The following is a 222395-nucleotide window of genomic DNA, read 5'->3' as shown; positions in this document are numbered from 1 at the left end:
ATTGGTGATCCTTCAACTCGCCCCACGAGGCGGACTTGCTATAAACCGGTGGACTCACTCAACCCTGACACGTAGGGGAAGCTGATGAGCAGCGCGCGGTTGCGGATCAGGTTATGGCGCGCGACAGGGCTGGAGCGGTTGGGACGGATGCCGCAATGGAGGCGGCGGTACAGATCGAGATGCACAGTCTGGAAGTGCGCGCCGAAGCCGAACGTCGGATCATGGCGAACGTGTTTCCCGGGTCCGAAGAACTTTCTTGGGATGACCTCTCTGATGCTCAGAAGGAATTCATCATCCCGGGGCTGCTTACGGCTGGCGGTGTGTGCGTCATCTGTGCGCGGTCCAATCTCGGTAAGACATTCACGTACATCAGTATGGTCTGTTCCATGGCGACCGGACTCCCGTGGCTCGGAAAGCCGACGCGACAGGCGAAGACACTCGTTGTTATCGGTGAAGGTAAGGCCGGATTCATGGGGCGTCTTCGAGGCTGGATGACTGCAAACGGCAAGACGGAGCAAGACCTTCGCCCGTGGCTCTTCTTTGTCGACCGCGCCAATTTGAACAACGATGAGAGTCTTCGCCGCATCCGGGAGATCGTAGAGCGCGAGACCATTGAGGTCGTCGTATACGACACATGGGCGGCGACCTCGGGCATCGTTCGCGAGGATGATGCGGCGCTGACCGGGCAGACGATTAGCCGCGTCAAGGATGCGATGCCGGATCAGACGCATCTCTTTATTCATCACCCTCGCAAAGCTGAGCAAGATACCGATGCGCCGGTTATGCGCGGATCGGGTGCCTTCGAAGCGGCGGCAGACATTGTCATGATGATGTATCGGGATCGGAAGTTCATCCCGGCGACCGGTGAGCAGCGGGACTTTATTGCGCTCTCTACAGAGCAGGATCACAACGGTAAGGCGCGTGAGGCTCAGACCGAGACGATCCGCGGCCTGTATCTCGCTGAGGTCGAGCTTCCCAATGGCGAGGTCTCGCGTGTCCTTCGACTCCTGGAATCTGAAACGATCTCAAAAGAGTCGCGTGAGGTTCGCAAATTCCTGACCCGGGATATGTCTGCGGCTGAGTTCTGCGGGGTTTATCCGAAGTCCCGCGCAACTGCGTACCGGCACCTAAACCGGGCGGTTGAGGAGGGCGTTGCGGAGCGGAGGTCGGGGCCTCTCGGGATCGAGTTGTTTCACCCGTCGCAACTCTGGTCAACACTCCTAGAGGTCGCATCGTGAACGCCGAACTCTGTGCTCTCCTCACAAGCAAAGAAACCGCCGGGTTTCTCCGCGTATCCGAGGCAACACTGAGCCGTTGGCGAACCGCTCGCGAGGGACCTGCCTGGGTTAATACGCAAGGCATTCCGCGATACCGTGCGGACGACCTCGAAGGTTGGATCAGTGGCAATCTCGAAAACGCCTAGCGGACGTTGGCGGGTGCGGGTCAAGTCCGGACGCGCGAAAGTTGCGGACCGTACCTTTGACCTGAAGCGTGATGCGGAGGCGTGGGAAGCCGCCCAGAAGCGCGCGCTGGACCTGGGGGAGTACGTGGACCCCCGCGCCGGGAAGGAGCTGCTGGGAACGGCTCTGGACCGGTGGCATGAGGGACGGGAAGGGGCTATCGCCTCCAGCACTTTCACCAACGAGGGCTACGCCCTGAAGCACGCTCAGCCCCTCCGTAACCGCCCCTTGAGCGCCGTGACCACCAACGACCTCAACGTGCTATATGCGACGATGCTGCGGACGCTGGGACGGGACACGGTAGTGCGCTTCCGGCAGACGCTCTCCGCATTCTTCGCCTGGGCGGTGGAGCACAAGTTGATTGCCAAGAATCCGGTGACCGCCTCGAAGGTACCCACCGGGACGGCTCAGCGTGAGCGGCGTGAAATCTTCCCCTTCACATTGGAAGAGCTGCGCGCGGTCCACTCCCACCTCCTCACCGCCACCACGAAGGCGAACGCGGATATTGCGTTGGTGCTCGGCCTTACGGGCTTGCGATGGGGTGAGCTGGTGTCTCTCCGGGTGCGGGACGTTCAGCAGCTCCCGTATCCGGCGCTGCGTGTCTCGCGGTCCAAGCCTGACGGTGAGCCAGTGCGCAGCATCACGAAGGGCGGGAAGTCGCGTACGGTGCCGCTCACGGACAATGCCGCCGCGATCATCCTTCCACTGCTGACGGCTCGGAAGCCGGATGAGCTTGTGTTTCCCTCGGCTACCGGCTCGTTCCGCTCGGGGAACAACTGGAAGCGGGACGTCCGCTGGAGCGCTCACAGCATGGGGCGGCGCGTTCAGGACCTCCGGCACACGGCGGCAACCCTCTGGCTCCAGAGCGGCGTGGACCTCAAGACCGTTCAGGCCTGGCTTGGACACAGCACGGCGAAGCTGACCGCTGACACGTATTCGCACTACATGGGAAGTGACGCCGATACAGCGGCAATCGCACGCATGAATGCGGTCCTCAGCGCGGCCCCCCGGCGGCCCCCCAGGATGACAAAGGGGCAATTTCAGTAGGTCTGTGCAACGTATGTAACGCGTGAAATCAAGGCTCCCCGGCGTTCGGTCACTTTTACACCGTGGATGTCATCGGTTCGATCCCGGTAGGGCCCACTCCACGCATCATTCCTGCTCATGTTCACCCCGTCGGACACAATGTGAGGCACCCATGACACACGAGCAGAACGATCCGCTCCCCGCCAGCATCGCCAGAAGCGCACTGATCGCCGGCTTCGTGAGCGTGATTCTCCTCGCCCTCTACCTGTTCACACCGTGGGGTCCAGCGATCCTGTTCGGCGGCATGCTGGTCGGACTCGCCGGAATCGTCCTCGGCGCTGTCGCGTTGAAGCGTGGCCAGCCCCGTGGCGCCGCGACCGTCGGTGTCATCCTGGGTGCGGCCGGGCTCATCGTCGGAGCCGCGATCCTGCTCTTCGCGCTTATGTTCGTCGGCGCACTGGGCTGACCGAGGGTTCGTTCCACTTGCTCCACAGCAGCCAGAGCGGGTGGCTTGCGCCAGGTCAGTTGTCGGCCGCGACCCGGATGAGCACCTTCCCGATCGCGCCCCGCTGAACAGCGTCGTGAGCGGCCGCCGTGTCTTCTAGCGGAAACCAGGTGATCGGGAGACCTGCTGCTTCCCCGGCCGGAAGCGCATCGTCTTTCAGGGCAGCCGTGATGTCTTCGACTGCTGCGGCGAGTGCCTCTTCGCCGACGGTGTAGAGAAGCAATCCCTGCCAGCGCGTGTTCTTGGCGAAGCTGGCGACGATGGGGACCGAGATCGTGTCGCCCTTGTCGTTCGCGTAGAACGCGATCGAGCCGTGATTGGCGATCACGGCGACATCGAGCGCCGCGTTCATCGCGGGGGAGACCTCGACGATGTGGTCGACGCCGGACGGGGCTACTTCGAGGATGCGTTCGGCTAGCCGGCCATCGGGATACCGGAACACGTGGTGCGCGCCGGCGGCGCGGGCGAGGTTCTCCTTCTCTTCACCACTCACGGTCGTGAGAACTCTTGCTCCGGCCCACACGGCGAGCTGGATCGCCGCATGGCCCACGGCTCCCGCTCCGCCCTGCACGAGCACCGTCCGGCCGGAGAGCGCCCCGGGTGAGAGGCGCGACGGCCCGAATTCGTGCACGGTCAGCGCGCGATGGGCGGTCATCGCCGGTACGCCGAGACTCGCGGCGACGTCGAAGCCGATCCCATCCGGCAGAGGTACAGCGCGGACAGCGGGGACGATCGTGGCATCCTGCGCGGTCCCTGTGGGACGCTCGTGCGCTGCGAGGTAGACCCACACCCGATCGCCGACCTGCAGATTCGTGACGCCGTCGCCCACGGCATCCACCACACCGGCCCCGTCCTGATTCGGCACGATCTGATCGAACGGCATCGGCGTTCCCGACGCGGCACGAGCCTTCCAGTCCGTGGGATTCACTCCCGAGGCGTGGATGCGCACGCGCACCTCACCACGGCCAGGCTGTCCTGTTTCACGCTCGATCAACGTGAGCGTCTCGGAGCCGCCCTTGCCCGTGTACACGATTGCTCTCATATCGGGTGCAAGTCGGATGGACGCGCGGGTATTCCGTGGACGCGCCAACTGTCGGAGCCGGGTCAGGACTCCTCGTGGGTCCTGGGATCGGCGTCGAAGAGGCGACCGTCGGGACGCCCCAACGCCGTGATCGCGGCGACCTCGGCGTCATCGAGGACGACCGATGCGGCGGCCAGGTTCGCACGCTGGTGCTCCGCAGACGACGCCTTCGGGATTGCGACGCTCTGCCGCGCGACATGCCAGGCGAGCACGGCTTGTACGGGCGTGATGCCGTGAGCAGTGGCGATCTCTGTGACCACCGGCTCCTGCACCACGTCCTTCGCCCGCCCGATCGGGCTCCATGCCTCGGTGATGATCCCGTGCTCCCGGTGGTAGGCGAGCTGCTCGGTCTGCGGGAGGTACGGGTGCACCTCGATCTGGTTCACGACGGGCCGCACCCCCGTCTCGCGCTCCAGTCGTTCGAGGTGCTCGGGAAGGAAGTTCGATACGCCGATCTGGCGGACAGTGCCGCGCTCTTGCGCGTCGATGAGCGCGCTCCAGGCCTGGACATACTCGTCCTGGATCGGGTTGGGCCAGTGGATGAGGTGCAGATCGGTGGCATCCAGCCCGAGACGATCGCGGCTTTCCTCGATGCTCCAGCGCGCCTTCTCCGACGGATGGTGCCGTCCGGGAAGTTTCGTCGTCACGATCACTTCGGAGCGTGCTGTCGCGGCATCGGCAATGCCTCGTCCGACAGCGCCTTCGTTCTCGTAGTTGAACGCAGAGTCCACGAGTCGGTAACCGGCATCGATTGCGCTTGCGACGGCAGCGGCACCCGCGGTGCCGTTGAGGCGATAGGTGCCGAAGCCGAGAGCAGGGAGCGTGAAGCCGTTGTGGGCCGTGCGGACGGGTAGTGCAGTCATCAAGGTCTCCTTCGACAGTCGTGCCCCAGCGTACGCGGCATGATGGAGGGATGCGCTGCCCCTGCACTTCCGGAGACACATATGACGCGTGCTGTCGTCCGATCCTCTCCGGAATGATCGCCGCACCAACTGCTGAGCGGCTGATGCGATCTCGATTCACCGCGTTCGCCGGGGGAGACGCGCCTTATCTCCTGCGCTCGTGGCATCCATCCACGCGTCCTGCAGAACTCGAGCTCGACGACGACACGGCATGGACTCGCCTCGACATTCTCGACACCGCCGCGGGTGGCCCGTTCGATGCCGAGGGCGTCGTTGCCTTCGAGGCGCACTTCCGCGGTGCAGACGGTGTGCGTGATTCCATGCGGGAGCGCAGCCGCTTCCGCCGTGAGGATCGCGTGTGGACGTATCTCGACGGGACGGCGTACTGACGCATCGGATGTCGGCTGCCCCAGGTAGATTGGATACGTGAACGCCAGTCCTGAGCAGCAGCGAGTCCTTCTCGACATCGCAGACCTTGACCGCCGCCTCCAGCAGGCCGAACGTCAGCGCACGACGCCGGCCGAGGGACCGCGTATCAACGAGCTCGCGAAAGAGCGCCAGGAACAGCTGCGCGAGCTCACCAGGCTGACCGGCATTCGTGACGATGTCCGCACCGAGCTCGCCCGCGTGGAATCCGACGTGAAGGTCACCGAGCAGCGCCGCACGCGAGACAGTGACAGGCTCGCAGCATCCACGAACTCGAAGGACGCACAGGCGCTCGAGCACGAGCTCGTCAGCCTTGCACTGCGCATCAGTGCTCTCGAGGACCAGCAGCTCGAGGTGATGGATCGCGCTGAGCAGGCGGAGTCCGATCTGGCCACGCAGCAGGCGCTCATCGACGAGACCACGGCTGAGGGCAGCGAGCTCACCGCCCGCGCCAAAGCCGCCATCGCGGCCGCTGCGACCGAGATCGAGCACCTCACTCGGGATCGTGAGGAGATCAGCGCCGATGTGCCGCCCGCGCTTCTTGACGAGTACACGCGCAGGGCGTCCCGGGGCATCGGCGTCGGACTGCTTCGCCGAGGCACGTGCGAAGGGTGCCGCATGATGCTCTCCGGCACGCACCTCAACGAGGTTCGCCACGCTGCGCCAGATGCAGTGATTTCGTGCCCCGAGTGCGGTGCGATCCTGGTGCGTACCGGCGAATCAGGACTGTGAGTCGTCGGGCGGCAGGCGATTCCCGAATCCTGCTGGCCCTCACCGACTCGGAGGGTGCTGTCGCGACCCGCGTAGACCTCGAAGGTTCCGAGATCGAGCGCTTTGAGCTCACCTCACGAGAACTCATCGACTGGATCCGTGCTGTCGAAGAAGCAGAGCAACCACGCTGGGTGATCCGTAGCGCGAGGGATGTCTACCCACGATTTCTCGCTGCCGGTGTTCAGCTGACCCGCGCGCATGATCTGATGCTCTGTCATGCGATCCTCCGCGATACTGATGTCGTTGCCAGACCGCTCGCACCCTCTGCCGACTGGATTCCGGGCGAACCAGAAGTGGGCGAACCCGCGCTCTTCGACACCGACGAGCGTGGTGGCGCTGCCTCTGTGACAGAGCTCCAGGCGCAGCTTCAGGAGCAGTTGCGCGTGATCGCTTCAGATCGCACCGGCAGACTCGCCCTGCTGTGCGCGGCTGAATCCGGCGGAGGATTGATCGCAGAAGAGATGCGTGCGGCCGGACTCCCGTGGGATGCCGCCGAGCACGACCGCATCCTCACCGAGACGCTCGGCGCGCGCACCGCGGGCGGTGTGCCGTCGCGTATGGCGGAACTCGCCAGCACTGTTCGCTTTCACCTGGGCGATGATCAGCTGCACCTCGACAGCCATGTGAAGCTGCTGCGCGCACTGCACCGCGTCGGCGTGAATGTCGAGTCGACGAGCCAGTGGGAGCTGAGCGAGATCGCGCACCCCGTGATCGCTCCGCTTCTCGCCTACAAGAAGCTCTCCAGACTGATGAGCGCCAATGGATGGGCATGGCTGGCGGAGTGGGTGCGCGACGGGCGCTTTCGCCCGGTGTACATTCCCGGCGGCGTTGTCACCGGGCGCTGGGCGTCGGCGGGCGGAGGAGCACTGCAACTGCCGCGGATGCTTCGCCCGGCCGTGCGTGCGGACCCCGGGTGGACGCTGGTCGTCGCCGACGTCGCGCAGCTGGAGCCCCGGATGCTCGCCGCGATGTCGCAGGACCTCGCCATGGCTGAAGCCGCACGCGGCCAGGATCTGTACGCCGGCGTGGTGGCATCGGGAGCCGTCGCCACCCGTGAAGAGGCGAAGTACGCCGTGCTCGGCGCGATGTACGGCGCCACCACCGGCGATAGCGGACGACTCGTCCCGCGCCTGCGCAAGGTCTACCCCCGCGCGATGCATCGTGTGGATGATGCAGCCAAGACGGGGGAGAGCGGTGGCGTGGTCTCAACGAGCCTCGGTCGCTCTTCGCCTCGCCCTGATGCCGCATGGCAGAGCCAGCAATCCGACGCGCGAGAGTCCGGCGCCGACGCTGCGGCAGCGAAGATCGCCAGGCAGCGGGCCAGAGAGCGCGGGCGCTTCACCCGCAACTTCATCGTGCAGGGCACTGCCGCGGAATGGGCGCTGATCTGGCTGGCCGAAATACGGCATCGTTTGAGGCAGCTTCCCGACGCGGCAACCGAGGCCCCGGCATCCGGCCTCTTCGCCCGCAGGGCGCATCTGGCGTTCTTCTTGCATGACGAGGTGATCCTGCACGTCCCGCAGGAGCAGGCGGATGCCGCGGCCGGCGCTGTCCGTGAGGCCGCAGCAGTTGCGACGCGACGTCTGTTCGGGGCATTCCCCATCGATGTCCCGCTCGACCTGCAGATCGTGCAGACGGCGGAGAAGTAGACTGGGCACGCGAATGGGTCGGCCAGACGGTCGCGTTGCGGGGGACCGCACCGAGGAACGTCCGGGCTCCACAGGGCAGGACGGTGGGTAACACCCACCCGGAGCAATCCGCGAGACAGTGCCACAGAGAGCAGACCGCCGCGATCGCCGCTTGTCGGTGAACGCGGTAAGGGTGAAAGGGTGGTGTAAGAGACCACCGGGGTCATGGTGACATGATCTGCCAGGTAAACCTCGTCCGGAGCAAGGTCAGACAGAGGATGTTGACGCGGCTCGCTGAGTCCTCGGGTAGACCGCTGGAGCGGCGCGGCAACGCGTCGCGTAGATAGATGACCGTCGAAGGGAGCCCCGAGAGGGGCCCTGGAACAGAACCCGGCGTATCGGCTGGCCCATTCGCCCCACGCGTGCCCCAAACCTGCAAAACCACGCCGAGACAGCGTTTTATCGCTGCTGTCTCGGCGTGGTTTTGCAGGTTAGAGGGGGAGGGAAGCGGCTCAGTCCGCGGCGAGCGAGGCCGCGCCGATGATGCCGGAGTTGTTGCGGTGGATCGCCGGAATGATCGGCGTGTTCAGCTCGAGCAGCGGAAGGAAGTCGTCGGCGTTCTTCGATACGCCGCCGCCCACGACGAACAGGTCGGGGCTGAAGAGGAACTCAACGTGCGTGTAGAACGCCTGCAGTCGCTCTGCCCACTCGGCCCAGGTCAGATTCTCGCGCTCTCGGGCCGAGGTGGCGGCCCACTTCTCGACCGAGTCGAACTCACGGAAGTTCAGGTGACCGAGTTCGGAGTTCGGCACCAGAACGCCGTTGTAGAGGAACGCGGAGCCGATACCGGTACCGAGAGTGGTCAGGATGGTCAGCCCCTGCACATCGCGGGCGGCGCCGTGGCGTGCTTCTGCGACACCCGCCGCATCCGCGTCGTTGACGAAGACGATGTTGCGGTTCAGGCCATCACGGAAGAAGCGCTCGGCGTCGAAGTCGAGCCATTCCTTCGAGACGTTCGCCGCGGACATCGTCTTGCCGCGCTTGACGATCGCCGGAAACGCGACGCCGAGGGGGAGTGAGGAGTCCTCGATGTCCAGCGTCTTCAGCACGCTCTGCACTGCTTTGAGCACGTCCTGCGGGGATGCGCCCTCGGGGGTGGGGACGCGAACCCGGTCTGACGCCATCGTGCCGTGAGAGAGGTCGACGAGTCCTGCTTTGATGCCTGTGCCGCCGATGTCGACGCCGATCGCTTTTGCCATGAGCAATAGCCTAGCGAGAGTGCGCGGCGCCACTAGGATCGTGACAAAGCCTTACGAAGGGATGGGCCATGTCTCGCGGAGAAGATTCGTACATGTCCAGTGGTGAGCGAAAGTACTGGTACAACACCACAACGGGTGAGGTCGAGTACGGCTATGTCTCGCCCGCTGTCGACCGGGTGGGCCCCTTCGATACGGCTGAGGCCGCGTCGCACGCGGTGCAGACTCTGCGTGAGCGGTCCGAAGCCTGGGCCGTCGAAGAGGCGATCGATGAGGACTGGCGCAAAGTGACCGACACGGACGGGAAGTAATTCACCGTATGAGCATGGACAAGCAGCGCGATTTCGTGTTGCGCACCATCGAAGAACGAGGCGTGAAGTTCGTGCGCCTGTGGTTCACTGACGTCATCGGCACGCTCAAGTCTGTGGCGATCGCACCGGCCGAGGTCGAGGGCGCTTTCGCTGAGGGCATCGGCTTCGACGGATCGGCGATCGAAGGCCTCACGCGCACTCACGAGTCCGATCTGCTCGCGCAGCCCGACCCGACGACGTTCCAGATCCTGCCCTGGCGCGGAGAGATCGACCCCACCGCGCGGATGTTCTGCGACCTCACCATGCCTGACGGTGAACCCGCGGTCGCAGATCCTCGCAACGTGCTCAAGCGCACCCTCGCACGGGCGGCGGATGCCGGCTTCACCTTCTACACGCACCCTGAGATCGAGTTCTACCTGCTCAAGTCTTCGGTGATCGGACCAGAAGGTCCCGTCCCGGTCGACTCCGCGGGGTACTTCGACAACGTCCCCGGCGGCACGGCGCACGACTTCCGTCGTCGTTCGGTGCGGATGCTGGAAGACCTGGGCATCTCGGTCGAGTACAGCCACCACGAGGGCGGCCCCGGCCAGAACGAGATCGACCTCCGCTATGCGGATGCCCTCGCGACCGCCGACAACATCATGACCTTCCGCACGGTGGTGAAGGAGGTCGCGATCGAGCAGGGCGTCTACGCAACGTTCATGCCCAAGCCGATGAGCGATCAGCCAGGCAGCGGCATGCACACGCACATGTCGCTGTTCGAAGGAGATCAGAACGCGTTCTGGGAAGAGGGCGCGAAATATCAGCTCTCGAAGACCGGCCGTCACTTCATCGCCGGTCTCCTCAAGCACGCCAATGAGATCGCTGCGGTCACGAACCAGTTCGTGAACTCGTACAAGCGTCTCTGGGGCGGCGACGAAGCACCGAGCTTCGTGACGTGGGGCCACGCCAACCGCTCGGCGCTCGTACGCGTGCCGATGTACAAGCCGAACAAGAGCCAGTCCTCGCGCGTCGAGTACCGCGGCCTCGATTCGGCTGCGAACCCATACCTCGCCTATGCGTTGCTGCTCGCTGCTGGGCTGAAGGGCATCGAGGAGGAGTATGAGCTGCCGGCAGAGGCGGAGAACAATGTCTGGTCGCTGAGCGATGCGGAACGTCGCGCGCTCGGCTACTCGTCCTTGCCGGCGAGCCTCGACCACGCACTCGAGCTGATGCAGGACTCGGAGCTCGTCGCCGAGACGCTCGGCGAGCAGGTATTCAACTACGTGCTGCTCAACAAGCGCAAGGAGTGGGAGGCCTACCGCGGCCAGGTCACGCCGTTCGAGCTGAAGAGCAACCTCGAACTGCTCTGATCGATGGTCCGGTCAGAATCCGCGCTATCGCGCTCGGCGCTGGCACGACTCGGCTTCACTGATCTGACCTCGAGCGCGGCAGCGGTGGAAGAGCTGTCCGAGCTGGTCGGAATCGACGGTGCACTGCTCCTGACTGGAGCGGTGGCCGCCGACCCGGATTCGGCGGCGGAGGGGATGCTGCGGGTTGCGCGTCGCGATCCAGAGGTCCTGCAGACGCTTCTGGACGATCCAGAGACACGCATCATCGCATGGCGGGTGTTCGGCGCATCCACTGGGCTCGCCGACTTCTTCCTGCGGCATCCGGAGCAGTTATCAATACTGACCGATACTGGCCCGCTCGTGCCCAGCTCGGCGACGCTGCGCGAGCGGCTGCTCGACGCCGTCGGCGCGATCGACGGCGTCGCGGCCCACAGCGATGAGACGGCCTGGGTCACGTTGCGGATCGCGTACCGCCGATCCCTTGCGGAGATCGCCGCAATCGACCTGGCGACTCCCGAACCCGCAACCCGAATCGCGGCGATCTCCGCTGCCCTCGCTGATGCGGCTGCAGCGGCGCTCGAGGCCTCACTCGCTGTGGCCAGAGCGAAGGTCGCAGAGACGGTGCCGGCCGACCAGGTGGCTCTCACCCAGCTTGCGATCATCGGCATGGGCAAGGCGGGGGCCAGAGAACTCAATTACGTCAGCGATGTCGATGTGATCTTCGTCGGTGGGTCGCTGGATGAGGACGTTCTCGAAGAGGGACGCGGAATCGACATCGCGACCCGCCTGGCCAGGGAGACTATCCAGGGCATCTCCGGCATCGAGGTAGAGCCGCCGCTGTGGGAGGTCGATGCGAACCTCCGCCCCGAGGGCAAGCAGGGTGCGCTCGTTCGCTCTCTCGCCTCGCATCTCGCGTACTACGATCGCTGGGCGCAGAGCTGGGAATTCCAAGCGCTCCTGAAAGCACGGCCGATCGCCGGCGATGAGGAACTGGGCGAAGCATACCTGGAGGCCGTGCAGCCGAAGATCTGGTCCAGCGCCGCACGGGAGAACTTCGTCGACAGCGTGCAGCGGATGCGGGAACGCGTCACAGAGCACGTCGATCCGGAGGATGCTCCCTACCAGCTGAAGCTCGGCGTCGGCGGGCTTCGCGACATCGAATTCACCGTGCAGCTGCTTCAGCTCGTGCACGGCCTCACAGATCCAGACATCCGCACGCGCGGCACGCTGGAGAGCCTTGACGCTCTGGTGGCCGGCGGATACATCGGACGAGCGGATGCGGCGATCTTCGCCGCCGACTACCGGACGCTCCGATTGCTCGAGCACCGGCTGCAGCTCAAAGACCTGACTCGCACCCACCTCATGCCGCGCACGAATGAGGAGCTGCGCGTCCTCGCGCGTGCGACGGGCCTCGCAGACAGTGCCACAGGGGTGTGGCAGCTCTGGGAGCGCGTGCGTCGTGAAGTGCGCGACATCCACACCCGACTCTTCTACCGCCCGCTTCTGAGCGCCGTTGCGGGCCTCCCCGAAGAGGAGCGCACACTCTCCACGGAGCAGGCGAGGGATCGCCTGGCTGCGATCGGCTTCCGGGACCCTGCCGGCGCGCTGCGTCACATCGGCGCGCTGACCTCCGGCATCAGCCGCAAGGCGACGATCCAGCGTCATCTGATGCCGATCATGGTGAGCTGGTTCGGCGACGGCAGCGACCCGGACTACGGTCTTCTCTCGTTCCGCCGCATCAGCGAGCGCCTCGGAGACACCTCCTGGTTCTTGCGGATGCTGCGTGATTCTGCCGGAGCGGCCGAGCACCTGACCACTCTGCTGTCTTCGTCGCGGTATGTCGGCGAACTGCTCGAGTGGATCCCTGAGTCGGTGGCATGGCTGGATGAGATGTCGCGGCTGCGTCCCCGCGGAGCAGACAAGCTCGACGAAGAGGCCAGGGCGATCCAGACCCGCCATGGGTCGGTGACCTCCGCACTGAAGGCCGTGCGGGCGCTGCGGCGCCGCGAGCTGCTGCGCACGGCGATGGGCGCTGTGCTCGATGTTCTGAGTATCGAGGAACTCGCGACGGCGCTGACGACCATCACGGACGTCACGATCCAGGCCGCTCTGCGCGCCGTGCGCCGCGAAGTCGTTCCGGCCGACGAGGACGGCTTCGAGTTCGCCATCATCGGCATGGGAAGGTTCGGTGGGGCAGAGCTCGGTTTCGGCTCTGACGCCGACATCCTCTACGTCTACGATGCGAACGGCGTCGACCCTGAGCGTGCCCAGACTCTTGCAAAGCAGCTCGTCGCCGGTCTGCGTGAGCACCTGACCGATAACAAGGTTCCGCTCGACCTCGATGCCGATCTCCGCCCGGAGGGCCGCAACGGGCCGCTCGTGCGCTCTCTCGCCGCGTACACCGAGTACTACCGCCGTTGGTCGGTGTCGTGGGAGGCGCAGGCGCTGCTGCGCGCCAGGGGCGTGGCCGGCACCCCCGGCTTGATCGCACGCTTCATGACTCTTGCGGACAGCATCCGCTACCCCGTCGACGTCGAAGAGCAGGGCCTGCGCGAGATCAAGAGGATTAAGGCGCGTATCGAGGGTGAGCGCCTACCGCGGGGCGCAGACCCGCACCGGCACCTGAAGCTCGGTCCCGGCGGGCTCAGTGATGTCGAATGGCTCGTGCAGCTGATTCAGCTGCAGCACGCACATGCGGTGCCAGGGCTGCGCACGACCTCGACGCTCGACGCGCTGCACGCTGCGTCTGATGCAGAGCTTCTCACCGAAGAAGATGCGGAGCTGCTGCGCGAGGCTTGGCTGCTGGCCAGCAGACTGCGGTCCGCGATCACGCTGCGCACCGGACAGACCACCGATGTGCTGCCGTGGGAGCGCCATGAGCTCGACGCCATCGGACGGCTGCTGGGCTATCCCGATCGCTCGGCGAACGACGTCGAAGAGGACTACCTCGGCACGACCCGGCGTGCGCGCCGCGTGTTCGAGAATCTCTTCTACGGCTGAGGCAGCCGTGTTCAGTTGCGCAATCGCGGTCTCTGGCCCAGGCTGAGCACATGACAGGCACGTTCGGCATCATTTGGAATCCTTCGAAGATCGACGAGGACACGCTGCGCAGCGCGGTTGCAGCGGGCATCGGCGACGACGTGCGCTGGTGGGAGACCAGCGAGGAGGACCCTGGCCGTGGGATGTCGCAGGAGGCTGTGGATGCCGGCTGCAGCACGGTCATCGCGGTCGGCGGCGACGGCACCGTACGAGCGGTCGCCGAGGCCCTTGCGGGCACGGATGTCGCTTTGGGCATCGTTCCGCAGGGCACCGGCAATCTGCTCGCACGCAACCTCGAAGTGCCGCTGGACGACATTCCGGCGGCTTTGGAGCGGATTCGCGCTGGTGCAGACCGGCGCATCGATCTTGGCTGGGTGCGCTTCAACGATGAAGACGAGCGCGCTTTCGCGGTCATGGTGGGTTTCGGGGTGGACGCGCAGATGCTCGTCGAGACCGATGACGACCTCAAAGATCGCGCAGGCTGGCTCGCCTACGTCGAGGCGATGGGCCGCGCGATGGCAGGAACCGAGATGACCGATGTGACGCTCACGATCGATGATGGCGAGCCGCAGGAGGTGCGCGGCCATACCCTTCTGATCGGCAACTGCGGCATGGTGCAGGGCGGTGTGCGTCTGCTTCCGGATGCGGTTCTCGACGATGGGCGTCTGGATCTGCTGCTGGTGAGCTCAGAAGGCGCACTGCAGTGGCTCGATACCGTGCGCTCTGTGGTCTGGGACAACGGCATCCGGCGTCTGCTCACGCGCGGCGAAGAGGCCATCAGCACCGATTCGACCGATCACCTGAGCGCGGAGCGCGTCCGTGTGGGATTGAGTTCGCCCCTCGCGTTCGAGGTGGACGGCGAAGAGGTCGGCGAGGTCTCATCGTTTGACGTACGAGTGCAGGCCGGTGCGCTCCGGGTGCTCTGAGTGTGGTGAGAACAGAAGTGCCGGACCTCGCTGTGGGCGAGATCCGGCACTTTCGTCTCTGGTGCGAGTGGACGGTCAGACGCCGTAGTAGAGCTCGAACTCGAATGGGTGCGGTCGCTGCGCGATCGGCAGGATCTCGTTCTCCATCTTGTACGAGATCCAGGTCTCGATGAGCTCTTCGCTGAACACGCCACCCTCGAGGAGGAACTGGTGGTCTGCGCGGAGTGCCTCGAGCGAGTCGAGCAGCGAGTTGGGGACCTGCGGGATGTTCTTCGCTTCCTCGGGGGGAAGCTCATACAGGTCCTTGTCGATCGGCGCGAGCGGCTCGATGCGGTTCTTGATGCCGTCGAGTCCTGCCATCAGCTGAGCGGCGAAGGCGAGGTACGGGTTGCTCGAAGCATCCGGGACGCGGAACTCGATGCGCTTGGCCTTCGGGTTCGATCCCGTCAGCGGGATGCGGATCGCCGCTGAACGGTTGCCGGCGGAGTACGCGAGGTTGACCGGTGCCTCGAAGCCCTTCACCAGGCGGTGGTAGCTGTTCAGTGAAGGGTTCGTGAACGCGAGGACAGCGTTTGCGTGCTTGAGCAGACCACCGATGTACCAGCGTGCGACGTCGCTGAGCTGACCGTAGCCGGCCTCGTCATAGAACAGCGGCTTGCCTTCGCTCCACAGAGACTGGTGCGTGTGCATACCGGAACCGTTGTCGCCGTACAGCGGCTTGGGCATGAACGTGACCGTCTTGCCCCACTGCTCGGCCGTGTTCTTGATGATGTACTTGAACTTCAGGATGTCGTCCGCCGCGTGAACCATCGTGTCGAAGCGGTAGTTGATCTCCTGCTGACCGCCGGTGCCGACCTCGTGGTGCGAGCGCTCGAGAGCGAAACCCGCCTCGATGAGGTTGAGAGTCATCTCATCGCGCAGGTCTGCCGTCTTGTCGACAGGGGCGACGGGGAAGTAGCCACCCTTGTACGGCGTCTTGTTGCCGAGGTTTCCGCCCTCTTCTTCGCGAGCGCTGTTCCACGCGCCCTCTTCGGAGTCGACGCTGTAGGAGCTACTGTTCGAGGTCACGGAGTAGCGGACGTCGTCGAAGATGTAGAACTCCGCCTCAGGGGCGAAGAATGCGGTGTCGGCGATGCCGGTCGATGCGAGGTACTTCTCGGCCTTCTTGGCCACCTGACGCGGGTCCTTCGAGTAGATCTCGCCGGTGCGCGGGTTGTAGATGTCGAACAGCATCACGAGCGTCTTGGCCTCGCGGAACTGGTCGAGGTAGGCCGTGGTGACATCCGGAATGAGCTGCATGTCGGACTCGTGGATGCTGGCGAACCCGCGGATGGACGACCCGTCGAAGAGCTGTCCATCGGTGAAGAACGCCTCGTCGACGGTCGATGCCGGGATGTTGAAGTGCTGCTGCACACCGGGCAGGTCGGTGAAGCGGATGTCAAGGAACTTGACATCGTTCTCCTTGATGTAGCTCAGTACTTCGGACGAATCGGTGAACATGTATCACTCCTGGATGATTCGGGTTGTTGGTCTTGAGACCTTCACGAAGACTATGGGCGAGGCATTACTCCGCCGTGTCCTCTTTGTTTCAGCCATGTTACAGACCCTCGGTAGACTGACTCGGTGACCGAAGACCGCAATTCATACCCGGGTGAGCGCCTCGGCCTCCCCGAAACCGGCCACGGCAGCATCGGCAGAGCCGGTCGACGCATCGGCGCACTCGCCATCGATTACATTGCGGCGACACTGATCGCCACGGGGTTCTTCGGCTACGACCAGTTCGCCTTGCCCGACGAGGCGGGGCTCACTCTGTTCGCTCCGATGATGGTCTTCGCAGCCCTTCAGATCATCTTCATCCCGACTCTGGGCGGAAGCCCTGGACACCGCATTCTGGGGATGCGCGTGGTGCGCATGGGCGGCGGATGGGCAGGACTCTGGCGCCCCATCGTACGGACGCTCCTGCTGGTGATCGTCGTTCCTGCGGTGATCTGGGACGCCGACCAGCGCGGCCTTCATGACAAGGCTGCGGGAACGCTCCTGATCCGCGGTTAGGTGCGGCCGCGATTGCGTCTTCGTGCTGCCTTGGGCGCACGAACGCCGAGGAAGGAACGGGCCGGGTCGACGATGAATCCTCGTCGGAGGGCCTCCCGGCCGATCAGCATCCGAAAACCCATCTCGTCTCTGTTGCTGAGAGTGACTTCCGCGATGATGGCGTGATCGACGAGGCGGATGGCCAGCAGCACCACCAGTCGCTGTTGCGCATGTCCTGAAGAACTGCGCACTTCACGGCGATCGTGGATCGGGCATTCCACGATCGTGGCATCCGCATCGGTGTCCTGCCAGGGATTCACGCGGAATCGCACCCAGTCCTCACCCTCGCGATCGAACTCTACGATGTCGAACGCATGCAGCGAGGAAGTCCGCGCACCGGTGTCGATCTTGGCCTTGATCCAGTCGATACCGGCATCGGGCAGGCTCACCCATTCACGCCACCCGATAAGAGTGTTTGAATGGGATGTCATAACCACGCGATACATCTTGGCAGGAAATCTACGTGAAGATCGCCGTTCTCTCCCGAGCGCCACAGGCTTACTCCACCCAGCGTCTGCGCGCGGCTGCGCAACAGCGCGGCCACGACGTCAAAGTGCTCAATACCCTGAAGTTCGCCATCGACCTCACCGGTGATGAACCCGACCTGCACTTCCGCGGAAAGCAGCTGAGTGATTACGACGCGATTCTTCCGAGGATCGGCAGTTCGATCACGTATTTCGGCACCGCTGTGGTGCGCCAGTTCGAGCAGATGGACGTCTATACGCCCAATACGGCCAACGGCATCTCCAGCGCGCGCGACAAGCTGCGCGCGAGCCAGATCCTCTCGAGGCACGGCATCGCGATGCCGGCGACGGCTTTCGTGCGCAATCGCGCTGATGTGCGTCCGGCGATCGAGCGCGTCGGCGGCGCCCCTGTGGTCATCAAGCTGCTCGAGGGCACCCAGGGGATCGGCGTCATCCTCGCACCTCAGGTGAAGGTCGCCGAGGCGATCATCGAGACGCTGCATTCCACGCGGCAGAACGTGCTGATCCAGAAGTTCATCGCCGAGAGCCGCGGTCGTGATATCCGTGCGCTCGTCGTGGGGGATCGTGTCGTTGCGGCGATGCGTCGAGTCGCCGCCGGTGACGAGTTCCGATCGAACGTGCACCGCGGCGGCAGCGTCGAGGCCGTGCAGCTCGACCCCGCGTACGAGGCCGTTGCCGTGCGATCGGCGCAGATCATGGGACTGCGGGTCGCGGGTGTCGACATGCTCGAGGGCGACGATGGGCCGCTGGTGATGGAAGTGAACTCCTCACCGGGTCTGCAGGGAATCGAGCAGGCGACGAAGCTCGACGTCGCGGGCGCGATCATCGACTACATCGCAGCCCAGGTCGCGTTCCCTGAGATCGACGTACGGCAGCGCCTGACGGTGTCCACCGGCTACGGGGTGGCGGAGCTGAGCGTGCACAACGCCGCAGAGCTCGTCGGCAAGACGCTGGGGGAGTCGGGACTGTGGGAGCGCGATATCACCGTGCTGACGCTGCACCGCGGCGTGAGCGTGATCCCCAACCCCCGGAAGAACTTCGTGCTCGAGGCCGATGACAGGCTGCTCTGCTTCGGAAAGCTCGACGAGATGCGATCGATGATCCCCGAACGTCGCCGACGCCGTGCGAAGGTGCGCAAGCTCCCGAAGGCGCCGCTGACCTGACGATGCCGCGCAGCGCTCCCGGAAGCCTCAGGCTCAGCGCGGGCGCTGTGCCCGCATCTTCGTCGGGTCGATCCCCTTCGGGATCGGCAACGACGCGACAGACTGCGAGACCGAGTCGATCCGGCGGATCACCGCAGCGAGCGTGGTCTTGTCGATCGCGTTGGGGAGCTTCTTGATGGTCTTGGAGAGATCGGAGATCGCGACGTCGTCATCGCCGTGGCCGACGTAGAAGACGTTGACCGGCACGCCGTGCGCGACGCGCTGCGCTTTCGTGCGCTCTTCGTTGATCAGGCGCGTGAGTCGTCCTCGTGAGCCCTCGCCGACGATCACGATGCCGCCGCGGCCGATCGCACGGTAGACGGCTTCCTGCGTCTTCGGGTTGATGCCGACGGGCGTGTCAGACGCCTGCCACTTGCGGCCGAGGCTGCTGCTGAGGATGTGACCGGTCGCACCGGGCATCCCATCGATCTTCTGGTACATCGCCGTCGTCGACAGACGCGTCATCAGGAACAGCGCCCCCAACACACCCAGCATGAGGCCGGTGACGCCCCAGAGCACGAGCGACCAGACCTGGAAAGGCGGGATGAGGAAACCGATGACGAGACCGATCAGAACACCCGCAACGAGGATTGCGACCTGTGCCCACGGCAACCACCCGTAGACCTCACGTGTGAACCGGAAGAGGGACTTGATCTGGGAGATGAACCCCGGACGCTTTTCGGGTTCAGGAGCACGCTTAGCCATACCCACCAGAATACCGATTCAACACGGTGCTGAAGTTCGCGTTCGCGAGGGGCGCACTCATCATGCACATTGTCGTGATTCACGGATCTCTCCACAATTACGTCGCTGCCCGCGCGCAGCGGTGATCGGATGCGATGTGATGAGGCGATGACCGAGATCGCAGCACCCTCTGATTCCTCCGCTCTGGTGCCCGGGGTCCATCGTCTGGTCCGCACAGTGTTTGCAGGCGAAGGGCCGTTCTCCGGCGCGCTGGTGGCGTACGAAGACAGCGTTGCCGTCTGCATCGATGCGCAGGAGCTTTCAGAATGGGGCGGATGGGCGTACTCCGACACTGAGCATGTGTGCGGCATCCTCGATGTTCGTCGCCGAAAAGAGGGACACGACGCGCTCCTGCCGTGGTGCACGCAGCGCGTGGAGACCTTCCTGGGACGCAGGCGCGCTGCGAATGCGATGCTCGCACCGGGAGAGCTTGCAACGCTCGCTGCCAGCTTTCTCCGCGGTCTGCGCGAACTCGGTGATGCCGCATCGGATGGGATCGGCGACTGGTGGCTGACAGGCGATGGGCGCCCGCTTTTCGTCCACGGCGACGGGGGTGCCGCTCGTTCGCGCACCGCGGGCCTCATCGAGCGGCTCACCGCACACACGAGTGACCGCGCCAGCCTGCGACTGCTGGACGAGATGCAGAGTGCCCTCCGTGAGCGTCGACACCATCTCGACGATGACGTGCGCTGGGAGGAGGAGCTGTTCGCGATTGCTGCACCGCGCGCGCTGCGGACGGAGGTCTTCGCCCCGGAGAAGGCCGCAGATGCGCAATCAGGGCGGTCTCTGCGCCCCGCAGCCGAGATGCGAGGGCCGCTGCGTCGGTCGCTCCGCGAATCACGCACATCACAGCGCGCACGGCGAGAGCTGTTCACCACCCTGCGTGGGTTCGCCGGCTCATTGCGCGACGGCGCTGTGGTGCTCGTGCATCGACGCGCTGAACGGAAACCGCGCGACACGGCTGCGACACCCCGCACGGAGGTCGCGCCCACGCGCAAGCGTGCGTTGATCGTCGCGGGGGCGCTGGCGGGTCTCGTCCTCGTCGTCGGCCTGATGTGGCCCGAGGGGCAGCATCCCGAGGCAGCGCAGGCAGCGCAGGCAGCGCGGTCGTCGCCGAAGAATGCACCGGATGCTGAGACCCCAGCTCCGGCAGCAGAGAAGCAGGTCGGCACCGAGACGGAAGCCCCGCAGGAAGAGCCCTCACCGGCAGCGGAGGAGCAGGCACTCGACGCAGTGCCAGCGCTGCTCCACAGCATCGCTGCGTGCGCCGAAGAGAGCCTCGAGTCCTGTCCGGACGCGCTATCGGCTGGTGTCGCTGTGCCTGGCACCGGCGCCGTATCTCAAGGCCCCGATGGCAGCACGGCTGAGCTCGTCGATGACTACGGTGACGTCGCTGTCGTCAGACTCACACCGATCGACGCGACCGCGGAGTCCTCTGGACAGATTCTCGTGCTTGAGCGCGACACACAGAAATGGCTGGTGCGCGACATCTACGACGTCGCGCACCAGCCAGATTAGTTCGAGCCGTTATCAGGCCCCGAGGTCGGGTGCGAAGTTCGCTGCCTCAAGACGAGCCTTGACCGCTCCGAGGAAGCGGGCCGCGTCGGCACCATCCACGATGCGGTGGTCGTACGAGATCGCGAGGTATGCGTACGAACGCACAGCGATCGCGTCGACGCCGTCGACGGTCACGACGCCCGGGCGCTTGAAGACCGTACCGGTGCCGAGGATCGCTGACTGCGGCAAGAACACGAGCGGGGTGTCGAACAGCGCGCCACGCGAACCGGTGTTGGTGATGGTGAAGGTGCCACCGGCCAGCTCGTCGGGCTTCAGCTTGTTGTCACGAGTGCGCGCCGCGAGGTCTGCGATGTCGTGAGCGAGCTGAGCGAGGTTCTTCGTCGCCGCGTCACGAACGACCGGCGTGAGAAGACCGCGCTCGGTGTCGACCGCGATCGAGATGTTCTCCGTCGCCGGGTAGACGATGCTCTCGCCGTCAACCGTTGCGTTGATGATCGGGAACGTCTGCAGAGCCTCAGCCGCCGCGAGCGTGAAGAACGGAAGGAAGGAGAGCTTGTCGCCCGTCTTCTTCAGGAACTCGTCCTTGACGCTGTTTCGGTAGTTGGCGAGGGCCGTCACGTCGACCTCGACGAAGGTCGTCAGCTGAGCGGTCTGCTGCAGGGATGCGACGGCGCGCTCGGCGACGACCTTGCGCAGACGCGACATCTTCTGCGTCGTTCCGCGCAGCGGCGAGACCTCGACAGGCGCAGCGGCAGGGGCCGCAGCTGCGGCAGGAGCTGCGCTCTTGGACTCTGCGGCCTTGAGAACATCTTCCTTGCGGATGCGTCCTCCGACACCGGAACCGGTGACGGTTGCCAGGTCGACGCCCTGCTGCGAAGCCAGGCGGCGCACGAGCGGGGTCACGTAGAGCGAGTCCTTAGCGCTGTCAGCAGGCGCCGGTGCCGCGGCAGGAGCCGGAGCTGCCGGTGCTGCAGCAGGTGCGGGTGCAGCCGGAGCTGCCTCGGGAGCCGGAGCTGCCGCAGGCGCGGGTGCTTCCGCAGGAGCTTGCTCTGCAGGCGCAGGTGTTTCTGCGGGAGCTGGCTCTGCAGGCGCGGGTTCCTCTGCAGGCGCGGATGCTTCTGCGGGAGCAGCAGGAGCGGCAGCAGGAGCACCAGAGCCGACACGGGCAAGAACGCCGCCGACCTCGACGGTCTCGTCTTCTGCAGCGACGATCTCCTGCAGAACACCAGCCACGGGCGAGGGGATCTCGGTGTCGACCTTGTCGGTGGAGATCTCGAGCAGAGGCTCATCGACGGCGACCTCGTCACCGATCTGCTTCAACCAGCGCGTGACCGTGCCCTCGGTGACGCTCTCACCGAGCTCAGGGAGGCGGATGTCGGTCGCGTCTGCAGATGCCGCGGGCGCAGCCTCGGCTGCCGGTGCGGCCTCAGCTGCGGGAGCCGGCTCAGCTGCGGGAGCCGGCTCAGCTGCCGGTGCAGCCTCAGCAGCAGGTGCCGCTTCAGCAGGGGCCTCTGCCGCGGCAGCACTGCTGCCATCGCCGATGCGGGCGAGCAGGGCGCCGACCTCTACGGTCTCGTCCTCGGCTACGAGGATTTCCTCGATGACGCCACTGACCGGCGAGGGAATCTCGGTGTCGACCTTGTCGGTCGAGATCTCGAGCAGGCCTTCGTCCGCCTGAACGGTGTCTCCCACCTGCTTCAGCCAGCGGGTGACCGTACCCTCTGTGACGCTCTCTCCGAGAGCGGGGAGGACCACGGATGTGCTCATGACGGAGTCTCCTTCAAGAATGTTTATGACGTGTTCAGCTTAGTGACCCTGACACCGGTTGGTGTTCAGAGAGCGTGCAATGGTTTTCCGGCGAGTGCGAGGAATGCCTCGCCGAGGGCCTCGCTCTGCGTCGGATGCGCGTGGATAAGGGGGGCAATATCTTCGGGATGGGCTTCCCATGCGACGGCGAGCTGACCTTCCGTGATGAGCTCTCCCACACGGTCGCCGAGCAGGTGGACACCCACCACAGGACCATCCTTGAGACGGACGACCTTCACGAGACCGCTCGTGCCGATGATCTCGCTCTTGCCGTTGCCGGCGAGGTTGTACTCGTAGGAGACGACGCTGGCGGCGCCGTGCGCGGCGATAGCGGCCTCTTCGGTGATTCCGACAGACGCGACTTCCGGATTGCAGTACGTGATCTTCGGAATCTGCGACTCGGGAATCGGAGCAGGCGAGAGCCCCGCGATCCGCTCGGCCACAGCGATGCCCTGCAGGAATCCGCGGTGAGCGAGCTGGAGGCCCGGCACGATGTCGCCGACAGCCCAGACATGAGGCGCCGAAGTGCGCAGCTCCTCATCTGCGGTGACGAAACCGCGGTCGAGGGTGACTCCGGCCTCTTCGAAACCGAGATCGGAAGTGACCGGCCCTCGCCCGACCGCGACCAGCAGATAGTCGCCGCTGAAGGACGTGCCGTCCTCGAGAGTGACAGTGACGCTCGTGTCATCCTGCTCGGCCTTCTGGAAGCGGGTGCCCAGCGAATACTTGATGCCGCGGCGGCGGAAAGCACGCTCGAGTCCCTTGCTCAGGGCGATGTCCTCGTTGGGTACGAGGTGGGGCAGTGCCTCGATGATCGTCACCTCGGCGCCGAAGGAGCGCCAGACGCTCGCGAACTCGACTCCGATGACCCCGCCGCCGAGCACGAGCACACGCTCGGGAACGACGTCCAGTGCGAGGGCCTGCTCGCTGGTCAGAATGCGCCCGCCGATGTCGAGCCCTGGCAGGGACCGGCTGTACGAACCGGTTGCGAGAATCACATCGGTGCCCGCGTACACGTCATCGCCCACCGAGACCGTGCGGTCAGGATTCAACCGACCAGTGCCGCCCACGGTCGTGATGCCACGCGCTTTGATCAGGCCCTCCAGGCCCTTGTACTTCTTGGCGACGATGTTCTCGCGGTAGGTGCGGACGCCGACAGCATCCACGCCACCGAAAGTCGCGCTCACACCGACGGATGCCGCATCGCGGACGTGGTCTGCGACCTCAGCGGCATGCAGCAGTGCCTTGGTCGGGATGCAGCCGCGGTGCAGGCAGGTGCCACCGACTTTGTCCTTCTCGATCAGCGCGACGCTCTTGCCCAGCTCGGCGGCCCGGAGTGCTGCGGCGTAGCCGCCGCTTCCACCGCCGAGGATGACGATGTCGAAGGTGTGCGCGGTCATCGGCCCTCCGTGGCTCGTGCTTCGGCGTAGGCGACGAGCGAGCGCACAGTTGCGCCGGTCGCGCCCTTATCGGTGAATCCATACGGTGCACTGCCGTTCTCCGAGGAGCCCGCGATGTCAAGGTGCACCCACGGAATGCGCTCAGCGTCCGGCTCATCGGAGACCCGGCCGACGAAGCGCTGCAGGAAGAGTCCAGCGAACATGGAACCACCGGCGCGGTCGCCCATGTTGGCGTTGATCATGTCGGCGATGGGGGAGTCGAGCGAATCCTCCATGTAGCTCGGCAGCGGAAGCGCCCAGGCGAGCTCGTCGGCGGTCTCGGTGGCCGCAAGATATTCCCTGACAGCGTCATCATCACCCATCACCCCGGTGTGCCGGTGACCGAGTGCTACGAGGATCGCGCCGGTGAGAGTTGCCACATCGAAGATGACATCCGGGTTCTCACGACTTGCTGACACGAGGCCGTCCGCGAGGACCAGCCGTCCCTCGGCATCCGTGTTGAGCACCTCGACGGTCTGTCCATCGCGCATCCGGAGGACGTCGCCCGGGCGTGTTGCGCTGCCTGAGGGCATGTTGTCGGTGATGCACATCCACGCGGTGACGCGGACGGGCAGCTTGAGCTCGGCGATCGCGCGCAGCGTGGCGAGCACGGTGGCTGAGCCCGCCATGTCGAACTTCATGCCGACCATGGAGGCCGCAGGCTTCAGCGAGAGGCCACCGGTGTCGAAGGTGATGCCCTTGCCCACCAGAGCGATGTGGCTCGTGGCGCCCTCGGGCGAGTAATCCAGGTGCACCACGCGGGGCGGGCGGTCCGAGCCCTGTGCCACGCCGAGAACGCCGCCGAAACCCTGTTCGGCGAGCGCCTGCTCGTCGAGGACCTCGACGGAGACGTCCAGGTCGGCGACAGCATCCACTGCGCTCTGCGCAAGATCTGCCGGACTCTGCCACTCGGCGGGAACCGAGACGAGGTCCTTAACCAGTGCGAGGGCGTCGCCCAGCACACGGGCGCGGGTGGCTTCTTCATCAGTGATGGTCGAGCTGTGCACGCTGACAGCATCCGCTCGGCTCTTGCCCGCCTTGGCACGGTACCCCTCGAAGCGATACCCGCCGTAGACGGCGCCTTCTGCGGCGGCCGCGGCGAACTCGTCGAGCGGGCCTGCGAGAGCAAGTGCGACGCTGTCAAAGCCGGTGAGGGTGCGGAGCGCGGTGCCGGCCGCGTCGCGGACGGTGGCTGCGCTCACCACTTTGCCGGCGCCGACCACCGCGAAGGGAAGTTCGGTGAACGAAGGCAGATGAACCCGTGCGAATGCAGAGGCAGAGCCGGTGAAGCCGATGGCCACCAGCACGTCCTTCAATCCTGGATAGGCATCCAGGGCATCAGGGTACGCCTCGAGTTCAGGAACGAGGAGCACTGCGGCGTCTGCAGCGCTTCCGGGAAACGGATCAGTTGTGTGCGAGAGCGCAGGAAGCGTCATGCCTCCATCCTAGGCACCGGATGCCGCGAGCACTCCAGGCATGTTCGCTGTGAGCGAGACCACTGCGCCCCTCCCGGCGGCGACGACTCGTAGCATGGAAGCATGCCCGTCCCCGGAGAGCTGTACGAACGCGTCTCGAACGCACCCGCCGTCCCGCAGGGACTCCCGCTGGTCATTCTGATCACCGGCTTCACAGACGCGGGCAATGCGGTGTCCGGATTGATCGAGCATCTGCGCGATGTCACGGACCCGCAGCCGATCGCGATCTACGACAACGATGTTCTGCTTGACTATCGGGCACGTCGCCCTGTCTTCGTGTTCGAGCAGGATCACTTGACCGAGTACCGTCCTGCGCGACTGGAGCTGTCGATCGCGCATGACACACTCGGTCAGCAGTTCCTGCTGCTCTCCGGCTATGAGCCCGACTTCGCCTGGAATGCGTTCACGCAGTCGGTGATGGACTTCGTGGACGAGTTCGCGGTCTCGGGCATCACATGGGTGCATTCAATCGCCATGCCGGTTCCGCATACGAGGCCCATCAGCACCACGGTGAGCGGCAACCGCAAGGAGATCACCGCGAGTCTCTCGGTATGGCGTCCACGCACCCAGGTTCCTGGCACCGCGGGGCATCTGCTTGAGTACCGCTTCGCTGAGCGGGGAGATCGGGTCGTCGGCTTCGTCCTCCTCGTGCCGCACTACCTGGCAGAGACCGAGTATCCCGAGGCCGTCATCGCGGCAGCAGACCGGGTGATGGGCTCGACGGGAATCGTGCTGGCGCTCGACGATCTGCGCGAGAGTCGCGAGGAGTATCTCGTCAAGGTCAACGATCAGGTGGCCAACAATGACGAGCTCCGGCAGATGATCCACACACTCGAGAACCGTTACGACTCCTACATGGCGGGACGAGACCCTGAAGACGGTGACCGCTTCGATGACGGCGGGTTCGACGAGCGCGATCTGCCGAGCGCCGATGAGCTGGCCGCTGAGCTCGAGCGCTACCTCGCCACACGGCCGCCCGGCGATGACGACAAGCGTTCGCGGTCCTGACCGTCTGCATTACACGTTGCATCCGGCACGCAATTCATGTGAGATACTGGTAATCCGACCCGTTGTCAATCATCCGCGCTCGCGTGGAAGACTTGACAAGGGTCTTACTAGTGTCCGAAATGTCCCGGGGCGGGCGCGCCGCTCCGTGAAAGGCGAAACGTGACTCCTGCCGCGACCAAGAACTCCCGGACGACCAAAACGAAGACCACCGCTGAAGCCGACGCTGTCGAGACGGATGAGACCGTGACCTCGACGACGGCGAAGAAGACTGCAGCCGCTAAGAAGCCTGCGGCGAAGAAGCCCGCGGCCGCTAAGCCGGCTGCGAAGAAGGCTCCTGCTGCCGCTAAGCCGGCTGCGAAGAAGGCTCCCGCGAAGCGCAAGAAGGCCGACGACCCCGTCGCCGAAGCGCAGGCTTCCGAAGACATCGTCGAAGAGCCTGAAGAAGAAGAGAACAAGAAACCGGCTTTCACCGAGCCGCTGCCGACCGGCGCCATCGTCCTCACGTCGAAGGACGAAGACGACGTTCCGGTGTACTCGACGCAGATCACCGGTGCGACCGCTGACCCTGTCAAGGACTACCTGAAGCAGATCGGCAAGGTCGCCCTGCTGAACGCGGCCGAAGAGGTCGAGCTCGCTATGCGCATCGAGGCCGGGCTCTTCGCCGAAGAGAAGCTGTCGGCCATGTCCGCGGTTGAGAAGACCAGCCAGCTGGGCCTCGACCTGCAGTGGGTAGCTCGTGACGGCCAGCGCGCGAAGAGCCACCTGCTCGGCGCGAACCTTCGCCTCGTCGTCTCTCTCGCCAAGCGCTACACGGGCCGCGGAATGCAGTTCCTGGACCTGATCCAGGAGGGCAACCTCGGTCTCATCCGCGCCGTCGAGAAGTTCGACTACACCAAGGGCTTCAAGTTCTCGACCTACGCCACGTGGTGGATTCGCCAGGCGATCACGCGCGCAATGGCTGACCAGGCCCGCACCATCCGCATCCCGGTGCACATGGTCGAGGTCATCAACAAGCTCGCGCGTGTTCAGCGGCAGATGCTGCAGGACCTGGGCCGTGAGCCCACTCCTGAAGAGCTCAGCCGTGAGCTCGACATGACGCCTGAGAAGGTCGTCGAGGTGCAGAAGTACGGCCGCGAGCCCATCTCGCTGCACACTCCTCTCGGTGAGGACGGCGACAGCGAGTTCGGTGACCTCATTGAGGACACCGAGGCGGTCGTGCCAGCGGATGCCGTCGGTTTCACGATGCTGCAGCGTCAGCTCGAGCAGCTGCTCGACTCGCTCTCCGAGCGTGAGGCAGGCGTGATCCGCATGCGCTTCGGCCTCGGCGATGGCCAGCCCAAGACTCTCGACCAGATCGGCGACACCTTCGGCGTCACGCGTGAGCGCATCCGCCAGATTGAGTCGAAGACCATGGCGAAGCTGCGCCACCCGAGCCGTTCGCAGTCGCTGCGGGACTATCTCGAATGAGCCAGGAGAACGCCGGCACCGCGAACGAGGGCAAGGCGCTCGAAACAACGATCGAAGGCACGACCTACGCGCGCATCCCGTTGCGGACGCGCGTGGTCATGCCTGAGGACGATCTGGATGCGGTGATCACTGAGTACGCGGCATCCGCTGTGCTGCCCGGTGATCTGCTCTTCGTGACCGAGAAGATCGTGGCGATCACGCAGGGCCGGTCTTATCGTCTCGATGAGATCGAGCCTCGCAAGCTCGCTCTCTTCCTGTCGAAGTACGTTACCCGTACGCCGTATGGGATCGGTCTCGGCATGCCCGAGACCATGGAGATGGCGCTCCGGGAGTGCGGTACGCCGCGGATTCTTTTCGCGGCGGCTGTCGCAGCGGTGACCAAGGCATTCGGCCGCAAGGGCGACTTCTACCGGATCGCCGGCGACAAGGCGCGCGCCATCGACGGCCCGACCAAGCACACGATCCCTCCGTACAACGAGGCAGTCGTGCTGGGCCCGAAAAACCCGCGCCAGGTCTCAGCTCACCTGAAGACCCTCATCGGCGGCAAGGCCGATGTGGCTGTCGTCGACATCAACGATCTTGGTGGCAACATCCTGGGATCAACGCTTGATCATGCCGGTGAACAGCGCCTGCTGCGCATCCTGAAGGACAACCCTCTCGGGCAGGGACGCGAGTCCACCCCACTGGGCATCATCCGGACGGTCTGAGACGCACCTATGGGACTGGGCCGCGCCAGTGCGATGATCGCCGCCGGGACGCTGACTTCGCGCCTCACGGGTCTCTTACGCACCGTCGTCCTCGTCATAGCGATCAATTCGTTCGGCAAGGTGCCGGATGCCTTCGCGGTCGCCAACCAGCTGCCCAGCAGCATCTACATGGTGATATCCGCGGGTGTGCTGACCGGGGTGATCGTGCCACAGGTGGTGCGCGTCAGCGCCCAGCGTGACGGAGGACACGACTTCCTCGCGAAGCTGCTCACTCTCGGACTGCTGATCATGGGCGTCGTGACGGTGATCGCGACACTCTGCGCGCCGCTGCTGATCGATCTCTACTCGAACTTCAAGTCGCCTGAGCAGTTCGCTCTCGCGTCCCAGTTCGCCTACTGGTGCATTCCCCAGCTGTTCTTCTACGGCATGTTCGCACTGCTCGGCGAGATCCTGAACGCGCGCAAGATATTCGCCCCCTACGCGTGGGCACCGATCGTCAACAACGTCGTTTCCATCGCGGGGTTCGTTCTGTTCATCGTGCTCTTCGGACAGGATCGAAGTACCCTCGACGGCTGGGACTCGTCGATGGTGCTCACGCTGGCCGGCACCGCAACCTTCGGCGTCATCGCCCAGCTGATCGTGTTGATGTTCTTCTGGCGCAAGGCGGGCATTCCGCTCAAGCTCGACTTCCGCTGGCGAGGCATGGGCCTCAGCCGCATGGGCAAGCTCGCGACCTGGACGTTCCTCACGACCCTCATCGGTCAGGGGGTCGGCATCGTGCAGTCGCTCACGGTGACTACCGCATCGGGGGAGCACGCGTCTGCCGCAGCCTCGCAGTACGCCTGGCTGGTCTACATGCTGCCGTACTCGATGATCATCCTCGCGATCGGGACGCCCTACTTCACGCGTATCAGCGAGCACTCCGCAGCCGAGCGTCATGAAGAGCTGCGCGCCGACGTGGGGCAGTCGATCCGCGTCCTCGGCGTCTTCACCGTGATCGCCGTCGCTGCCGTCTCTGCCGCGGCGATTCCGGCTTCCCGCGTTTTCAGCAATACGCCTTCTGACGCGAGCGCGATGGCCCCTGTGCTCATCGCTTATCTGGTCAGCCTCATCCCGATGGGCGTGCTTTTCATCGTGCAGCGAACGTTCTACGCTTACGGCGATGCCCGGACGCCCTTCATCTTCACAGTCATTCAAGGAGCACTTGTTCTGGCAGGAACCCTCGTGGTGGCCGCGACCGTCTCGGTGGCGTACCTCGCCGCCGCGGTTGCACTCGTGCAGTCAGTCGTCGGGATCGTGCAGACGATTATCGCGACCTCCTTGCTGCGTCGGAAGATCGGTCCACTCGGTCTCGGCCCGACCTGGTGGGCGATGGCGCGTTTCATCCTCGCCGCGATTCCCGCAGGCGCTGCCGGCTGGGGAGTCTTCGTGCTCGCCGGTGGTGTCGACGGCTGGATGCTTCAGGGCATGCTTCAGGGTGCACTGGGGGCAGCGCTCATCGGCAGCGTGAGCGTGCTGGTGTACGTTGCGCTGCTGGCGCTCTTGCGGGCTCCGGAGCTCGCTGTTGCGGTCAGTGCAGTTCGCCGTCGACGCGGCTGACGCTCAGCGCCGGCTGTCGACGATCTCGGCGCCGATCGCGTCACGATAGCGGTAGAGCAGCCCCGTACGGATGCCGGACACTGAAGGCTTCACCTGGAACACGCTCGAGTTGTGGTTGGCTTCGATGAGCGCGGGGCCCTCGGGGGTGATGGCGATGTCCCATCCGACGTACGGCACCGATGGCAGGCGCTTGGACGCTTCGGCGATCATTGTGACGACCTCGGCGTAGAACGGAACTTTCGTGCCCTTGATCGTCGTCCCCGTGACCGGGTGCTCAGCGAAGATATTCGATTGCTTGTCGACGCCCGGATAGAGGGCCACGCCGTCATCGTCGAGCATGGTGAACATGCCGCCGGAGGCGAAGTTGTCGATGACCGCACCGTTGCCGATGCGCAGAACAGAAGCGATGACGTGCAGTTGGTCCGCAGGATCGCGGTAAGTGATCATCCGAACGGTGTTGACGCTGTCGGGATAGATCGCATTCAGATCGTCATGCTGGCTGAGCACCTGCTCGAGCAGCGTCTGGTCTGCGGCGATGCGTTCGGTCTGCCACGCCGCGACATCAGAGATGTCGGCGGTGTCGAAGATCGCGATCCCTGCGCCGCCTTCTCCGGCCGCCGGCTTGGCGATGATGCGAGGGTGACGGGCGAGGAATGCCCGCAGCTCGGATGCGGTCGCCGTCGCTGCGTCGATCCACTCACGGCCGACCATGTCTGCGAAGTCGGTGAGGAACCGGACCTTGTCGCCGAGAATCACTCGGGAGTCGGGGCCGTTGAGCGTCTTGTTGAGTCGAAACGCCTTGGGATGTGTCATCCACGTGGCGCGTTCGCGCGCGTTGAGCATGCGGATGTCCCACACGGCGTAGTCGCGGAAGCCCATCTCATAGCGCACCGAGCACCACAGCATGTCGCCGATGATGACGGGGAGGGGAGCTCTCGAGACTCGTTTGGACTGCCGGGCGAGTTCGATCAGCTGCGTCGGATTCAGTCGCCGCGCCCGGTCGATGAGATACCGAACGCGCAAAAGCTTCTGATCCACCCGCCCAGCTTAACATGGAGGCTCCCATCGACCGTGCGGGTCAGCCGACTACGATGGGAGACTGATCGTCCATCTCGGAAGGGTTGTTTTGTCTCGAGACGTCGCGCTCACTGCGCGCCTGAAATACATGCTCAGACGACTGAAGTCGTTCGATGTCCGCCGAGTGTGGACATTCGCTTCCCAGATCGGGGAGGAGCAGGGAAAATGGACCCCCCGCATCTTCGTCGACATGCTCGTGTGGGCTGCTTTTCACGACACCGCATACATCGACTATTACGAAGCGGACTTCGCGCTTCTGACAAAAGCTGAGCGCAAGACGTTCATGACGTCGCTGATCCAGCATCACCTCGCACAGGCGGTGAATGACCCCGTCGACGTGCTCCAGTTCGAGAACAAGCTGACCTTCAACAAGCGTTTCGCCGAGTACGTGGGGCGCGAATGGCTTGACCTCGATGAGACGGATGCTGCAGGCTTCCGCGCTTTCGCCGAGAAGAACCCGGTGTTCATTGCCAAGACCCCCGTTGGCCGTGAGGGCAAGGGCGTCTTCCGCTACGAAGCGGCAGATGTCACGGATTGGGATGCGTTCCGTCAAGAGCTCCTCGACAAGGGGCAGCGACTGATCGAACAGCGTGTCGTGCAGCATCCGTATCTTTCCGAATACTGCGAGGGCACCGTGAACACGACCCGAGTGGCGACCTTCTTCGACGGCGAGAAGGTTCATGTGCTGATGGCGGCGCAGAAGTTCGGACGAGGTGCGGTGAGCGATCAGTTCACGTGGGGTGGTTTCTTCACGATGATCGATGAGAACGGCAGATCCTTCGGGCCCGGCCATACTGGCAAACACAAGTCGCGCTACGAGACCCACCCCGACTCCGGCAAGTCGATCGTCGACTTCGAGGTGCCCATGTGGGATCAGGTCGTAGATCTCGTCACGCGCGCAGCCAAAGAAGTTCCCACCGTGCCGTATCTCGGGTGGGACGTCGCTGTCACACCAGTTGGACCACTCCTCATCGAGGGCAACTGGACGCCGGGGCTCTACGAGACGCGCGTCAGTGCCACCGGCATCCGCACCGGCAGCCGTGCGCGGCATCGTTCTGTGATCGAGGCCAGCAGGAAGTGACGGCATCCGGCAGCCTTCCGCGCGCGGTCATCTCCCGAGTCGCGCTCCGTGCGAACGCGCGGGCAGCGGTCGGCGCCGGGGGAGCGGTCGCCGATCTGCGCGGAGATGCGTTCGGACACGGCGTGCTGCACAGTGCGCGGATCGTGCATGATGCGGGCGTCGAGCGGATCCTCGTCGATGACTCGTCGATCGCCGCCACGCTGGTGGCCGAGGGAATCGATGCGGTGCTCAGCGCACAGGCAGACATCAGCGCCGAGGCGCTCTACGGGCTGCCCGGTGCCGGAATGGTCCCGGTGATGTCGCTCACCGGGCGGGTTCTCTCGCTGAAACCGCTGCGCGCCGGCGAGGCCGTCTCCTACGGCTATACGCACAGAGCTGAGAGCGACACGACGATCGCGCTCGTCACCGGTGGTTACGCGCAAGGGATCGTGCGGGCTCTCGGCAATCACGCGGCGGTCGGCGTGGGGACGAAGCTGCGGCCGATCGTCGGCCGAGTCGCCATGGATGTCTGCGTTGTCGATCTGCAGGCCAGCGACGCCGCTGAGGATCTGGGGACGGAGATCGTCTACTTCGGTGCGGGGGCGGCAGTGGCTGAACTCGCGACCTGGACACGTGTAACCGGGATGCGTGCGACCGAGCTCGTCGCCGCAGCGGGTGCCAAGGCGGTGCGCGAATGGGCGGACTGATAACGCCGGTGCTCGAGCTCTCTGCCTCGCAGCTCGCACAGAACGTCGCTGCGGTGCGCGCCCATATCGCTCCGGCAAAACTGATGTTCGCGATGAAAGACGACGCGTACGGGCACGGCATCGAGTGGACGCTGGACGCACTCGCCGACGACACGGTGCTCGACAGCTTCGGCAGCTTCGACGTGCAGACGGGGCTGCGCATCCGATCCCGCCGCCCGCAGGCCCGCGTTTTCGCCTGGACGATCTCCGATGACGAAGAGATTGCTGCAGCGCTGGATGCTGCTCTCGAGCTCGGCATCGGCAGCGTCGAGTATCTCGAGCGGGTGGTGCGGATGGCACGAGCCAGCGGGAACTCCGCTGTCGTGCATCTGAAGATCGACACCGGGCTGCATCGCAACGGCATCCGGCCGGAGGACTGGCCTGCCTTCGTATCCACGGCAGCGGACGCGCAGCGGGCAGGCCACCTGGATATCGCGGGCATCTGGAGTCACCTGGCCGAAGCGAGCGACCGCGAGGATGATGACGCCGCAGCCCAATTCAGAGTCGCGCTGGACGAACTTCACCGCCAGGGCATCGAGCCCGTGGACACGCATCTGACCGCGTCTGCTGCATCATGGTGGCGACCGGAGCTTCGCGGCACCGTGTGTCGGATCGGTGCGTTCTGCTACGGCATCCGTTCTGCTGACGGTCCGCAGATTCCCGGCATCCACCCGGTTGCGACCCTGCGTGCGCGCGTTCTCGACGTGCGCGACGGCGGTGTCGACGTCGGGATCGGCGCGCTGCACGGACTGCCCTCGACGTTGCGCGGCGCGACAATCGGCACTCCCGCAGGGCCGCGTGCGATCACAGAGATCAGTGACGACCGCTCGACTGTGATGGGGTGGGCAGGCGCAGCCGCCGGTGATGTCGTGAACATCTTCGGGCCGGGCGCTCAGGGTGAGGGAGATGCGACTGCTCTTGCCGAGCACATCGATACGGTCGGCGAGGAGATCCTCACCCGGCTCACCCCGGCAGTGAGAAGAGTCGCGACCCGCTGATGAAGCTGCGGGTCACGACTCTGAGACAGTGCGTGGTCTGAGAACGGTCAGACTGCGTCGACGAGGCGCGCGGTCTCGTCGTGCCACGACGTGGCAATGGTGCGCAGCTTCTCTTCGTACTTGCGTCCGTGGTGTGCGCAGAACAACAGCTCGGAGCCGTTGACCTCAGCGGCGACATAGGCCTGCGCTCCGCAGGAGTCGCAACGGTCCGCAGCCGTCAGACGGTACTCGACAGTGGAGGTATCACGTTCGGTCGTAGCGTTCATCTCGGTGCCTCCTCGGGTATCGGCGTCGCTTCTTCGAATGTCCTCAATACAACCACGCTCTGCTGTACGTCATGCCCGGAAGGCGGCGTGTTTCGCTCACCGCGTACGCAACGCTGCAGGTACGCGGTGTCTGGGGAGTGTCTGAGCCCGGCCGAGCCGCGTGAGGAATAGAATCGACCCTTGTGACCAGCGAGTATTCTGCCCATCATCTTCAGGTGCTTGAAGGGCTCGAAGCGGTCCGCAAACGCCCCGGAATGTACATCGGGTCAAACGGCTCACCCGGTCTCATGCACTGCCTCTGGGAGATCATCGACAACGCAGTCGATGAGGCTGTCGATGGCAACGGCACCAAGATCGATACGATCCTGCACCCGGACGGCAGCGTCGAGGTCCACGACCGCGGGCGCGGCATTCCGGTGGACATCGAGCCGCGCACGGGGCTGACGGGTGTCGAGGTCGTGTACACGAAGCTCCACGCCGGTGGAAAATTCGGTGGCGGCTCGTACGCGGCATCCGGTGGTCTGCACGGTGTCGGCGCGTCCGTCGTCAACGCACTCTCCGAACGTCTCGATGTCGAAGTCGACCGTGGCGGTAAGACGTACGCGATGTCGTTCCGACGCGGAGAGCCCGGGCTTTTCGCAGACACGGGCGAGAAGCGGCCGGATGCGCCGTTCACGCCGTTCGAGAAGAGCAGTGAACTGCGCGTGATCGGCAAGACCAAGCGCGGCGTCACCGGGACCCGCGTCCGCTACTGGGCGGACCGTCAGATCTTCACGAAGGACGCGGCATTCCAGCTCGGTGAGCTCGAGAATCGCGCACGGCAGACAGCGTTCCTCGTTCCCGGCCTCGAACTGGTCGTTCGGGACGAGCGCGGCGAAGAGTCCAAGGAGACCTCTTACCTCTACCAGGGCGGCATCTCGGAGTTCGTCGAATATCTCGCAATGGATGCTCCGATCACCGACACCTGGCGCATTCAGGGCTCCGGCACATTCAAGGAGACCGTGCCGGTGCTGCAGTCGGACGGCCACATGGCATCGACCGAGGTCGAACGCGAATGTCGCGTTGACATCGCGATGCGATGGGGGACCGGCTACGACACGGTGACCCGCTCGTTCGTCAACATCATCGCCACACCCAAGGGCGGAACGCACCAGCAGGGCTTCGAGCAGGAGCTGCTCAAGGTCCTGCGTGCGCAGGTCGAGCAGAACTCACGCCGATTGAAAGTCGGCAACGACAAGGTCGAGAAGGACGATGTGCTGGCGGGCCTGACCGCGGTGCTCACCGTCGAGGTCCCAGAACCGCAGTTCGAAGGCCAGACCAAAGAGGTCCTCGGCACCCCGGCGGTCCGCCAGATCGTCTCCCAGGTGCTGCGCCAGGAGCTCGGCGCTCGGTTCTCCTCCACCAAGCGCGATGACAAGAGCGAGACGAGTCAGCTGCTCGACAAGGTCGTCTCTGAGATGAAGGCGCGCGTCTCCGCGCGCGCACACAAAGAGACCCAGCGACGCAAGAACGCGCTGGAGTCCTCGTCGCTTCCGGTGAAGCTCGTGGACTGCCGTTCGCACGATGTCGCGCGCAGCGAGCTGTTCATCGTCGAGGGCGATTCTGCGCTCGGCACGGCCCGACGAGCTCGCGACAGCGAGGTGCAGGCGCTCCTGCCGATCCGAGGCAAGATCCTCAACGTCCAGCGCGCTTCTGTCGGCGACATGCTCTCCAATGCCGAATGCGCAGCGATCATCCAGACGATCGGTGCGGGTTCTGGTCGCACCTTCGACATCTCACAGGCGCGCTACGGCAAGGTCATCCTGATGAGCGATGCGGACGTGGACGGTGCGCATATTCGCACCCTCCTGCTCACGCTCTTCTTCCGTTACATGCGTCCGCTGATCGATGAGGGGCGCGTCTTCGCAGCGGTGCCTCCGCTGCACCGTGTCATCGTCATGAATCCGGGCTCGAAGCCGAACGAGACGCTCTACACGTATTCAGAGCAGGAACTGCACACGCTGCTGGCGAAGCTGCGCAAGCAGAACAAGCGTTGGCATGAGCCGATTCAGCGGTACAAGGGCCTCGGCGAGATGGATGCCGACCAGCTCGCGAACACGACCATGGACAAATCCGGTCGTCTGCTGCGACGCGTGCGCATGGAAGATGCTGAGGAAGCTGGTCGGGTCTTCGAACTGCTGATGGGCAACGAGGTCGCGCCGCGGCGCGAGTTCATCGTCGAGTCTTCGGATCAGCTCTCGCGCGAGGCCATCGACGCCTGAGGTCTCGCTGAGCCCTGAACCCTGATCCCTGAACCCTCCGAAGGCCTAGGAGCCGAGGTGCGTTCCCACTGACCCGATGACGGCGTCGAGGGGCTGTCCCGATCCGTCACGCTTCGCACCGGCTTCCGGAAGAGTCCTGGCAGCACCATCTGTTCCGACGGCAAGTGCCTCCTGCGGACCGACCCACGCCAGGCGCAGCCGGTCTTCGCCCTTCAGGAACGAGTGTGCGCGAACACCACCGGTCGCGCGCCCCTTCGGAGGGAACTCTGAGAACAGCGACGTCTTCGCGCGTCCGGCATCCGTCCCGATGATCGTGCCGTCGGCACCTGAGATCGTCACGACGATCGCTGACTCCGGAGCAGAGACGACGGTGAATGAGATGACCTCCGCGCCGGCTCCGACCTTCACGCCCGCCATGCCGCCGGCACCGCCACCCTGCGGACGCACGTTGGATGCCGCGTAGTGCAGCAGCTGCGCATCAGAGGTGACGAACACGAGTTCTGCGTCGTCCGGCGCAGAGGCGCCCCCGACGACGACGTCGCGGGGTTTGAGTCCGATGACCTCGGCTTCGGGGCGCACAGGAAGGGCCGAGGGGATGATGCGCTTGACGACGCCAGAGCGGGTGCCCAGAGCGTATGGCGTGTCGTCGTCGAAGCGCAGCATCCCGATGATGCGCTCGCTCTTGTCCAGGAGGCCGACGTAGTCGCGCAGCGCGACTCCGGCCGACAGGTGCACGGCTGACGACGGCGCCGACGGCAGGTCGACGGGCGAGAAGCGCAGCACTCGTCCTGCACTGGTCACCGCGCCGATCTCGCTCCTGGTCGTCGTCGTGAGCGACGTGAGCACCGCATCGTGCTTGCTCCGGCGCGCAGCAGGCTGCAGCAGCTGACCGTCTTCCAGGTCGACCCGCACAGCCTTGCCGGTCGTGGAGAGCACGACGACGGTGGGCATGTCGGCGATTTGAAGATCGACAGGACCCTTGGTGCTGCGCGGCTTCGGAGGAGCGGCGTTGAGCAGCATCGTGCGGCGAGGGGTGCCATGCGCTTCGGCCGCGGCATCCAGCTCGCGTGCGACCTGCGCGCGCAGAAGCGCCTCGCTGCCGAGCAGTTCGCGCAGCTCAGCGATCTCGGCCAGCAGCTTGTCGCGCTCTGCCTCGAGCTCGATGCGCGAGAACTTTGTGAGGCGACGAAGACGCAGTTCGAGGATGTATTCGGCCTGCAGCTCCGAGAGGTCGAACACCTGACGCAGGCGATTGCGCGCCTCTTCTGAATCTTCCGATGAGCGGATGACCTGGATGACCTCGTCGATGTCGAGGATCGCGACGAGTAGCCCCTCGACGAGGTGCAGGCGCTCTTCGCGACGCGCGAGGCGGTAGCGGCTTCGCCTGGTGATGACCTCGAGACGGTGGCCGACATACACACTGAGCATCTCTTTCAGGCCCAGCGTGCGCGGCTGGCCCTGGACGAGAGCGACATTGTTGATGCTGAACGAGTCTTCCAGCGGCGTCAGACGGTACAGCTGCTCGAGCACAGCGTTCGGGTCGAATCCGGTCTTGATGCCGATCGCCACACGCAGCCCGTGCTGCCGGTCGGTGAGGTCGTTGACGTCGCTGATGCCCTGCAGCTTCTTCGCCTGCACGGCATCCCGGATCTTCTCGATCAGGCGCTCAGGGCCGATCATGTAGGGCAGCTCAGTGACGATGATCCCCGTGCGCCGGGGCCCGAGCGGCTCCACCGAGACCTTGCCGCGCACGCGCAGCGCACCGCGGCCATTGGCATACGCGTCTTTGACTCCGTCGAGACCCATCAGGATGCCGCCGGAGGGGAAGTCCGGGCCCGGCACGTACTCCATCAGATCCTCGGTCGTGGCGTCCGGGTTGTCGAGCAGGTGGATGGCGGCAGCGACGACCTCGATGAGATTGTGGGGCGCCATATTGGTCGCCATGCCCACCGCGATGCCGCTCGCGCCGTTGACGAGCAGGTTGGGGAATGCCGCAGGCAGCACGGAAGGCTGCTGGAACTGGCCGTCGTAGTTCGGCACGAAGTCGACGACGTCTTCGTCAAGGCTCTCGGTGAGCGAGAGCGCTGAGGCCGCCAGTCGCGCCTCGGTGTAGCGGGATGCGGCGGGACCGTCATCGAGAGAGCCGAAGTTTCCGTGCCCGTCGACGAGCGGCACCCGCAGTGCGAAGTCCTGGGAGAGACGCACGAGGGCATCGTAGATCGCGGAATCACCGTGCGGGTGGAGCTTTCCCATCACCTCGCCGACGACGCGCGCGCTTTTGACGTGACCGCGTTCTGGCCGCAGCCCCATCTCGGCCATCTGGTAGAGGATGCGGCGCTGGACGGGCTTGAGTCCGTCACGAGCATCCGGAAGCGCACGCGAGTAGATCACCGAGTAGGCGTATTCGAGGAACGAACCTCGCATCTCGCTGGACAGTTCGATGTCCTGGATGCGCTCCTCGGCGGGCTCGGCTGATTCAGTGCGGGGCATGTGCTTCCTGGGGCGTCGTCGGGCGCTGTGAAAGACTGGCCCGGATGTCTCTGATTCTACCGACCGTGCCGACGTCTGCGCGGATGCTCGACGGGGTGGCGGGCGACCTGATCGCTGTGCTGGAACAGGTACCGGGTGCTCTCGCGCCTGCCCGATCGGTGGTGCTCGTCGTCGTCGACGGCCTCGGTGCGATCCAGTTGCGTGCTCATGCCGGTCACGCCAGGCATCTTGTGGCGGGGGTAGGGAAGAAGGATGTCGCGTACTCGGTGTTCCCGACGACGACAGCGGCCGCGCTCACCTCGCTCGTGACCGGTGTGGCCCCCGGCATGCACGGGCTCGTCGGCTATCGCGTGCTCGACTCTTCGAGAGATCGGTTGGTGAACGTCCTCTCCGGCTGGGAGACCGACGGCATCGACCCGTTGATCTGGCAGCCTCAGCCGACGATCTTCGAACAGGTGACGGCGCGGGGTCACCGTGCATTCGCCGTGGGGATGCAGGAGTACGCCCGCAGCGGTTTCACCCGCGCGACTCTGCGCGGAGCAGAATTCTTCGGAGCGCAATCGGCAGAGGACCGCGTCAGGCTCGCATATCAACTCGCCACCGACAACCCGGGGTCGCTGACGTACTGCTATCTGCCCGAAGTCGATAAGGCAGGTCACAGACACGGCGTGGACTCGGGTGAGTGGATCGCTGCGCTCGAAGAAGTCGATCATGCACTTGCCGTGACGCCGCCGAAGCACGTCGGGGTGCTCATCACGGCGGATCACGGGATGGTCGATGTGCCGGCTCACCGACACATCGTGCTGGACCACGGTGATGCACGGTTGGATGGTGTCCGCCACATCGGTGGCGAACCGCGCATGCTTCACGTGTATCTCGAACCGGATACCGCGGTGGATGTCGTAAGCCGGAACTGGCGCACCGAGAGCGACGGGGATGCTGATGTGCTCACCCGTGCGGAAGCGATCTCATCCGGAGTGTACGGATCGGTCGTCACCGCGGATGCCGCGGCGCGTATCGGCGACCTGGTGGTCATCTCACGCGGCAACAAGGCCTTCTACGACGGCACTGCGAAGGATCAGCGCTCGCGGGGAATGATCGGCCAACACGGAGCACTCACCCCCGAAGAACGTCAAGTGCCGTACATTCGCCGCGGCGCGTTCAGCACCACCGCTCTCTGAGCCCGGCGAGAACTCAGTCGTCGGTGCGGGCGCCGAAGACGATCTCGTCCCACGACGGCATCGCATTGCGTCGGCGTCGGCGTCCGCTGCTGTCCTGCGTGACATCCTGCGGCGATTGTGCAGGCGCCGGTGCGGGAGACGGCTCCGGCTCAGGCTCTTCATCCAGAGGCTCGTCGAGGGAATCGAACAGTGCGATCGGGCTGGGGCTGGAATCGAAGTCGTCTTCGTCGTGTTCGCTGGACGATGGGGCGCTCTCGCGCTGTCCTCGTCGTCGACGAAGCGCCTCGAGGAGATCGGCGGTCTCAGCGCTCGTGGTCGACTGGTCGGGCGCGCGGTTCATCGCCGCTGCCTGTGCAGCCGGGCCGGAGCGCTCGGGGCCGCGGGGCTCATCGAGGTCTGCTTCGGGAGCCGGGAGCTTGCGAGGGCCGAAAGCTCCTGAGTCGAAACGGCTGTCGTCCTTGTACGGCGACTCGGTCCGGTCCCCTTCTACCGCCCGCAGACGGGGGATCAGTCCTTCGGGGAGCGAACCCTGGCGAGAGAGCTGGGTGGCGTCGGCGTTCAATGGAGCCAGCGAGCTGCGACGTGGGTCGAAGCTCCACCGCGCATCGTGGGAGACCTCAGCCGCGGTGAACTCGAGCTTCACGATCCAGCCCGACTCGTCCTTCCAGCTGGCCCAGCGCTCAGCGCTCGCGCCGAGATCGGCCAGCTTCGCCCTGATGGCGGCACCGAACGTGGGCTGCGCGTCCGGCTCGACGTCGCTGCCGATGAGAACGGGAACCGCTAGTGCCTGGCCGACGACATGCTCACGCTCGGCGAGCACCGGACCCTCGAACTTCGCAACGTCTTCGACGCTGACTCCGAGCAGTTCGGCGGTCTCAGCGGCAGACATTCCGGCGCGGATGTGTGCCTGGACTTCGCGCGGACTGACAGTGACTCGGGGAGCGCCGTCGTCGTTGCGGCGGCGCGCGCGACGAATCTCGCGTTGGAGCACATCGTCGATGGGGAGAGCGAATCTCGCGCCGGAACCGGTGGCGAGGATCAGCAGGTCGTCTTCGGTGCCGACGATCGTGACGTTTTCCATGCGAATGCCCCTCTGATGGCTGTTCGAACATGGTGTCACGGAGCACGCCGACGAGACGGGAATACCCTGGGCGCGCCGTGAGTTTGGTCTTGAATGCGCGAGGTCATTTGCTAAATGCCTTCGCGTCGTGCAAACTATGCCCGCCGCGTACCCGACGGCGAACCGCCCACTAGCACCATGAACGTGGAGATCTACCGCATGGCAACCGACTACGACGCCCCCCGAAAGAGCGAAGACGACTCCGAGTCGATCGAAGCCTTGAAGGAGCGTGTGCCGGACAAGCTGTCCGGCACTACCGGAGACGAAGACTCGGACAACCCCTCGAGTTTCGACCTCCCAGGAGCCGACCTTTCTGACCTCGAGCTCGACGTCGTCGTGCTGCCAGCGCAGCAGGACGAGTTCACGTGCATGAGCTGCTTCCTCGTGAAGCACCGCTCGCAGCTCGACCACGAAGGCGCAGATGGACTCATCTGCAAGGAGTGCGCTGCCTGATCGCAGACGCACTCACGTTCGTGCGCCCCGGCCTTTTGGTCAGGGGCGCATCGTCGTCTCAGGCCGGGAGCTGCGCGGCTCGGGCAGCGTCTGCTTCGGCCGCGCGGATCGCGGCGGCAAGACGATCGGGCGTGCGGGTGGAGATCGTCCAACTGGGGATCGGGTCGCCCGGGTCGATGTTCTGCACCACCACGATGCCGTCGATTCCGCCGCGAAGCAGATGCCAGCCGCGAGCGGCCAGCTTCGGTCCGCGTGCCGCGCGTGCCTCTTCGCCGGTGTATTCGACCACGTCGCCGAGCCAGCGGGCATCGATCTGAGCGCGGCCCGCACGGAGCGTGGTGCCTTCGATTCGGATGCGAGGCGATCCGAAGATCATCGCGAGAATGACTGCGAGCGCGACCGCTGCACCGATCAGCAGTCCAGGGAGCGCACCGATCGGCGTGAACACGAGCATCGCCATCGGTGCGACGACCGCGGCGGCCACCAGCATCCACAGGCTCGGCGAAAGACGCTCGCGGTAGCGAACGCGGGTGTCTGCGTCGTGGTTCTGCATTAGCCTCGTGGGGTGAGTGATTCCGTTGATCTTCCCATTATCGCGTCTGTCACCCCGCACTACGCCCACCCCGGCGATGCAGGTGCGGATCTCGTCGCAGCCGAGGCCGTGCGGCTCGGACCAGGGGAGCGCGCTCTGGTCGCGACCGGCGTGCGCATCGCGCTGCCGGAGGGGTACGCCGCGTTCGTCGTCCCGCGCAGTGGCTTGGCTGCCAAACATGGCATCACGATCGTGAACTCTCCTGGCACCGTCGATGCCGGCTATCGCGGAGAGATCAAAGTGAGTCTGCTCAACACCGATAGCTCCAGCGCGTACGATGTGGCGGTCGGGGACCGGATCGCGCAGCTGATCATCATGCCGGTGACGCGAGCGAACTTCATCCCGGTCGATGAGCTCCCCGACAGTGCGCGCGGAGCAGATGGTTTCGGGTCCACGGGATATCAGGCGGCGAAGACCGCCGATCAGGCAGGAAAGACGAAATGACTGAAGAAATCACACAGCCCACATCGAAGTCGGCGCCCGCGAACCGTGCGACGGACGGGCCGTTCGATGAGTCAGAGGCGAACCCCGTTCGCCCGTACATCGACCTGGGCGGGATCAAGATCCTCCCGCGTGAGGGACTGAATCTGCGCCTCGAGGTGGAGGAGCAGTCCAAGCGCATCGTTGCCGTCGGCCTCGACTATGCGGATTCCTCGCTCCAGGTGCAGCCGTTCGCTGCTCCGCGGACGCTGGGACTCTGGCACGAGACGCGCATGCAGCTGGTCGACCAGGTCCGCCAGCAGGGCGGGCGCGTCGAAGAGCGCGAAGGGCCGCTCGGCAAGGAGTTGCTGGCCGAGGTTCCCGCGCCCGCCTCCGAGGGGTCTGGTCTCAACCTCGCACGCTTTATCGGCGTGGATGGCCCTCGGTGGTTCCTGCGCGGCGTGATCGGTGGCGCTGCGGCATCCGACCCTGAAGCCGCAGCGAAGGTCGAAGACCTCTTCCGCTCGATCGTCGTGGTGCGCGGGGGATCCCCGATGCCGCCGCGGGATCTCATCCCGCTGAAGATGCCGGCAACGCCCGGGTCGGCGTGAGCGCGTCGGACCCACAGGGCCCGGATGCTCATCCCGAGGTGGCCTCCACCGAGACCGGTTCTGCTTCTGACCTGATCGGCGCAGCACTCGGTGGTGCGGCTCGCAGGGCGGGCCTCGATCCTGCCGAGGATTCCCGCACGCACAAGGTCGTCTGGTCGGCGATCGGCGGGTGGCGCGGCATCCTCGAATCGGTGCTGCCGAGCCTCGCTTTCGTGATCCTGTTCACGATCAAGCCAGAACCGCTCATTCTTTCGCTCGGTGTTTCTGTCGGACTTGCGGCCGTCTTCACGATCGTGAGGCTGGTGCAGAAGTCGCCGCCCTCGGCGGCGCTCGGGGGTCTCGTCGCTGCAGGCGCGGCGGCCGCCCTGGCGCTGTGGACGGGCCGAGGAGCAGACAACTTCGTGCCCGGTCTCATCACGAACGCCGTCTACGGCACGGTCTTGCTCGTCTCAGCCCTCATCGGTTGGTCCCTGATCGGAATCGCCGCAGGTTTCCTGATGGGTGACGCCATGGGATGGCGTGCTGACAAGCGCAAGCGTCGCGCGTTCCTGTGGCTCGGCGTCGCGTGGGCGGGATTGTTCTTCGCCCGTCTGGCCGTGCAGCTGCCGCTGTATCTCACCGATCAGGTGACGGCGCTCGGCACGCTGAAGCTGATCATGGGTCTTCCGCTGTTCGCCCCGATGATCGCTGTCTCCTGGCTCGTCGTGCGCGCCGTGTATCCGCGCGAGTCGCAGGAATCCACTTCCGACGCATGATAGATTTATCTTGACATCAAGATAAATCTCGACCTTTCGCCGAGAGCAGGACAGGCGCACACTGTTAGGTGCACCTTGCTGGCAGCCAACGGCGGAGGCGAGCAAGATGGAAGCGCCTGTCGCTCCCCTCAGACTAGAAGGAGACGGATTCGTGTCCACGGTGAACAGCTTCGGTGCCAAGAGCACCCTGACAGTCGGCAGTACCGACTATGAGATCTTCCGGATTGACACGGTTCCAGGCTTCGCAAAGCTGCCGTTCAGCCTGAAGGTGCTCCTTGAGAACCTGCTTCGCACTGAAGACGGTGCGAATGTGACGAAGGCGCAGATCGAGGCGCTCGGAGCGTGGGATGCTGCGGCAGAGCCCAACACCGAGATCCAGTTCTCGCCTGCGCGCGTCGTGATGCAGGACTTCACCGGCGTGCCCTGCATCGTCGACCTCGCCACGATGCGCGAGGCGGTCACCGCTCTCGGCGGCGACCCGAACAAGATCAACCCGCTCTCGCCCGCTGAGATGGTCATCGACCACTCCGTGATCGCCGACCTGTTCGGTTCCGAGAACGCTCTCGAGCGCAACGTCGAGATCGAGTACGAGCGCAACGGTGAGCGCTACCAGTTCTTGCGCTGGGGCCAGACCGCGTTCAACGACTTCAAGGTTGTTCCCCCTGGCACCGGCATCGTCCACCAGGTGAACATCGAGCACCTCGCGAAGGTCATCTACGACCGCACTAACGGCGGCGTTCTGCAGGCCTACCCCGACACCTGTGTCGGAACCGACTCGCACACCACCATGGTCAACGGTCTCGGCGTGCTCGGCTGGGGCGTCGGCGGTATTGAGGCAGAGGCTGCCATGCTCGGCCAGCCCGTCTCGATGCTGATCCCGCGCGTGGTCGGTTTCAAGCTGACCGGTGAGATCCCCGCCGGTGTGACCGCGACCGACGTCGTGCTCACGATCACCGACATGCTGCGCAAGCACGGCGTCGTCGGAAAGTTCGTCGAGTTCTACGGTGCCGGTGTGGCATCCGTGCCGCTCGCCAACCGCGCAACCATCGGAAACATGTCGCCGGAGTTCGGTTCGACCGCCGCGATGTTCCCGATCGATGAGGTCACCACCGACTACCTGCGCCTGACCGGCCGCGACGAGCAGGCCATCGCCCTCGTCGAGGCGTACGCGAAGCTGCAGGGCCTGTGGCACGACGCGGACACGGAGCCGGTCTTCAGCGAGTACATGGAGCTCGACCTCAGCACCGTCGTGCCGTCGATCGCCGGTCCGAAGCGCCCGCAGGACCGCATCCTCCTGTCCGAGGCGAAGTCGCAGTTCGAGCAGGACATCCTCAGCTACGCCGATCCGAGCACCACCGACGACATCGTCGATCTCGAGTCGAAGCACTCCTTCCCGGCATCCGACCCCGGTGCAGTCCCCGGCGAAGAGGACCACGACACGCGTCCCGTGCACATCTCCAGCGGGGTCAACGGTTCGTCCAAGCCTGTTCCGGTGACCACACCCGACGGCGAGAGCTACATTCTCGACCACGGTGCGGTGACGCTGGCCGCGATCACGTCGTGCACCAACACGTCGAACCCGTCGGTCATGATGGCCGCAGGTCTCCTCGCCCGCAAGGCGCGGGAGAAAGGCCTCAAGCAGAAGCCTTGGGTCAAGACGACGCTCGGGCCCGGTTCCAAGGTCGTCACCGACTACTACGAGAAGTCGGGTCTCGACAAGGACCTCGAGGGTCTCGGCTTCTACACCGTCGGCTACGGCTGCACGATCTGTATCGGAAACTCCGGTCCACTGATCGAGGAAGTATCCGCTGCGGTCAACGACCACGACCTCGCGGTCACGGCCGTTCTCTCGGGTAACCGCAACTTCGAAGGCCGCATCAGCCCCGATGTGAAGATGAACTACCTCGCATCGCCTCCGCTCGTGGTCGCGTACGCACTGGCCGGTTCCATGCACTTCGACTTCGAGACCGATGCACTCGGCAAGGACAGCGACGGCAACGATGTCTTCTTGAAGGACATCTGGCCCACGCCCGCCGAGATCCAGGAAGTCATCGACTCGTCGATCTCGCGCGAGCAGTTCATCAAGCAGTACGCCACGGTCTTCGACGGTGACGAGCGCTGGACGAGCCTGCCGACTCCGACCGGACCGATCTTCGAGTGGGATGACAAGTCGACGTATGTGCGCCGTCCTCCGTACTTCGAGGGCATGACGATGGATCTGACCCCGGTGTCGGACATCACCGGTGCGCGCGTCATGGCGACCCTGGGCGACTCGGTCACCACTGACCACATCAGCCCGGCAGGAAACATCAAGATCGGCACGCCAGCGGCGAAGTACCTCGAGGAGCACGGAGTCCGTCAGAAGGACTTCAACTCCTTCGGCTCGCGCCGTGGCAACCACGAGGTGATGATCCGCGGAACCTTCGCGAACATCCGTCTGAGGAACCAGCTGGTTCGTGCAGTCAACGACGGCGCTGAGGTCGAGGGCGGCTTCACTCGTGACTTCACGAAGGCGGATGCTCCGCAGTCGTACATCTTCGACGCATGCCAGAACTACGAGGCGGCGGGTACTCCGCTGGTCGTGTTCGGTGGCAAGGAGTACGGTTCGGGATCCTCTCGTGACTGGGCTGCCAAGGGCACGAGCCTGCTGGGTGTCAAGGCTGTCATCACCGAGAGCTTCGAGCGCATCCACCGCTCGAACCTGATCGGCATGGGCGTCGTCCCGCTGCAGTTCCCCGCTGGCGAGAGCTGGGAGTCGCTGGGCCTCGATGGCACTGAAATCGTCTCGATCACGGGCCTGGAAGAGCTCAACAACGGCACCACGCCCAAGACGGTGCGCGTCACGGCTGCGCCGAGCGAGCACTCGCCTGAGGGCAAGCAGACGGTCGAGTTCGACGCAGTGGTTCGCATCGACACCCCCGGTGAGGCCGACTACTACCGCAACGGCGGCATCCTGCAGTACGTGCTTCGTCAGCTCGTATAACTGCTTACGCAGTAAAGCGCCCGCTCCGATCGAATCGGGGCGGGCGCTTCGCGTTCACTCCGCGTCTGCTCGGGCGATTCCCTGGCCCCGGCAGTAGTATCGAAAGGGTCGTCCTCCTCACTTACGAGGGCGAGTGACGAACACGTTCAGGAGGTGCTGATGCCCATTCTTCCCGGCATCACCGGACCGCGGGATCTCGACAACCTCAGCACATCTCAGCTGACCCGACTCGCCGACGAGGTCCGAACGTTCCTCGTTGAGAATGTGTCGCGCACCGGCGGGCACCTCGGTCCCAATCTGGGAGTCGTCGAGCTGACGATCGCTCTGCACCGCGTGTTCGAATCTCCTGAAGACCCGATCATCTTCGACACCGGCCACCAGTCGTATGTGCACAAGCTGCTCACCGGACGCCAGGACTTCTCTGAACTGCGGGTACGCGGAGGGCTAGCCGGCTACCCGCAGCGCAGCGAGAGCGCCCATGACGTCGTCGAGTCGTCCCACGCCTCGAGTTCACTGAGCTGGGCCGATGGCATCTCGCGCGCCTTTGCGGCAACAGGAAGAGACGACCGCCACGTGATTGCGGTGGTCGGTGACGGTGCTCTCACGGGAGGGATGACTTGGGAAGCGCTCAACAACATCTCCGATGACAATGATCGCAACCTCGTGATCGTCGTGAACGATAACGGCCGCTCCTACGCTCCGACGATCGGTGGAATGTCGCGCTATCTGAACCGTGTTCGCACGGCAGGTGCCTATCGAGACTTGCACCACCGCTCCGATCGGTTCTTCCGCGCCTTCGGACCCGTTGGCCGAGCAGTGTTCCGGGGCGTCCGCGGCGGTACGCACGGATTCCTCTCTCGCTTCACGAATAACGTCGCGCTGTATTCCAATCTCGACATCAAGTACCTGGGGCCGGTCGACGGTCACGACATCACAGCTCTGATGGAGACGCTCGAGCTCGCGAAGTCCTACGGGGCACCGGTGATCGTGCATGCGATCACCGAGAAGGGGCGTGGTTACCAGCCTGCGCGTGATGACGAGGCGGATCAGTTCCACGCCGTTAATCGCATCGATCCGGCGACCGGTGAGCCGCTGGGCTCGACGAAGACCGGCTGGACCGATGTCTTCTCCGACGCCATTGTGCGCGTCGGAGAGCGCGATCCGCGTGTTATCGCCATGACCGCTGCCATGCTGCGTCCCACCGGTCTTGCACCCTTCGCTGAGCGCTTCCCGGAGCGCGTCTATGACGTCGGTATCGCCGAGCAGCATGCGGTGACGGCGGCTGCCGGCCTTGCATATGGCGGGCTTCACCCCGTCGTCGCCCTGTACGCGACATTCATGGGCCGTGCATTCGACCAGGTCCTCATGGATGTCGCGCTGCATAAGGCCGGCGTGACCTTCGTGCTCGATCGGGCAGGCGTGACAGGTCCAGACGGTGCGAGCCATCACGGGATGTGGGATCTGGCCATGCTCCAGATCGTGCCGCACATCCGCATCTCAGCACCCCGTGACGGTGCGCGGCTTGCCGAGGCCCTGGATGAAGCGGTGGCAGTCGATGACGCACCGACCGTGATCCGGTATCCGAAGGGTGCGGTCGCCGAAGACATCGAGGCGATCGAGCGGCTTGCCGACGGCGTCGATGTTCTCGCACGCGATGAGAGCGAAGACGTCCTCATCGTGGGTATCGGGCCCTTCGCATCTCTCGCAATGGATGTCTCTGCGCGCCTGCGCGCCCAGGGAATCGGTGCGACGGTCGTCGACCCGCGTTGGGCCATTCCGGTGCAGCCATCCATCATCGAGCTCGCAGGGCGTCATCGCCTGGTGATCACTCTTGAGGACGGCATCCGGGTCGGCGGTATCGGAACGCGTGTGCGGCAGGTTCTGCGTGAGGCGGGAGTCGATACCGCAGTCGACGAGCTCGGTCTTCCGGATGAGTTCATCGATCACGCTTCGCGTGATGAGATTCTGGCGGATGCCGGCCTCACAGCGTCCAAGATCGCGCAGGACGTCGTCGCCCAGGTTCTCGGGACCCGGATCCCGGTTGCGCGGAACGCGGGGGAGACCGGTGCGATCGATCTGCCGCTGCACGAGCGCCGCTGAGTAACACGAAAGAAGGAGGGGCCGCATCCGAAGATGCGCCCCCTCTTTCTGCTGCCGTGTACTAGCTCAGCTGCCGATCCCGCGTACCGGTGGAGTGTGGAACGTCGAGCCGAAGACGCGCTCGGATGCTCCCTCGCGGTCGAGATACGGCGACGCGCCACCATCGATGAATGGCCAACCGGCGCCGAGGATCAGGCAGAGGTCGATGTCCTCGACCTCAGGCACCACGCCCTCGTCGAGCATGAGCTTGAGCTCCTGGGCGAGACCATCCTGCACGCGCTGCAGGATGGTGGCAGCAGACGCCGGCTCGGTGCCGATGTGGCCCTTGAGAGCCTTCTCCGCAGCCTTGGTCCAGCCGACGACACGGCCGCCCTTGTCTTTCTCTACGACCTTGTCGAGCTCAGCGAGAGCGTGGAAGTTCTCGTTCGCGTAGAACCTGTCGGGGAAGTGCCCCACCATCGTGTCCTGCACGTGAGCGGCGACCTTCCAGCCGACCAGGTCGATCAGCTGGAACGGGCCCATCGGAAGACCGAGCGGGCCGAACGCCTTCTCGACGTCTGCGATCGGCGTGCCTTCATAGACCGCACGTGCTGCCTCACCCATGACCTTGGCGAGCAGACGGTTGACGACGAAGCCAGGCGCATCAGCGGTGAGCACCGCGTTCTTGCCCAGACCCTTGGCGACAACGAATGCCGTCGACAGGCTCTGCTCGTTCGTCGCAGGCGTCTTGACGATCTCGATGAGCGGCATGACGGCGACCGGGTTGAAGAAGTGGAAGCCGACCAGTCGCTCGGGGTGAGCGAGTTTCGAACCGATCTCCTCCACCGACAGCGAGGAGGTGTTCGTCGCGAGGATGGCATCCTCGGCGATGATCTTCTCGATGTCGCCGAAGACTTGCTGCTTGACGCCGACCTCTTCGAAGACAGCCTCGATCACGAAGTCGCAGTCCGCGTATTCGCTCTTGTCGACTGTGCCGTGCAGGAGTGCGCGCAGCTTGTTCGCTCCGTCGGAGTCGAGCCGGCCCTTCGTCTCGAGCTTGCTGATCTCGTCGTTGATGTACGCCAGGCCCTTGTCAACGCGCGCCTGATCGATGTCGGTGATGAGCACCGGCACCTGCAGACGGCGCAGGAACAGTAGCGCGAACTGGCTGGCCATAAGACCTGCACCGATGATGCCGACCTTGGTGACCTTCTTCGCCAGAGCCTTGTCGGGTGCGCCGACAGGGCGCTTGGCACGCTTCTGCACCAGATCGAACGCGTACATGGATGCCGCGAATTGATCGCCGACGACGAGGTCGGAGAGAGCCTCGTCTTCACGGGCGAAGCCCTCGGCCTTCGTGCCGCTCTTGGCCTTCTCGAGCAGGTCGAGGGCGACGTACGGCGACTTCGGGACGGTACCGATCTTCGACTCGAGCATTCCGCGAGCCATCTTGATCGCGATCGGCCACTTGGTGAGACGCTCGATCTTGCCGGGCTCGTTCTTGCGCTCGACCTTCTTGCCGCCGAGAACCGCATCCGCCCAGGCGAGGGAGTTCTCGAGATAGTTCGCGGCCGGGAAGATCGCGTCCATGATGCCGAGGTCGAACGCCTGCTGCGGCTTCAGCATGCGGTTCTGCTTGAGCGGGTTCGAGATCACCACCTCGAGGGCGTTCTCGATGCCGATGAGGTTCGGCAGCAGGTACGCGCCGCCCCAGCCGGGGATCAGCCCGAGGAAGACCTCAGGCAGTGCAACTGCGGCCGCTGAAGCATCCACCGTGCGATAGGTCGAGTTCAGGGCGATCTCGAGCCCGCCGCCGAGCGCAAGGCCGTTGACGAAGGCGAACGAAGGCACGCCGAGATCACCGATCGACCCGAACACCTTGTGTCCGAGCTGAGCGATCATGCGCGCGTCATCCTTGGAGGTGACCTTCGAGATGTCCGAGAGGTCAGCGCCCGCTGCGAGAATGTACTGCTTTCCGGTGATTCCGACGGCCTGGATCTCGCCAGCCGTCGCACGAGCCTTGAGCGTGGCAAGAGTCTCACCGAGTTCAGCGAGCGTCTTCGGTCCCAGGGTGTTCGGGCGCGTGTGATCGCGGCCGTTGTCGAGGGTGATGAGCGCGAGCACCTTGCCCGAGGGCAGGCGCACGTCGCGTGCGACGGAATGCGTCACAACCTCGTCGTCACCGGCGAGGTTGATGATGGGGGAGAAGTCGATCTTTTCGTAGTCAGTCATCTCTGCATCCCTCACTTGCGCTTCTTGCCGTCGTAGAACGGGTTCTCCCAGATGACGCTTCCGCCCTGGCCGAGACCCACGCACATGGCCGTCAGGCCGTAGCGGACGTCGGGACGCTCGGCGAACTGTGCCGCCAGCTGGATCATCAGACGTACACCGGATGCTGCCAGCGGGTGACCGACGGCAATTGCTCCGCCCCACTGGTTGACGCGCGGGTCGTCATCAGCGATGCCGAAGTGGTCGAGCAGAGAGATCACCTGGATGGCGAACGCCTCGTTCAACTCGAACAGCCCGATGTCGGAGATCGTGAGTCCGGCCTTCTTGAGCGCCTTCTCGGTCGACGGGATCGGTCCGATGCCCATGATCTCGGGCTGCACGCCCGCGAAGGCGAACGAGACCATCTTCATCTTCGGCTGCAGGCCGAATTCCTTGACAGCGCCACCGCCGGCGAGCAGCGACATCGTCGCGCCATCGGTCAGCGGAGAAGAGGTGCCTGCCGTGACGCGCCCGTGCGGGCGGAACGGCGTCTTGAGGGCGGCGAGGTCTTCCATCGTCGTCTGCGGACGGCGACCTTCGTCTTCTGCCGCGAGACCCCAGGAGCCTGCGGCATCCTTCACGGCGACCGGAACGAGATCGGGCTGGATCTTGCCTGCGTCGTATGCGGCCTGCACCTTGTGCTGGCTGAGCATGCCGAAACGGTCGGAGCGCTCCTTGGTGAGGTGCGGGAACCGATCGAAGATGCGCTCGGCTGTGACACCCATGTTGAGGGCGCCGGGGTCGACCATCTTCTCAGCGACGAAGCGGGGGTTCGGGTCGGCATTGGCGCCGATCGGGTGGTGGCCCATGTGCTCGACGCCGCCCGCGAGCGCGAAGTCGTACATGCCGATACCGATCGACGCAGCCATCGTGGTGACGCTGGTCATCGCGCCGGCGCACATGCGCTCGACAGCGAGGCCCGGCACCGTGTTGGGAAGACCTGCCAGGATCGCAACGGATCGACCGAGGGTCAGACCCTGGTCGCCGGTCTGCGACGTCGCGGCAATCGCGACATCATCGATGCGGTCCGCAGGCACGGCGGAGTTCCGCTCCATCAAACCGATCGTCGCCTTCACAGCGAGGTCGTCTGCGCGGGTGTTCCAGTACATGCCTTTTTCGCCGGCGCGTCCAAACGGGGTACGCATGCCATCGACGAAGTAGACGTCCGAGATCTCGGCCACTCTGCCTCCAAAGTTAGGGATGGCTTCAGCCTAGGAGTCGCGACGAGGGCGCGGGGAATCGGTTGGATTGAACCTACGACTCGGAGGCGAGACCCGGATCGGGGGTTTGCCCGGCTTCTACAAAGGCATCCACGATCTTCTGTGTAGTCTGCTCAATCTGCCAGGGGCGCGCACCCAGGGCCGTCAGCGCTGTGGCCACGGCATCGGTGGTCAACTCCGGCGGCGTCCACGCGACGCGTCGCAGCATCTCTGGCTTGAGAAGGTTCTCGGTCGGCATATGCAGCTCTTCAGCGACGGCTTCGACCGCGGGGCGAGCAAGCTTCAGCCGAGCATCCGCTTCGGGGTTCCGCTCTGCCCAGGCACGGGCCGGGGGAAGGGCATCGCTGCTGACCCGCGCACGAGGGAGGTCGTCCGACTCACGGCCGCGCACGATCGCGTCCCACCAGCGATCGAGTTCTGAGCGGCTTGCGCGGCCGTTGAATGCCTGAACGCCGGCAAGCGCATGCTTCGATTGCGGATTGGCGAGCACCGCAGCGACGAGGGACCGATCCGGCACGAGCCGGCCAGGTGAGGTGTCCTGCTGCTGGGCGTACTGTTCTCTGGCTTCCCAGAGAGCGCGTGCGACGGCGAGGTTGCGGGCACCCTTGACCTGGTGAAGCCCGCTGAGGCGACGCCACGGGTCATCGCGCGGAGGGCGCGGTGGCTGAGCGAGAGTTGCGGCGAACTCCTGAGCGGCGAACTCCGTCTTGCCGGATTCTTCGAGTTCTTCGGCGAGCCGATCGCGGACATCGACGAGATAGAGCACGTCAAGTGCCGCATAGTCGAGCCAGGAGTCAGGGAGCGGTCGTGTCGACCAGTCCGCAGCGGAATGTTCCTTCTTCAGGGTGATTCCGAGCACCTCTTCCACGACTGCAGCGAGCCCGACGCGATCGTGCCCGAGCAATCGTGACGCGAGTTCGGTGTCGAACAGCGTACGGGGCTCGAGGTCGAGTTCTCTCAGGGAAGGCAGGTCCTGGCTTGCGGCGTGGAAGACCCATTCGACATCACCGATCGCTGTCTGCAGCGGTGCGAAATCACCGAGTGCGGGCGGATCGAAGAGGAAGACGCCCGCGTCGCGACGGAACACCTGCACCAGATATGCGCGCTGCGAATAGCGGAATCCGGATGCTCGCTCTACGTCGACAGCGACAGGCCCCGTGCCGGCGGCAAGAGCCTCACATGCAGCGTGGAATACATTGGGATCGTCGATGACGGGGTATTCAGTCACGACCTGCCTTTCGCGCGCCGAACACGGCGATGTTCTCTGAACCGGGCGGGAGACCGGCGAGCATGCCGACCAGTTCGGCCCATGCTTCCACGTGCGGCCGGAATGGCTCTTCCGGCGTCCAAGACGAGCGTAGTTCGATCTGTGCTCCATCGCCTTCTGCAGCCAATGCCCCGAAGCCCTTGGAGATGGTCTTCGTCGAGGTGCCAGAGGCCGAGTGATAGCCCGCACTGCGCGAATCGAGCGCATCGACGAGCCACGACCATGTGACATCTGCCAGCAGTGGGTCCGTGCCGATCTCGGGCTCCAAGGGCGCCTGCGCAAAGGCGACGATTCGCCAGGGTCCACCCCATGCAGAAGGCTCGTCCGGATCGTAGAGCAGAACGAAACGACCGGTACCGTAGATCGACTCTCCGCGGTCGTCGGGGCGGACGTCGGCTGCCAGTGCGATGGAGAAGGGCGCGAGTCCCTGTGGCGAAGCGATCTCGCGCACCACCATGTCATCGCGGAACGCTGTTTCTCGCAGTTCGGCGCACACGCGCGCGAACTCAGTTCCGGCGTCGGGGTGTGCGCTCACGGTGACAGGCTAGAGTCAGGAAGCGATGAAGAGTCTCAGGCACGCCGTTGCGCTGCTGGTACCCGCCCTATTCGCGCTGTGCGCCGGGGTTGCCTTTTTGGTGTTCTCGATCGGTCGGCGCGTCGTGACGCCTCGTGCGAGGGCCGCGGACACCGAGATCCTCGCGGTGGACACGGGCGCGCAGACGATCGAACTCACCCGCACGCCCGACACGGAGCTGCCCGGCCGCTATGGCCTGTTCACGACGGGTACCTACGGCTACGTCAAACTCGGTGCGATTCTGAGCTCTGACGCGAAGCACGTGCGTCGCAAGCTCCTCACCCAGGTCGATCCGGGTGCGCGGATCGACCGCCCTGCGGGCTTCAGTGGCTGGTACTACTCGTCGCCGACAGAACTGCATCTGCCGTGGGAGCCGGTGCTGATCGGCTCCCCAGCGGGTCCGTGCCCTGCGTGGTTGTTCCCCGCAGAGTCGTCGACCTGGGTGATCCAGATCCATGGCAGAGGCGCCACGCGGGCAGAGTGCCTCCGGGCCGTTCCCATCCTGCATTCGATGGGTCTGCCGAATCTTGTCGTCTCGTACCGCAACGACGGCGAGGCGCCGCGCAGCAGGGGCGGATCGTATGCGCTCGGTGCGACTGAGTGGCACGACGTCGACGCCGCGATCTCGTACGCGCTGCGCCACGGCGCTGAGCGAGTGGTGCTGATGGGGTGGTCGATGGGGGGAGCGATCGCGCTGCAAGCCGCGGTGTCATCAGCGAACCGTCAGGCGATCGCGGGCCTGGTGCTGGACTCTCCGGTCGTGGACTGGCGAACAGTGCTCCGCTTCCAGGCTCACGAAACCGGCATCATCGATCCGCTGCCGATGCTCGCGATGAACGCGCTGTCCTCACCCCTGACCGCGCGGATCAGTGGCGCAGAAGAAGCGATACCTTTCGACCGTCTCGACATGGTGGCGCGAGCCGAGGAGCTCGCGGTGCCGATCCTCATCCTGCACAGCGACGACGACGGTTTCGTGCCGGTCGACGCCTCGCGCGCTCTCGCAGAGGCGCGCCCAGACATCGTGACGATGCCGCACTTCACCGTGGCGCGGCACACCAAGATCTGGAATTACGATCAGACCGACTGGAATGCTGCGATCACGGCCTGGGTGCGCGAGAACCGCTTCGGTGCTTCAGAGTGATCAGCGCTTCAGAGTGATCACCGCTTCAGAGTGACCTGGCGCTTCACTCGCATCAGCATCCCGGTCATCCCGCCGATTCGCAGCGGCGACACGGCACGCGTGAGACCGATCGACTGCGGATAGTCATCCGGGATAGCGAGCACCTCGTCGGCCGAGAGGCCGGTGATGCCCTGCACGAGGATGCTGGCGAAACCGCGCGTCGTCGGTGCCTCTGGCGGCGCTGTGGCGTGCATCGTGACGACACCGTCTGCGACCTCGACGTAGATGTACACCGGGGACTGACATTCGGCGACGCGCTCGTACATCTCGGGGTGACCCGCGACTTCTTCGGACACCGCCGGCAGCTCCTGGGAGAACTCCAGCAGAAGCTGCAGACGCTCGCCCTCGGGGAGCTCGAGGAAGTCGTCGCGGATCTCCGCGAGCGTGTCGGGAACGTGCGTAGTGCTCATTCGAGCAATTCTCACATGCTCAGAGCGAGCCCGGCTCAGAGCCCGTGACGATCGGCACGCGCACCGCGCTGCCCCACTCGGTCCAGGAACCGTCGTAGTTGCGCACGTTGTCGAAGCCGAGCAGGTGCTTCAGAACGAACCACGTGTGGCTCGAGCGCTCTCCGATGCGACAGTACGCCACGATGTCGTCACCATCGGTGATGCCGACACCGTCACGGTAGATGGCCTCGAGCTCGGCGCGAGGGCGGAAGCCGCCGTCTTCAGCGACAGCCTTGCCCCACGGCACGCTCTGCGCAGTCGGGATGTGTCCGGCCCGCAGGGTGCCTTCTTCGGGGTACGCCGGCGCGGTCGTGCGCTCACCGTTGTACTCCTCGGGGGAGCGGACATCGATCAGCGGGCCCTTGCCGATGAAGGAGACGACGTCGTCTTTGTATGCACGCAGAACCGAATCATCCCGCTCGATCACCGGGTAGCTCGTTGGCGTGGGCTTGCTGGTCTCGGTGCTGATCTCTCGTCCTTCGGAGATCCAGCGATCACGGCCGCCGTCGAGCAGGCGCACGTCTTCGTGGCCGAACAGCGAGAACACCCAGAGCGCGTAAGCCGCCCACCAGTTGTTCTTGTCGCCGTAGATGACGACAGTGTCGTCGCGCGAGATGCCCTTGCGGCTGAGGAGCTCAGCAAAGCCCTCACCATCGATGTAATCACGCACGACCGGGTCGTTGAGTTCGGTGTGCCAGTCCACCTTCACCGCTCCTGGAATGTGGCCGGTTTCGTAGAGCAGTACGTCTTCATCCGACTCGACCACCACAAGCCCAGGTTCTCCGAGGCGCGCGGCGAGCCACTCGGTGCTGACCAGGCGTCCAGGCTCGGAATACTCGGCGAACTTCGCGACGGTGGTGTCGAACTCGATGGTCATCTGGCGCTCCTGGGTTACTGGGCTCTCGGGTTGACGGCGTAATGTTGAGCCGCCCCCTTCGACCATAGAGCCGTTCGGCGCGCTTCGTCCCCGATCCGTAAGACTTCGACATAGGAAACGCATGACCGACACAGACAGTGCGACCATCGCGCACCTCACCGCGCGCGAGCCTGTCGTGACCGGGGCAGAGATGCTGGCGAGCCTCGTGCCGCCGCCGCAGTTCTCGACCGCGAGCTTCGACAGCTACCGCTCTGACGATGCATATCCTTCTCAGGCTGAGTCCAAGGAGATGCTCGAGCGCTTCGCCGGTCGCGGCCCCGCTCCGAAGAAGTCCGGATTCTTCGGGCGCAGCAAGAAGAAAGAAGTCGATCTCAAGCCCGGCGTCTACCTTGATGGCGGCTTCGGCGTGGGCAAGACGCACCTGCTCGCATCCATCTATCACGCGATGCCCGCTCGCCGGAAGTACTTCGGCTCGTTCATCGAGTACACCGCTCTCGTCGGTGCGCTGGGGTACAAGAACACAGTCGACCTGCTGCGCGGGGCGGATCTGCTCTGCATCGACGAGTTCGAGCTCGATGACCCGGGCGACACCATGGTGATGACTCGTCTGCTCGGCGAGCTCGTGGCTTCGGGTACGAAGCTCGCCGCCACCTCGAACACTCCGCCGAACGCACTGGGCGAGGGGCGTTTCGCCGCACAGGACTTCCTGCGCGAGATCCACGCCATGTCCGACAGCTTCGAAACGATCCGGATCGACGGCGTTGACTTCCGCCAGCGCGCACTCGACGGCAAGGCCGTCGCTGTATCGGATGCTGAATACGCGGCGTACCTCGCCGCGGCAGTGGGCACGGCATCCGATGATCTGTTCATCGACGTCGTCCGTCACCTGGCCAAGGTGCACCCCTCTCGTTACATCCGGTTGATCGACGGCATCTCGCTCGTCGGACTTCGGGATGTCGAGGTGCTCACCGACCAGTCAGAGGCGCTGCGCTTCGTTGCATTCGTCGACCGGGTGTACGACGCCCAGGTGCCGATCATTGCGACCGGCGTGAGCCTTGACCAGGTGTTCGCAGAAGAAATGCTGGGCGGTGGGTACCGCAAGAAATACTTGCGCGCCATCTCTCGGCTGAACGCCCTCACGCATTCTGCGCAGCTGCAGAGCGCGCCGTAACACGATGTTCACACCCCGAACCCGGGTGTAACGCCGCCGAAACAGACCACGCGCATCCCGGAAATCGGGCCTCGCCACACTGAAGCTCTCAATTACTTCGGATGTGAGGTTTTCCTATGGATGCTCCCGGCAACATCTCGTGGGGTATTACCGCCACGGCGCTCGTGCTGCTCATGACGCCCGGCGTCGCGTTCTTCTACGGCGGTCTGGTCAAGGCCAAGAGCGTCGTGAGCATGATGATGATGAGCTTCGGCTCTATCGGACTGGTCGCGGTGCTGTGGATCCTATTCGGCTTCTCGATGAGTGCCGTCGACAGCCCGACGGCCTTTGCGGGCAACCCGTTCGCGGACTTCGGACTCTCCAGCCTCGCGGCCGGCGAAGGATCGAACGTCGCGCTTCTCGGCGTCGCATACGGTGCCACCTTCGCGATCATCACCATCGCACTGATCTCGGGTGCGATCGCCGATCGCGCGAAGTTCGGCAGCTGGTTGATCTTCGCCGGAGTCTTCGCCACCGTCGGTTACTTCCCGATCGCTGCCTGGGTCTGGGGTGGCGGTTGGATCATGAACCTCGGCACGACGTTGTTTGGAGAGGACAGCGGCATCGCCGTGATCGACTACGCCGGTGGAACGGCCGTGCACATCAACGCTGGCGCCGCGGCGCTCGCTCTCGCGCTCGTCCTCGGCAAGCGCATCGGGTTCCAGAAGGGCATCCTCAAGCCGCACAATGTGCCGCTGACGCTGTTGGGTGCTGCCCTCCTGTGGTTCGGCTGGTTCGGATTCAACGCGGGTGCGGAATGGCTCTCCGAAGACATGGGCGGCGTCGGTCTGATCGGGCTGAACACGCTCGGTGCGACCGCCGCGGCGATCCTCGGCTGGATCCTCATCGAGCGCATCAAAGACGGCAAAGCCACATCGGTGGGCGCAGCCTCTGGTGCTGTCGCAGGTCTCGTCGCCATCACCCCCGCCTGTGCGAACCTCACCCCTGGGTGGTCGCTGCTGCTTGGCGCACTCGCCGGCGTGCTGTGCGCACTCGCTGTCGAGCTGAAGTTCCGCCTGGGCTTCGATGATTCGCTCGACGTCGTCGGCATCCACCTCGTCGGTGGCCTGTTCGGCACGCTGTATCTCGGACTCTTCGCAACCGAGACCGGCCTCTTCGTCGGTGGCGACTTCCGACAGCTCGTCGTGCAGGTCATCGCTGCGGTCGGTGTGCTGGTCTACGCCTTCGTCGTCGCTTACGTCATCGGTTTTGTGATCCAGAAGACGATCGGGTTCCGCATCACCAACGAGGACGAGATCGCCGGTGTCGACTCAGTGGTCCACGGTGAGGAGGGCTACGCACTCATCGACGCGTGAGTGCGGCGCACGACGGCGTGGGTAATGTGGCGGGGTGAGTTCTTCCCGAAGCATCCTCCGCCAGCTCGCCGACATCGTCATCAGGGCGCTATCGGATGGAACGTCCCGGACTTCTGCCAAGAAGCCGGGACGTTCTGGTGTGTCCGCACCGACTGCGCGCTTGCGCGACCCCGAGGAGGCGATCGAACCGGGGCGGGCGCAGGGGAGCGAGACCGTCCGGATCGATCCGGACCGCATCCAGGACCTCAAGGTCGACTACTCGCCGTCGAAAGACGGTGCTCCGGATTCCGGCGAGGTGATCTGGACGTGGGTGCCGTACGAGGAGAATGACGGACGAGGCAAGGACCGCCCTGTCCTCGTGATCGGCCGCCATTCCGCTGCTCGCGTGTACGCGGTGCGGATGACGAGCAAGGCTCACGACCGCGATCGCGACTACCTGTCGATCGGCAGCGGCGGCTGGGACTCGCAGGGACGCGAGTCCTGGGTCGACATCGAGCAGCTGTACAGCGTGCACGAGAAGGGGATGCGTCGCGAGGCCGCCATCCTCGATCGAAAGCGCTATGACCGGGTGGCGGTGGCGCTCGTCGAGCGATACGGGTGGGCGCGGCGCTGACTCGCTAGCAACACTGTGCTCTGGCAGCAATCCCCTCGACCGGTGCCAGGCCGTCGCGTAGCGTCACCGATGTCGCGACACGTCGTTGTCCGGTCATGTTGAAGGGAGACGCGATGTCCGGTGAAGAGATGACGCCAGAAGAGAAGCGCCACGATCAGCTCACGACCGCTCCCGATGCAACCGAGGCCGATGCCTCGCCGCGCATCGAGGTCACCGAGCACGATGGCGTGACACGAGTCGAGGTCGCGGAGGACGCCGAGGTCCGCCCAGGTCCAGGACCGGGGATGCCTCAAGCCAGTCGGGAAGAGCCAATCGGCTGAGCACGCCTGCGCCCGGAAGCTGCCGCCGCTTGAAGCAAGGGGAAAGCCGTCAGCACCATATCGGCCAACTCGCTCAGCGGGCGGGTGAGCGGATCTGTCGCAGGTACGCCGATCTCGAGTTCGATCGCGTCGATCGCGTCCCCGATCTGCGTGGTGGAAAGATGCTCGTGGTTGACGGTCACACCGATCACACGCGTTTCTGCGAACGCCTCGATGAGTGCCACCTCGCTCGCAACAGTGGGCATCGGCATCATGGGGAAGTCGCCGAGCACCTGTCGGCCCGGAGCATGCTGCACGATGACTCCGGCGGGTCTGCTGCCTCGGAGGATATGCGCGGAGGTGAGGTACGCGGGGTGGCTCAGCGCCCCCTGACCCTCCACGATGATGATGTCGGGGTCCTCTGCGTCAAAGGCTGCGACAACCTGGTTCTCGACCTCGCCCGAGCAGAACTGGGGGACGAGCGCATCCAGGGCCACACCGTAACGACCGCCCTGGATGATCGTCGTCTGCCCTGTGCCGACCATGACAGCGTGGATGCCGCGGTCGTTCAGCGCCTGGACGAGGAGCGTCGCGGTCGTCCGCTTGCCGATCGCGCCGTCCGTGCCGAGCACGGCGATGCGCGGGCAGGTCACATCGAAGATGCGACCGGAGAACAGGTGAAGATCCTTCTTGTCCTTCGGACGACGCACATCGGTGATGGTGACACCAGCGAGAAGGGCGGCAGCGGCGAACTCCGCATCGTCATTCAAGAACTCATGCAGGCCGTTGATGATGTGCATGCCCTGGGCGATGCCATCGAGCAGCACGATGCGCTGCAGATCCGAGAGGAGTCCGTCGGCAGGAGCGACGCCGCAGATCAGATAGTCCGGAGTGTGTCCGGCATGTCCGACGGCCTCTGCGAGGTCCGAGACGACCGGGATACCATTGGCGGTGCCGTCCAGGAACGAGCCGGTGTCTTCGCCGGAATGTCGGCTGTCGATCACGCTGAGTATCCGGTACTTCTCAGAGTGCCGGACAAGACCGTTCGCAGTTTTGCCGTCCTGCTCGCCGAATTGGCCTTCGCAGAACACGATGGCGGTCGAACCGATAGGGAGCACCGGTAGTGCGGCTGAACTTGCGGGTGCGGAATGGGAATGCACGGAAATCAGGTCTCCTCTTGATCACCCAGAGGAGGCGACGGAGAACGAAATGGCTGCAATGGCCCGTTGGTCGACAAGAAGTCTTCCCTGAAGCCGACGATGTGTCGACTTCGTCAACGTATCAGCGTCGGCTGTGAGAGGGCAGGGCAGCCGTGCTCCACAGTGCCCAGACGATCAGAACGGGCTGGAGGAACAGGCGGATGAGCCGCTTCGCGTCGGTGTCGAGACCCGGCGCGGAACGGTGAGTACGCCATTGCTCGATGTTTCCGGGAAAAACGGCGACGAAGAATGCGGCAGCAGCCCAGCCGATTCGCCGACGCTCGTTCGGCAGGGCGATGAGTCCGGCACCGAGTGCGAGCTCTGCGACCCCAGAGGCGATGACGATTCCGTCTTTGTCGAGGCCAGTGGCCTTCGTCGCCCACTCGGGGATCAGCCCTCGGAATCCTCTGGTCTGCACGAAATGCAGGATTCCCATGAAGATCAGTCCGACTGCCAGTGCCCAGCGTGCGATGTCTCGGATCATTCGTTCACGCTACCGCCCGTTTGGAGCGCTTCGCTCAACCAGCGCGCATAGAGGTTCCACGGTGCACCGACTTTCCGGAGCCCGCTGACGTGCTCTTCGAGTTCGGTGGTGAACGTGAACCATTCGCCGCCCTCGCGGATGGCCGCGAATTCGCCGTGCCGCCGTCGCTCGAGGGTGCGATCGCCGCGTTCGAACGCGAGGAGCTCGTCATGCCGGATGCTGGCGAGTCGCTGACGCGGGCGCCGGCTCGTGCCGATCTTCACGCGACGGTCGTAACGCAGGTAGTAGACGACGTCGATGCGGGGGAGGGGGAGGCCGTCATCCGGCACTTCGCCATAGCGCCAGGTGCAGTCCGCGCACGCCCATCCACCGCGGAGGCGCGTTCCGCGGATGCCACCGCAGAGATGGCACGGACCGGGGAGAGATTCGGCTTTTGGCATGCACCGTACGCTACGCCGGGATGCCGACATCGCGGCGTTCCGCGGGAAGAGAAGTATGGTGGGCGATGCGGGACTTGAACCCACGACCTCTTCCGTGTGAAGGAAGCGCGCTACCAGCTGCGCCAATCGCCCAAGACCCCGTGGGGTCAGAAATCGATACTACCGGACGGTTTCACCGCTTTTAGACCATTCCGCCGGACACGCGCGAGATCCGCGTTGAGTTTTGCGACGCGGGAATCGTCGGCTATTGTTTTACAAGTGCCCGGGACGCCGGAACACGAAATGCGGATGTAGCGCAGTGGTAGCGCATCACCTTGCCAAGGTGAGGGTCGCGAGTTCGAATCTCGTCATCCGCTCGAGTGCAGAGAGTCTCTTTGAGAGGCTCACGGCACGTGGGGTCAATCCACACGGTGGCGTGGCCGAGCGGCTAGGCACCGGCCTGCAAAGCCGTTTACACGGGTTCGAATCCCGTCGCCACCTCACCGAAAACTGAACAGCCCCAACGGGCGCGATTGGCGCAGCGGTAGCGCGCTTCCCTGACACGGAAGAGGTCACTGGTTCGATCCCAGTATCGCGCACACTTAAACCCCCGGAATTCCGGGGGTTTTCCTCGTTCCTGAGGGTGCTCGCCGGCGATCCGTGGAACGGGCGGTCACACCTTCCCTCTCGGCCTACGCTTCCGACGCAGCCGCTGACCTGCGCAACCGCTCGAGGCGCACGGTGACCTTGTCCACCGTCAGGATGACCGCACAGATGATCGCGATGCTTCCGGGGATGAACACGAGCAGGTCATCGATCGCTTCCCATGCGGCAGGACTCCACAACGCGATCCAGGTGAGTACGAGTGCAAGCGCCGTCATCACCTCACCGACAAGCGTCACGATCCCGAAGAACCAGGTGACCCGGCGGTGCTTTGCCACCCCTTTCGTCGAGAAGTGGAAGTCGATGCCGAAAGCGATCAGCAGCACCGCGAACACAGACAGCAGCAGTCCCAGGTCATCCGTCGTCAACTCGCGCATGGCGTCAGGATCTCAGTTGCGCGTACGGAACTCCAGTGTTCTCTTCGCCATCTGTCAATGGGGGCGACGAATCGGTTGACTCGGGCGAGGGTGGGTCACCATTACCCCCACGAATGGAGTTGCAGATGTCTAATCCCATGCATGAGCACGACGACGACCGTCCGACCGTTGTCGGTACCGACCCCGACATGAACATCGGCGACGATGATCCTGCCGCGGCGCAGCGCGCGGACGAGGCGACGGGCGAAGATGACGACGCGGACCGAGACGAGATCGAAATCGAGGATCTGCCTTAGAGCCGGTTGTCATCGGTCGTCTGCTGAGGCCCGCGAGGCGAGTAGCCTAGAAGGTGACCCAGATGGAGTGACCTGTGCCTGAAATCGACGAGCAGAACGCCGCGCCCCGCGACGGCTTCGCCCTGTTCTCTGACCGATCCGTCGTCGCGATGCGCGTGAACGGCGAACTGAAGGATCTCGCGACCACCGTCGCCGAGACCGACGAGATCACCCCGGTGACGATCGAGAGCGAAGACGGACTCGCGATCCTGCGCCACTCCGCAGCCCACGTGCTCGCCCAGGCGGTGCAGCGCATCAACCCGCAGGCGAACCTCGGCATCGGCCCACCCGTGACCGATGGCTTCTACTACGACTTCGGCGTTGACACTCCGTTCACGCCCGAGGACCTCAAGGCGATCTCCAAAGAGATGCAGCGGATCATCCGCGAAGGTCAGCGCTTCGTGCGCCGCGTCGTCACTGAAGAAGAGGCGCGTGCAGAGCTTGCCGACGAACCGTTCAAGCTTGAGCTGATCGACCTCGCCGGTGGCCCAGGCTCCGGAGCGAACGCCGCAGAAGGCGCCTCTGTCGAGGTCGGCGCCGGTGACCTGACGATCTACGACAACACCACCAAAGACGGCGAGGTCGCTTGGAAGGACCTCTGCCGCGGCCCACATCTGCCCAGCACTCGCATGATCGGCAACGGCTGGGATCTCACGCGTATCGCCGCCGCCTATTGGCGCGGCAGCGAGAAGAACCCGCAGCTGCAGCGCATCTACGGCACAGCGTGGCCCACCAAAGAAGAGCTGAAGGCCTATAAGGACCGGCTCGCCGAAGCGGAGCGTCGTGATCACCGCAAACTCGGTGTCGAGATGGATCTGTTCTCCTTCCCGGACGAGATCGGCTCGGGACTTGCGGTCTTCCATCCCAAGGGCGGGATCATCCGCTACGAGATCGAAGAGAATCTGCGTCGCCACCTGCTGCGCAACGGCTACGAGGTCGTCAACTCGCCGCACATCACCAAGAAGGATCTGTTCCAGACTTCAGGTCACCTGCAGACCTACGCCGACGGAATGTTCCCTCCGATGCACCTCGACGAGGTCACCGACGAAGACGGCAACATCACCCGTCAGGGCCAGGACTACTACCTGAAGCCGATGAACTGCCCGTTCCACAACCTCATCTACCGCGCACGGGGACGCTCCTACCGTGAGCTGCCCCTGCGCCTAGCCGAGTTCGGCACCGTCTATCGCTACGAGAAGAGCGGAACACTCTCCGGCCTCACTCGTGTGCGCGGTCTCACGCAGGATGACGCGCACATCTACGTCGCACAGGACCAGGTGCACGAAGAGCTGACCACGAACCTCAACCTCGTGCTGGCTCTTCTTCGCGACTACGGTCTGAGTGATTTCTACCTCGAGCTGTCTACGAACGAAGAGGGCAACGACAAGTTCCTCGGCGAGCCGGAGCAGTGGAGCTCTGCTATCGACACGCTGCGCGAGGTCGCCGTAGCATCCGGTCTCGAGCTCGTCGATGACCCGGGCGGAGCAGCCTTCTACGGACCGAAGATCTCCGTGCAGGCGCGCGACGCGATCGGGCGCACCTGGCAGATGTCGACCATTCAGCTCGACTTCAACCAGCCGGAGCGATTCGAGCTCGAGTACACCGGACCTGACGGGCAGAAGCACCGGCCGGTCATGATCCACCGTGCTCTGCTCGGCTCGGTCGAGCGATTCTTCGCGATCCTTCTCGAGCACTACGCGGGTGACTTCCCGGTGTGGCTCGCTCCCGTGCAGGTCGTGGGCGTGCCCGTCGCCGAGCAGTTCGGTGAGTACCTCGACGGGATCGTCGCGCAACTGCGCTCGCACGACGTGCGCGCAGAGGTCGACCACTCGGACGACCGGATGCAGAAGAAGATCCGCAACCACACCACAGGCAAGGTTCCGCTGATCCTGATCGCGGGGGAGAAAGACCGCGAGGCCGGCACGGTCTCCTTCCGCTTCCGCGATGGCACTCAGGAGAACGGCGTTCCGATCGCGGATGCTGTCGCGCGTATTCGTGCCGCCATCACGTCTCACGCACTCGTCCACACTGTGGGAGATCTCGCGTGACGACCGGGGACGCCGTGGAGGATGCCGGGCATCTCGCCGGTGTCCCCGACGAGTTCCAGCGCCTGTGGACCCCGCACCGGATGGCATACATCCAGGCGGGCCCGGAGCCGCTGCGCGAAGAGTGCCCGTTCTGCGAGGCTCCGAAGCATCATCCTGACGCTGAACGTCTCATCGTCGCGCGAGGAAAGACGGCCTATGTGCTGCTCAACCTCTTCCCGTACAACTCAGGGCACATGCTGGTGTGCCCGTACCGCCATGTCGCGACCTATGACCAGGCGACGCCAGAAGAAGTGGCGGAAATCGGAGAGCTGACCCAGATCGGGATGCGCGTGCTGCGCGAGGTCTCGAACTGCGACGGTTTCAACCTCGGCATGAATCAAGGCGCTGTCGCCGGCGCTGGCGTCGACGCGCACCTGCACCAGCACATCGTGCCCAGGTGGAAGTCCGACGCGAACTTCTTTCCGATCATCGCCAAGACGAAAGCGCTCCCGCAGCTTCTCGGCGAAGTGCGGGAGGCCATCGCGAATGCGTGGCCGCTCAGCGAACCTGACGCGCGCTGAACTGCATCTTCGGGTGCGCGTAGGACTCCTGTGCCTCGATGAGCTGGAGCTCGCGGTCACCTGAATCCAGGGTGAGCTGCAGCAGGTCGAACACACTCGAAGCGGTGCGCTCCAGTGCTGTCTGCGCGCTTCCCGTCGAGACGTAGTGAGCGGTGAACAGCGCAGCGGTCACATCGCCAGAGCCGTTCGCCTTCATCGGCAGGAACGGCGTCTGCACGATCCACGCACCTGCGTCGTCGACGGCGAGCATCTCGATCGTGCCCTCTTCACGGTCTGGCCGCTCCACACTCGTGACCAGCACGGTGCGAGGGCCCATCGCGCGGGCGAGGTCGACGGACTCCAGGGTCGACTCCAGCGTGTCGGGCTCCGTGCGCGTGAGGAAGCCCAGTTCGAACTGGTTCGGCGTGATGATGTCGGCGACCGGCACCACTTTCTCGCGCAGCAGCTCCGGGATGGCCGGCGCGACGAAGCATCCGGATTTTGCGTTTCCCATCACCGGATCGCAAGCGTACAGAGCGTTGGGGTTTGCCGCCTTCACGCGCGCAACGGCATCGATGATGACCTCACCGATGCCCTCGCCGCCCTGGTATCCGGACAGGATCGCGTCGACCTGGGGGAAGACCTCGCGCTCTTCGATGCCGATGATGACGTCACGGACGTCCTTCGGGTCGATGAGTGGGCCGCGCCATGCGCCGTAACCGGTGTGGTTCGAGAAGTTCACCGTGTACACCGGCAGCACATCGACGCCGATGCGCTGCAGCGGAAACACCGCGGCGGAGTTGCCGACGTGTCCGTAGGCGACGGCAGACTGGATCGAGAGGATTTTCATCCCTCGATCTTCTCACTGTCGAAGCCTCGCTCAGCGCACTGCGACAGCGATGTCTGCAACGAGCTGCTCTGCGTCGTCATCGCTGAGGTCATGCACGGTGAGTCGCAGATGGTGCGAGGGATCGGCGTTGTCGTCGAGGAGGAACTCGTCCCCGGTGCGTGCGAGCCAGCCACGGCGCATCAGCTGTTCCCTGACCGTGCGTGCCGGCTTCGGAAAGCGCACCCAGAGGTTCATTCCGTCGGTGTACTCGGCATCGATGCCCTGTTCGCGCAGTCGCCCGGCGAACACGCGATTGCGCTCTGCGTAGTGGGCTCCGGCTGCACGGATTCGTGCGCGCACGTCTTCATCGGTCAGCATCCCCAGCGCGAGGCGCTGCAGCAGGTGACTCACCCAGGTTGTTCCAGGGCTCAATCGCATGGAGAGGCGCTCGGCGGTCTCCGGATCTGTGGCGGCGATCGCGAGGCACATATCAGGGCCGAGGAATTTCGACACCGATCTCAGCAGTGCGAAGCGCTGGTGACCGGGGCCGATCAGGCTCTCGTATCGCTGCTCGGACAGCATCGAGAAGTGATCGTCTTCGATGATCAAGACATAGGGATGCTGCGCAAGCAGTTCCCGCAGAGCAGCAGCACGCGTGGGGGACAGGCTCGCCCCGGTCGGGTTCTGAGCGCGGGGGGTGGAGATGATCGCCCGGACTCCCGCATCCAATGCCTCGCGGAGGCCATTGACGGTCATGCCCTCGTCATCGACGGGCACCGGCACGGCGCGATAGCCACCCAGCCTCACCGTGTGGATGCTGGCGAGGAAGCATGGATCTTCGAGCGCCACCGCGTCATCGCGCATGAGCGCCTGGGCGAGCAGTCGTTCGACGGCGTCGACCGCTCCGCTCGTGACGGTGATGCGAAAGTCGGATGCCGCCAGGTCTGGTGCGATCCACTCCCGCGCCCACGCCTCAAGAGCAGGATCGATGACGGGTTCCCCGTAGAGCACGGGCCTTCCCACCACACCGGCGAGCACCGCGGAGGGATCAGGGATGAGAGAGGGGTCGGGGTTTCCCGTGCCGATGTCACGGAGCACGGTGTTCGCGGCGTAGCCCTCCTGGGCGACGGCGTCGTGCTCGATGATCATCGTTCCGGCTCGGCCGCGGCTGACGACGATGCCCGCCTGGGCGAGCTGTCGGTACGCGGCCACCGTGGTATTCCGGTTGACACCGAGAAGCGCCGCGAGCTCTCGCACGGGCGGCAGCAGGGTGCCGGGAGGCAGCACTCCGCGTTCGCGCAGTTCGCGCACGCTGCCGGCGATCTCAGCGGCCGTTCGACCGGTGATCTGCTCGTTCAATGACGCCTCCTGACATCTGAGTCTACGGGGCGCGGAGACAGTGCTATCTTTTGGCATAGATCAAACACAGCTTTGGATGCACGGAAGGATCCACCATGGTTGCAGACGAGAATTCCACCACCGGATCGGCACGCGTCAAGCGCGGACTCGCCGAGATGCTCAAGGGCGGCGTCATCATGGACGTCGTCACCGCTGAGCAGGCGAAGATCGCCGAGGATGCCGGTGCAGTGGCCGTCATGGCGCTCGAGCGCGTCCCTGCCGACATTCGTGCGCAGGGTGGCGTCTCTCGTATGAGCGACCCGGACATGATCGACAGCATCATCAGTACCGTCTCGATTCCGGTGATGGCGAAGGCCCGCATCGGACACTTCGTCGAGGCGCAGGTGCTTCAGGAACTCGGTGTCGACTACATCGACGAGTCCGAGGTTCTCTCGCCCGCCGACTACGTGAATCACATCGACAAGTACGACTTCACCGTTCCCTTCGTCTGCGGTGCGACCAACCTCGGCGAAGCACTGCGTCGCATCAACGAAGGGGCGGCGATGATCCGCTCCAAGGGCGAGGCGGGCACCGGCGACGTGTCTGAAGCCATGAAGCACATCCGTAAGATCCGCGGCGAGATCGCAGCTCTCGCGGCTCTCCCGAAGGACGAGCTCTACGTCGCGGCGAAGGAACTGCAGGCACCGTACGAGCTCGTGGCGGAGATCGCCGAGACGGGAAAGCTCCCCGTCGTGCTCTTCGTCGCCGGTGGCGTTGCCACCCCAGCGGATGCCGCCATGATGATGCAGCTCGGCGCCGACGGCGTCTTCGTCGGCTCCGGCATCTTCAAGTCGGGGAACCCCGCTGAGCGCGCTAAGGCGATCGTGAAGGCGACGACCTTCTACGACGACGCGAAGGTCATCGCCGAGGTTTCGCGCGGCCTCGGAGAGGCGATGGTCGGCATCAACGTCTCCGACCTCCCCGCCCCGCACCGCCTCGCCGAGCGTGGCTGGTAACCCACGTATCGGCATCCTGTCCCTGCAGGGCGACGTGCGCGAGCACGAGCACGTCCTGCAGGGGCTCGGGGCTGACACGCTGCGCGTGCGGCGTCCAGCGGAACTCGTTGAGGTCGACGCCCTGGTGATTCCGGGTGGCGAGTCGACGGTCATCGACAAGCTCTCGCGTTCGTTCGGCTTGCAGGAACCGATCCGTCAGGCGATCAGAGACGGGATGCCGATGCTCGGCACCTGCGCAGGGCTCATCATGCTCGCAGATGCCCTGACCGACGCGGCGGAGGGGCAGCAGACCTTCGGCGGACTCGATGTCAGGGTGCAGCGCAACGCGTTCGGACGCCAGACGGAGTCGTTCGAAGTCGCCCTGATCGTGCCAGCGCTCGGAGCACAGCCCGTTCGCGCGGCGTTCATCCGCGGGCCGGTGATCACGGCTGTGGGGCCCGGGGCCTCGACACTCGCCGCGCTGCCGGACGGTCGTGTCGTCGCCGTGGAGCAAGGCCCCCTCATCGGCATCAGTTTTCATCCTGAAATCACCGGCGAGACCCGCTTCCACGAAAGGCTCTTGGACTCGGTGACATCGCGGTAGCGTGGCGGGATGCGTTTGCCGATCGGATCCACGGATGTCTCAGAGAGCGGTGGCACAGTCACCCTGATCGGCCGTCGAGGGAACGACTGGCAATCGATCGCTTCGACCGAGATGCCACTTGATGAAGCTGTCGCAGTGCTGGAGCAACAAGCTCACGCACATGAAGATCCTGCGTTCGACGAGGCTGTTCTCTCGTCGGATGCTGATGCTCCTCGGTACGCGCCCGGTCAGCCCATCCTCTGGCGCTATGGCCGGCATATCGAGGCAGTGCGGGTGATCCGGGACGATGAGCGTGGACTCGTCATCTGGATTCCCCCGGGATCTTCGCGTCTTGAGCCGGGCCCGGCCGATGGCAGGCGTCATCGGGATGTTCCTTTGGAGGAGCGTTTCCTCGAGCCCTGGGTGACGCGCGAGAAGACATGGACCGGGCAGGGCGTCGTCCGTGTCGCACCGACCGGCAAGCCCTGGTCGGTGTGGTTCTTCCGGCGCGCGGACGGCTCTCCGGCCGGCGTGTACGTCAACCTCGAACTCCCTCACCGCCGGGGGAGCGAGGACTCGAGCGTCTTCTCGAATGACCTCGTTCTCGACATCTGGATCGATGCCGAACACGTCGGGTCCGAGGACGTCTGGCTGAAGGACGCCGATGAGCTCGAAGCCGTAGTGAGACACGGACGGTTCACCGCGGAGCAGGCAGAGGCGGTGCGCGTACTCGCCGATCACGCCGGACACGACTTCATCGTGGATGGCGCATGGCCCCTCGATGAGGATTGGGCGCAGTGGACCCCGGATGCCGAGATGGATGCGCCTGTCGCCCTGCCTTCTACGCCCCTGATCGAGTCCGCGAGGCACCGATCAGGCCCGAACAGCCTCGAGGGCTGAGCACTCGCGCGGAACGGTTGCCGGGAACCGCGTAGAATGAGGGCGCTAAAAAGCGCGAGACGAGCGGAGACATATGTCCGGGCATTCCAAGTGGGCGACGACGAAGCACAAGAAGGCCGTCATCGATTCGAGGCGCGCGAAGTCGTGGGCCAAGCTCATCAAGAACATCGAAGTAGCGGCGAAGCTCGGCGGCGCCGATATGGCGGGCAACCCGACGCTCTATGACGCCGTGTTCAAGGCGAAGAAGATGTCCGTCCCGAAGGACAACATCGATCGCGCAGTGAAGCGCGGCGCCGGTATCGGCGGCGAGGCTGTCGAGTACCTCTCGATCATGTACGAAGGCTATGGACCCAACGGTGTCGCCCTCATGATCGAGTGTCTGACCGACAATAAGAACCGTGCAGCCGCAGAGGTGCGTACGGCGCTGACCCGCAACGGCGGCACACTCGCTGACCCAGGCAGCGTCGCGTACAACTTCGAGCGCAAGGGCGTCATCGTGGTCGGTTCTGAGGGGACAACCGAAGACGACGTGATGGAGGCCGTACTCGAGGCCGGTGCGGAAGAGATCGAGCCGCACGGCGACGACTACGGGGTCATCACTGAGGCCACCGACCTGGTGACCGTCCGCACTGCTCTGCAGGATGCCGGGATCGACTACGAATCCGCAGACGTCGAGTTCGTGCCGAACGTCAAGGTCGAGGTAGATGCGTCGACCGCCCGCAAGGTGTTCCGTCTCATCGACGCACTCGAAGACAGCGAAGACGTGCAGAACGTCTACAGCAACTTGGACCTCACCCCAGAGGTGCAGGCTGAACTCGAGGACGACGAAGAAGAAGACTGAGGCGAGCCTGCCGGGCCGTCACTTCCCCCACGCATACCCTGGGGGAGTGGCGGCTTCTTCTCTGCGCGTGCTCGGGATCGACCCCGGCCTCACCCGATGCGGTGTCGGGATCGTCGATGTCGACCGTTCGCGACGTGGGACTCTGGTGCACGTCGGCGTCATCCGCACTCCGCCGGATGCTCCCATCGGAGAGCGGTTAGCAGCGGTCGCCGCGGGAATCCGCGATGTCCTCGGTGAGCACGAACCGGATGCTGTCGCCGTTGAGCGCGTCTTCGCCCAGCACAACAGCCACACGGTGATGGGCACCGCCCAGGCCAGCGGCGTCGCTCTCCTGATCGCTGCCGAAGCGGGACTGCCCGCCGCGACCCATACGCCGAGTGAGGTCAAGGCAGCGGTGACCGGCTACGGTTCCGCGGACAAGAAGCAGGTGCAGGCAATGATCGCCCGCATTCTGCGACTGGATGCGCCACCTCAGCCTGCCGACGCGGCTGACGCCCTGGCGATCGCACTGTGTCATGCGTGGCGACGCGGTGGGGCCGCCCCTGGGGCGCCGGAGTCGCTGACGCCCGCGCAACGGGCGTGGGCGGACGCCGAGCGTGTCGCTCGAACATACATACGATGAAGATCGTAGGCTGGAGCAATGATCTCCTCGCTCCACGGCACGGTTCTGTCCACGGGGGTGCCCGCCACCGGCGCTGACCATGTCGTGATCGATGTCGGAGGAGTGGGTTTCTTCGTCTCTGTGCCTGGCGACGTCGCGCACACGGCCCGCGTCGGTGAGAAACTGCGGCTGTATACGAATCTCATCGTGCGTGAAGACGCCCTGAGTCTGTACGGATTCGCCGAACCTCTCGAGTTGGAAGTGTTCACGCAGCTTCTGAGCGTGACGGGAGTCGGACCCAAGTCGGCCCTCGGCGTCCTCGGACATCTCACGGTCGATCAGATCGCTGCTGCGGTCGCAGACGACGACGACGCTCCGTTCCGCCGTGTGTCGGGTATCGGACCCAAGACGGCGAAACTCATTGTGGTGCAGCTCGCGGGCAAGCTTCAGCCTCCTGCGTCTGCCGCGGGACGCGCCGCGCCCGCAGGCGATGTGGTCGTCACTCAGTTGACTACCGCACTGATCGGACTGGGCTGGTCCGAGAAGGTCGCGATCGAGGCCGCGGCAGAGACGGCAGAAGCCGCGAGCGAAGCTGACCGCGCATCAGTGTCTGCGCTCCTGCGGCAGGCGCTCGCGGCTCTGGGCCCAGCGAAGGCTGGTGGCGCACGTGGCTGAGGAGCACTTCGAGGGCCGCGATCCCGCTGAGCCGGTCGACGAGACAGAGCTGGCGATCGAAGGCGCGCTCCGACCGGAGAGCCTCGGCGAGTTCGTCGGGCAGCCCAAAGTCCGCGGTCAGCTTCAGCTGCTCCTGGATGCCGCGCGCATCCAGAATCGTCCTCCTGACCACATCCTGCTCGCAGGACCTCCCGGGCTCGGCAAGACCACGCTCGCGATGATCGTCGCCCACGAGAGCGAACGTCCGCTCCGGCTCTCGAGCGGGCCGGCGATTCAGCACGCCGGCGACCTCGCTGCGCTCCTGTCGAGCCTCGTCCCCGGTGAGGTGCTCTTCATCGATGAGATCCACCGCATGGCGCGCTCCGCCGAGGAGATGCTCTACCTGGCGATGGAAGACTTCCGTATCGACATCATGGTCGGTAAGGGGGCAGGGGCCACCAGCATCCCGCTCGATCTGGCCCCCTTCACTCTCGTCGGTGCGACGACACGTTCCGGGCTGCTCCCCAACCCGCTGCGCGACAGGTTCGGTTTCACCGGACACCTGGAGTTCTATGACGATGCCGACCTCGAGAAGGTGATCGCGAGATCATCGCTCGTGCTCGATGTGGGCGTGCCCGTCGACGCGCGTCATGAGATCGCTCGGCGTTCGCGGGGCACTCCGCGCATCGCCAATCGACTTCTGCGTCGAGTGCGCGACTACGCGCTCGTCCATGGTGAACGCGGTGGTGCAACGCTCGGTGATGTCAACGCGGCGCTCGAGCTCTACGACGTCGACCCGATCGGATTGGACCGGTTGGACCGCGCGGTTCTCGAGGCGCTCGTGCACCGCTTCCGCGGAGGACCTGTAGGGCTGAGTACCCTCGCTGTCGCCGTCGGCGAAGAGGCAGAAACCGTGGAGAGCGTGGTTGAACCGTTCCTCGTGCGCATCGGCTTCCTCGGCCGCACCCCCCGCGGTCGGGTCGCGATGCCAGAGGCGTATGCGCATCTCGGGCTGTCGCATCCCGAAAGCGCCGCATTGTTCGATGACCTATAATCGCTGAAGACTTCACCCCTGCCCCCGGCACGTCCGACCCTCGGCGTGCACATTTTGAAAGGCTCTGCCTGATGGAAATCGTCCTCTTCGGCCTCCTCGCCGTCCTTCTCGTCTTCATGTTCTTCAACACGCGCAAGCGGCAGAAGGCGCTGAAGGCCGAACAGGAAGAGAAGGCCACCAAGACGGTTCCCGGCGTAAAGGTCCTGCTCCAGGGCGGCCTCTACGGCACGATCGTCGCATACGACCCCAACGACCTCGACACGCCCGCACTCGTCGAGATCGCGCCGGGAACGATCATCGAGGTCCACAGCCAGGCGATCCTCCGCATCGTCGAGCCGAATGACGCAGTCGCAGACTTCGAGTCCGACGCAGACGCTCACGACCACGTGATCGAAGAGATTGAGATCGACTCCACTCCTGAGACGCCCGAGCAGACCCGTGCCCGCCTGGAGCGCGACGCCGACGGCAACTGATCGCCATCGGTGAGTAGTAGTCTCTTCGCTGGCCCTGTCCGGTCCACTCGGTAACGCAGAAAGCTGAACATCCGTGGCTTCATCCTCTCCTGTCCGCCATGCGTGGAAGGTCCTCCTCGGCCTTCTCCTCGTGACGGCCGCTCTGTTCGGCATCAATGCAGTAGGTGTCTACGGATTCCAGAAGAGCTCTTGGACTCCTGAGCTCGCTCTCGACCTGCAGGGCGGCACACAGATCGTGCTGAGCGCCGTCACCGAAGACGGGGCGAACCCCACGGCGGAGCAGCTCGACCAGGCAGTCTCGATCATCCGCCAGCGTGTCGACGCTTCTGGTGTCGCTGAAGCCGACATCACGACCGAGGGCGGACGCAACATCGTCGTCCAGATCCCGGGTGTCGCCGACGAGGAGACCCGCGCTCGCATCCAGGCCAGCGCACAGCTCGAGTTCCGCTCCGTGATCTTCGCAGGCGACCCCGCGACCGAGTTCGTCGGCGAAGACGGCAACAGCACGCCGTATCCTTCGCCCGATCCCTCGGCGAACGCCGTGCCGACAGCGACGCCCACCGACGGCAGCGACATGGCATGGGTGACCGAGAAGCTGCAGGGGGAGTTCCTCGCCTTCGACTGCACGAACCCTGAGAACAACGCCTCCAGCGCTCCCGCTGACGAACCCCTGATCACGTGTGATGACACCGGCACGGTGAAGTACATCCTCGGTCCGATGGAGCTCTCGGGTGACGCGATCGATGACGCCACCAGCGGTCGCGACCCGCAGTCGGGCGCCTGGACCGTGCAGCTCACCCTCGACACCCACGGCACCAAGGTCTTCGGCGAGATCAGCCAGCGCCTTTACCAGAACAAGCTCGACGGTCTGAGCCCGCGCGACCAGTTCGCGTTCGTTCTGGATGGCAAGGTCATCTCGGCTCCGCAGATGAACGCGCAGATCCTCAACGGAAAGCCGAGCATCTCCGGGTCGTTCACTCAGGAGACCGCTGAGACGCTCGCCAACCAGCTCAAGTATGGTGCGCTGCCGCTCAGCTTCACCACCGAGAGTTCGGACACGATCTCCGCAACGCTCGGAACCCAGCAGCTCCAGGTCGGCCTCATCGCCGGCCTCATCGGACTCGCGCTCGTCGCGGTGTACTCGCTGATCAGCTACCGCGCGCTCGGTACGGTGATCATCGCCTCCATCGCGGTGATGGGTGTGCTGACCTACATCATCATCTGCATCTTGGCGTGGCGCCTCGGCTTCCGTCTTTCGCTGGCAGGTGTCGCGGGTCTGATCGTGTCGATCGGATTCACCGCCGACTCCTTCATCGTGTACTTCGAGCGAATACGAGATGAGCTGCGAGACGGAAAGTCGATCACCGGCGCCGTCGAAGACGGTTGGGGTCGCGCGAAGCGAACCATCTACATCTCGAAATCGATCAACATCCTCGCCGCTGTCGTGCTGTATGTCCTCGCCGATTCGACGGTGAAGGGCTTCGCCTTCACGCTGGGGCTCACGACCCTCATCGACGTGTTCATCTTCGTGATCTTCACGCACCCGGTGATGCAGATCCTCGCGCGCACTCGTTTCTTCGGCGGTGGACACAAGCTGTCGGGCCTCGACCCTGATGCGCTCGGCGCGGTCTACCACACCCGCTCGCAGTACCGCGAGGTCGCAGAGACCACGGTCGGTCGTGCAGCGAAGAACAGCCGCTCGCGCGGCGAAGCGGAGCGGCGACAGACGATCGCCGAGCGCAAGAGAGAACAGGCGCTCACGTCGAGCAGATCCACGAACTCGGGAAGCGAGGGAGAGCGCTGATGGCCTCCATGAATGAGTTCGGCAACAACCTCTACACGGGAAAGACCTCTTTCCCGTTCGTCGGCAAGCGTCGTCTGTGGTTCATCATCGCGATCGTCCTCGTCGCGGCATCCGCCCTTGTGCCTCTTCTGCGCCCAGTGCAGTTCTCGATCGAGTTCACCGGTGGGTCGCAGTTCACGGTGCTCGCGCCGGACTCCACTGATCAGGCGACCGCGACGACAGCTGTGCAATCGGTCGTTCCAGAATCGACGGCGAAGGTCGCGATCGTCGGTGGCACAGACGTGCGGGTGCAGACCTCGCAGATGTCGGCGGAAGACACTCAGGCCGTCTCCCACGCACTGGCAGAGGCATATAACGTCGCCCCGGAAGAGATCACATCATCCTTCATCGGCCCGCAGTGGGGTGAGAGCGTCACCCGACAGTCGCTGTGGGGTCTGGCGATCTTCCTCGCGCTGACGTTCCTGATCCTTGCGATCTACTTCCGCACCTGGAAGATGTCGGCGGCAGCCATCATCGGCCTGCTCGACGTGCTCGTCATCACGGTCGGTGTGTACGCGCTGGCAGGATTCGAGATCTCGCCGGCGGCCGTTATCGGCTTCCTCACGATCCTCGCGTACTCGCTGTACGACACGACGGTGGTGTTCGATAAAGTCCGAGAGAACACCACGGAGGACGGCGGGAACTCGTCTCGAATCTTCGGAGAGTCGGTGAACCTCGCCGTGAACCAGACGCTCGTGCGTTCGATCAACACGTCGATCGTCGCGGCTCTGCCGGTCGGTGCGATCCTCTTCATCGGAGCATTCTGGCTCGGTGCTGAGACACTCACAGATATCTCGCTGTCGATCTTCGTCGGCATTCTGGTCGCCACGTACTCCACGCTCTTCGTCGCAGCCCCGCTGTATTCGCTCTTCCGCGAGAAGGAGCCGCACATCGTGGAGAGCGATCGCCGCGTGCTCGAGCTTCGTGCTCGCGCCGCAGTCGACGCCTGAGGCGGCTGACCGCTGCCGGGCCCGAACCCCGGCAGGCGCGTAAGATGTGGTGACCCGGAGGTGAAGCGATGGCGGAGGCGTCTACTCAGGCGCAGGGCTCGAGTCTGAGACGACTCGTCCCGCGCATCTTCTCGCGCGCGCCTCGGATCAACGATCTCGACAACCTCATCCGCTCCGTGCGGGTGAACCACCCCAAGGGCGATCTCGCGATCATCGAGCGGGCATACAAGGTTGCCAAGGAGAAGCACGAGGGGCAGAAGCGGCGCAGCGGCGAGCCGTACATCACTCACCCGCTGGCCGTTGCGCAGATCCTTGCCGAGATGGGGCTGGGGCCCCGTGCAATCGCGGCGGCCCTCTTGCACGACACCGTCGAAGACACCGGGTACGCCCTCTCAGAGCTGACGGACACTTTCGGCGACGAAGTGGCGATGCTCGTTGATGGCGTCACCAAGCTCGACAAGGTCAAGTACGGCGAGAGCGCTCAGGCCGAGACCGTCCGCAAGATGATCGTGGCGATGTCCAAGGACATCCGCGTGCTGCTGATCAAGCTTGCCGACCGCCTCCACAATGCGCGCACATGGGGTTTCGTACCACCCGAGAAGGCTGCGCCGAAGGCCAGAGAGACTCTGGAGATCTACGCGCCGCTGGCTAACCGACTCGGCATCCAGACGATCAAGTCGGAACTCGAAGACCTCTCGTTCGCGGTGCTGCACCCGAAGATCTACGCCGAGATCAACAGCCTGATCGCTCAGCGCACTCCTCAGCGCGAGAAGTACCTCAAGCAGGTCATCGAATCGATCGGCGAAGACCTGCACGACCTCCGCATCAAGGGGCAGGTCGGCGGACGCCCGAAGCAGTTGTACTCGGTGTACCAGAAGATGGTGCTGCGAGGTCGTGAGTTCGACGACATCTACGATCTGATCGGCATCCGCGTGCTGGTCGGGTCAGTTCGCGACTGCTACGCCGTGCTCGGTGCGATCCACGCTCGTTGGACGCCGCTGCCCGGTCGCTTCAAGGACTACATCGCGACGCCGAAGTTCAACCTCTATCAGTCGCTGCACACGACGGTCATCGGCCCGAGCGGCCGTACTGTCGAGATCCAGATCCGCACGCACGAGATGCACCAGCAGGCCGAGTTCGGTGTCGCAGCGCACTGGATGTACAAAGAGCGGATGAACGGCGGGAAGTCCGTCGATGGTCCGAGCGACACGGACATGACCTGGTTGGCACACATCTCGGACTGGCAGGCCGAGACAGCGGACCCAAGCGAGTTCCTCGACTCCCTTCGCTTCGAGATCGGGGCGAAAGAGGTCTACGTCTTCACGCCCAAGGGGCGAGTGATCGGGCTGCCGTCCGGCGCGACGACAGTAGATTTCGCGTATGCCGTGCACACCGAGATCGGCCACCGCACCATGGGTGCGAAGGTCAATGGTCGCCTGGTTTCGCTCGAGACAGTGGTCAACAGCGGCGACGTCGTCGAGGTGTTCACGTCGAAGAATCCGGATGCCGGCCCCAGCCAGGATTGGCTGTCGTTCGTCAAGAGCACCCGCGCCCGCAACAAGATCAAGGGTTGGTTCACCAAGGAACGCCGCGAAGAGGCGATCGAGCAGGGCAAGGAGTCCATCGCTCGCGCGATGCGGCGCCAGAACATGCCGCTGCAGCGGCTGATGAACCATGACTCCTTCGCTGAAGTGGCACTCCAGCTTCGGTACGAAGATGTGTCTGCCCTGTACGCTGCAGTCGGCGAAGGACACGTGTCCACGCAGTCGGTGCTCGAGAAGGTCACCGCCCTCATCGCGGCGAACGATACGAGCACTGGTGCGATCGACATTCCGGTGCAGCCACGGGCGCACGTGCCGCGAACCGGTGACTCCGGCATCCTGGTGCGCGGTGCTTCGGACATTCTGGTGAAGCTCGCCAAGTGCTGCACGCCCGTTCCGGGTGACAAGATCGTCGGTTTCGTGACCCGCGGCAGCGGCGTGTCTGTGCACCGCGCTGACTGCGTCAACGTTCAGGCGCTCAGCGACCAGGAGCAGCGCTTCATCGATGTGGAGTGGGGTTCCACGGGCAAGAGCGTGTTCCGGGTGCAGATCCAGGTCGAAGCCCTCGATCGCGGCGGGCTGCTCTCAGATGTGACCCGAGTGCTCAGCGAGCACCACGTCAACATCCTCTCCGCGACGGTGAACACCAATGATGATCGCCTGGCGATCAGTCGGTTCGTGTTCGAGATGGGCGACTCCGTGCATCTCGATCGTGTGCTCAATGCGGTGCGCCGGATCGACGCGGTGTACGACGTCTACCGCGTCACCTCTTCTTAGAGTCACACGCTCCTCAGCATCGATAGCGCCGCGAGCTTGCCTGGCAGGCGCGGTCGGGATTCCACGTGCGCGATCGCATGAGCGAGGAGATCGCGTCGGCTATCTGCAAGGCATCGCATCCAGTGCGCGGCGGCGTCGTCACTACGGGCCGCGAGAGCAAGATCAGTCAGAGTGCGCAGCGCAGTGGTGACAGGTGTGCGCCCGACGATTTCGATGTCGTCCGCGTCAAGAAGCACATCGTGGAGCACGACTCCGCGCGGAGCATGCACGCGCTGGCGGCGCGCAGATACACGCTGCAGGTGGTGGCGCGCGGGGGGAGCATTCCCCGTGCCGTGCACCCACGCCGCCGTCGGACCGCTCAGGGCATAGCCCGGAACCAGGATCGGCGCCAGCGAAGCCACGCGCGCGGGTGCATCCTCCGGGAGATCGGGCGGCATGTAGCCGTCGCCGACCTCGATCAGCAGACCATCCAGGCGCGCCGAATTCAGTTCGGGCTGAGACAGCAGAGCCCCGGGAAAGAAGAGCAGCGATGAATGCACACCTTCAGTGTGCCGCGCTGCGGCCCTTTCTCGGGGCTGCTGTGGATAACGTCAGTTGCCGAGGGCGCCCAGCCAAGCGCGACGTGCTTCCAGAGCGTCAGCTGCTTCCTTGACGGCCTTCGCATCGCCGGACTTCTCAGCTGCTGCCAGTTCGCTCTCGAGCTTGTCGATCGCGTCCTGCAGCTGCTGGCTCATGTCGTTCGCACGCGCCTTCGTCTCGGGGTTGTTGCGCTTCCAGTCGACCTCTTCGCGTGACTTGAGCGCCTGCTCGATCGCGCGGAGCTTGTCATCGAGAGCACGCTCCTGGTCACGCGGGAAGATGCGGCCCACTTCGTCCCACTGACGCTGGATCTTCGTGAGCAGCGCACGCGCCTGCTTGATGTTCGATTCGTCAGCGACGGCTTTGGCCTCTTCGAGGAGCGCCTTGCGTGCTTCGATCTTCGGTGCGGACTCGGCTTCTTCTGCGGCGGACTGCTCAGCGCGAGCAGCGTACAGAGCATCGCCGGCAGCCTTGAAGCGAGCCCACAGGGCGTCATCAGCCTTGCGGCCGGCACGACCGGAGGCCTTCCAGTCCTCGAGCAGGTTGCGGTACGCGGGGATTCCGTCCACGCCCTTCGGCGCGAGGGCCTCAGCGCGCTCGATCAGCGTGTTCTTGCGCTCACGCGCAGACTTGTGCGTCTCATCGAGCTCGGCATAGAACGTGCGACGGTTCTTGTCGATGACGGAGCGAGCATCGCGGAATCGCTTCCACAGCTGCTGCGAGATGCCCTTGGGAAGGCGTGGACCGTTCTGCTGCTGGGACTGCCAGGTCTCGAAGAGCGTGTTGACCTCTTCAGTGACCTGCTTCCACTGCACCTTGCTGAGGTCACGAGCGGCGACTGCTTCGATGCCCTCAACGACGACCGTGCGTTCGGCGATCGCCTGGTCGACCTGCTCTTTGGCCGCTTTGGCCTCGGCCTCGCGTGCCTCAGCGAGCGTCTCGGTGAGAGCGCTCAATCGCGCGTTCAGCGATGCGAGATCGCCGACAGCGGCAGCATCGGTCACCTCGGTGACGAGCTTGCCTGCCTGGCTGGTCAGATCACTTGCCGAGGCACCACCCGACTGGTGGCGCTGCTCGAGCGTGTGCACCTTGAAAGCGAGATCGTCGAACTTGCGGACGAAGTAGGCGAGTGCCTCTTCAGGCGTGCCGTCGGGGTACTGACCGACGACGCGCCACTGATCGCCTTCGCGAACCTCGACGACGCCGTCGTCAGTGACACGGCCCCACTCAGCGGAGTCGGCCGCAGCCACGGGGGAAGCCGCGGCCACGGGGGCTGCGACCGGCGCCGATGCGCGAGGTGGCATCGGGATGCGCGGAGGCGCGGGAACGGGCGGGGTGGGCTTGGGGGTCTCGGCTGCAGACACGATGTGCTCCTTGCGCGGTCAGCCCGCGTGAGGGTGGAAAGGACTTCGCTCAGCCTAGTACGCCTGGGGCCAGCCCGCGGATGCAGTGATCTCACGCGACCGTTATCGGTTTGTGAGAAGAACGTTCGCTGCGCGTAACAGGGTGCGCCCACTCAGCGAAACACTGCGCTCATAGCGTCTGGTCAATCGTTACCGGTGGGAGGCACTGTGAGCACGCAGAGGATTGTCGTAGTGGGAGCGGGCATGGTCGCGCACCGCTTCGTGGAGAGCCTGGTCAGCTGCGCGGACGAAGACACGCAGATCACCGTGATCGGCGAGGAGCGCCGTCTGCCGTATGACCGCGTCGGCCTCACCAGCTACTTCTCGGGTGTGACCCCGAGCGAACTGACGCTCGCACGGGAGCCCTTGGACGACGAACGGGTCACGATGATGCTCGGAGACCGGGGCGTACGGATCGATCGGTCCGCCAGAACCGTGATCACCCAGTCAAAAGCGGTCGTCGCCTATGACGAGCTGGTGCTCGCCACCGGATCCTATGCAGCGCGCGTCGCGGTGGACGGCGCCGACCTGCCCGGATGCTTCGTCTATCGGACTCTTGACGACGTGCAAGCCGTGCGTGACTTCGTGCAGCGGCGAACCAGTCAGCTCGGTCGAGCTCTGCGCGGAGCGGTGATCGGTGGGGGACTGCTCGGGCTGGAGGCTGCTGGAGCCCTGCAGAGCCTCGACGTCGACACGACCGTGGTGCAGTCGTCAGACCGTCTCATGTCCGCTCAGCTGGACGGCGGTGGCAGCGAGATGCTGCGCCGGCTGATCGAGTCTCGGGGCATCACCGCACGCACCGACTCGCGAACCACGCGGCTCGATCCGGATGCATCCGGATGCGTCGGTGCAATCCAATTCCAAGACGGCAGCATGCACGCCGCAGACATCGTCATCTTCACCGTCGGCGTGCGCCCGCGGGATGAACTCGCACGTGCGGCTCAGCTCCGCGTGGACCCGCGAGGAGGCGTGCTGATCGATGACCGGTGCCGCACAAGCGATCCGTTCATCAGCGCCATCGGCGAGGTGGCCAGCTTCGATGGACGAAGCGTCGGACTCGTGGCTCCCGGGTACGCGATGGCCGAGATTGCGGCCACCCGGCTCACCGGCGGCGACGCAGCGTTCGCCGGCTACGACGAGTCGACCAAGCTGAAGCTGTCCGGCGTGGACGTTGCGAGCTTCGGTGATGCCTTCGCGCGCACGGCCGGCGCGCTCGATGTCGTGTACGCAGACCCTGTCGCAGGCGTCTATAAGAAACTCGTGCTCTCGGACGACGCACAGACGCTCTTGGGTGGCATGTTCGTCGGGGATACGAGCGCCTACGGCGAGTTGCGGCCCCTGATCGGAGCGCGGCTGGGGGCGGATCCTGTTGCCTACCTCTTGCCTTCCGAAGGAGTCGAAGCGCCCGGCAGTGCGCTTGCAGACGAGGCGGTCGTGTGCTCCTGCGCGAATGTCACCGCAGGGCGCATCAGGCAGGCGGTGCATGACGATGGCTGCACCGATGCGGCAGGCGTGAAGGCGTGCACCAGGGCGGGGGCGACCTGCGGCTCGTGCGTGCTGATGGTGAAGAAGATCGTCAGCCAGGAGCTCACGAGCCTCGGCCAGACGGTCTCGGATGCACTCTGCGAGCACTTCGATATGTCGAGGCGCCAGCTCTTCGACGCGGTGCGGGTGTCGGAGCTGGGCACTTTCAGCGCCATCATCGAGCGCTTCGGGCGCGGCCGCGGCTGTGACATCTGCAAGCCCGCGCTGGCGAGCATCCTGTCGGTTCTTGTCGGTGCCCACGTGCTGGACGGTGAGAACGCCGCCCTGCAGGACACCAATGATCATGTGATGGCGAACCTGCAGAAGGACGGCACGTATTCGGTCGTTCCGCGGATGCCAGGGGGCGAAGTGACTCCCGCCGGTCTCATGGTGATCGGGCAGGTCGCTGAGGACTTCGGGCTCTATACGAAGCTCACCGGCGGTCAGCGCATCGACATGTTCGGCGCCCGTCTGGAGCAGCTGCCGTTGATCTGGCAGCGCCTGGTGGACGCGGGCTTCGAATCCGGCCATGCCTACGGCAAGTCGCTGCGCACCGTGAAGTCCTGTGTGGGATCGACCTGGTGCCGCTTCGGCGTCCTCGACTCGGTCGGGATGGCCGTCACGCTCGAGCTTCGCTATCGGGGCCTTCGCGCCCCGCACAAGCTGAAGATCGGGGTATCCGGTTGTGCGCGGGAGTGCGCCGAGGCGCGTTCGAAAGACGTCGGGGTCATCGCCACAGAGACCGGATGGAACATGTACGTCGGCGGCAACGGTGGCTTCTCGCCTCGTCACGCAGAGCTGCTCGCGTCAGACCTCACCGATGACGAGCTGATCACCGCGATCGACCGGTTCTTCATGTATTACATCCGCACCGCTGATCGTCTGCAGCGCACAGCGCCCTGGTGCGAAGATCTCGAGAGAGGACTCGACGGACTGCGCGCGGTGATCTTCGATGACAGCCTCGGCATCTGCGCGGATCTGGATGCGGCGATGGCTCGCCATGTGAGCGGCTACGAGGACGAATGGGCAGCAACGCTCCGGGATCCGGACAAGCTCGCCCGTTTCCACTCCTTCATCAATGCCGAAGACACCCCGGACCCGTCACTGCGATACGTTGCGACGCGCGGTCAGGTTCGTCCGGCATCGCAGTCAGAGCGCCATGACTCCGGCGTGCTCATCGCCGGCACGACTCTGGAGGTGCTCCGATGAGCGCGGTTCTCGCCCCCGCCCTGGTGCGCGTGTGCAGCATCGGCGACCTCACCGCCGAACGAGGCAGTGCGGCGCTGATCGGCGACGAGCAGGTTGCACTGTTCCTGCTGCGAGACGGCAGCGTGCACGCGGTGTCGAATCTCGACCCGTTCAGCGACGCGAACGTCATCTCTCGCGGCATCGTGGGCACGCGCAAAGACGCGCCCACCGTCGCATCGCCCATGCACAAGCAGGTATTCGATCTGCGCACCGGTGCGTGCGTCGAGACGCAGGGGAAGCCTCAGGCCGATCTTCAGGTCTGGCAGGTGCATCTCGAGGATGGCGATGTGCACCTCGTCCTGCCGGCTTCCACCGCTCGAGAGGAACACTGAGATGACCATGCTCCTGGGACTTTCGCTCACCGGTCGACAGGTGCTCTTCGTCGGCGGAGGAGGCGTCACCGCGCGCAGACTGATCCGGTTCCTCGGTGAAGGCGCTCTCATTCGCGTCGTCGCACCGCGTCTTGCGCCGGAGACCGCCGCGATCATCCGTGAGAACGACCTCGAGTGGCTCGAACGCGACTTCGCGCCGAACGATGTGGTCGACGCATGGCTGGTCCACACCGCCACCGGAGACAGCGCCGTCGATCGTGCGGTGGTGGTCGCGTGTGATGAGCGCAGAGCGCTGTGCATCAACGCCTCCGACGGTGCACGCGGCAGCGCACGCATGACGGCGCAGACGGCGTCCGGCGATGTCGTCGTCGGCGTGGCGAGTGATGTGGGCATCGACCCGCAACGAGCTGTCGGAGTGCGCGATGCGATCGATGCGATGTTGGTGTCGGGACGCATTCCGCTGCGGCGGCGCCGCAAGAGCGCCTCGGGCCGGGTCGATCTCATCGGCGGCGGGCCTGGCCCGATCGACCTCATGACCGTGCGCGCGCGTCGCCTGCTCGCAGAGGCCGACGTCGTGGTCGCTGATCGTCTCGGTCCGACTGCGGAAGTACTCGCAGAACTCGACCCGGATGTGCTCGTGATCGACGTCGGCAAGCGCCCAGATCATCATCCGGTGCCGCAGGAGCAGATCAACGCGCTCCTGGTGTCCCACGCGAGTGCGGGGCGCCGCGTCGTCCGGCTCAAGGGCGGAGATCCCTTCGTCTACGGGCGTGGCGGTGAAGAAGTCCTCGCATGCCGTCGCGCGGGCGTGGCCGTAGACGTGACGCCCGGCACTTCCAGCGCGATCTCGGTGCCGCAGGCTGCGGGAATCCCGGTCACCCACCGCGGCACGGCATCCGGAATGCACCTCGTACATGGTCAGGGCGAGGTATCGGCCACGACTCTGCGTGCGCTTGCCGATCCCGAGGTGACGACGGTCATGCTGATGGGGGTGGGGGTGCTTCCGAAGGTGGTGCGCGCCGCGCGCGGCCAGGGGATCAGCTGCGATCTTCCCATCGCGATCGTCGAGAACGGGCACACTGCCCAGCAGCGCACCACGCACACCACACTCGGTGAGGTGCTCGACGATGTGGCAGCCGTCGGTGTGCGCAACCCCGCCGTGATCGTGTTCGGAGAGGTTGCGAGGGCAGGCCTGCTGATCCCTGAACCGCAGCTGAATGAGACCGCTCGGTGAGTCCGGTGCAACACCTTGATCTGGCTCTCGCCGGCTGCACGATCGTCGTGGTGGCCGACCGACGTGCGGGGGACCTCGCCAGCGCCCTGGAGCGTCATGGCGCCACCGCGTATCGCGCACCGGCGCTGAGCATCGTGCCGAACGCAGATGACGAGGAGTTGATGCGCCGCACGGCAGAGGTGATCGCCGATCCACCGGACATCATCGTCGTCACCACTGGAGTCGGGTTTCGCGGCTGGATGGATGCTGCTGATGAGCACGGACTGGCCGAGGACCTGCATGCGGCACTCAGCCATACGCTGTTCATCGCACGCGGTCCGAAAGCACACGGCGCAATTCAGCAGGCGGGTTTCGTCGCGGACTGGGTCGCTGAGACGGAGACGGCTGCGGAAGTGGGCGAGTACCTGCTCACGATGTCGATTGCAGGCATGCGCATCGCCGTGCAGCACCATGGCTCGGGCGCAAACGGGCTCGATGCTCTGCTGACTTCTCGCGGTGCCGATGTGACAACTCTCGTCGTCTATCGCTGGGGGCCGCCTCCGGACCGTCGGGTCGTCGACCGATCCGTTGCTCAAGCGGTTTCGGGGGAGGTGGACGGCGTGCTGTTCACCTCCGCACCCGGCGCCGCGGCGTGGCTGCGTGTGGCAGAGGAACTCTCGGCGTCGGCAGCGATCCGCGACCGTGCCGTGCGCGGGCGGTTGCTGCTGGGTGCAGTCGGGCCGATCACCGCCACGGTCCTGGAAGACGCGGGGCTTCGCACGACCGTCGCCGATCGCGGACGACTCGGATCGCTCGCACGCTGCGCGATCGGCTACTTCAGCGAGCAGGGAAGCGCGCCGTCCCTGCCCACTCGCGCGGGCCGAGTGTCCATGCGCAGCAGAGGCGTGGTGGTCGCGGGGACGTTCATTCCGCTTTCCCGCACCGCGGCCGGCGCCCTCAGTGCGCTCTTCGACGCCCGGGGCGGAGTGCTCTCCCGAGATGAGATCGCGGCCGCGTCCGTGCGCGCTGGACGCGGTGCACACGCCGTTGAGATGGCCGTGGCGCGCCTGCGCGAATCACTGCGAGGCATCGACATCGTCCAGACCGTGGTCAAACGCGGATACCGACTCGCAGTGGAGGAGCCCAGATGACGACGCTCGTGGCGTGCTCTCACGGAACAGCAGACCCGTTCGGACAGGAGGCGGTGCGCTCGCTGGTCGATGCGGTGCGTGCGCTGCTTCCCGGCATGCGCGTGGCTCATGCAGTCGTCGATGTCGAGCAGCCGCGGCTCGAGCAGGTCCTGGCTCTCGAGGCCGCGAACGGCGATGTCGTCGTCGTTCCGCTGCTGCTCTCGGTGGGATACCACACCGCCATCGACATCAGTCGGGCGGTGGGCGCTCACCCGAACGTGCAGCAGACCGCGCCTCTGGGCACGCATCCGCTCATCACCGAGGTGCTCGTGGATCGACTTGTCGAGACGGTGGGAGCCTGGTGGAGGCACAGAGATCACGTCGTGCTCGCCGCGGCCGGTTCCAGTAACCCGGATGCTGCCCGCGAAGTCGAGATGGTCGCGGAGCTGCTGCAGGCTCGCATCCCCGTGCCGCTGACGGTGGGCTACGCCTCAGCATCCGTTCCCCGTGTCAGCGACGCTGTCGCTGCGGCCCGCACATCCGGAGCGGCACGAGTGATTGCGGCGAGCCATGTGCTCGCTCCGGGATTCTTCGCCGGGCTCGTCCGCGCGTCCGGCGCAGATCTTGTGACAGCTCCGCTCGGGCCAGACGCGCGCATCGCAGCCGTGATCGCAGAGCGTTTCAGCGAAGCATCCGCTCTCGTCTGAACAACCGCACACACGCGAATATCCCGGTGAGCGTCAATCTCACCGGGGCATTCGCGCTATCAGGTCACCTCACGCTGACCGGTTCACGCTCCGCGTCGTGCTTCGCGAGGGCAACGGTGGCCACGGGGGCTACCGGTTCTGCTGCCAGGTTCTTGAGCTTGGCGGACTTCCGAACGCGGCGGGCAGCGGGGCGGCCGTAGGTGATGAACAGCGGGAGGCCGACGAACAGCAGACCCCCGACGAGGTTTCCGAGCACAGTGGGGATCTCATTCCAGATCAGGTAGTCCATGATCGTGAAGTCCGCGCCCAGGAGCAGACCCGACGGGAACAGGAACATGTTGACGACCGAGTGCTCGAAGCCCATGTAGAAGAACAGCATGATCGGCAGCCACATTGCGACGATCTTGCTGATGACGTTGTCGGAGACCATCGAGAGGACGACACCGGTGGAGACGAGCCAGTTGCACATCACCCCGCGGATGAACAGCGTGAGCATCCCCGCAGCGCCGTGGTCAGCGTATCCGACGGTGCGTCCGTGCCCGATCTCGCTGATCGCTTCGCCGACGGCACTGGGGGCCGTGGAGAACCCGTACGTGAAGTAGATCGCCATCAGAACGGCGACGAGCAATGCGCCGCCGAAGTTGCCGAGGAAGACCAGTCCCCAGTTGCGCAGCATCGCGCCCACCGTCGCGCCTGGGCGACGATCGAGCACGGCGAGCGGCCCGAGGGTGAAGACGCCGGTGAGCAGGTCGTAGCCGAACAGGTAGAGGATGACGAAGCCGATCGGGAACAGCAGTGCACCGAGCAGCGGCTGCCCGGTCTGAGTGGAGACAGTCACGGCGAACGCCGCACCGATGGTCAGGAATGCGGCTGCCATGAACGAGCGGATCAGCGTGTCGCGTGTGGACAGCTGCATCTTGTAGGCGCCGGCGTCAACCATGCGGGTGACGAGTTCGGCGGGTTTGATGTAGGACACGGGCAACCTCCAGAGAGAACGGGCGAGTTCGGATGCTGAATGAGATTCAGCGTGACTCACCGGCGTTTCCGGCAGAGGCGTCTTGCGTTACAGCTGTGGAGCGAAGCGCTCACATACGCGCATCAGGAGTGTGAGATCTCGTCTATTCGGTCGGCGTCGTAACCGGGAACAGGTCCGCGAACGGGTTCTCGACGACCGCGGGAGTCGAAGCCTCGCTCGGCTCCGGCTCAGGGGCGGTCACAGCCGCGTGGACGGACTGGCTGACGATGGCACCCACGATGATCAGCCCTCCGATGACGGCAGCGATCGTGTTGTCACGTACTCGGCGGCTGATCTGGCCCTCATGCCACGAGGTCCGCGCTGCGTAAATCCGTGCGCGTTCGGCAGAGGCCTTCGAACGCTGGGCGTCCTTCGATCCACGACTCGCCATCATCATCCTTCCCACGGCGCGCGGGGTCCGCGCCACAGGTGAGCCTACCGGTGAGCGTTGTCCCCGGTGAGCATTAGCCTGGGTGTATGACCTCCGCTCCGCTGCTCTCGGGACAGACGCCCCTTGCCGTGCGGATGCGCCCCACCTCGCTCGACGAGGTGGCGGGCCAGCAGCACCTGCTGCGCGCGGGATCGCCCATTGTCGCGCTGGCAGATCCGGATGCCGCATCGCCCGGCGCCGTCTCGATCATCCTGTGGGGTCCGCCAGGCACCGGCAAGACCACTCTGGCGCAGGCAATTGCCCGGTCGTCGGGCCGACGCTTCGTCGAGCTCTCTGCGATCACGGCAGGAGTCAAGGACGTCCGTGAGGTGATGCAAGAAGCGATCACCCAGCGCGACCTGTATGGCCAGACCACGATTCTCTTCCTCGACGAGATCCACCGGTTCACCAAGGCCCAGCAGGATGCTCTTCTGCCAGGGGTGGAGAACGGTTGGGTCATCCTCATCGCGGCCACAACCGAGAACCCCTCGTTCTCTGTGATCTCGCCGCTGCTCTCGCGGTCTCTGCTTCTCACTCTTCAGCCTCTGACCGATGCCGATGTCGCACTTCTGATCGACCGCGCGACGACCGACGCACGTGGGCTCAACGGCAGCGTCTCCGTTGAAGACGGCGCGCGCGCGGCGCTCGTGCGCCTCGCTTCGGGTGACGCGCGCCGTGCGCTCACCGGTCTCGAAGCGGCCGCAGCAGTGGCAGTGTCGACGGCCGAAGAAGGCGCTGATGGCAGCGTCGTCACGGCCGACGACGTCGCACAGGCGGTTGATCGGGCGCTGCTGCGCTACGACCGTCAGGGCGATGAGCACTACGACGTGATCAGTGCGTTCATCAAGTCCATCCGCGGTTCAGATCCGGATGCCGCGCTGCACTACCTCGCCCGAATGATCGAAGCAGGGGAGGACCCGCGCTTCATCGCTCGGCGTCTGGTGATCTCCGCGGCAGAAGATATCGGTCTCGCTGACCCGCAAGGACTGGTCATCGCAACAGCGGCAGCCGACGCGGTCGCTTTCATCGGCATGCCCGAAGGACGCATCCCGCTCGCTGAAGCGACGGTCTACCTCGCGACCACAGCGAAATCCAACGCGGCCTATTCCGGGATCAACGCCGCGATCGCCGACGTTCGGGCGGGCAATTTCGGTCGGGTGCCGCTGCACCTTCGCGATGCCCACTACGCCGGGGCCAAGCGGCTCGGACACGGCAAGGGCTACAAGTATCCGCACGACGACGACCTCGGCATCGTCACTCAGCAGTACCTCCCCGACGAGCTGCAGGGCCGTCGCTACTACCAGCCCAAGGCACTGGGCGCAGAGCGCGAAGTCTCCGCTCGGCTCGAGCGCATTCGTCGGATCCTCGACGGTCGCTGACCCTGCAGCGGGCGCAGAAACCGCGTGTTACCCGGTCTGTTAGACTTGAGCGGCTCGAAACACAGTTTTCGGGCATCTCTACGTTCACACCCCACCTTCTGCGCGCCCCGGCGTGCGCGCATCAGGCAGAGCGTCGAGATACGTCCGTGAGACGTGAAAGACACGTCCACGTCATCGGAAGGAATACTTCGTGGTTACGAAGTCCCAGGACCGCCGCAAGGTGCGTCTCTCCCGCGCCCTCGGCATCGCCCTCACCCCGAAGGCTGCCCGCTACCTCGAGAAGCGTCCCTACGCTCCGGGTGAGCACGGCCGCACCAAGCGCAAGGCTGACAGCGACTACGCCGTCCGTCTCCGTGAGAAGCAGCGTCTGCGCGAGCAGTACGGCATCCGCGAGAAGCAGCTGCGCATCGCGTTCAACGAGGCACGTCGCGTCGACGGCCTGACCGGTGAGAACCTGGTCGAGCTGCTCGAAATGCGTCTGGACGCCCTCGTGCTCCGTTCGGGCTTCGCCCGGACCACGGCACAGGCTCGCCAGATGGTCGTGCACCGTCACATCATGGTCGACGGCCAGCTCGTCGACCGCCCGTCCTTCCGCGTGAAGCCGGGTCAGATCATCCACGTCAAGCCGCGCAGCGAGGGTACCGAGCCCTTCCAGGTGGCAGCAGCCGGCGGTCACGCCGAAGTGCTTCCCCCGGTTCCCGGCTACCTCGAGGTCGAGCTCGACAAGCTGCAGGCCCGTCTGGTTCGTCGTCCGAAGCGCGCTGAGGTCCCCGTGACCTGTGAAGTGCAGCTCGTCGTCGAGTACTACGCGGCTCGCTGATACAGCGTTTCATCAGAAGGGGCCGGGAGAGATCCCGGCGCCTTCTGCCGTTTCCGCCTACGATGGAAAGGCCGCGTGCCGCGGCCCGATGATGAGGATGACGACATGAAGAGCTTTCTGTGGTTCCTGATCGGCGTGATCGGCGGATTCGTCGCCGCGCACTTCATGAACAAGGACCCGCGAGGACACGACCTTCTCGCAGAGGTCGACGCGCGCATCACGGGTTTCACCGCGATCCTCTCGGACGCGTACCGTGAACAGGAAGCCCGTCTCATCGAGCTCCGCGAGAACTGATCACCTCCCGGATGCCGCATCCCGCGGAGCATCCGTCCGTCTGACACAAGGACAGCCGTACCCAAATGAAAACCGCGGAAATCGCGCAGCGCTATCTCTCCTACTTCGAGAAGAACGGTCACACCGTTGTGCCTTCGGCATCTCTCGTGAGCGATGACCCCACCGTCATGTTCACGATCGCCGGCATGGTGCCGTTCGTGCCGTACCTGCAGGGGCTGCTCCCTGCGCCGTTTCCTCGTGCGACCGACCTGCAGAAGTGCATCCGCACCAACGACATCGAAGAGGTCGGAAAGACCGCTCGCCACGGCACGTTCTTCCAGATGCTGGGCAACTGGTCCTTCGGCGACTATTTCAAAGAGGGCGCCATCAGCTACGCCTGGGAGCTGCTGACCTCATCCGAGGCCGATGGCGGCCTCGGCTTCGCCGAGAAGGACATCTGGGTCACCGTCTACGAGACCGATGATGAAGCAGCCGCTCTCTGGCAGAAGATCGCGGGCCTCCCCGCCGAGCGCATTCAGCGCATGGGCAAGGAAGACAACTACTGGCACACCGGTCAGCCCGGACCCGCTGGTCCCTGCTCCGAGATCTACATCGACCGCGGACCGGCTTACGGTCGCGACGGCGGACCCATCGTCGACGACAACCGCTTCACGGAGATCTGGAACCTGGTCTTCATGCAGGAGCTGCTCTCCGAGGTGCGCTCGAAGGTCGACTTCGACATCGCGGGACCCCTCCCGAAGAAGAACATCGATACCGGAATGGGTCTCGAGCGCGTCGCCATGTTCAAGCAGGGCGTCGAGAACATGTACGAGACCGACCAGGTTCGACCGGTTCTCGACCGCGCCATGGAGATTTCGGGCCGCAAGTACGGCGTCTCGCATGAGGACGATGTCCGCTTCCGCGTGATCGCAGATCACGTGCGGTCCTCTCTCATGCTGCTCTCTGACGGAGTCAAGCCGGCCAACGATGGCCGCGGGTACATCCTGCGCCGCCTCATGCGCCGCACAGTGCGCTCGATGCGCCTTCTCGGCGTGGACGCTCCCACGTTCCCTGAGCTGTTCGCCGCGTCGCGCGATGCGATGAAGGCGTCCTACCCTGTGCTCGAGACTGAGTGGGATCGTCTCTCGTCCCTGGCGGTCGCCGAGGAGGAGACCTTCCTCCGTACTCTCGCGCAGGGCTCGACCATTCTCGATCTCGCGCTCGGCGACACGAAGAAGGCCGGAACGCAGACGCTTGCCGGCTCTGAGGCGTTCCTGCTGCACGACACGTACGGCTTCCCGATCGACCTCACGCTCGAGATCGCCCAGGAGCAGGGGCTGAGCGTTGATCGCGGCGCGTTCGATGAGCTGATGACCGAGCAGCGCACCCGCGCGAAGGCGGATGCGAAGAGCCGTCGTCGCCAGCTCGCCGATGTCTCGGTGTACCGCGACTTCCGCGCACTCGGAGAGACCGCATTCGCCGGTTACACCGACCTCGAGGCCGAGTCCGGCGTTCTGGGCATTCTCATCGATGGGCACCCTGTCACCACAGCCTCCGAGGGCGACGTGGCCGAGATCATCCTCGCCGAGACTGCCCTCTACGCCGAGTCCGGTGGCCAGGTCGCTGACAAGGGCATGATCGTCGGCCCCGGGTTCGAGCTCGAAGTGCTCGACGTGCAGAAGCCGGTTCCCGGCCTGATCAGCCACACGGTCCAGGTCAGCACAGGAAGCGTCGCCGTCGATGATCGTGCGACGACGGTGGTCGACGCCGCCAACCGTCGCGCTGCGCGTCAGGCGCACTCTGCAACGCACCTGGTGCACGCGGCTCTCCGCGACACCCTCGGATCGAGCGCGACGCAGGCGGGTTCGCTGAACCGCGCGGGCTACATGCGGTTCGACTTCTCCTGGTCGCAGCCTCTTTCTGCAGACACGCGCACCGAGATCGAAGACATCACCAACCGCGCCGTCCAGGACGCTCTCGAGGTGACGACGCGCATCGTCTCCCTCGACGACGCCAGAGAAGCGGGCGCGATGGCGCTGTTCGGCGAGAAGTACGGCGATGTCGTGCGGATGGTCGACATCGGCGGACCATGGTCTCGCGAGCTGTGTGCCGGCACGCATGTCTCATCCAGTTCTGAGATCGGCATCGTCAGCCTGGTGGGGGAGTCCTCAGTGGGCGCATCCAACCGCCGCATCGAGGCGCTGGTGGGTCAGGACGCATTCCGCGAGCTGGCTGCAGAGCGCGCGATCGTCTCGCAGCTGACTTCCTCGCTGAAGACCCCTCGCGAGCAGCTGCCGGAACGCATCGCCGAGATCGCCGCGAATCTGAAGGCCGCCGAGAAGCGCATTGCGCAGTTCGAGGCGAAGGAGCGCGAGGGTCGGGTCCCGGCAATCGCCGAGGCGGCCCAGCGCGTGGGTGCATACCGTGTCGCTGCGGTGTCGGTGGGTGAAGTCTCATCCGGCGACGACGTTCGCGGTCTCGCGCTGAGCGTGCGCGAGCGCCTCGGCGCCGACGCTGCGGTCGTCGCGCTCGGCGGTATCGCGGGAGGACGGCCGATCGTCGTCGTCGCGACCAACGAGGCTGCCCGTGCAGCCGGTGCCAAGGCGGGTGTGCTCGCCAAGCGCGCAGCCTCCGTGCTGGGTGGCGGTGGCGGCGGGCGTGACGACGTTGCCCAGGGCGGCGGTACGGATGCGGCATCCCTTGGCGCCGCACTCGAGGCGATCACGACCGACCTGCGCAGCGCGTGACTGGTTTTCGCCGGGGGGTCCGTCTCGGTGTCGATGTCGGTAAAGCCCGCGTCGGCATCTCGCGGTGCGACCCCGACGGGATGCTCGCGGTCCCCGTCGAGACGGTGCCGCGTTCGGATGCTTCGCTCGCGCGCATCGCAGAGATCGCGAGCGAGTACGAGCCGCTGGAGTTCGTCGTCGGTCTGCCGGTGAACATGCAGGGCGCGGAAACGCCGTCCACGGCGGATGCCCGCGAGTTCGCAGCGGCGCTGCAGGAGCTGACATCGATCCCGGTACGGCTGATGGACGAGCGTCTGAGCACGGTGTCCGCACACGCCGCACTGCGATCATCTGGCAGAACACAGCGAAATTCTCGTAGCATTGTCGATCAGGTCGCCGCGGTGGTTCTGCTGCAGCACGCGATCGACACGGAGAAGAGCACCGGCAGCCCGGCAGGTGTTCTGGTTCCGCGAGCTGAGGAGCCCATCTGAGCATGCCCGAACGAGAGCACCGCGAGCAGAAGTCGCAGGGCCTGTCTGACGATCTGTTCGCGAATCTTCCCGAGCCGCTTCATCAGGCGCCGGCAGCGAACTCCGCACCCCCCACGCCCGGCTCGCGCCGAGCGATGCGCGAGCAGACGCAGCAGGCTCGCAGGACCTCGCATGTGGAGAATGCCTCTGCCGCACCACGGGCGGACTCTGGTGACGCACTCCCTGCGGAGGACGCTCCCGTTCCGACTCCAGCGGCAGGAGACAAGCCCGCCGCCACACTCGACGACCTCTTCGCTGCCGAAGACGACGACGGCACGGGATCCGGCGGCAAACGTCGCAAGAAGCGCCGCACAGGCTGTCTCGTTGCGCTGATCATCGTGTTGGCACTGATCGGCGGCGCCGTCGGTGCGGGGTTCTGGGTGATGAACACCTACGGCGATCAGATCAGGGATGTCATGGGATGGGGTCCGCCCGCAGACTGGGAGGCGGGGCTCGCCACCGGCGAAGCGACCGTCACGATTCGCGAGGGCGACACCGGATCCAACGTTTCGACGGCGCTCTTCGAGGCCGGTGTGACACGGACCGACGGCGTCTTCTACGACTACCTCGTCGATGAGAACATCGCATTCACGTTCTACCCCGGCGTATACACACTGCAGCAGAAGATGACGGCAGCGGCCGCTCTCGAGGCTCTTCAGGATCCCGCGAACAAGTCTGAGAACACCGTGGCCATCGCAGAGGGCGGCACAGTCGATTCCTCGCTTCCGCTCATCTCCGAGGGAGTCGGCATTCCTCTCGAAGAGCTACAGGCCGCCGTCGCCGACCCGAGCGTCTATGGCGTGGCAGCTGCGGATCTCGAAGGCTGGCTCTTCCCCGCCGTGTATACCTTCGACCCGGAAGCGACCGCCACGCAGGTGATCGCCCGCATGGTCGATCGCACCCGCGAGTCGCTCAGCGCGGCCGGCGTGGCCGCAGGCGACGAGCAGCGGATCCTCACCATCGCGTCGGTCATCCAGCGAGAAGGTCGAACGGATGACTTCGCCAAGGTCTCACGCGTCATTCAGAACCGTCTCGACGACGGAATGAAGCTGCAGATGGACTCCACGTCGCAGTACGGCTACGGCGAACTTCACGCCGGTGTGCTGAGCACCTCTGAGGAGGCGCAGTTCGACGACAACCCGTGGAACACCTACGTCCATGAAGGGCTGCCGATCGGCCCGATCGCCAGCCCCAGCGACGCGGCTACCGAGGCTGCGATGCACCCGGCAGACGGCCCATGGCTGTATTTCGTGACGATCAACCCGCACACCGGAGAGACCGTCTTCTCCACCACCTACGAAGAGCACCAGGCTGCCATCAAGGAGTGGCATCAGTGGTGTCAGGCGAACCCCGACGAGGGATGCTGACGCCATGACGCGTCACCGTCTCGAGGTCTGGGGCGATCCGATCGAGCACAGCAGATCGCCGGCACTGCACGCCGCGGCCTATCATGCGCTCGGACTGGACTGGCAGTACGGGCGAAGGCAGGTGAGCGCCGAGCGTTTCAGCGGCGAATTGAGCGCACTCGATGCGACCTGGCGAGGACTGTCTCTGACGATGCCGCTGAAAGAAGCTGCCTTTGCGGCATCCTCTTCGCGTGACCGCCATGCCGAACTGACCGGTGCGGTGAACACCATGCTGCTGGGCCCAGAGTCGCAGGGGTTCAACACCGATGTCGGCGGCATCCTCGATGCGTTGGCAGAGAACGCAATCGCGGAGTTCGCGGCCGTGCGCATTCTGGGAGCCGGGGCCACAGCGGCTTCCGCGCTCGTTGCGGCATCTGAATGCGGCGCGTCCCGAGTCGAGGTGCGCGCACGACGCCCCGAGCGTGCAGAAGGACTCAGGGCGCTGGGGGAGCGGCTAGGGGTGCGGGTCGAGGTCACCGGGCTCGACACCACCGGACCAGCGGTCGATCTGACAATCGCGACCCTGCCCTCTGGCACTGTTCTCGATGCCTCCGTGAGCGCCGCACTCGCTGAGTCCGGCGGCGATCTCTTCGAGGTGGCATACGAGCCCTGGCCCTCTGCATTGGCCGACGCATGGCACGGCGGACGGGTCGTCTCCGGCTCCGAGATGCTGCTGCATCAGGCGCTCCGTCAGGTGCGGGTGTTCCTGCATGGCGACCCGTTGCGCCCGCTTGATGACGAAGCGCGAGTGCGTGACGAAATGCGATCCGCGTACGTGGGAGACTAGAGCAATGCTCCGCGTGCTCACAGCCGGCGAATCGCACGGCCCAGAACTCATCGCCGTCATGGAGGGTCTGCCCTCCGGCGTCCCGATCTCCTCCGAGGCGATCCAGGCCGACCTCGCTCGTCGAAAGCTCGGCTACGGCCGCGGCTCGCGGATGAAGTTCGAGCAGGACGAACTGACCATCTCCGGCGGCGTGCGCCACGGCAAGACGCTCGGCAGCCCGATCGCGCTGCGCATCGGCAACACGGAGTGGCCGAAGTGGATCGAGGTCATGAACCCCGAACCCGTCGAGATCACCGACAAGTCACGCGGTCGCTCTGCTCCGCTCACCAGGCCCCGGCCCGGGCACGCGGACCTCGTCGGCATGCAGAAGTACGACTTCGATGAGGCGCGTCCGATCCTCGAGCGGGCGAGTGCTCGTGAGACCGCTGCGCGCGTCGCGCTGGGCGCTGTCGCGCGCTCGTTCCTGAGCGAGCTGGGGATCCGACTGGTCAGCCACACGCTTTCGATCGGTCCGGTGCGCTCTCCCGAAGACGCCGCACTGCCGACTCCTGACGACGTCGATGCTCTCGATGCTGATCCGCTGCGGTGCTTCGACAGCGAGACGTCTGCGCGGATGGTCGAAGAGGTGGACGACGCTCGCAAGGCTGGCGACACGCTCGGCGGCGTCGTCGAGGTGCTCGCCTACGGACTTCCTCCTGGGCTCGGCTCGCATGTGCACTGGGACCGTCGCCTCGACGCGCGTCTCGCACAGGCGCTGATGAGCATTCAGGCGATCAAGGGCGTCGAGGTCGGCGATGGCTTCGAGACGACCCGTCGTCGCGGCTCGGCCGCGCACGATGAGCTCTTCGTCACGGACGACGGCATCACCCGCGCATCCGATCGCGCCGGCGGTACGGAGGGCGGCATGTCCACCGGCACCGTCCTGCGCGTTCGCGCCGGTATGAAGCCGATCGCGACCGTCCCGCACGCGCTGCGCACGATCGACACCGCAACCGGCGAGGCGGCGAACGCACATCACCAGCGCTCCGACGTCTGCGCAGTTCCGGCCGCTGGCGTCGTCGCTGAAGCGATGGTCGCCGTCGAACTCGCGCGCGCCGTGCTCGAGAAGTTCGGTGGCGACAGCATCCGCGAGACGCGCCGCAACCTCAAGGGCTACCTCAACGCGATCCCCGCTGAGCTGCGTACGGCGCCCGCGTCGGAGGCTGCGCTGATCGCTCTCGATGCGCAGCTCTGACGCGCTGACGCTTGTGCTCGTCGGCCCGATGGGCGCGGGCAAGACCAGCGTCGGTCGCCGGGTGGCGAAGCATCTCGGAGTGGACTTCATCGACACGGACAAGCGGATCGCGTCTGAACATGGCGCGATCGCAGAGCTCTTCATCGAACGCGGCGAGGAGCAGTTCCGTGAACTCGAACGCCGAGCGGTGGCGGCGGCTCTCCTCGAGAACGGCGTCATCTCGCTGGGCGGCGGCGCGGTGGTGAGTGCGCAGACGCGGGAACTCCTGCGGCAGCATCCGGTCGTCTTTCTCGATGTCACCGCGGATGCCGTCGCGCACCGGGTTCGCGGCAGCGCACGACCGCTTCTCGCGGGTGACGATGACCCGCTCGTGCGTTGGAAGCAGATCTACGAACAGCGCCGTGGCTGGTACGACGAGGTCGCGAATGTGACCTTCGACACTTCTCACAGGCCGATGCAGCGCATCGCGAGTGAGATCGCGGCATGGAGGAGAGAGCAATCATGAGCAGCACCACGATCAGCGTGACCGGTCAGGCGTCCTACGACATCACGGTCGGTCGGAACATCCTCGACCAGGTTTCGAGCGCGCTGGACCCAGCGGTCCGAAAGATCCTCATCGTTCATCCTCCGACGCTCGCCGCACGAGCTGCGGAGCTTCGGGACCGGCTGCTGGCCGATACCGCCAATGCGGGGCGCGAAGTGATGCTCGCTGAGGTGCCAGACGCAGAGCAGGGCAAGCGCATCGAGGTCGCCGCATTCTGCTGGCAGGTCATGGGTCAGTCCGACTTCACCCGCACCGATGCGGTGATCGGCTACGGCGGCGGATCGGTCACAGACCTGGCGGGCTTCGTCGCAGCGACCTGGCTGCGCGGCGTGCAGGTCGTCCAGATCCCCACCACGGTGCTGGGATTGGTCGATGCATCTGTTGGCGGCAAGACCGGAGTGAACACCGCGGAAGGCAAGAACCTCGTCGGCGCCTTCTGGGCGCCGCGAGCGGTCATCGGCGATCTCGATGAGCTCGGCAGTCTCAGTGCCAACGAGGCGACCGCCGGCTACGCCGAAGTGGTCAAGGCCGGCTTCATCTGGGCGCCGGAGATCCTCGACATCATCGAAGCCGACCCATCCCGCGCAGTCGACACGACGACCGATGAGTTCCGCCGCACGGTCGAGCTCGCGATCCAGATGAAGGCGACGGTGGTCTCGGAGGACTTCCGTGAAGCAGGTCAGCGCGAGATCCTCAACTACGGGCACACGCTCGGACACGCTATCGAGCACGCCGAGCGCTACCAGTGGCGACATGGCGCGGCGATCTCGATCGGCATGATGTACGCGGCAGAGCTCTCCCGTCTTGCGGGGCGGCTCTCGGATGCCGCGGTCGATCGGCACCGCTCCATCTTCGAGTCCCTGGGGCTGCCGACCACGTACCGTGCCGGGGCGTGGTCGCAGCTGCTGGCGTCCATGCAGCGCGACAAGAAGAGCCGTGGGGGGATGCTGCGTTTCATCGTCCTCGACGACATCGCCAAGCCGACGGTGCTGCAGGCGCCGGACGAATCGTTGCTGTTCGCCGCGTATCAGGAGATCGGCGCATGAGCCGGCGTCTGCTGCTCGTCAACGGGCCGAACCTGAACCTCCTCGGCATCCGGGATCCCGCAACATACGGCACCTCGACACTCGCCGACGTCGAGAAGATCACGTCGGATGCCGCCGCGCAGGTCGGCTTCGACCTGCGCACGATCCAGAGCAATCACGAGGGCGTGCTCATCGACGCGATCCACGCGGCGCGCGAAGACTGCGCAGGCATCGTGATCAATCCCGGTGGGTTGACCCACACCTCGGTGGCATTGCGCGATGCGCTCACCGGAGTGTCGTTGCCGTTCGCTGAAGTGCACATCTCGGACGTCAATGCGCGCGAGGAATTCCGACGCTTCTCGTACCTCCACGATGTCGCCGCCGTGCGAGTGATCGGCGAGGGCGTGACGGGATACGCGACCGCCGTCGCACGGCTCGCTCCACTCATCCCGTAGAATCGACAGTCGACCACACACTTCGACAGGCTCAGTGAGCGGTCTCTCCTTCAACGAAACGGAACTCTCTCGAATGGCATCCACCGCAGACATCAAGAACGGCGTCGTCCTCAATCTCGACGGACAGCTCTGGACCGTTGTGGAGTTCCAGCACGTCAAGCCCGGCAAGGGCGGCGCCTTCGTGCGCACCAAGTTGAAGAACGTCGTCACCGGACGCACCAACGACAAGACCTTCAACGCCGGCGCGAAGGTCGACATCGAGAACGTCGACCGTCGTGACTTCACGTACCTCTACGCCGATGGCGACGGCTATGTGTTCATGGACACCACCGACTTCGACCAGCTCACGCTGAGCGATGTCGTCGTCGGCGACGCGAAGAACTTCCTCCTCGAGAACACTCAGGTCACGATCGCGCTCAACAACGGCAACCCGCTGTACATCGAGCTGCCCACGTCCGTCATCCTCGAGGTGACGTACTCCGAGCCCGGCCTCCAGGGCGACCGTTCGTCCGCGGGCACCAAGCCCGCAACAGTCGAGACCGGCTACGAGATGCAGGTGCCGCTGTTCGTTGAGACGGGCACCAAGATCAAGGTCGACACTCGCACGGGCGACTACCTCGGCCGCGAGAAGTAAGGCGTGAGCGCTCGGACGAAGGCGCGCAAACGCGCACTCGACATTCTCTTCTCCTCGGATGTCCGTGGAGATGAGATCGCTGTCACCCTTGCGGCAGAGGCCAAACGGGCCGCGAGCGAGCCCGCTCGTGAGGCATCTTGGCTCTACGCCCGCGAGATCATCGATGGAATCATCGATCACCGCGATGACATCGACGAGAGCATCGTGACCCACAGTCGCGACTGGAAGCTCGAGCGCATGCCCGCTGTTGACCGTGCGCTGCTGCGGATGGGCGCGTGGGAGATCCTCTACAACGACGAGGTACCGACCGCGGTCGCAATCGATGAGGCCGTCGAGCTCGCCAAGGAGTTCTCCACTGATGACTCCGGTGCATTCGTGCACGGAGTGCTCGCCAGAGTCGCACGCGCAAGCTGACTGATCGGTTGTCGGTGGTTCGCGGGAGGATCCCGGTATGCCCGCCCCGCTGATAGATCTGTCTGCGCTGCGGCGGTTCACGGACGCCGGCAGTTTCGATCGCGGGCGCGCCTATGCCCGCGACGGCATGGTGCGTCGCTCCCGGTGGAATGAGGACTTCTCGGTGCTCGCAGCGGATGTGCGCGGTTCTGCGCAGTCCGATTATCACTGCGTCATCCGTGTCGCGCCGGGTCGCGAGACCGCTGTGGTCGCCTCGACGTCCTGCAGCTGCCCTGTGCGCTCGGGCTGCAAGCACATCGTCGCGGCCATCCTGGTGAGCAACGCCGAGGTCGAGGCTGCGCCGCCTGCCTCGGCGACTGCCACCGGTTCAGAGGTTCCGGGTCACCCGAGCTGGCGGACGCTGCTTGAATCGTCGCCTCCGCGCCGCAGCGCGGTGTCGTTGGCGCTCGGGATCGAGGTGCGCCATCGCGAGGGCAAGGGCGTGCATCAGTGGGCGCCTCGTCCGATGCGCACGGCGACCGTGCGCGACGTCGTCAAAGGCGGGGGTGAGCTTCTGCTCGGCATGCGTCCGCTCATGCGCAGCCAGTCCACCGGCGCGTGGATCCAGGGACAGGCTTCCTGGGATGCGATCCGTCGTCCAGGTTCGCAGTTCCGCCCCGAACAGGTGCGCTGGTTCGCTGACCTCCTGAGCATCGCCCGCGAGTCGCTGCTGTCGGGAACAGCGGGGGACTGGCTCATCCTCGATCATGTGCAGTCGGCTCTGCTCTGGCCGCACCTGCGTGCGGCCACCGGGCTGGGTGTTCCACTCGTGTCCGCTCAGAAGAGCTTCCAGGTGGGGATCGCCTCGGCAGGTTCGGTCGCCGCGCAGGTCGAGCGCAGCGGAGAAGATCTTTCGATCACCGCCGATGTCGTTCTCGACGATCGGTCTGCGGATGTTGCGCATGTGCGCACGATCGGACACACCGGCATCTACGTCGTCGAACCCGTCGGCGCCAGAGCAACCGTGACTCTTGCGGAGGTTCCATTGAGCCCCGTCGTGCACGCGCTGCTCACGGCGCGGGCGACACTCGTCGTTCCTGCCGCCGAGGAGGCCGCCTTCCTTCATGATGCGTACCCGGCGCTTGCGCGACGCGTGCCAGTGCACACGGTCGGGGCAGTAGAGCTTCCGGTCATGCCGGTGCCGGTTCCCACCCTCGTGGTGGCGCACCATCCGCGGGATCGCATCGACTACGCATTCGAGTGGACCTACCAGGGGTACGGCAGGTATCCGCTCACCGCGACATCCGACGCCGTGCGCGATGATATGCGCGAGCAGTCCGGCCGTGACGAGCTCGAGCAGACCTGGGAGCGCGTGACGGGAACGCCGTTCGAGGCGACCGGCACGCTCCATGAGGTCGATGCCGCAGAATTCGTCACGCACATCGTGCCGGCCTTGCAGGAGCAGGGCGTATCGGTGGTGCGAACAGGCAAAGCGAAGAACTATCACGAGCTCAGCGGTGCCCCCGAGATCACTGTCTCCACGGTCGAGAGCGCTGATCCGGACTGGTTCGACCTCGGCATCCTCGTCAAGATCGATGGCCGCAGCATCCCTTTCGCCCCGCTGTTCACTGCTCTGAGCATGCGGCGCACGAAGCTGCTGCTGGTCGACGGAAGCTACTTCTCACTTGCGCACCCGGCGCTTGATGCGCTGCGGGAACTCATCGATGAGGCCACTGACCTCACCGAGTGGGAGACGGCGCCGCGCATCAGCCGGTACCAGACCGATCTCTGGGAAGAGTTCGAAGACCTCGCTGACGAAGCGATTCCGGCGACAACGTGGCGCGCGACCGCCGAGGGACTGCGCGATGTGACCGGAGTGCCGCCCACGGCGGTTCCCGATTCTCTGCAGGCTGAGCTCCGCACGTATCAGAAGGCCGGCTTCGACTGGCTCGCTTTCCTCTGGGAACATCGCCTCGGCGGCATCCTCGCTGATGACATGGGACTCGGCAAGACGATCCAGTTGCTCACTCTGATGCTGCACGCACGCGCGACGGGGGAGAAGCGACCGTTTCTCGTCGTCGTGCCCACCTCGGTGCAGGCAACCTGGCAAGACGAGGCGGCGAGGTTCGCGCCATCGCTGAGCGTGCACGTGGTCGACGGGACACTGGCGCGACGCCGATCCTCAGTCGAAGAGCTTGCTCGCGACGTCGACATCGTGGTCGCCTCGTACACCCTCGTGCGACTCGACGCCGAAGAATACGCGTCGACCGAGTGGGCTGTGCTCGTGCTCGACGAAGCGCAGTTCGTGAAGAACGCCTCGACGAAACAGCACAGAGCGGTGGCATCCATCCCCGCGCGCGTGACGTTCGCCGTGACGGGAACGCCGCTGGAGAACAGTCTCAGCGACCTATGGGCGCTGCTGAAGCTGACCGCCCCCGGGCTGTTCGCCTCCGCCCGGAAGTTCCGTCAGGACTACATTCAGCCGATCGAGAAGGGAAAGGTGCCTGAGAACGAAGAGGGCAGCGAGTACCGCCAGCGACGGCTCGAACGGTTGCGTCGCCGGATTCGTCCTCTGATGCTGCGCCGCACCAAGGAGCTCGTGGCCACCGACCTCCCGGAGAAGCAGGAGCAGCTCCTGCACGTCGAGCTCAGCGCACCCCATCGCGTCCTGTACGACACCGTGCTGCAGCGCGAGCGGCAGAAAGTGCTCGGTCTCCTGCAGGACCTTGATCGGAACAGGTTCATCGTGTTCCGCTCTCTCACGATGCTGCGCATGCTCAGTCTCGCCCCCGGACTGGTCGACGAAGCGGATGCGCATGTCGGTTCGCGAAAGATCGACACCCTCATCGAGCGGGTGATCGAACTGCACGCCGAGGGGCATCGTGCGCTGGTCTTCAGCCAGTTCACCTCGTTCCTCAAGATTGCCGCGGACAGACTGCAGCAGGCCGGCATTCCGTTCGCGTATCTCGATGGCTCCACTCGCAATCGTCGTCAGGTGATCGACGGGTTCCGCAAGGGCGAGCAGCCGGTGTTCCTCATCAGCCTCAAATCAGGCGGCTTCGGTCTCACACTCACAGAGGCCGATTACGTCTTCATGCTCGATCCCTGGTGGAATCCTGCCGCAGAAGCGCAGGCTATCGATCGCACGCATCGCATCGGACAGCACCGGCCGGTCATGGTCTATCGGATGATCTCCACCGGCACGATCGAAGAGAAGGTGCTGGCCCTTCAACAGCGCAAAGCCCGTCTGTTCACCGCGGTGATGGACGATGAGGCGCTCTTCGCGCAATCGCTGACCGCCGACGACATCCGTGGACTGTTCGAGGGGTGAGGGCATTTACCCGGCCCCGCTCAGTCGGCTCCGGGAGCCCCACGGGTAGAATCGTGAGGTCCACAGCAGGAGGAGCGCAATGCGGATCACAGGACTCGGCCACGCCGGGATGTTCATCGAGACACTCGGCGGAAACATCATCTGCGACCCCGTCATGGGTCCGTCGTTCTTCGGCTCCTGGTTCCCGTTCCCCGACAACCGCGGACTCGATTGGGAGAAGCTCGGTCGTGAGGCCGATTTCCTGTACATCTCCCACCGGCACCGCGATCACTTCGACCCGAAGCTTCTGCAGCGCTTCATCCGCCGCGATATCGAAGTCCTGCTGCCGGAGTACCCCATCGATGACCTCGAGCAGGACATTCGGGCTCTCGGCTACACGAACATCACCTACGCTCCGGCCGGAGAAGTGATCGAACGCGGCGAGCTGAAGATCATGATCACACCGCTGCGCGCCCCCAGCGACGGTCCGATCGGCGACTCATCGCTGAGCGTCGATGACGGCACAGCGTCGGTCCTCAACCAGAATGACTCGCACCCTCTCGATCTCGAGCGGCTTCTGAGCTTCGGCAAGCCGGATGCGTACTTCACGCAGACCTCCGGAGCGATCTGGTGGCCGATGGTCTACGACCTCCCTCAGGAGGCCAAACAGAACTTCGCACGTCTCAAGCGCGATGCGCAGAACAAGCGCGCGATGTACTACGTCGAGAAGGTCGATGCGCCACTGGTGCTCCCGATGGCAGGCCCTCCGATGTTCCTGCGTGATGAGCTGTTCCAGTACAACGGATACGGCCAGCAGGACGATTCGATCTTCACCGATCAGAAGCAGTTCATCACGCACATGAACGAGCTCGCCCCGCAGTACGACGGACGCCTGTTCGTTCCGGGTACCGTCGTGACGCTCGAAAACGGTGAACTGGTCTCGATCGAGCAGACGCTGTACACGCAGGACGAGATCGACAGCATCTTCGACGACAAGTGGACCTACCTTGAGGCCCAGCGCGCCAGTCGCCAGCAGGAGATCCGCGACGAAGTCGCCGAACGAGCCGAACCGCTGCCAGCAGAAGAGATCCTCGCCGCGCTCAAGGCGTGGTGGGAGCCGCTGCTGAAGAAGTCCCGCACCATCCGTCTCGGTGTGGGCGGTTGCGTGCGCTTCCGCATCGGCGATCTCGATATGGTCGTCGACTTCCCCAAGGCCAAGGTGCGTGAATACGCGGGGGAGGAGTGCATCTACTGGTACACGATCCCCGCTGACCTCGTCTCCACGAACATCCGCGATCACGAGATCGACTGGTCCAACTCGATCTTCCTGTCGATGCAGTTCTCGGTAGGACGAAGCGGCAAGTTCAATGAGTTCCTCACCACGTTCCTCAAGTGCCTGTCGGTGGATCGCATCGAGTACGTCGAGAACTGGTACTCCGAGCAGACCGACCAGACCGAGGATGCTCAGGTCGGCGATTGGATCGTGCAGCGTCGTTGCCCGCACCTGCGTGCTGACCTGACGAAGACCGGCAAGGTCGACGACGATGGCGTGCTCACGTGCAGCATGCACGACTGGAAGTGGGATCTGAAGACGGGCAAGTGCCTGACGACCACCGGTCACGAGATCCGCGCCGAGCACTGCCCGGTCACCGAGGACGCACTGCGGCTGGACGCCTGAGACTCAGCAGTCCGCCATATCCGCCGAAACCGGTAGAGTGGGCACGCAAGCAACCTTTAACACCGTCCAGAGAGGCGGAGAAGGGAGCGGCTGATGAACGCACGCACTGTGCTGCAGCAAGCCGATATCTCGCGGGCTCTGACCCGCATCGCCCATGAGATCCTCGAATCGAACAAGGGTCCGGCCGATCTGGTGCTGTTGGGCATCCCGACACGCGGCGTCGCTCTGGCTGCACGTCTGGGAGCGCTGATCACTTCGATCACGCAGACCGAGATCCCCGTCGGATCTCTCGACGTCACGCTGTTCCGGGATGACCTCGCGCAGCATCCGACGCGCTCTCCGCAGCCCACCGAGATCCCCTCTGGCGGCATCGACGGAAGAACTGTCGTCCTCGTCGACGATGTGCTCTTCTCCGGGCGCAGCATCCGTGCCGCCCTCGATGCCATTCAGTCGATCGGGCGGCCCGCGGTGGTGCGGCTGGCGATCCTCGTCGATCGCGGCCACCGCGAGCTGCCGATCCGCCCCGACTTCGTCGGCAAGAACATCCCCTCGGCACGCACCGAGCGCGTCAACGTCCGTCTCAGCGAGAACGACGGCATCGATGAGGTGACGATCGGCGAATGAGACACCTTCTCGATACCAAGACACTCGATCGCACCACCGCGCTGCGCATCCTCGACGTCGCTGAAGACATGTCGGACACGCAGTCCCGCGAAGTCAAGAAGCTCCCCACACTTCGCGGCAAGACCGTCGTGAACCTCTTCTTCGAGGACTCCACGCGCACGCGCATCTCATTCGAAGCGGCCGCCAAGCGCCTCTCGGCCGACGTCATCAACTTCGCAGCCAAGGGGTCGAGCGTCTCCAAGGGTGAGAGCCTCAAGGACACCGCACAGACGCTGCAGGCGATGGGGGCGGATGCCGTGGTCATCCGCCACTCGGCCTCCGGTGCTCCCCGCACACTTGCGACGAGCGGGTGGATCTCCGCCGGCGTCGTGAACGCAGGCGATGGCACCCACGAGCATCCGACGCAGGCTCTGCTGGACGCCTTCACGATCCGTAAACGTCGCTTCGGCGCAGAGAGCCGCGGGCGCGACCTGTCGGGTGTGCGCGTCGTGATCGTCGGCGATGTGCTGCACTCCCGTGTCGCCCGATCGAATGTCTGGCTGCTGGACACTCTCGGGGCTGAAGTGACTCTGGTCTCCCCGCCGACGCTGATCCCGCAGAACATCTCGCAGTGGCCGGTGCGGGTCAAGTACTCGCTCGACGATGCGCTTGCCGATGGGCCGGATGCTGTCATGATGCTGCGCATTCAGCTCGAAAGGATGAACGCCGCATATTTCCCCAGTGAGCGGGAGTATTCCCGCACGTGGGGATTGGACGCCGTGCGCGCGGCGGCCCTGCCGGACGATAGCATTGTGATGCACCCCGGACCGATGAACCGTGGGCTCGAGATCTCGTCCGAAGCTGCGGATTCACCGCGATCGACAGTACTCGAGCAGGTCACCAATGGTGTGTCCGTGCGGATGGCTGTGCTGTACCTGCTGCTGGCAGGAGAACGTATCGAAGAACGAGGGAGAGACCTGTGAGCGAGACCCTCGTGATCACCGGAGCGCGGATGCTCGGCGAGAACACCGCAGATATTCGCGTCGAAAACGGGATCATCACCGAACTCGGCACCGGAGTCAGCCGCACCGGCGCTCGTGTCATCGACGCCGACGGACTCGTCGCACTGCCGGGTCTCGTCGATCTGCACACGCACCTGCGCGAGCCGGGCTACGAAGCATCCGAAACCATCCTGACCGGCACCAGAGCCGCTGCAGCCGGCGGATTCACCGCTGTCTTCGCGATGCCCAACACCGAGCCGGTTGCCGATTCCGCCGGCGTCGTCGAGCAGGAGCTCGCCCTCGGTGAAGCAGCTGGATACGCCACGGTGCAGCCGATCGGGGCCGTCACCATCGGCCAGCGGGGCGAACGCCTCGCCGAGCTCGGCGCCATGGCGAATTCGCGCGCCAAGGTGCGGGTGTTCAGCGATGACGGATTCTGCGTCTTCGATCCACTGATCATGCGCCGTGCGCTGGAGTACGTGAAGTCCTTCGGCGGAGTCATCGCTCAGCACGCGCAAGACCCCAGGCTCACCGAAGGCGCCCAGATGAACGAGGGCACCGTGTCGGCTGAGCTGGGGCTTACCGGCTGGCCAGCCGTCGCCGAGGAGTCGATCATCGCTCGCGACGTTCTGCTCGCCGAGCACGTCGGCTCCCGGTTGCACGTCTGCCACCTCTCGACCGCCGGCTCGGTTGACATCATCCGCTGGGCGAAGAAGCGGGGCGTCAATGTCACGGCTGAGGTGACCCCGCACCACCTGCTGCTGACCGATGAGCTCGTTCGCGGATACGACGCACGCTACAAGGTGAACCCGCCGCTGCGCCGCGAAGAGGATGTGCTCGCCGTGCGCGAGGGCCTCGCCGACGGAACCATCGACATCGTCGCGACCGACCACGCGCCGCACCCTTCCGAGAACAAAGCCTGCGAATGGCAGGCGGCGGCCAACGGCATGGTGGGGCTCGAGAGCGCCCTGCGGGTCGTGCACCAGGCGATGGTTCAGACAGGTCAGCTCGACTGGGCGGATGTCGCACGCGTGATGAGCACCGCGCCCGCGCGCATCGGAATGATCGCCGGACACGGCACGCCGCTCGCGGTGGGACAGCCGGCCCAGATCACGCTGTACGACCAGAGCGTCGCGGGGGAGTTCACCGCCGCGGATCTGCATGGCCGCAGCCAGAACTCGCCGTACCTGGGCCGTGAACTCCCCGGTCGCGTGCAGTGGACGATCCATCACGGCGTCGTCACCGTGGCAGATGGCGAAGTCGTACCGGAGCTGACCCGATGAGCATGCGCGATATCGCCGTCGCCATCACCATCGCTCTCGCCGTGATCGCACTGCTGGCGATGCTGTTCGCTTGGCGGCGACGTCTGCGGCGAGACTCGGTATACACGGCGCCCCTCGGGGTGCCAGAGCACGCCGAGGTCGCCAGCCGCTACGAGGTGCTGTACGTGTCGACAACCCGTCACGACCAGCCGCTCGAGCGACTCGCGATCAAGCCTCTGGCCTACCGGGCCCGTGGCGAGCTCGCAGTGACCGACCGCGGGATCGCCCTGTGCCTTGACGGGTCGCCGACAGTCTTCCTCTCGAAGGACAGACTTGAAGGGGCCGACCGAGCCACCGTCACGATCGATCGGGTGGTCGAGCCCGGCGGTCTCATCCGAATCGCGTGGCGCGCGGATGCTGACACCATTGTCGATTCCTATCTGCGCAGCGCCACCAGCACCCCCGACACTGTTATCTCAGAACTGCGGCGGCTCATCCCCGCACACGACTCAGGAGCCATGTCTTGACCAGCTCACCCGCATTGACACCCGCCGTTCTCGTCCTCGAAGACGGCACCCGCTACGCAGGCCGTGCATACGGCGCAGTCGGCACGACGATTGGTGAAGTCGTCTTCGCCACGGGAATGTCGGGCTACCAGGAGACCATCACCGACCCGTCCTACGCGGGGCAGATCGTTCTGCAGACGGCACCGCACATCGGCAACACCGGCATGAACGATGAAGACCCCGAGTCGGATCGCATCTGGGTTGCCGGCTACATCGTGCGCGACCCCTCACGCGTCGTCTCCAATTGGCGCGCGAATGCTTCACTGGACGACGTACTCGTCCAGGACGGCATCGTCGGCATCAGCGGGATCGACACCCGTGCGGTCACCCGCCACATCCGTTCGGCCGGTTCCATGCGCGGCGGTATCTTCTCGGGCGACGCAGCAGCACTCGACGACGCTGAACAGCTTCGACTCGTCCACGAAGCACCCGAGATGAGTGGCCAGAACCTCTCCGCGCAGGTCTCGGTCGACGTCGCCACCATCACCACCGCGATCGGGGAGCGCATCGGCAACCTCGCGGTGCTCGATCTCGGCGTCAAGCAGGCCACGATCGACAACCTCGCCGCTCGCGGTTTCGAGGTCCACGTGCTGCCGCAGCGCTCCACGATCGATGACATTCGCGCGATCGACCCCGTTGCCGTCTTCTACTCGAACGGTCCAGGCGACCCGTCGGCATCCGATGACCACGTCGCGATTCTTCGCGCAGTGCTTGACGAAGGCCTGCCGTTCTTCGGCATCTGCTTCGGCAACCAGCTGCTCGGGCGGGCGCTCGGTCTCGGCACCTACAAGCTGCCATTCGGCCACCGTGGTATCAATCAGCCCGTGCTCGACAAGACCACCGGCAAGGTTGAGATCACCGCACACAACCACGGCTTCGCTGTGGATGCGCCGCTGGAGGGCACCTTCGACAGCCCGAACGGCTACGGCAAGGTGGAGGTCAGCCACATCGGTTTGAACGACAACGTCGTCGAGGGGCTGCGCGCCCTCGAGATCCCGGCCTTCTCGGTGCAGTACCACCCTGAGGCCGCAGCCGGTCCGCACGACGCCAACTATCTTTTCGACCGCTTCGCAGAGCTGGTCATCTCCACGCAGAAGGGCGCCAAGTAATGCCAAAGCGCAGCGACATCAACTCCGTCCTCGTCATCGGCTCCGGCCCGATCGTCATCGGTCAGGCCTGCGAGTTCGACTACTCCGGCACCCAGGCGTGCCGCGTGCTGCGCGAAGAGGGCGTGCGCGTCATTCTCGTGAACTCCAACCCCGCCACGATCATGACCGACCCCGACTTCGCCGACGCGACCTACATCGAGCCCATCACCTGGCAGGTCATCGAGACGATCATCGCCAAGGAGAAGCCCGACGCCATCCTGCCGACCCTCGGCGGGCAGACGGCGCTGAATGCGGCGATCGAACTCCACAACCACGGCATCCTCGAGAAGTACGACATCGAACTCATCGGCGCGAACTTCGAGGCGATCAACAAGGGCGAAGACCGCCAGATCTTCAAGCAGCTCGTCCTCGAGGCAGGCGCTGATGTTGCGGCATCCGTCATCTGTCACACCATGGACGAACTCATTGCCGGCGCCGAGACGCTCGGCTACCCGCTCGTCGTGCGCCCGAGCTTCACCATGGGCGGGCTCGGCTCGGGCTTCGCCTACGACGAGGAAGACCTCCGCCGCATCGGCGGGGCAGGTCTGCACGACTCACCCACCACCGAAGTGCTCCTCGAGGAATCAATCCTCGGCTGGAAGGAGTACGAGCTCGAGCTCATGCGCGACACGGCCGACAACACGGTCGTCGTCTGCTCGATCGAGAACGTCGACCCTGTCGGTGTGCACACCGGCGACTCGATCACGGTCGCTCCGGCTCTCACGCTCACCGACCGCGAGTACCAGAAGATGCGCGACATCGGCATCGACATCATCCGTGCGGTCGGCGTCGACACCGGTGGCTGCAACATCCAGTTCGCAGTCGACCCGAGCAACGGCCGGATCATCGTCATCGAGATGAACCCGCGCGTCTCGCGTTCGAGCGCACTGGCATCGAAGGCGACCGGATTCCCCATCGCCAAGCTCGCAGCCAAGCTCGCGCTGGGCTACACGCTCGACGAGATCCCGAACGACATCACCGGTGTGACCCCGGCGAGCTTCGAGCCGACCCTCGACTACGTCGTGGTGAAGGTTCCGCGCTTCGCGTTCGAGAAGTTCCCCGCAGCAGACGCGACTCTGACGACGACCATGAAGTCCGTCGGCGAGGCCATGGCGATCGGTCGCAACTACTCGACCGCTCTGCAGAAGGCGCTGCGTTCACTCGAGAAGCGCGGTTCGAGCTTCCACTGGGGTGAAGAGAGCCGTTCTCTGGAAGAGCTGCTCGAGGTCTCGAAGACCCCGACGGACGGCCGCATCGTCGTGTTGCAGCAGGCGCTGCGCAAGGGCGCGACGATCGAGCAGGCGTTCGATGCGACCGCGATCGATCCGTGGTTCATCGACCAGATCGTCCTCATCAACGAAGTCGCAGAGACCGTCCGCACCGCGAGCGAGTTCGATGCCGACATCATCCACCACGCGAAGGAGCACGGCTTCTCCGACGCCCAGCTCGCGCAGCTGCGCGGCATCACCGAGGCGGAGGTCCGCGGCGTCCGCCACGGACTCGGCATCCGCCCGGTGTACAAGACGGTCGACACGTGCGCGGGCGAGTTCCCCGCACTGACCCCGTATCACTACTCGAGCTACGACTTCGAGACGGAAGTCGCACCCTCAGACCGCACCAAGGTCGTCATCATCGGATCGGGTCCGAACCGCATCGGTCAGGGCGTCGAGTTCGACTACTCGTGCGTGCACGCGTCCTTCGCGCTGTCGGATGCCGGGTACGAAACGGTCATGGTCAACTGCAACCCCGAGACCGTCTCGACCGACTACGACACCTCGGACCGGCTGTACTTCGAGCCGCTGACTCTTGAGGACGTCCTCGAGGTGCTCGATGCAGAGGCCGCCAGCGGCACGATCCTCGGTGTCGTCTGCCAGCTCGGCGGACAGACGCCGCTGGGACTTGCGAAGGGCATCGAGGCTGCGGGATACCCCGTGCTCGGCACGAGCCCTGAGGCCATCGATATCGCAGAGGAGCGCGAGCTCTTCTCGCAGCTGCTGAGTCGCGCTGACCTGGTCGCACCGCGTCACGGCACGGCGATCGACGTCGACGAAGCGGTGACCATCGCAGAAGACATCGGCTACCCGGTGCTCGTGCGCCCGAGCTTCGTGCTCGGCGGGCGCGGCATGGAGATCGTCTACGACACACCGAGCCTGCGCGACTACTTCGTGCGTACCGCCGGTGAGGTCATCGTCGGGCCCGGTACCCCGCTGCTGGTCGACCGCTTCCTCGACGACGCGATCGAGCTGGACGTCGACGCGCTCTACGACGGCGAAGAGCTGTACATCGGCGGAGTCATGGAGCACCTCGAAGAGGCCGGCATCCACTCCGGTGACTCGAGCTGCACCCTGCCGCCGATCTCACTGGGCCGCAGTGACGTCGACCGCATTCGGGTGGCAACGCTCGCGATCGCCGAGGGCGTCGGAGTGCGCGGACTGCTGAATGTGCAGTTCGCCATCAGCGCCGGTGTTCTCTATGTCATCGAGGCGAACCCTCGCGCCAGCCGCACCGTTCCGTTCGTGTCGAAGGCCCTGGGGATCCCGATGGCCAAGGCCGCCAGCCGCATCATGGTCGGCGCCACGATCGCTGAGCTGAAGGAAGAGGGGATGCTCCCGGCATCCGACGGCTCGCGTGTTCCGCTGGGTGCACCTGTGTCGGTCAAGGAAGCAGTGCTGCCCTTCAAGCGCTTCCGCACCAAGGACGGCAAGATCGTCGACTCGGTCCTCGGCCCCGAGATGCGCTCGACCGGAGAGGTCATGGGCATCGACAAGGACTTCCCGACCGCGTTCGCGAAGAGCCAGGCCGCAGCCTACGGCGGCATGCCGACCTCGGGCACCGTGTTCATCTCGGTCGCAGACGCCGACAAGCGCGCAGTGATCCTGCCGGCCCACCGCCTGCAGCAGCTCGGGTTCACGCTCGTTGCCACCGAGGGCACCGCTGAGATCCTCTCTCGCAACGGCATCGCGGTCACCGTGGTCGCCAAGTACAGCGAGACGCAGCAGGATGGCGGCGAGAACATCGTCGATCTCATCAACAACGGCCAGGTCGACATCGTGGTGAACACCCCGTCCGGCGGCGCAGCACGTGCCGACGGATACGAGATCCGCGCGGCGGCCGTTGCGGCCGATAAGGCGCTGTTCACGACCATGGCGGTGCTCGGCGCCGCGGTGAGCGGTATGGACGCGGCCGACACCGGCTTCGACGTGCGCAGCCTGCAGGAGTATGCACTCGACCGACAGGCGGCTCTGTGACCGAAGAGGGCGCCGGTTCCCGGTTCGGTGAGCGCGTCCGGCACGCGCTCACCGAATACGGCCCGCTCTGCGTCGGTGTCGACCCGCATGCCGCTCTTCTGCACGCGTGGGGACTGGAAGAGTCGGCGTCCGGCGTGCGTCAGTTCGGCCTGCGCACAGTGGATGCCGCGGCTGGTCGCGTCGGATTCGTGAAGCCGCAGGTGTCGTTCTTCGAGCGCTTCGGCTCGGCGGGTTTCGCGGCTCTTGAGGACGTTCTGGATGCTGCGCGGAGGAGCGACCTCATCGTGATCGCCGACGCGAAGCGCGGCGATATCGGAACGACCATGAATGCGTATGCTGCGGCCTGGCTCACTCCGGGTTCGCCGCTGGAGGCCGACGCATTGACCGTCAGCCCCTACCTCGGTGTCGGCGCTCTCGACGGCACCTTCTCGCTGGCAGAGTCACACGGCAAGGGCGTGTTCGTGCTCGCCGCCACCAGCAACCCCGAAGCACTGGGCGTGCAACGCTCTCAGACGGCACAATCGCAGACGGTTTCTGCGCAGATCGTCGCAGAGGTCAGCGCCCGCAATGCAGCCAGCACGCCTGCAGGGCAGTGGGGGAGTCTCGGCTTCGTCATCGGAGCCACGGTGGACTGGACAGACGCGGGGCTCACCCCATTCGCCCCGGCCGCCCCGATCCTCGGCCCTGGTTTCGGCGCACAGGGCGCTGAGCCCGCCGATCTGCAGCTGCGCTTCGGCGCAGCATCCCCTGCGGTGATCGCGTCTGAGAGCCGGAGCATCCTCTCGGCTGGCCCCGATGGCCTGGCATCGGCAATCGACGCACGCGTCGCTGACTACCGGAAGGCTCTCGATGTCTGAACGAACCGTGCCAGAAGTGGACCGTGCCGCTGCCGCACGTCGCGCGGTCGAACGTCGGCGCGCACGCGCGTCGCTCAAGCGTGACCTCACGATGCGCGTCATCACCCCGCAGGCCGCCGCGGCTCACGCCTTCGAAGACGCTGACTCTGTCGCCGGCTCCATGCGGATCACGGATTTCCTGGTCGCTCTTCCCGCGATCGGCGTGGGAAAGCGCGACCGCATCCTCGCTGACCTCGAAATCGCTCCGGTCAAACGCCTCGGCGGTCTCGGAGTGCGCCAGCGCGCGAGCCTCACCCGCTGGCTCGACGAGCGCTTTCCCCAGCCCGTACCTCGCACAGGTCGCAGCCGGCTGCTCGTCCTCGCCGGCCCCACCGCCGTCGGCAAGGGCACCGTCGCCGCGCACATCCGAGCGAATCATCCCGAGATCCATCTTTCGGTATCTGCGACGACACGACCGCCGCGACCCGGTGAGATCGACGGAGTGCACTACTACTTCGTCGACGACCGAGAGTTCGATCGGCTGATCGCAGACGGGCAGCTGCTCGAGTACGCGGTCGTCCACAACAAGTCTCGCTACGGCACTCCTCGCGCACCGATCGACGCAGCCCTCGCCGAGGGAAAGACCGTGCTGCTCGAGATCGACCTGCAGGGTGCCAGGCAGGTGCGCGCGGCTGAGCCATCGGCAACTCTCATCTTCCTGCTCCCGCCGTCATGGGATGAACTGGTGCAGCGTCTGATCGGGCGAGGCACCGAAGATGAAGAAGAACGCACCCGCCGCCTGCGCACCGCGAAGGGCGAATTGGCTGCTCAGAGCGAGTTCGATTACCGCATTGTGAACGAGGACGTCGCCGCAGCAGCGCGCGAGGTCGTAGAATTGTCTGAGGCGACCGCACGCTGAACCCTTTCGCGTGCCCGCCGAATCGACTTCGCGACGAACCCGTCGCCTGATCTGGAGGTCCCACCATGGCCGGACACCACACCAAGGGCATCATCGATCCGCCTATCGACAACCTGCTCGACCGCGTCGAGTCGAAGTACGAACTGGTCATCTATGCGTCCAAGCGCGCGCGCCAGATCAACGACTACTACGCAGATCTCCACGAGGGCAATCTGTTCGACAACGTCGGACCGCTGGTCGACTCGTCCGTCGAGGACAAGCCGCTCACCATCGCGCTCCACGAGATCAACGAGGACAAGCTGCGCCTTCGCCACGCTGAGTGAGGGCTGTTTCCTCGATGAGCGCACTGCGCCTTTTCACCTCTGAGTCCGTCACCGAGGGCCACCCCGACAAGATCTGCGACCAGATCTCGGACAGCATCCTCGACGGATTGATCGCTAAAGACCCTGCATCGCGTGTTGCTGTGGAGACCCTTGTCACCACAGGGCTGGTCCACGTGGCGGGCGAGATCCGCACCGAGGCGTACGTCGACATCCCCACGATCGTCCGTGAGGTCGTCAACGGGATCGGTTACACCTCGAGCGAGACAGGCTTCGATGGCGACTCGTGCGGTGTGAGCATCTCGGTAGGGGAGCAGTCCACCGATATCGCACACGGTGTCGACCTCGCTCAGGAGCACCGAGACGGCAGTTCCAGCGATGCACTCGACGGGTTGGGCGCTGGGGACCAGGGCATCATGTTCGGGTTCGCGACGATCGAGACACCCGAGCTGATGCCGATGGCTGGACACACCGCGCATCGCATCGCCGAGCGGCTCACCGCCGTGCGGCGCTCTGGAGAGCTGGGCTTCCTTCGCCCTGACGGCAAGACCCAGGTCACGCTCGGGTATGAGGGCTTCGTGCCCAAGACGATCGACGCGGTGGTGCTCTCCACCCAGCATCACCCCGACATTTCGCAGAGCGAGCTCACTGAGCAGGTGCGCCGTCTGGTGATCGACCCGGTTCTTGAGAACACCGGTCTCGAGATGCCTTCGGACGATCGCTACTTCATCAACCCCGCGGGCCCGTTCGTCACCGGCGGACCCAAGGGTGATGCCGGCCTCACCGGACGCAAGATCATCATCGACACGTACGGCGGAGCAGCTCGCCACGGTGGCGGAGCATTCAGCGGCAAGGACCCGTCGAAGGTCGACCGTTCCGGCGCCTACGCGATGCGCTGGGTCGCGAAGAATGCCGTTGCGGCAGGTCTTGCCGACCGCCTCGAGGTGCAGGTCGCATACGCGATCGGCGTCGCACGGCCTGTCGGGCTCTATGTCGAGACGTTCGGCACCGGAAAGGTGTCAGATGAAGTGATCACCAATGCGATCCGCGAGGTCTTCGATCTCCGGCCGCAGGCGATCATCGAGCGACTCGATCTGCTTCGCCCGATCTACCGGCAGACGGCGGCGTACGGCCACTTCGGCCGAGAGCTTCCCGACTTCACCTGGGAGCGCACCGACCGCGCTGACGAACTGCGTCGCGCCGCGGGACTCTGATGTTCAGGCGCGGGGCGAGCCCGTGCACTCGAGGAGCGCGCCGGTGACCCGACGGATCGCGCGAGTGCTCCTGGACTCTCCGCTCCCGCAGCTCGATCGCCTCTTCGACTACGTTCTGCCGGGCGAGTTCGGCGACGTCCCTATCGGCGTCCGGGTTCGCGTGCCGTTGCGCACCGCGGGGCGCATGGTCGATGCCTACGTCGTCGAGATCGCCGAAGAAGACGACGCATCGCGACCGCTGTCCACGGTCGACAGCGTGGTGTCGCAGGTTCCGGTGCTGCCGGAGCGCCTCTATCGCCTCGCGCGCCGCGTGGCAGATCGTGCTGCTGGCTCAGCATCCGACATTCTGCGCCTTGTGATCCCCAAACGCCAGGTGCGCGTCGAGAAGGCCTGGCAGGCGGATGCCGTTGCGGCGACGCCGGGCGAGGAATCGACGGCCCGCGCCGACGCCGTTCTCGACGAGTACGACGGACTCCGCGCTGTCATCGACGAGGGCGGACGCGCAGCGGTAGAAGCGATTCCGGGCATGAACCATGCCGCGCCGCGCTGGACGCAGCTGCTCGCGGCTGCCGCGACGCGGATGCTCGCATCCGGAGCATCCACGATCATCGCCGTCCCCGACCATCGCGACCTCGATCGTCTGCTCGCGGCCCTCGAGGAGCTGGCTCCTGCGGAATCTATCGTGCGGTATGACTCCAGGCAGACCAATCCCGATCGGTACCGCGGCTTCCTGCGGACCCTCGAAGAGGCGCCCTGCATCGTGGTCGGTAATCGATCTGCCGTGTACGCGCCCGTGCGGGCAGGGTTGGTGGCGATCTGGGATGACGGCGATCCGCTGTACAGCGAGCCACTCGCGCCCTATGTGCACAGCAGGGACGCGATGCTGCTGCGCCAGGAGCAGGAGGGTTCTGCGCTGCTGTTCGCAGGCCACACTCGCACGAGTGACGTCGAACGGCTCGTGCAGCTCGGTTGGCTGACCGACGTTCGTGCCGCACGTCGTGTGCTCCCGCGAGTCATCCTCAGCAGCCCTCAAGAGATGGAGCAGCCCGCACAGCGGGTGCACTCCGGAGCCTTCGTGGCGGCGCGAAAGGCGACGGAGGAAGGGCCAGTGCTCGTGCAGGTCGCCCGCCCCGGCTTCGCTCCGACTCTCGTCTGCGCCGAGTGCCGCGCGCCGGCCCGATGTGCGCACTGCGGCGGGCCGCTGGGGGCATCGCATCGCGGGGCAGTCCCGGTGTGCGGATGGTGCGGCCGGTCCGCAGGCGCCTGGAAGTGCCCGTCGTGCTCTTCGGCACAGCTGCGTCTGGCGGCATCCGGCAGTGAGCGCACCGCAGATGAGCTGGGACGCGCCTTCCCCGGCGTCCGCGTGATCGTGGCAGACGGCGCGCACCCCGTCGAAGCCGTATCGGCCAAACCTGCACTGGTAGTCGCGACGCGCGGCGCGGAACCGATCGCTGACGGCGGATATCGCGCCGTCCTTCTTCTGGACGGTGTGCGGATGCTGCAGGCCCCCGATCTGCGCATCGGAGAGTCGTGCCTTCGCTGGTGGTCGAACGCGGCTGCTCTCGCTGCGCCGGGCGCACCGATCCATCTGGTGGGAGTCGATGGGCCGACCGGCCGAGCCCTGGCCACCTGGACTCAGCCCGGCTACGCCCGCGCGGAGCTGGAGAGCCGTGCGCCGCTGCATCTTCCGCCCGCGACACGGGTGGCCCTGGTCGAAGGTCAACCAGCCTCCGTCTCCCGTGCGTTGGAGGTGCTCGAGGAGATCCCGCTGCCACCGGGAGCCGTGCTCGGCCCGGTGCCGATCGACGTCGGCCCCGCTTCGGCCACGCACGACGACGGTCGCGTGCGCGCCCTCGTCCGATTCGAATACGCCGCGGGAACCGCCGTGACCAGCCGTCTTCGTGGTGCTGTCGTCGCCGAGGCGGTCAAACGTCGCCGTGGCCGCGGACAGAGCAACCGCATCCCGCTTTCCGTCCGTCTCGATATGCTCGATCCTGAGCTTTGAGCCACCTCCCTCGAGCTTCTTCCGGAGTACATTCATGCGTCTCGTCTTCGCCGGCACACCAACGGCTGCCATACCGACACTGCGCGCCCTCGCAGAAGTGCACGACATCGCCGCGGTGATCACCCGGCCGGATGCTCCGCTGGGCCGCAAGCGCGTTCTCACTCCCTCACCGGTCGCACAGGTCGCTGAGGAGCTCGGACTGCCGATCATCAAAGCCACACGCCTCGATGAGGAAGTCACTGCGCGTGTCGCCGCGCTGGAGCCGGAGCTCGGCGTCATCGTCGCGTACGGCGGACTCGTGCGTGAGCCGCTGCTGTCCACGCCGGACCACGGCTGGATCAATCTGCACTTCTCGCTCCTGCCGCAGTGGCGCGGGGCTGCTCCGGTGCAGCGCGCTCTGATCGCCGGTGACGCGGTGCTCGGTGCGAGTGTGTTCCAGCTCGTGCCCGCGCTCGATGCCGGCGACGTCTTCGCCGCACGGGCGGTCGATGTCGCCTCCGATGCCACAGCCGATGTTGCGCTGGATGTGCTGGCTCACGATGGTGCTGGACTGACGGCAGGCGTCGTCCGTGGCATCGCTGACGGCACCGCCGTCGCGATTGCGCAGCAGGGCGAGCCCACGTCGGCCGCGAAGCTGGAGCTCGCCGATGGCGCTCTCGACTGGAATCAGCCGCTCGAGCAGGTCTTCGCAAGATTCCGCGGTGTCACCCCTGAGCCGGGAGCACACACGAGCATCGGCGGACTGCAGGTGAAGATCCTCGAGGCAGCGCGCTCTGACGAAGGCGTTCTGGCCCCGGGCGAGATCGCCCCGACGAAGACGGCGCTGCTGATCGGCACCGGAACGCAGCCGCTCGCCGTCACTCGAGTTCAGCCCGCGGGAAAGCAGGCGATGAACGCCACCGATTGGTGGCGCGGGCTCCGTGCCGATGACACGATGCGGGCCGGCGAATGAGCGGTCAGGATGGTCGCCCCGCCCGCCGCGAGCGGGCCGGTTCGGCACCCGTGCGGCGCGTGCAGCCGGCGCGTCGCGTCGCATACGACGTGTTGCGTGCGGTGAGCGAATCAGATGCCTACGCCAACCTCGTTCTGCCCTCCACGATCACCGCAGCCTCTCTCAGTCCGCAGGATGCAGGGCTTGCCACCGAACTCACCTATGGCACGCTGCGCCGCCGTGGCACATATGACGCCATCATCGCCTCTGCCGCCGGTCGCACGATCGAAGAGATCGACCCCGCGGTGCTGGACGCGCTTCGGCTGGCCACGCACCAGCTGCTCGCTACGCGTGTCGCCTCCCACGCCGCGGTCAACGAGTCCGTCAATCTCGTCGCCGCTGAGGTCGGGCGGGGGCCTGCAGGCTTCGCGAACGCGGTGCTCAGGCGCATCTCCCGCGACACCCCGGGTGAGTGGCAGGCGCGGATCGAGAACGGTGCCCGCTCGGACGACGAGCGTCTGGGGCTGCGCACCGCGCATCCGGTGTGGATCATCCGTGCGCTGCGCAGAGCTCTCGCGGCAGAAGGACGAGCCGACGAGCTCGAGTCTCTCCTCGAGGCCGACAACGTCTCGCCCGAGGTGACATTGGTCGCCCTCCCAGGGCTCGCAGAACCTGCAGAGCCCCTGCGTCCCTACGCACCGACGGCGTTCGGGTCGCCCGGTGGCGATCCGCATCGCGTCATCAGCGGTTCGGGCGGCACCATTCGCGTGCAGGACGAGGGCTCGCAGCTGGTTGCCCTGGCGCTGGCAGCTGCGGCGCCGATCCGAACAGGCGAGCGGTGGCTGGATCTGTGTGCCGGCCCCGGGGGTAAAACGGCTCTGCTCGCCGCGATCGCCCACCAGCATGACGTGTCGCTCGAAGCCAATGAGGTCGTCCCGACAAGGGCGGGTCTCGTACGGGGAGCCCTCAAGGCCGTTCCCGGCGAGGTCGTCGTGCATGAGCAGGACGGACGCGAACTCACCGCCGCGAACCCTGGCTGTTTCGATCGCATCCTCGTCGACGCGCCATGCACGGGCCTCGGTGCACTCCGGCGTCGTCCGGAAGCGCGGTGGCGGAAGTCCCCGTCTGACGTCGCCGAGCTCGCCCCGCTTCAAGCGCAGCTGCTGTCGGGCGCCCTTGATGCCCTCGCACCCGGTGGGATCGTCGCGTATGTCACATGCTCGCCGCACCTTGCCGAGACTTCCGGCATCGTCTCCGAGGTCATCCGCACGCGCGACGACGTGATCGAGCTGGATGCCGCGGCCGTGTTGTCAGGCGTCGCGAAGAGTCCGATCGACCTCGCAGCGAACGACGCCGGACACGTGCAGCTGTGGCCGCATCGCCACGGCACCGACGCCATGTTCCTCGCGCTGCTGCAGCGCAAACCGACTGGAGAGTGACTCATGAGCCTTCCTGACGCACCACGCATCAACCCCAGCATCCTTTCGGCCGACTTCGTCAACATGCAGGCCGATCTCGCGCGCATCGCGACCGCCGACTTCGTGCACGTCGATGTCATGGACAACCACTTCGTCCCCAACCTCACCTTCGGCCCGCAGATGGTCGAACGCGTCCAGGCGACCAGCCCGATCCCGCTCGATGTGCACCTCATGATCACCGATCCCGATCGGTGGGCTCCCGAATATGCCCAGATCGGCGCGGCCAGCGTCACGTTCCACCTCGAGGCGGCCTCTGACCCCGTCACACTTGCGCGAAAGCTCCGCGATATCGGTGCGCGAGCGGGGATCGCGATCAAGCCGGGAACCGCGGGGGAGAGCCTCTACGAGATCCTCGACGAGTTCGACCAGGTGCTCGTCATGACTGTCGAGCCGGGCTTCGGCGGACAGGGCTTCATGTCAGAGACGATGCCGAAGCTGAGCGCCCTCGTCGCCGAGGCCAGGCGCCGCGGCTCCGCAACCTGGTTTCAGGTCGACGGCGGTATCTCCGATGCAACGATCGTCCAGGCCGCAGAGGCCGGTGCCGACACATTCGTCGCAGGATCAGCCGTATACGGGGCGCAGGATGTCGAGGCGGCCATCGCCGGGCTTCGAGAGCGCGCTCGAGCCGCTAGCCTGGAATCGTGAAGACTTTCGACGAGCTGTTCGCTGAGCTCAGCGCCAAGGCCGAGACCCGTCCAGAGGGCTCTCGCACCATTGCAGAACTCGATGCCGGCGTGCACACGATCGGCAAGAAGATCGTTGAAGAGGCAGCCGAGGTGTGGATGGCTGCGGAATACGAATCGGATGCTGAGGCCGCCGAGGAGATCTCGCAGCTTCTGTATCACCTTCAGGTCATGATGCTGGCGAAGGGTTTGAGCCTCGAAGACGTCTATCGACATCTGTGAAGCGCTCCGATTCGTTCCTCTGATCTGAAAGTTCTCTAATGCTGCGCATTGCTGTTCCCAATAAGGGCTCGCTCGCCGAGACCGCCGCCGAGATGCTCGCCGAGGCCGGTTACGCCGGCCGCCGTGATTCCAAGACGCTGCACGTCATCGATGCGGCGAATGATGTCGAATTCTTCTTCCTGCGTCCTCGTGACATCGCGACCTACGTGGCATCGGGTGCGCTCGATGTCGGCGTCACCGGCCGTGATCTGCTGCGAGATGTTCCGCAGCAGGCTCGCGAGATCGAGGCGCTCGGCTTCGCCCACTCGACCTTCCGCTTCGCTGCTCCCGCCGGTAAATTCTCCACGATCGCTGACCTCTCCGGCGTTCGCATCGCCTCGGCATATCCAGGTCTCGTCGACGCGTTCCTTCGGGAGCAGGGCGTCGAGGCGACCCTGGTACCGCTGGATGGCGCTGTCGAATCCGCTGTGCAGCTGGGCGTGGCAGACGCGATCGCCGACGTCGTCGAGACCGGCACCACGTTGCGTCAGGCGGGGCTCGAGATCTTCGGTCCGGTGATCATCGAATCAGAGGCAGTGCTGATCAGCCGTCCCGGCGATGTAGACGGCACCGAGAAGCTGCTGCGTCGCCTGCGCGGTGTGATCGTCGCTCGACGGTACGTCCTTCTGGATTACGACCTGCCGGCGGACAAGGTCGACGAGGCGACAGAGATCACCCCCGGCGAGGAGTCGCCGACCATCTCGCCTCTGCAGGACCCGGCGTGGGTGGCCGTTCGCGTGATGCTGCCGCGCAAGGGCATCAACAGGGTGATGGACGATCTGTACGCGCTGGGCGCGCGTGCTCTGCTCGTCACGGCGATCGAAGCTGCGCGGCTCTGATGACTCTGACAAGTCGCGTCATTCCCTGCCTCGACGTCGCAGCCGGTCGGGTCGTGAAGGGCGTCAACTTCGAGAACCTGCGCGACATGGGCGATCCTGTCGAGCTTGCTTCTCACTACGCCGCGCAGGGTGCGGACGAGATCACCTTCCTCGATGTCACCGCCACCGTCGATGACCGTTCTACGACGTATGACGTGGTGCAGCGCACCGCCGAGAACGTCTTCGTCCCGCTCACCGTCGGCGGCGGGGTGCGCAGCGTGGAAGACGTCGCGCGTCTCCAGGGCGTCGGCGCTGACAAGGTGGGGGTGAACTCCGCGGCGATCGCGCGCCCGGACCTCATCGGCGAGATCGCCGACCGATTCGGTGCGCAGGTGCTCGTGCTCTCTCTCGACGTGAAGCGTGCGCCTGCGACGGCATCCGGCTTCGTCGTCACAACGCACGGCGGACGCACGCAGACGACTCTCGATGCGCTCGAGTGGGCGCGTGAAGCGATCGAACGCGGAGCGGGAGAGCTGCTCGTCAACTCCATCGACGCGGACGGCACACGCGACGGTTTCGATCTCGAGCTGGTGCGCTTGATGCGTGAAGTCTCGTCGGTCCCGGTGATCGCGTCCGGCGGTGCCGGCACTGCCGCCGACTTCGCCCCTGCCATCAAAGCCGGTGCTGACGCTGTACTAGCGGCGAGCGTGTTCCATTCCGGCGCACTGACGGTCGCAGACGTGAAGGACGCCATGCGCGCAGAGGGGATTCTGGTCAGATGAGCGACATCGACACCCGGATCGCCCAGGTCGTCTGGAACTCCGACGGCCTCGCTCCAGCGATCGTGCAGCAGTGGGACACCCGCGAAGTGCTGATGCTCGCGTGGCTCGATGAGGAAGCACTGCGCCGCACCCTGACCACGGGTCGGGTGACGTACTGGTCCCGCTCTCGCGGGGAGTACTGGCGCAAGGGCGATACGTCTGGCAACATCCAGCGGGTTCACGAGGCGCGTCTGGACTGCGACGGCGATGCCATCCTGTTGCTCGTCGACCAGACGGGGCCTGCCTGTCACACTGGAACACGGACGTGCTTCGACGCGACGGATCTCGAAGCAGTCGATGGCGTGACCGGATGAGCGTGGCGCAGCGCGGACGCAGCCTGTCCGCCGTCGGTCTGCTGCTCGCCGGGGGCATCGGCATCATCTCGTCGACTCAGACGTGGCTGACCGTGACCCGTGCAGATGCCGCGGAGCCGATTCTTGTGCCCGGGGCTGATGCAATGGCACTTCTCGCCCCGCTGAGCCTGGCGATTCTGGCCATCGGCGCCGCGCTCACGCTCGTGGGAGTGGTCCTCCGCTATGTCTTCGCAGCCTTGGCGCTCATCGGAGGCGGCCTTCTGACGTGGTGGACTGCCCAGATCCTCTTCACCTCGCCCGTCTCCGCGGTCGCACCGACCGTCACGGAGACCACCGGACTTGCGGGCAGCGCGACAGTGACGGGCATGATCGCCGCTATCGAGCCATCTGCGTGGCCCGCGATCGCGCTCATCGGCTGGGTGATTCTGATCGTCACCTCGATATTCACTCTGCTGACCGCACGCCGGTGGAAGCGCAGCGGTCGTCGTTTCCAGAGGGATGCCGCATCCCACGAAGAGAACGAGGGCCCGGTCGATGCCATCGATTCCTGGGACGACCTGTCGCGTGGCTCCGACCCCACGCGATGACACCGATAGACTGAACTGAACCACCCACGACCGCCTCGGAGGAGAACATGACCAACCCGATCGCCGACCCCGGCCACGGACACTCACCTGCAGCGTGGACCGCTGTGGTGGTCATGCTGCTCGGCTTCGCCGTCGGCACCATCGCTTTCTGCTTCGCGCTGCCCACCCTCGTCTGGGTATCCGTGGGTGTCGTCGTGGTAGGGCTGCTGCTGGGTTGGATCCTCGCCAAGGCGGGCTACGGCGTCAACGGACCCAAGTACACGCCGAAGGGCCACTGATGGTGCTCGCCGACCTCACGGCCGGCGCAGTCGAAGACGCCGAGCGTCGCGCTCTCACACGTTCGCTCGCAGATGTCGAGCGCGCCGCCAGTGAGCGCCCGGCAGCGCGTGACGCACTCTCCGCACTCGCACCGGCATCGCGTGTGAAGATCATCGCCGAGGTCAAGCGGGCCAGCCCCTCCCGGGGTGCACTTGCTGCGATCCCTGACCCCGCGCACCAGGCGTCTCTGTACGAGAGCGGTGGCGCATCTGCCATCAGCGTCCTCACGGAGGAGCGTCGTTTCGGCGGTTCGCTCGCCGATCTCGAAGCCGTTACCGAGCGCGTATCGCTTCCCGTGCTGCGCAAGGACTTCATCGCGACGCCCTACCAGGTCGCCGAGGCGCGCGCCGCTGGCGCAGACCTCGCTCTGCTAATCGTCGCAGGCCTCGAGCGCAAGGTGCTGGGCGAGCTGTATTCGCTGATCCTCGATTTCGGCATGACACCCCTGGTCGAGACGCACTCTGCAGAAGAGCTCGACATCGCGATCGACCTCGGCGCATCGCTCATCGGTGTGAACGCCCGCAATCTCTCGACGTTCGAGCTCGACCGCGATCTCTTCGGCACTCTCGTCGATCGCATTCCCGCAGGCGTGATCAAGATCGCAGAATCGGCCGTCCTCGAGCCCGCCGATGTCACCCACTACCGCGAAGCGGGTGCCGATGTCGTTCTCATCGGCGAGGCGCTCGTCACGGGCGACCCGGTATCCACCCTGCAGTCATTCCTCGCAGCCGGAGATTTCGATGGGAGCACAGCTTGATGAGCCTTCGCGAGCAATCAGGACCGTTCTTCGGCGAATTCGGCGGGCGGTACATGCCCGAGTCGCTCATCGCCGCGATCGATGAGCTCACTGCGGCGTACGAGCAGGCCATCGCTGACCCCGCGTTCCGTTCCGAGCTCGCCCATCTGCTGAGCTCGTACGCCGGTCGACCGTCCGCACTCACCGAGGTGCCTCGCTTCGCCGAGCACGCCGGGGGAGCACGCGTGTTCCTCAAGCGTGAAGACCTCAACCACACCGGCAGCCACAAGATCAACAACGTGCTGGGGCAAGCCCTGCTCACCAAGCGCTTGGGCAAGACCCGCGTCATCGCCGAGACCGGCGCGGGGCAGCACGGCGTCGCCACAGCCACTGCAGCCGCCCTGTTCGGCATGGACTGCACGATCTACATGGGCGAGGTCGACACTGAGCGCCAGGCTCTCAACGTTGCTCGCATGCGTCTGCTCGGTGCAGAGGTCGTTCCCGTGACGACGGGCTCCCGCACGCTCAAAGACGCGATCAACGACGCGTACCGCGACTGGGTCGCCTCGGTGGAGACGACCAACTACATCTTCGGCACAGCGGCTGGTCCGCACCCGTTCCCCGCGATGGTGCGCGACTTCCAGAAGATCATCGGCGAAGAGGCGCGTCAGCAGCTGCTCGACGAGACCGGTCGCCTCCCTGATGCTGTCGTCGCCTGCGTGGGCGGCGGCTCGAACGCGATCGGCATGTTCGATGCCTTCCTCGATGACGAGGGCGTGAAGCTCTACGGCGTCGAAGCAGCAGGCGATGGCGTCGACACCGAGCGGCACGCGGCATCCATCGAACGAGGGCGTCCTGGCGTGCTGCACGGAGCGAAGACCTACGTTCTGCAGGATGAAGACGGGCAGACGATCGAGTCGCATTCGATCTCCGCAGGCCTCGACTACCCGGGTGTGGGCCCGGAGCACTCCTGGCTCTCTGACATCGGGCGCGCGGAGTACATTCCCGCCACTGATGACGAGGCGATGCAGGCGCTCCGTCTGCTCAGCCGCACCGAGGGCATCATTCCCGCCATCGAATCCGCTCATGCTCTGGCGGGAGCCATGCGGATCGGCAAGGAATTGGGGCCCGATGCCGTGATCGCCATCTGTCTCTCGGGACGGGGCGATAAAGACATGGAGACCGCCGCCACCTACTTCCGTCTTTACGATGAGAAGTCCACGGAGGAGTCCCGATGAGCCGCGTCGACGACGCCATCCAGAAGGCGAAGGATGCAGGCCGAGGGGCGCTCATCGGCTATCTGCCGGTGGGTTTTCCTGATCTTCAAACCAGCATCCAGGCAGCGATCACGCTCGCGGAGAACGGCGCCGACATTATCGAGCTCGGGCCTCCGTACAGCGACCCCGTCATGGATGGTCTCGTCATCCAGGAAGCCACCCAGGCCGCGCTTGCGAATGGCTTCAAGATGCGCGATCTGTTCACCGCGATCCGCGAGATCACCGCAGCAACTGACGTCCCCGTCGTGGTCATGACGTACTGGAACCCCGTCGTGCAGTACGGAGTCGACCGCTACGCGGACGATCTGCTCGCCGCGGGCGGGGCCGGACTCATCACGCCCGACATCACGCCAGAGGCTGCCGAGGAATGGATCGCCGCGAGCGAGCGCACCGGGCTCGACCGCATCTTCCTGGCGGCTCCCACCTCGACCGATGAGCGGCTCGACCTGGTTGTGAAGTCGTCGACCGGATTCATCTACACGGTCTCGACCATGGGGATCACGGGGGAGCGCGCCGAACTCGACCAAGCGGCACGAACCCTGGTGGCGCGTCTGCGCGACCACGGTGCGAAGCACGCGTGCGTCGGCATTGGCATCTCCAGTGCTGATCAGATCAGCGACGTCATCGGCTACGCCGACGGTGCTATCGTCGGCACCGCTCTGGTTCGTGCGCTTCGCGACGGGGGCCTTGCGGCTCTCGCCGAGATCACACGCACCCTCGCTGCAGGCACGCCGTCTGCAGTCCGCTCACACGAGAACTAGAATCGCACTCATGCCCCTCGCGCTTCACTCTGCCCTCAGCGGCGTGCTCACCAGCATCCCGAGCCCTGACGTCAGCTATTTCGACCTCGGCCCCGTGCGCATTCACATCTATGCGCTGTGCATCATCGCCGGCATCATCGCCGCGACGCTGCTCACGAACCACCGTCTCTCCAAGCGCGGTGCGGAACCATGGGTCGTCATCGACATCGCGATCCTCGCTGTGCCGCTCGCGATCATCGGCGCGCGCATCTTCCATGTGCTGACGCACCCGAACTTCTACTTCGGTGAGGGCAAGAACACCTGGAACCCCTTCGAGCCCGGCTCGGTGTGGGCGATTTGGGAGGGCGGAATCGCCATCTTCGGCGCGCTGCTCGGCGGCGCAGTGGGCGCGTACCTCGGTTGCAAGTGGACCGGCATCAGGTTCTGGACCTTCGCCGACGCACTCGCACCAGGAATGCTGCTCGCTCAGGCGATGGGACGCTTCGGCAACTGGTTCAACCATGAGCTCTTCGGTCTGCCGACCGATCTCCCGTGGGGCCTCGAGATCGAATCCGACAACTCGGCTTTCCCTCCTGGACTCACCGAGGGCACGCTGTTCCACCCGACCTTCCTCTACGAAGTGATCTGGAACCTGCTCGGCGTCGTGCTCCTGCTGTGGATCGGCCGTCGGCTGAGCCTGCAGTGGGGCAAGCTCTTCGCGATCTACCTGATCTGGTACAGCGCTGGACGCGTGGTCTGGGAGTCGATCCGCATCGATCCGAGCGAAATCATCCTGGGTCTGCGCAGCAACGTGTGGGCATCGATCATCGGCATTGTCGTAGGTCTTGTCATCCTCGTGGTTCAGACGCGTCGCCACACCGGCCAGGAGCCGAGCCCGTATGCGCCGGGGCGCGAGCGCAAGGTCAGCGCTGATGTACAATCGCAACACGACCTCGATGACTTCGTTGACGTGAGTGAGCCTCCCGCCGAAGTCACTGCTGGAGCAACGGCCACAAGCACTGCTTCCTAGGGCGAGGGACTCCCGATACGCCTCCTCGTCGAGAGAGGCATCCATTGCACTGAACGAGTGGGCCGACGGCGTCCCCGGTGTCACCTGATTACCTGAGGACGGTAACAGATGTACTTCCAGCCTCCTTACGGCGCATCCGGCGCCTACCCCCCGAAGCAGGGCCTGTACAACCCGGCATTCGAAAAGGATGCCTGCGGCCTGGCCATGGTCGCCACCCTCCGGGGTACTGCAGGACACGACATCATCGCGCTGGCGCTTCACGCGCTGCGCAACCTCGAGCACCGCGGTGCGATCGGCTCTGACGCCGGCACCGGAGATGGTGCGGGCATCCTCACCCAGATGCCGGATGGCTTCCTCCGCGAAGTCACAGATTTTGAACTGCCCGATGCCGGCGAATACGCCGCCGGGCTCGCCTTCCTCCCGCTGCAGGCATCTGATCGCCGCGCGCAGAAGGCCGGTATCGAGAAGATCGCCCGCGAAGAGGGCCTCGATGTGCTGGGTTGGCGCGTGGTCCCCACCGCCAACGAGAACCTCGGCAAGCTCGCCGATGAGGCCCGGCCCGCCTTCGAACAGCTCTTCGTCACATCAGCAGACGCTTCGGCCGCGCTGTCGGGCATCGCGCTGGATCGCGTGGCGTATCGCCTTCGCAAGCGTGCCGGGCACGAGCTGGGCGCCTACTTCGTCTCGCTGTCGAGCAGGACTCTCGGCTACAAGGGCATGGTCACGACTCTCCAGCTCGAACCGTTCTACCCCGACCTGCAGGACGAGCGCTTCGCGTCGGAGCTCGCAGTCGTCCACTCCCGCTACTCCACCAACACGTTCCCGTCCTGGCCGCTCGCGCAGCCCCTGCGGATGCTGGCGCACAACGGAGAGATCAACACCGTCGGCGGCAACCGCAACTGGATGCGCGCACGGCAGTCCCAGCTCGAATCCGAGCTGCTCGGAGACATCGGCCCGCTTCTGCCGATCTGCACTCCCGGCGCCAGCGACTCGGCCTCTTTCGACGAGGTGCTCGAGCTCCTGACCCTCACCGGGCGCAGCCTGCCGCACGCCATCATGATGATGGTTCCCGAGGCGTACGAGAAGCAGACCGATATCTCGCCAGAGCTGCGATCGTTCTACGAGTACCACTCCAACCAGATGGAGCCCTGGGACGGCCCCGCTGCGCTGATCTTCACCGACGGCACGCTCGTGGGTGCGACCCTCGACCGCAATGGCCTTCGCCCCGGACGGTGGACTGAGACGACCGACGGACTCGTCGTCATCGGCTCAGAGACAGGTGTGCTCGAGTTCGAACCCGAGCGCATCAAACGCCGCGGTCGCCTGCAGCCCGGCAAGATGTTCCTCGTCGACACCGCGGCTCACCGCATCGTCGAAGACGAAGAGATCAAGCACGAGCTCGCCACGCTGCACCCGTGGCAGGAATGGCTCGATCAGGGCGCGGTGCGCCTGGCTGACCTCCCCGAGCGCGAGCACATCGTGCATCCGCCGGCATCGATCACCCGGCGTCAGCGCACCTTCGGATACACCGAGGAGGAGATTCGCATTCTCCTGCGGCCGATGGGACAGACTGGTGCCGAGCCGCTCGGCGCCATGGGCTCGGACACACCCATCGCCGTCCTGAGCGACCGCCCGCGGCTGCTGTTCGACTACTTCACCCAGCAGTTCGCCCAGGTGACTAACCCACCATTGGACTCGATCCGCGAAGAGGTCGTCACGAGTCTTCGCTCGTCCCTCGGCCCAGAGCGGAACCTGCTCAGCTGGGGCCCGGAGCACACCCGCACCGTAGCCGTCGACTTCCCGGTGATCGACAACGACGAGCTCGCGAAGATCCGGCACATCGACAAGGCGCTGCCTGGGCGCTCGGCCGTCACGATCAGTGGGCTCTACCACTTCGATGCCGGTGCGCACACGATGCAAGCGCGCCTCGACGAGATGTGCGCCGAGGCGGATCAGGCGATCGAGAAGGGTGCGGAGTTCCTCATCCTCTCCGACCGGGACTCGAACAAGGACCTCGTGCCGATCCCTTCGCTGCTCATGGTGTCGGCGATCCATCACCACCTCATCCGTCGCGAGAACCGAATGAAGGTCGGCCTGCTGGTCGAGGCCGGAGACGTGCGCGAAGTCCACCATGTCGCGACGCTCATCGGCTATGGCGCCTCTGCGGTCAACCCGTATCTCGCCATGGAGACTGTGGAGCACCTGGTGCGCACCGGCTTCATCGTCGATGTGACGCCGGAGAAGGCCGTACGCAACCTCATCTACGCGCTCGGCAAGGGTGTGCTGAAGATCATGTCCAAGATGGGCATCTCGACGGTGCCGTCCTATGCGGGCGCTCAGGTCTTCGAGGCCGTGGGACTCAGCCAGGATTTCGTCGACGCGTACTTCACCGGCACCGAGACGAAGCTCGGTGGCATCGGCATCGAGGACATCTTCGCCGAGAACCAGGCACGTCACGATTACGCCTACCCGGAGGATGCCGCGGCGCGGGCTCACGAACGGCTGTGGACGGGTGGCGAGTACCAGTGGCGCCGTGACGGGTCACCGCACCTGTTCAGCCCCGAGACCGTGTTCAAGCTGCAGCACTCGTCGCGTAACCGCCGCTACGACATCTTCCGCGAGTACACCAAGCTCGTCGACGATCAGGCAGCGGAGCTCAAGACTCTGCGCGGGCTGTTCTCGCTGCGCAAGGGGACGCGCCCCGCGGTGCCGATCGATGAGGTCGAACCCGTCAGCGTGATCGTGAAGCGCTTCTCTACCGGTGCGATGAGCTACGGCTCGATCTCGCGCGAGGCCCACGAGACCCTGGCGATCGCGATGAACCGGATCGGCGGCAAGTCCAACACGGGGGAGGGCGGCGAAGACGTCGATCGGCTGCTTGACCCCCAGCGCCGCAGCGCGATCAAGCAGGTCGCTTCCGGGCGCTTCGGTGTCACGAGCCTGTATCTGACCGAGTCCGATGACATTCAGATCAAGCTCGCGCAGGGGGCCAAGCCCGGTGAGGGCGGTCAGCTGCCGCCCGCGAAGGTCTACCCGTGGGTGGCCAGGACCCGGCATGCGACCGCGGGCGTCGGACTCATCTCGCCTCCGCCGCATCACGACATCTATTCCATCGAAGACCTCAAGCAGCTGATCTTCGACCTCAAGCGTGCAAATCCGAATGCCCGCATCCATACCAAGCTCGTCAGCCAGTCGGGCATCGGCGCGGTGTCGGCTGGCGTTGCGAAGGCACTCAGCGACGTCATTCTGGTTTCCGGTCATGACGGTGGAACAGGCGCTAGCCCGCTGAACTCCCTCAAGCACGCCGGCACGCCATGGGAACTGGGGCTCGCAGAAACGCAGCAGACGCTCATGCTCAACGGCATGCGCGATCGGGTCGTCGTGCAGGTCGATGGTCAGCTCAAGACCGGCCGCGACGTCATCATCGGCGCGTTGCTGGGGGCAGAGGAGTTCGGCTTCGCGACCGCACCGCTCGTCGTCAGCGGCTGCATCATGATGCGCGTATGCCACCTCGACACCTGCCCCGTCGGCGTTGCGACTCAGAACCCCGTTCTGCGCGAACGATTCACCGGCAAGCCGGAGTTCGTCGTCAACTTCATGGAGTTCATCGCCGAAGAGGTGCGCGAGATTCTCGCCGAACTCGGGTTCCGCTCTCTCGACGAGATCATCGGCCGCGCCGACCTCATCGAGGCGAACACCGCGATCGCGCATTGGAAGGCCTCGGGCCTTGACCTCTCGCCGATCCTCGAGGGCCCTCAGTTCCCGGCATCCGAACCGCGCAGGCACGGGCGCGCACAGGAGCACGAGCTCGATCGGCACTTCGACGTTCAGCTCATCGAGATGTCGCAGGACGCACTGCGCGAGCAGGATCCGGTCTTCATCGAGCTTCCGATCCGCAATACCGAACGCGCTGTCGGCACGATGCTGGGGCACGAGGTCACTGCTCGTTTCGGGGCTGAAGGACTGGCGCCTGGAACGATCGACATCACGCTGCACGGCACCGCAGGGCAGTCCCTCGGAGCATTCATGCCGCGCGGCATCACCTTGCGGCTCGAGGGCGACGCCAACGACTACGTCGGCAAGGGGCTCTCCGGCGGCGATATCGTCGTTCGACCTTCGCGCGAAACGCACATCGCACCGCACGAGAACGTGATCGCCGGCAACGTGATCGGCTACGGCGCCACGTCGGGAAGGATGTACATCTCGGGCGTCGTGGGCGAGCGCTTCCTGGTGCGCAACTCTGGTGCGACGGCGGTTGTCGAGGGGGTCGGAGACCACGCGCTCGAGTACATGACAGGTGGGCTCGCCGTCATCCTCGGCACCACCGGGCGCAACCTCGGTGCAGGGATGTCCGGTGGAGTCGCCTATGTGCACGGACTCTCGCCAGACAAGGTGAACCGGGAGGCGCGCGCCAGCGGCGAGCTGCGCCTCGAACCGCTGGACCGCGCGGATCTCGAACTGCTCCGCGGTTTACTCGTCGAGCATGCCGAAAGCACCGACTCGCCACTGGCCGATCGGATGCTGTCGGACTTCGACTCTGCTGCGTCCCAATTCACAAAGGTGCTGCCGCGAGACTTCGCGGCCGTGCAGACCATGCGCCAGGAGGCAGAGGCCTCTGGCATCGATCCCGACGGCGAGTCCGTCTGGAACCGGATTCTGGAGGTGACCGGTGGCTGATCCCAAGGGCTTTCTGAAGGTGACGGAGCGTGAGCTGCCCGCACGCCGCCCGGTTCCGGTGCGCATCATGGACTGGAAAGAGGTCTACGAACCCGGCGATAAGAACGTGCTCCGTCGTCAAGCCAGTCGATGCATGGACTGCGGTGTTCCGTTCTGCCACGCAGGTTGCCCACTGGGCAACCTGATTCCGGAGTGGAACGATCTGACCTGGCGCGGCGAAGACCGTTCGGCGATCGAACGGCTGCACGCGACCAACAACTTCCCGGAGTTCACCGGTCGGCTGTGCCCCGCCCCCTGCGAGAGTGCGTGCGTGCTGGGCATCAACCAGCCCGCTGTCACCATCAAGCAGATCGAGGTCTCGATCATCGATGAGGCCTTCGCGAAGGGCTGGGTCGAGCCGCAGCCTCCTGAGCGTCTGACGGGCAAGACCGTCGCGGTCGTCGGGTCGGGCCCTGCAGGCCTCGCCGCAGCGCAGCAGCTCACGCGTGCCGGTCATACGGTCGCCGTGTTCGAGCGTGACGACCGCGTCGGTGGCCTGCTTCGCTACGGCATCCCGGACTTCAAGATGGAGAAGAGCCACGTCGAGTCCCGTCTTCGTCAGATGCAGGAAGAGGGAACCCGGTTCCGCGCTGGTGTCGAGATCGGCAAGGACATCACGTGGGCAGAGCTGCGTGCACGTTACGATGCCGTCGTCATCGCAACCGGCGCCACGGTGCCGCGCGAGCTCGCCATTCCCGGGCGTGATCTCGACGGTGTGCACTTCGCGATGGAGTACCTGGTCGAATCGAACCGGGCAGGTGCGGGCGACGCAGTGGTGAACCAGATCACCGCTGAAGGCAAGCACGTCATCGTGATCGGTGGTGGTGACACCGGCGCGGACTGCATCGGAACAGCGCACCGCCAGGGCGCCCTCAGCGTCACCAATCTCGCCATCGGCAAGCAGCCGGGCAGTGAGCGCCCTGATCACCAGCCCTGGCCGATGATGCCCACCCTCTTCGAGGTTCAGTCGGCTCACGAAGAGGGCGGCGAACGGAAGTACCTGGCGTCCACCGTCGAGTTCCTCGCGAATGACGCGGGAGAAGTGCGGGCACTGCGTGTCGCCGAGACCGAGTACCTCGACGGACGTCGCGTGCCCAAGAGCGGCACAGAGCGGGAGATCCCCGCGGATCTCGTGCTGATCGCCATGGGGTTCACCGGTCCTGAGACCGACACCTTCACTGATGAGCTGCGGCCGCAGATCACCGAACGCGGTGCGTTCGTTCGAGAAGACTCCTACGAATCGACGATCCCTGGTGTCTTCATCGCCGGTGACGCCGGCCGCGGGCAGTCACTCATCGTATGGGCGATCGCGGAAGGACGCGCGGCTGCGGCAAGCGTGGACCGCTACCTTATGGGAGAATCAGTCCTGCCAGCGCCGGTGCGACCGTCTGATCTCGCAATCGGTCTGCAGCCCGCGTAGGCTGGCGGCGGCAACGTCGCCATAATTCCCCCACCCTCTTACCCTGGAGAATTCTATTGAGACGCGCGAAGATCGTCGCCACGCTGGGCCCGGCAACATCCAGCTATGAGAATGTCCGAGCCATCATCGAGGCCGGGGTTGACGTTGCCCGACTGAACCTCAGCCACGGCGACTACACCGTTCATGACGCCAACTACGCCAACGTCCGCCGTGCTGCGGACGACGCGGGCAAAGCCGTCGCCATCCTCGTCGACCTGCAGGGTCCGAAGATCCGCCTCGGCAAGTTCGAGGCGGGCCCCTACGAGCTCGCTGAAGGTGACATCTTCAAGATCACCATCGAAGACATCATCGGTAATCGCGAGATCTGCGGCACGACGTTCAAGGGGCTGCCTCACGACGTCAAACCCGGTGACTTCCTGCTGATCGACGACGGCAAGGTGCGCGTCGAGGTCGTCGAGACCGACGGCACCGTCGTCACCACGCGTGTGATCGTCGCCGGCGCGGTGTCGAACAACAAGGGCATCAACCTGCCCGGCGTCGCTGTGAACGTTCCCGCTCTGAGCCAGAAAGACGAAGACGACCTTCGCTGGGGCCTGCGCATCGGCGCCGACCTCATCGCGCTGTCGTTCGTCCGCAACGCGGAAGACGTCACACGGGTGCACGAGATCATGGCCGAAGAGGGCGTGAAGGTCCCCGTCATCGCCAAGATCGAGAAGCCGCAGGCCGTCGACGCGCTCGAAGAGATCGTCGACGCCTTCGACGGCATCATGGTCGCCCGTGGCGACCTGGGTGTCGAGCTGCCGCTGGAAGCGGTGCCGATCGTGCAGAAGCGCGCTGTCGAGCTCGCCCGTCGCAACGCGAAGCCGGTCATCGTCGCAACGCAGATGCTCGAGTCGATGATCTCGAGCCCTGTCCCGACGCGTGCCGAGACCTCTGACGTCGCAAACGCTGTGCTTGATGGTGCAGACGCGGTGATGCTCTCTGGTGAGACGAGCGTGGGAGAGTACCCGATCGTGGTCGTGGAGACCATGGCGCGCATCGTGGAGTCCACAGAAGAGCACGGACTCGAGCGAATCGCACCGCTGACGGCCAAACCGCGCACGCAGGGCGGCGCGATCACTCTCGCAGCCCTCGAGGTCGCCGAGTTCGTCGATGCGAAGTTCCTCTGCGTGTTCACGCAGTCCGGTGACAGCGCACGTCGTCTGTCGCGGCTGCGCTCGCGCATTCCGATGCTCGCGTTCACGCCTGAGCCCGACATTCGCCGCCGCATGGCGCTCACGTGGGGCATCCGCTCGACGCTTGTCGAGCCCGTGCAGCACACCGACATGATGTTCCTGCAGGTCGATGAACACCTGCTCAAGAACGAGCTCGCGAAGGAAGGGGACAAGGTCGTCGTGATCTCCGGTTCCCCTCCCGGGATCGTCGGTTCGACGAACGACATCCGTGTGCACAAGGTCGGGGATGCCGTCAACGGCGCAGCTCCGATCTACAAGGCCGGCGCGTAGCAGTCGAAATACGAAGAGGACCACCCCGACGGGGTGGTCCTCTTCGCGTTGGTGCCGGCGGTGGGACTCGAACCCACACGTCCTCTCGGACAAAGCATTTTGAGTGCTCCGCGTCTACCATTCCGCCACGCCGGCGCGGATGCCGCGTCTACGACTTTAGCGCAGTGTGGAGGGTGTTCCGAGCGACTACGGGCGTGTGCGGCTGGCACTCACCGGGCGTCCCCTAGAATGGATGCTGTGACCGAGCAAGAACTGCCTGAGCAGCCCACGGCATCCGCCCCCCGACGCGTTGTCGTCGCTGAGGACGAATCGCTGATCCGACTCGACATCGTTGAGATCCTCCGCGACAACGGCTTCGATGTCGTCGGTGAGGCAGGTGACGGTGAGACGGCTGTTGCTCTTGCCACCGAGCTTCGTCCTGACCTCGTCATCATGGACGTCAAGATGCCGCAGCTCGACGGGATCAGCGCTGCGGAGCGCCTGCACAAGGCGAACATCGCCCCTGTCGTGCTGCTGACCGCGTTCAGCCAGAAAGAGCTCGTCGAGCGCGCAAGCGAGGCCGGCGCACTGGCTTATGTCGTCAAGCCGTTCACGCCGAACGACCTGCTGCCGGCGATCGAGATCGCACTGGCCCGCCACGAGCAGATCATCACGCTCGAAGCTGAGGTCGCCGACATGGTCGAGCGCTTCGAGACCCGCAAGCTGGTCGATCGCGCCAAGGGTCTCCTGAACGAGAAGATGGGCCTCAGCGAGCCCGAGGCCTTCCGCTGGATCCAGAAGGCATCCATGGACCGTCGCCTCACGATGCAGGACGTCGCCAAGGCGATCATCGAGCAGCTCGCGCCCAAGAAGGAGTGACTCACTTCGGAGTCACCTGATCTGTCAGGCGGGCGCGTCCTTCACCAGATTCGTGATGCGGATGGTGGAGCAGCGCCGGTCCTGACTGTCGCTGACGACGATCTCGTGCACCATCACGCTTCGCCCCAGGTGAATCGGGGTGCACACGCCGGTCACGAAACCGGACGTCGCCGAGCGGGTATGCGTTGCGTTGATGTCGAGGCCCACGGCGAGCCTGGTGGGACCCGCGGCGAGATTCGCCGACATCGATCCGAGCGATTCGCCGAGTACGACGTATGCGCCGCCGTGCAGAAGCCCAACGGGTTGCGTGTTGCCCTCGACCGGCATTCTTGCGACGCTGCGCTCGACCGTGAACTCGAGGAATTCGATCCCCATCTTCTCGGCCAGTGCGCCCATGCCGCGCTGAGCCACCCACTCCAGTCCGGTCATCTGGGTTTCGGTCACGGATCCTCCTCAGCGAGTGTCTGCCGTCCTCGTTAGGCTGTGAGAGTGACGGACACCGCAAAGCCTACCCTCATGGTCGTCGACGGCCATTCGCTCGCATACCGTGCATTCTTCGCACTCCCTGTCGAGAATTTCACGACGAAAGACCACCAGCACACCAACGCGATCTACGGCTTCTTGTCGATGCTCGTGAATCTGATCAAGGCTGAGAAGCCCTCGCATCTCGCGATCGCTTTCGACACGTCGCGGCATTCGTTCCGCACGGACGAGTACCCGGAATACAAGGCGACCCGTTCCGAGACTCCGCAAGAATTCCGCGGGCAGATTCCGCTTCTGCAGGAGTGCCTGTCCGCCATGTCCATCCCAGTCCTCACCAAAGAAGGCGTAGAGGCCGACGATATCCTCGCAACTCTCGCCCGCCAGGGTTCCGAAGAAGGCTATGAGGTGCTCGTCGTCTCGGGTGACCGCGACACGATCCAGCTGGTGAACGACAAGGTGACGCTGCTGTATCCCTCTGTCCAGGGGGTCTCGCAGCTCAAGCGCTACGATCCGGATACGGTGCAGGAGCGCTACGGCGTGCGGCCGGAGCAGTATCCCGATATCGCTGCCCTCGTCGGTGAGACGAGCGACAACCTCCCGGGCGTTCCGAAGGTCGGCGAGAAGACCGCGGTCAAGTGGCTGACGCAGTTCGGAACCCTCGACGAGCTGCTCGCCCGCGCTGAAGAGATCAAGGGCGTCGTCGGCGGCAATCTGCGCGATCACCTCGAAGATGTGCGCCGCAACCGTCGACTCAACCGACTGCTCACCGATGTCGAACTTCCTCTGGCTCCTGCCGGTCTCGCCGTGTCGCCTCCTGATGTGCAGGCGATCCGCGATATCTTCGCGCGCCTTGAGTTCCGCACTCTGCTTCCGCGGGTCTTCGATGCGATCGGCGGCGAAGAAGAAGCGGCATCCGCAGAGCCCCCCATCGACCTGCCCGTGCCGACGGAGGGCACGGTCGTAGAGATCGCCGAGTGGCTCGGCACGCAGGGTGGGGAAATCGCGCTGACTGTTGTCAGCCACGGGGGCGAGGTCACCCGCATCGGGTTCGCCAGCCTCACTGAACTGCGCGAGACCGACTGGTCCACAGACGCGGCTGCAGCACTGCGCCCCTGGCTGGAGTCCGACAGCCCCAAGGTGCTCAACGATGCGAAGGCGCAGGTCAAAGCCCTGCTTCGGGCAGATGTCCGGCTCGGGGGGCTTGCGTACGACACGCTGCTCGCGGGGTGGCTGCTGCGTCCGAGTCTTCCCGATAAGACGCTCGCGCACCTCGTGGATCGCTACCTCGACGAGAAGCTCCCCGTCTCCGACCCGTCGCAACTCGTCCCCGAGACCGATGGCGCGACTCCCTCCCAAGAGGCGTGGTTCACGCTGCGCACTGCGGCGGCGTTGCGTGACGATCTGCCCGAATCTGTGGCATCCGTCCTGATCGATATCGAACTGCCGACCCTCACGACGCTCGCCGACATGGAGCTCGCTGGTGTGGCCGTGTCCCACGAGGTGCTGTCGACCTTCTCTGCCGAGCTCTCCACGCGCACCGATGGCATCGCCACCGAAGCGTTCGCTCTCGTAGGACGAGAGTTCAACCTCGGCTCGCCGAAACAGCTGCAGGAAGTGCTTTTCGAAGATCTGCAGCTGCCCAAGACCCGCAAGACGAAGACCGGGTACTCGACGGATGCTGCCGTTCTCGCTGATCTTCAGCAGAGCAACCCGCATCCGTTCCTCGACCTGCTCCTGCAGCATCGTGAGGCGACGAAGCTGCGTCAGATCATTGAGTCGCTCGACACGGCGATCAAGGATGACCACCGCATCCACACGACGTACGTGCAGACCGGCAGCCAGACCGGACGACTCTCGAGCACCGACCCGAACCTGCAGAACATCCCCGTGCGTACTGAAGAGTCGCGCCGGATTCGCAGCGCGTTCGAGGTCGGCGAGGGGTACGAGACTCTGCTGACTGCGGACTACTCGCAGATCGAGATGCGCATCATGGCGCATCTGTCGGGCGACGAGGGGCTCATCGAGGCGTTCAACAGCGGCGAAGACCTGCACCGCTTCGTCGGTTCGCGCGTCTTCGGAGTCGAACCCGCCGATGTCACTCCCGCCATGCGCACCAAGGTCAAGGCGATGTCGTATGGCCTGGTGTACGGTCTCAGCGCCTTCGGCTTGTCAAAGCAGCTGCGCATCGAACAGTCCGAAGCGAAGCAGCTCATGCTCGAGTACTTCGCTCGCTTCGGCGCGGTGCGCGACTACCTCCGGGCGTCCGTCATCAAGGCGAAAGAGGTGGGTTACACCGAGACGATCTTCGGGCGGCGCAGACCGTTCCCGGATCTCTCGAGCCCTAACCGGGTTCTCCGAGAGAATGCCGAACGCGCAGCGCTCAACGCTCCCATTCAGGGCAGCGCCGCCGATGTCATGAAGATCGCGCTGTTCCGCATCCACACCGATCTCAGCGACGCGGGGCTGCGTTCGCGCGTGCTGCTGCAGATCCACGACGAACTCGTTCTCGAGGTCGCACCAGGGGAGTGGGATGCCACGGAGCAGATCGTGCGCACCCGCATGAACGGCGCCGCCGATCTCTCGGTTCCGCTTGATGTGCAGGTCGGCCGCGGACGCGATTGGAACGAAGCCGCTCACTGACCACCGACGGTGTGTGCGCGGCTACGCTGATCATCATGACGGATACCCCGCGCACACCCACCGCGATCGACAAGGTTGCCGAAGACTGGGTCGACACGCTGACAGATCTCCATCCGACTCTGGGCACGTACATCGGCCGGGATGCGGGCAATGACCGCTACTCCGATCTGAGCCCAGAAGGACACGAGCGGTACATCACCGCGGTACGCAAGGCTCGGCGTGACCTGGCCGCACTCGACCCGGCTGATGCTGTCGACGACGTCACCAAGACAGATCTGTTGAGCGAACTCGATCTGGAGGTCGAGTTCGATGACGCGCAGTGGCACCTTCGTGACCTCAATGTCATCGAGTCCGCAGCACAGGACGTGCGTCAGGTGTACGACCTCATGCCCACTTCCACCGTCGCGGATTGGGAGACGATCGCGAAGCGGCTTTCGGCGATCCCCGATGCCTTGAGTGGGTATACCGCGACCCTCCGCGAAGGCGTCGCGCGCGGCGTTGTGCCCGCACGTCGCCAGGTCACCGAGGTCGCTGGCCAGATCCTGCGCTATGCCGCCGACGACGGCTTCTTCGCGTCCTTTGCGAACGGTGCGTCACTTGATGATGGAGCGATCCCGGAATCTCTGACGCGCGATCTCTCTCGGGGCGCGACTGCGGCGAGAGAGGCATACACCGAGCTGCGCGAGTTCCTGACCGGAACGCTGGCACCGGCAGCATCCGATGTCGACGCCGTGGGCCGCGAGGTGTACGCCCTGCACTCCCGGCGATTCCTCGGCGCAAAAATCGATCTCGACGAGACCTACGAGTGGGGACGCGAGGAGCTCGCCCGCATGGTCGCCGAGCAGACCGCCATCGCGAACGAGATTCTCCCCGGCTCGACCGTTGAAGAGGCCGTCGCCCATCTCGAAGCAGATCCCGCACACAAGCTCCACGGCACCGAAGCGCTCCAGAAGTGGATGCAGGAGACGAGCGATCGCGCCGTGGCAGAACTCGCCGCCACGCACTTCGATATCCCGGAGAAGATCCGCACGATCGAGTGCATGATCGCCCCCACCCAGGAAGGCGGGATCTACTACACCGGGCCAACCGATGATTTCTCCCGTCCAGGTCGGATGTGGTGGTCGGTACCAGAAGGCGTCACCGAGTTCGACACATGGCGCGAGCTGACGACCGTTTATCACGAAGGTGTTCCTGGGCACCATCTGCAGATCGCGCAGGCGGTGTACAACCGTTCAGAGCTGAACTCCTGGCGGCGCCTGCTCGCAGGGACGTCAGGACATGCCGAAGGCTGGGCGCTCTACGCCGAACGGCTCATGCAGCAGCTCGGCTATCTCGATGACCCCGCCGACCGCTTGGGCATGCTCGACGGCCAGCGCATGCGCGCCGCCCGCGTCGTGCTCGACATCGGTGTGCATCTCGGCAAGGACCGTCTGGACGGCACCGGAGTATGGGATGCCGACTACGCCCTGGACTTCATGCGTCAGAACGTCAATATGTCGGACGAGTTCGTGCAGTTCGAGGTCAACCGCTACCTCGGGTGGCCTGGCCAGGCGCCTTCTTACAAGGTGGGTCAGCGGATCTGGGAGCAGGTCCGCGATGCCTGCCGTGCAGAGCAGGGCGAGGCGTTCGACATCAAGGAGTTCCATAAGCGCGCTCTGGATCTTGGCGGGGTCGGCCTCGACACCCTCCGCACGGCACTGGTGAAGTAGCGCGCCATGAACCTCGAATTCGGTCTCGACACCTTCGGCGACATCACCCGCGGCGCCGATGGGGAACTTCTGACAGCTGCCCAGACGATCCGCAATGTCGTTTCGCAGGCTGAACTCGCCGACAGCGTCGGCGTCGATTTCTTCGGCGTGGGGGAGCATCATCGTGCCGATTTCGCGGTGTCAGCTCCTGAGATGGTGTTGGCGGCGATCGCCGCGCGCACCGAGCGCATCCGCCTCGGCACCGCCGTGACGGTGCTCTCATCGGATGATCCGGTTCGAGTGTTCGAACGCTTCTCGACCCTCGATGCGCTCTCGTCAGGGCGCGCAGAGGTTGTTCTCGGCCGTGGATCGTTCACGGAGTCGTTCCCACTGTTCGGATTCGAGCTGCGTGACTATGAAGCGCTCTTCGAGGAGAAGCTCGAGCTCTTCGTCGAGCTCCTGAAAGAACAGCCGGTGACCTGGTCTGGAACGATGCGTGCAGACCTCGAGGATGCAGACGTCTTCCCCAAGACCGAAGCGGGGCTGCGCACCTGGGTGGGCGTCGGCGGCAGCCCGGAGTCCGTCGTGCGCGTCGCGCGCCATGGTCTGGGTCTGATGCTCGCGATCATCGGCGGACCTGCCGAGCGTTTTGCGCCGCTCGTCGAGTTGTACCATCGTGCGATCTCGACGTTCGGGACACCGGAGCATCCGATCGCCGTTCACTCGCCCGGCCACATCGCACACACCGACGAGGAGGCGTGGGATGCCGCGTACAGCGGGTTCGAAGCGATGAACAACACGGTCGGCAGAGAGCGCGGCTGGCCGACCTACAGCCGTGCGCGATTCCAGAACGACGTCGGCCCCGCCGGTGCGATCTACTCCGGCTCTCCCGAGCGGGTGGCGAACAAGATCGCCGACACTATCCGCACACTCGGCATCAGCAGATTCGACCTGAAGTACGCCACTGGCACGCTCGGTCATGACCAGATGATGCAGAGCATCGAGCTCTATGGCACCGAGGTCATCCCGCGTGTTCGTGCTCTGCTGTCATGACCGGCCCGTTGCCCAGCAGATCGAATCTCGCTGCTCGCCTCGATGATCTGCCGTTCACTCGGCGGCATGCGCGCCTGCTGACGGGGTCAGGGCTCGGGTGGGCACTCGATGCGATGGATGTCGGTCTCATCTCGTTCATCCTCGCCGCGCTCACCCAGCAGTGGGATATCAGCAAGGCAGAGAGCGGGTGGATCGCCTCGGTGGGATTCATCGGGATGGCGCTCGGTGCCAGCCTCGGCGGCCTGCTCGCGGACCGGTTCGGGCGGCGTCAGGTCTTCGCCATCACCCTTCTGATCTATGGCGCGGCGACCGGCGCAAGCGCCCTGGTCGGCGGGGTGGCGATCCTGCTGGTGCTGAGGTTCTTCGTCGGTCTCGGGCTCGGTGCCGAGCTCCCGGTGGCATCGACTTACGTGAGCGAGTTCGCACCGGCCCGGATCCGCGGGCGGTTGATCGTGATCCTCGAGGCCTTCTGGGCCGTCGGCTGGACGGCGGCAGCGCTGATCGGCTACTTCATCATCCCTCTCTCTGACGACGGGTGGCGCTGGGCTTTCGCGCTCGGTGCGATACCCGCGGCGTACGCTCTCGTGGTCCGCTGGGGTCTGCCGGAGTCGCCGCGTTGGCTCGCATCACGTGGACGGATGGGTGAAGCCGAACGCATCATCGAGAAGTTCGAGGCGGATGCCGGAGTTGTGACACCCCCGACCAGCATCCCCGACTCACCAGGGCGAATGCTCGCCATCACGGCGAGTGCCCGCTTGCAGAGGCTTCTGGCCGCGGAATTCCGCACACGAACCCTGTGCCTGTGGCTGGTGTGGTTCTGCGTCAACTTCGCCTATTACGGGGCGTTCATCTGGATCCCCAGCATCCTCGTCGATGCGGGGTACGACCTTGTCCGATCCTTCGGCTTCACGTTGGTGATCACGCTCGCACAGCTGCCGGGCTACGCGGTGGCCGCCTGGCTCATCGAAGTGTGGGGGCGCCGGGTCACGCTCTCGGTCTTCCTCGTCGGCTCCGCTGTCTCGGCGGTGTTCTTCGGCACAGCGAGCGGGGATGCGGCGATCATCGGATCCGGCATGGCGCTGTCCTTCTTCAACCTCGGCGCATGGGGCGCGCTCTACGCGGTGACACCGGAGATCTATCCGACGTCGATGCGCGGCACGGGTTCGGGGTGGGCTGCCGGCATCGGGCGGATCGCATCGATCATCGCGCCGTTGCTCGTTCCCGTCGTTCTCGGCCTCGGCGGAGCGCCGATGCTCTTCGTGCTCTTCGCGCTGTTCTTCATTGTCGCGGCCGCGGCCGCATGGGGCCTGGTCGATCGACGCGGCCAGTCTCTCGATGACCGATGACGTCACAAGCCGCACGACGGCAATAGGCTGAGCCAGTGGTTGATGTGAGATTCGTAGCGATCGGGGATTCGTTCACCGAAGGGGTGGGGGATGAGCTGCCCGATGGGCGGGTGCGCGGTTGGGCCGATATTGCAGCGCAGGGTTGGGCGGACGCCGCTGGCCATCCGATTCAGTATGCGAACTTCGCAATCCGCGGCAAGCTCGCCTGGCCCATCATCGAAGAGCAGTTGGAGCCGGCGCTCGCACTGAGACCGACCCACCTGTCGTTCAACGGCGGTGGCAATGACATGCTCCGTCCACGCACGAACGTGGAGCACATCGCCGACACTTTTTCGCGCGTGATGCGGCGTTGTGACGAGCAGGGCGTCCGCGTGATTCTGCTCTCCGGTGCGAACCCCGCAGGCCAGCTTCCGATGGGGTCGCTGATTCAGCGGCGGGGCGACGAGCTCTCAGCCGCTGTGCTGCGCCGAATCGCTGATCGTGATGACGTGGTCCGCGCTCTGAACTGGCCCGACCGCGAACTGTCTGCCGGCGCCTATTGGTCTGAAGACCGGCTGCACATGAACACGAACGGACACCACCGCGTGGCAGCACGCGTATTGAATGCGCTGGGCTACGAGCCACCAGCCGAGTGGTGGGCGCCGAGTTCCGCTTCGAGTGGCCCAGCGGGTCTCGCGTACTACCGTCAGCATGTCGGCCCGTGGATGAGACGGCGCATCACCCGCACCTCATCTGGCGATGGGCGGGCCGCGAAATATCCGACCTGGGTGGAACGGACGCCTCAGTGAGCTCCGTGCGCGGTCGGCGGCTTCCACGCCGGATCGTGCAGCTGCTGATCGGCCTGTTCATGTACGGGATCGGCATCGCCTTCATGGTGCGCGGCGAGATCGGCGCTGCGCCGTGGGATGTGCTTTCACAGGGGATCGCGCTGCACGTGCCGCTGTCGTTCGGCGTCATCACCGTTCTGACGAGCGTGGTGGTGCTCATCCTGTGGTTGCCGCTGCGTCAGAAATACGGCGTGGGTACGATACTGAATGCTCTGCTGGTCGGGCCGTCTGCGGACGTCGGGCTCCTGCTCATCCCTGTCGATCAGCCGCTGTGGTTGCGGATCGGGTTCTTCGTCATCGGGCTCTTCGTCTTGGCTGCCGCGACGGGGCTGTACATCGGCGCGCGCTTCGGTCCCGGTCCGCGTGATGGACTGATGACGGGGCTTCATGCCCGCACAGGGTGGCCGATCTGGCTCGTCCGCACCGGCCTTGAGATCGTCGTGGTGGCAATCGGGTGGGCGCTGGGCGGCAACGTCGGGATCGGAACTCTCGCATTCGCGTTGCTCGTCGGTCCGCTCTGCCAGTTCTTCATGCGCATCTTCGATGTGAAGCTGCCAGAGCGTGCGAAAGCGCAGGAGGAATGACCGATATCGAGATGGCCCCTCTCCCGGGCGGAAGCGTCACTCTCAGCGACGCGCGTCGAAAGACGCGTCGGGCTGTCGATCTCGAGCCATTCGAGATCGGCGTGTATCCGGTCACCCAAGAGCAGCTGTCGGAGATCCTCGGGGTTGCCGGGCAGCATCCTCGCAGGCCCGCGACGGATCTCAGCTGGCTGCGTGCCATTCGCTTCTGCAACGCGGTATCGGAGTGGGAGGGTCTCGATTCGGCGTACTCGTTCGATGGGGAGCAGATCACCTGGCATGTCGACAGCGACGGCTATCGTCTGCCGACAGAAGCAGAGTGGGAGTACGCGTGTCGTGCAGGCTCTGTGGGACCGCACTACGGTCCGCTCACCGAAGTTGCATGGACGGCTGCTGACGGGGTGAGCTCTCCACAGAACATCGGTGGGAAGCTCCCTAATCTCCATGGACTTTTCGACACGCTCGGCAACGTATGGGAATGGTGCTGGGATCTTCTGGATCCTGCCCGCTATGACGAGTACCGGGTCTTCCGGGGTGGCGGATACGCCGACGACGCCTGGAGTGTTCGCGCGTCTGTCCGACGCGGGGGAGCGCCCCGGATGCACCATGAGGATGTCGGGATGCGGCTGGCGCGAGGCGGCTTCGACAGCGTTGACGCTGCGCAGGGATGGTCGGCGGCAGCCGATCGAGAGCGAGCGTCGGGCAGCGGTCCGCTGCCGTCAGGCTGGACACCGCGCCGCTGACCGGACAGCAGTGCTGGGTCCTGCCATGTCAACCCGTTGCCGAGGATTCGAATTACTGCCATCATCGAGGTCTCGCAGGGTTGCGGCCCTGGAAGAGTGCCGACCCGCGGCATTGGAAGGGATGACGATGAGCATAGGTACCGGAATCGCCCTGTTCGTGATCGGCGCGATCCTCGCATTCGCAATCAACATCGAGGTGTCCTGGGCGAACCTGGACCTGATCGGATACATCCTGATGGGTGCAGGCGCCGTCGTCTTCATCATCGGTCTGATCCTCGTCGCTCGACGCCGGCAGACGAACTCCGTTACGCGCACCTCTGTCGACCCCGGGGCTGGCACGCAGACGACTCGCCGCTCGACAAGCGCACCGGACGACACGACGCTGTAGGTCTTCATCTGCGTGACTGGGAGCGGCGCACCCGTTCCGGGTCGAGCCCCATCCGGATTCTGGTGCGCTTGCGCTCGATGAGGATGAAGACGACGCCGAGCAGCCAGAGCGGAACCTGAGTCAGGAACGCAAGACGGAACGCCTCGAGCGAGTAGGTGTCGGGTGTTCCTGCACCCTGCAGATCGAGCACTAGTCCGATCAGGAATACTGCGGTGAGGGCGGCGACGAAGCCACCGGCATTCGTCAGCCCTGTTGCTGTGCTCAACCGGTGGGCCGGATTATGCGTGCGCGCGTGATCGAATGCGATCATAGACGCCGGGCCTCCGGTGGCGAGAGCTATCGCGAGGACATACAGAAGCCACAGCGGTGCGGGGCCCGGGTAGATGGTGACGGCAATCCATGCGAGCATCTGAACGCCGATCGTCGGCAGCACGAGTGCGACGGATCGTAGGTTCGGGTTGCGACGCGAGAGTTCGCCGAGGATGGGGCCGAGACACATGCCGACAGCGACATACACCGAGATCAGCGTTGCGGCCTCAGCGGGGGAGAGGCCCTCACCCGCCGTCAAGAACGGCATTCCCCAAAGAAGGACGAAAGCCGTACCCGCGAATGGCGTGGCGAAGTGCGACCAGAAGGCAAGGCGCGTGCCAGGGTGCGCCCACGCCGCACGGATGCCGACGCCGGTATCGATCGTCGACGTGACGACTTCCACGACACCGGTGTCGGTGTTGACTGTCACGTCCTCGTCAATCTCCGGCGGTCGATTGCGAATGAGGGCGAACACGAGGATCGCGAACAGGATGCCGAGACCGGCGATGCTGCCGAAGGTGATGGTCCACGTCGTGGCGTGCAGGAGAGCCGCGACCGGGATCAGCGCGATCAGCTGACCGGCCTGGCCGATCACCCCGGTCAGCTGCACCATCAGCGGCCCGCGCTGCGCAGGGAACCAGGTCGCGATCAAACGCAGTACCGCGGGAAAGACCATGGCGTCACCGGCACCGAGCAGGACACGCGCGAGGATAGCGATACCGATACTGGGAGAGATGGCCATGATCAGCTGTCCTGCGGCCATGAGCACCATGCCGAGGGTGATGATCGGTCGCGCACCGTACTTGTCGAGAAAAACCCCGATCGGGATCTGCATTCCGCCGTACACCGCGAGCTGCACGACGGCGAAGAGCGAGAGCGTCGCAGCATCCGCATGGAATCGCTCTGCCGCATCCACGCCTACGGCGCCGAGAGATGTACGGTTGGCGACCGCGAGCATGTAGGCGGCGACGCCGACGATCCAAATCAGCCATGCGCGCCATCGACCAGTGAAAGCGGGGGAGCGGAGGGCGTCTGGCACCCCTCTACGCTACTCCGCGCCCCGGCCCTCACAGCTCCCGGGTGCGATAGAGCCGCGCGGAGATGATGATCGCGCAGATGATTCCGAGGATGCCGATCAGTGCACCGCCTCCTGCAAATACTGCAAAGTACAGATCGAACGCTCTTTCATCAGGGGAGCCAGGCCGCGTGCCGGAGGAGGACTATCTGCAGAACATGCTCATCATCCTCTTACGAGCTGACATAATGTGCATTATCGGCTAATCCGTTAGCAGTGGCCGCAGCAACTCGAGCAACTGTTTCTGCTGGTCATTGTGCAGCATCCGAAGTCTCGGAGTCAGCGCCGTGCGCACTTCGTCGAACAGTCGGTCGGCGAGTTCTCTTCCCGCGGTCGTCAGGAACACATCGACGACACGGCCATCGTCAGCATTCTTCTCTCGCCCCACCAGCCCGCGCTGTTCAGCGCGATCCAGGAACCCGGAGATGCTCGACTTCTCAACGCCGAGGCGCCCTGCGAGCTCTGTCACGCGCGGCCGCCGGTCGCGCAGAATCCCGAGCACTCGCAATTGCGTGAGCGACATGTCGTGCGCGGCTCCGATCTCCGAGAGCACGCTCGTGATCTCAAAGGCGCTCTGCACCAGGGCGTCGGCCAGCACTTCTCGCACTTCGGCGCCTTCTGAGTTTTCATCGAGTGTTGACATAGTTCGTATTACGTACCATTCTAATGTAGTTCGTTATCCCAACTATATCCAGAGGTCGTCATGCACGCAGCACTACTCTCCGATGTCACTCAGCCACCTCGGTACACCGAAGTACCTGAGCCCGAAGCGCGCGAAGGCGAAGTCGTAGTCGACGTGCTCGCAGCTGGCCTGCACCACTTGACACGAGCAAAGGCGCTGGGGATGCATTACAGCAATACCGCTGCTCTTCCCCTCGTTCCCGGCGTCGACGGTGTCGTCCGCGATGTCAACGGGCAGCTGCACTACGTTGCGCTCGAGGGCGGTTCAGTCGGCACTTTCGCAGACCGCACCGTCATTGACCCCCGACGCGCTGTGCGCCTTCCCGACACGGTGGATCCCGTTTTGATCGCGGCAGCCATGAATCCAGCGATGTCGTCCTGGGTGGCCCTTCGCTGTCGCATCCCCACTGCTCCGGCGCAGCGCGTGCTCGTCCTGGGTGCCACCGGCAATGCAGGACGCATGGCGGTGCAGATCGCAAAACTTCTCGGGGCTGAACACGTCACCGCCGCCGGCAGGGACGAATATCGGCTCGCGCGTGTTCCGGCGCTCGGTGCTGATGAGATCTGCACTCTGGATGCTCTGGACGAGGCTGCCGACGCAGACGTCGTACTCGACTACGTCTGGGGCGAGCCCGCAGCACGAGGGATGATGCAGATGCTGACCGCACGATCCGATCGCGGCGCACCTCTGACGTGGGTTCAGTTGGGGTCTATGGCGTCCGATATCTCACCGGTTTCCGCCGCGACGCTGCGCTCCGCTCGCCTTGATATCGTCGGCAGCGGGATGGGCTCAGTGACCGCGCGGGAGATGATCGGCGAGCTCCCCGAACTCGTGGATGCGCTCAGCAACGGGAGCATCGAAGTGAAGGCGCGTGCCGTCCCGCTCGCGCGGGTGGCTTCGGAATGGGATTCGACTACCGAAGAGCGGATCGTGGTCGTCCCGTAGGGCAGGCACTCTCAGCGGCCCACGTACTCCGCGAGGTACTCGCCCGTCAATGTCGACTTCGCCGCAACGAGATCGCCCGGCGTGCCTTCGAACACCACGCGGCCGCCATCGTGCCCGGCGCCGGGGCCCACGTCGATGACCCAATCGCCGTGGGCCATGACCGCTTGATGGTGTTCGATGACGATGACCGTCTTCCCTGCGTCTACCAGTCGGTCGAGCAAGCCGAGGATCTTGTCGACGTCTGCGAGGTGCAGCCCCGAGGTCGGCTCATCAAGCACGTAGATATCGCCTTGACCACCCATCTGAATGGCGAGCTTGACGCGCTGACGCTCGCCACCCGACAGAGTAGAGAGCGGCTGGCCGAGCGAAAGATAGCCGAGCCCGACGTCGTCGAGTCGTTGCAGGATCGCGACCGCCGCAGGAATCTTCGAGTCGGGCTGTGCGAAGAACTCGCGAGCCTCGGAGACCGGAAGATCGAGGACCTGGGTGATGTCTTTGCCGCCGAGTTTGTACTGGAGCACCGCCGCCTGGAACCGCTTGCCCCCGCAGTCCTCGCAGGGAGTCTCGATCGTGTCCATGAACCCGAGTTCGGTGATGATGACACCGGCACCCTTGCACGATGGGCAGGCTCCTTCGGAGTTCGCACTGAACAGCGCCGGCTTCACACCATTCGCCTTGGCGAACGCCTTGCGGATCGGTTCGAGCATTCCGGTGTACGTCGCCGGATTGCTGCGACGAGATCCCTTGATCGCGCTCTGGTCGATCGACACCACACCTTCGCGCATCGACACCGACCCGTGGATCAGCGAGCTCTTTCCCGACCCCGCGACGCCGGTGATGACGGTCAGGACTCCCTTGGGAATATCGACGTCGACATTCTGCAGATTGTTCGTGGACGCACCGCGGATCTCGATCGATCCGTTGTGCGTTCTGAAGGCTGCTTTCAGCGATGCCCGATCGTCGAGATGCTGACCGGTGATCGAGCCACTGGCTCGGAGCCCATCAACCGTGCCTTCGAAGCAGATCTCCCCTCCCCCGCTTCCGGCTGCAGGACTGAGGTCGACCACGTGGTCGCCGATCTCGATCGTCTCGGGCTTGTGCTCGACCACGAGCACCGTGTTGCCTTTGTCGCGCAGTTTCAGAAGCAGCGAGTTCATCCGCTGAATGTCATGCGGGTGCAGACCGATCGTCGGCTCATCGAACACGTAGGTGATATCAGTCAGCGACGAACCGAGGTGCCGCAGCATCTTGATCCGTTGCGCCTCTCCCCCGCTCAGGGTTCCTGAGGGACGATCCAGACTCAGGTACCCGAGTCCCAGCGTCACGAACGCATCCAGATTGGTCTTGAGAGCTTCGAGCAGCGGGCCAGCCTGCGGGAGACTGAGGCTGCTCGCCCACGCCGCGAGGTCTGTCACCTGCATCCGGCATGCGTCCGCAATGCTGACACCGTCGATCTTCGAAGAGCGCGCGCCCTCTGTCAGCCGCGTTCCCTCGCATTCCGGGCAGGTGGCGAAGGATGCTACGCGTTCCACGAACGCACGGATGTGCGGCTGCAGCGCGTCGAGGTCTTTGGACAGCATCGACTTGGTGATCTTCGGGATCAGGCCCTCATAGGTCATATTGATTCCACTGATCTTGACCTTGGTGACCTCACCGTAGAGGAACAGGTGCCGCTGCTTCTCGGTGAAGTCCTCGATCGGCTTGTCTGCAGGATAGAAACCGGACTCGGAGAATCCCTTCACCATCCACCCGTCAGCCGTGTATCCCGGCACCATGATCGCTCCCTCGTTGAGCGACTTCGTTTCGTCCACGATCTGCGCGAGGTCGAGATCCGACACCGTCCCCCGGCCTTCGCAACGCGGGCACATGCCGCCGAGATAGATCGCATCTTTGACGATCTTCTTCTCCCCGCCGGGCCCGGTCATCACGCCGCTGGCCTTCTGTGTCGGGATGTTGAAAGAGAATGCGGTGGGTCCGCCGATGTAGGGCGTGCCGAGCTTCGAGAACAGAATGCGCAGCATCGCATTGGCGTCCGTGACTGTCCCGACGGTTGATCGCGGATTCGCACCGAGGCGCTCCTGGTCGACGATGATCGCCGTCGTCAGCCCCTCGAGGACATCGACATCAGGCCGCGGGACCGAAGGCATGAAGCCTTGGACGAAGGCGCTGTAGGTCTCATCGATCATCCGGCGCGACTCAGCGGCGATCGTATCGAACACGAGCGAGCTCTTGCCCGAACCGGAAACTCCCGTGAACACGGTCAACCGCCGTTTGGGGATATCGACGTCGACGTTCTTGAGATTGTTCTCGCGGGCTCCCCTAACCTGGATGAAATCGTGTGCATCAGCAGGACGACGCGCTTCAGTCATGTGAAGAATCTTGTCACGGGCCTCTGACAACGAGCACCCTCGGCGCGCTACTGTGGAGTCACCTTTCACAGGCCCCTCACAGAGAGTTGCGTCCCATGTCTGATTCGCTCACCGAGGTGAGATCTTTCTTCAAGTCGATCCGCGTCACTTTGGCAGTCTCCGGGGCGATCGCGCTGATCACCGGAGTCGTGCTCCTGGTCTGGCCTCTGAAGACCGCGATCATCGTCACCGGCATCATCGCCGCGTACTTGATCATCGCCGGCCTCGTCTATGTCGGGCTCGGGATCTTCTCTGGCCGGAAGAGCGGCTGGGCCCGCATCGGCTTCATCGCGCTCGGCGCGCTCTACATCGTTGCCGGTGTCGTGGCATTCCTGAACCTTGCCGCCGCCACCATCACCCTCGCGTTCGTCACGGCGATCTTCCTCGGTGTGAGCTGGATCGTCGATGGCATCGTCTCGCTCACCCTCCTGAACAAGGACGGCTCGAAGGCCTGGACGATCATCTACGCAATCCTCAGCATCGCCGCCGGTGTCATCGTGCTGTTCTCGCCGCTGCTCGCCGCCGTCGCTCTGTGGTGGGTCCTCGGAATCACTCTTGTGGTGCTCGGCATCATCCAGATCATCCGTGCGATCACGCTCGGGCGCGATGAGAAGCAGATCTCGGGTCTCCTGACCGAACAGGTCTGATCGCCCCTGGTTACTCGGCGACGAATCCGCTGGTGTCGCCGATCAGGCGCGTGTTGTCGTCGGGGACCGGATCGACCGCAGCCTGAGCCACCTCCGCCGCGAACTCCGAAACGTTGTAGAGACGCCCGGCGTCCTCACGACGCGCAGAGATCGCGCCGGGGTTCGCGCGCTCGAGGAGTGTTGCGGTGATCGTGCCCTCGATCATGTCACCCGACACCACGGTGAAACCGATGCCCTTCGCCTCAAGCGAAGGAATGAGCTCACGCAGTGCGTCTTCACCGGCTCGCTTGGACAGCGCTACAGGCTCGTACTCGGGCATCGTCGGCGTCGTGCGGATGAAGTGCGCCTGGTGGCTCGTGACGAAGACCACGCGGGATCCCTCGGCAAGCAGCGGGAGGGCGCTGTTGAGAACGCTGAGCTGCGCATCGCGGTTGAGAGTGAGTGCGTAGTCCTCGGCCATACCGGCCTCCATGCCACCGGATGCGTTCAGGACCAAGACATCGAGCTTGCCGTACTCAGCGCGCACCCTGTCGAACATCTCCGAGACGGATGCCGGGTCGGTGAGATCTGCGCCGACGACGAGCGCACGGCCGCCCAGCTCACGCAGCTGTGCGGCGAGCTTCTCGGCGCGGGGAGCCTTGTTGCGGAAGTTGATGACGACATCCGCACCAGCCTCGGCGAAATAGCGGACGGTGTCGGCACCGATACCGCGAGACGAGCCGGTGACCAGCGCGACCTTTCCAGCGAGGGAACCTGCGGGCAGAACGTCGGTCACGGTGACTCCTTGTCGTGCGGGGAAACGCCGCGGGAAACGCGGCCTGATCACTTTACCAACGAGGTCGAGCGCACCTCGGAATGACGGTGCCGCGTGATAGGTTGACGACAAAAGGAGGACGCCATGGACGACGCATCCGTCTTCATATCGCTCGTTACGGAATGGGCCTGGATCGGCTGGCTCGTCCTCATCGCGGTCTTCCTCGTGATCGAGATGCTCACGCTCGATTTCACCTTCTTGATGCTCGCACTCGGAAGCATCGTCGGACTCGTCGTTGGTCTCATCGGCCTGCCGCTGTGGGCACAGTTGATCATTGCCGCCGTCGCTGCGGCTCTCTTCATCCTGTTCATCAGGCCTCCCCTGCTGCGCCGATTGCATCGCGGCGAGGATCCGACGAAATCGAACGTGGATGCGCTCATCGGTCTGCGTGGCACCGCGCTCGCCGACATCACTCAGGTCTCCGGCCAGGTCAAGGTCAGCAATGGCGACACCTGGACGGCGCGTACTGAGACAGCGGTCCTGATTCCGCAGGGCGCACCTGTCACGATCGCGACGATCAGCGGTGCGACCGCCATCGTGCACCCCGCACACGACTAGCTTGACAGACCACGCCCCCAACCGACTAGGAGAATTCGTGAACGACTCCTCGTTCATCCCCACCGCGATCGGCTGGATCCTCGCGATCGCCGTCATCATCTTCGTGGTGGTGACCGTTGCGCGATCCATTCGCATCATCCCGCAGGCCACCGCTGGCGTGGTCGAGCGCCTGGGCCGCTATCACAAGACCCTCACCCCGGGTCTGAACATCCTCGTGCCCTTCATCGACCGGCTCCGCCCGTTGATCGACATGCGCGAGCAGGTCGTCTCCTTCCCCCCGCAGCCGGTGATCACCGAAGACAACCTCGTCGTCTCGATCGACACGGTCGTCTACTTCCAGGTCACCGACGCCCGCGCCGCGACCTATGAGATCGCGAACTACCTCGGCGCTGTCGAGCAGCTGACGACCACGACACTCCGTAACGTCGTCGGCGGCCTGAACCTCGAAGAGGCGCTCACCAGCCGCGACAACATCAACGGTCAGCTGCGCGTCGTCCTCGACGAAGCGACAGGAAAATGGGGCATCCGCGTCGGACGCGTCGAGCTCAAAGCGATCGACCCGCCCCTGTCGATCCAGGATTCCATGGAGAAGCAGATGCGCGCGGAGCGCGATCGTCGCGCAGCGATCCTGACCGCAGAGGGAACAAAGCAGTCCGCGATCCTCGAGGCAGAAGGTGCACGCCAGGCAGAGATCCTGCGCGCTGAGGGTGACAAGCAGGCCGCAGTGCTGCGCGCACAGGGTGAGGCAGAAGCCATTCAGAACGTCTTCGCGTCGATCCACCAGGGCGCGCCTGACGACAAACTGCTCGCCTACCAGTACCTGCAGATGCTGCCGAAGATCGCCGACAGCGCATCCAGCAAGCTCTGGATCGTGCCCAGTGAGCTGACGGAAGCACTCAAGGGCATCGGCACGGCCTTCACTCCCCGCACGGGCTCCGGGCAGCCGCCGACGGGCACGCCCGGCGCGTGACACACCCCTTTTTCACCAAGGCGGCACGGCCTCGAGTCTTCGCTCACCGCGGTCTCGTCTCAGCATCCGGCGTGGCGCACAGCGTATGGGAGAACACCGCTGCAGCTTTTGCAGCGGCGCACGCGGCAGGCGTCGACTACATCGAGACGGACTGCCGCGTCACCGTGGACGGCGACGTGATCCTCATCCACGATGAGACACTCCGTCGACTCCTGAATGACGGTCGCCGGGTTGACGAAGTGCGCACCGCGGAGCTCCGAGAGCTCTACGCACCGCACGGTGGGCTGCTGACGGTCAGCGAGATGCTCGACTCGTTTCCCGAGACGCGATTCAACATCGATGTGAAGACGGATGCCGCGGCTGCTCCCCTGGGCGCCATGATCGCTCCGCACGCCCACAGGGTTCTGCTGACGAGCTTCTCGGATGCCCGTCGCGGCCGCGCGATCCAGGCCACGCTCGACGCGGGAGCGATGATGCGACCCGCGGCATCAGCCGGCCAGACGAGCATGATCGCGATGCGACTGCTGTCTGCGCTTCGAACCTCGCCTGCCCGGGTGCTTCGCGGTCTCGACGCCCTCCAGATTCCCGAGCGCTTCGGGCGGGTGCGGGTGCTCACCCCGGCGCTGCTCCGCGCCGCGCATCGGCACGACGTCGAGGTTCACGTGTGGACCGTGAACGACCTGGCCGACATGGAGCGCCTGAACGCAGCCGGCGTCGATGGCATCATCACCGACCGGGCCGATCTCGCCCTGGAGACCCTCACCTGAGTCCGAATCGCACAGGACTGGGATTCGACTGTGAATACCTCCCTGAACTCGGCCGCATTGAGCCTGCACACAGGCGCAAGCGATATACCTGAGGACGACGAGAGGACCACAAAATGGCAGATCGCAGCCTGCGCGGCATCCGACTCGGCGCCCAGAGCCTACAGAGCGAAGAGGGCGTCGTTTTCATGGAACGCCGCGAGACGACCTATAAGTGTGAAACGTGCGACAGCATCACATCACTGATGTTCGCCGCCGATGCCGAGCCGCCGCAGAAGTGGGAGTGCCGCGCCTGCAGTGCTGAAGCTGTGCTGCTCGTGGACGGCCAGACCATCACGCCCGACCCGACGGACGAGAAGGTCGCACGCACCCACTGGGACATGCTGCTCGAACGACGCAGCCGCGCAGAACTCGAAGAGCTCCTCGAGGAGCGCCTCGCGTTCATCCGTGAGCGACGCGGAACCGCGCAGTCACCAGATCAGGCGAAGATCGGGGCTTAACGCCCCCGCCGGGAGCGCCACCACCCGACCAGGAGCACTCCCAGCCCGCCCCAGAACAGCAGCTGCTGCAACCAGGGGCCGATGACAACACCAGCGGTGAGGCCGGAGCGAAGTTCGACTTGTTCGAGCATCGCCCCGGCCTCATCTGCGTCAAGGGCGGCCGTGGTTCGACCGTCAGGGCCGATCATCTGACTCGCCCCGACGGTAGAGATGTTCACGACACTCCGACCGGTTTCGATCGCCCGCATACGCGCGAACGCGAGCTGCTGCAGGTTCTCGTCCGTGCCGCGGAAGTCGGCATTGTTCGTCTGGAATACCAGCACCTCAGCGCCACCCATGACCCCTTCACGGATGACGTCGTCGTAAATGACGTCGAAGCAGATCGCGAGACCGACCTTCACACCGTCGACGTCCACCAGAGGCGGGTTGGTGCCGTGCGAGTACTCTCGCCCGATCAGCCCGATGAGCTCCGGAACGATCGCATAGTAGAACGCGCGATCAGGGACGTATTCGCCGAACGGCACCGGATACCGCTTGTCGTGAGACTGCTCGGCCGTCCCGTCCTGCGTCCAGAGCATCGAGGTGTTGAAGTACTCGTCCCCGCGTGCGGTGGCCGCATTCGCGAGCAGTGGCGCATCGACACGGTTCGTCACACGTGTCAGGCGGCGTGCAATGGCGTCATTCTGGAATGGATCACCGTCGATGCCGCCTTCGGGCCAGACCAGAAGATCCATGTCCTGCCCGAGAAGAGGCTCAGTCGCGTCCGTCTGAGCCTGGATCACCGAGAAAGGCTCGCGATGATCGAAATAGCCGGTCGGACCGTTCCCCTGGACCGCTCCGATGCGCATTGTTCCTGCCGAAGCGGTCGGGAACGCCGGAGTGACCAAAAGGACGAGAATGATCGCGCCGGGGACCGCCAGCCGAAGCGGATGCTGCCACAGGCGAAGACGCACGCTCTCAATGAGCATCGCGACGATGAACACCATGAAGAAGCTCAGTCCGCTCACTCCGACCCATGATGTCAGAGTCGCCAGTGGGCTCTGCGACTGCGTCATGCCCAGACGGGCCCAGGGGAAGCCCGTATACGGCCACGAACCCAGGAACAGCTCCAGCGCCACCCAGAGCGCCGCCACGGTCGCAGGAAGCGCCACCAGGCGCCCTACGGGCCCGGGAAACGCACGAGGCAGCCAGCGATACGCCAGAGAGATCAGGATCACGGCCGCCGCCGTCAGGGCAGCCTCCAACAGCGCAAGCGCTGCCCACGGGATGACGCCGAGATAACGCGAAGTCCACGAGACGAGCAGGAAGAAGAACACCGCGCCGTAGACGAAACCGACCAGCAGCGCTCCCCCCGCTCGTCGCCCGATGAGTGCGAGCAGCAACAGCGCAACCGCGGGAAACGCAAGGATCCACGCGCTCACGGATGGATAGGCGAGATCCATTAGCCAGCCCCCCAGCGCCGCGCAGATGACGGCGAGCCAGAGTGGGAGGATCGCACGTGGTCTGTGCGGGGAACGAGCCGGCGATGGCTCGGCAGAGGGGGTGGGCATCCGTCCCATTCTCACATCGCCGAATAGGCGACGATACCGCGGCGCACGCCGTCGAGCGCCTGCCGTGCAGTGCGCGCCAGAGTCAGATCCTCAGCCACGATCGAGAGCTGATCGAGAAGATCGATCGTCTGCTTCGCCCAACGGACGAAATCTCCGGCGGCCATGTCGGCATCGATGAGAACGCGATCGAGCAGCGCACCCCGCGCCCAGGCGTGCATCGCGCCGGCAAGGCCCGCAGCGAGCGGCTCAGAGCCGGGCAGGCTGTGGTTCTGGTCGAGATCGTCGAGCTCGGACCACAGCGTGGTCGTCTTCTCGTACGCGGCCCTGAAGGCACCACGCGGCAATCCGCGCTCTCCCGAGTTCGCTTCGTCCCTGCGCGGTTCGTAGACCAGACAGCACGCCATCGCAGCGAGCGAGGGTGCATCGAGCCCATCCCACAGCCCCTGTCGCAGCGACTCGGCGACCAGCAGGTCGCGTTCGCCATAGATCCGGCGCATGGTCCGTCCAGCATCCGTCAATGCCACGTCGTCACCGGTGCCCGAGACGTAGTCCAGCGCTGCCAAGACCTCGACGACGCGATCGAACACGCGCGCGACCGTGCCGGTGCGGCTCTCGATCTGCTTGCGCGTGCGGTCAGTCTGACGCTTGAGCTTCCAATATCGCTCGGCCCAGCGCGCATGCGCTTCGCGATCCGGACATCCGTGGCAGCCGTGGCGCTGCATGCGCGTGCGCAAGGATTGGATCTTCTTCATCCGCTTATCGCGTGCGACCCGCGGAGCGTGGGAATCCTGGCGGTGCTTCTTCTCGAGATCGCTCAGTTCACGACGGATGCCTGCATAGTCGAAGAAGTCGCCGCGCTCACACGTCATCGCCTTGACGTAGCCCTCCAAGGACTCTTCGGCCTCGCGCACCTGGCGAGCGAGCCCGACGACGGCACGATCAGCCTGGAACTGTGCGAACGACGACTCGAGAACCTGCCTGGCCCTCGGCCTGCCGAACATGTCGATGAGGTTGACGGCCATGTTGTATGTCGGACGGAAACTGGAGTTCAGCGGGTAGGTGCGCCTGGAGGCGAGGGCTGCAACAGCCTGAGGATCCATCCCCTCTGTCCACTGCACGACCGCATGGCCTTCGACGTCGATGCCGCGACGACCGGCACGACCGGTGAGCTGGGTGTACTCCCCCGATGTGATCGCGACGCGCGCTTCACCGTTGAACTTCTCCATCTTCTCGAGCACCACCGTGCGCGCCGGCATGTTGATGCCGAGTGCAAGGGTCTCGGTGGCGAAGACGACCTTGACGAGCTTGCGACGGAACAGCTCTTCGACGACCTCTTTGAACGCGGGCAGAAGGCCAGCATGATGCGACGCCACGCCGCGCTCGAGATTCTCGACCCATTCGAAATAGCCGAGGACACCCAGATCCTCGTCTTGAAGCGTGCGCGTGTGCTCTTCGACGTACTCGCGGATCTCGCGGCGCTCTTCTGCGCTCGTGAGCCGGATACCTGAGCGGCGCACCTGCTGCACCGCAGCGTCGCAGCCGACTCGGCTGAAGATGAAGAAGATCGCCGGCAGCAGATTCGTGCGCTCGAGGAGCTGGATGACGTCAGGGCGGTCCATCCGCTCGATGCGCTGAGCATTGGCAGCGCGCACGGGGCGTCTTCCGCCCCGCTCGGGACGAGGGCTCTGCCGACCGCCCGACTGCCGAGCACTGTTGTACGACTGCGCGCGCCGGTTGCTGTCATAGCGAGAGCCGGTGAACGAACGAATCCGCATCAGCTCCTGATTGACCGTCGCTGTGGCGACGCCGGCACGGTCATCGAAGAGCGGCAGCAGATCATTGCGCACGAGGACGTGCTGCTCGAGCGGCACAGGACGGATCTCGGAGACGATGACTTCGGTGTCACCGCGGACGGTGTCGAGCCAGTCGCCGAATTCCTCCGCATTCGAGACGGTGGCGCTCAGCGACACCAGCCGAACGCTCGGCGGCAGATGAATGATCACTTCTTCCCACACCGCGCCGCGGAAGCGGTCTGCGAGGTAGTGGACCTCGTCCATCACGACGTAGCGCAGATCCTTGAGCGCTGCGGAACCCGCGTAGATCATGTTCCGCAGGACCTCGGTCGTCATGACGACGATCCGGGCGTTGCCGTTGATGTTCGTGTCACCGGTGAGCAGACCGACGTTCTCCGCACCGTACACCTCGACGAGCTCGCGGAACTTCTGGTTCGACAGGGCCTTCATCGGGGTCGTGTAGAACGCCTTATCTGAGGGCGTCTGCATCGCGAGGTGAATCGCGAACTCGCCGATGATCGTCTTCCCTGCGCCCGTAGGCGCCGCGACCAAGGCGCTGTGTCCTCGTTCGAGCGCGTGGCATCCCTCGACCTGAAACGGATCGAGGTCGAACGCCTGCGTGGCAGCGAACCGCGCGGTCTCGGGGTGAGACGCAGCGGCATTCGCTGCCGCGTAACGCTCCGAAGGGGAACTCATATGTCTGCTTCCGGCAACAGCCCATCGGCCTTCAAGCGCTTGTTCTTGCGCCGGTCGAACAGCATGGACAGGCCCGCTGCGGCGAAGAACAGCACGACAAGGATGCCGGCGAGCAGCAGCATGCTCACGACGTCGGCTGCCGGAGTCGCGAGGGCCGCGAACACCGTGGCGATGAGGATCGCCACGCGCCAGCCTTTGAGGATCGCGCGGCCGCTCATGATGCCGGCGACGTTCAACGCGACGAGGAAGACGGGCAGCACGAACGAGACGCCGACGACGAGCATGAGTTTGAGGCTGAAGTCGTAGAACTGCTTGGCCTCGAAGAGGTTGTTCGCACCCTCTGGGGTGAACGTGGCCATCAGCTCGATCACGTGCGGCACTACCAGCGCACCGACGTAGCAGCCTGCGAAGAAGAGCGGCACAGCAGCGGAGACGAAGCCGATCGTGTACTTCATCTCTTTGCGGGTGAGACCGGGCATGATGAACGCCCAGATCTGCCACAGCCAGATCGGGGCTGCGATGAAGATCCCGAGCGAGAACGCGATGCGCATGCGCAGATCGAAGGGGGAGGTCACCGACGAGAATGTCAGTCCGACCAGGTCGTCGCCGCGCGCTTCGGCGATACGCCGGACCGGTTCGGTGATGAACCAGATCACAGGGTCTGAGAGGAAGAAGCCCAATATCATCGCGACGACGAGTGCCGCCGCGGAGATCATCAACCGCCGGCGCAACTCCACGAGATGCGCGCCGAGCGACATCCGGCGTTCACTGCGTGGTGTATCACCCGCGGCCGACTGCTTGTCGATCGCGGTCACCGTGGTCAGGCGGTGGTGTTGTTGCTGTTGGTGTTACCGCCATCGATCACCGGCTTGGTGCCAGCCTCGGATGCGGTCGTTGCCTGAGCCGCTTCAGGTGCGCTCTGCGCGGGGGTGCCGTCATCTTCTTTCATGGCCTTCATCTCGCCCTTGAAGACACGCGCGGACTGACCCATGCTCTTGGCCAGCGCAGGCAGCTTTGCCGCGCCGAAGAGCAGAAGAATGACGAGAACAAGTACGAGCAGGTGCCAACCGGTCAATCCAGCCATAGTTCCCTCCAGGGATAGAAGTCTCCGTGCAGTCTACCTGCCGAGGCTCGATTCGGGCTGTCGATACAGAGCGAGTCCAGCCTCCGCCCACTCACGCGTTGCGACGCGAGCGGTCCGGGGCTCCTGCACCTCGAGGTATCCGCCGAAACGACCAGCGACGCGCTTGATCCCTCGCGGATCCGAGAGTCTGATGCGAACTCGCGCGTCATCGCCGTCTAACTCGGTGTTGTCTGCGTGCGCGAAATCACCCAGCAGCGGCACGAGACGGCGAGGAAGCGTCACGGTCACTTCGACGTCCTGGTCCGCCGAGTCGAAGGTGTCCGTGACAACCGCATCCGCATGGGAGATGGGGATCTCGGTGAGTTCAGGGTCGCTGACACGATCGAGATGGAAGGTGCGCATCGCCTCACGCAGATGGCACCAGCCCTGCAGGTACCACTGCCCATTGGTGATCAGCACCTGCACGGGATCGACCGTGCGCGTCGTCGGCTCAGCATCCGGTGCCTGGTAACGGAACGAGACCGCCACACTGGCCTGCAATGCGGCCGCGACCACGTCACGCACCTCGTCGACGGCGCCGGGGACGATTACCACGTCGGCCGGGACATCCGCCGAGGCACGGGCCAGCTTCGCCAGCAGGCCCGCCACAAGACCGGAGTCGGAGACCGCGGGCACCGCGGCCACCATCTGCAGTCCCGCGAGAAGGGCTGCGGCCTCACGCGCGGTGAAACGGGGCACGCGCCTCAGCCCGACATCATTGGTGATCTCGATGACGCCCTCGTCATCGAGGAGGTCCCAGTTGATATCGAACAGCTCATGGGGCTGCTGCCAGTATCCGCTGTCCCCGGGAAGGCCGATCACCGTGAGCTTCTCGACCATCTCGCGCATCACAGTGGGTGAAACCTCGAACTCCCGGGCGGCCTCGTCCAGCGACACCTGTCCGCGCTCGAGGAGATACGGCACGAGTGTGAGATATGCCCGAACCCGGTCGGTCGCCAGCAACGGCTTGCTCTTCTCGGCCATCACTCCCCCGCTCCCGCTGCCGCATGACGCGCGACGATCGCGGTAAGGCGTTCGATCACGGCATCCCGCAGCACCGCAGGCTCGACGACACGCACTTCGGGACCGTAAGACGCGAGCTCATCGGCGAAGATGTGCACGTCGACGAACGGCACGCTGAACCCTTGGCTCTCCTGTCGCGCTCTGCGGCCGAGCCGCAAGGCCGCCTCGGTGCCGGGAGTGATCTCCAACAGAGCCGTGTTGCGCTCGGCAACCTCGGTCAGCCCGCGGAGCGCGCGATCACCGGCACCGTCGCGCAGCTCCGGGGCGAAGGTCTGTGTGGTGACGACGACGTCACCGACGATGCGGCTGAGCAGGAAGGTGCGTTCGCCATCCGCATCCAGATCGATGCCGTAAACGTGCCAGCGCGCCTCGAAATCCAGCAGCGCGAGTGGCGTCATGGTGCGCCTGCGCGGCGTCTGCTCACCGGGTTTGAGGTAGTCGAACTTCACCACCCGACAGTCTTCGATCGCCTTCTGCAAAGGTGCGAAGCCGCTCGTCCTGGTGGTGATGCGCGGCGCGAAGCCGATGATCGGCTCATCACCGTCGATGCCGAGTGCGCGGATCTTGCGCACGCCTGCCTGAGCATCCGCCGATGCGGACTCCGCACTCCAGACGCTCCCCGCGAGCTGAAGCACCGCGAGTTCTGCGGGGCTGAACGAGATATCCGCTGGTAGATCGTATTCAGCCTTCGGAATCCGATATCGCGCAGCGCGGAGGTCGTGCGGATCGCTGGGGTCGCCGATCGTCTCGATCGGCACGCCGAGAGCACGAAGCTCGTCCTTGTCGCGCTCGAACATCTTCTCGAGCGCATCGACGCGAGCACCGGTCTCGGCTCGCTGGCGATAGCCCGAGACGTTGTCGAGGATCTGCTGTTTGGTGAGCCCGATCTCCGTGGCCATCAGCGCCACGACGAGATTCGTCTGACGCTCTTCAGGCGGGATCCGGACTACCATCACTGCTGCGCTGACGCCGGAGGATCGATCGCGAGGATGTCGACGACGAACACGAGCGTCGCGTTCGCGGGCACCGAACCGCTGCCCTGCTCACCGTACGCGAGCTCGGGCGGCGCGACGATGAGCACCTGCGACCCGACGGTCTGTCCGGTCAGTCCCTGGGTGAAGCCCGGGATGACTCCCGCCATGTTGAACGTCGCAGCGCCCCGGTCCCACGAGGAGTCGAAGACCGTGCGTTCGTCCCAGAGCACGCCGGTGTAGTTGACCAGGATCGTGTCGTCTGCCGCGACCTTCTTGCCATCGCCCTTGATGAGCGTCTGGACCTTCAGGTCAGTGGGCGCAGCACTGTCTGGAACGATGATGCCCGGTCGGCCGTCTGCTGCACGCACGACCGTGGGCATGCCGGCAGCATCGTTGTACTGCACAGAGCCCTCTGCCCGGTTCGGGAAGACCTTGACGACGTCGAACACGGCGACGACGGGCTCATCGGGGTCCAGGCCGAAGCCGCTGAGGTTCTGTGCGCCGAAATCTTCAGATGCGACGACGCTGAGCACGCGGGAGCCCTCGGTGGCGCATTCCAGTGCCGCGCCGAACGCGGGAACGGTGCCTGCCCAGTAGCCGACGCTGGCCAGCTGTGCGGCGGCTTCGTCGTAGGCGGTGCCCGCGATCGGCTTGCCAGTCTTGCCGGAGAACAGCGAGAACTCGAAGACCGCACTCTGCGTTGAGGAGGTGAGCGTCGGACCATCTCCGACGGTCACGTCACCGAAGGCGCTCGCGGCCTCACCGATCGGAGTGAACAGCTCGACATCGGGTTCGCTGCCGACATCGCCCGAGATGTGCGCGAGGTCTTCGATTCCGCTCGCAGACGACGCTCGTTCGCAGGCCGCGCCATCGAACGCAGGCGCGGTGGAGCATCCGGTCAGAGCGACGGCGGCAAGAGCGAGAGTGGCCAGAGCGGCTGAGGTTTTACGCACGCGCTCCAGTCTATTGCGCTGACGCGTCCGCGTCGCGCGACGCGGCGGCCTGACGCGCACCCTCTGCGGCCTTGGTGGCCTCACGCACCCGCTTGCGCAGATTCTTGTCAGTGATCTCACGATCGCCGACGGCCCCTGGCGTCCACACCTCGACGTCTCCGTCGCCGTAACTCGACCTCGACGCGCGACGCTTCAGCTCCGGAGCGATGGTTCCCGGTGCAAGGCGACGCGCGGTCAGCAGGAAGCCCGTGTGCGCGACCATGCGGTGATCAGGGCGCACAGAGAGACCCTCGACGTGCCATCCGCGCACCATCGTCTCGGAGGCGTCAGGGTCGGTGAAGCACTCCATGCCGCGGATGTACTCGGCCACGCGCGACAGCTGGGTGGCGGTGGCGACGTAGCACAGCACCACTCCCCCTGGCGTCAGAGCGTCGGCTACAGCATCCATGACGTCCCAGGGCGCGAGCATGTCGAGCACCACGCGGTCCACAGTGCCCGCCGGCATCGTCTCGGGCAGCGCCTCCTGCAGATCGCCGACGACGATCTCCCACGTCTGTGGTGCGCTGCCGAAGAAAGTCTCGACATTCGCTCTGGCGACTTCGGAGAAGTCCTCTCGTCGCTCGAACGAGACAAGTCGCCCCTCGGGACCCACCGCTCTCAGAAGCGAGAGTGACAGCGCGCCAGAGCCGACGCCCGCCTCGACGACTGTCGCGCCAGGGAAGATGTCGGCCTGCATCACGATCTGCGCGGCATCCTTCGGGTAGACGATCGCGGCACCACGCGGCATCGACATCGCGAAGTCCCGCAGCAGCGGGCGCAGCGCAAGGTACTCGTGCCCAGAGCTGTTGATGACCACCGAGCCGTCCGGGAGTCCGATCAGGTCACGGTGGAAGAGCACGCCGTGGTGCGTGTGCATCTCGCCGTCGGCTTCGAGGGTGACGGTGTGAAGACGGTTCTTCGGTCCCGTCAGCTGAACGCGCTCACCCTCACGGAAAGGGCCGGTCGCGCGGGGTGCGTATGCGTTCATCGGGATGCTCCTTCTTGCTGTCCTGCGCGTACGGAGCGGAATGCACTGACGACATCGTCTGCTGTCCGGCCGGCAAGGGTGGGCCACAGTTCGTGGGCTCCAGCGCCGTCGAGCGGAAGCATGTGCGGCACTCCGACGGTGACGGCTCCGGATGCCAGCCCAGCACGCAGTCCTGTGACGGAGTCCTCGATGACGAAAGCCTCTGCGATATCAATGTCCAAAAGCTCCGCGGCCTTCAGATAAGGGTCCGGGTGCGGCTTCGGGTGGTCGACATCATCTCCGGCGACGATGTGCTCGAACGCATCGAAATCGATCAGGTCTACGACGCTGCGGGCCATGCGTCGCAGGGACATCGTCACGAGCGCGGAGGGTATGCCGGCGTCCTTCAGGGATCGCAGGAGCTCCTGCGCCCCCGGACGGAACGGGACGCCCTGCGTCGCCAGAGCGGTACGCACATCATCAGTGAGACGGTTGACGATGTCGTCCGCCCGCATCTCGACTCCGGCCGCCTGCAGGATGCGAGCACTCTCATGAAGTCCGTTGCCGACGAGTTGCATCGCCTGCTCGTGGGTCCACTCGCCGCCGAACGATGTCACCAGCGCCGTCTCCGCGGCCATCCAATACGGTTCGGTGTCGACAAGTGTTCCATCCATGTCCCAGAGGACCGCGCGGGGCTTTTGACTCACCCGTCCATGCTATCCGGGCGTTGCGCCGCACTGACCCGGTGCGAGACTAGCCTTGAAGGGTACTTGCGTTCCATCATCGAAGGGAGATCTGGATGGATGGACTGGGAAACCGCATCATCGTGGTCGCCTTCGACGGCTGGAACGATGCCGGAGAGGCGGCCAGCGGCGCGATCGAGATGCTGCGCGAAACGGGTGAATACGAACTCGCGCACTCGGTGGACCCCGAACTCTACTTCGACTACCAGTACACGCGACCCGCGTCGAAGATGGACGCCACCGGCCGCCGCGAGCTGCGATGGCCAGAAGCCGCGCTGTGGCGTCCGCGCACCCCGCCAGCCGAGGGAGCGCCGGAGTTCTGGCTGCTCACCGGAGTGGAGCCCGCCCGCACTTGGCAGGCGTTCGCGAACGAGTTCATCGACGTCGCGCTGCGCGATGACGTCACCGGGATCATCCTGCTCGGCGCGATGCTCTCAGACGTGCCGCACACCAGGCCGATCTCGATCTTCTCCGCGAGCTCCAACGAGGAGGTGCGTGAGGCTCTCGAGCTCGAGCGGTCGCTGTATGAAGGCCCTGTCGGAATTCTCAGTGTGATCGAGCACTTCGCTGAGACGGCGGGGATCCCCACCGCAACCCTCTGGGCGAGTGTGCCGCACTACGTCGCATCCGCTGCCCCCTCTCCGAAGGCGACTCTGGCGCTGCTGGATCGTCTTGAAGAGCTCACCGACGTCGATATTCCTCGTGACCGACTGCGTACAGATGCCGCCGCCTGGGAGGCATCGATCGATGCGGCCGCGGCGGATGACGAAGAGATGACGGACTACATCCACCAGCTCGAGCGCACCCGCGACACGTGGGATTCGCCTGAAGCATCCGGGGATGCGATCGCTCAGGCGTTCGAGCGCTACCTGCGCCGCCGGGGCGATGGCCCCGGCGACCACAAGCGCTAAGCGGCGATCGCTCCGGTTCCGAGCAGAATCAGCAGCGTGACGCCCAGCAGGATCCGGTAGATCACGAACGGCAGGAAGCTCCGCTTGGAGATCCAGCTCATGAAGAACGCGATCACTCCGAGCGCCACAACGAACGCGATGCCCGTTGCCGCGACCGTCTCACCCATCGTGAAGTACTGGTCAGGTGCGTCCCAGCTCTTGAACACCTGGTAGAAGCCGCTTCCGAACACCGCAGGGATCGCCAGCAGGAACGCGTAACGCGCCGCTGCTGCACGTTCGTAACCGAGGAACAGTCCCATCGTGATCGTGCCGCCGGAGCGCGATACTCCGGGGACCAGTGCAAGAGCCTGCGCGAAGCCGAAGAGGATGCCGTGCGGGTAGGTGAGCTGGTCGAGCTTGCGACGCTTCGCCCCCACATAGTCGGCGACTCCGAGCAGAATGCCGAACACGATCAGCATGATCGCGACGATCCACATCGAGCGCAGTACAGTCTCGATCTGGTCTTGGAAAAGCAGCCCGAGCACCACGATCGGGATGCTGCCGATGATGATCAGCCATCCCATTCGGGCATCAGGGTCATTGCGCGGCAGCTTGCCGGTCAGAGAACGGAACCAGTGTCCGATGATTCGGGTGATGTCGCGCCAGAAGAACACCACCACTGCGGCCTCGGTGCCGATCTGCGTGATCGCGGTGAAGGCCGCTCCCGGGTCTTCACCGGAGCCGGTGAAGGTACCGACGATGCGCAGGTGCGCACTTGAGGAGATCGGGAGGAACTCGGTCAGTCCCTGGATGATGCCGAGGAACAGCGCTTCGAGCAGATGCATGAAGGGGCCTTCTGGTTGTGCGGAGAAGATGCGTCAGTACGAGCGCAGCAGATCGGTCAGAACCTGCTGACCGAAGACAAGAGATTCTACGGGCACGCGCTCGTCCACTCCGTGGAACATTCCTGTGAAGTCGAGATCTGCCGGTAGCCGCAGCGGTGCGAATCCGTACCCGGTGATGCCTAGCTTCGACAGCGCCTTGTTGTCAGTGCCGGCGCCGAGCAGGTACGGAATCACCGGAACGCCGGGATCGTGCCGCCCCAGCGAGGCGACCATCGCGTCAACGAGATCCCCCTCGAAGGGCGTTTCCATGCCGATATCGCGCACGACGGTCTCGATCGTGATCTCGTCGCCGACGATCTGCTGCAGTTCTGCGAGCACGTCGTCTTCGGTTCCGGGAATGACGCGCACGTCGATCAGGGCTTCGGCTCGCTCCGGAATGACGTTGTGCTTGTACCCGGCGGTGAGCATGGTCGGGTTCGTCGTCGTGCGGAACGTGGAGCGCAAGAACGCTTCGGCGGGGCCGGATGCCGCGGCAAGAGCGTCCGGGTCGTCCACGGAGCGTCCGGTGAGGTCACTCAAACCCTGCAGGAGCGCTGTCGTGGTCGGGGTGAGCCGCAGCGGCCAGCGCGTGCGTCCGATCGCTGCAACGGCCTCTGCGAGCTTCACAACGGCATTGTTGTCGTGCAGGCGGCTACCGTGGCCAGCGCGACCCTTCGCGACGAGGCGGATCCAGATGAGGGCCTTCTCGCCCACCTGAAGAAGGTACGCGCGACGATCGTCGACCGTGATCGAATACCCGCCGACTTCGCTGATCGCCTCGGTGGCACCGGCGAACCAGTCAGGGCGATTCTCGACCACCAGAGCGGAGCCTTCGACTCCGCCGTTCTCTTCGTCTGCGAAGAAAGCGAGGATCAGGTCGCGCTCAGGCTGTTCGCCCGCCCGCAGGATGTCAGCGACCGAAGTCAGGATCATCGCATTCATGTTCTTCATGTCGACAGCGCCGCGTCCCCAGAGCATCCCCTCGCGCACCTCGCCCGCGAACGGGTCGACCGTCCAGTCCTCGGCCATCGCAGGAACCACATCGAGATGGCCGTGCACGATGAGTGCGGGTTTGCTCGGGTTGCGGCCTGGCACGCGCGCCATGACGTTGGTGCGCCGCGGGATCGGTTCGTAGTACGTGGCACTGAGGCCGAGGCTCTCGAGATAGGCGCCGACATACTCAGCGGCATCGCGTTCGCCGTTCGCCTTGCCACCGCCGAAGTTGGACGTATCGAAACGGATGAGGTCCTGCGCGATACGCACGACTTCCGGATGCTGTGGCTCAGACATGGCTCCAGGCTATCGAAGCGCGGGCGGCACGCCCGGGACGCACTCTGGTTCGAGCGCACCTAGGAAACCTGGTAATGTTTCTCTTCGGTCGGCAACGACCTTCACCACCTGCGCGGGTGGCGGAATGGTAGACGCGCTACGTTGAGGTCGTAGTGCCCGCAAGGGCGTGGGGGTTCAAGTCCCCCTCCGCGCACATAGAGAAAAGGCCCCCAGAGATGGGGGCCTTTTTCGTGCTCTCAAGGTCTCGCGCCACGCGGGGTGGTGGTCAGGCCACCCCGACGCCGAAGAGCAGTCCGAGCGCGTAGGTGATCGCAGCCGCGCCGAAGCCGATCGCCAGCTGCCGCAGACCACGCCGCAGCGGTGGACCGCCAGAGAGAACGCCGACCATCGCTCCCGTCGCCAACAGCGCGATGCCGACCAGCAGAAGGGCCACGAGGATAGCGGTGAGCCCTTCGAGTCCGAAGATCCACGGCAGCACGGGAATGATCGCCCCGGAAGCGAACAGGAAGAAGCTCGACAGCGCGGCGGTCCAGTCGCTGCCGATGATGTCGTGATCGGTGGCGCCTGCGTGCGTGTGGAGCGGCCCGGTGACGCTGCGCCGCGCCCCTTCCTGGGCGGCAGCGATGACCCTGCGGGAACGTGCCAGCGCCTCGGATTGGTCCATGCCTCGGGCCCGATAGACGAGCGCGAGCTCGTTCTCGTCAATGTCCAGATCGCCGGCGGAGATCGCCGCATCTTCATTCGCCTCAGTGGACGCAAGCAGCTCGCGCTGCGATCGCACCGAGACGAACTCCCCCGCTCCCATCGAGAGTGCTCCCGCCAGAAGCCCGGCGATCCCGCTGAACAGAACGAACCCGGGTGCGACGCCAGTTGCACCGATACCGAGCACGAGGGCGAGGTTGCTCACCAGGCCGTCGTTAGCACCGAACACCGCAGCACGGAACGAGCCGGAAAGCCGTCGCCTGCCACGTGCTGCAAGGCCGCGAACGACCTCGTAGTGAATCTTCTCGTCGGCCCGCATCGCGGGAGTCGCGTACTTCTCGGTCTCGTACGGTGACCTGGCTTCGGCACTCTGTGCGAGCACGAGAACGAAGATCGATCCGAAGTGCCCCGCCATCCACCCGAGCAGACGCGAGCGAAACCCTGCGCGCGGAAGCCGTGCAGGCTCCTCCCCGAGCAGATCGAGCCAGTGCTGCTCATGGCGCCGTTCGGCGTCCGCGAGGTTCTGCAGAATCTCCTGCTCTTCACCGCTCTTACGGGAGGCGAGTTTCTGGTAGACGAGACCCTCTGCGCGCTCCTCAACGAGGTAGCGCGCCCAGCGACGTCGATCTGCTTCGGTCGGCTCGGGGGTGGCCGGCGCGCTCATGAGTCCTCCGGTTCGGGGTATTTCGGGCGAGTTCCACCGTACTTGCGCATCTGTCGCCGACCGCGCGAAAAGCTCGGATTGTCAGCATTTCGGGGTTCCTAAGGAGCCCCTGCGTTCACGAGCGGACGCGCTTGCGCAGAACGTCGATCCGAGACTGCAGCTGGGTCACCGTCGCCTGCGCCACAGCAGGACCACCGCAGATGCGACGAAGTTCAGCATGGACGGCGCCGTGCGGTTCCCCTGCCTGACGCGCGTACAGGCCGACCAGGCTGTTCAGCAGCTGACGCTGCTCACGAAGCGTGCGGTGCAGCGGCTGCGGCAGCGTCGTGACGGCCTCAGGGCCAGCCTGAGCCTCTCGGGCCTCCCGCAGGCGAGACTGACGAGACTGCCGCTGCATGAGCAGCTCGTGCACGTGCTCCGGCTCGAGGAGTCCTGGGATGCCGATGAACTCCTCCTCTTCCGGAGTGCCGGGTTCCGCCAGCTGCCCGAATTCCTGTCCTTCGAACACGACACGGTCGAAGTGCGCGAGTGAGGAGATCGCCTGATAGCTGAACTCCTGGGTGAGCGCGTCGGATGCTTCTTCTTCGCGGTTGGCGCTCTCGAGCAGAGAATCCTCGAGCCCGTCATCGTCTTTAGTCTGACGGTCAAGGGCATGGTCACGCTGCTTCTCGAGCTCGTTGGCCAGCCCCATCAGCACGGGGACGTTCGGCAGGAAAACGCTCGCGGCCTCGCCACGACGTCTGGCGCGCACGAACCTGCCGATGGCCTGTGCGAAGAACAGCGGTGTCGACGACGACGTGGCGTAGACACCGACGGCGAGCCGCGGCACGTCTACGCCTTCGGACACCATGCGCACGGCGACCATCCAGCGAGAGTCGTTCTGGCTGAACCTCTCGATGCGCTCGGATGCTGCGGCATCGTCGGAGAGCACCACTGTGGGCCGTTGCCCCGTGAGGCTGTGCAGGATCTTCGCGTACGCACGGGCGACCGTCTGATCGGTGGCGAGCACCAGTCCCCCGGCATCCGGCACGTGATGTCGGATCTCCGTCAGTCGTCTGTCTGCGGCCGACAGCACCGCCGGCATCCACTCGCCCTCAGGATCGAGGGCAGTGCGCCACGCCTGAGAGGTGACATCCTTCGTATTGTCCTGACCGAGATGCGCTTCCAGCTCGTCTCCGGCACTGGTGCGCCAGCGCATCTTCCCGGAGTACATGTGAAACAGCACCGGGCGCACGACGCCGTCGGCCAGAGCGCGGCCGTAGCCGTAGGCGTAGTCCGTCGACGACACTCGGCCGCCCGATTCATCTGGCGCGTAGGTGACGAACGGGATCGGAGCGGTGTCGCTGCGGAAGGGCGTGCCGGACAGCGATAGCCGCCGCTTCGCCGGACCGTAGGCGTCACGGATCGCATCGCCCCAGCTGAGTGCATCACCACCGTGATGCACCTCATCGAGGATCACCAGCGTCTTCGCGTCCTCAGTGAGGTGGCGGTGCACCGACGGCTTCGCGGCGACCTGCGCATAGGTGACCACGACCCCGTGATACTGACGCGATGGGGCCCAGTGGCTGTTGCGGAAACGCGGGTCGAGTCGGATGTGCACACGCGCCGCAGCATCCGCCCACTGCGTCTTCAGGTGCTCAGTCGGCGCGACCACGATGATGCGGTTGACCTCACCCATTCGCAGCAGTTCGACAGCGAGAGTGAGCGCGAACGTCGTCTTGCCTGCGCCCGGCGTCGCCGCGACGAGGAAATCTCTCTGATCACGCACGAAATACAGGTCAAGCGCTTCCCTCTGCCATGCGCGGAGCTTGTCCGCCGTCCCCCATGGGGCGCGCTGAGGGAAGGAAGGAGAGAGCATCAGTCCAAGGGTAATAGCTCGCGCGCTAGGATCGGTCGTTGACGAAGGAGAGCGTGATGACTGATCAGGAACCGTTCCGGGCCCCATTCGTCGCCAACGAAGGTCCCCATCCGTGGCGCCGCTTCGTTGCCGTGGGCGATTCATTCACCGAGGGGATCGGCGACCCCGATCCGAACGCGCCGGGCGGCAACCGCGGCTGGGCGGATCGCGTCGCTGAAGTGCTCGCGACCCAGGTCGACGACTTCGCCTACGCCAACCTCGCCGTACGCGGCAAGCTCATCGCCCAGATCGTCGCTGACCAGATCGAGCCCGCCGTCGCGCTTCGTCCCGACCTGGTTTCGATCTGCGCCGGCGGCAACGACGTCATCCGCCCCGGCACGGATCCCGACGACATCGCATCCCAGCTCGACGATGCCGTGTCTCGTCTCGCGTCCACGGGTGCGGCCATCATCCTGTTCACCGGCATCGACACGGGTTTCACCCCCGTGCTCCGCGCATTCCGCGGCAAAGTGGCCATCTACAACGAGAACGTCCGCGCGGTCGCCGAGCGTCACGACTGCATCGTCGCTGACCAATGGGCGCTGAAGACCGTGCAGGACTCGCGCTTCTTCGATGTCGACCGGCTGCACTACAACGCGCTCGGACACCACGAAGTCGCTCGCATGGTTCTGCGTGCGCTGAACGTCCCCAATGAGCTGCAGCCGATGCAGCCCGATCCGCTTCCGGTCCGCACGTGGCGCGAAGCGCGCAACGAAGACCTCGGCTGGGCCAGGGAGCACCTGATGCCGTGGGTGCTGCGACGTCTGCGGCACCAGTCCTCGGGCGACCTCATCACAGCCAAGCGGCCCGAGCCGTCACCAGTGTTCCTCGTCGCTGACGACGAGCGAAGCGCCGACGCCGACGCCGAGTAGCGCGATCAGCTCGTCAGGGCCCACAGCGCGACCGCGGCGGCGGAAGCCACATTCAGCGAGTCCACTCCCCCGCGCATCGGAATCGTGACGACGACATCAGCGGCTTCCAACGCCACGGGCGAGAGCCCGTCGCCCTCGGTGCCGAGCACAAGGGCGACCTTCTCCGGCCGGGTCGCAGCGTAAGCACCGAGCGGCACTGCGCCCTCGCTCAGTGCGAGTGCTGCGAGCTCGAAGCCTGCCGCGCTCAGCTCGGCGAGCCCAGCCTCGCGATCGGTCATCCGTGTCCATGGCACCTGGAAGACCGTCCCCATGCTCACCTTCACGCTGCGGCGGTAGAGCGGGTCAGCGCAGCGTGGGGTGAGCACCACGGCATCCGCCCCCAGCCCGGCGGCGGCACGGAAAGCTGCGCCCACGTTCTGATGCTCGATCAGGTCCTCCAGCACGAGCACGAGGCGCGCGCCTTCCAGCACCTCAGAGACGCTCGGAAGCGCAGGGCGATGCATCGATGCCAGTGCTCCACGGTGCACGGCGAAGCCGGTGACCTGCTCGGCAACGGTATCCGGGACGACGTAGACAGGTGTCGCGGAGTCAGCCAGAAGCCGTTCCAATCCCGGCAGCCATCGCTCTTGCGTGAGCACGGAGCGAGGTGTGTGCCCCGCACCCAGCGCGCGTTCGATGACCTTCGCCGATTCTGCGATGTAGAGCCCGCCCGCCGGCTCCTGCACGCGACGAAGGGCGGTGTCGGTGAGGTTCCGGTAATCGGCCAGACGCGGGTCGGATGCGTCGTCGACGCGCTCGATGTACATACCGACAACTCTGCCATCGCAACGTCCCACATCCTCGCCGCACCGTAGACTCGTCGGGGAGGTTCCGTGACTGCGACGATCAGTACTGCACTGGCTGCCGACATCGCGAAGTCAGCCGAACTTCTGCGCGGACGCCGAATCGCTCTTCTTACGGGCGCGGGAATCTCCACTGATTCCGGCATTCCCGCCTACCGCGGCGAGGGAGCGCGCACCAGGGCCGATCCCATGACAGGGGCCCGCTATCTCGCAGACGAGGCCGCGCGGCGCCGATATTGGGTCGGCGGACACCTCGGCTGGAAGGCATTCGCCTCCGCCCAGCCGAACACCGCGCACACCGCACTCGCAGACATGGAACGCGACGGCCTGGTCACCGGAGTGATCACGCAGAACGTCGATGGACTCCATTTGCGGGCGGGCAGCTCACGAGTGGTCGAGGTGCACGGCACGATGCGCCGCGTTCTCTGTCTGCAGTGCGGACAGGTCTTCGACCGCCGCGACATCGCGTCTCAGATCGAAGAGCGCAATCCCTGGATCGCGGTCCCCGACAACATCGTGCTGAACCCCGACGGCGATGTCGCGCCCGAGAGTACCGATGACTTCATCGTGCCGTCATGCACGGTGTGCGGCGGGATGCTGAAACCCGATGTCGTCTTCTTCGGCGAGTTCGTCCCCGTTGACCGTTTTCGCGCCGCCGAGTCACTCCTTCGCAGCAGCAATGCTCTGATCGTTGCCGGATCTTCCCTCGTCGTGAACTCAGGAGTCCGCATCGTCGAGCGGGCAAGGCGCCGCGGCATCCCGCTCATCATCATCAATCACGAGCCGACCCGAGCCGACCCGTGGGCCGACGTCGTACTCGCCGGCGGCACGGGCGACGTGCTTCCCACCCTCAAGGAGCAGCTCACGTGACTCTCATCACTCTCGTTCGCCACGGCCAGACGGACTGGAATCTCGCGCGTCGCATCCAGGGGTCGACCGATATTCCCCTCAACGAGACCGGGCGCGGTGACGCGCTCGCCGCCGCCGCACTTCTGCGCAGCGAGACGCACCACGTCATGTACGCGAGTCCCCTGATCCGCGCGCACGAGACCGCGCGCATCATCGCGTCCGAACTGGGTCTTGCCGACCCCATGATCACGCACGGCATGCGCGAGCGCGAGTTCGGAGAGGGTGAGGGACTACTGGTGCAGGAGTACCTCGAGCGCTTCACCGACTGGCACGGCGCTCCGTCGGGCGCCGAGACGCTCGACACGGTGCGCGATCGTGCGCTCACGGCCCTTGAGACGATTTCTCGTGAGTCACGGCGCCGTTCCGCCCCTGCAGCAGAGTCGGTGATCGTCGTCACGCACGGCGGCGTCATCCGGGCGTTGCTCAATCACGCCTCCGGCGGAACCCTGCCCCGTGAAGGCGATGTGCTGCGCAACGGCTCTGCCTACCGCTTCGAGCTGGCACCGGGCCTGCTGCGACTGCTCGAGCCTGTTTCGATCTAAGCCCGTGCGACCAGGGACCTGGCGTGCCGCAACAGCGGTTCGTCGATCATCCGCCCTTGGAAACGGAACACGCCGCGCTCACCCTCGGCTGCCTTCAGCACGTCTTGCGCCCAGGTGAGCGTCCCCGCATCAGGCGCGTATGCTGCGCGGATCGTGGGCACCTGCCCTGGGTGGATGCACGCTGACGCGCGGAACCCGGATGCCGCGGCATCCTCTACCTCGGCCGCGAGCCCCTCGACGTCTTCGATCGAGATGTAGACGGCATCGATCGCCGCCTTGCCATGCGCCCCTGCTTCCATCAGCACACGCGCCCGCGCATAGCGCGCCGCATCGCGGTAGCGGCCATCCGCATGTCTGCTCGAGGTGCCGCCCAGCGAGGCGATGAGATCCTCAGCGCCCCACATGAGCGCGGAAACCCGATCGTGAGCCGCGAGTGCGCCCGCGGCGCTCACGCCGCGAGCGGTTTCGCACAGCGCGATCACTGAGAACGACGGGTCGAAGACATCGAGCACTCCCGCGTCCTCGGCTTTCGCGACCATCACCGTGCGGAACGGAGAGTGCTCGAGCATTTCGAGATCCGCGGAGAAGTCCGACGTGTCGGGTGCGTTCACCCGCACGATCACACGCGTAGGGTCAAGATCGGATGCCGCAACGTGCACCCGAGCATCCGTCTTGCTGTTCGGGGCGACGGCGTCCTCAAGATCGAGGATCACGGCATCCGCCCGCTCGACCGCTTTCCCGAAGCGCTCGGGGCGATCGCCGGGGCAGAACAGCAGAGCCGGTCCCAGTGCGAACTCCATCAGCCCTCCTCCGGCCGGCAGTGCATGAGCGCGGTGCGTGTCGCCGTAGCGACGACGACACCGTCCTGGTTACGCCCGGTGTGTGTGATCGTGACGATTCCCTGACCCGGGCGAGAGTTCGAGAGTCGCTTCTCGGTGATGACGCTCTCGGTGTAGAGCGTGTCACCGGCGTACAGCGGATGCGGAAAAGAGATGTCGCCCAGGCCGAGCTGCGCGACCAGCGTCCCTTGTGTGAGCTGAGCCACGGAGGCACCCACCATCGTCGATAGAGTCCACATCGAATTGATCAGGCGCTGACCGAACTCGCCGGCTTCTGCGAATGCCGCGTCCAGATGCAGTGCCTGCGTGTTCATCGTGAGCGTAGTGAACAGGACGTTGTCGGCCTCTGTCGCCGTGCGCCCAGGACGGTGCAGATAGCGCGCACCGACCTCGAACTCTTCGAAGTACAGGCCGCGCTGGATGATGTCTGTCATACGAGCCCCAATCCGCGTGCGATCACCAGCAGCTGTACCTCGGTCGTTCCCTCACCGATCTCGAGGATCTTCGAGTCACGATAGTGGCGGCCGACCGAGAACTCGTTCATGAAGCCGTTTCCGCCGAAGATCTGGGTGGCGTCCCGGGCGTTGTCCATGGCAGCATCGCCGGCTGCGAGCTTGGCGATCGCTGCCGCTTCGGCAAAGGGCCTGCCCGCGTCGCGCAGCCGTGCCGCGTGGTGCCAGGCGAGGCGTGCGGTGTGGACTCGAGCACGCATGCGCGCGAGCGTGAACTGCGCGTTCTGGCGCGTGCTGAGGGCTGCCCCGAACACCGTGCGGCTCTTGGCATACTCGACAGCTGCCTCCAAGCATCCTTCCGCGGCGCCCGTCGAGAGCGCGGCGATCGCGATGCGGCCCTCGTCGAGGATGCTGAGGAAGTTCTTGAACCCGCTCCCCCGCTGCCCGACCAGATTGCTCTCCGGAACCCGGACCTCGTCGAACGTCAGAGGGTGCGTGTCAGAGGCGTGCCAGCCGACCTTGTCGTACGCCGGCTCTACTGTGAACCCGGGCGTGCCGCTCGGCACGATGATCGTGGAGATCTCCTTGCGACCGTCACGCTCACCGGTGACCGCGGTCACCGTGACGAAGCGCGTGATCGGCGTGCCGGAGTTCGTGATGAACTGCTTCGAGCCGTTGATGACCCACTCGCCTGCATCCAGACGCGCAGTCGTGCGCGTCGCCCCTGCGTCGCTGCCTGCTTCGGGCTCGGTCAGTCCGAACCCGGCCAGGGCACGGCCGGCAAGAAGATCGGGAAGGAGCTCCTCCCGCTGGGCGTCATCGCCGAACCGGAAGATCGGCATCGCACCGAGGCTGACGCCCGCTTCCAGGGTGATGGCGATGGACTGGTCGACACGTCCGAGCGCTTCGATCGCAAGGCACAGCGCCATGTAGTCGCCGCCCTGGCCACCGTGATCCTCGGGGAAGGGCAGCCCGAAGAGTCCGAGCTCACCCATCTGGGCGACGACGTCCATCGACAGCGTGTGTGTTCGGTCGGCCTCATAGGCCTGCGGCGCGACGACGGCATCGGCGAAGTCGCGCACCATGGCGCTGAGTTCGAGTTCCTCTTCAGTGAGATCGATGGTCATGCTGCTCCTTCGTCGGTCTGGTCTGCGGTCACGGTTGCGACTGCTTGATCTCGTCGCACCTGGTCACCGGCGGCGACCAGCAGGTGCACAGTGCCGTCGTGCGGCGCGAGCACCGGATGCTCCATCTTCATCGCCTCGATCGAGACGAGCGGGTCCCCCTGGGACACCGTTGCACCGTCGGACACGTGCACGGCGACGACGCCGCCCGGCATCGGCGCACGCGCCTCCGGAGAAGTCGCAGCAGCTTCTGGCTGGCGGGCCGCGAGCTCATGCCGCATGCGTGCGCGCCGATCGAGCGGCCTCAGCCGCACGGAGCGCCCCTCCTCGCTCACCCAGATCGCGTCGTCCGCATCGATCGCGGTGGGAAGTACTGCCGTGGCACCACTCGCCGCAGGGCCGCTCGCAGCGTCCACCAACCCCCCAACGTCCACCAGCCCCCCCGCATCCGTCAGGAACGCAACCTCCCGCGCGCTTGTATCCGTCAGCGCGGCCCACACTCCACCCGCGCGAGACTTGCTCTGCGCGGCGAGAAGTGCGCTCGCAGCAGCCGTCCCGTCGCGCAACGCGATTCTCGCGGCGTCGACCATCTGCGGCGACGGGACTGTCGCCGGAACAGGAAGCAGCGTGTCGATGAGACCTGTGTCCAAGTCGCCGGCCCGCACGCGCGGGTCCTGCAGGAGCATCCTCAGGAAAGCGATGTTCGTCTCCACACCGAGGATCGTCGTCCGGGCAAGAGCCGCGTCGAGCCGCTCCAGTGCCGTGGCGCGATCGGGAGCGCAGGCGATCACCTTGGCGATCATCGGGTCGTAGAAGCCGGTGACTTCGCTCCCCGTCTCCACCGCGGCATCCACCCGTACATCTTCTGGTGCATCGAACCTCAGCACTGGCCCAGTCGACGGCAGGAATCCGCGCTCGGGCGACTCCGCGTAGATACGGGCCTCGACCGCGTGCCCTGTCACGGCCGGCGCCGCAGGAAGCCTCCCGCCGGCAGCGACCGAGAGCTGGAGCGCGACGAGGTCGAGCCCGGTCACTGCTTCAGTGACCGGGTGTTCCACCTGTAGTCGCGTGTTCATCTCGATGAAGAAGAAGTCCTGCGGTGAGTCGGCATCGATGAGGAACTCGACAGTCCCTGCGCCGACGTAGTCGACGCTCTCGGCCGCACGCACTGCCGCCTCGAACAGCCTCTCTCGCACCCCGTCAGGAAGACCGGCTGAAGGCGCCTCTTCGATCACCTTCTGGTGGCGGCGCTGCAGCGTGCATTCGCGCTCGCCGAGTGCGATGACGGTGCCGTGTGCGTCTCCGAAGACCTGCACCTCGATATGGCGCGGCCTCGCGATGAGGCGCTCGAGCAGCAGCGCGTCATCGGAGAACGCCGCCTTCGCGACACGCCTGGCAGAGGCAAGTGCCGCGTCGAGGTGCGCGTCAGAAGAGACGACCTCCATGCCTTTGCCGCCACCACCCGCGCTCGGTTTCACGAGCAGCGGGTATCCGACTTCACTCGCGCGCACGGCGATCTGGCCGTCGCTGAGCCCGGCAGCGTCGAATCCGGGCACGACCGGAACGCCGCGAGACGCGACCTGTTCCCGGGCTGCGACTTTGTCCCCCATGATCTTCAGGGCCTCGACGGAGGGCCCGATGAAGACGATGCCGGCCGCGGCGCAGGCCTGTGCAAGCGCCACGCTCTCGGACAGGAAGCCGTATCCGGGGTGGATCGCCTGGGCGCCGGACTCGCGCGCAGCGCTCATGACGGCATCTACATCGAGATAGGACTCGGATGCCGGCGCCGGACCGATGCGTACGGCAGCGTCTGCTTCACGGGTATGCGGAGCATCCGCGTCGGCATCGCTGTACACGGCGACGCTTCGGATCCCCTGCTCACGCAGAGTGCGCAGGATGCGGCGGGCGATCTCGCCACGATTGGCGACGAGCACAGTCTGAAAACTCATGGTCACATCCTGAAGACGCCGAAGCGCGGTGCTTCGACAGGCTCAGCAACCGACAGGGGGCTGCGGGCGATGACATCCAGTGCGAGGCCAAGCCGGTCGCGTGTCTCGTCTGGATCGATGATCCCGTCATCCCACAGTCGTGCGGTGGCGTAGTAGGGCTCTCCCTGGTCTTCGTACTGCGTCCTGATCGGCTGTTCGAAGGCGCTGCGCTCTTCGGGATCCCAGGATTCGCCGCGGGCCGTGAGCTGGTCCTCTTTGACGGTGGCGAGCACGGATGCCGCCTGGTTGCCGCCCATCACCGAGATGCGGCTCGCGGGCCACGTCCACAGGAAGCGCGGTGAGTACGCCCGTCCGCACATAGAGTAGTTTCCGGCACCGAAGGATCCGCCGATGATGACGGTCAGCTTCGGGACGCGGGTGGTCGACACAGCGGTCACCATCTTCGCGCCGTCCTTCGCGATGCCGCCTGCCTCGGCGACCGAGCCGACCATGAAGCCCGTGATGTTCTGCAGAAAGAGCAGCGGGATGCCGCGCTGGTCACACAGTTCGATGAAGTGGGCACCCTTGAGTGCCGACTCGCTGAACAGCACCCCGTTGTTGGCGATGATGCCGATCGGGTGACCGTGCAGACGCGCGAAGCCGGTGACGAGGGTCGTGCCGTATTCGGCTTTGAACTCGCGGAACGAGTCGCCATCGACAAGCCGACTGATCACCTCGTGCACGTCGTACGCGTCGTTGACATCGACGGGGACCGCACCGTACAGACTCGACTCGTCGTCCGGCGCAACGGATGCCCCAACCTCCCACGCCGGAGCCGCGGGCGCCGGCAGGGTCTGCACGATGTCTCGGAGGATCTCGAGCGCATGCTCGTCGTTCTCTGCCAGATGGTCGACAACGCCGGAGCGGCGGGCATGGAGTTCGCCGCCCCCCAGTTCCTCCGCGGTGACGATCTCGCCGATCGCCGCTTTCACAAGCGGTGGTCCGCCCAGGAAGATCGTGCCCTGATTGCGGACGATGACGGTCTCATCGCTCATCGCCGGAACATAGGCGCCGCCCGCCGTGCACGACCCCAGCACCGCTGCGAGCTGCGGAATGCGCTCAGCGCTCATCCGCGCCTGATTGAAGAAGATGCGCCCGAAGTGGTCGCGGTCAGGGAAGACTTCATCCTGTTTGGGAAGGAAAGCTCCCCCTGAGTCGACCAGGTACAGACAGGGAAGACGGTTCTCCAACGCGATGTCCTGCGCGCGCAGGTGCTTCTTCACCGTCATCGGCAGGTAGCTGCCGCCCTTGACTGTCGCGTCGTTGCAGATGACCATGACGTGGCGTCCGTGCACCAGTCCGATTCCTGCGATCACGCCTGCGGCCGGTACTTCGCCTCCGTACAGGCCTTCCGCCGCGAGGGGGGCGATCTCGAGAAACGGGCTCCCCTCGTCCAGGAGTCTCGTGATGCGCTCGCGTGGCAGCAGCTTGCCTCTGGCGACGTGACGCTCCCGCGCACGCTCAGGGCCGCCCGCGGCCGCACGATCGAGCCGTTCGCGCAATTGTGCTGCGAGCGACTCCTGTGTCACTGTCATCGTGACGTCCTCCTTGACTCACGTAGTGGCATCCACCGTGCGTTTACGGTTAGTGTTCACTAACCCGACAATTTTAGGTTAGCGAGCGTTAACTGAAATGACAAGCCCCCTCACCACTCGTGACCGCGCCAAAGCGGAACGTGCGGACGCACTTCTGCATGAAGCCGCTCGTCTCTTCGCCGCGCGAGGCTATTCGGGCGTGAGCCTGGAAGACATCGGCGCTGCTGTCGGCGTATCGGGCCCTGCCGTCTACCGCCATTTCAGCGGCAAGCAGGCGCTCCTCGGCGCGGTCCTGGTGAAAGTCAGCGAAGACCTCGTCGTAGGCGGCACCGCAGTGGCTGAGGAAGCCGCAGGCACCTCCGAGAGAATGCGCGCATTGATCGCGTTCCATGTCGACTTCGCGCTCGGCAACGCCGACATCATCCTGGTGCAGGATCGCGATCTCGCACACCTCTGCGACGAGGATCGCGCCGCCGTTCGCAGGCTGCAGCGCGCCTATATCGGGCTGTGGATGTCGACGCTCGCACCCCTTCTCGACGCATCCACTGACGAGCTGAGACTGCGGGTGCAGGCGTGCTTCGGTCTGATCAACTCGACGCCGCACAGTACCCGCAGCGCCTCACGATCCACGAGAGCCACCGCCGCCGTCCTCAGAGAGATGGCGTACGCAGCATTGCTCGCACCAGTCGGCTGAGGTCGGGGTGACAGCCAGGTCAGCGCAGGAGCATTGCGCGACCCGGCTGCTCGAGAATGTCCGCGACATCCTTCACGAAGCGGGCACCCTCTGCTCCGTCGACGACCCGGTGATCGAAGGACAGACTCAACGTCATCACCTGCCGAAGCGCGATCTCACCCTGGTGCTCCCATGGCATGCGACGAACAGCCCCGACTGCAAGAATCCCCGACTGGCCAGGAGGCAGGATCGGAGTGCCGGCATCGATGCCGAACACACCGATATTCGTGATCGAGAATGTGCCGCCGGCGAGTTCTGCCGGCGTCGTCTTTCCTGATCGCGCTGTGTGAGCCAGCGCAGTCAGCGCGTCCGCGAGCTGCGGCAGCGTCATGCTTTCTGCGTCACGGATGTTCGGCACGATGAGCCCGCGCTCCGTCGCCGCGGCGATTCCGAGATCCACGTAGTGGTGTTGCACGATCTCGCCGGCTTCTTCGTCCCAGCGCGAGTTCAGTCCGGGTGTGCGACTGAGCGCCAGGCACGCGGCCTTCGCCACGACGACGAGTGGACCGATCTTGTGCGCGGCCAGTGCACGGTCTTCCCGGAGTGCCGCGATGAGCTCCATGGTGGCGGTCACGTCCACCGTGTGGAAAGTCGTCACGTGCGGTGCGGTGAATGCGCTCTGCACCATGGCCGCAGCGGTGTGCTTGCGCACACCCCGGATCGGAATGCGTGTTTCGCGCGCGCCGGTCGCGCCTGGAACGCTGATGAGCGGATGCTGAGGTGCCGGCGCATCGGTTCGCGCACCGACCCGTTCGGCGTAAGCATCGACGTCTTCGCGGGTGATGACCCGGTCGCCGACCTCAGCGGCGACCAGGACGATGTCGACGCCGAGCCGTTTGGCGTGTGCGCGCACCGGGGGCGTTGAGCGCGGTCGTTCGCCTACCTGCACGGTCGCCGGCGCGTCAGGAAGCACATCGTGCGGTGCCGCCTCCAGCACTGCGGTATCCGCGGGAACCGTGCTCCCGACACGACGCACGCGGCGCGTCGGACGTTTCTTGCTCGATGGGGCAGCACCGTATCCGACGAGGTTCGGTGGCGTCGCCTCGGCATCGTCAGCATCCTCGCTCCCTGTCTGCGCGGTGCTCTGAGCGGTGCTCGCCTCGCTCACAGCGTCGGGCTCGACGGCATCGTCGCCGGGGACATCGAACGCGATGAGCGGTGCGCCCACCTCGACGGTCTCCCCCGCCTCAGCATGCAGCGTTGAGACCGTGCCCTCGAAGGGAGAGGGGAGTTCGACGACGGCCTTCGCCGTCTCGACTTCGGCGAGCGTCTGGTTCAACGTCACGGTGTCGCCAGGTGCCACCAGCCACTGGACGACTTCGGCGTCGGTGAGCCCCTCACCGAGGTCGGGAAGATGGAATTCCTCGATCATGATTCGGCTCCCGCAAGGCTGTTCGGTCGATCGAGCACGCGGTCGACCGCGTCCAGAATCCGATCGAGATCGGGAAGATGGAACTTCTCCAGCTTCGCGGGCGGATAGGGCACATCGTGGCCGGTGACGCGCACCGGCGCCGACTCGAGGTACTCGAAGCACCGCTCGGTGATGCTGGCGATCACTTCTGCGGCGACACCAGCCTCGCGGGAGGCTTCATGGGCGACGACGACGCGTCCCGTGCGCCGTACGGATGCAGCGATCGGTCCGTAATCCACCGGTGAGAGTGAACGCAGGTCGATGACCTCCAGCGATAGCCCCTCATCCTCTGCGGCAGCTGCGGCATCCAACGCTGTCGACACCATCGCACCATAGGTGACGACTGTGACATCGCTCCCTGGGCGGACAACACGCGCAAGTCCCATCGGCGACGCATCCGCAAGTGAGGCGTCGAGATCGACGTCGCCCTTGTGGTGATACAACCGCTTCGGTTCGAAGAAGATGACCGGGTCGTCCGAGGCGATCGCCTGCTGTAGGCATCGGTACGCATCTTGCGGATTGGAGACCGCGATCACACGCAGCCCGGCGGTGTGCACGAAGTAGGCCTCGGGCGACTCGGAGTGATGCTCCGCTGCCCCGATTCCTCCCGCCCACGGGATCCGAATCGTGATCGGCATCTTCACGCGCCCCTGGGTGCGGTAGTGCAGCTTGGCGACCTGCGAGACGATCTGGTCGAAGGCCGGATAGACGAATCCGTCGAACTGGATCTCGACGACGGGGCGATAGCCGCGATACGCGAGCCCGACAGCAGTTCCGACGATGCCCGATTCCGCCAGAGGCGTGTCGATGACGCGCGCAGCCCCGAACTCGTCGAGGAGGCCGTCGGTGATGCGGAAGACACCGCCGAGCTTGCCGATGTCCTCCCCCATCAGAACGACCTTCGGGTCGTCTTTCATCGCCTTTCGGAGGCCGGCGTTCAGTGCCTTACCCAGTGTCATCTGAGTCATGTCACACCTCTTCGAACGATGCGAGGTACGCGGCATACTCTTCGCGTTCACGGTCGATGCCGCAGTGCGGTTCTGCGTACACCCCGTCGAATACGGCGAGCGGCTCGCGGGTGACCATACCGAGGCACGCCGCTCGCATCTCTCGAGCGATCTTGTCGGCATCGGCGTGCGCCGCGGCGATCTGTTCATCGTCGATCTCGCCGAGGCCCCGAAGATACGCTTCGATTCGAGCGATCGGGTCACGCTGCTTCCACGATTCGAGCTCTGCGGGATCGCGGTATCGGGTCGGGTCATCCGACGTCGTGTGCGGCCCCATGCGGTAGGTGACCGCCTCGAGGAACACCGGCCCCTTCCCCGATCGCGCATGCGCAAGTGCCCAGCGCATGGCCGCCATGCACGCGAGCACATCGTTGCCATCGACGCGGAGGCTCGGGATGCCGAAACCGGGAGCTCGCCCGGCAATCGGATACTGCGATTGCACTGACACCGGCTCTGAGATCGCCCAGTGGTTGTTCTGGCACACGAAGACGACCGGCGCCTGGTACGAGGCTGCGAAGATCATCGCCTCATTGACGTCTCCCTGGCTGGTCGCACCGTCGCCGAAGTAGGTGACAGCAACCTCAGGAGCGTTCTCGTGCTTGATGCCCATGGCGTAGCCCACCGCGTGCAGAGTCTGCGCGCCGATGATGATCTGCAGCGGAGCTATCCGCATCTCCAAAGGATCGAACGGCGCCCCTTCTTCGCCGCGCCAGACCCGCACGAAGTCGCCGGGCTGTGCGCCGCGCGCGTAGAGCACTCCGGTCTCGCGGTAGCTGGGGAAGATGAAGTCGATCGGATCGATCGCGCGGGCAGTGCCGATCTGCGCTGCTTCCTGGCCGTTGCAAGGCGCCCACAGACCCAGTTGCCCCTGACGCTGCAGGGCGATGCCTTCGGAGTCGATGCGGCGCAGGATCACCATGTCGCGGTGCAGTCCGCGAAGCTGCTCTGCATCGACGTCAGCGACGAGCGCATCGAGCGCGGGGTTGCTCAGTCGGGTGCCGTCCGGCGCGATGAGCCTCTCAACGAGCTCAAGATCCTGGGCGGTGTCTGTGATCGGGGTGGTGTGCGATGACATCTTCGTCCTCCTGTCGGGTGAGTCCCTCGTGAGGACCAGCACGCCTGACGCCGACAGCTCCGTCGGTCACTTCGAGGCTACGTCTGTTTATCAGCACGCTCAAGCATTCACAGTTCGCCTGAGCATGTTGCCCAATATTGGCACTCTTCACCTGCTAGGGTTTGGCACTATGTCCACGCTTGATCGAGTAGATCTCGAACTGCTCACTGCGCTGTCAGAAGACCCCCGAACAACTGTCGTCGCACTTGCCGAACGGCTCGGCCTATCGCGCAACACCATCCAGGCGAGAATGGCCAGGCTCGAGCAGACCGGCGTCTTCCTCTCGTACGAGCGATCCTTCTCAGCAGAAGTGCTGGGCTTTCCTCTGCAGGCGTTCATCAACATCGGACTCCGGCAGACCGAACTGCCGCGGATCACCGCCGAGCTTGCGCGCATTCCCGAGGTTCTTCAGGTGCACGGCCTGAGCGGATCGATCGACCTGCTCGCACGTGTCGCGTGCCGTGACGCGCGGCATCTGTTCGATACAGACGCGCGCATCCTTTCCATCGAAGGCGTGGAACGCACTGAGACCTCGCTTGCGATGGGCGAAGTGATCCCCTATCGCGTGGCAGGTCTCATCGGTCTCGCGAAACGGGAACCCTGAGAAAACGACGGATCGCACCAGCAGCCTCGGCGGGCGTCTCATAGTGGATGAGGTGACCGACGTCGGCGATTTCGACAAGCTCTGCTTCGGGGAACATCAGCGCCAAGCGCCGCTCGTCCTCGATCGGAGTGATGTCGTCGTGCTGCGCAGCCACCAGCAGAGTCGGTACGTCGATCTCAGGCGCGAACGCTCGCACATCGTTCGAGACGCTGGCCACGAACGCGTCGCGCAGGACATCGCGATCGGCGAACCTCGAGAAGTACGTGTCGTGCTGATCGTGGATGAAGCGGCGCAGAGCCGCATCTGCGGTCTTCGCCATCGCGATGCTCGTTCCGCGCACGATCAGCCGGTTCCGCAGCAGCGCTGTCCCGATGCGCGCCGGGAGCTTCGCGCCGAGCGCGTAGTAGAACACGGCGAGCTTGGTGAGAACACCCTTCGGACCGTCCAGGGCAGGAGCGCCGATCGGATTGATGAGTATCAGCTGCGGCGTCTGGAGACCACCGGCGACAGCGGCAGACGTCACGATCGAACCGAATGAGTGGCCGAGGATGACAGCGCCAGGTGCGACGGCTGCGGCGAACTCGCGCAGCCACTGCGCGTATGCCTGGAGGTCGTGGACGCCACTGGGAAGGGGTTCGGTCTCGCCGAAGCCGGGCAGGTCGGGCGCGATCACGCGGAGCTCAGGAAGGAAAGCGAGCACGGGCTCCAGACCGTGATGCTCGCCGCGGAAGCCGTGCACGGCGATCACCGTCACAGGTTCTACCGAGTCAGTGGCAGGCCCGTACACCCAGTATGCGGTCTTGCCACCCGAGACCTCGACCTCGTGTCGCTCGACGGGAAGGCGACTCAGCCTGTCGGCATATGGCGAGGGCACGGGCATGCCTTCAGTCTACGGGCGCGCCTGCGTCGCAATGTCCGAGGCCGTCCCTAGCGTGAGAGAAGACAGAGGAGAACTTCATGGCACTCGATCTGGAATTGCCGACCTGGCTCGGACGCATCGGCGTCTTCGACCTCGAGACGACGGGCATCGATGTCGGAACTGATCGCATCGTCACCGCTTACGTCGGTGTGCTCGATTCCCACGGCGATGAGGTCGCCGCCCGATCATGGATCGCCGACCCGGGAGTCCCGATTCCTGACGGTGCGGCCGCGGTGCATGGGATCACCACCGAACGCGCCCAGCGCGAAGGCCGAGATGCCCGCGAAGTCGTCGCCGAAATCGGGGCTTCGCTGAGCTCGCTGTTCGCTCAGGGGCTCCCCGTGGTCGCCTACAACGCTTCGTATGATTTCTCACTGCTCGCTCATGAGTGCCGCCGGCACGATGTCGCGATTCTCGAGACCCCCGGTCCGGTCATCGATCCGCTGGTGATCGACAAAGCTGTCGACCGGTATCGCAGAGGCAAGCGCACTCTCGAGTTCGTCGCGCAGCACTACGGTGTGACGCTCGACGGTGCGCACGAGGCATCCGCAGACGCCATTGCTGCCGGCAGAGTCGCACAGGCGATCGCAAGGGCGTTCCCGCTCGCGACGTCCGCGCAAGAACTGCACGCACAGCAGATCGGCTGGGCCCGGACGCAAGCCGAAAGCCTCACGGAGTACTTCATCCGCATCGGTCGCATCGAACCCGAAGACGCTCTCGACGGGCAGTGGCCTGTGCGAGAAGCCGCGCACGAAACGCGCTGAGACCACGAAGAAGGCCCCGCCGAAGCGGGGCCTTCTCTGCGTTGCCGGAAGCTTACTTGCTGCCGCCGAAGCCCTTGAAGCGCTGGTTGAACTTCTCGACGCGACCGGCCGAGTCCATGATGCGCTGCTTACCCGTGTAGAACGGGTGCGAAGCCGAGGAGATCTCGACGTCGATGACCGGGTACTCCGCGCCATCCAGCTCAATCGTCTTGTCGCTGGTGACCGTCGAGCGGGTCAGGAAGGTCTCGCCCGAGCCGAGGTCGCGGAACACGACGTTCTTGTAGTCGGGGTGAATGTCAGTCTTCATGCGGAATCCTTGGATTGCGGGGTGCGTACAGAATGAAAGTCAAAGGGTGCAGAAGCACCAAGGGTCAATATTAGCAGATGCCCGCTCACGACGTGGCACGCGCTGCGTAGCGTCCGTCTTCGGCCGAGAGCGCGATCGGCATGCCGAACGCTTCGGTCAGAGCATCCGCCGTCAGCGTCTCCTGAATCGGGCCCGCCGCGACGATGGCGCCTTCGCGAATCAACAGCACGTGGGTGAATCCGACCGGTATTTCTTCTACGTGATGGGTCACCATGACCATCGCCGGCGTCGTCGGAGATGACGCGTACCCGCTGAGGAGGCCCAGAAGCTCTTCACGGGCCCCGAGATCCAGCGAAGCAGTCGGCTCATCGAGCAGCAGCAGCTCAGGGTCGGTCATCACCGCACGCGCGATCTGCACGCGCTTCTGCTCGCCGTCGCTGAGCGTGCCGAAGGTCCGATCGGCGAGGTGGTCGAGCTTCCACTCACCCAGTACACGCAACGCGCGGCGCTCGTCGATGTTCTCGTACTTCTCGTTCCACCGGCCAGTCACTGAGTAAGCAGCGGTGAGCACGACGTTGAGGACGGTCTCCTCGCCGGGGATACGCCTTGCCATTGCCGACGACGCGAAACCGATGCGCGGGCGGATCTCGAAGACGTCACTGCGCCCGAGAGTCTCGCCGAGAATCGTCACTGTTCCACCCGTCGGGTGCATGAGCGTATCGGCAAGCTGAAGCAGAGTGGTCTTGCCCGCTCCGTTCGGGCCGAGCACCACCCATCGCTGGTCGTCTGCAACCTGCCAGGTCACATGATCGACGATGTTGCGCCCGTCACGGCGCACGACGACATCGGTGAAATCAAGAGCACTCGGCATGTTTCCCAGCCTAGACGCTCTCGTCGATCAGCTCGGCGTAGAGCGACCTCGTCGTGTCGGCGATCGCCGCCCAGCTGAACTCATTCGTGGCACGTTCGCGCCCCGCCTGCCCGTACGCGCGCGCCCGCGCAGGATCCGAGACGACTTCGGTGAGGACCCTGGCAAGATCGGCGACGAACCGGTCTGGGTCGGTCGGGGTGCCTGTGCCGTCCTGCACCTGCTCGATGGGCACGAGCCGTCCGGTGACACCATCAGCCACGACCTCGGGAATGCCGCCGGTTGCCGTGCCGACGACTGCCGCACCGCACGCCATGGCTTCGAGATTTACGATGCCGAGCGGTTCGTATACCGAAGGGCACACGAACGTGGTCGCTGCGGCGAGAATCGCGCTGAGCTCATCCCGCGGCAGCATCCGCTCGATCCAGATCACTCCCCCACGCGTCTGCTGCAGTCGTCTGACGCCTTCTTGGATCTCGGTCATGATCTCGGGCGTGTCGGGCGCACCCGCGCACAGCACCAGCTGCACATCCGGCGGCAGCAGCTCTGCGGCGCGAAGCAGGTAGGGCAGCCCCTTCTGGCGCGTGATCCGCCCGACGAATACGACGGAGGGCCGATTCGGATCCATCCCGATCTCGTCGAGGAAGCTCGGGTTGTCCACGGGGCGCCATCGCTCGACATCGATGCCGTTGTAGATCACGTGCACACGATCGGGGTTCACCCGCGGGTACGCGCGCAGGATGTCGGCACGCATGCCGGCGGAAACGGCGATGACGGCATCCGCATTCTCATACGCGAGCTTCTCCACTCCACCGGAGACGGCGTACCCACCGCCGAGCTGTTCCGCTTTCCACGGCCTCAGCGGCTCAAGGCTGTGCGCGGTGATCACGTGCGGGATGCCGTGCAGCTGTGCGGCGAGGTGTCCTGCGAAATTCGCGTACCAGGTGTGACTGTGCACGAGATCGGCACCGGCGACGTCGCCGACCATCAGCAGATCGGTTCCGAGAGTCTGCAGCACCTGGTTCTGCCCCAGAAGCTCGACAGGCGTCTGATAGGACGTCGTGCCCGGTTCTGACCGCTCAGCGCCGAACGCGCGCACCTGCACATCGATGGAGGATCGCAGCGCAGCGGCCAGTTCCGCAGCGTGCACTCCCGCTCCGCCATAGATCTCGGGCGGGTACTCCTTGGTGATCATGTCGACGCGCATGCTTGAACGCTAGTACAGCGACACGTTCGGGTTCTATTGTGGAGCCATGGCAGCCCCAAAGAAGGTTTTCGGCATCATCCTCGCCGGCGGAGAGGGCAAGCGTCTCATGCCCCTGACCGCAGACCGCGCAAAGCCCGCCGTACCCTTCGGCGGCCAGTATCGGCTCATCGATTTCGCGATCTCGAACCTCATCAATTCCGGTCTCCGGCAGATCGTGGTGCTCACTCAGTACAAGTCGCACAGTCTCGATCGCCATATCACCCAGACCTGGCGGATGTCCTCGCTGCTCGACTCCTACATCACCTCCGTGCCTGCCCAGCAGCGTCTCGGCAAGCGCTGGTTCTCGGGCTCGGCCGACGCCATCCTGCAGAGCCTCAACCTCATCAATGACGAAAAGCCCGACATCGTGATCGTGATCGGCGCCGATCACGTGTATCGGATGGACTTCCAGCAGATGCTCGATGCGCACATCGCCTCCGGTGCAGAGGCGACTGTCGCCGGCATCCGCCAGCCGCTCGCCCTTGCGGATCAGTTCGGTGTGATCGACGCCGATCCGGACGGATCGGGACGCATCCGCGCGTTCCTCGAGAAGCCGACGGATGCTGAGGGGCTGGCGGACTCGCCGCACGAGGTCCTGGCGTCCATGGGCAACTACATCTTCAATGCCGATGCTCTGATCGCGGCTGTTGAAGCCGACGGGGAAGTCGCCTCCTCCAACCACGACATGGGCGGCGACATCGTCCCGTACTTCGTGGACCGTGGCACCGCCGGATATTACGACATGAAGAACAACGACGTGCCGGGGTCCTCCCCGCGCGACCGCGCGTACTGGCGCGATGTCGGAACCATCGATTCCTTCTTCGACGCCCACATGGACCTCATCGCCACGCTTCCCGTCTTCAACCTGTACAACACGCTGTGGCCGATCCGCACGCAGAGCGTCAACGCGCCGCCGGCCAAGTTCGTCCGCGATGCCGTCGGTCGTATCGGCAACACCATCGACTCGATTGTCTCCCCCGGTTCGGTTCTCTCCGGGACGCATCTGGAGCGCAGTGTGATCGGTCCTGGCACCCTCGCGGCCGGCGGATCGACGATCACCGACTCGGTGCTGTTCGATGGCGTTGTCGTCGGCCAGGGGGCGAGAGTGCACAGAGCCATCCTCGACAAGAACGTGGTGATGCTCGATGGGGCCACAGTCGGCGTCGACAGGCAGCGAGATCTCGACCGCGGCTATACCGTGACGGAGTCGGGCATCACGATCGTCGGAAAGGGCGAGCTGGTCGAACTCTGATCAGGGCCGCACCCCACCTGGCGCTATTGTCGATCGTGTGACTGCAGCGCGCTTCCTCGTCGTCCTCGATGCCGATTCCACCCTCATCCGCAACGAGGTGATCGAGCTCCTCGCCGACGAAGCGGGGAGGCGCGAAGAGGTGCAGGCCGCGACCGAGGCCGCGATGCGCGGCGAGGTGGATTTTGCGACCAGTCTTCGCTCACGAGTGCAGGCGCTGACAGGCATCTCGACGGATGCTTTCGAACGAGTTCGCGCGCGCATTGAGCCGACCGCGGGAGTCCGCGAACTCACTTCGGCTGTTCACGAGCGGGGTGGGGTGGTCGGTGTCGTCTCCGGCGGCTTCCACGAGATTCTCGATCACATTGCTCCCGCCCTGGGCGTTGACCGCTGGCGCGCCAATCGCCTCACGGTTACCGATGGCGTGCTCACCGGCACAGTCGATGGTGAGATCGTGGATGCGGCAGCCAAGGCCGCCTCTCTCCGGGAGTGGGCCGACGAGCTCGGCGTCCCGTCGCACGCAACAATCGCGATCGGTGACGGCGCCAATGACCTGCAGATGATGGCAGTCGCAGGACTCGGAATCGCATTCAACGCGAAGCCCGCAGTGCGCGCGATCGCAAGCCTCGTCATCGGACCGCAGGATCTGCGCGAAGTCATCGCGCTGCTGCCCTGAACGGGCCACGGTTAATGAATCAGTGGCCCATGCCCAGCCCGCCGTCAACGGGAATGACGGCGCCTGAGATGTAGGCGGCATCCGCGCCCGCAAGCCACGTGACCACGCCCGCGACCTCGTCCGGCGTTGCGAATCGCGCTGCCGGGATGTTGGCCTTGTACTGCTTCTGCGTCTCTTCGGGAAGCTCCGCAGTCATGTCCGTCTCGATGAATCCGGGGGCGACCACATTGGCAGTGATCCCCCGTGCACCCAGTTCGCGGGTGACAGAGCGAGCAAAGCCCACCAGAGCACTCTTCGATGCGGCGTAGTTCACCTGCCCCGCCGATCCGTAGAGTCCGACGACGCTGGAGATGAGGATGATGCGGCCGAAGCGCGCACGCAGCATGCCCTTCGATGCGCGCTTGACGACGCGGAAGGTTCCACCGAGGTTCGTCGAGACGACGCTGTCGAAGTCCTCCTCGGTCATCCGCATGAGCAGGGTGTCCTTGGTGATGCCGGCGTTGGCGACGAGGATCTCGACAGGTCCGAGTGCGGCCTCGACCTCGGTGAAAGCAGCATCGATGGACACGGCATCCGTCACATCGGCGCGCACAGTGAGGGTACCCTCCGGACCTTCACCGCTGCGCGCGGTGACCGCGACGCGGTAGCCCTCGCGCACGAAGCGCTCGGCGATCGCACGACCGATGCCGCGATTTCCGCCAGTTACCAGGACGACACGCTCTGAACTCATGATTGCTCTCCCACCGGGTTCTACGATCTGCCGAGTGACCGGCCCGGGCCATCCTATCCGGATGCCAAAGGCCATCCGTGTCCCGCTCCGCGGCGTAGGCTTGGAGCACCGTGAAACACTCACATGCCGCCCCTGTGACGTCCCTCCCGCAATCCCCGCAGGAGGAGGCGACCGCTCGTGTGCGCCGGTACTGGATCACGATGGGGATCCGCATGGCCTGCTTCGCGCTGACCGTGCTCGTAACCCCGTACGGCTGGTACACCTGGGTGTTCGCCTTCGCCGCGGCGATCCTGCCGTATATCGCAGTGGTCTTCGCGAACGCGGTGAGTCCGACCGCGACGCCGCCAGCGGAGTCGCCGGTGCAGGAGATCACCGCCGCACTTCGCACGGAAGAGAGCCCTGCAGATCCGACCGTGATCACCATCCGCGAACGTCCCGCTGTCGCCGAGCGCCCCGAAGAGGACGAGAAGTGATGCACGAATGCTCTCGAGCCGGATGCCGACGTGAGGCGACCCAGCAGATCGTCTGGCGAAACCCGCGAATCCACAGCGCGGACCGCGAGAAGATCTGGCTGGCGTGCGACGAGCATGCGTCCTTCCTGCATGACTACCTCGCGGCGCGCGACTTCCCCGTCGCCGTGCGTGAGGGGCTGCCGGAGTGAACAATCGTTTCGTGCGCTGGGGCGTCTATCTTCTGGTCGCGATCGGATTCGCGGGCGCCTGCGTGTTCCTCTCGAACTGGCAGTTCGATCGCAACGAGAGCCGTGCTGAGGACATCGCGCTCGTCGAGCAGAACTATGATGCCGATCCAGTGCCGCTTCGCGATCTGATCGGTGCCGATGGCGAGATGCGCCCCGGTGATGAATGGCACCCCGTCATCCTTCAGGGCGAATACCTCGCGGACGAACAGCTGCTCGTGCGCAATCGTCCGCACGGCGGCACAAGTGCTTTCGAGGTGCTCGTGCCGTTCCAAGACGACGATGGCCGCGTCTTCATCGTGGACCGAGGATGGGTGGCGCCGGGCGAAGGTGCCCTACCGGACGCTGTCGCGGCGCCGCCTACGGGCGAAGTGACGGTCATCGTGCGGTTGCGACCGGGAGAGCAGCTGCCGTCTTCGGGACGAAGTGCCCCCGAGGGCCAGGTTCCCACGATTCATCTGCCGACGATCGCCGCAGAACTCTCCGGCGACGTCATCGTGAGCGGCTACGGCCGGTTGGTGGAAGAGAGCCCCGCCCCGGATGCCGCGCTCGGCGCATTCGAGTCTCCTACTGAAGATCCCGGCCCGCACCTTTCCTACGCGATTCAGTGGATCCTGTTCGGCGTGATGGGATTCATCTTCATCTTCTACATCATCCGCACCGAGGTGCAGAAGCATCGCGAAGAGCTCGAAGGTCGCCCGACGCCCGAGAAGAGGCGACGACGGCGTGATCAGGATGCTGACGCCGAGGACGATCTTCTGGATGAGGCGAATCTGTCCGTCTGATCGTGCCTGTGTGATCAGTAGATGAGACGTCAGTCGCTGAGCAGGTCGGGGCGGCGCGCCCTGGTTCTTTCGATCTGCTGTTCACGGCGCCATGCGGCGATGGCGGCATGATTGCCGCTGAGCAGCACGCCGGGGACCTCACGGTCACGCCAGGTCGAGGGCTTCGTGTACGAGCCGTACTCCAGAAGCCCGTCTTCGTGTGACTCTTCGACGAGGCTCTCGGGGTTGCCGACCACGCCGGGAACGAGGCGTCCGATCGCTTCGATCATTGCCATTGCTGCGACTTCTCCACCGTTGAGGACGTAGTCTCCGAGGCTCACCAGACGAACTTCACCGAGCGTCGCGGCATACTCGAAGACTCGCTCGTCGATGCCCTCATATCGACCGCAGCCAATGATGAGGTGATCGTGTTCTGCGAACTCGCGAGCGGTGCTCTGGCGGAACACCTCGCCCGCGGGAGAGGGGAAGATGATCGTCGGCCTGGATGAACCCGCAAGCTCGTCGAGCGCAAGGCCCCAGGGCTCCGGCTTCATCACCATGCCCGCTCCCCCGCCGTACGGGGTGTCGTCGACGGTGCGATGCCGGTCGCTCGTCCAGTCGCGCAGGTCGTGGACGTGCAGATCCAGGAGGCCGTTCTCTCGCGCCCTGCCCAGCAGGGAGAGGGTCAATCCATCGAAGTACGACGGGAAGATCGAAACGACGTCGATGCGCATGGGCTGATCGTAACGATCGATCACTCAGCGGAGTCGGCCGCGGAATCTGCGACCTCTTCGAAGAGGCCAGCAGGAGGAGTGACGAGAATGCGGCCCTCGTTGATCTCGACCGCAGGGACGATGGCCTCGACGAAAGGCACCATGACCTCGTCGCCAGTAGCCTTCGCCTTGACGATGAGGAGGTCCTGAGCCGGGAGGTGCTCCACGCGGACGACCTCACCGATCACCTGCTCGTCGCGAACGACGTCGAGGCCCACGAGCTGATGGTCGTACCAGGCGTTGTCTTCAGGCTCGTCAGCATCCTGATCGATCCAGAGGATGGCGCGAGCGAGCGCTTCGGCTCCCTCGCGGTCGTCGACGCCCTCGAAGAAGACGACGGAATTGCCGTTCATCACCCGGTACTCGCGAACGGTGATGGACTTGCCATGCCACGGAGATGCCTCAGGCACCTGCAACGTGAATTCGGCTCCCGGAACGAAGCGACGTTCCGGGTTGTCGGTGTACAGCTCGAGCTTGAGAGCGCCCTTGAGGCCGTGGGCCTTGACGAGGCGCCCTACGCGCAGCTGGTTCTTGCCCTGATTGCGATCGCTGGCGACCACGTCAGTCGTCCGCGACATCAACGCGGACACGCTGCCCATCCGCCAGTGCGGAGATGAGCGTGCGCAATGCTTTTGCGGTGCGGCCGCCGCGCCCGATCACGCGCCCACGGTCGTCGGGGTGCACACGCACCTCGAGCAGATCGCCTCTCGGCGACGTGGATGCGGTGATGCGAACATCTTCAGGATGATCAACGATCCCCTTGACGATGTGTTCGAGCGCGGCGGCGAGCACAGCGATTACTCTGCGTCGGCGGCGGGAGCCTCAGCGGCCTCCGCGTCGGCTGCGGCGGGAGCCTCCTCGACGGGAGCCTCCTTCTTCTCGACCTTGGGCTTGACGACCGACTTCTTCGCCGAGTCGATCTCGAAGGGAGCCTTGGGCTCTGCGACCTGAACGGTGGACTTCGCGTCCTTGTCGCCCTTGAACTTGCCCCAGTCGCCCGTGAGCTTGAGGATTGCGGCAACCTGCTCGGTCGGCTGCGCGCCGACGGAGAGCCAGTACTGCGCACGCTCGGAGTCGACCTCGATGAACGAGGGCTGCTCGGTCGGGTGGTACTTGCCGATCTCCTCGATCACGCGACCGTCGCGCTTGGTCTTCGAGTCGGCGACGACGATGCGGTAGTAGGGCGCACGGATCTTACCGAAACGCTTGAGACGAATCTTTACAGCCACGATTCTCCTGAATGGTGTGGAAGGAACGAACTGATCGCCTGGAGAGTGGGGTGCACACCCGGCGGAAGCTCAAATGAGTGGGCGCGATCTGGATAGAGGGTCGAGATCGTCGTCCGACCCTCTATTCTGCCAGATTCCGGGGCCAGTCGCGAAACGAGACCGGAAGCATGCCCCCGTGTCGCGAAGTCTGCATGTCAGACTATGCACGTGACTCAAGAATTTGCCGACTCGCCTCGCTCGACTGTGGGGTTGGAGTGGGAGATCATGCTCGCTGATCCGGAGACCGGCGATCTCGTGGGACGGGCACCCGAGCTGTTGGATGCACTGGAGGATGAGAGTGCTCCGGAGCGCCATACCGTCACGGGTGAACTACTCACCAACACGATTGAAGTTACCAGCGGAGTAGGTGAGTCCGTCGCGCACGCCATTGGCGACATCAGCAACGCGATCACTGCGGTGCGCGCTGCCACCGATCCCGCCGGCGTCGAGTTGCTCTCCGCCGGCAGCCACCCATTCGCACAGTGGTTTGATCAGCAGGTCACTGATAAGTCGCGCTACCACAACCTCATCGAGCGCACCCAGTGGTGGGGGCGCAACATGATGATCTGGGGCATCCACGTGCACGTCGGCGTCGAGGATCGCGACAAAGTCTTCCCGATCATCAACGCACTTACCGCGTATCTTCCGCATCTGCAGTCGCTCTCGGCATCGAGCCCATTCTGGGCCGGTGAGCGCACCGGATACGCGTCGAACCGTGCGCTCGTCTTCCAGCAACTCCCCACCGCAGGACTCCCCTGGCCGCTGCACTCCTGGGCCGATTTCGAGGGTTACCTCGAAGACATGGTCCACACCGGTGTGATGGCAGACGCATCCGAGGTGCGGTGGGACATCCGTCCCGCGCCGCGATGGGGCACTATTGAGGTGCGCGCGTGTGATGGCCTTTCCACGCTCACAGAGCTCGCCACGGTCGGAGCCTTCGTCCAGGTACTCGTCGAGCATTTCTCCCGCCTGCTCGACGAGGGTGAAACGCTGCCGACGATGCCGGCATGGTTTCACCGCGAGAACAAGTGGCGCGCTGCCCGCTATGGTCTTGAGGCGCGCGTGATTGTCGATGCCGACGGCACTCAGCGGCTCTTGCGCGAGCATCTTGCCGAGATTGTTGCCACGCTGACGCCGGTGGCGAAGGATCTCGGCTGCGCGACCGAGTTCGCGGGCGTCATAACGATTCTCGATAGCGGCGCAAGCTACGAGCGTCAGCTCGCAATCGCGGATGCCTCGTCCGGAGACTTGCACGCGGTTGTGCACCACCTCATCCACGAGTTCCGCTCGGGACCCGTGGCTCCGGTGGTCTGAGCGGTTAGTCCTCTTCGACCCAGTCGAACGTGCGGGTCACGGCTTTCCGCCAGCGCGCCAGGCGCTTCTCACGCTCAGCGTCATCGATCTGCGGTTCCCACCGCTCGTCTTCACTCCACATAGAGCGAAGCTCGTCCACGTCTTTCCAGACACCGACGGCAAGACCGGCCGCGTATGCCGCGCCGAGAGCTGTCGTTTCGATAACGGCTGGGCGGATGACGGGAATGCCCAGCACATCCGCCTGAAACTGCATGAGTGTCGTGTTGCCGACCATTCCACCGTCGACCCGCAGCTCCTTGAGTGCATCGCCGGTTTTGGCATCAGTGTCAGCGATGACGGCATCCAGAACTTCACGAGTTTGAAAGGCAACGGCCTCCAGCGCCGCACGGGCGATGTGCCCCTTGTTCGCGAAGCGCGTCAGGCCGAGAATCGCGCCACGCGCGTCCGGGCGCCAGTAGGGCGCGAACAAGCCAGAAAATGCGGGCACGACGTAGACGCCGCCGTTGTCTGGAACACTCAGCGCGAGTTCTTCTACCTCGGATGACTCCGAGATCAGGCCCAGGTTGTCGCGCAGCCATTGCACGAGTGAGCCAGTGACAGCGATCGACCCCTCGAGCGCATACCGCGGCGCGTCATCGCCGAGCCGATACGCGACCGTCGTGATCAGTCCGTTCTTGCTCTCGACGATATCTTCGCCCGTGTTCACGAGAAGAAAGTTTCCCGTGCCGTAGGTGTTCTTCGATTCGCCGCGGTCGAAGGCCGCCTGTCCGAATGTGGCTGCCTGCTGGTCACCGAGGATCGATGCGATCGGGATACCGTCGAGTGCAGTGCCGACAGTCGTGCCGTAGGTCTCGGATGACGAGCGGATCGCAGGGAGCATCGCGCGCGGCACCCCGAACGCCTCCAGCAGCGCGTCATCCCAATTGAGCGTGCGCAGATCCATCAGCAGGGTGCGACTCGCGTTGGTCACGTCTGTGGCGTGAACTCCCCCCTTGGGTCCCCCAGTCAGGTTCCAAAGCACCCAGGTGTCGGGCGTGCCGAACAGCAGCTCGCCGTCTTCCGCCCGTTTCCTCGCACCATCGACGTTGTCGAGGATCCAAGCGATCTTGGATGCCGAAAAATAGGTGGCGAGTGGAAGGCCAGTCGCATCGGCAAAGCGACGCACGCCGCCGTCAGCTGCGAGCTTGTCGATGAGCGGCTGGGTGCGGGTGTCCTGCCAGACGAGGGCGTTGTGGATGGGCTCACCGGTCGTGCGATCCCAGACGATGACGGTCTCGCGTTGATTGGTGATGCCGATCGCCGCGACGTCAGAGGCGTCAATGCCTGCTGTCTCGATAGCCTCGCCGATAACGGTCTGGGTGTTCGTCCAGATTTCCGCCGCATCATGCTCAACCCAGCCCGACTGGGGGAAGATTTGCGCATGCTCGCGCTGACCGATGGCGACGACCTTGCCCTTCGTGTCGAAGATGATGGCGCGTGTGCTCGTGGTGCCCTGATCGATGGCGACGATGTGCATAAGTGTTCTCTCCAGCCGATGACGGCATTGTCTGCTTTGCACGACAGCCTAGAAGACGACGGACGTTTGGTTTGTCCTGCCTGCACGAACGTGCATGCGCCGAGCCGTCTCAGGCGTCGACGAGTTGCTCGGCGAGATGCTCGTCCAGCACGAGATCGGTGATGAGTCGTGTGGCGATTGCTCCACGCAAGCTTGGGAGCTTTTGAACGCCAGAGACGACACAGACGCGCCGAGATGCTCTGGCGAGCACCCCAAATGCGGGACCCGTGGCCCTATTGTTCAGTTCGATGTCCTTCCAACTACCGTCCTGCCGGTAAAAGACAGTCGCGATGTCGCCGACAACCTTCTCGTCACGCAGACTGCGATAGTCACTGCGCTCGAGGTAGCCACCGATGTACACCCGGCTCGGTACCTCCGAGAACGGCGAGCCGAGCCCGAAGAGGATGACATCGGCACGCGCCTGCAGGTCCAGCACCCGACGCGTACTGCGTTCGCGCCACATCGCCTCTTTCGTCCCAGGATCGTCGAAGAAGGCCGGCACCGGAAACTGCTGAATGCTGGCGCCAAACGACTGACCGAAGCGGTGCAGGATCTCACTCGCGTAATCCACCCCGCTCGTGAACGTATTTCCTGCACCATTGAGCTGCACGACGGTCGAGTTGTGTGTCTCTTTCTTGGGCAGATGCCTGCTGATGGCATCCAGAGTCGATCCCCATGCGATGCCGAGCATCATATTCGAGTCGAAGAAGAGCGGCAGCAGGCGTGCGGCGCTCATGGCCACCCGCTCGAAGCGCTCGACATCCGAGAGCCCCTGCGGCGTGGGTACGACGTGCGCGGCGATGCCGAAACGCGCACGAATCGCCTCTTCGAGACGCAACTCCTGGCCCTGTGGCGGATGAATCTGAATCTCTACGAGGCCGGTGTCGCGTGCGTGGCTGAGCAGACGCGACACGGATGAGCGTGAGGTGGCCAGTTCGCGAGCGATGGCATCCATCGTCATGTCCTGCATGTAGTACATCTGCGCCGCACGCAAAGCCGTGGCGGCTCGCGGGTCGCCTAGCGACGAATCGCTCATCTTTCCCCCTCTGCACGTTCGTTCACGTTGGTTGCGCGATTGTGCTGACCGGCCCAGACTATATCAAGAGCAACCAAGGAGAAACGATGAGCGCTACCAACATCACCCCCATCGAGCGAGAGAGTGTCCGAGCTGCTCGAGAGAGCGCACGCACCAGCGTCGTGATCATTGGCGCCGGGATCAACGGTATCTCCGCATTCCGAGATCTCGCCATGCAGGGCATCGATGTGCTGCTCATCGAGCGCGACGACTTCGCCTCCGGTGCAACAGCAGCATCAAGCCACATGATTCATGGCGGCATCCGTTATCTCGAGAACGGCGAGTTCCGGCTCGTCAAGGAGTCGGTGCAGGAGCGCAATGGCCTGCTGAAGATCGCGCCGCACTATGTGAAGCCCCTTGAGACAACCATCCCGATCTACTCGACGTTCTCCGGTATCTTCGCCGCTCCCCTACGTTTTCTTACGCACAAGCAGGGCAAACCGCAGGAGCGCGGCGCGTTCCTGATCAAGATCGGATTGACGCTCTACGACACATTCTCCCGCGATGGCGGCAATGTGCCGCGACACCGCTTCCACGGTCGCAAGAAGTCGCTTCAGCAGCTGCCGAAACTTGACCACGACATCAAGTACACCGCCACGTACTACGACGCTTCCGTTCATGACCCAGAGCGCCTCGCTCTCGACGTGCTGCGCGATGGCGATGCTGCTCACTCGGGTGCACATGCGCTCAACTACGTCGAGGCCATCGGTCTCGACGATGAAGGCGTTTTGTTGCGTGATCGCGAGACCGGTAACGAGTTCCATGTTGCCGCTGACGTCGTCGTGAACGCATCCGGCCCGTGGACCGACCTCACAAACGAGGCGCTCGGCACTGATACCGCATTCATGGGCGGCACCAAGGGCTCGCACATCGTCCTCGACCACCCCGAGCTCCTTGATGCGACGGCCGGTCGTGAGATCTTCTTCGAGCACTCCGATGGCCGTATCGTCCTGATCTACCCGCTCAAGGGCCGGGTGCTGGTTGGCACGACCGATCTCGAAGCTGATCCGCGCGAGCCTGCTCGGTGCACCGAGGAAGAAGTGCAGTACTTCTTCGACCTGATCCGGCACGTCTTCCCCACGATTGAGGTCGACCGTTCTCAGATCGTCTACCGCTACTCCGGCATCCGTCCGCTCCCGCACCACGATGAGACAGCCCCCGGGTTCGTGTCGCGCGACTACCGCATCGAGCGCCGAAAGGATGCCGGCCTGCCCGCTGTCTTCAGCCTCGTCGGCGGCAAGTGGACGACGTTCCGTGCACTCGGTGAGACCCTTGCCGATCAGGTGCTCGCTGAGCTTGGTCGACAGCGCCTCGTGAGCACCGTTGGCGTGCGCATCGGCGGTGGCAACGCATACCCGCGCACCGCACGTCGGAGGATCGAATGGCTGCGAGAGAACGTCGGCGACACTCAGCGCGGCCGCGTGCTCTTCACCCGGTACGGCACACGTGCAGCTGACGTTGCGGCGTTCCTCGCAGAGGCGGATGACGCGGCCGTCGTCGGGGACGCGCTCTCGACGCGTGAACTGCTGTGGATGGTCGAGAACGAATTCGTCCGCCACGTCAGCGACGTCGTCTTCCGTCGCACTGACCTGGCTTTCACCGGGGATGCCGACGCCGCCGCCATCACCGCGATCGCTGAGGCTCTCGCACCTGTGCTGGGCTGGAATGCTGAGCGGATCTCAGCAGAGATTGATGGCGCACTCACGGTGCTCGCCGAGGCCCACGGTGTCGATTCAGATGAATCGAAGTCACACGCAGCAGGGTGATCTGAGCCACCCGCGCACGTTTGTGCAGATTCCACTTTTCTCCACCCTCGGGCCGTTAACGGTGCCATACGCTCGGGCCGGGGCCCACGTCTTGGATTCCCAGGGTTTCCTCAGGGTCACCCCCAACCACCTTCATAAAGGAGTGAACGGATGAAGATCGGACTTCTTCGCCGGAATGCGTTCTGGCTCGCGTTGTCGCTTGTCCTCTGCCTCGTCTCGGCAGTCGGGGCATCTATCGTGCAGACGGCTGCGGGGACCGTGACGGTAAAGGATCTCCAGTGGGAGACATCCTCTGGCCGCACCTTGAATGCACTGCTGTTCGTACCGGACAGCGCCACCGCTGATAACCCAGCGCCAGCGGTCGTGGTCAGCCACGGTTGGTGGAACAACCGCGAGATGCAGGACGCGAACTACGTCGAACTCACTCGTCGTGGTTTCGTTGTTCTCTCCATCGACATGTACGGCCACGGCAACTCGGATCCCCTGCCCGCGGACGAGCTCGAGGTTGGCGGCACGGGACTCTACGACGGCGTCAAACTGATCGCTGACCTTCCCTACGTCGATACATCGCGAATCGGAGTCAGCGGCCACTCGAACGGAGCGCGCGCCGCGAACTTCTCCATCGTTATTGACAACGCGGCTGACAAGCCGCTGATCGCCGCCGTCTTCCTCGTCGACAACGAGGCGATGTACACCGATGCGGATGGCGCCTACGCCAACCTCTACGGAACACGCGACGTCGGTCTTGTTGCAGACCAGTACGACGAGTTCTTCTTCCGCAGTTACGACGCGGAGGGCAACGTGCTCACCCCCCCGCGGGAGTTCGCCACCACCCCGAACGCACAGTCCTTCCTGAAATTTGGCACCGACCCTGCTGACGGCGAAACCCGCGATGTCGACACGGTCTACACGGAGTCAATCGACGGTGAAGACGCCATCCGTATTCTGCACACGCCAGCACAGACGCACCCCTGGGGGACGATCTCGAAGTACACGGTGGCTGATCAGGTGGAGTTCTTCGACACCACACTCGGCGCTCCGAATTCCTTCGAAGCCACCTCGCAGGTTTGGCAGATCAAGGAATTCTTCACGGCACTCGGCCTGATCGGCTTTGGCATATTCCTCGTCGCCTTCACCCGTGCACTTTTGTTCACCCGCGCATTCGCCGGGCTTCGAACAACCGGTCTCGCGGCGGCGCAACCGGTTGGACGTCGCGGACAGGCGTGGTTCTGGGGCGGACTCATCGTCTCGACAGTGATCTCCGCGTGGTCGTACGTGTGGCTCAGCCAGCAGCCGTGGCTCAATGGGATCGTCTTCAATGCCGTCCCAAATATCGTGCCAACCGGTTCCGTGTACTTCATCGCCGTGTGGGCTGCAATCAACGGTGTAGCCGCAATCATCATCATGGCGCTCTCGTACTACCTATTCGGAAAGAAGAACGGGGTTCGACTTCGCGAGATGGGGATCTTCCCCGGTTGGATGAAGCTCTTGCAGAGTGCGGGGCTTGCGCTCGTCGTCACGATCGCCGCTTTTGGTCTGGTGTTCGTCGCAGACTACTTCTTCAAAACCGACTTCCGGCTCTGGGTCATCGCGTTGAAGTGGTTCCCTCAGGACAAGATTTGGTACGCATTCTTCGTTCTGCCATTGTTCCTCGTGTACTTCGTGGCGAACTCGATCGCGCTCAACGTATTCAACCGTTTCACGCTCGGCGGCAAGGAATGGCTCAACACTGCTGCGCTCGCACTGTTCAACGCGCTAGGTCCGATCGTGCTCGTTATCGCACAATATGTGACGTTCGCCTCGTCTGGTCACTTGATACCCGGTTTCGCCGGTATCGCGAGCATTTGGTTGTTCCCCGTCGTTGTGATCCTCGCGGTGACGGCGATCATCTCGCGCAAAATCTACCGAGAAACGAACAACCCGTACATCGCGGGCTTCATCAACGCGGCGGTCGTCGCGATGATGGCGGTGTCTAACTCACTCGTCATCACATACTGATCCACGCAACGAAGGATGCCCCGAACCTCACGGTTCGGGGCATCCTTCGTGTTTGGGCTCAGCCCTTGCCGAAAAGCTTCTGAATCTCGGCGAGGTCTGCCTCAGTAGGTGCCTTCTGACCGCCGAGCCCGAACCCTGACCCGGTCGGTGCTTCAGTCGGAAGTCCGGCATTCTCGGCAGCGCGCTTCGCAGGGTTGCCCGAGCGCGAAACTCCCTTGGCCTTGCCCTTCTTGCCGCGCTTAGACGACGCGCCAGGACGACCCATGCCTGGCATCGCGCCCATTCCGGGGATGTTCGGAGTGCCGCCACGGGCAACCGTCTTCATCATCTTGGCGGCCTGATCAAAGCGCTGCACGAGCTGGTTGACGTCGGTGACGGTCATGCCAGAGCCCTTGGCGATGCGCAGGCGACGCGAGCCGTTGAGCACCTTGGGATTCTGCCGCTCGCCCGGCGTCATCGAGCGGATGATCGCCTCGGTGCGATCGATCTCCTTCTCGTCGAAGTCGTCCAACTGCTGCTTCATCTGGCCCATACCCGGGAGCATCCCGAGCATCTTCTTCATCGAGCCCATCTTCTTCATCTGCTGAAGCTGGCCGAGGAAGTCCTCAAGCGTGAACTGATCGGTCGCGAACTTCTCGGCGACCTTCTGCGCCTCTTCTTCGTCGAAGGCCTGCTGGGCCTGCTCGATGAGGGTGAGGATGTCGCCGAGGTCGAGGATACGGCTCGCCATGCGGTCGGGGTGGAACGGCTCGAGGTCGTCGAGCCCCTCACCTGTCGAGGCGAAGATGATCGGGCGTCCGGTGACAGATGCCACAGACAGCGCCGCACCACCGCGGGCGTCACCGTCGAGCTTCGAGAGGACGACACCTGTGAAGTCGACTCCCTCCTGGAACGCCTTGGCCGTGTTCACGGCATCCTGACCGATCATCGCGTCGATGACGAACAGGACCTCGTCCGGCTGGACCGCCTTGCGGATGTCTGATGCCTGCTTCATGAGCTCGGCATCCACGCCGAGGCGTCCTGCGGTGTCGATGATGACGACGTCGTGCTGCTGGCGGCGGGCGTGCTCGACACCGTCGCGCGACACCTTGACGGGGTCTCCGACGCCGTTGCCGGGCTCTGGCGCGTAAATGGTGGCACCAGCCTGCTCTGCAACGACCTGCAGCTGGTTCACGGCGTTCGGACGCTGGAGGTCGGCTGCGACGAGAAGAGGCGTGTGACCGTCCTTCTCGAGCTGCTTCGCGAGCTTTCCGGCGAAAGTCGTCTTACCCGAGCCCTGAAGGCCGGCGAGCATGATGACCGTCGGCGGAGTCTTGGCGAACTCCAGGCGGCGCTGTTCGCCACCGAGGATGCCGACGAGCTCTTCGTTGACGATCTGCACGACCTGCTGCGCCGGGTTCAGTGCCTTGTTGACCTCATCGCCGAGTGCGCGCTCGCGCACCTTCGCGGTGAAGTCCTTGACCACCGCGAGGGCGACGTCGGCGTCGAGCAGTGCGCGACGGATCTCGCGAACTGTGCCGTCGACATCAGCCGCGGTCAGTTTTCCCTTCGTGCGAAGGTTGCGGAAGGTTTCGGTCAGCCGATCGGAGAGCGTGCCAAAGGTAGCCATGGTGCTTCTGATTCTACGCGAGCGGCGCCGAAGCGCTGATCCTTTCGATCAGTCTGACCACGGCAGGTCGTAGATGCCGCGCATCGCCTCCTGCAGGAGCCCCTCGGGTGTGCCGTGACCGGCGCCTCGTTCGGCCCACACGCGCAGTGAGGACAGCACGGCAGCCGCATGTGCGGCACCGAGGATCTCTGCTTTCACCGATGAGATGCCCACGGCCATTGCCGCAGAAGCGATGGCAGCCGCCAGTCGCGCCTGGCGCACGCCGGCTTCGCGCATCAGCTCGTCGTCGAGGCCCATCGCCGTGGCATTGCGCAGCGCGAGCGCGAGCGGGTCAGGGGCGAAATCGTGCACCACGCGCAACAGGACGCCTCGGACGGCAGCGCCATCGGCATCCGCCCCGAGCGTCGCGAGCACGGCAAGTGCTTCAGCGATCCGCGCATCCAGGCCCGACCACAGCACATCGCCCTTCGACGAGAAGTAGTTGAAGAAGCTCGAGCGGCTCACGCCGGCGCGCTGCGTGATGTCCGCGACCGAGGTCGCGTCGTACCCCTGCTCCAAGAAGAGTTCGCACGCGGCCTCGGCGAGCGTTTCGCGCGACGATGCGCGAGGGCGTCCGGCTCGAGGCTCCGTTTTCATGCTTTCACCGTACCGCGCGCGCCTATTCCTGAGCCCAGGGGTATTGTTAGACCGCATCCAACAACCCGGAAGGCGATCATGCTCGAGATTCTGAACGCGGGACTCGCTCCACGTTTCGTTCCCTACCTCGATGGGTGGGACCTGCAGCGGAGCATCCATCACGATGTGGTCGAGGGCACGCGTCCCGACACGCTGATCCTCCTCGAGCACGAGGCCGTATACACGGCAGGAAAGCGCACGGAAGAACACGAACGCCCGCAGGATGGCACCCCCGTCATCGATGTTGACCGCGGCGGCAAGATCACCTGGCACGGGCCGGGTCAGCTCGTCGGATACCCGATCGTGCGTCTTCCTGCACCGATGGATGTTGTCGCCCACGTCCGCCATCTCGAGCGCGTGCTGATCGATGTGCTGCGTCCACTCGGCGTCGACGGTTACCAGGTCGAAGGGCGCAGCGGCGTCTGGGTACGTCGTCCGCTCAGTGAGGACAAGGTCGCCGCGATCGGCGTACGCGTCCAGCGCGGAGTGACGATGCACGGGTTCGCGATCAACTGCGACAACACGCTGTCCGGTTTCGGGGGGATCATTCCCTGCGGAATCGCGGACGCCGGCGTCACCACCATGAGCGAGGTCGCAGGTCGCGAGGTCTCCCCCGCTGACATCGTCGATGCTGTCTCCTCGGCATTCGTCACCGCGTATGCGGATGCGGAGCTGGAAGGAGTCTCGGCATGAGTGCTGCTGTTCCCGAAGGCCGAAAGCTCCTGCGTCTCGAGGTCCGAAACGCTGAGACTCCGATCGAGCGCAAACCCGAATGGATCAAGACCAAGGCGAAGATGGGGCCCGAATATCAGGCCCTGCACTCGCTCGTGAAGGACGAGGGGCTGCACACGGTCTGCCAGGAAGCCGGGTGCCCGAACATCTTCGAATGCTGGGAGGACCGCGAGGCGACCTTCCTGATCGGCGGCTCGCAGTGCACCAGGCGCTGCGACTTCTGCCAGATCGATACGGGCAAGCCCGCAGCTTATGACACCGATGAGCCCAGGCGCGTGGCAGAGAGCGTCACGCGGATGGATCTGCGCTACGCGACGGTGACCAGTGTTGCCCGTGATGATCTGCCCGACACCGGCGCGTGGCTGAATGCGGAGACCGTGCGTCAGATCCACGCACAGAACCCCCACACCGGCGTCGAGCTGCTCGCAAACGACCACAGCGGCAACCCCGACTACCTCGGCCAGATCTTCGATGCTCGCCCCGAGGTGTTCGCTCACAATGTCGAGACGGTGCCGCGCATCTTCCGCCGCATCCGTCCCGCCTTCACCTACGAGCGCTCACTCGACGTGATCACGCAGGGGCACAACGCCGGACTCATCACGAAGTCCAATCTGATTCTCGGCATGGGCGAGTCGCCGGAGGAAGTCGTCGATGCGCTGCAGGACCTCCGCGACGCCGGATGCGACATCATCACGATCACGCAGTACCTGCGCCCGACGCCGAGGCATCTGCCAGTGGCTCGGTGGGTGAAGCCTGCGGAGTTCGTCGAGTTCAAGGAGGAGGCGGAGCGCATCGGATTCCTCGGTGTGCTCGCGGGTCCTTTGGTGCGCTCGTCGTACCGTGCGGGGCGTCTGTGGGCGCAGTCGATGATCTCGAAGGGGCGCGAGATTCCGCCGCACCTCGCGCACATCGCAGCCAGCGCCGATCTCGGCTTCGCCCAAGCGGTGTGAGCCTCAGCGAGACTGCAACACCACGCCGAAACCGCGCTGACTCGCGCGCGTCTTGGCGTGGTGTTGCAGTCTTATGTGGTTCAGTCGGCGCTCATCACCGACTGAACCATGCCGTCGGACGAGAGATTGACGAGGAGCACTTCGTCGGCGTCGTCGGCGTCGAGGGCGTACTCGAGTACGGCGAAGGGCTCGGTGCCGCCGTGCTCATCCGCGAGAATCGTCATGCTCATGAGCCGCAGAGACCGGATGATGTCGACGGCGTCGTCACCACTCACGTCGACCAGCAGTTCCGGGAGCTCTTCGCCATAGCTCTCCTGCTGTTGCAGGATGTACTCGGTCACTTCGCTCGTGCGGTCATCCACTTCAGCGAGCATCCCTCGCCGAGCCGTCGCATCCACGTCTTCAAGCCCCGAGATGAGGGCGGCTGCGATATCGAGAGCATCCGTGGAGATGTCGTCCTGGTCAGGGGCGGTGAGGTCGACCGTCACCGTCTGGTCGCCGAGATCCACCGTCTCGGACCAGAAGATCGATCCGTCCGGTCCTGAGGACAGGAGTCCGAAGTAGTCGTGTTCGATCGCCATAACGCTATGAAACCAGTCCGATCACTGACCGACAAGGGATGCCGCGAAGACGTGCGGCGTGAAGCCGGTGAGATCGTCGATTCCCTCACCTTGTCCGAGAAGTTTGACGGGGATGCCGGTGCGCTCCTGGACGGCGAGAACGAATCCGCCCTTGGCTGAACCGTCGAGCTTGGTGAGCACGAGTCCGGTGACCCCGGCATGCTCAAGGAAGGCTTCAGCCTGCATGACGCCGTTTTGCCCGGTCGTGGCATCGAGCACGAGCAGCACTTCACTGATGGGCGCCTGCTTTTCTATGACGCGACGAATCTTGGTCAGCTCGTCCATGAGCCCGCCCTTGGTGTGCAGGCGGCCAGCGGTGTCGATGATCGCGATCTCGATGCCCTCGCGCTGCGCGAACTCGATCGTTTGATACGCGACGGAGGCCGGATCCTGGCCTTCTTGCTGCGGACGGACGATCGCTGCTCCCCCACGCTGAGCCCAGGTCGCGAGCTGATCGACGGCGGCCGCACGGAAGGTATCTGCTGCTCCGACGACGACGCTGCGCTGGTATCCGCGCAGGAACTTCGTGAACTTGCCGATCGTCGTCGTCTTGCCCACACCGTTCACGCCGACGACGAGCACAACGGCCGGCCGCTCAGTGAGCTTCAGAGTCGTGTCGAACTTCGCGAAATGCTCTTCGAGCGTTTCGCGCAGCATCCGCTGCAGATCTTTCGGGTCGGTCGTACGGTAGCGATCGACCTTCTCGCGCAGTTCATCGACGATTCGCTCGGAGATGTCGGGACCGAAGTCGGCAGTGATCAGCGCCGTCTCGAGGTCTTCCCACGTCGTCTCATCAATCGTGGGCTTGACGAACATGCCGCGCAGTGCGCGACCGAGGGTCCAGGACTTCTCCGCCATGACTCCAGCCTACGGTGCGGGCAGCTCAGCCACGCAATGCCGGAGCTGCGGAGCCGACGAGATCGTGCAGTGAGGAATCGGGCAGATACGCCCGAGTCAGTGCGATCCCCACGCGCGGGAGGTCGCCCTCATCCCGGTACAACAGGTGCATCGGCTCGGCGCGAGGATTGAACTTCTGCTTGAACTTGTGAAGCGAGCGGAAGCCGTACAGCGGTTCGACCAGCTCCGCAACGCGATCAAGCACGGCGTAGATCGCGTTCGTTTCGGTGTCCTCGGTGCGCACCAATGGAGCACCCGAGAGCGAGATGAAGGAATGCCCCTGTTCTGAGAAGTGCTGTGCCGCAGCGCCGATCAGGAACTCCATCACCGGACCGAATCCGCCATCTCTGCGGCGCATGAGATCCAGTGTCCACCCCTCGACAACACCGCCAGGGCCGTAGACCGGAAGCCACGAGGTGACGCCGTGCAGGCTCCCTTCCGCATCCACCGCAATCCCGACGGCCACCTCAGGATCCATCGCGTCATCTACCGTGCCGAGCGTGAAACGCATCTCGGGCAGCCCTTTGTCGCCGGTCCACTGCTCGGAGATCGCGCGGACCTGCGCCCTGACGCTCCACGGCTCGTCTGCCAGCCGCACCATCTTGAACTTGATGTTCTCGCGCGCAGCGCGATTGATAGCGGTCCGCACAGCACCCCAGGCCTTGCCCTTGAACTCCAGCCCTGGAAGGTCGACGAGAGTGTCTTCGGCCACGATGATGGAGCGCCACCCTTGAGGCATCGCCAGACGCACCTTCTCACTCGAAGAGAACGCACACGGGATATAGCCCATCTGCTGCGCCGCTGACGCATAGGCCTCCAGAGCGTCCCGTTCGTTACCATCGGGCACGATCGGATCGCCCAGCAGGATCGCGACCCCGGAGTGAGTCTGGTAGGCGATCACTCCGTCTGCCGCCGCCATGTGACTGTTCGCGCGCCAGGTCGCCATCCACGACAGCGTTCCTCCGCCCGTCTCGTGAAGCGTCTCGCGCACGGCCTCAGGGGTGACAGGCGTAGTCGAGAGGCGCCGACGCGAGCGGCGAAACGGAACACGGAACGCTCCTCGTGCGACGAACATCACGATGAGCATCGCGACCCACAGCAACGTGGGCGCAATCTGCAGCCCCACGACTTCCCACGCGGAACTGATCCGACCGCCACTCAGCAGCACCGGGATCAGGGCGAGCGAGATCACTGCGGTGACGATGTTGAAGATTCCGAGGATGACCGTTGCCAGCCACGCGATCCGGTATCCGATTCGCACTCCGTTCGCGATCATTGCGATCACCACGACGTCCAGAGCCACGTCGAAGAACGAATAAACCGGTGCGTTCTCTCCCAGCGGGCCATCGAAAGGAACCGCGAGATCGATGATCTGGATCGCGCCGATGGCGATCAGACCAGCAAAGGCGAGGAGGCGCCATTCGCGCTCGGTCGGTCGCCCCTCAGGGTGACGGAACGCGGGAAGCATGCCACTGACCACAAGAGCCGCAGTCATGGCAACGGCGTGCTCGAGGTCATAGAGCTGCCCGAGGTACAGCACCGAGATCGTCACCCACAGCACGATCGCAATTCGTGCGCGCAACCGCCAGGGCGACGGCAGAGTGGCGATCGCGAACACCAGCGCGGTCATGGCGCCGCACGAAGGGCCGACGTCCAGCGCCTGCGACAGTCGATCTGACCAACGCCAATCGACGGGCGTGAGCAGCGCGAGAATCCCCGCGGCTCCCAGCACGCCGACGAGATGACCGACGATGACGAGACCGATGGTGCGCAACGAACCGAACTGCCATTCCGCCCAGCCGATCCCACCGAGGATCAGTGGAAGAAGCGTCAGGTAAGCGAGCGGCGGGTCCGCGAAGAACGGCGAAGTGAACAGCGTCCACCAGCGCCCCTCGGCGAACGAGGGCAAGCCGGTGGCGACCATCTCGAACCATGGCTTGTCATGCGCCGCAGACCACAGCGAGCCCGTGATCACGCCGATCAGCAGAAACACGAGCGTAAAGGCAAGTGTGAAGGGCATTCGGCGCACACCCTGGAGCACGAAGGTCATGCGCCTCAGCATATTGGTGCGCAGATATCGTGCAGAAGGTCAGCTCGCCGCGCGGTCTCCGACGCGCTGCCCCACGACCGCAGAGACACCGTCCTGCCGCATCGAAACCCCATACAGGGCGTCGGCGATCTCCATCGTGCGCTTCTGATGCGTGATCACCAGAAGCTGCGAGCTCTCCCTGAGCTGTTCGAACACGGTCAACAGGCGCCCGAGGTTCGCATCGTCGAGGGCGGCCTCCACCTCATCGAGGATGTAGAAGGGGCTCGGGCGTGCCTTGAAGATCGCCACGAGCAGAGCCACCGCAGCAAGCGAGCGCTCCCCGCCGGAGAGCAACGAGAGCCGCTCGATCTTCTTGCCGACCGGGCGAACGGCGACCTCGATTCCCGTGGTGAGCATGTTCTCCGGATCGGTCAGAGAGATGCTCCCTGTACCGCCGGGGAACAGCAGCGGGAAGACCTCGGTGAACGCTTGCCGGGTGTCTTCGAACGCGCTCGCGAAGATCGTCTGCATGCGCTCATCGAGATCCGCGATGATCGTGAGCAGATCCTGGCGGGTCTGGGTCAGGTCAGCGAGTTGTTCAGTGAGGAACGCGTGCCGCTGCTCGAGCGCTGCGAACTCTTCCAGCGCCAGAGGATTCACCCGTCCGAGCTGTGTCAATTTGCGCTGGGATTCGGCGAGGCGCCGCTCCTGCATTCTCCGGTCGTACGGGATCGCCGTGGAGTCGATGCCGTCAATCGACTCAGGATCGACCTCAGCGAGCGGATCACGGGGAACCGACTGGTCCGGTCCATATTCCGCAACGAGAATATCTTCATCGAGTGCGAGTTCTGAGGACACCCGCTCCAACAGGCTCGTCAGGTGCAGCTTCTTCTCGTGGATCTGCAACTCGAGGCCGTGCACACTCTCCGTGAGGCCAGCGAGACGTTCGCGCAGGGACCCCTCCTGCACGCGCAGCGCAGTGAGCTCCTCGTTCTGCGCCGAACGCGCGCTCTCCGCTTCGGTCAGCGCCAATCGCGCTTCGGCAGTCGAGCGGTCCAGAGAATCGAGGATCCGAGGAAGCTCAGAAGCGACGCCGGAAGCCGCCTCACGCTGCGCGCGGCGGATGACCGCACGACGAGCGGCCTCGGCCGCAGCATCCCGCTCCTGCTCGCGCTGGCGCTCAAGGCTCGCGACACGCGCCTGGGCTGCGCGCACGCGTTCGCGCAGCGTCTCGATCTCGAGTCGTGCGCGCACCTCGCCTTCCCGTGCCGTTTCCAGCGCTTCGAGCAGGCCGTCTCGTGCGGATGCATCGAGCACCGGTCGCGGCTTGGTCTCTGCCGCTTCGAGCTCTTCTTGCGCCGCTGCGGTCGCAACCTCAGCATCCGTCATGGCAGTCTGCGCCTGCGATAGCCCGGATTCCAGCCGCTCGCACTCGGCGACTGCCGACTCATGGCGAACAGTGACGCGGTTCAACTGCTCGGCGTGCGTCGCGAGAGCTGCATCGTGCTCACGCAGTGCACGCAATGCATCCTTTGCGCGCTGACGCGTGGTCCCCACGCGTTCGGAAGCATCCGTCCGCGCTTCGCGCATCGAGTCGACGATCACGCGCACCTCGGTGAGGCGCTCTTGGGCGGCATCTCGCTCCGCTGTCAGCTCGAGGCGCGATCGTTCTCCGCCAGACCCCGTGCGAAGGGTCTGTGCGGTGATCACGTCTCCGCCGATCGTGACAATCGTCACCGCGGTGTCACCCAGCGCATCCAACGCTGCCCGCGCACGTCGCGCCGCATCGAGGTCGTCAGCGACCAGCACGTGGGCGAGCACACCGACGATGCCCGCGGGTGCGGTGACGACCGAGCTCGCCGGGCTGACACCCGAGAGATCAGGAAACGAGACGGATGCCGCAATCGCTTCGGCCATGACGAAATCCACCACGCCGCGCTTGTCTTCGTTGGCCGACGCCGCAAGGGCGAACGCCGCCTCGGCGTCTTCGACGAGCACGCCTTCAGCCAGCGGCCCGAGTACTGCCGCGATCGCTGCCTCGTACCCCGCGGTGACCTGCACGGCGTCTCCCACGAGCCCTCGAACACCTGGGGCGCCACTCTTGACGACTTCGGCGGCTCCTCCAGAGAGCGACAGTGCGCTGCTGAGTGCGGCAGCCTTCGCCGTCAGAGACTCTGCTTCGCGCTCGGCGGCGTGCAGTCGTTCGCGCAGTTCCTCGAGCGCTGCTTCAGCCGCTGTCGCGTCACGCTGAGCGTTCTCGTACTCTGCTGCGTGCTCGGCGGCGCTCCCCTCGGGGGCGTGCGCGTCGTCGATCTGCTCCAGCGCTTCGGCTGCCTCACGGCGTCGCTCGTTCGCCGCCTCGAGCGCGCTCGCCTGGCGCTGCACAGCACCGCGCACAGCGGCGAGAGCGGATGCCGCGGCTTCTGCCGTACCCCGCAACGCCGTCAGATGCATGTCGTGTTCGGAGACGAGAGCGCTCTGCTCGGCGATGTCGACATCGAGAGTGTCGAGCTCTGCGCGCGCATTGACCACTTCGCGGCTGGCGGCGGACGCGGCATCCTGTGCCTCGCCGAGCCCGGCGGAGATCGTCGTGATCTCGTCCCTGGCCTCGTCTATCGTCGCCTGCGTGACGGTGACAGAAGCGACGGCCGCATCGTCCTCTTCTGAACCGAGAAGTGCGAGACGCTGGTTGGCGAGAGTGTAGAGCGACCGCATGCGCTCCTGGACCTGCTCGAGCCCGAATGCGACTCCACGCGCCTCGTCGACTGCGGCGGAGTTCTGGTCGGCCTCGAGCTTTGCAATCGCGGCCCGCACGGCATCCGCCTGCTCCGTGAGCACAAGGCGCTCGGTATGACGCTCCTGCTCGGTACGGGCATGGTCGGCAAGCGACGTGCGCAGCGCCACGACATCGTCGGCGAAGATGCGCGCCTTCGCGTCTCGCACGACGGCAGCGATCGTCTGGGCCTCGCGGGCGATCTCCGCCTGGCGTCCGAGCGGCTTGAGCTGGCGCCTGATCTCACCGGCGAGGTCGCTGAGCCGCGTGAGGTTGGCCTCCATCGCATCGAGCTTCCGGAGCGTCTTGTCCTTGCGCCGTCGATGCTTGAGGATACCGGCGGCCTCTTCGATGAAGCCGCGACGGTCCTCCGGTGAGGCCTGGAGCACGGTATCCAGGCGTCCCTGCCCGACGATGACATGCATCTCGCGACCGAGACCGGAGTCGCTGAGCAGCTCCTGCACGTCGAGAAGCCGGCAGCTGGAGCCGTTGATGGCGTACTCGCTCGAGCCGTTGCGGAAGAGCGTGCGGCTGATCGTCACTTCTGCGAACTCGATCGGCAGCGCGCCATCGCTGTTATCGATCGTCAGCTGAACCTCTGCGCGACCGAGCGGGCCGCGCGTGGACGTGCCGGCGAAGATGACGTCTTCCATCTTGCCGCCGCGAAGCGTCTTCGCTCCTTGCTCGCCCATCACCCAGGCGAGCGCGTCGACGACGTTCGACTTGCCGGAGCCATTGGGTCCGACGATGCAGGTCACGCCCGGCTCGAAGACGAACGAGGTGGGCTGTGCGAACGATTTGAAGCCCTTGAGCGTCAAGCTCTTCAGATGCATGCGCGCACCGTCCGTCCAGGGAGAATCACGCCGCCACGCTACCGGAATCACGCCGTGATCCCGGCATCCCGCGCGGTGACGGGGTGGATCTGCTCACGATGCGACACGCCGATGAACAAACAAATCCTTGACGTCTGCTGTGAAGGTCCACTAACTTTGCAAGCCGGATCGCTCACGAAAGGAGGACCTCATGATTACCGCAACTGTCAAGGCATCAGCCATCGGCTTCGATGCGAAGCGTTCAGCGCATGATACGTCCTCCGCTTTCGGCGTCCGACGCAGCGCACTCTCGTAGAACCTCTGCCTGAGATCTCCTCCTCGCGAGCCTGATCTCCGCCGGTTCCCCGCCGCTCCCGCATCGGTCGCTGACTTCGACCCTCTGCATCCCGCCTCAGGTGACGTCTCCATTCCGTGAGACCTCTCGTCCGCGCTCCGGTCGTCGCCGGATCTCGCGCTCCCCTCCCCCAGAAAAGTTCGACAAGAAACGAGCACTCTCGTGAGTACTGAAGCATTGCTTCGCGACACCATCCACCCACCATGTAGCCAGGAACAGGAGACTCTTGAGATCACTGTTCCCGCAGACCGAAAACAACTGAACATCGCCGACCGTCTCTCGCTGCGCCTCGGACTCTGGCTGATGCTGCGCACGCAGCGCTCAGCCCGCAACCGTCGCACGATGATGAGTCGTGAAGAGACAGCTCGGCTACTCGACGCCCGGCGCTCAGGCGGATTCACCCGCTTCACCGAGCGCGAGAGAGTGGCCATCCTCACCTACGACATGCAACGCCACATGCTCTGAATGGGAGGTTCTGTCATGACTATCCGCCTTACCGAATCGGCCACGCTGCATCCGCTCCTGCTTCCCGCAGGGGCGGATGCAGCGCCCACCGATGAGATTCGCGCGTACGCGGACGTGCGCAACCGGTCCCTTTTCGAGACGACCGGTCGTGATGACGACGCCCTGTCTGCCGCAGCACTTCTGCCCGTGCTCTACAGCAGTCGAGCATCGCGAAAGCGCCAGTGGTTCGTGATGGATGCCGGCGAAATGGTCGGATGCATGGCCGTGGACATCCTGCAGGACGCATCTGCGGACACCGCCATCGCCGTCATCGCTCTGCTGCGCTCGCACTGGCGCCAGGGCATCGGCACCGCTGCGCTCGCGGTGCTGGAAGCCGAACTCCGCGCCGTCGGCGTGCGGACGCTTCTCAGCTGGGCCGAGCACCACGGCGACCAGACGAACTCGCTTCACGCGCCAACTGGTTTCGGGGCCGTTCCGCGGGACTCCACCGCAGAATTCCTGGCGGATCGCGGCTTCGCCCTGGAACAGGTCGAGCGCGCGAGCGAACTCGTCTGGTCAGCAGAAACGCCCACGCGATTGACTCGATCTCTCAGCGTTGCCCAGGAGCACGCGCGCGACTACCGGGTCGTCCAGTGGGTTCTGCCCACGCCTCTCGAGTTCGTCGACGGCTATGCCTGGATGAAGTCGCGCATGTCTACCGATGTGCCTGATGCAGAACTGGGGACTCCTGAAGAGGTCTGGGATGCCGAACGTGTCGCTGAGCTCGAGCAGCGGCAGGCTGCGAAGGGATTCACCATTCAGGTGACTGCGGCTGAGCACATTGCGAGCGGCGAACTGTGCGCGTTCAACGAACTCGCCATCAACCTCGGCGAGCCGGCCGGCACGACGCACCAGTACGACACTCTCGTGCTGGCTGGTCATCGCGGACATCGTCTCGGGACACTCGTGAAGACCGCGGGACTCCTCGGCTGGCGTGACCGGTACCCTCTGTCACCGCGCGTGATCACGTACAACGCGGAAGAGAATCGTCCGATGCTGAGCATCAACGAAGCAATCGGATTCGCGCCCATCTCCTACGAGGGTGCCTGGAAGAAAGAACTCGCATGAGCAACATCGTCATCACCCCGATGGTGGTGCCCGCCCACCCCAAGGCGGCAGAGGCACACGAGTTTCGCACGATGGTGCGCCTCGGGAACGAAATGGCGAGGACGGATGCCGGGATCGATGACCTCGACGAGACTGTCGAGGAAACCCTGCCATCCTGGCTCGATCAGACCGATCGACTCCGCACGGGTTTCATCGCTCGACGTGATGGGGAGATCGTCGGCGCGGCCGAGTTCTCCACGTCCACCGCCGCCGGCACGCTTGCTGCAGATCTCGCTCTGATGGCGCCGGCCGCCGAGTTCCGAGGGGGTACCGCTCAGGCGCTGCTCGATCAACTCGAACACGAGGCCGCATCCCTGGGACGATCGGTGTTGCAGACGTGGACCCTGCACCCCGCAAGTCCTGCCGAACGGACCCTCACCCCTGTAACGGGCTGGGGCTCTGTCTCTTCGACGCCGATGTCAGACCTGCTCATCGCGAGCGGCTACGTCCTCGAACAGGTCGAGCGGAACAGCGCGTTGCCATTGCAGGGGCCGCTTGACGATGTGCGTGCCCGCCTCGCAGAAGCGAGCGCCTACGCCGGGCCGGACTACCGCATCGTTTGTTGGAACCTGCCGACACCACCGCAGTTTCGCACCGGATATGCGCACCTCATCGCCAGCATGGTCACCAACATCCCTACCGGCGACATGGTCACGCAGGAAGAGCAATGGGATGAGGCCAAGCTCGTGCGCCACGACGAGCGGATCATGGCTGGCGGACAGACGCTGTCGATCGTTGCCGTTGTGCATGAGCCGTCAGGGCAGATGGTCGCGTTCAATGAACTGGCTATCGGTGAAGACCGTGCGGGTGTCACCCAGCAGTGGGGAACGCTCGTCCTGGGTGAGCATCGCGGCAAGCGGCTCGGCACGATCGTGAAGTGCGCGAACCTTCTGCGCTGGAGGGAGATCGCACCGGATTCGCCGAAGGTGACGACGTTCAACGCCGAGGAGAACAGGCCGATGCTCGGCATCAACGAAGCGATCGGGTTCGTGCCGGCATCCTACGCGGGAGGGTGGCAGAAGAAGCTCCGCTGAGATCATCCGAGCGATGTACGCGGTGGCGACTCCAGACTGACGACACGACCGGTTCTGCTCGCGAGGCTGGAAGCATGAATACTTCCGTCATCGAAGCGAAGTCCCTGACCAAGACATTCGGCGCGACGACTGCACTAGCCGGTGTGGATCTCACGGTGCAGCGCGGCGAGTCCGTCGCGATCATGGGCGCGTCCGGATCCGGCAAGACGACGCTGCTGCACGTTCTTGCGGGGATCACCGCGCCGGATGCTGGCCGAATGCTGTTCTCGCCGGCCGCCGGCCCCTCCGCGGAGGTGACCACGATGAATGAGCGTGACCGTTCGCGATTGCGCCGAGAATCCTTCGGGTTCGTCTTCCAACAGGGGCTGTTGGTTCCTGAGCTCACGGCGATCGAGAACATCGCCCTCGCTCTGATGATCAACGGGGCACCGCGTAGAACGGCCATCGAGCATGCGGCAGGGTGGATGGCGTCGCTCGGCCTCGCCGGGTTCGAGGATCGCCGAATCGGCGAGATTTCCGGTGGACAAGCACAGCGCGTCGCAATCGCGCGATCCCAGGTGACCGGTGCGGAACTCGTCTTCGCGGACGAACCCACTGGTGCTCTGGACAGTCAGACCTCGGCCGACGTGATGAACGCGCTCCTGTGGTCGACGACGGGCCAGGGCCGCACGCTGATCGTGGTGACCCATGATGCCGATGTCGCATCTCGCTGCTCGCGCACCATCCACGTGCGCGATGGGCGCATCACCGCAGCTGCCGGAGCGCATGCATGAACGTCCGTGTTCTGGCTCTGCTCCTGCGTCCCGGTCCTGGTCAAGGCGGTGTCATCGCGCTTCCGATGATCGCCTTCGCGTTGGTGACTGCCATCGTGCTGGTCGTCATGGGCGGCGCGCAGGCATTCTGGGGCTGGACTGATCCAGAAGCCAGCATCTACCATGCACTCGCGGCCATCGCCCTGGTGCTGCTGGTCGTGCCACTGGTCAGCCTCGGCGGTGCGGCGGCACGGTTGTCTGCACGACGCCGTGACGAGCGGCTGTCGACCCTGCGTCTGATGGGTGTTTCGCCTGGCGGCGTCATCACTGCCACGGTCGTGGAGTCGACGCTCATCGCTGCGGCGGGTGCACTCGCGGGGATCGTCCTCTACATCGCGTGCGTCCCGCTTCTCGGTCTCATCCCGTTCCGCGGGACACCCCTGGGGCTCACCGCCGTGCTGCTGACACCGCTCGCTATCGCAGGGATCGCCGCGAGCATGATCGCTCTGGCCGGGGTGAGCGCGGTGATCGGCCTGAGGCTGGTCGTGATCTCCCCGCTCGGCGTGCGAACGCGCGCTGCCGTGCCGCGAGTGCATTGGGTGCGTGCTGTCGGCGCGATCGCAGTCATCGCGCTCGCCTTCGCGACCATGATGTGGTTCCCCGGTACGACAGGCGTCATCGTCACGATCATCGTCGTGGCAGGGATGTTCGCCGCAGCGCTTGCGGTGTTGAACCTGGTCGGGCCGTGGGCTCTGAAGGTTCACGCCCGACGTGGGCTGCGCCGCGCGGAGCAGGCGAGTCGATTGCTCGCCATGCGCTTCATCCTCGAATCTCCCAAGGCTGCCTGGCGCCAGGTGAGCGGAGTGGCGATGGCCAGTTTCATGGCCGTCTTCGCCGGTGCGGGTGTCGCCATGGTCGACACCGCATCTGCTGCGGCTGCCGATGATGCGACCCTCGTCCTGATCGGTGACATCCGCACCGGGCTCATCATCACGCTCGTCGCCTCGTTCGTCATGGTCGCCGTCTCCGTCGGAGTCAATCAAGCATCCGCGATCATCGATCAGCGGGAACTGCACCGCAGCCTGCACTTCTTCGGAGTGCCTCTGGAGGTCGTAGATTCCGCACGCACCCGCGCTGTCATGGCGCCTCTGCTGGTGACGGCGATCTGCTCGGCATTGTGTGCGGCTGTTCTGGTGCTGCCGCTGATCGGCCTCGCGCTGATCGTGCAGCCCATCTCGATCGTGACGATTCTCGCGGTCCTCGTCGCAGGCGTGGGAATCGTGTGGCTGAGCACGCGTCTCACGCGTCCGCTGCTCGCTCGTGCCTTTGCGCCCGCGTGAGTGGGCCCACATGTCATGCCGACTCGAGTAACTTTGCCGTTCTGACCGACTGCCCATCGATAGTGTGGACATAAATGTCGATAACACGGAATCGAGGTCAGCTAGGTGGATGGTTTGGGCACATGGGACGGTTGGGTCGGCGCAATACTCTCTGGGATTGCTGTTCTCGTCGGTATCGGAGCTTGTCAAGTTGTGTGTGTAAGCGGGCGATGTCTCGGGGGTTAGAGGTAGCGCTCGATGCGCTCGGGATAGACG

The 222395-nt window shown here is 64.9% G+C and carries 206 protein-coding genes, 6 tRNA genes and 1 other RNA gene; 137 read left to right on the top strand and 76 right to left on the bottom strand.

Annotation, left to right across the window (positions count from 1 at the left end):
* The first annotated feature begins 155 nt into the window (after positions 1 to 155).
* The 4 genes from ACN0RC_RS12235 (at position 156) to ACN0RC_RS12220 (ending at position 2952) form a co-directional block, all read left to right on the top strand.
* Positions 156 to 1238: an AAA family ATPase gene (locus ACN0RC_RS12235; protein ID WP_417512089.1), complete on the top strand. Its 1083-nt coding sequence runs from the start codon at positions 156 to 158 to the stop codon at positions 1236 to 1238.
* Positions 1235 to 1423 (top strand): helix-turn-helix transcriptional regulator, encoded by a 189-nt coding sequence (locus ACN0RC_RS12230; RefSeq protein WP_417512087.1) that lies wholly within the window; start codon positions 1235 to 1237, stop codon positions 1421 to 1423. The genes ACN0RC_RS12235 and ACN0RC_RS12230 overlap by 4 nt, the downstream gene beginning before the upstream one ends.
* Complete coding sequence (locus ACN0RC_RS12225) at positions 1401 to 2507, top strand: tyrosine-type recombinase/integrase (protein ID WP_417512085.1); 1107 nt, start codon at positions 1401 to 1403, stop codon at positions 2505 to 2507. Before ACN0RC_RS12230 ends, ACN0RC_RS12225 begins: the two co-directional genes overlap by 23 nt.
* Positions 2508 to 2658: 151 nt before the next feature.
* Positions 2659 to 2952, top strand: coding sequence for a hypothetical protein (locus ACN0RC_RS12220; protein ID WP_417512083.1), 294 nt, complete (start codon positions 2659 to 2661; stop codon positions 2950 to 2952).
* A gap of 55 nt (positions 2953 to 3007) precedes the next feature.
* On the opposite strand, the gene ACN0RC_RS12215 is transcribed toward ACN0RC_RS12220, so the two are convergent.
* Together ACN0RC_RS12215 and ACN0RC_RS12210 are read right to left on the bottom strand one after the other, a co-directional pair.
* Positions 3008 to 4033, bottom strand: coding sequence for an NADPH:quinone reductase (locus ACN0RC_RS12215; protein ID WP_417512081.1), 1026 nt, complete (start codon positions 4031 to 4033; stop codon positions 3008 to 3010).
* Positions 4034 to 4095: 62 nt separating this feature from the next.
* Positions 4096 to 4935 carry an aldo/keto reductase gene (locus ACN0RC_RS12210; RefSeq protein WP_417512079.1) on the bottom strand — a complete coding sequence of 280 codons (840 nt, stop codon included), beginning with the start codon at positions 4933 to 4935 and terminating at the stop codon, positions 4096 to 4098.
* Between the two features lie 50 nt (positions 4936 to 4985).
* Here ACN0RC_RS12210 and ACN0RC_RS12205 point away from each other — a divergent pair, with 50 nt between their 5' ends.
* The 4 genes from ACN0RC_RS12205 (at position 4986) to rnpB (ending at position 8213) form a co-directional block, all read left to right on the top strand.
* Positions 4986 to 5363: a YchJ family protein gene (locus tag ACN0RC_RS12205; protein WP_417512077.1), complete on the top strand. Its 378-nt coding sequence runs from the start codon at positions 4986 to 4988 to the stop codon at positions 5361 to 5363.
* Positions 5364 to 5400: 37 nt separating this feature from the next.
* The gene (locus ACN0RC_RS12200) at positions 5401 to 6132 is read left to right on the top strand and encodes a zinc ribbon domain-containing protein (protein ID WP_417512075.1); all 732 of its coding nucleotides are present in this window, start codon (positions 5401 to 5403) and stop codon (positions 6130 to 6132) included.
* Positions 6129 to 7820, top strand: coding sequence for a bifunctional 3'-5' exonuclease/DNA polymerase (locus tag ACN0RC_RS12195; protein ID WP_417512073.1), 1692 nt, complete (start codon positions 6129 to 6131; stop codon positions 7818 to 7820). Before ACN0RC_RS12200 ends, ACN0RC_RS12195 begins: the two co-directional genes overlap by 4 nt.
* Before the next feature lie 14 nt (positions 7821 to 7834).
* Positions 7835 to 8213: RNase P RNA component class A (rnpB, locus tag ACN0RC_RS12190), an RNA gene on the top strand.
* A 98-nt stretch (positions 8214 to 8311) separates the two neighbouring features.
* Here rnpB and ppgK read toward each other — a convergent pair.
* On the bottom strand, positions 8312 to 9058 hold the full coding sequence (ppgK, locus tag ACN0RC_RS12185) for a polyphosphate--glucose phosphotransferase (RefSeq protein ID WP_417512071.1): 747 nt from the start codon (positions 9056 to 9058) through the stop codon (positions 8312 to 8314).
* A gap of 68 nt (positions 9059 to 9126) precedes the next feature.
* Here ppgK and ACN0RC_RS12180 point away from each other — a divergent pair, with 68 nt between their 5' ends.
* From ACN0RC_RS12180 to ACN0RC_RS12165, 4 genes are read left to right on the top strand one after another with little or no spacing between them, the layout of a single operon-like run.
* Positions 9127 to 9366 carry an SPOR domain-containing protein gene (locus ACN0RC_RS12180; protein WP_417512069.1) on the top strand — a complete coding sequence of 80 codons (240 nt, stop codon included), beginning with the start codon at positions 9127 to 9129 and terminating at the stop codon, positions 9364 to 9366.
* A 14-nt stretch (positions 9367 to 9380) separates the two neighbouring features.
* Positions 9381 to 10718: a glutamine synthetase family protein gene (locus tag ACN0RC_RS12175; RefSeq protein ID WP_417512067.1), complete on the top strand. Its 1338-nt coding sequence runs from the start codon at positions 9381 to 9383 to the stop codon at positions 10716 to 10718.
* Between the two features lie 3 nt (positions 10719 to 10721).
* Entirely contained in the window at positions 10722 to 13697 is a 2976-nt protein-coding gene (locus ACN0RC_RS12170; RefSeq protein ID WP_417512065.1) for a bifunctional [glutamine synthetase] adenylyltransferase/[glutamine synthetase]-adenylyl-L-tyrosine phosphorylase, read from the top strand.
* 50 nt (positions 13698 to 13747) lie between these two features.
* Positions 13748 to 14662, top strand: coding sequence for a diacylglycerol/lipid kinase family protein (locus ACN0RC_RS12165; RefSeq protein WP_417512063.1), 915 nt, complete (start codon positions 13748 to 13750; stop codon positions 14660 to 14662).
* 75 nt (positions 14663 to 14737) lie between these two features.
* Here the strand turns inward: ACN0RC_RS12165 and glnA are convergent, their stop codons facing one another.
* Positions 14738 to 16162: a type I glutamate--ammonia ligase gene (gene glnA, locus ACN0RC_RS12160; protein ID WP_417512061.1), complete on the bottom strand. Its 1425-nt coding sequence runs from the start codon at positions 16160 to 16162 to the stop codon at positions 14738 to 14740.
* 123 nt (positions 16163 to 16285) lie between these two features.
* On the opposite strand from glnA, the gene ACN0RC_RS12155 reads away from it, so the two are divergent.
* Positions 16286 to 16714 carry an RDD family protein gene (locus ACN0RC_RS12155; protein WP_417512059.1) on the top strand — a complete coding sequence of 143 codons (429 nt, stop codon included), beginning with the start codon at positions 16286 to 16288 and terminating at the stop codon, positions 16712 to 16714.
* On the opposite strand, the gene ACN0RC_RS12150 is transcribed toward ACN0RC_RS12155, so the two are convergent.
* A complete protein-coding gene (locus tag ACN0RC_RS12150) occupies positions 16711 to 17199 on the bottom strand; it encodes an ATP-dependent zinc protease (RefSeq protein WP_417512057.1) in 489 nt (162 codons plus the stop codon). The two genes, ACN0RC_RS12155 and ACN0RC_RS12150, sit on opposite strands and share 4 nt — an antisense overlap.
* 17 nt (positions 17200 to 17216) lie before the next feature.
* On the opposite strand from ACN0RC_RS12150, the gene ACN0RC_RS12145 reads away from it, so the two are divergent.
* Entirely contained in the window at positions 17217 to 18401 is a 1185-nt protein-coding gene (locus tag ACN0RC_RS12145; RefSeq protein WP_417512055.1) for a RimK family alpha-L-glutamate ligase, read from the top strand.
* 33 nt (positions 18402 to 18434) lie between these two features.
* On the opposite strand, the gene ACN0RC_RS12140 is transcribed toward ACN0RC_RS12145, so the two are convergent.
* Entirely contained in the window at positions 18435 to 19145 is a 711-nt protein-coding gene (locus ACN0RC_RS12140) for a DUF4191 domain-containing protein (RefSeq protein ID WP_417512053.1), read from the bottom strand.
* 147 nt (positions 19146 to 19292) lie between these two features.
* Between ACN0RC_RS12140 and ACN0RC_RS12135 the strand changes: the two genes are divergently transcribed.
* The gene (locus ACN0RC_RS12135) at positions 19293 to 20702 is read left to right on the top strand and encodes a hypothetical protein (RefSeq protein WP_417512051.1); all 1410 of its coding nucleotides are present in this window, start codon (positions 19293 to 19295) and stop codon (positions 20700 to 20702) included.
* 12 nt (positions 20703 to 20714) lie between these two features.
* Here ACN0RC_RS12135 and sucB read toward each other — a convergent pair whose 3' ends face one another.
* The 3 genes from sucB to ACN0RC_RS12120 all read right to left on the bottom strand — a co-directional run bounded on the left by sucB (position 20715) and on the right by ACN0RC_RS12120 (position 25383).
* A complete protein-coding gene (sucB, locus tag ACN0RC_RS12130) occupies positions 20715 to 22469 on the bottom strand; it encodes a 2-oxoglutarate dehydrogenase, E2 component, dihydrolipoamide succinyltransferase (RefSeq protein WP_417512049.1) in 1755 nt (584 codons plus the stop codon).
* A gap of 65 nt (positions 22470 to 22534) precedes the next feature.
* Complete coding sequence (lpdA, locus tag ACN0RC_RS12125) at positions 22535 to 23908, bottom strand: dihydrolipoyl dehydrogenase (RefSeq protein ID WP_417512047.1); 1374 nt, start codon at positions 23906 to 23908, stop codon at positions 22535 to 22537.
* The gene (locus ACN0RC_RS12120; protein WP_417512045.1) at positions 23905 to 25383 is read right to left on the bottom strand and encodes a leucyl aminopeptidase; all 1479 of its coding nucleotides are present in this window, start codon (positions 25381 to 25383) and stop codon (positions 23905 to 23907) included. Before ACN0RC_RS12120 ends, lpdA begins: the two co-directional genes overlap by 4 nt.
* 102 nt (positions 25384 to 25485) lie before the next feature.
* Between ACN0RC_RS12120 and ACN0RC_RS12115 the strand changes: the two genes are divergently transcribed.
* The 4 genes from ACN0RC_RS12115 to murJ all read left to right on the top strand — a co-directional run bounded on the left by ACN0RC_RS12115 (position 25486) and on the right by murJ (position 30203).
* Positions 25486 to 26430, top strand: a complete 945-nt coding sequence (locus ACN0RC_RS12115) for a proteasome assembly chaperone family protein (RefSeq protein WP_417512043.1) — start codon at positions 25486 to 25488, stop codon at positions 26428 to 26430.
* Between the two features lie 159 nt (positions 26431 to 26589).
* Positions 26590 to 27897: an RNA polymerase sigma factor gene (locus ACN0RC_RS12110; RefSeq protein WP_417512041.1), complete on the top strand. Its 1308-nt coding sequence runs from the start codon at positions 26590 to 26592 to the stop codon at positions 27895 to 27897.
* Positions 27894 to 28604 carry a coenzyme F420-0:L-glutamate ligase gene (locus ACN0RC_RS12105; RefSeq protein WP_417512039.1) on the top strand — a complete coding sequence of 237 codons (711 nt, stop codon included), beginning with the start codon at positions 27894 to 27896 and terminating at the stop codon, positions 28602 to 28604. The genes ACN0RC_RS12110 and ACN0RC_RS12105 overlap by 4 nt, the downstream gene beginning before the upstream one ends.
* A 9-nt stretch (positions 28605 to 28613) precedes the next feature.
* Entirely contained in the window at positions 28614 to 30203 is a 1590-nt protein-coding gene (murJ, locus tag ACN0RC_RS12100; RefSeq protein ID WP_417512037.1) for a murein biosynthesis integral membrane protein MurJ, read from the top strand.
* Between the two features lie 3 nt (positions 30204 to 30206).
* Here the strand turns inward: murJ and ACN0RC_RS12095 are convergent, their stop codons facing one another.
* Positions 30207 to 31241: a sugar-transfer associated ATP-grasp domain-containing protein gene (locus ACN0RC_RS12095; protein WP_417512035.1), complete on the bottom strand. Its 1035-nt coding sequence runs from the start codon at positions 31239 to 31241 to the stop codon at positions 30207 to 30209.
* A 127-nt stretch (positions 31242 to 31368) separates the two neighbouring features.
* Here ACN0RC_RS12095 and ACN0RC_RS12090 point away from each other — a divergent pair, with 127 nt between their 5' ends.
* From ACN0RC_RS12090 to ACN0RC_RS12080, 3 genes are read left to right on the top strand one after another with little or no spacing between them, the layout of a single operon-like run.
* The gene (locus ACN0RC_RS12090; RefSeq protein ID WP_417512033.1) at positions 31369 to 32361 is read left to right on the top strand and encodes a sugar-transfer associated ATP-grasp domain-containing protein; all 993 of its coding nucleotides are present in this window, start codon (positions 31369 to 31371) and stop codon (positions 32359 to 32361) included.
* Positions 32358 to 33047 carry an alanine racemase gene (locus ACN0RC_RS12085; protein WP_417512031.1) on the top strand — a complete coding sequence of 230 codons (690 nt, stop codon included), beginning with the start codon at positions 32358 to 32360 and terminating at the stop codon, positions 33045 to 33047. Before ACN0RC_RS12090 ends, ACN0RC_RS12085 begins: the two co-directional genes overlap by 4 nt.
* Positions 33035 to 34084 (top strand): alanine racemase, encoded by a 1050-nt coding sequence (locus ACN0RC_RS12080; protein WP_417512029.1) that lies wholly within the window; start codon positions 33035 to 33037, stop codon positions 34082 to 34084. The genes ACN0RC_RS12085 and ACN0RC_RS12080 overlap by 13 nt, the downstream gene beginning before the upstream one ends.
* A 47-nt stretch (positions 34085 to 34131) precedes the next feature.
* Here ACN0RC_RS12080 and ACN0RC_RS12075 read toward each other — a convergent pair whose 3' ends face one another.
* On the bottom strand, positions 34132 to 34350 hold the full coding sequence (locus ACN0RC_RS12075) for a hypothetical protein (RefSeq protein WP_417512027.1): 219 nt from the start codon (positions 34348 to 34350) through the stop codon (positions 34132 to 34134).
* Between the two features lie 182 nt (positions 34351 to 34532).
* On the opposite strand from ACN0RC_RS12075, the gene ACN0RC_RS12070 reads away from it, so the two are divergent.
* Positions 34533 to 36611 (top strand): DNA gyrase/topoisomerase IV subunit B, encoded by a 2079-nt coding sequence (locus tag ACN0RC_RS12070; RefSeq protein WP_417512025.1) that lies wholly within the window; start codon positions 34533 to 34535, stop codon positions 36609 to 36611.
* 45 nt (positions 36612 to 36656) lie between these two features.
* On the opposite strand, the gene ACN0RC_RS12065 is transcribed toward ACN0RC_RS12070, so the two are convergent.
* Positions 36657 to 39101, bottom strand: coding sequence for a DNA gyrase/topoisomerase IV subunit A (locus ACN0RC_RS12065; protein WP_417512023.1), 2445 nt, complete (start codon positions 39099 to 39101; stop codon positions 36657 to 36659).
* Positions 39102 to 39145: 44 nt separating this feature from the next.
* Here ACN0RC_RS12065 and ACN0RC_RS12060 point away from each other — a divergent pair, with 44 nt between their 5' ends.
* A complete protein-coding gene (locus tag ACN0RC_RS12060) occupies positions 39146 to 40282 on the top strand; it encodes an alkaline phosphatase family protein (RefSeq protein WP_417512021.1) in 1137 nt (378 codons plus the stop codon).
* 13 nt (positions 40283 to 40295) lie between these two features.
* On the opposite strand, the gene sepH is transcribed toward ACN0RC_RS12060, so the two are convergent.
* Complete coding sequence (sepH, locus tag ACN0RC_RS12055) at positions 40296 to 41363, bottom strand: septation protein SepH (RefSeq protein ID WP_417512019.1); 1068 nt, start codon at positions 41361 to 41363, stop codon at positions 40296 to 40298.
* A 198-nt stretch (positions 41364 to 41561) separates the two neighbouring features.
* Between sepH and ACN0RC_RS12050 the strand changes: the two genes are divergently transcribed.
* On the top strand, positions 41562 to 41855 hold the full coding sequence (locus tag ACN0RC_RS12050; RefSeq protein ID WP_417512106.1) for a DUF4193 domain-containing protein: 294 nt from the start codon (positions 41562 to 41564) through the stop codon (positions 41853 to 41855).
* Positions 41856 to 41913: 58 nt separating this feature from the next.
* On the opposite strand, the gene ACN0RC_RS12045 is transcribed toward ACN0RC_RS12050, so the two are convergent.
* The gene (locus ACN0RC_RS12045) at positions 41914 to 42408 is read right to left on the bottom strand and encodes a DUF3093 domain-containing protein (RefSeq protein ID WP_417512017.1); all 495 of its coding nucleotides are present in this window, start codon (positions 42406 to 42408) and stop codon (positions 41914 to 41916) included.
* Positions 42409 to 42420: 12 nt separating this feature from the next.
* Here ACN0RC_RS12045 and dut point away from each other — a divergent pair, with 12 nt between their 5' ends.
* From dut to dxs, 5 genes are all read left to right on the top strand, one after another.
* Positions 42421 to 42891 carry a dUTP diphosphatase gene (gene dut / locus ACN0RC_RS12040; RefSeq protein WP_417512015.1) on the top strand — a complete coding sequence of 157 codons (471 nt, stop codon included), beginning with the start codon at positions 42421 to 42423 and terminating at the stop codon, positions 42889 to 42891.
* Positions 42888 to 43478: a DUF3710 domain-containing protein gene (locus tag ACN0RC_RS12035; RefSeq protein ID WP_417512013.1), complete on the top strand. Its 591-nt coding sequence runs from the start codon at positions 42888 to 42890 to the stop codon at positions 43476 to 43478. The genes dut and ACN0RC_RS12035 overlap by 4 nt, the downstream gene beginning before the upstream one ends.
* A gap of 38 nt (positions 43479 to 43516) precedes the next feature.
* Positions 43517 to 44233 (top strand): DUF3159 domain-containing protein, encoded by a 717-nt coding sequence (locus tag ACN0RC_RS12030; RefSeq protein WP_417512011.1) that lies wholly within the window; start codon positions 43517 to 43519, stop codon positions 44231 to 44233.
* A gap of 106 nt (positions 44234 to 44339) precedes the next feature.
* On the top strand, positions 44340 to 47216 hold the full coding sequence (acnA, locus tag ACN0RC_RS12025; protein WP_417512009.1) for an aconitate hydratase AcnA: 2877 nt from the start codon (positions 44340 to 44342) through the stop codon (positions 47214 to 47216).
* Positions 47217 to 47375: 159 nt separating this feature from the next.
* Positions 47376 to 49316 (top strand): 1-deoxy-D-xylulose-5-phosphate synthase, encoded by a 1941-nt coding sequence (dxs, locus tag ACN0RC_RS12020; protein ID WP_417512007.1) that lies wholly within the window; start codon positions 47376 to 47378, stop codon positions 49314 to 49316.
* Positions 49317 to 49382: 66 nt separating this feature from the next.
* Here the strand turns inward: dxs and ACN0RC_RS12015 are convergent, their stop codons facing one another.
* The 4 genes from ACN0RC_RS12015 to ACN0RC_RS12000 form a co-directional block, all read right to left on the bottom strand.
* Positions 49383 to 51527 carry a 3-hydroxyacyl-CoA dehydrogenase NAD-binding domain-containing protein gene (locus tag ACN0RC_RS12015; protein ID WP_417512005.1) on the bottom strand — a complete coding sequence of 715 codons (2145 nt, stop codon included), beginning with the start codon at positions 51525 to 51527 and terminating at the stop codon, positions 49383 to 49385.
* An 11-nt stretch (positions 51528 to 51538) separates the two neighbouring features.
* Positions 51539 to 52744 carry a thiolase family protein gene (locus ACN0RC_RS12010; RefSeq protein ID WP_417512003.1) on the bottom strand — a complete coding sequence of 402 codons (1206 nt, stop codon included), beginning with the start codon at positions 52742 to 52744 and terminating at the stop codon, positions 51539 to 51541.
* A gap of 73 nt (positions 52745 to 52817) precedes the next feature.
* Complete coding sequence (locus tag ACN0RC_RS12005; RefSeq protein ID WP_417512001.1) at positions 52818 to 54011, bottom strand: ribonuclease D; 1194 nt, start codon at positions 54009 to 54011, stop codon at positions 52818 to 52820.
* Positions 54004 to 54585, bottom strand: coding sequence for a DUF3000 domain-containing protein (locus ACN0RC_RS12000; RefSeq protein ID WP_417511999.1), 582 nt, complete (start codon positions 54583 to 54585; stop codon positions 54004 to 54006). Before ACN0RC_RS12000 ends, ACN0RC_RS12005 begins: the two co-directional genes overlap by 8 nt.
* A 25-nt stretch (positions 54586 to 54610) precedes the next feature.
* On the opposite strand from ACN0RC_RS12000, the gene ACN0RC_RS11995 reads away from it, so the two are divergent.
* Positions 54611 to 55765, top strand: a complete 1155-nt coding sequence (locus ACN0RC_RS11995) for an alpha/beta hydrolase family protein (protein WP_417511997.1) — start codon at positions 54611 to 54613, stop codon at positions 55763 to 55765.
* 17 nt (positions 55766 to 55782) lie between these two features.
* Here ACN0RC_RS11995 and ACN0RC_RS11990 read toward each other — a convergent pair whose 3' ends face one another.
* Both ACN0RC_RS11990 and ACN0RC_RS11985 read right to left on the bottom strand, forming a co-directional pair.
* Positions 55783 to 56214, bottom strand: a complete 432-nt coding sequence (locus ACN0RC_RS11990) for a SufE family protein (protein WP_417511995.1) — start codon at positions 56212 to 56214, stop codon at positions 55783 to 55785.
* A gap of 19 nt (positions 56215 to 56233) precedes the next feature.
* Positions 56234 to 57130: a sulfurtransferase gene (locus ACN0RC_RS11985; RefSeq protein ID WP_417511993.1), complete on the bottom strand. Its 897-nt coding sequence runs from the start codon at positions 57128 to 57130 to the stop codon at positions 56234 to 56236.
* A 121-nt stretch (positions 57131 to 57251) separates the two neighbouring features.
* Here ACN0RC_RS11985 and zapE point away from each other — a divergent pair, with 121 nt between their 5' ends.
* From zapE to ACN0RC_RS11965, 4 genes are all read left to right on the top strand, one after another.
* A complete protein-coding gene (gene zapE / locus ACN0RC_RS11980; RefSeq protein ID WP_417511992.1) occupies positions 57252 to 58301 on the top strand; it encodes a cell division protein ZapE in 1050 nt (349 codons plus the stop codon).
* 116 nt (positions 58302 to 58417) lie between these two features.
* On the top strand, positions 58418 to 59656 hold the full coding sequence (locus ACN0RC_RS11975; RefSeq protein ID WP_417511990.1) for an ammonium transporter: 1239 nt from the start codon (positions 58418 to 58420) through the stop codon (positions 59654 to 59656).
* A gap of 34 nt (positions 59657 to 59690) precedes the next feature.
* Positions 59691 to 60269, top strand: coding sequence for a type II toxin-antitoxin system PemK/MazF family toxin (locus ACN0RC_RS11970; protein WP_417511988.1), 579 nt, complete (start codon positions 59691 to 59693; stop codon positions 60267 to 60269).
* A gap of 113 nt (positions 60270 to 60382) precedes the next feature.
* On the top strand, positions 60383 to 60589 hold the full coding sequence (locus ACN0RC_RS11965; RefSeq protein ID WP_417511986.1) for a multidrug transporter: 207 nt from the start codon (positions 60383 to 60385) through the stop codon (positions 60587 to 60589).
* Here the strand turns inward: ACN0RC_RS11965 and ACN0RC_RS11960 are convergent.
* From ACN0RC_RS11960 to ACN0RC_RS11945, 4 genes are all read right to left on the bottom strand, one after another.
* On the bottom strand, positions 60559 to 61686 hold the full coding sequence (locus ACN0RC_RS11960; RefSeq protein ID WP_417511984.1) for a DUF1611 domain-containing protein: 1128 nt from the start codon (positions 61684 to 61686) through the stop codon (positions 60559 to 60561). The two genes, ACN0RC_RS11965 and ACN0RC_RS11960, sit on opposite strands and share 31 nt — an antisense overlap.
* 163 nt (positions 61687 to 61849) lie before the next feature.
* Entirely contained in the window at positions 61850 to 62251 is a 402-nt protein-coding gene (locus tag ACN0RC_RS11955) for a hypothetical protein (protein ID WP_417511983.1), read from the bottom strand.
* On the bottom strand, positions 62248 to 62691 hold the full coding sequence (locus ACN0RC_RS11950) for a GIY-YIG nuclease family protein (protein WP_417511981.1): 444 nt from the start codon (positions 62689 to 62691) through the stop codon (positions 62248 to 62250). The genes ACN0RC_RS11955 and ACN0RC_RS11950 overlap by 4 nt, the downstream gene beginning before the upstream one ends.
* Before the next feature lie 56 nt (positions 62692 to 62747).
* Positions 62748 to 62823: transfer RNA gene (locus ACN0RC_RS11945), tRNA-Val, on the bottom strand.
* Between the two features lie 152 nt (positions 62824 to 62975).
* Here ACN0RC_RS11945 and ACN0RC_RS11940 point away from each other — a divergent pair.
* The 3 genes from ACN0RC_RS11940 (at position 62976) to ACN0RC_RS11930 (ending at position 63269) form a co-directional block, all read left to right on the top strand.
* Positions 62976 to 63047: transfer RNA gene (locus ACN0RC_RS11940), tRNA-Gly, on the top strand.
* A gap of 53 nt (positions 63048 to 63100) precedes the next feature.
* Positions 63101 to 63171: transfer RNA gene (locus tag ACN0RC_RS11935), tRNA-Cys, on the top strand.
* A 26-nt stretch (positions 63172 to 63197) separates the two neighbouring features.
* Positions 63198 to 63269, top strand: a tRNA-Val gene (locus tag ACN0RC_RS11930).
* A 93-nt stretch (positions 63270 to 63362) separates the two neighbouring features.
* On the opposite strand, the gene ACN0RC_RS11925 is transcribed toward ACN0RC_RS11930, so the two are convergent.
* Positions 63363 to 63710: a hypothetical protein gene (locus ACN0RC_RS11925; RefSeq protein WP_417511979.1), complete on the bottom strand. Its 348-nt coding sequence runs from the start codon at positions 63708 to 63710 to the stop codon at positions 63363 to 63365.
* Between the two features lie 125 nt (positions 63711 to 63835).
* On the opposite strand from ACN0RC_RS11925, the gene ACN0RC_RS11920 reads away from it, so the two are divergent.
* The 3 genes from ACN0RC_RS11920 (at position 63836) to ACN0RC_RS11910 (ending at position 66653) form a co-directional block, all read left to right on the top strand.
* Complete coding sequence (locus ACN0RC_RS11920; protein ID WP_417511977.1) at positions 63836 to 64006, top strand: hypothetical protein; 171 nt, start codon at positions 63836 to 63838, stop codon at positions 64004 to 64006.
* 149 nt (positions 64007 to 64155) lie between these two features.
* The gene (gene thrS / locus ACN0RC_RS11915; protein WP_417512104.1) at positions 64156 to 66093 is read left to right on the top strand and encodes a threonine--tRNA ligase; all 1938 of its coding nucleotides are present in this window, start codon (positions 64156 to 64158) and stop codon (positions 66091 to 66093) included.
* Positions 66090 to 66653 carry an HIT family protein gene (locus ACN0RC_RS11910; protein WP_417511975.1) on the top strand — a complete coding sequence of 188 codons (564 nt, stop codon included), beginning with the start codon at positions 66090 to 66092 and terminating at the stop codon, positions 66651 to 66653. The genes thrS and ACN0RC_RS11910 overlap by 4 nt, the downstream gene beginning before the upstream one ends.
* Here ACN0RC_RS11910 and pdxY read toward each other — a convergent pair.
* The gene (pdxY, locus tag ACN0RC_RS11905; protein ID WP_417511973.1) at positions 66631 to 67482 is read right to left on the bottom strand and encodes a pyridoxal kinase PdxY; all 852 of its coding nucleotides are present in this window, start codon (positions 67480 to 67482) and stop codon (positions 66631 to 66633) included. The genes ACN0RC_RS11910 and pdxY overlap by 23 nt on opposite strands.
* Before the next feature lie 30 nt (positions 67483 to 67512).
* The gene (locus ACN0RC_RS11900) at positions 67513 to 68820 is read right to left on the bottom strand and encodes an aminotransferase class I/II-fold pyridoxal phosphate-dependent enzyme (RefSeq protein WP_417511971.1); all 1308 of its coding nucleotides are present in this window, start codon (positions 68818 to 68820) and stop codon (positions 67513 to 67515) included.
* A 95-nt stretch (positions 68821 to 68915) separates the two neighbouring features.
* Here ACN0RC_RS11900 and pdxS point away from each other — a divergent pair, with 95 nt between their 5' ends.
* The 11 genes from pdxS (at position 68916) to ACN0RC_RS11845 (ending at position 80011) form a co-directional block, all read left to right on the top strand.
* Positions 68916 to 69815, top strand: coding sequence for a pyridoxal 5'-phosphate synthase lyase subunit PdxS (pdxS, locus tag ACN0RC_RS11895; RefSeq protein ID WP_417511970.1), 900 nt, complete (start codon positions 68916 to 68918; stop codon positions 69813 to 69815).
* A complete protein-coding gene (gene pdxT / locus ACN0RC_RS11890) occupies positions 69805 to 70398 on the top strand; it encodes a pyridoxal 5'-phosphate synthase glutaminase subunit PdxT (protein ID WP_417511968.1) in 594 nt (197 codons plus the stop codon). The genes pdxS and pdxT overlap by 11 nt, the downstream gene beginning before the upstream one ends.
* A 9-nt stretch (positions 70399 to 70407) precedes the next feature.
* On the top strand, positions 70408 to 71277 hold the full coding sequence (locus ACN0RC_RS11885; RefSeq protein WP_417511966.1) for a DUF402 domain-containing protein: 870 nt from the start codon (positions 70408 to 70410) through the stop codon (positions 71275 to 71277).
* Positions 71278 to 71350: 73 nt separating this feature from the next.
* The gene (locus tag ACN0RC_RS11880; protein WP_417511964.1) at positions 71351 to 72118 is read left to right on the top strand and encodes a YebC/PmpR family DNA-binding transcriptional regulator; all 768 of its coding nucleotides are present in this window, start codon (positions 71351 to 71353) and stop codon (positions 72116 to 72118) included.
* Positions 72119 to 72164: 46 nt separating this feature from the next.
* Positions 72165 to 72740, top strand: coding sequence for a crossover junction endodeoxyribonuclease RuvC (gene ruvC, locus ACN0RC_RS11875; protein ID WP_417511962.1), 576 nt, complete (start codon positions 72165 to 72167; stop codon positions 72738 to 72740).
* A gap of 18 nt (positions 72741 to 72758) precedes the next feature.
* Complete coding sequence (gene ruvA / locus ACN0RC_RS11870) at positions 72759 to 73394, top strand: Holliday junction branch migration protein RuvA (RefSeq protein ID WP_417511960.1); 636 nt, start codon at positions 72759 to 72761, stop codon at positions 73392 to 73394.
* Positions 73387 to 74427, top strand: a complete 1041-nt coding sequence (gene ruvB / locus ACN0RC_RS11865) for a Holliday junction branch migration DNA helicase RuvB (protein WP_417511958.1) — start codon at positions 73387 to 73389, stop codon at positions 74425 to 74427. Before ruvA ends, ruvB begins: the two co-directional genes overlap by 8 nt.
* A gap of 71 nt (positions 74428 to 74498) precedes the next feature.
* Positions 74499 to 74900, top strand: coding sequence for a preprotein translocase subunit YajC (locus tag ACN0RC_RS11860; protein ID WP_417511956.1), 402 nt, complete (start codon positions 74499 to 74501; stop codon positions 74898 to 74900).
* Between the two features lie 73 nt (positions 74901 to 74973).
* The gene (gene secD, locus ACN0RC_RS11855) at positions 74974 to 76704 is read left to right on the top strand and encodes a protein translocase subunit SecD (RefSeq protein ID WP_417511954.1); all 1731 of its coding nucleotides are present in this window, start codon (positions 74974 to 74976) and stop codon (positions 76702 to 76704) included.
* Positions 76704 to 77693, top strand: a complete 990-nt coding sequence (secF, locus tag ACN0RC_RS11850) for a protein translocase subunit SecF (RefSeq protein WP_417511952.1) — start codon at positions 76704 to 76706, stop codon at positions 77691 to 77693. Before secD ends, secF begins: the two co-directional genes overlap by 1 nt.
* Positions 77694 to 77761: 68 nt before the next feature.
* A complete protein-coding gene (locus tag ACN0RC_RS11845) occupies positions 77762 to 80011 on the top strand; it encodes a RelA/SpoT family protein (protein ID WP_417511951.1) in 2250 nt (749 codons plus the stop codon).
* Positions 80012 to 80013: 2 nt separating this feature from the next.
* Here the strand turns inward: ACN0RC_RS11845 and ACN0RC_RS11840 are convergent, their stop codons facing one another.
* The gene (locus tag ACN0RC_RS11840) at positions 80014 to 80550 is read right to left on the bottom strand and encodes a hypothetical protein (protein ID WP_417511949.1); all 537 of its coding nucleotides are present in this window, start codon (positions 80548 to 80550) and stop codon (positions 80014 to 80016) included.
* A 51-nt stretch (positions 80551 to 80601) separates the two neighbouring features.
* The gene (locus ACN0RC_RS11835) at positions 80602 to 81954 is read right to left on the bottom strand and encodes a DUF349 domain-containing protein (protein WP_417511948.1); all 1353 of its coding nucleotides are present in this window, start codon (positions 81952 to 81954) and stop codon (positions 80602 to 80604) included.
* Positions 81955 to 82197: 243 nt separating this feature from the next.
* On the opposite strand from ACN0RC_RS11835, the gene nirB reads away from it, so the two are divergent.
* Genes nirB through ACN0RC_RS11810 form a run of 5 tightly spaced genes read left to right on the top strand, consistent with a single transcriptional unit; the run spans position 82198 to position 88147 of the window.
* Positions 82198 to 84726, top strand: a complete 2529-nt coding sequence (gene nirB, locus ACN0RC_RS11830; protein WP_417512103.1) for a nitrite reductase large subunit NirB — start codon at positions 82198 to 82200, stop codon at positions 84724 to 84726.
* Positions 84723 to 85097, top strand: coding sequence for a nitrite reductase small subunit NirD (nirD, locus tag ACN0RC_RS11825; protein ID WP_417511946.1), 375 nt, complete (start codon positions 84723 to 84725; stop codon positions 85095 to 85097). Before nirB ends, nirD begins: the two co-directional genes overlap by 4 nt.
* Position 85098: 1 nt before the next feature.
* Positions 85099 to 86331: a uroporphyrinogen-III C-methyltransferase gene (cobA, locus tag ACN0RC_RS11820; RefSeq protein WP_417511944.1), complete on the top strand. Its 1233-nt coding sequence runs from the start codon at positions 85099 to 85101 to the stop codon at positions 86329 to 86331.
* Positions 86328 to 87461, top strand: a complete 1134-nt coding sequence (locus ACN0RC_RS11815) for a uroporphyrinogen-III synthase (protein ID WP_417511942.1) — start codon at positions 86328 to 86330, stop codon at positions 87459 to 87461. The genes cobA and ACN0RC_RS11815 overlap by 4 nt, the downstream gene beginning before the upstream one ends.
* The gene (locus ACN0RC_RS11810) at positions 87458 to 88147 is read left to right on the top strand and encodes a sirohydrochlorin chelatase (protein WP_417511940.1); all 690 of its coding nucleotides are present in this window, start codon (positions 87458 to 87460) and stop codon (positions 88145 to 88147) included. Before ACN0RC_RS11815 ends, ACN0RC_RS11810 begins: the two co-directional genes overlap by 4 nt.
* A 64-nt stretch (positions 88148 to 88211) precedes the next feature.
* Here the strand turns inward: ACN0RC_RS11810 and ACN0RC_RS11805 are convergent, their stop codons facing one another.
* Positions 88212 to 89123 (bottom strand): formate/nitrite transporter family protein, encoded by a 912-nt coding sequence (locus tag ACN0RC_RS11805; protein WP_417511938.1) that lies wholly within the window; start codon positions 89121 to 89123, stop codon positions 88212 to 88214.
* 142 nt (positions 89124 to 89265) lie between these two features.
* A complete protein-coding gene (locus ACN0RC_RS11800; protein WP_417511936.1) occupies positions 89266 to 89553 on the bottom strand; it encodes a hypothetical protein in 288 nt (95 codons plus the stop codon).
* Between the two features lie 86 nt (positions 89554 to 89639).
* Between ACN0RC_RS11800 and ACN0RC_RS11795 the strand changes: the two genes are divergently transcribed.
* The 42 genes from ACN0RC_RS11795 (at position 89640) to pyk (ending at position 137543) form a co-directional block, all read left to right on the top strand.
* A complete protein-coding gene (locus ACN0RC_RS11795) occupies positions 89640 to 90971 on the top strand; it encodes a replication-associated recombination protein A (RefSeq protein WP_417511934.1) in 1332 nt (443 codons plus the stop codon).
* Positions 90972 to 91161: 190 nt separating this feature from the next.
* Entirely contained in the window at positions 91162 to 91791 is a 630-nt protein-coding gene (gene rpsD / locus ACN0RC_RS11790; RefSeq protein WP_417511932.1) for a 30S ribosomal protein S4, read from the top strand.
* A 105-nt stretch (positions 91792 to 91896) separates the two neighbouring features.
* Positions 91897 to 92085, top strand: coding sequence for a hypothetical protein (locus tag ACN0RC_RS11785; RefSeq protein WP_417511930.1), 189 nt, complete (start codon positions 91897 to 91899; stop codon positions 92083 to 92085).
* A 65-nt stretch (positions 92086 to 92150) separates the two neighbouring features.
* Complete coding sequence (gene alaS, locus ACN0RC_RS11780; RefSeq protein WP_417511929.1) at positions 92151 to 94811, top strand: alanine--tRNA ligase; 2661 nt, start codon at positions 92151 to 92153, stop codon at positions 94809 to 94811.
* Entirely contained in the window at positions 94808 to 95281 is a 474-nt protein-coding gene (gene ruvX, locus ACN0RC_RS11775; RefSeq protein ID WP_417511927.1) for a Holliday junction resolvase RuvX, read from the top strand. The genes alaS and ruvX overlap by 4 nt, the downstream gene beginning before the upstream one ends.
* A gap of 2 nt (positions 95282 to 95283) precedes the next feature.
* Positions 95284 to 96687 carry an endolytic transglycosylase MltG gene (mltG, locus tag ACN0RC_RS11770; RefSeq protein WP_417511925.1) on the top strand — a complete coding sequence of 468 codons (1404 nt, stop codon included), beginning with the start codon at positions 95284 to 95286 and terminating at the stop codon, positions 96685 to 96687.
* A gap of 4 nt (positions 96688 to 96691) precedes the next feature.
* Positions 96692 to 97513, top strand: coding sequence for a shikimate dehydrogenase (locus tag ACN0RC_RS11765; protein WP_417511923.1), 822 nt, complete (start codon positions 96692 to 96694; stop codon positions 97511 to 97513).
* Positions 97514 to 97517: 4 nt separating this feature from the next.
* On the top strand, positions 97518 to 98747 hold the full coding sequence (gene aroC, locus ACN0RC_RS11760) for a chorismate synthase (RefSeq protein WP_417511921.1): 1230 nt from the start codon (positions 97518 to 97520) through the stop codon (positions 98745 to 98747).
* Complete coding sequence (locus ACN0RC_RS11755; protein WP_417511919.1) at positions 98734 to 99252, top strand: shikimate kinase; 519 nt, start codon at positions 98734 to 98736, stop codon at positions 99250 to 99252. Before aroC ends, ACN0RC_RS11755 begins: the two co-directional genes overlap by 14 nt.
* Complete coding sequence (aroB, locus tag ACN0RC_RS11750) at positions 99249 to 100337, top strand: 3-dehydroquinate synthase (RefSeq protein WP_417511917.1); 1089 nt, start codon at positions 99249 to 99251, stop codon at positions 100335 to 100337. The genes ACN0RC_RS11755 and aroB overlap by 4 nt, the downstream gene beginning before the upstream one ends.
* Positions 100334 to 100771, top strand: coding sequence for a type II 3-dehydroquinate dehydratase (locus tag ACN0RC_RS11745; protein ID WP_417511915.1), 438 nt, complete (start codon positions 100334 to 100336; stop codon positions 100769 to 100771). Before aroB ends, ACN0RC_RS11745 begins: the two co-directional genes overlap by 4 nt.
* A gap of 73 nt (positions 100772 to 100844) precedes the next feature.
* The gene (gene efp, locus ACN0RC_RS11740) at positions 100845 to 101405 is read left to right on the top strand and encodes an elongation factor P (protein ID WP_417512101.1); all 561 of its coding nucleotides are present in this window, start codon (positions 100845 to 100847) and stop codon (positions 101403 to 101405) included.
* 3 nt (positions 101406 to 101408) lie between these two features.
* Entirely contained in the window at positions 101409 to 101819 is a 411-nt protein-coding gene (gene nusB, locus ACN0RC_RS11735) for a transcription antitermination factor NusB (protein ID WP_417511913.1), read from the top strand.
* Positions 101820 to 101856: 37 nt separating this feature from the next.
* On the top strand, positions 101857 to 105129 hold the full coding sequence (locus ACN0RC_RS11730) for an SNF2-related protein (RefSeq protein ID WP_417511911.1): 3273 nt from the start codon (positions 101857 to 101859) through the stop codon (positions 105127 to 105129).
* Positions 105130 to 105208: 79 nt separating this feature from the next.
* The gene (locus tag ACN0RC_RS11725) at positions 105209 to 106786 is read left to right on the top strand and encodes a Rieske 2Fe-2S domain-containing protein (protein WP_417511909.1); all 1578 of its coding nucleotides are present in this window, start codon (positions 105209 to 105211) and stop codon (positions 106784 to 106786) included.
* Positions 106787 to 106879: 93 nt separating this feature from the next.
* Positions 106880 to 107410, top strand: coding sequence for a bifunctional pyr operon transcriptional regulator/uracil phosphoribosyltransferase PyrR (gene pyrR / locus ACN0RC_RS11720; protein ID WP_417511907.1), 531 nt, complete (start codon positions 106880 to 106882; stop codon positions 107408 to 107410).
* Entirely contained in the window at positions 107407 to 108372 is a 966-nt protein-coding gene (locus ACN0RC_RS11715; protein WP_417511905.1) for an aspartate carbamoyltransferase catalytic subunit, read from the top strand. The genes pyrR and ACN0RC_RS11715 overlap by 4 nt, the downstream gene beginning before the upstream one ends.
* Complete coding sequence (locus ACN0RC_RS11710) at positions 108369 to 109673, top strand: dihydroorotase (protein ID WP_417511903.1); 1305 nt, start codon at positions 108369 to 108371, stop codon at positions 109671 to 109673. The genes ACN0RC_RS11715 and ACN0RC_RS11710 overlap by 4 nt, the downstream gene beginning before the upstream one ends.
* The gene (locus ACN0RC_RS11705; protein WP_417511901.1) at positions 109670 to 110179 is read left to right on the top strand and encodes a hypothetical protein; all 510 of its coding nucleotides are present in this window, start codon (positions 109670 to 109672) and stop codon (positions 110177 to 110179) included. The genes ACN0RC_RS11710 and ACN0RC_RS11705 overlap by 4 nt, the downstream gene beginning before the upstream one ends.
* Positions 110176 to 111327: a glutamine-hydrolyzing carbamoyl-phosphate synthase small subunit gene (carA, locus tag ACN0RC_RS11700; protein ID WP_417511899.1), complete on the top strand. Its 1152-nt coding sequence runs from the start codon at positions 110176 to 110178 to the stop codon at positions 111325 to 111327. The genes ACN0RC_RS11705 and carA overlap by 4 nt, the downstream gene beginning before the upstream one ends.
* The gene (carB, locus tag ACN0RC_RS11695; RefSeq protein ID WP_417511897.1) at positions 111327 to 114614 is read left to right on the top strand and encodes a carbamoyl-phosphate synthase large subunit; all 3288 of its coding nucleotides are present in this window, start codon (positions 111327 to 111329) and stop codon (positions 114612 to 114614) included. The genes carA and carB overlap by 1 nt, the downstream gene beginning before the upstream one ends.
* The gene (gene pyrF, locus ACN0RC_RS11690) at positions 114611 to 115471 is read left to right on the top strand and encodes an orotidine-5'-phosphate decarboxylase (RefSeq protein WP_417511895.1); all 861 of its coding nucleotides are present in this window, start codon (positions 114611 to 114613) and stop codon (positions 115469 to 115471) included. Before carB ends, pyrF begins: the two co-directional genes overlap by 4 nt.
* Positions 115464 to 116369 (top strand): guanylate kinase, encoded by a 906-nt coding sequence (gene gmk / locus ACN0RC_RS11685; protein WP_417511893.1) that lies wholly within the window; start codon positions 115464 to 115466, stop codon positions 116367 to 116369. The genes pyrF and gmk overlap by 8 nt, the downstream gene beginning before the upstream one ends.
* A gap of 65 nt (positions 116370 to 116434) precedes the next feature.
* Positions 116435 to 116692, top strand: coding sequence for a DNA-directed RNA polymerase subunit omega (rpoZ, locus tag ACN0RC_RS11680; protein ID WP_033107065.1), 258 nt, complete (start codon positions 116435 to 116437; stop codon positions 116690 to 116692).
* 14 nt (positions 116693 to 116706) lie between these two features.
* Positions 116707 to 117903, top strand: a complete 1197-nt coding sequence (metK, locus tag ACN0RC_RS11675) for a methionine adenosyltransferase (protein ID WP_417511891.1) — start codon at positions 116707 to 116709, stop codon at positions 117901 to 117903.
* 43 nt (positions 117904 to 117946) lie between these two features.
* The gene (locus ACN0RC_RS11670; RefSeq protein WP_417511889.1) at positions 117947 to 119908 is read left to right on the top strand and encodes a primosomal protein N'; all 1962 of its coding nucleotides are present in this window, start codon (positions 117947 to 117949) and stop codon (positions 119906 to 119908) included.
* Positions 119909 to 119942: 34 nt separating this feature from the next.
* Positions 119943 to 120860, top strand: a complete 918-nt coding sequence (fmt, locus tag ACN0RC_RS11665) for a methionyl-tRNA formyltransferase (RefSeq protein WP_417511887.1) — start codon at positions 119943 to 119945, stop codon at positions 120858 to 120860.
* Complete coding sequence (locus tag ACN0RC_RS11660; RefSeq protein ID WP_417511885.1) at positions 120857 to 122278, top strand: RsmB/NOP family class I SAM-dependent RNA methyltransferase; 1422 nt, start codon at positions 120857 to 120859, stop codon at positions 122276 to 122278. The genes fmt and ACN0RC_RS11660 overlap by 4 nt, the downstream gene beginning before the upstream one ends.
* A 3-nt stretch (positions 122279 to 122281) precedes the next feature.
* Positions 122282 to 122962 (top strand): ribulose-phosphate 3-epimerase, encoded by a 681-nt coding sequence (gene rpe / locus ACN0RC_RS11655; RefSeq protein WP_417511883.1) that lies wholly within the window; start codon positions 122282 to 122284, stop codon positions 122960 to 122962.
* Positions 122959 to 123222 carry a phosphoribosyl-ATP diphosphatase gene (locus ACN0RC_RS11650; RefSeq protein WP_417511882.1) on the top strand — a complete coding sequence of 88 codons (264 nt, stop codon included), beginning with the start codon at positions 122959 to 122961 and terminating at the stop codon, positions 123220 to 123222. Before rpe ends, ACN0RC_RS11650 begins: the two co-directional genes overlap by 4 nt.
* A 38-nt stretch (positions 123223 to 123260) precedes the next feature.
* Positions 123261 to 124100, top strand: a complete 840-nt coding sequence (gene hisG / locus ACN0RC_RS11645) for an ATP phosphoribosyltransferase (protein WP_417511880.1) — start codon at positions 123261 to 123263, stop codon at positions 124098 to 124100.
* The gene (hisF, locus tag ACN0RC_RS11640; protein WP_417511878.1) at positions 124100 to 124861 is read left to right on the top strand and encodes an imidazole glycerol phosphate synthase subunit HisF; all 762 of its coding nucleotides are present in this window, start codon (positions 124100 to 124102) and stop codon (positions 124859 to 124861) included. Before hisG ends, hisF begins: the two co-directional genes overlap by 1 nt.
* Positions 124858 to 125214 (top strand): phosphoribosyl-AMP cyclohydrolase, encoded by a 357-nt coding sequence (hisI, locus tag ACN0RC_RS11635; RefSeq protein ID WP_417511876.1) that lies wholly within the window; start codon positions 124858 to 124860, stop codon positions 125212 to 125214. Before hisF ends, hisI begins: the two co-directional genes overlap by 4 nt.
* Positions 125211 to 125801 carry a Trp biosynthesis-associated membrane protein gene (locus tag ACN0RC_RS11630; protein WP_417511874.1) on the top strand — a complete coding sequence of 197 codons (591 nt, stop codon included), beginning with the start codon at positions 125211 to 125213 and terminating at the stop codon, positions 125799 to 125801. The genes hisI and ACN0RC_RS11630 overlap by 4 nt, the downstream gene beginning before the upstream one ends.
* 47 nt (positions 125802 to 125848) lie before the next feature.
* The gene (locus tag ACN0RC_RS11625) at positions 125849 to 126079 is read left to right on the top strand and encodes an HGxxPAAW family protein (RefSeq protein WP_417511872.1); all 231 of its coding nucleotides are present in this window, start codon (positions 125849 to 125851) and stop codon (positions 126077 to 126079) included.
* 2 nt (positions 126080 to 126081) lie between these two features.
* Positions 126082 to 126876: an indole-3-glycerol phosphate synthase TrpC gene (gene trpC, locus ACN0RC_RS11620; protein WP_417512099.1), complete on the top strand. Its 795-nt coding sequence runs from the start codon at positions 126082 to 126084 to the stop codon at positions 126874 to 126876.
* The gene (gene trpB / locus ACN0RC_RS11615) at positions 126876 to 128093 is read left to right on the top strand and encodes a tryptophan synthase subunit beta (RefSeq protein WP_417511871.1); all 1218 of its coding nucleotides are present in this window, start codon (positions 126876 to 126878) and stop codon (positions 128091 to 128093) included. Before trpC ends, trpB begins: the two co-directional genes overlap by 1 nt.
* Positions 128090 to 128893 carry a tryptophan synthase subunit alpha gene (gene trpA / locus ACN0RC_RS11610; RefSeq protein ID WP_417511868.1) on the top strand — a complete coding sequence of 268 codons (804 nt, stop codon included), beginning with the start codon at positions 128090 to 128092 and terminating at the stop codon, positions 128891 to 128893. Before trpB ends, trpA begins: the two co-directional genes overlap by 4 nt.
* 10 nt (positions 128894 to 128903) lie before the next feature.
* Entirely contained in the window at positions 128904 to 129902 is a 999-nt protein-coding gene (gene lgt, locus ACN0RC_RS11605; protein ID WP_417511866.1) for a prolipoprotein diacylglyceryl transferase, read from the top strand.
* A gap of 108 nt (positions 129903 to 130010) precedes the next feature.
* Positions 130011 to 134579 carry a glutamate synthase large subunit gene (gene gltB, locus ACN0RC_RS11600; protein ID WP_417511865.1) on the top strand — a complete coding sequence of 1523 codons (4569 nt, stop codon included), beginning with the start codon at positions 130011 to 130013 and terminating at the stop codon, positions 134577 to 134579.
* On the top strand, positions 134572 to 136038 hold the full coding sequence (locus ACN0RC_RS11595; RefSeq protein ID WP_417511863.1) for a glutamate synthase subunit beta: 1467 nt from the start codon (positions 134572 to 134574) through the stop codon (positions 136036 to 136038). The genes gltB and ACN0RC_RS11595 overlap by 8 nt, the downstream gene beginning before the upstream one ends.
* 56 nt (positions 136039 to 136094) lie before the next feature.
* Complete coding sequence (gene pyk / locus ACN0RC_RS11590; protein ID WP_417511861.1) at positions 136095 to 137543, top strand: pyruvate kinase; 1449 nt, start codon at positions 136095 to 136097, stop codon at positions 137541 to 137543.
* 49 nt (positions 137544 to 137592) lie between these two features.
* On the opposite strand, the gene ACN0RC_RS11585 is transcribed toward pyk, so the two are convergent.
* A tRNA-Leu gene (locus ACN0RC_RS11585) sits at positions 137593 to 137678 on the bottom strand.
* Positions 137679 to 137780: 102 nt separating this feature from the next.
* Between ACN0RC_RS11585 and ACN0RC_RS11580 the strand changes: the two genes are divergently transcribed.
* Positions 137781 to 138401, top strand: coding sequence for an ANTAR domain-containing response regulator (locus ACN0RC_RS11580; protein WP_417511860.1), 621 nt, complete (start codon positions 137781 to 137783; stop codon positions 138399 to 138401).
* 24 nt (positions 138402 to 138425) lie between these two features.
* Here ACN0RC_RS11580 and ACN0RC_RS11575 read toward each other — a convergent pair whose 3' ends face one another.
* On the bottom strand, positions 138426 to 138830 hold the full coding sequence (locus ACN0RC_RS11575; RefSeq protein WP_417512097.1) for a hotdog fold thioesterase: 405 nt from the start codon (positions 138828 to 138830) through the stop codon (positions 138426 to 138428).
* Positions 138831 to 138890: 60 nt separating this feature from the next.
* On the opposite strand from ACN0RC_RS11575, the gene polA reads away from it, so the two are divergent.
* From polA to ACN0RC_RS11535, 8 genes are all read left to right on the top strand, one after another.
* Positions 138891 to 141524, top strand: a complete 2634-nt coding sequence (gene polA / locus ACN0RC_RS11570) for a DNA polymerase I (RefSeq protein ID WP_417511858.1) — start codon at positions 138891 to 138893, stop codon at positions 141522 to 141524.
* 35 nt (positions 141525 to 141559) lie between these two features.
* Entirely contained in the window at positions 141560 to 143233 is a 1674-nt protein-coding gene (locus tag ACN0RC_RS11565; RefSeq protein ID WP_417511856.1) for a DUF885 domain-containing protein, read from the top strand.
* A gap of 6 nt (positions 143234 to 143239) precedes the next feature.
* The gene (locus tag ACN0RC_RS11560; RefSeq protein WP_417511854.1) at positions 143240 to 144265 is read left to right on the top strand and encodes an LLM class flavin-dependent oxidoreductase; all 1026 of its coding nucleotides are present in this window, start codon (positions 143240 to 143242) and stop codon (positions 144263 to 144265) included.
* On the top strand, positions 144262 to 145611 hold the full coding sequence (locus ACN0RC_RS11555) for an MFS transporter (RefSeq protein WP_417511852.1): 1350 nt from the start codon (positions 144262 to 144264) through the stop codon (positions 145609 to 145611). Before ACN0RC_RS11560 ends, ACN0RC_RS11555 begins: the two co-directional genes overlap by 4 nt.
* A gap of 44 nt (positions 145612 to 145655) precedes the next feature.
* The gene (locus ACN0RC_RS11550; protein WP_417512095.1) at positions 145656 to 146399 is read left to right on the top strand and encodes an SGNH/GDSL hydrolase family protein; all 744 of its coding nucleotides are present in this window, start codon (positions 145656 to 145658) and stop codon (positions 146397 to 146399) included.
* Positions 146396 to 147022, top strand: a complete 627-nt coding sequence (locus ACN0RC_RS11545; RefSeq protein ID WP_417511851.1) for a YczE/YyaS/YitT family protein — start codon at positions 146396 to 146398, stop codon at positions 147020 to 147022. The genes ACN0RC_RS11550 and ACN0RC_RS11545 overlap by 4 nt, the downstream gene beginning before the upstream one ends.
* Positions 147019 to 147762 carry a formylglycine-generating enzyme family protein gene (locus tag ACN0RC_RS11540; protein ID WP_417511849.1) on the top strand — a complete coding sequence of 248 codons (744 nt, stop codon included), beginning with the start codon at positions 147019 to 147021 and terminating at the stop codon, positions 147760 to 147762. Before ACN0RC_RS11545 ends, ACN0RC_RS11540 begins: the two co-directional genes overlap by 4 nt.
* A 127-nt stretch (positions 147763 to 147889) precedes the next feature.
* Positions 147890 to 148150 carry a DUF6458 family protein gene (locus tag ACN0RC_RS11535; protein WP_417511847.1) on the top strand — a complete coding sequence of 87 codons (261 nt, stop codon included), beginning with the start codon at positions 147890 to 147892 and terminating at the stop codon, positions 148148 to 148150.
* 4 nt (positions 148151 to 148154) lie between these two features.
* Here ACN0RC_RS11535 and ACN0RC_RS11530 read toward each other — a convergent pair whose 3' ends face one another.
* Together ACN0RC_RS11530 and ACN0RC_RS11525 are read right to left on the bottom strand one after the other, a co-directional pair.
* Positions 148155 to 149417, bottom strand: coding sequence for an MFS transporter (locus tag ACN0RC_RS11530; RefSeq protein ID WP_417512093.1), 1263 nt, complete (start codon positions 149415 to 149417; stop codon positions 148155 to 148157).
* Between the two features lie 319 nt (positions 149418 to 149736).
* On the bottom strand, positions 149737 to 150177 hold the full coding sequence (locus ACN0RC_RS11525) for a MarR family winged helix-turn-helix transcriptional regulator (RefSeq protein ID WP_417511846.1): 441 nt from the start codon (positions 150175 to 150177) through the stop codon (positions 149737 to 149739).
* A gap of 60 nt (positions 150178 to 150237) precedes the next feature.
* Here ACN0RC_RS11525 and ACN0RC_RS11520 point away from each other — a divergent pair, with 60 nt between their 5' ends.
* Entirely contained in the window at positions 150238 to 151161 is a 924-nt protein-coding gene (locus ACN0RC_RS11520) for a zinc-binding dehydrogenase (RefSeq protein WP_417511844.1), read from the top strand.
* An 11-nt stretch (positions 151162 to 151172) separates the two neighbouring features.
* Here ACN0RC_RS11520 and ACN0RC_RS11515 read toward each other — a convergent pair whose 3' ends face one another.
* Positions 151173 to 153530 carry an ATP-binding cassette domain-containing protein gene (locus ACN0RC_RS11515; RefSeq protein ID WP_417511842.1) on the bottom strand — a complete coding sequence of 786 codons (2358 nt, stop codon included), beginning with the start codon at positions 153528 to 153530 and terminating at the stop codon, positions 151173 to 151175.
* A 95-nt stretch (positions 153531 to 153625) separates the two neighbouring features.
* On the opposite strand from ACN0RC_RS11515, the gene ACN0RC_RS11510 reads away from it, so the two are divergent.
* Complete coding sequence (locus ACN0RC_RS11510) at positions 153626 to 154216, top strand: HdeD family acid-resistance protein (RefSeq protein WP_417511841.1); 591 nt, start codon at positions 153626 to 153628, stop codon at positions 154214 to 154216.
* A gap of 10 nt (positions 154217 to 154226) precedes the next feature.
* Here the strand turns inward: ACN0RC_RS11510 and ACN0RC_RS11505 are convergent, their stop codons facing one another.
* Positions 154227 to 154991: an SDR family oxidoreductase gene (locus tag ACN0RC_RS11505; RefSeq protein WP_417511839.1), complete on the bottom strand. Its 765-nt coding sequence runs from the start codon at positions 154989 to 154991 to the stop codon at positions 154227 to 154229.
* Positions 154992 to 155114: 123 nt separating this feature from the next.
* On the opposite strand from ACN0RC_RS11505, the gene ACN0RC_RS11500 reads away from it, so the two are divergent.
* The 4 genes from ACN0RC_RS11500 (at position 155115) to ACN0RC_RS11485 (ending at position 157822) form a co-directional block, all read left to right on the top strand.
* On the top strand, positions 155115 to 155588 hold the full coding sequence (locus ACN0RC_RS11500; RefSeq protein WP_417511837.1) for an NfeD family protein: 474 nt from the start codon (positions 155115 to 155117) through the stop codon (positions 155586 to 155588).
* A gap of 37 nt (positions 155589 to 155625) precedes the next feature.
* The gene (locus tag ACN0RC_RS11495; RefSeq protein WP_417511835.1) at positions 155626 to 156558 is read left to right on the top strand and encodes an SPFH domain-containing protein; all 933 of its coding nucleotides are present in this window, start codon (positions 155626 to 155628) and stop codon (positions 156556 to 156558) included.
* Positions 156555 to 157325, top strand: a complete 771-nt coding sequence (locus ACN0RC_RS11490) for a glycerophosphodiester phosphodiesterase family protein (RefSeq protein ID WP_417511833.1) — start codon at positions 156555 to 156557, stop codon at positions 157323 to 157325. Before ACN0RC_RS11495 ends, ACN0RC_RS11490 begins: the two co-directional genes overlap by 4 nt.
* A 113-nt stretch (positions 157326 to 157438) precedes the next feature.
* A complete protein-coding gene (locus ACN0RC_RS11485) occupies positions 157439 to 157822 on the top strand; it encodes an RNA polymerase-binding protein RbpA (RefSeq protein ID WP_417511831.1) in 384 nt (127 codons plus the stop codon).
* Here the strand turns inward: ACN0RC_RS11485 and lnt are convergent.
* From lnt to ACN0RC_RS11440, 9 genes are all read right to left on the bottom strand, one after another.
* Positions 157819 to 159372: an apolipoprotein N-acyltransferase gene (lnt, locus tag ACN0RC_RS11480; protein WP_417511829.1), complete on the bottom strand. Its 1554-nt coding sequence runs from the start codon at positions 159370 to 159372 to the stop codon at positions 157819 to 157821. The two genes, ACN0RC_RS11485 and lnt, sit on opposite strands and share 4 nt — an antisense overlap.
* Before the next feature lie 11 nt (positions 159373 to 159383).
* Positions 159384 to 161861: a DEAD/DEAH box helicase gene (locus tag ACN0RC_RS11475; RefSeq protein WP_417511828.1), complete on the bottom strand. Its 2478-nt coding sequence runs from the start codon at positions 161859 to 161861 to the stop codon at positions 159384 to 159386.
* Positions 161858 to 162619: a twin-arginine translocase subunit TatC gene (gene tatC, locus ACN0RC_RS11470; RefSeq protein WP_417512091.1), complete on the bottom strand. Its 762-nt coding sequence runs from the start codon at positions 162617 to 162619 to the stop codon at positions 161858 to 161860. The genes ACN0RC_RS11475 and tatC overlap by 4 nt, the downstream gene beginning before the upstream one ends.
* 62 nt (positions 162620 to 162681) lie before the next feature.
* Complete coding sequence (gene tatA / locus ACN0RC_RS11465) at positions 162682 to 162945, bottom strand: Sec-independent protein translocase subunit TatA (protein WP_417511826.1); 264 nt, start codon at positions 162943 to 162945, stop codon at positions 162682 to 162684.
* 33 nt (positions 162946 to 162978) lie between these two features.
* Entirely contained in the window at positions 162979 to 163968 is a 990-nt protein-coding gene (locus tag ACN0RC_RS11460; RefSeq protein ID WP_417511824.1) for a helix-turn-helix transcriptional regulator, read from the bottom strand.
* Positions 163968 to 164960, bottom strand: coding sequence for a helix-turn-helix transcriptional regulator (locus ACN0RC_RS11455; RefSeq protein ID WP_417511822.1), 993 nt, complete (start codon positions 164958 to 164960; stop codon positions 163968 to 163970). The genes ACN0RC_RS11460 and ACN0RC_RS11455 overlap by 1 nt, the downstream gene beginning before the upstream one ends.
* Positions 164960 to 165934 carry an FKBP-type peptidyl-prolyl cis-trans isomerase gene (locus tag ACN0RC_RS11450; protein WP_417511820.1) on the bottom strand — a complete coding sequence of 325 codons (975 nt, stop codon included), beginning with the start codon at positions 165932 to 165934 and terminating at the stop codon, positions 164960 to 164962. The genes ACN0RC_RS11455 and ACN0RC_RS11450 overlap by 1 nt, the downstream gene beginning before the upstream one ends.
* 10 nt (positions 165935 to 165944) lie before the next feature.
* A complete protein-coding gene (locus tag ACN0RC_RS11445) occupies positions 165945 to 166961 on the bottom strand; it encodes a tRNA (adenine-N1)-methyltransferase (protein ID WP_417511818.1) in 1017 nt (338 codons plus the stop codon).
* Positions 166958 to 167647: an HAD family hydrolase gene (locus tag ACN0RC_RS11440; RefSeq protein ID WP_417511816.1), complete on the bottom strand. Its 690-nt coding sequence runs from the start codon at positions 167645 to 167647 to the stop codon at positions 166958 to 166960. The genes ACN0RC_RS11445 and ACN0RC_RS11440 overlap by 4 nt, the downstream gene beginning before the upstream one ends.
* Positions 167648 to 167739: 92 nt before the next feature.
* Between ACN0RC_RS11440 and ACN0RC_RS11435 the strand changes: the two genes are divergently transcribed.
* Entirely contained in the window at positions 167740 to 168594 is an 855-nt protein-coding gene (locus tag ACN0RC_RS11435; RefSeq protein ID WP_417511814.1) for a PAC2 family protein, read from the top strand.
* On the opposite strand, the gene ACN0RC_RS11430 is transcribed toward ACN0RC_RS11435, so the two are convergent.
* Complete coding sequence (locus ACN0RC_RS11430; RefSeq protein WP_417511812.1) at positions 168591 to 169418, bottom strand: undecaprenyl-diphosphate phosphatase; 828 nt, start codon at positions 169416 to 169418, stop codon at positions 168591 to 168593. The two genes, ACN0RC_RS11435 and ACN0RC_RS11430, sit on opposite strands and share 4 nt — an antisense overlap.
* Before the next feature lie 33 nt (positions 169419 to 169451).
* Entirely contained in the window at positions 169452 to 170747 is a 1296-nt protein-coding gene (locus tag ACN0RC_RS11425) for a M20/M25/M40 family metallo-hydrolase (protein ID WP_417511810.1), read from the bottom strand.
* Between the two features lie 110 nt (positions 170748 to 170857).
* Here ACN0RC_RS11425 and ACN0RC_RS11420 point away from each other — a divergent pair.
* Positions 170858 to 170940 (top strand) — tRNA-Leu (locus ACN0RC_RS11420).
* A 72-nt stretch (positions 170941 to 171012) separates the two neighbouring features.
* Here the strand turns inward: ACN0RC_RS11420 and ACN0RC_RS11415 are convergent.
* Together ACN0RC_RS11415 and ACN0RC_RS11410 are read right to left on the bottom strand one after the other, a co-directional pair.
* On the bottom strand, positions 171013 to 172113 hold the full coding sequence (locus ACN0RC_RS11415) for a VIT1/CCC1 transporter family protein (protein ID WP_417511808.1): 1101 nt from the start codon (positions 172111 to 172113) through the stop codon (positions 171013 to 171015).
* 115 nt (positions 172114 to 172228) lie between these two features.
* Positions 172229 to 173971, bottom strand: a complete 1743-nt coding sequence (locus ACN0RC_RS11410; RefSeq protein WP_417511806.1) for a DEAD/DEAH box helicase — start codon at positions 173969 to 173971, stop codon at positions 172229 to 172231.
* A 56-nt stretch (positions 173972 to 174027) separates the two neighbouring features.
* Here ACN0RC_RS11410 and ACN0RC_RS11405 point away from each other — a divergent pair, with 56 nt between their 5' ends.
* Positions 174028 to 174882 carry an SGNH/GDSL hydrolase family protein gene (locus ACN0RC_RS11405; protein WP_417511804.1) on the top strand — a complete coding sequence of 285 codons (855 nt, stop codon included), beginning with the start codon at positions 174028 to 174030 and terminating at the stop codon, positions 174880 to 174882.
* Between the two features lie 5 nt (positions 174883 to 174887).
* On the opposite strand, the gene ACN0RC_RS11400 is transcribed toward ACN0RC_RS11405, so the two are convergent.
* Entirely contained in the window at positions 174888 to 175688 is an 801-nt protein-coding gene (locus ACN0RC_RS11400) for a TrmH family RNA methyltransferase (RefSeq protein WP_417511802.1), read from the bottom strand.
* 66 nt (positions 175689 to 175754) lie between these two features.
* Here ACN0RC_RS11400 and ACN0RC_RS11395 point away from each other — a divergent pair, with 66 nt between their 5' ends.
* Both ACN0RC_RS11395 and ACN0RC_RS11390 read left to right on the top strand, forming a co-directional pair.
* Positions 175755 to 176594, top strand: coding sequence for a Sir2 family NAD-dependent protein deacetylase (locus ACN0RC_RS11395; protein ID WP_417511801.1), 840 nt, complete (start codon positions 175755 to 175757; stop codon positions 176592 to 176594).
* On the top strand, positions 176591 to 177175 hold the full coding sequence (locus ACN0RC_RS11390) for a histidine phosphatase family protein (RefSeq protein WP_417511799.1): 585 nt from the start codon (positions 176591 to 176593) through the stop codon (positions 177173 to 177175). Before ACN0RC_RS11395 ends, ACN0RC_RS11390 begins: the two co-directional genes overlap by 4 nt.
* Here ACN0RC_RS11390 and ACN0RC_RS11385 read toward each other — a convergent pair.
* From ACN0RC_RS11385 to ACN0RC_RS11365, 5 genes are read right to left on the bottom strand one after another with little or no spacing between them, the layout of a single operon-like run.
* Positions 177172 to 177975: an HpcH/HpaI aldolase/citrate lyase family protein gene (locus tag ACN0RC_RS11385; RefSeq protein WP_417511797.1), complete on the bottom strand. Its 804-nt coding sequence runs from the start codon at positions 177973 to 177975 to the stop codon at positions 177172 to 177174. The two genes, ACN0RC_RS11390 and ACN0RC_RS11385, sit on opposite strands and share 4 nt — an antisense overlap.
* On the bottom strand, positions 177975 to 178448 hold the full coding sequence (locus tag ACN0RC_RS11380; RefSeq protein ID WP_417511795.1) for a MaoC family dehydratase: 474 nt from the start codon (positions 178446 to 178448) through the stop codon (positions 177975 to 177977). The genes ACN0RC_RS11385 and ACN0RC_RS11380 overlap by 1 nt, the downstream gene beginning before the upstream one ends.
* On the bottom strand, positions 178445 to 179593 hold the full coding sequence (locus ACN0RC_RS11375; protein WP_417511793.1) for an acyl-CoA dehydrogenase family protein: 1149 nt from the start codon (positions 179591 to 179593) through the stop codon (positions 178445 to 178447). Before ACN0RC_RS11375 ends, ACN0RC_RS11380 begins: the two co-directional genes overlap by 4 nt.
* Positions 179590 to 181539, bottom strand: a complete 1950-nt coding sequence (locus ACN0RC_RS11370; RefSeq protein ID WP_417511791.1) for an acetyl/propionyl/methylcrotonyl-CoA carboxylase subunit alpha — start codon at positions 181537 to 181539, stop codon at positions 179590 to 179592. Before ACN0RC_RS11370 ends, ACN0RC_RS11375 begins: the two co-directional genes overlap by 4 nt.
* 2 nt (positions 181540 to 181541) lie before the next feature.
* The gene (locus ACN0RC_RS11365; protein ID WP_417511789.1) at positions 181542 to 183113 is read right to left on the bottom strand and encodes a carboxyl transferase domain-containing protein; all 1572 of its coding nucleotides are present in this window, start codon (positions 183111 to 183113) and stop codon (positions 181542 to 181544) included.
* 97 nt (positions 183114 to 183210) lie between these two features.
* On the opposite strand from ACN0RC_RS11365, the gene ACN0RC_RS11360 reads away from it, so the two are divergent.
* A complete protein-coding gene (locus ACN0RC_RS11360) occupies positions 183211 to 183807 on the top strand; it encodes a TetR/AcrR family transcriptional regulator (protein WP_417511787.1) in 597 nt (198 codons plus the stop codon).
* Between the two features lie 19 nt (positions 183808 to 183826).
* On the opposite strand, the gene ACN0RC_RS11355 is transcribed toward ACN0RC_RS11360, so the two are convergent.
* The 3 genes from ACN0RC_RS11355 to pdhA are packed head-to-tail and all read right to left on the bottom strand — an operon-like array spanning position 183827 to position 187339.
* Positions 183827 to 185218: a dihydrolipoamide acetyltransferase family protein gene (locus ACN0RC_RS11355; RefSeq protein ID WP_417511785.1), complete on the bottom strand. Its 1392-nt coding sequence runs from the start codon at positions 185216 to 185218 to the stop codon at positions 183827 to 183829.
* The gene (locus ACN0RC_RS11350) at positions 185215 to 186225 is read right to left on the bottom strand and encodes an alpha-ketoacid dehydrogenase subunit beta (RefSeq protein ID WP_417511783.1); all 1011 of its coding nucleotides are present in this window, start codon (positions 186223 to 186225) and stop codon (positions 185215 to 185217) included. The genes ACN0RC_RS11355 and ACN0RC_RS11350 overlap by 4 nt, the downstream gene beginning before the upstream one ends.
* A gap of 1 nt (position 186226) precedes the next feature.
* Positions 186227 to 187339: a pyruvate dehydrogenase (acetyl-transferring) E1 component subunit alpha gene (gene pdhA / locus ACN0RC_RS11345; RefSeq protein ID WP_417511781.1), complete on the bottom strand. Its 1113-nt coding sequence runs from the start codon at positions 187337 to 187339 to the stop codon at positions 186227 to 186229.
* Positions 187340 to 187508: 169 nt separating this feature from the next.
* Between pdhA and ACN0RC_RS11340 the strand changes: the two genes are divergently transcribed.
* The gene (locus tag ACN0RC_RS11340) at positions 187509 to 187982 is read left to right on the top strand and encodes an Lrp/AsnC family transcriptional regulator (protein ID WP_417511779.1); all 474 of its coding nucleotides are present in this window, start codon (positions 187509 to 187511) and stop codon (positions 187980 to 187982) included.
* On the opposite strand, the gene ACN0RC_RS11335 is transcribed toward ACN0RC_RS11340, so the two are convergent.
* Positions 187954 to 188862 (bottom strand): alpha/beta fold hydrolase, encoded by a 909-nt coding sequence (locus tag ACN0RC_RS11335; protein WP_417511778.1) that lies wholly within the window; start codon positions 188860 to 188862, stop codon positions 187954 to 187956. The two genes, ACN0RC_RS11340 and ACN0RC_RS11335, sit on opposite strands and share 29 nt — an antisense overlap.
* A 77-nt stretch (positions 188863 to 188939) precedes the next feature.
* Here ACN0RC_RS11335 and ACN0RC_RS11330 point away from each other — a divergent pair, with 77 nt between their 5' ends.
* Positions 188940 to 189665: a 3'-5' exonuclease gene (locus tag ACN0RC_RS11330; protein WP_417511776.1), complete on the top strand. Its 726-nt coding sequence runs from the start codon at positions 188940 to 188942 to the stop codon at positions 189663 to 189665.
* Between the two features lie 52 nt (positions 189666 to 189717).
* On the opposite strand, the gene ACN0RC_RS11325 is transcribed toward ACN0RC_RS11330, so the two are convergent.
* From ACN0RC_RS11325 to glgA, 3 genes are all read right to left on the bottom strand, one after another.
* Positions 189718 to 189972, bottom strand: coding sequence for a type B 50S ribosomal protein L31 (locus ACN0RC_RS11325; protein WP_417511774.1), 255 nt, complete (start codon positions 189970 to 189972; stop codon positions 189718 to 189720).
* 85 nt (positions 189973 to 190057) lie between these two features.
* Positions 190058 to 190843 (bottom strand): ABC transporter ATP-binding protein, encoded by a 786-nt coding sequence (locus tag ACN0RC_RS11320; protein WP_417511772.1) that lies wholly within the window; start codon positions 190841 to 190843, stop codon positions 190058 to 190060.
* 10 nt (positions 190844 to 190853) lie between these two features.
* Entirely contained in the window at positions 190854 to 192047 is a 1194-nt protein-coding gene (glgA, locus tag ACN0RC_RS11315) for a glycogen synthase (protein WP_417511770.1), read from the bottom strand.
* 46 nt (positions 192048 to 192093) lie between these two features.
* Here glgA and ACN0RC_RS11310 point away from each other — a divergent pair, with 46 nt between their 5' ends.
* Both ACN0RC_RS11310 and serB read left to right on the top strand, forming a co-directional pair.
* Positions 192094 to 193338 carry a glucose-1-phosphate adenylyltransferase gene (locus tag ACN0RC_RS11310; RefSeq protein ID WP_417511768.1) on the top strand — a complete coding sequence of 415 codons (1245 nt, stop codon included), beginning with the start codon at positions 192094 to 192096 and terminating at the stop codon, positions 193336 to 193338.
* Positions 193339 to 193375: 37 nt separating this feature from the next.
* Positions 193376 to 194011: a phosphoserine phosphatase SerB gene (gene serB / locus ACN0RC_RS11305; RefSeq protein ID WP_417511766.1), complete on the top strand. Its 636-nt coding sequence runs from the start codon at positions 193376 to 193378 to the stop codon at positions 194009 to 194011.
* Positions 194012 to 194030: 19 nt separating this feature from the next.
* Here the strand turns inward: serB and ACN0RC_RS11300 are convergent, their stop codons facing one another.
* Entirely contained in the window at positions 194031 to 194741 is a 711-nt protein-coding gene (locus ACN0RC_RS11300; RefSeq protein ID WP_417511764.1) for a beta-ketoacyl-ACP reductase, read from the bottom strand.
* A 110-nt stretch (positions 194742 to 194851) separates the two neighbouring features.
* Between ACN0RC_RS11300 and ACN0RC_RS11295 the strand changes: the two genes are divergently transcribed.
* Genes ACN0RC_RS11295 through ACN0RC_RS11285 form a run of 3 tightly spaced genes read left to right on the top strand, consistent with a single transcriptional unit; the run spans position 194852 to position 196223 of the window.
* A complete protein-coding gene (locus ACN0RC_RS11295; protein WP_417511763.1) occupies positions 194852 to 195214 on the top strand; it encodes a DUF3099 domain-containing protein in 363 nt (120 codons plus the stop codon).
* Positions 195214 to 195402, top strand: a complete 189-nt coding sequence (locus ACN0RC_RS11290; RefSeq protein ID WP_417511761.1) for a hypothetical protein — start codon at positions 195214 to 195216, stop codon at positions 195400 to 195402. Before ACN0RC_RS11295 ends, ACN0RC_RS11290 begins: the two co-directional genes overlap by 1 nt.
* Positions 195399 to 196223, top strand: coding sequence for an SURF1 family protein (locus ACN0RC_RS11285; protein ID WP_417511760.1), 825 nt, complete (start codon positions 195399 to 195401; stop codon positions 196221 to 196223). The genes ACN0RC_RS11290 and ACN0RC_RS11285 overlap by 4 nt, the downstream gene beginning before the upstream one ends.
* Positions 196224 to 196252: 29 nt before the next feature.
* Here ACN0RC_RS11285 and trmD read toward each other — a convergent pair whose 3' ends face one another.
* From trmD to rpsP, 4 genes are read right to left on the bottom strand one after another with little or no spacing between them, the layout of a single operon-like run.
* Positions 196253 to 196936 carry a tRNA (guanosine(37)-N1)-methyltransferase TrmD gene (gene trmD / locus ACN0RC_RS11280; RefSeq protein ID WP_417511758.1) on the bottom strand — a complete coding sequence of 228 codons (684 nt, stop codon included), beginning with the start codon at positions 196934 to 196936 and terminating at the stop codon, positions 196253 to 196255.
* A gap of 20 nt (positions 196937 to 196956) precedes the next feature.
* A complete protein-coding gene (gene rimM / locus ACN0RC_RS11275) occupies positions 196957 to 197553 on the bottom strand; it encodes a ribosome maturation factor RimM (protein WP_417511755.1) in 597 nt (198 codons plus the stop codon).
* Positions 197537 to 197767 (bottom strand): RNA-binding protein, encoded by a 231-nt coding sequence (locus tag ACN0RC_RS11270; RefSeq protein ID WP_417511754.1) that lies wholly within the window; start codon positions 197765 to 197767, stop codon positions 197537 to 197539. Before ACN0RC_RS11270 ends, rimM begins: the two co-directional genes overlap by 17 nt.
* A 5-nt stretch (positions 197768 to 197772) precedes the next feature.
* Entirely contained in the window at positions 197773 to 198204 is a 432-nt protein-coding gene (gene rpsP / locus ACN0RC_RS11265) for a 30S ribosomal protein S16 (protein ID WP_417511752.1), read from the bottom strand.
* A gap of 207 nt (positions 198205 to 198411) precedes the next feature.
* On the opposite strand from rpsP, the gene ACN0RC_RS11260 reads away from it, so the two are divergent.
* On the top strand, positions 198412 to 199557 hold the full coding sequence (locus ACN0RC_RS11260; protein WP_417511750.1) for a glutamate--cysteine ligase: 1146 nt from the start codon (positions 198412 to 198414) through the stop codon (positions 199555 to 199557).
* 4 nt (positions 199558 to 199561) lie between these two features.
* On the opposite strand, the gene glpK is transcribed toward ACN0RC_RS11260, so the two are convergent.
* Together glpK and ACN0RC_RS11250 are read right to left on the bottom strand one after the other, a co-directional pair.
* Positions 199562 to 201073: a glycerol kinase GlpK gene (gene glpK / locus ACN0RC_RS11255; RefSeq protein ID WP_417511748.1), complete on the bottom strand. Its 1512-nt coding sequence runs from the start codon at positions 201071 to 201073 to the stop codon at positions 199562 to 199564.
* A 109-nt stretch (positions 201074 to 201182) separates the two neighbouring features.
* Positions 201183 to 202148, bottom strand: a complete 966-nt coding sequence (locus ACN0RC_RS11250) for a sugar-binding transcriptional regulator (RefSeq protein WP_417511746.1) — start codon at positions 202146 to 202148, stop codon at positions 201183 to 201185.
* A gap of 86 nt (positions 202149 to 202234) precedes the next feature.
* Between ACN0RC_RS11250 and ACN0RC_RS11245 the strand changes: the two genes are divergently transcribed.
* On the top strand, positions 202235 to 203953 hold the full coding sequence (locus tag ACN0RC_RS11245) for an FAD-dependent oxidoreductase (RefSeq protein WP_417511745.1): 1719 nt from the start codon (positions 202235 to 202237) through the stop codon (positions 203951 to 203953).
* A 150-nt stretch (positions 203954 to 204103) separates the two neighbouring features.
* Positions 204104 to 205951, top strand: a complete 1848-nt coding sequence (locus tag ACN0RC_RS11240; RefSeq protein ID WP_417511743.1) for an alpha/beta hydrolase — start codon at positions 204104 to 204106, stop codon at positions 205949 to 205951.
* Positions 205952 to 206009: 58 nt separating this feature from the next.
* Here the strand turns inward: ACN0RC_RS11240 and ffh are convergent, their stop codons facing one another.
* Both ffh and ACN0RC_RS11230 read right to left on the bottom strand, forming a co-directional pair.
* The gene (gene ffh / locus ACN0RC_RS11235) at positions 206010 to 207560 is read right to left on the bottom strand and encodes a signal recognition particle protein (RefSeq protein ID WP_417511741.1); all 1551 of its coding nucleotides are present in this window, start codon (positions 207558 to 207560) and stop codon (positions 206010 to 206012) included.
* Between the two features lie 48 nt (positions 207561 to 207608).
* Complete coding sequence (locus tag ACN0RC_RS11230) at positions 207609 to 208196, bottom strand: TetR/AcrR family transcriptional regulator (RefSeq protein WP_417511739.1); 588 nt, start codon at positions 208194 to 208196, stop codon at positions 207609 to 207611.
* A gap of 78 nt (positions 208197 to 208274) precedes the next feature.
* Here ACN0RC_RS11230 and lipB point away from each other — a divergent pair, with 78 nt between their 5' ends.
* Together lipB and lipA are read left to right on the top strand one after the other, a co-directional pair.
* The gene (gene lipB / locus ACN0RC_RS11225; RefSeq protein ID WP_417511737.1) at positions 208275 to 208928 is read left to right on the top strand and encodes a lipoyl(octanoyl) transferase LipB; all 654 of its coding nucleotides are present in this window, start codon (positions 208275 to 208277) and stop codon (positions 208926 to 208928) included.
* Positions 208925 to 209917 (top strand): lipoyl synthase, encoded by a 993-nt coding sequence (gene lipA, locus ACN0RC_RS11220; protein WP_417511735.1) that lies wholly within the window; start codon positions 208925 to 208927, stop codon positions 209915 to 209917. The genes lipB and lipA overlap by 4 nt, the downstream gene beginning before the upstream one ends.
* A gap of 80 nt (positions 209918 to 209997) precedes the next feature.
* On the opposite strand, the gene ACN0RC_RS11215 is transcribed toward lipA, so the two are convergent.
* From ACN0RC_RS11215 to smc, 4 genes are read right to left on the bottom strand one after another with little or no spacing between them, the layout of a single operon-like run.
* A complete protein-coding gene (locus tag ACN0RC_RS11215; RefSeq protein ID WP_417511733.1) occupies positions 209998 to 210498 on the bottom strand; it encodes a DUF2004 domain-containing protein in 501 nt (166 codons plus the stop codon).
* 21 nt (positions 210499 to 210519) lie between these two features.
* Positions 210520 to 211395 carry a signal recognition particle-docking protein FtsY gene (gene ftsY / locus ACN0RC_RS11210; protein ID WP_417511731.1) on the bottom strand — a complete coding sequence of 292 codons (876 nt, stop codon included), beginning with the start codon at positions 211393 to 211395 and terminating at the stop codon, positions 210520 to 210522.
* A 25-nt stretch (positions 211396 to 211420) separates the two neighbouring features.
* Positions 211421 to 213484 (bottom strand): bifunctional lysylphosphatidylglycerol flippase/synthetase MprF, encoded by a 2064-nt coding sequence (locus tag ACN0RC_RS11205; protein ID WP_417511729.1) that lies wholly within the window; start codon positions 213482 to 213484, stop codon positions 211421 to 211423.
* Between the two features lie 39 nt (positions 213485 to 213523).
* Complete coding sequence (gene smc / locus ACN0RC_RS11200; RefSeq protein WP_417511727.1) at positions 213524 to 217069, bottom strand: chromosome segregation protein SMC; 3546 nt, start codon at positions 217067 to 217069, stop codon at positions 213524 to 213526.
* A gap of 496 nt (positions 217070 to 217565) precedes the next feature.
* Here smc and ACN0RC_RS11195 point away from each other — a divergent pair, with 496 nt between their 5' ends.
* The 5 genes from ACN0RC_RS11195 to ACN0RC_RS11175 all read left to right on the top strand — a co-directional run bounded on the left by ACN0RC_RS11195 (position 217566) and on the right by ACN0RC_RS11175 (position 222140).
* Positions 217566 to 217868, top strand: coding sequence for a hypothetical protein (locus ACN0RC_RS11195; protein ID WP_417511725.1), 303 nt, complete (start codon positions 217566 to 217568; stop codon positions 217866 to 217868).
* Between the two features lie 15 nt (positions 217869 to 217883).
* The gene (locus ACN0RC_RS11190; RefSeq protein WP_417511723.1) at positions 217884 to 218975 is read left to right on the top strand and encodes a GNAT family N-acetyltransferase; all 1092 of its coding nucleotides are present in this window, start codon (positions 217884 to 217886) and stop codon (positions 218973 to 218975) included.
* Positions 218972 to 220048: a GNAT family N-acetyltransferase gene (locus ACN0RC_RS11185; protein ID WP_417511721.1), complete on the top strand. Its 1077-nt coding sequence runs from the start codon at positions 218972 to 218974 to the stop codon at positions 220046 to 220048. Before ACN0RC_RS11190 ends, ACN0RC_RS11185 begins: the two co-directional genes overlap by 4 nt.
* A 74-nt stretch (positions 220049 to 220122) precedes the next feature.
* Complete coding sequence (locus tag ACN0RC_RS11180; protein ID WP_417511719.1) at positions 220123 to 220821, top strand: ABC transporter ATP-binding protein; 699 nt, start codon at positions 220123 to 220125, stop codon at positions 220819 to 220821.
* Positions 220818 to 222140 (top strand): permease, encoded by a 1323-nt coding sequence (locus ACN0RC_RS11175; RefSeq protein ID WP_417511717.1) that lies wholly within the window; start codon positions 220818 to 220820, stop codon positions 222138 to 222140. The genes ACN0RC_RS11180 and ACN0RC_RS11175 overlap by 4 nt, the downstream gene beginning before the upstream one ends.
* Positions 222141 to 222395: the final 255 nt, after the last annotated feature.

The organism is Microbacterium sp. (assembly GCF_048259935.1).
In the GTDB taxonomy this organism is placed as follows: Bacteria; Actinomycetota; Actinomycetes; order Actinomycetales; family Microbacteriaceae; genus Microbacterium.
The sequence above is the reverse complement of the archived record's forward strand: the minus strand, read 5'-3'. Positions and strand labels throughout refer to the sequence as shown.

What these genes read in the sequence shown, in the direction of transcription:
- ACN0RC_RS12235 (WP_417512089.1), top strand. Translation starts at nt 156, where the DNA reads ATGGAGGCGGCGGTACAGATCGAGATGCACAGTCTGGAAGTGCGCGCC.
- ACN0RC_RS12220 (WP_417512083.1), top strand. Translation starts at nt 2,659, where the DNA reads ATGACACACGAGCAGAACGATCCGCTCCCCGCCAGCATCGCCAGAAGC.
- ACN0RC_RS12215 (WP_417512081.1), bottom strand. Translation starts at nt 4,033, where the DNA reads ATGAGAGCAATCGTGTACACGGGCAAGGGCGGCTCCGAGACGCTCACG.
- ACN0RC_RS12210 (WP_417512079.1), bottom strand. Translation starts at nt 4,935, where the DNA reads ATGACTGCACTACCCGTCCGCACGGCCCACAACGGCTTCACGCTCCCT.
- ACN0RC_RS12205 (WP_417512077.1), top strand. Translation starts at nt 4,986, where the DNA reads ATGCGCTGCCCCTGCACTTCCGGAGACACATATGACGCGTGCTGTCGT.
- ppgK (WP_417512071.1), bottom strand. Translation starts at nt 9,058, where the DNA reads ATGGCAAAAGCGATCGGCGTCGACATCGGCGGCACAGGCATCAAAGCA.
- ACN0RC_RS12180 (WP_417512069.1), top strand. Translation starts at nt 9,127, where the DNA reads ATGTCTCGCGGAGAAGATTCGTACATGTCCAGTGGTGAGCGAAAGTAC.
- ACN0RC_RS12175 (WP_417512067.1), top strand. Translation starts at nt 9,381, where the DNA reads ATGGACAAGCAGCGCGATTTCGTGTTGCGCACCATCGAAGAACGAGGC.
- ACN0RC_RS12170 (WP_417512065.1), top strand. Translation starts at nt 10,722, where the DNA reads ATGGTCCGGTCAGAATCCGCGCTATCGCGCTCGGCGCTGGCACGACTC.
- ACN0RC_RS12165 (WP_417512063.1), top strand. Translation starts at nt 13,748, where the DNA reads ATGACAGGCACGTTCGGCATCATTTGGAATCCTTCGAAGATCGACGAG.
- glnA (WP_417512061.1), bottom strand. Translation starts at nt 16,162, where the DNA reads ATGTTCACCGATTCGTCCGAAGTACTGAGCTACATCAAGGAGAACGAT.
- ACN0RC_RS12150 (WP_417512057.1), bottom strand. Translation starts at nt 17,199, where the DNA reads ATGTATCGCGTGGTTATGACATCCCATTCAAACACTCTTATCGGGTGG.
- ACN0RC_RS12140 (WP_417512053.1), bottom strand. Translation starts at nt 19,145, where the DNA reads ATGGCTAAGCGTGCTCCTGAACCCGAAAAGCGTCCGGGGTTCATCTCC.
- ACN0RC_RS12135 (WP_417512051.1), top strand. Translation starts at nt 19,293, where the DNA reads ATGACCGAGATCGCAGCACCCTCTGATTCCTCCGCTCTGGTGCCCGGG.
- sucB (WP_417512049.1), bottom strand. Translation starts at nt 22,469, where the DNA reads ATGAGCACATCCGTGGTCCTCCCCGCTCTCGGAGAGAGCGTCACAGAG.
- lpdA (WP_417512047.1), bottom strand. Translation starts at nt 23,908, where the DNA reads ATGACCGCGCACACCTTCGACATCGTCATCCTCGGCGGTGGAAGCGGC.
- ACN0RC_RS12120 (WP_417512045.1), bottom strand. Translation starts at nt 25,383, where the DNA reads ATGACGCTTCCTGCGCTCTCGCACACAACTGATCCGTTTCCCGGAAGC.
- ACN0RC_RS12115 (WP_417512043.1), top strand. Translation starts at nt 25,486, where the DNA reads ATGCCCGTCCCCGGAGAGCTGTACGAACGCGTCTCGAACGCACCCGCC.
- ACN0RC_RS12105 (WP_417512039.1), top strand. Translation starts at nt 27,894, where the DNA reads ATGAGCCAGGAGAACGCCGGCACCGCGAACGAGGGCAAGGCGCTCGAA.
- murJ (WP_417512037.1), top strand. Translation starts at nt 28,614, where the DNA reads ATGGGACTGGGCCGCGCCAGTGCGATGATCGCCGCCGGGACGCTGACT.
- ACN0RC_RS12090 (WP_417512033.1), top strand. Translation starts at nt 31,369, where the DNA reads ATGCTCAGACGACTGAAGTCGTTCGATGTCCGCCGAGTGTGGACATTC.
- ACN0RC_RS12080 (WP_417512029.1), top strand. Translation starts at nt 33,035, where the DNA reads ATGGGCGGACTGATAACGCCGGTGCTCGAGCTCTCTGCCTCGCAGCTC.
- ACN0RC_RS12075 (WP_417512027.1), bottom strand. Translation starts at nt 34,350, where the DNA reads ATGAACGCTACGACCGAACGTGATACCTCCACTGTCGAGTACCGTCTG.
- ACN0RC_RS12065 (WP_417512023.1), bottom strand. Translation starts at nt 39,101, where the DNA reads ATGCCCCGCACTGAATCAGCCGAGCCCGCCGAGGAGCGCATCCAGGAC.
- ACN0RC_RS12060 (WP_417512021.1), top strand. Translation starts at nt 39,146, where the DNA reads ATGTCTCTGATTCTACCGACCGTGCCGACGTCTGCGCGGATGCTCGAC.
- sepH (WP_417512019.1), bottom strand. Translation starts at nt 41,363, where the DNA reads ATGGAAAACGTCACGATCGTCGGCACCGAAGACGACCTGCTGATCCTC.
- ACN0RC_RS12050 (WP_417512106.1), top strand. Translation starts at nt 41,562, where the DNA reads ATGGCAACCGACTACGACGCCCCCCGAAAGAGCGAAGACGACTCCGAG.
- ACN0RC_RS12045 (WP_417512017.1), bottom strand. Translation starts at nt 42,408, where the DNA reads ATGCAGAACCACGACGCAGACACCCGCGTTCGCTACCGCGAGCGTCTT.
- ACN0RC_RS12035 (WP_417512013.1), top strand. Translation starts at nt 42,888, where the DNA reads ATGACTGAAGAAATCACACAGCCCACATCGAAGTCGGCGCCCGCGAAC.
- acnA (WP_417512009.1), top strand. Translation starts at nt 44,340, where the DNA reads ATGGAAGCGCCTGTCGCTCCCCTCAGACTAGAAGGAGACGGATTCGTG.
- dxs (WP_417512007.1), top strand. Translation starts at nt 47,376, where the DNA reads ATGCCCATTCTTCCCGGCATCACCGGACCGCGGGATCTCGACAACCTC.
- ACN0RC_RS12015 (WP_417512005.1), bottom strand. Translation starts at nt 51,527, where the DNA reads ATGACTGACTACGAAAAGATCGACTTCTCCCCCATCATCAACCTCGCC.
- ACN0RC_RS11995 (WP_417511997.1), top strand. Translation starts at nt 54,611, where the DNA reads ATGAAGAGTCTCAGGCACGCCGTTGCGCTGCTGGTACCCGCCCTATTC.
- ACN0RC_RS11990 (WP_417511995.1), bottom strand. Translation starts at nt 56,214, where the DNA reads ATGAGCACTACGCACGTTCCCGACACGCTCGCGGAGATCCGCGACGAC.
- ACN0RC_RS11985 (WP_417511993.1), bottom strand. Translation starts at nt 57,130, where the DNA reads ATGACCATCGAGTTCGACACCACCGTCGCGAAGTTCGCCGAGTATTCC.
- zapE (WP_417511992.1), top strand. Translation starts at nt 57,252, where the DNA reads ATGACCGACACAGACAGTGCGACCATCGCGCACCTCACCGCGCGCGAG.
- ACN0RC_RS11975 (WP_417511990.1), top strand. Translation starts at nt 58,418, where the DNA reads ATGGATGCTCCCGGCAACATCTCGTGGGGTATTACCGCCACGGCGCTC.
- ACN0RC_RS11965 (WP_417511986.1), top strand. Translation starts at nt 60,383, where the DNA reads ATGTCCGGTGAAGAGATGACGCCAGAAGAGAAGCGCCACGATCAGCTC.
- ACN0RC_RS11955 (WP_417511983.1), bottom strand. Translation starts at nt 62,251, where the DNA reads ATGATCCGAGACATCGCACGCTGGGCACTGGCAGTCGGACTGATCTTC.
- ACN0RC_RS11950 (WP_417511981.1), bottom strand. Translation starts at nt 62,691, where the DNA reads ATGCCAAAAGCCGAATCTCTCCCCGGTCCGTGCCATCTCTGCGGTGGC.
- ACN0RC_RS11925 (WP_417511979.1), bottom strand. Translation starts at nt 63,710, where the DNA reads ATGCGCGAGTTGACGACGGATGACCTGGGACTGCTGCTGTCTGTGTTC.
- ACN0RC_RS11920 (WP_417511977.1), top strand. Translation starts at nt 63,836, where the DNA reads ATGTCTAATCCCATGCATGAGCACGACGACGACCGTCCGACCGTTGTC.
- thrS (WP_417512104.1), top strand. Translation starts at nt 64,156, where the DNA reads ATGCGCGTGAACGGCGAACTGAAGGATCTCGCGACCACCGTCGCCGAG.
- pdxY (WP_417511973.1), bottom strand. Translation starts at nt 67,482, where the DNA reads ATGAAAATCCTCTCGATCCAGTCTGCCGTCGCCTACGGACACGTCGGC.
- pdxS (WP_417511970.1), top strand. Translation starts at nt 68,916, where the DNA reads ATGGTTGCAGACGAGAATTCCACCACCGGATCGGCACGCGTCAAGCGC.
- ACN0RC_RS11885 (WP_417511966.1), top strand. Translation starts at nt 70,408, where the DNA reads ATGCGTTTGCCGATCGGATCCACGGATGTCTCAGAGAGCGGTGGCACA.
- ACN0RC_RS11880 (WP_417511964.1), top strand. Translation starts at nt 71,351, where the DNA reads ATGTCCGGGCATTCCAAGTGGGCGACGACGAAGCACAAGAAGGCCGTC.
- ruvA (WP_417511960.1), top strand. Translation starts at nt 72,759, where the DNA reads ATGATCTCCTCGCTCCACGGCACGGTTCTGTCCACGGGGGTGCCCGCC.
- ACN0RC_RS11860 (WP_417511956.1), top strand. Translation starts at nt 74,499, where the DNA reads ATGGAAATCGTCCTCTTCGGCCTCCTCGCCGTCCTTCTCGTCTTCATG.
- secF (WP_417511952.1), top strand. Translation starts at nt 76,704, where the DNA reads ATGGCCTCCATGAATGAGTTCGGCAACAACCTCTACACGGGAAAGACC.
- ACN0RC_RS11845 (WP_417511951.1), top strand. Translation starts at nt 77,762, where the DNA reads ATGGCGGAGGCGTCTACTCAGGCGCAGGGCTCGAGTCTGAGACGACTC.
- nirB (WP_417512103.1), top strand. Translation starts at nt 82,198, where the DNA reads ATGGTCGCGCACCGCTTCGTGGAGAGCCTGGTCAGCTGCGCGGACGAA.
- nirD (WP_417511946.1), top strand. Translation starts at nt 84,723, where the DNA reads ATGAGCGCGGTTCTCGCCCCCGCCCTGGTGCGCGTGTGCAGCATCGGC.
- cobA (WP_417511944.1), top strand. Translation starts at nt 85,099, where the DNA reads ATGACCATGCTCCTGGGACTTTCGCTCACCGGTCGACAGGTGCTCTTC.
- ACN0RC_RS11810 (WP_417511940.1), top strand. Translation starts at nt 87,458, where the DNA reads ATGACGACGCTCGTGGCGTGCTCTCACGGAACAGCAGACCCGTTCGGA.
- ACN0RC_RS11800 (WP_417511936.1), bottom strand. Translation starts at nt 89,553, where the DNA reads ATGGCGAGTCGTGGATCGAAGGACGCCCAGCGTTCGAAGGCCTCTGCC.
- ACN0RC_RS11795 (WP_417511934.1), top strand. Translation starts at nt 89,640, where the DNA reads ATGACCTCCGCTCCGCTGCTCTCGGGACAGACGCCCCTTGCCGTGCGG.
- ACN0RC_RS11785 (WP_417511930.1), top strand. Translation starts at nt 91,897, where the DNA reads ATGAAGAGCTTTCTGTGGTTCCTGATCGGCGTGATCGGCGGATTCGTC.
- alaS (WP_417511929.1), top strand. Translation starts at nt 92,151, where the DNA reads ATGAAAACCGCGGAAATCGCGCAGCGCTATCTCTCCTACTTCGAGAAG.
- mltG (WP_417511925.1), top strand. Translation starts at nt 95,284, where the DNA reads ATGCCCGAACGAGAGCACCGCGAGCAGAAGTCGCAGGGCCTGTCTGAC.
- ACN0RC_RS11765 (WP_417511923.1), top strand. Translation starts at nt 96,692, where the DNA reads ATGACGCGTCACCGTCTCGAGGTCTGGGGCGATCCGATCGAGCACAGC.
- aroC (WP_417511921.1), top strand. Translation starts at nt 97,518, where the DNA reads ATGCTCCGCGTGCTCACAGCCGGCGAATCGCACGGCCCAGAACTCATC.
- ACN0RC_RS11755 (WP_417511919.1), top strand. Translation starts at nt 98,734, where the DNA reads ATGCGCAGCTCTGACGCGCTGACGCTTGTGCTCGTCGGCCCGATGGGC.
- aroB (WP_417511917.1), top strand. Translation starts at nt 99,249, where the DNA reads ATGAGCAGCACCACGATCAGCGTGACCGGTCAGGCGTCCTACGACATC.
- ACN0RC_RS11745 (WP_417511915.1), top strand. Translation starts at nt 100,334, where the DNA reads ATGAGCCGGCGTCTGCTGCTCGTCAACGGGCCGAACCTGAACCTCCTC.
- efp (WP_417512101.1), top strand. Translation starts at nt 100,845, where the DNA reads ATGGCATCCACCGCAGACATCAAGAACGGCGTCGTCCTCAATCTCGAC.
- ACN0RC_RS11730 (WP_417511911.1), top strand. Translation starts at nt 101,857, where the DNA reads ATGCCCGCCCCGCTGATAGATCTGTCTGCGCTGCGGCGGTTCACGGAC.
- ACN0RC_RS11725 (WP_417511909.1), top strand. Translation starts at nt 105,209, where the DNA reads ATGCGGATCACAGGACTCGGCCACGCCGGGATGTTCATCGAGACACTC.
- pyrR (WP_417511907.1), top strand. Translation starts at nt 106,880, where the DNA reads ATGAACGCACGCACTGTGCTGCAGCAAGCCGATATCTCGCGGGCTCTG.
- ACN0RC_RS11715 (WP_417511905.1), top strand. Translation starts at nt 107,407, where the DNA reads ATGAGACACCTTCTCGATACCAAGACACTCGATCGCACCACCGCGCTG.
- ACN0RC_RS11705 (WP_417511901.1), top strand. Translation starts at nt 109,670, where the DNA reads ATGAGCATGCGCGATATCGCCGTCGCCATCACCATCGCTCTCGCCGTG.
- carB (WP_417511897.1), top strand. Translation starts at nt 111,327, where the DNA reads ATGCCAAAGCGCAGCGACATCAACTCCGTCCTCGTCATCGGCTCCGGC.
- gmk (WP_417511893.1), top strand. Translation starts at nt 115,464, where the DNA reads ATGTCTGAACGAACCGTGCCAGAAGTGGACCGTGCCGCTGCCGCACGT.
- rpoZ (WP_033107065.1), top strand. Translation starts at nt 116,435, where the DNA reads ATGGCCGGACACCACACCAAGGGCATCATCGATCCGCCTATCGACAAC.
- metK (WP_417511891.1), top strand. Translation starts at nt 116,707, where the DNA reads ATGAGCGCACTGCGCCTTTTCACCTCTGAGTCCGTCACCGAGGGCCAC.
- fmt (WP_417511887.1), top strand. Translation starts at nt 119,943, where the DNA reads ATGCGTCTCGTCTTCGCCGGCACACCAACGGCTGCCATACCGACACTG.
- ACN0RC_RS11660 (WP_417511885.1), top strand. Translation starts at nt 120,857, where the DNA reads ATGAGCGGTCAGGATGGTCGCCCCGCCCGCCGCGAGCGGGCCGGTTCG.
- rpe (WP_417511883.1), top strand. Translation starts at nt 122,282, where the DNA reads ATGAGCCTTCCTGACGCACCACGCATCAACCCCAGCATCCTTTCGGCC.
- hisG (WP_417511880.1), top strand. Translation starts at nt 123,261, where the DNA reads ATGCTGCGCATTGCTGTTCCCAATAAGGGCTCGCTCGCCGAGACCGCC.
- hisF (WP_417511878.1), top strand. Translation starts at nt 124,100, where the DNA reads ATGACTCTGACAAGTCGCGTCATTCCCTGCCTCGACGTCGCAGCCGGT.
- hisI (WP_417511876.1), top strand. Translation starts at nt 124,858, where the DNA reads ATGAGCGACATCGACACCCGGATCGCCCAGGTCGTCTGGAACTCCGAC.
- ACN0RC_RS11630 (WP_417511874.1), top strand. Translation starts at nt 125,211, where the DNA reads ATGAGCGTGGCGCAGCGCGGACGCAGCCTGTCCGCCGTCGGTCTGCTG.
- ACN0RC_RS11625 (WP_417511872.1), top strand. Translation starts at nt 125,849, where the DNA reads ATGACCAACCCGATCGCCGACCCCGGCCACGGACACTCACCTGCAGCG.
- trpB (WP_417511871.1), top strand. Translation starts at nt 126,876, where the DNA reads ATGAGCCTTCGCGAGCAATCAGGACCGTTCTTCGGCGAATTCGGCGGG.
- trpA (WP_417511868.1), top strand. Translation starts at nt 128,090, where the DNA reads ATGAGCCGCGTCGACGACGCCATCCAGAAGGCGAAGGATGCAGGCCGA.
- lgt (WP_417511866.1), top strand. Translation starts at nt 128,904, where the DNA reads ATGCCCCTCGCGCTTCACTCTGCCCTCAGCGGCGTGCTCACCAGCATC.
- gltB (WP_417511865.1), top strand. Translation starts at nt 130,011, where the DNA reads ATGTACTTCCAGCCTCCTTACGGCGCATCCGGCGCCTACCCCCCGAAG.
- ACN0RC_RS11575 (WP_417512097.1), bottom strand. Translation starts at nt 138,830, where the DNA reads ATGACCGGACTGGAGTGGGTGGCTCAGCGCGGCATGGGCGCACTGGCC.
- ACN0RC_RS11565 (WP_417511856.1), top strand. Translation starts at nt 141,560, where the DNA reads ATGACGGATACCCCGCGCACACCCACCGCGATCGACAAGGTTGCCGAA.
- ACN0RC_RS11560 (WP_417511854.1), top strand. Translation starts at nt 143,240, where the DNA reads ATGAACCTCGAATTCGGTCTCGACACCTTCGGCGACATCACCCGCGGC.
- ACN0RC_RS11555 (WP_417511852.1), top strand. Translation starts at nt 144,262, where the DNA reads ATGACCGGCCCGTTGCCCAGCAGATCGAATCTCGCTGCTCGCCTCGAT.
- ACN0RC_RS11540 (WP_417511849.1), top strand. Translation starts at nt 147,019, where the DNA reads ATGACCGATATCGAGATGGCCCCTCTCCCGGGCGGAAGCGTCACTCTC.
- ACN0RC_RS11535 (WP_417511847.1), top strand. Translation starts at nt 147,890, where the DNA reads ATGAGCATAGGTACCGGAATCGCCCTGTTCGTGATCGGCGCGATCCTC.
- ACN0RC_RS11530 (WP_417512093.1), bottom strand. Translation starts at nt 149,417, where the DNA reads ATGCTCGCGGTCGCCAACCGTACATCTCTCGGCGCCGTAGGCGTGGAT.
- ACN0RC_RS11525 (WP_417511846.1), bottom strand. Translation starts at nt 150,177, where the DNA reads ATGTCAACACTCGATGAAAACTCAGAAGGCGCCGAAGTGCGAGAAGTG.
- ACN0RC_RS11520 (WP_417511844.1), top strand. Translation starts at nt 150,238, where the DNA reads ATGCACGCAGCACTACTCTCCGATGTCACTCAGCCACCTCGGTACACC.
- ACN0RC_RS11515 (WP_417511842.1), bottom strand. Translation starts at nt 153,530, where the DNA reads ATGACTGAAGCGCGTCGTCCTGCTGATGCACACGATTTCATCCAGGTT.
- ACN0RC_RS11510 (WP_417511841.1), top strand. Translation starts at nt 153,626, where the DNA reads ATGTCTGATTCGCTCACCGAGGTGAGATCTTTCTTCAAGTCGATCCGC.
- ACN0RC_RS11500 (WP_417511837.1), top strand. Translation starts at nt 155,115, where the DNA reads ATGGACGACGCATCCGTCTTCATATCGCTCGTTACGGAATGGGCCTGG.
- ACN0RC_RS11485 (WP_417511831.1), top strand. Translation starts at nt 157,439, where the DNA reads ATGGCAGATCGCAGCCTGCGCGGCATCCGACTCGGCGCCCAGAGCCTA.
- lnt (WP_417511829.1), bottom strand. Translation starts at nt 159,372, where the DNA reads ATGCCCACCCCCTCTGCCGAGCCATCGCCGGCTCGTTCCCCGCACAGA.
- ACN0RC_RS11475 (WP_417511828.1), bottom strand. Translation starts at nt 161,861, where the DNA reads ATGAGTTCCCCTTCGGAGCGTTACGCGGCAGCGAATGCCGCTGCGTCT.
- tatC (WP_417512091.1), bottom strand. Translation starts at nt 162,619, where the DNA reads ATGTCGCTCGGCGCGCATCTCGTGGAGTTGCGCCGGCGGTTGATGATC.
- tatA (WP_417511826.1), bottom strand. Translation starts at nt 162,945, where the DNA reads ATGGCTGGATTGACCGGTTGGCACCTGCTCGTACTTGTTCTCGTCATT.
- ACN0RC_RS11460 (WP_417511824.1), bottom strand. Translation starts at nt 163,968, where the DNA reads ATGGCCGAGAAGAGCAAGCCGTTGCTGGCGACCGACCGGGTTCGGGCA.
- ACN0RC_RS11455 (WP_417511822.1), bottom strand. Translation starts at nt 164,960, where the DNA reads ATGGTAGTCCGGATCCCGCCTGAAGAGCGTCAGACGAATCTCGTCGTG.
- ACN0RC_RS11445 (WP_417511818.1), bottom strand. Translation starts at nt 166,961, where the DNA reads ATGAACGCATACGCACCCCGCGCGACCGGCCCTTTCCGTGAGGGTGAG.
- ACN0RC_RS11435 (WP_417511814.1), top strand. Translation starts at nt 167,740, where the DNA reads ATGGATGGACTGGGAAACCGCATCATCGTGGTCGCCTTCGACGGCTGG.
- ACN0RC_RS11430 (WP_417511812.1), bottom strand. Translation starts at nt 169,418, where the DNA reads ATGCATCTGCTCGAAGCGCTGTTCCTCGGCATCATCCAGGGACTGACC.
- ACN0RC_RS11425 (WP_417511810.1), bottom strand. Translation starts at nt 170,747, where the DNA reads ATGTCTGAGCCACAGCATCCGGAAGTCGTGCGTATCGCGCAGGACCTC.
- ACN0RC_RS11415 (WP_417511808.1), bottom strand. Translation starts at nt 172,113, where the DNA reads ATGAGCGCGCCGGCCACCCCCGAGCCGACCGAAGCAGATCGACGTCGC.
- ACN0RC_RS11410 (WP_417511806.1), bottom strand. Translation starts at nt 173,971, where the DNA reads ATGCTCTCTCCTTCCTTCCCTCAGCGCGCCCCATGGGGGACGGCGGAC.
- ACN0RC_RS11405 (WP_417511804.1), top strand. Translation starts at nt 174,028, where the DNA reads ATGACTGATCAGGAACCGTTCCGGGCCCCATTCGTCGCCAACGAAGGT.
- ACN0RC_RS11400 (WP_417511802.1), bottom strand. Translation starts at nt 175,688, where the DNA reads ATGTACATCGAGCGCGTCGACGACGCATCCGACCCGCGTCTGGCCGAT.
- ACN0RC_RS11385 (WP_417511797.1), bottom strand. Translation starts at nt 177,975, where the DNA reads ATGGAGTTCGCACTGGGACCGGCTCTGCTGTTCTGCCCCGGCGATCGC.
- ACN0RC_RS11380 (WP_417511795.1), bottom strand. Translation starts at nt 178,448, where the DNA reads ATGACAGACATCATCCAGCGCGGCCTGTACTTCGAAGAGTTCGAGGTC.
- ACN0RC_RS11375 (WP_417511793.1), bottom strand. Translation starts at nt 179,593, where the DNA reads ATGACCATCGATCTCACTGAAGAGGAACTCGAACTCAGCGCCATGGTG.
- ACN0RC_RS11370 (WP_417511791.1), bottom strand. Translation starts at nt 181,539, where the DNA reads ATGAGTTTTCAGACTGTGCTCGTCGCCAATCGTGGCGAGATCGCCCGC.
- ACN0RC_RS11365 (WP_417511789.1), bottom strand. Translation starts at nt 183,113, where the DNA reads ATGACAGTGACACAGGAGTCGCTCGCAGCACAATTGCGCGAACGGCTC.
- ACN0RC_RS11360 (WP_417511787.1), top strand. Translation starts at nt 183,211, where the DNA reads ATGACAAGCCCCCTCACCACTCGTGACCGCGCCAAAGCGGAACGTGCG.
- ACN0RC_RS11355 (WP_417511785.1), bottom strand. Translation starts at nt 185,218, where the DNA reads ATGATCGAGGAATTCCATCTTCCCGACCTCGGTGAGGGGCTCACCGAC.
- ACN0RC_RS11350 (WP_417511783.1), bottom strand. Translation starts at nt 186,225, where the DNA reads ATGACTCAGATGACACTGGGTAAGGCACTGAACGCCGGCCTCCGAAAG.
- pdhA (WP_417511781.1), bottom strand. Translation starts at nt 187,339, where the DNA reads ATGTCATCGCACACCACCCCGATCACAGACACCGCCCAGGATCTTGAG.
- ACN0RC_RS11340 (WP_417511779.1), top strand. Translation starts at nt 187,509, where the DNA reads ATGTCCACGCTTGATCGAGTAGATCTCGAACTGCTCACTGCGCTGTCA.
- ACN0RC_RS11335 (WP_417511778.1), bottom strand. Translation starts at nt 188,862, where the DNA reads ATGCCCGTGCCCTCGCCATATGCCGACAGGCTGAGTCGCCTTCCCGTC.
- ACN0RC_RS11330 (WP_417511776.1), top strand. Translation starts at nt 188,940, where the DNA reads ATGGCACTCGATCTGGAATTGCCGACCTGGCTCGGACGCATCGGCGTC.
- ACN0RC_RS11325 (WP_417511774.1), bottom strand. Translation starts at nt 189,972, where the DNA reads ATGAAGACTGACATTCACCCCGACTACAAGAACGTCGTGTTCCGCGAC.
- ACN0RC_RS11320 (WP_417511772.1), bottom strand. Translation starts at nt 190,843, where the DNA reads ATGCCGAGTGCTCTTGATTTCACCGATGTCGTCGTGCGCCGTGACGGG.
- glgA (WP_417511770.1), bottom strand. Translation starts at nt 192,047, where the DNA reads ATGCGCGTCGACATGATCACCAAGGAGTACCCGCCCGAGATCTATGGC.
- ACN0RC_RS11310 (WP_417511768.1), top strand. Translation starts at nt 192,094, where the DNA reads ATGGCAGCCCCAAAGAAGGTTTTCGGCATCATCCTCGCCGGCGGAGAG.
- ACN0RC_RS11300 (WP_417511764.1), bottom strand. Translation starts at nt 194,741, where the DNA reads ATGAGTTCAGAGCGTGTCGTCCTGGTAACTGGCGGAAATCGCGGCATC.
- ACN0RC_RS11290 (WP_417511761.1), top strand. Translation starts at nt 195,214, where the DNA reads ATGCACGAATGCTCTCGAGCCGGATGCCGACGTGAGGCGACCCAGCAG.
- trmD (WP_417511758.1), bottom strand. Translation starts at nt 196,936, where the DNA reads ATGCGCATCGACGTCGTTTCGATCTTCCCGTCGTACTTCGATGGATTG.
- rimM (WP_417511755.1), bottom strand. Translation starts at nt 197,553, where the DNA reads ATGTCGCGGACGACTGACGTGGTCGCCAGCGATCGCAATCAGGGCAAG.
- glpK (WP_417511748.1), bottom strand. Translation starts at nt 201,073, where the DNA reads ATGCACATCGTCGCCATCGATCAGGGCACCACGAGCACACGCGCCATC.
- ACN0RC_RS11250 (WP_417511746.1), bottom strand. Translation starts at nt 202,148, where the DNA reads ATGAGCGATTCGTCGCTAGGCGACCCGCGAGCCGCCACGGCTTTGCGT.
- ACN0RC_RS11245 (WP_417511745.1), top strand. Translation starts at nt 202,235, where the DNA reads ATGAGCGCTACCAACATCACCCCCATCGAGCGAGAGAGTGTCCGAGCT.
- ACN0RC_RS11240 (WP_417511743.1), top strand. Translation starts at nt 204,104, where the DNA reads ATGAAGATCGGACTTCTTCGCCGGAATGCGTTCTGGCTCGCGTTGTCG.
- ffh (WP_417511741.1), bottom strand. Translation starts at nt 207,560, where the DNA reads ATGGCTACCTTTGGCACGCTCTCCGATCGGCTGACCGAAACCTTCCGC.
- ACN0RC_RS11230 (WP_417511739.1), bottom strand. Translation starts at nt 208,196, where the DNA reads ATGAAAACGGAGCCTCGAGCCGGACGCCCTCGCGCATCGTCGCGCGAA.
- lipB (WP_417511737.1), top strand. Translation starts at nt 208,275, where the DNA reads ATGCTCGAGATTCTGAACGCGGGACTCGCTCCACGTTTCGTTCCCTAC.
- lipA (WP_417511735.1), top strand. Translation starts at nt 208,925, where the DNA reads ATGAGTGCTGCTGTTCCCGAAGGCCGAAAGCTCCTGCGTCTCGAGGTC.
- ACN0RC_RS11215 (WP_417511733.1), bottom strand. Translation starts at nt 210,498, where the DNA reads ATGGCGATCGAACACGACTACTTCGGACTCCTGTCCTCAGGACCGGAC.
- ftsY (WP_417511731.1), bottom strand. Translation starts at nt 211,395, where the DNA reads ATGGCGGAGAAGTCCTGGACCCTCGGTCGCGCACTGCGCGGCATGTTC.
- ACN0RC_RS11205 (WP_417511729.1), bottom strand. Translation starts at nt 213,484, where the DNA reads ATGACCTTCGTGCTCCAGGGTGTGCGCCGAATGCCCTTCACACTTGCC.
- smc (WP_417511727.1), bottom strand. Translation starts at nt 217,069, where the DNA reads ATGCATCTGAAGAGCTTGACGCTCAAGGGCTTCAAATCGTTCGCACAG.
- ACN0RC_RS11190 (WP_417511723.1), top strand. Translation starts at nt 217,884, where the DNA reads ATGACTATCCGCCTTACCGAATCGGCCACGCTGCATCCGCTCCTGCTT.
- ACN0RC_RS11185 (WP_417511721.1), top strand. Translation starts at nt 218,972, where the DNA reads ATGAGCAACATCGTCATCACCCCGATGGTGGTGCCCGCCCACCCCAAG.
- ACN0RC_RS11180 (WP_417511719.1), top strand. Translation starts at nt 220,123, where the DNA reads ATGAATACTTCCGTCATCGAAGCGAAGTCCCTGACCAAGACATTCGGC.
- ACN0RC_RS11175 (WP_417511717.1), top strand. Translation starts at nt 220,818, where the DNA reads ATGAACGTCCGTGTTCTGGCTCTGCTCCTGCGTCCCGGTCCTGGTCAA.